The organism is Rhizobium sp. RSm-3, from assembly GCF_001854685.1.
In the GTDB taxonomy this organism is placed as follows: Bacteria; Pseudomonadota; Alphaproteobacteria; order Rhizobiales; family Rhizobiaceae; genus Rhizobium; species Rhizobium ecuadorense.
Genome location: NZ_MAWZ01000046.1, coordinates 225092 through 387451, shown reverse-complemented (window position 1 = coordinate 387451; position 162360 = coordinate 225092). Strand labels below are relative to the sequence as shown.

General features: G+C 62.1%; 143 protein-coding genes and 2 pseudogenes (1 of these 145 running past the window's edge). 72 read left to right on the top strand and 73 right to left on the bottom strand.

Annotated features, from left to right (window positions below; genetic code table 11):
• Positions 1–177: pseudogene (locus BBJ66_RS34400) on the top strand (sugar ABC transporter ATP-binding protein); the annotation flags it as partial.
• 51 nt (positions 178–228) lie between these two features.
• Here the strand turns inward: BBJ66_RS34400 and BBJ66_RS27095 are convergent.
• From BBJ66_RS27095 to BBJ66_RS27080, 4 genes are all read right to left on the bottom strand, one after another.
• Positions 229–2475: a glycoside hydrolase family 2 protein gene (locus BBJ66_RS27095; RefSeq protein WP_071091196.1), complete on the bottom strand. Its 2247-nt coding sequence runs from the start codon at positions 2473–2475 to the stop codon at positions 229–231.
• Between the two features lie 277 nt (positions 2476–2752).
• A complete protein-coding gene (locus BBJ66_RS27090; RefSeq protein WP_049734845.1) occupies positions 2753–3664 on the bottom strand; it encodes an SMP-30/gluconolactonase/LRE family protein in 912 nt (303 codons plus the stop codon).
• 93 nt (positions 3665–3757) lie between these two features.
• Positions 3758–4579 (bottom strand): SDR family oxidoreductase, encoded by an 822-nt coding sequence (locus BBJ66_RS27085; protein WP_049734844.1) that lies wholly within the window; start codon positions 4577–4579, stop codon positions 3758–3760.
• Between the two features lie 88 nt (positions 4580–4667).
• Positions 4668–5855: a phytanoyl-CoA dioxygenase family protein gene (locus BBJ66_RS27080; RefSeq protein ID WP_071091193.1), complete on the bottom strand. Its 1188-nt coding sequence runs from the start codon at positions 5853–5855 to the stop codon at positions 4668–4670.
• A 93-nt stretch (positions 5856–5948) separates the two neighbouring features.
• Between BBJ66_RS27080 and BBJ66_RS27075 the strand changes: the two genes are divergently transcribed.
• Together BBJ66_RS27075 and BBJ66_RS27070 are read left to right on the top strand one after the other, a co-directional pair.
• Positions 5949–6974 carry a LacI family DNA-binding transcriptional regulator gene (locus tag BBJ66_RS27075; protein WP_071091190.1) on the top strand — a complete coding sequence of 342 codons (1026 nt, stop codon included), beginning with the start codon at positions 5949–5951 and terminating at the stop codon, positions 6972–6974.
• A 64-nt stretch (positions 6975–7038) separates the two neighbouring features.
• Entirely contained in the window at positions 7039–8256 is a 1218-nt protein-coding gene (locus BBJ66_RS27070) for an adenylate/guanylate cyclase domain-containing protein (RefSeq protein ID WP_049734841.1), read from the top strand.
• A gap of 18 nt (positions 8257–8274) precedes the next feature.
• Here BBJ66_RS27070 and BBJ66_RS27065 read toward each other — a convergent pair whose 3' ends face one another.
• From BBJ66_RS27065 to BBJ66_RS27050, 4 genes are all read right to left on the bottom strand, one after another.
• Positions 8275–9054, bottom strand: coding sequence for an SDR family oxidoreductase (locus BBJ66_RS27065; RefSeq protein WP_049734840.1), 780 nt, complete (start codon positions 9052–9054; stop codon positions 8275–8277).
• Between the two features lie 78 nt (positions 9055–9132).
• Entirely contained in the window at positions 9133–9528 is a 396-nt protein-coding gene (locus tag BBJ66_RS27060) for a DoxX family protein (RefSeq protein WP_049734839.1), read from the bottom strand.
• Positions 9529–9627: 99 nt separating this feature from the next.
• Positions 9628–10776, bottom strand: a complete 1149-nt coding sequence (gene dgoD / locus BBJ66_RS27055) for a galactonate dehydratase (protein ID WP_071091187.1) — start codon at positions 10774–10776, stop codon at positions 9628–9630.
• A gap of 65 nt (positions 10777–10841) precedes the next feature.
• Complete coding sequence (locus BBJ66_RS27050) at positions 10842–11597, bottom strand: FadR/GntR family transcriptional regulator (RefSeq protein ID WP_071091184.1); 756 nt, start codon at positions 11595–11597, stop codon at positions 10842–10844.
• A 212-nt stretch (positions 11598–11809) separates the two neighbouring features.
• On the opposite strand from BBJ66_RS27050, the gene BBJ66_RS27045 reads away from it, so the two are divergent.
• From BBJ66_RS27045 to BBJ66_RS27005, 9 genes are all read left to right on the top strand, one after another.
• Entirely contained in the window at positions 11810–12793 is a 984-nt protein-coding gene (locus tag BBJ66_RS27045) for an arabinose ABC transporter substrate-binding protein (protein WP_071091182.1), read from the top strand.
• Between the two features lie 69 nt (positions 12794–12862).
• Positions 12863–14368, top strand: coding sequence for an L-arabinose ABC transporter ATP-binding protein AraG (araG, locus tag BBJ66_RS27040; RefSeq protein ID WP_071091178.1), 1506 nt, complete (start codon positions 12863–12865; stop codon positions 14366–14368).
• 17 nt (positions 14369–14385) lie between these two features.
• Positions 14386–15336: an L-arabinose ABC transporter permease AraH gene (gene araH / locus BBJ66_RS27035; protein WP_071091175.1), complete on the top strand. Its 951-nt coding sequence runs from the start codon at positions 14386–14388 to the stop codon at positions 15334–15336.
• Positions 15333–16223 (top strand): aldose 1-epimerase, encoded by an 891-nt coding sequence (locus BBJ66_RS27030; protein WP_071091172.1) that lies wholly within the window; start codon positions 15333–15335, stop codon positions 16221–16223. Before araH ends, BBJ66_RS27030 begins: the two co-directional genes overlap by 4 nt.
• On the top strand, positions 16223–17002 hold the full coding sequence (locus BBJ66_RS27025; protein ID WP_071091169.1) for an SDR family oxidoreductase: 780 nt from the start codon (positions 16223–16225) through the stop codon (positions 17000–17002). The genes BBJ66_RS27030 and BBJ66_RS27025 overlap by 1 nt, the downstream gene beginning before the upstream one ends.
• A 209-nt stretch (positions 17003–17211) precedes the next feature.
• Positions 17212–17643, top strand: coding sequence for an OsmC family protein (locus BBJ66_RS27020; RefSeq protein WP_049734831.1), 432 nt, complete (start codon positions 17212–17214; stop codon positions 17641–17643).
• Between the two features lie 214 nt (positions 17644–17857).
• The gene (locus tag BBJ66_RS27015) at positions 17858–18466 is read left to right on the top strand and encodes a TetR family transcriptional regulator (RefSeq protein ID WP_049734830.1); all 609 of its coding nucleotides are present in this window, start codon (positions 17858–17860) and stop codon (positions 18464–18466) included.
• Positions 18467–18516: 50 nt separating this feature from the next.
• On the top strand, positions 18517–19656 hold the full coding sequence (locus BBJ66_RS27010; protein WP_071091166.1) for an efflux RND transporter periplasmic adaptor subunit: 1140 nt from the start codon (positions 18517–18519) through the stop codon (positions 19654–19656).
• A 25-nt stretch (positions 19657–19681) separates the two neighbouring features.
• Complete coding sequence (locus BBJ66_RS27005) at positions 19682–22828, top strand: efflux RND transporter permease subunit (RefSeq protein ID WP_071091163.1); 3147 nt, start codon at positions 19682–19684, stop codon at positions 22826–22828.
• A gap of 182 nt (positions 22829–23010) precedes the next feature.
• Here BBJ66_RS27005 and BBJ66_RS27000 read toward each other — a convergent pair whose 3' ends face one another.
• Genes BBJ66_RS27000 through BBJ66_RS26955 form a run of 10 tightly spaced genes read right to left on the bottom strand, consistent with a single transcriptional unit; the run spans position 23011 to position 30374 of the window.
• Entirely contained in the window at positions 23011–24048 is a 1038-nt protein-coding gene (locus tag BBJ66_RS27000) for a Gfo/Idh/MocA family protein (protein ID WP_071091160.1), read from the bottom strand.
• Positions 24049–24054: 6 nt separating this feature from the next.
• The gene (gene aroQ, locus BBJ66_RS26995; protein WP_049734827.1) at positions 24055–24504 is read right to left on the bottom strand and encodes a type II 3-dehydroquinate dehydratase; all 450 of its coding nucleotides are present in this window, start codon (positions 24502–24504) and stop codon (positions 24055–24057) included.
• Positions 24505–24536: 32 nt separating this feature from the next.
• Positions 24537–24905, bottom strand: coding sequence for a 5-carboxymethyl-2-hydroxymuconate Delta-isomerase (locus BBJ66_RS26990; protein WP_071091157.1), 369 nt, complete (start codon positions 24903–24905; stop codon positions 24537–24539).
• Between the two features lie 15 nt (positions 24906–24920).
• Complete coding sequence (locus tag BBJ66_RS26985; protein ID WP_071091154.1) at positions 24921–25781, bottom strand: shikimate dehydrogenase; 861 nt, start codon at positions 25779–25781, stop codon at positions 24921–24923.
• 18 nt (positions 25782–25799) lie between these two features.
• Positions 25800–26534, bottom strand: coding sequence for an amino acid ABC transporter ATP-binding protein (locus tag BBJ66_RS26980; RefSeq protein WP_049734865.1), 735 nt, complete (start codon positions 26532–26534; stop codon positions 25800–25802).
• 41 nt (positions 26535–26575) lie between these two features.
• Positions 26576–27400, bottom strand: a complete 825-nt coding sequence (locus BBJ66_RS26975) for a transporter substrate-binding domain-containing protein (RefSeq protein ID WP_049734824.1) — start codon at positions 27398–27400, stop codon at positions 26576–26578.
• A gap of 40 nt (positions 27401–27440) precedes the next feature.
• Positions 27441–28091, bottom strand: a complete 651-nt coding sequence (locus BBJ66_RS26970) for an amino acid ABC transporter permease (RefSeq protein ID WP_071091151.1) — start codon at positions 28089–28091, stop codon at positions 27441–27443.
• Positions 28092–28100: 9 nt separating this feature from the next.
• The gene (locus BBJ66_RS26965) at positions 28101–28769 is read right to left on the bottom strand and encodes an amino acid ABC transporter permease (RefSeq protein WP_049734822.1); all 669 of its coding nucleotides are present in this window, start codon (positions 28767–28769) and stop codon (positions 28101–28103) included.
• 46 nt (positions 28770–28815) lie between these two features.
• Positions 28816–29637, bottom strand: coding sequence for a sugar phosphate isomerase/epimerase family protein (locus BBJ66_RS26960; protein WP_071091255.1), 822 nt, complete (start codon positions 29635–29637; stop codon positions 28816–28818).
• Positions 29637–30374, bottom strand: a complete 738-nt coding sequence (locus BBJ66_RS26955) for a GntR family transcriptional regulator (RefSeq protein ID WP_049734821.1) — start codon at positions 30372–30374, stop codon at positions 29637–29639. Before BBJ66_RS26955 ends, BBJ66_RS26960 begins: the two co-directional genes overlap by 1 nt.
• Before the next feature lie 255 nt (positions 30375–30629).
• Here BBJ66_RS26955 and BBJ66_RS26950 point away from each other — a divergent pair, with 255 nt between their 5' ends.
• The 5 genes from BBJ66_RS26950 to BBJ66_RS26930 all read left to right on the top strand — a co-directional run bounded on the left by BBJ66_RS26950 (position 30630) and on the right by BBJ66_RS26930 (position 35897).
• The gene (locus BBJ66_RS26950) at positions 30630–31523 is read left to right on the top strand and encodes an intradiol ring-cleavage dioxygenase (protein WP_049734820.1); all 894 of its coding nucleotides are present in this window, start codon (positions 30630–30632) and stop codon (positions 31521–31523) included.
• Positions 31524–31544: 21 nt separating this feature from the next.
• A complete protein-coding gene (gene hpaH / locus BBJ66_RS26945; protein WP_049734819.1) occupies positions 31545–32327 on the top strand; it encodes a 2-oxo-hept-4-ene-1,7-dioate hydratase in 783 nt (260 codons plus the stop codon).
• Between the two features lie 7 nt (positions 32328–32334).
• Entirely contained in the window at positions 32335–33099 is a 765-nt protein-coding gene (gene hpaI, locus BBJ66_RS26940; RefSeq protein ID WP_071091147.1) for a 4-hydroxy-2-oxoheptanedioate aldolase, read from the top strand.
• Positions 33100–33110: 11 nt separating this feature from the next.
• Positions 33111–33782, top strand: a complete 672-nt coding sequence (locus BBJ66_RS26935) for a transporter substrate-binding domain-containing protein (protein ID WP_049734817.1) — start codon at positions 33111–33113, stop codon at positions 33780–33782.
• A gap of 204 nt (positions 33783–33986) precedes the next feature.
• Positions 33987–35897: a beta-N-acetylhexosaminidase gene (locus tag BBJ66_RS26930; RefSeq protein WP_049734816.1), complete on the top strand. Its 1911-nt coding sequence runs from the start codon at positions 33987–33989 to the stop codon at positions 35895–35897.
• Here the strand turns inward: BBJ66_RS26930 and BBJ66_RS26925 are convergent.
• Positions 35887–36810, bottom strand: a complete 924-nt coding sequence (locus BBJ66_RS26925) for an ROK family protein (RefSeq protein WP_049734815.1) — start codon at positions 36808–36810, stop codon at positions 35887–35889. The two genes, BBJ66_RS26930 and BBJ66_RS26925, sit on opposite strands and share 11 nt — an antisense overlap.
• 294 nt (positions 36811–37104) lie before the next feature.
• Between BBJ66_RS26925 and BBJ66_RS26920 the strand changes: the two genes are divergently transcribed.
• The 9 genes from BBJ66_RS26920 (at position 37105) to BBJ66_RS26880 (ending at position 47048) form a co-directional block, all read left to right on the top strand.
• The gene (locus BBJ66_RS26920) at positions 37105–37683 is read left to right on the top strand and encodes an exopolysaccharide biosynthesis protein (protein WP_184343364.1); all 579 of its coding nucleotides are present in this window, start codon (positions 37105–37107) and stop codon (positions 37681–37683) included.
• A gap of 165 nt (positions 37684–37848) precedes the next feature.
• A complete protein-coding gene (locus BBJ66_RS26915) occupies positions 37849–38799 on the top strand; it encodes a sugar-binding transcriptional regulator (RefSeq protein ID WP_049734813.1) in 951 nt (316 codons plus the stop codon).
• 145 nt (positions 38800–38944) lie between these two features.
• Positions 38945–40255 carry an ABC transporter substrate-binding protein gene (locus tag BBJ66_RS26910; protein ID WP_049734812.1) on the top strand — a complete coding sequence of 437 codons (1311 nt, stop codon included), beginning with the start codon at positions 38945–38947 and terminating at the stop codon, positions 40253–40255.
• 136 nt (positions 40256–40391) lie between these two features.
• A complete protein-coding gene (locus BBJ66_RS26905) occupies positions 40392–41264 on the top strand; it encodes a carbohydrate ABC transporter permease (protein WP_049734863.1) in 873 nt (290 codons plus the stop codon).
• Position 41265: 1 nt separating this feature from the next.
• A complete protein-coding gene (locus tag BBJ66_RS26900; protein WP_049734811.1) occupies positions 41266–42096 on the top strand; it encodes a carbohydrate ABC transporter permease in 831 nt (276 codons plus the stop codon).
• A gap of 17 nt (positions 42097–42113) precedes the next feature.
• Complete coding sequence (locus BBJ66_RS26895; RefSeq protein WP_071091144.1) at positions 42114–43112, top strand: ABC transporter ATP-binding protein; 999 nt, start codon at positions 42114–42116, stop codon at positions 43110–43112.
• An 83-nt stretch (positions 43113–43195) separates the two neighbouring features.
• Positions 43196–44677, top strand: coding sequence for a mannitol dehydrogenase family protein (locus BBJ66_RS26890; protein WP_071091140.1), 1482 nt, complete (start codon positions 43196–43198; stop codon positions 44675–44677).
• A gap of 98 nt (positions 44678–44775) precedes the next feature.
• Positions 44776–45465, top strand: coding sequence for an HAD family hydrolase (locus BBJ66_RS26885; protein WP_049734808.1), 690 nt, complete (start codon positions 44776–44778; stop codon positions 45463–45465).
• Positions 45465–47048 (top strand): FGGY-family carbohydrate kinase, encoded by a 1584-nt coding sequence (locus tag BBJ66_RS26880; RefSeq protein ID WP_071091137.1) that lies wholly within the window; start codon positions 45465–45467, stop codon positions 47046–47048. The genes BBJ66_RS26885 and BBJ66_RS26880 overlap by 1 nt, the downstream gene beginning before the upstream one ends.
• A 4-nt stretch (positions 47049–47052) precedes the next feature.
• Here BBJ66_RS26880 and BBJ66_RS26875 read toward each other — a convergent pair whose 3' ends face one another.
• A complete protein-coding gene (locus BBJ66_RS26875) occupies positions 47053–47907 on the bottom strand; it encodes a MurR/RpiR family transcriptional regulator (RefSeq protein ID WP_049734806.1) in 855 nt (284 codons plus the stop codon).
• Between the two features lie 233 nt (positions 47908–48140).
• On the opposite strand from BBJ66_RS26875, the gene BBJ66_RS26870 reads away from it, so the two are divergent.
• Complete coding sequence (locus tag BBJ66_RS26870; RefSeq protein ID WP_049734805.1) at positions 48141–48854, top strand: sulfate transporter family protein; 714 nt, start codon at positions 48141–48143, stop codon at positions 48852–48854.
• Between the two features lie 3 nt (positions 48855–48857).
• Here the strand turns inward: BBJ66_RS26870 and BBJ66_RS26865 are convergent, their stop codons facing one another.
• Complete coding sequence (locus BBJ66_RS26865) at positions 48858–49283, bottom strand: VOC family protein (protein WP_071091133.1); 426 nt, start codon at positions 49281–49283, stop codon at positions 48858–48860.
• Positions 49284–49364: 81 nt separating this feature from the next.
• Between BBJ66_RS26865 and BBJ66_RS26860 the strand changes: the two genes are divergently transcribed.
• Positions 49365–49943: a TetR/AcrR family transcriptional regulator gene (locus tag BBJ66_RS26860; protein ID WP_071091130.1), complete on the top strand. Its 579-nt coding sequence runs from the start codon at positions 49365–49367 to the stop codon at positions 49941–49943.
• Here BBJ66_RS26860 and nth read toward each other — a convergent pair.
• Positions 49908–50717: an endonuclease III gene (gene nth, locus BBJ66_RS26855; RefSeq protein ID WP_190238038.1), complete on the bottom strand. Its 810-nt coding sequence runs from the start codon at positions 50715–50717 to the stop codon at positions 49908–49910. The two genes, BBJ66_RS26860 and nth, sit on opposite strands and share 36 nt — an antisense overlap.
• On the opposite strand from nth, the gene BBJ66_RS26850 reads away from it, so the two are divergent.
• Together BBJ66_RS26850 and BBJ66_RS26845 are read left to right on the top strand one after the other, a co-directional pair.
• Positions 50716–51213, top strand: coding sequence for a DUF2244 domain-containing protein (locus BBJ66_RS26850; RefSeq protein WP_049734801.1), 498 nt, complete (start codon positions 50716–50718; stop codon positions 51211–51213). The genes nth and BBJ66_RS26850 overlap by 2 nt on opposite strands.
• Before the next feature lie 79 nt (positions 51214–51292).
• The gene (locus BBJ66_RS26845; RefSeq protein WP_071091123.1) at positions 51293–52165 is read left to right on the top strand and encodes a methylated-DNA--[protein]-cysteine S-methyltransferase; all 873 of its coding nucleotides are present in this window, start codon (positions 51293–51295) and stop codon (positions 52163–52165) included.
• Positions 52166–52178: 13 nt separating this feature from the next.
• On the opposite strand, the gene BBJ66_RS26840 is transcribed toward BBJ66_RS26845, so the two are convergent.
• The gene (locus tag BBJ66_RS26840) at positions 52179–52694 is read right to left on the bottom strand and encodes a hypothetical protein (RefSeq protein WP_071091120.1); all 516 of its coding nucleotides are present in this window, start codon (positions 52692–52694) and stop codon (positions 52179–52181) included.
• 4 nt (positions 52695–52698) lie between these two features.
• A complete protein-coding gene (locus tag BBJ66_RS26835; RefSeq protein WP_049734799.1) occupies positions 52699–53676 on the bottom strand; it encodes a sugar-binding transcriptional regulator in 978 nt (325 codons plus the stop codon).
• A 422-nt stretch (positions 53677–54098) separates the two neighbouring features.
• Here BBJ66_RS26835 and tal point away from each other — a divergent pair, with 422 nt between their 5' ends.
• The 3 genes from tal (at position 54099) to BBJ66_RS26820 (ending at position 56364) form a co-directional block, all read left to right on the top strand.
• Positions 54099–55064, top strand: a complete 966-nt coding sequence (gene tal, locus BBJ66_RS26830; protein WP_049734798.1) for a transaldolase — start codon at positions 54099–54101, stop codon at positions 55062–55064.
• A gap of 92 nt (positions 55065–55156) precedes the next feature.
• The gene (locus BBJ66_RS26825) at positions 55157–55825 is read left to right on the top strand and encodes a DUF1345 domain-containing protein (protein ID WP_071091117.1); all 669 of its coding nucleotides are present in this window, start codon (positions 55157–55159) and stop codon (positions 55823–55825) included.
• Positions 55826–55914: 89 nt separating this feature from the next.
• Entirely contained in the window at positions 55915–56364 is a 450-nt protein-coding gene (locus BBJ66_RS26820; RefSeq protein WP_049734796.1) for a DoxX family protein, read from the top strand.
• Positions 56365–56445: 81 nt separating this feature from the next.
• Here the strand turns inward: BBJ66_RS26820 and BBJ66_RS26815 are convergent, their stop codons facing one another.
• The 7 genes from BBJ66_RS26815 to BBJ66_RS26785 all read right to left on the bottom strand — a co-directional run bounded on the left by BBJ66_RS26815 (position 56446) and on the right by BBJ66_RS26785 (position 63363).
• Positions 56446–56619 (bottom strand): DUF1328 domain-containing protein, encoded by a 174-nt coding sequence (locus BBJ66_RS26815; RefSeq protein WP_003552965.1) that lies wholly within the window; start codon positions 56617–56619, stop codon positions 56446–56448.
• A gap of 149 nt (positions 56620–56768) precedes the next feature.
• Positions 56769–58196: a gamma-aminobutyraldehyde dehydrogenase gene (locus tag BBJ66_RS26810; RefSeq protein ID WP_049734795.1), complete on the bottom strand. Its 1428-nt coding sequence runs from the start codon at positions 58194–58196 to the stop codon at positions 56769–56771.
• A 13-nt stretch (positions 58197–58209) separates the two neighbouring features.
• A complete protein-coding gene (locus BBJ66_RS26805) occupies positions 58210–59022 on the bottom strand; it encodes an ABC transporter permease (protein WP_071091114.1) in 813 nt (270 codons plus the stop codon).
• Positions 59012–59974: an ABC transporter permease gene (locus BBJ66_RS26800; RefSeq protein WP_071091111.1), complete on the bottom strand. Its 963-nt coding sequence runs from the start codon at positions 59972–59974 to the stop codon at positions 59012–59014. Before BBJ66_RS26800 ends, BBJ66_RS26805 begins: the two co-directional genes overlap by 11 nt.
• Positions 59971–60957, bottom strand: a complete 987-nt coding sequence (locus tag BBJ66_RS26795; RefSeq protein ID WP_049734792.1) for an ABC transporter ATP-binding protein — start codon at positions 60955–60957, stop codon at positions 59971–59973. The genes BBJ66_RS26800 and BBJ66_RS26795 overlap by 4 nt, the downstream gene beginning before the upstream one ends.
• 216 nt (positions 60958–61173) lie before the next feature.
• Positions 61174–62334: an ABC transporter substrate-binding protein gene (locus BBJ66_RS26790; RefSeq protein ID WP_071091252.1), complete on the bottom strand. Its 1161-nt coding sequence runs from the start codon at positions 62332–62334 to the stop codon at positions 61174–61176.
• 120 nt (positions 62335–62454) lie between these two features.
• A complete protein-coding gene (locus tag BBJ66_RS26785) occupies positions 62455–63363 on the bottom strand; it encodes a LysR family transcriptional regulator (protein ID WP_049734791.1) in 909 nt (302 codons plus the stop codon).
• Positions 63364–63542: 179 nt separating this feature from the next.
• Here BBJ66_RS26785 and BBJ66_RS26780 point away from each other — a divergent pair, with 179 nt between their 5' ends.
• Both BBJ66_RS26780 and aac(6') read left to right on the top strand, forming a co-directional pair.
• Positions 63543–64295, top strand: a complete 753-nt coding sequence (locus BBJ66_RS26780; protein WP_049734790.1) for a hypothetical protein — start codon at positions 63543–63545, stop codon at positions 64293–64295.
• Positions 64296–64499: 204 nt separating this feature from the next.
• A complete protein-coding gene (gene aac(6'), locus BBJ66_RS26775) occupies positions 64500–64943 on the top strand; it encodes an aminoglycoside 6'-N-acetyltransferase (RefSeq protein ID WP_425287903.1) in 444 nt (147 codons plus the stop codon).
• Between the two features lie 140 nt (positions 64944–65083).
• Here the strand turns inward: aac(6') and lysS are convergent, their stop codons facing one another.
• From lysS to BBJ66_RS26750, 5 genes are all read right to left on the bottom strand, one after another.
• On the bottom strand, positions 65084–66580 hold the full coding sequence (gene lysS, locus BBJ66_RS26770; RefSeq protein WP_049734789.1) for a lysine--tRNA ligase: 1497 nt from the start codon (positions 66578–66580) through the stop codon (positions 65084–65086).
• Between the two features lie 22 nt (positions 66581–66602).
• Positions 66603–68057 (bottom strand): glutamate--tRNA ligase, encoded by a 1455-nt coding sequence (gene gltX, locus BBJ66_RS26765; protein ID WP_049734788.1) that lies wholly within the window; start codon positions 68055–68057, stop codon positions 66603–66605.
• 246 nt (positions 68058–68303) lie between these two features.
• The gene (locus BBJ66_RS26760; RefSeq protein ID WP_049734787.1) at positions 68304–69053 is read right to left on the bottom strand and encodes a TerC family protein; all 750 of its coding nucleotides are present in this window, start codon (positions 69051–69053) and stop codon (positions 68304–68306) included.
• A gap of 106 nt (positions 69054–69159) precedes the next feature.
• The gene (locus BBJ66_RS26755) at positions 69160–69999 is read right to left on the bottom strand and encodes an AraC family transcriptional regulator (RefSeq protein ID WP_049734786.1); all 840 of its coding nucleotides are present in this window, start codon (positions 69997–69999) and stop codon (positions 69160–69162) included.
• Positions 70000–70104: 105 nt separating this feature from the next.
• Positions 70105–70785 carry a TetR/AcrR family transcriptional regulator gene (locus tag BBJ66_RS26750; protein ID WP_071091108.1) on the bottom strand — a complete coding sequence of 227 codons (681 nt, stop codon included), beginning with the start codon at positions 70783–70785 and terminating at the stop codon, positions 70105–70107.
• Positions 70786–70936: 151 nt separating this feature from the next.
• On the opposite strand from BBJ66_RS26750, the gene BBJ66_RS26745 reads away from it, so the two are divergent.
• From BBJ66_RS26745 to xylA, 5 genes are all read left to right on the top strand, one after another.
• Positions 70937–72157, top strand: a complete 1221-nt coding sequence (locus BBJ66_RS26745; protein WP_049734784.1) for an HlyD family secretion protein — start codon at positions 70937–70939, stop codon at positions 72155–72157.
• A 27-nt stretch (positions 72158–72184) separates the two neighbouring features.
• Positions 72185–73783: a DHA2 family efflux MFS transporter permease subunit gene (locus tag BBJ66_RS26740; protein WP_071091105.1), complete on the top strand. Its 1599-nt coding sequence runs from the start codon at positions 72185–72187 to the stop codon at positions 73781–73783.
• Between the two features lie 205 nt (positions 73784–73988).
• Positions 73989–75011 (top strand): LacI family DNA-binding transcriptional regulator, encoded by a 1023-nt coding sequence (locus BBJ66_RS26735; protein ID WP_071091102.1) that lies wholly within the window; start codon positions 73989–73991, stop codon positions 75009–75011.
• Between the two features lie 19 nt (positions 75012–75030).
• Complete coding sequence (gene xylB, locus BBJ66_RS26730) at positions 75031–76485, top strand: xylulokinase (protein ID WP_071091099.1); 1455 nt, start codon at positions 75031–75033, stop codon at positions 76483–76485.
• Between the two features lie 190 nt (positions 76486–76675).
• Positions 76676–77986 carry a xylose isomerase gene (xylA, locus tag BBJ66_RS26725; protein ID WP_071091096.1) on the top strand — a complete coding sequence of 437 codons (1311 nt, stop codon included), beginning with the start codon at positions 76676–76678 and terminating at the stop codon, positions 77984–77986.
• 84 nt (positions 77987–78070) lie between these two features.
• Here the strand turns inward: xylA and BBJ66_RS26720 are convergent, their stop codons facing one another.
• Positions 78071–79102 carry a LacI family DNA-binding transcriptional regulator gene (locus tag BBJ66_RS26720; RefSeq protein WP_071091094.1) on the bottom strand — a complete coding sequence of 344 codons (1032 nt, stop codon included), beginning with the start codon at positions 79100–79102 and terminating at the stop codon, positions 78071–78073.
• A 273-nt stretch (positions 79103–79375) separates the two neighbouring features.
• Between BBJ66_RS26720 and BBJ66_RS26715 the strand changes: the two genes are divergently transcribed.
• The 5 genes from BBJ66_RS26715 (at position 79376) to BBJ66_RS26695 (ending at position 85682) form a co-directional block, all read left to right on the top strand.
• Positions 79376–80902, top strand: coding sequence for a sugar ABC transporter ATP-binding protein (locus BBJ66_RS26715; protein ID WP_071091090.1), 1527 nt, complete (start codon positions 79376–79378; stop codon positions 80900–80902).
• Between the two features lie 58 nt (positions 80903–80960).
• Positions 80961–81965: an ABC transporter permease gene (locus BBJ66_RS26710; protein ID WP_071091249.1), complete on the top strand. Its 1005-nt coding sequence runs from the start codon at positions 80961–80963 to the stop codon at positions 81963–81965.
• An 86-nt stretch (positions 81966–82051) separates the two neighbouring features.
• Positions 82052–82999, top strand: a complete 948-nt coding sequence (locus tag BBJ66_RS26705) for a substrate-binding domain-containing protein (RefSeq protein ID WP_071091087.1) — start codon at positions 82052–82054, stop codon at positions 82997–82999.
• A gap of 248 nt (positions 83000–83247) precedes the next feature.
• Positions 83248–84303: a sugar phosphate isomerase/epimerase family protein gene (locus BBJ66_RS26700; RefSeq protein ID WP_071091084.1), complete on the top strand. Its 1056-nt coding sequence runs from the start codon at positions 83248–83250 to the stop codon at positions 84301–84303.
• 191 nt (positions 84304–84494) lie between these two features.
• A complete protein-coding gene (locus tag BBJ66_RS26695) occupies positions 84495–85682 on the top strand; it encodes a Gfo/Idh/MocA family protein (protein WP_071091083.1) in 1188 nt (395 codons plus the stop codon).
• A 75-nt stretch (positions 85683–85757) separates the two neighbouring features.
• Here the strand turns inward: BBJ66_RS26695 and BBJ66_RS26690 are convergent, their stop codons facing one another.
• The gene (locus tag BBJ66_RS26690) at positions 85758–86162 is read right to left on the bottom strand and encodes a DoxX family protein (protein WP_049734773.1); all 405 of its coding nucleotides are present in this window, start codon (positions 86160–86162) and stop codon (positions 85758–85760) included.
• 264 nt (positions 86163–86426) lie between these two features.
• Between BBJ66_RS26690 and BBJ66_RS26685 the strand changes: the two genes are divergently transcribed.
• Both BBJ66_RS26685 and BBJ66_RS26680 read left to right on the top strand, forming a co-directional pair.
• A complete protein-coding gene (locus BBJ66_RS26685; protein ID WP_071091081.1) occupies positions 86427–87800 on the top strand; it encodes a GH1 family beta-glucosidase in 1374 nt (457 codons plus the stop codon).
• Positions 87801–87914: 114 nt separating this feature from the next.
• Positions 87915–90119, top strand: a complete 2205-nt coding sequence (locus tag BBJ66_RS26680) for a bifunctional diguanylate cyclase/phosphodiesterase (RefSeq protein WP_049734771.1) — start codon at positions 87915–87917, stop codon at positions 90117–90119.
• 48 nt (positions 90120–90167) lie between these two features.
• Here BBJ66_RS26680 and trhO read toward each other — a convergent pair whose 3' ends face one another.
• From trhO to BBJ66_RS26660, 4 genes are all read right to left on the bottom strand, one after another.
• Positions 90168–91097 carry an oxygen-dependent tRNA uridine(34) hydroxylase TrhO gene (gene trhO / locus BBJ66_RS26675; protein WP_071091246.1) on the bottom strand — a complete coding sequence of 310 codons (930 nt, stop codon included), beginning with the start codon at positions 91095–91097 and terminating at the stop codon, positions 90168–90170.
• A gap of 70 nt (positions 91098–91167) precedes the next feature.
• On the bottom strand, positions 91168–91644 hold the full coding sequence (locus BBJ66_RS26670) for a VOC family protein (protein WP_071091078.1): 477 nt from the start codon (positions 91642–91644) through the stop codon (positions 91168–91170).
• A gap of 128 nt (positions 91645–91772) precedes the next feature.
• Positions 91773–92681, bottom strand: coding sequence for a CHAD domain-containing protein (locus tag BBJ66_RS26665; protein WP_071091075.1), 909 nt, complete (start codon positions 92679–92681; stop codon positions 91773–91775).
• Complete coding sequence (locus BBJ66_RS26660; RefSeq protein ID WP_049734768.1) at positions 92659–93147, bottom strand: CYTH domain-containing protein; 489 nt, start codon at positions 93145–93147, stop codon at positions 92659–92661. Before BBJ66_RS26660 ends, BBJ66_RS26665 begins: the two co-directional genes overlap by 23 nt.
• Positions 93148–93313: 166 nt before the next feature.
• On the opposite strand from BBJ66_RS26660, the gene BBJ66_RS26655 reads away from it, so the two are divergent.
• The 4 genes from BBJ66_RS26655 to BBJ66_RS26640 all read left to right on the top strand — a co-directional run bounded on the left by BBJ66_RS26655 (position 93314) and on the right by BBJ66_RS26640 (position 95748).
• Complete coding sequence (locus BBJ66_RS26655) at positions 93314–93952, top strand: 2-dehydro-3-deoxy-phosphogluconate aldolase (RefSeq protein WP_071091072.1); 639 nt, start codon at positions 93314–93316, stop codon at positions 93950–93952.
• Positions 93953–94065: 113 nt separating this feature from the next.
• The gene (locus BBJ66_RS26650) at positions 94066–94785 is read left to right on the top strand and encodes a tellurite resistance TerB family protein (protein WP_049734766.1); all 720 of its coding nucleotides are present in this window, start codon (positions 94066–94068) and stop codon (positions 94783–94785) included.
• Positions 94786–94849: 64 nt separating this feature from the next.
• Positions 94850–95545 carry a GNAT family N-acetyltransferase gene (locus BBJ66_RS26645; protein WP_071091069.1) on the top strand — a complete coding sequence of 232 codons (696 nt, stop codon included), beginning with the start codon at positions 94850–94852 and terminating at the stop codon, positions 95543–95545.
• The gene (locus BBJ66_RS26640; protein WP_071091066.1) at positions 95542–95748 is read left to right on the top strand and encodes a hypothetical protein; all 207 of its coding nucleotides are present in this window, start codon (positions 95542–95544) and stop codon (positions 95746–95748) included. Before BBJ66_RS26645 ends, BBJ66_RS26640 begins: the two co-directional genes overlap by 4 nt.
• Before the next feature lies 1 nt (position 95749).
• Here BBJ66_RS26640 and BBJ66_RS26635 read toward each other — a convergent pair whose 3' ends face one another.
• From BBJ66_RS26635 to BBJ66_RS26625, 3 genes are all read right to left on the bottom strand, one after another.
• Positions 95750–96826 (bottom strand): nickel/cobalt transporter, encoded by a 1077-nt coding sequence (locus tag BBJ66_RS26635; RefSeq protein ID WP_071091063.1) that lies wholly within the window; start codon positions 96824–96826, stop codon positions 95750–95752.
• Positions 96820–97461 carry a DUF1007 family protein gene (locus BBJ66_RS26630; RefSeq protein WP_049734762.1) on the bottom strand — a complete coding sequence of 214 codons (642 nt, stop codon included), beginning with the start codon at positions 97459–97461 and terminating at the stop codon, positions 96820–96822. Before BBJ66_RS26630 ends, BBJ66_RS26635 begins: the two co-directional genes overlap by 7 nt.
• A gap of 130 nt (positions 97462–97591) precedes the next feature.
• On the bottom strand, positions 97592–98485 hold the full coding sequence (locus BBJ66_RS26625) for a LysR family transcriptional regulator (protein ID WP_049734761.1): 894 nt from the start codon (positions 98483–98485) through the stop codon (positions 97592–97594).
• Between the two features lie 529 nt (positions 98486–99014).
• Here BBJ66_RS26625 and odc2 point away from each other — a divergent pair.
• From odc2 to BBJ66_RS26605, 4 genes are all read left to right on the top strand, one after another.
• Positions 99015–100148: an ornithine/lysine decarboxylase gene (odc2, locus tag BBJ66_RS26620; RefSeq protein WP_049734760.1), complete on the top strand. Its 1134-nt coding sequence runs from the start codon at positions 99015–99017 to the stop codon at positions 100146–100148.
• Positions 100149–100242: 94 nt separating this feature from the next.
• Entirely contained in the window at positions 100243–100833 is a 591-nt protein-coding gene (locus tag BBJ66_RS26615) for a GNAT family N-acetyltransferase (RefSeq protein WP_071091059.1), read from the top strand.
• Positions 100834–101060: 227 nt separating this feature from the next.
• Entirely contained in the window at positions 101061–102089 is a 1029-nt protein-coding gene (locus BBJ66_RS26610; RefSeq protein WP_071091056.1) for a serine hydrolase domain-containing protein, read from the top strand.
• A 91-nt stretch (positions 102090–102180) separates the two neighbouring features.
• A complete protein-coding gene (locus BBJ66_RS26605; protein WP_071091054.1) occupies positions 102181–103338 on the top strand; it encodes a GGDEF domain-containing protein in 1158 nt (385 codons plus the stop codon).
• 127 nt (positions 103339–103465) lie between these two features.
• Here BBJ66_RS26605 and cysE read toward each other — a convergent pair whose 3' ends face one another.
• From cysE to BBJ66_RS26580, 5 genes and pseudogenes are all read right to left on the bottom strand, one after another.
• Positions 103466–104284 (bottom strand): serine O-acetyltransferase, encoded by an 819-nt coding sequence (gene cysE, locus BBJ66_RS26600; RefSeq protein WP_071091051.1) that lies wholly within the window; start codon positions 104282–104284, stop codon positions 103466–103468.
• An 89-nt stretch (positions 104285–104373) separates the two neighbouring features.
• A pseudogene (locus BBJ66_RS33775) lies at positions 104374–104817 on the bottom strand (GNAT family N-acetyltransferase); the annotation flags it as partial.
• A gap of 178 nt (positions 104818–104995) precedes the next feature.
• Positions 104996–105985 carry a WD40 repeat domain-containing protein gene (locus tag BBJ66_RS26590; protein WP_071091046.1) on the bottom strand — a complete coding sequence of 330 codons (990 nt, stop codon included), beginning with the start codon at positions 105983–105985 and terminating at the stop codon, positions 104996–104998.
• Positions 105985–107082, bottom strand: a complete 1098-nt coding sequence (locus tag BBJ66_RS26585) for a CobW family GTP-binding protein (RefSeq protein WP_071091043.1) — start codon at positions 107080–107082, stop codon at positions 105985–105987. Before BBJ66_RS26585 ends, BBJ66_RS26590 begins: the two co-directional genes overlap by 1 nt.
• A 147-nt stretch (positions 107083–107229) precedes the next feature.
• Positions 107230–108018, bottom strand: coding sequence for a creatininase family protein (locus tag BBJ66_RS26580; RefSeq protein WP_071091040.1), 789 nt, complete (start codon positions 108016–108018; stop codon positions 107230–107232).
• Positions 108019–108103: 85 nt separating this feature from the next.
• On the opposite strand from BBJ66_RS26580, the gene BBJ66_RS26575 reads away from it, so the two are divergent.
• The 3 genes from BBJ66_RS26575 (at position 108104) to BBJ66_RS26565 (ending at position 110741) form a co-directional block, all read left to right on the top strand.
• Complete coding sequence (locus BBJ66_RS26575; RefSeq protein WP_071091037.1) at positions 108104–108616, top strand: MarR family winged helix-turn-helix transcriptional regulator; 513 nt, start codon at positions 108104–108106, stop codon at positions 108614–108616.
• 117 nt (positions 108617–108733) lie between these two features.
• Positions 108734–109756 carry a LacI family DNA-binding transcriptional regulator gene (locus tag BBJ66_RS26570; protein ID WP_003590238.1) on the top strand — a complete coding sequence of 341 codons (1023 nt, stop codon included), beginning with the start codon at positions 108734–108736 and terminating at the stop codon, positions 109754–109756.
• Positions 109757–109784: 28 nt separating this feature from the next.
• Complete coding sequence (locus BBJ66_RS26565; protein ID WP_071091033.1) at positions 109785–110741, top strand: 2-hydroxyacid dehydrogenase; 957 nt, start codon at positions 109785–109787, stop codon at positions 110739–110741.
• Positions 110742–110776: 35 nt separating this feature from the next.
• Here BBJ66_RS26565 and BBJ66_RS26560 read toward each other — a convergent pair whose 3' ends face one another.
• Positions 110777–111556 (bottom strand): gamma-glutamyl-gamma-aminobutyrate hydrolase family protein, encoded by a 780-nt coding sequence (locus tag BBJ66_RS26560; RefSeq protein WP_049734751.1) that lies wholly within the window; start codon positions 111554–111556, stop codon positions 110777–110779.
• 291 nt (positions 111557–111847) lie between these two features.
• On the opposite strand from BBJ66_RS26560, the gene BBJ66_RS26555 reads away from it, so the two are divergent.
• Positions 111848–112954 carry a TRAP transporter substrate-binding protein gene (locus tag BBJ66_RS26555; protein ID WP_007631767.1) on the top strand — a complete coding sequence of 369 codons (1107 nt, stop codon included), beginning with the start codon at positions 111848–111850 and terminating at the stop codon, positions 112952–112954.
• Between the two features lie 89 nt (positions 112955–113043).
• Here the strand turns inward: BBJ66_RS26555 and BBJ66_RS26550 are convergent, their stop codons facing one another.
• Together BBJ66_RS26550 and BBJ66_RS26545 are read right to left on the bottom strand one after the other, a co-directional pair.
• Positions 113044–114534, bottom strand: a complete 1491-nt coding sequence (locus BBJ66_RS26550) for a TRAP transporter large permease (protein WP_071091030.1) — start codon at positions 114532–114534, stop codon at positions 113044–113046.
• Positions 114535–114555: 21 nt separating this feature from the next.
• The gene (locus tag BBJ66_RS26545; RefSeq protein WP_049734749.1) at positions 114556–115095 is read right to left on the bottom strand and encodes a TRAP transporter small permease subunit; all 540 of its coding nucleotides are present in this window, start codon (positions 115093–115095) and stop codon (positions 114556–114558) included.
• Positions 115096–115421: 326 nt separating this feature from the next.
• Between BBJ66_RS26545 and BBJ66_RS26540 the strand changes: the two genes are divergently transcribed.
• The 6 genes from BBJ66_RS26540 (at position 115422) to BBJ66_RS26515 (ending at position 122180) form a co-directional block, all read left to right on the top strand.
• A complete protein-coding gene (locus tag BBJ66_RS26540) occupies positions 115422–117725 on the top strand; it encodes a putative bifunctional diguanylate cyclase/phosphodiesterase (protein ID WP_071091027.1) in 2304 nt (767 codons plus the stop codon).
• A 142-nt stretch (positions 117726–117867) separates the two neighbouring features.
• Positions 117868–118620 carry an N-acyl amino acid synthase FeeM domain-containing protein gene (locus tag BBJ66_RS26535; protein WP_071091024.1) on the top strand — a complete coding sequence of 251 codons (753 nt, stop codon included), beginning with the start codon at positions 117868–117870 and terminating at the stop codon, positions 118618–118620.
• A 180-nt stretch (positions 118621–118800) separates the two neighbouring features.
• Entirely contained in the window at positions 118801–119025 is a 225-nt protein-coding gene (locus tag BBJ66_RS26530; protein WP_049734747.1) for an aa3-type cytochrome c oxidase subunit IV, read from the top strand.
• Between the two features lie 203 nt (positions 119026–119228).
• Positions 119229–120377, top strand: a complete 1149-nt coding sequence (locus BBJ66_RS26525; protein WP_049734746.1) for a Re/Si-specific NAD(P)(+) transhydrogenase subunit alpha — start codon at positions 119229–119231, stop codon at positions 120375–120377.
• Entirely contained in the window at positions 120377–120775 is a 399-nt protein-coding gene (locus BBJ66_RS26520; RefSeq protein ID WP_071091022.1) for a proton-translocating transhydrogenase family protein, read from the top strand. The genes BBJ66_RS26525 and BBJ66_RS26520 overlap by 1 nt, the downstream gene beginning before the upstream one ends.
• Before the next feature lie 7 nt (positions 120776–120782).
• Positions 120783–122180, top strand: coding sequence for an NAD(P)(+) transhydrogenase (Re/Si-specific) subunit beta (locus tag BBJ66_RS26515; RefSeq protein ID WP_071091020.1), 1398 nt, complete (start codon positions 120783–120785; stop codon positions 122178–122180).
• Positions 122181–122236: 56 nt separating this feature from the next.
• Here BBJ66_RS26515 and BBJ66_RS26510 read toward each other — a convergent pair whose 3' ends face one another.
• From BBJ66_RS26510 to BBJ66_RS26490, 5 genes are all read right to left on the bottom strand, one after another.
• Positions 122237–122719 (bottom strand): DUF992 domain-containing protein, encoded by a 483-nt coding sequence (locus tag BBJ66_RS26510; RefSeq protein WP_049734744.1) that lies wholly within the window; start codon positions 122717–122719, stop codon positions 122237–122239.
• 60 nt (positions 122720–122779) lie between these two features.
• Positions 122780–124432, bottom strand: coding sequence for a sensor histidine kinase (locus BBJ66_RS26505; protein ID WP_071091017.1), 1653 nt, complete (start codon positions 124430–124432; stop codon positions 122780–122782).
• Between the two features lie 253 nt (positions 124433–124685).
• Positions 124686–125552: a tetratricopeptide repeat protein gene (locus BBJ66_RS26500; protein WP_049734742.1), complete on the bottom strand. Its 867-nt coding sequence runs from the start codon at positions 125550–125552 to the stop codon at positions 124686–124688.
• Positions 125553–125687: 135 nt separating this feature from the next.
• On the bottom strand, positions 125688–125900 hold the full coding sequence (gene rpsU, locus BBJ66_RS26495; RefSeq protein WP_003585885.1) for a 30S ribosomal protein S21: 213 nt from the start codon (positions 125898–125900) through the stop codon (positions 125688–125690).
• Positions 125901–126074: 174 nt separating this feature from the next.
• Positions 126075–127664, bottom strand: a complete 1590-nt coding sequence (locus tag BBJ66_RS26490) for an adenylate/guanylate cyclase domain-containing protein (protein ID WP_071091014.1) — start codon at positions 127662–127664, stop codon at positions 126075–126077.
• A 260-nt stretch (positions 127665–127924) separates the two neighbouring features.
• Here BBJ66_RS26490 and BBJ66_RS26485 point away from each other — a divergent pair, with 260 nt between their 5' ends.
• Positions 127925–130096: a CHASE2 domain-containing protein gene (locus tag BBJ66_RS26485; protein ID WP_049734740.1), complete on the top strand. Its 2172-nt coding sequence runs from the start codon at positions 127925–127927 to the stop codon at positions 130094–130096.
• A 6-nt stretch (positions 130097–130102) separates the two neighbouring features.
• Here BBJ66_RS26485 and BBJ66_RS26480 read toward each other — a convergent pair whose 3' ends face one another.
• On the bottom strand, positions 130103–131113 hold the full coding sequence (locus BBJ66_RS26480) for a FecR family protein (protein WP_071091011.1): 1011 nt from the start codon (positions 131111–131113) through the stop codon (positions 130103–130105).
• A 300-nt stretch (positions 131114–131413) separates the two neighbouring features.
• Here BBJ66_RS26480 and BBJ66_RS26475 point away from each other — a divergent pair, with 300 nt between their 5' ends.
• The 5 genes from BBJ66_RS26475 (at position 131414) to BBJ66_RS26455 (ending at position 137093) form a co-directional block, all read left to right on the top strand.
• Positions 131414–132667, top strand: coding sequence for a sarcosine oxidase subunit beta family protein (locus BBJ66_RS26475; RefSeq protein ID WP_049734738.1), 1254 nt, complete (start codon positions 131414–131416; stop codon positions 132665–132667).
• A gap of 106 nt (positions 132668–132773) precedes the next feature.
• Entirely contained in the window at positions 132774–133115 is a 342-nt protein-coding gene (locus BBJ66_RS26470; protein ID WP_071091008.1) for a sarcosine oxidase subunit delta, read from the top strand.
• Positions 133112–136105, top strand: coding sequence for a sarcosine oxidase subunit alpha (locus BBJ66_RS26465; RefSeq protein WP_071091006.1), 2994 nt, complete (start codon positions 133112–133114; stop codon positions 136103–136105). The genes BBJ66_RS26470 and BBJ66_RS26465 overlap by 4 nt, the downstream gene beginning before the upstream one ends.
• Positions 136098–136646 (top strand): sarcosine oxidase subunit gamma, encoded by a 549-nt coding sequence (locus BBJ66_RS26460; RefSeq protein ID WP_049734735.1) that lies wholly within the window; start codon positions 136098–136100, stop codon positions 136644–136646. The genes BBJ66_RS26465 and BBJ66_RS26460 overlap by 8 nt, the downstream gene beginning before the upstream one ends.
• Positions 136647–136694: 48 nt before the next feature.
• Positions 136695–137093, top strand: a complete 399-nt coding sequence (locus tag BBJ66_RS26455) for a VOC family protein (protein ID WP_071091002.1) — start codon at positions 136695–136697, stop codon at positions 137091–137093.
• Positions 137094–137108: 15 nt separating this feature from the next.
• On the opposite strand, the gene BBJ66_RS26450 is transcribed toward BBJ66_RS26455, so the two are convergent.
• From BBJ66_RS26450 to BBJ66_RS26385, 14 genes are all read right to left on the bottom strand, one after another.
• Positions 137109–137597 (bottom strand): MaoC family dehydratase, encoded by a 489-nt coding sequence (locus BBJ66_RS26450; RefSeq protein ID WP_071090999.1) that lies wholly within the window; start codon positions 137595–137597, stop codon positions 137109–137111.
• An 89-nt stretch (positions 137598–137686) separates the two neighbouring features.
• Positions 137687–139666 carry a glycogen debranching protein GlgX gene (gene glgX / locus BBJ66_RS26445; protein WP_071090996.1) on the bottom strand — a complete coding sequence of 660 codons (1980 nt, stop codon included), beginning with the start codon at positions 139664–139666 and terminating at the stop codon, positions 137687–137689.
• Between the two features lie 12 nt (positions 139667–139678).
• Positions 139679–141310: an alpha-D-glucose phosphate-specific phosphoglucomutase gene (locus BBJ66_RS26440; RefSeq protein ID WP_071090993.1), complete on the bottom strand. Its 1632-nt coding sequence runs from the start codon at positions 141308–141310 to the stop codon at positions 139679–139681.
• Positions 141311–141316: 6 nt separating this feature from the next.
• Positions 141317–142759: a glycogen synthase GlgA gene (gene glgA, locus BBJ66_RS26435; protein ID WP_049734730.1), complete on the bottom strand. Its 1443-nt coding sequence runs from the start codon at positions 142757–142759 to the stop codon at positions 141317–141319.
• Between the two features lie 3 nt (positions 142760–142762).
• Positions 142763–144025, bottom strand: coding sequence for a glucose-1-phosphate adenylyltransferase (glgC, locus tag BBJ66_RS26430; protein ID WP_049734729.1), 1263 nt, complete (start codon positions 144023–144025; stop codon positions 142763–142765).
• An 18-nt stretch (positions 144026–144043) separates the two neighbouring features.
• Positions 144044–146251: a 1,4-alpha-glucan branching protein GlgB gene (gene glgB / locus BBJ66_RS26425; protein ID WP_049734728.1), complete on the bottom strand. Its 2208-nt coding sequence runs from the start codon at positions 146249–146251 to the stop codon at positions 144044–144046.
• Positions 146248–148710 (bottom strand): glycogen/starch/alpha-glucan phosphorylase, encoded by a 2463-nt coding sequence (locus tag BBJ66_RS26420; RefSeq protein ID WP_049734727.1) that lies wholly within the window; start codon positions 148708–148710, stop codon positions 146248–146250. Before BBJ66_RS26420 ends, glgB begins: the two co-directional genes overlap by 4 nt.
• A gap of 277 nt (positions 148711–148987) precedes the next feature.
• Positions 148988–150223: a TadE/TadG family type IV pilus assembly protein gene (locus tag BBJ66_RS26415; RefSeq protein WP_049734726.1), complete on the bottom strand. Its 1236-nt coding sequence runs from the start codon at positions 150221–150223 to the stop codon at positions 148988–148990.
• A 114-nt stretch (positions 150224–150337) separates the two neighbouring features.
• The gene (locus tag BBJ66_RS26410; protein WP_071091244.1) at positions 150338–151216 is read right to left on the bottom strand and encodes a transglutaminase family protein; all 879 of its coding nucleotides are present in this window, start codon (positions 151214–151216) and stop codon (positions 150338–150340) included.
• Positions 151217–151221: 5 nt separating this feature from the next.
• Entirely contained in the window at positions 151222–153639 is a 2418-nt protein-coding gene (locus BBJ66_RS26405) for a circularly permuted type 2 ATP-grasp protein (RefSeq protein WP_049734725.1), read from the bottom strand.
• 29 nt (positions 153640–153668) lie between these two features.
• Entirely contained in the window at positions 153669–156995 is a 3327-nt protein-coding gene (locus BBJ66_RS26400; RefSeq protein ID WP_071090992.1) for a transglutaminase family protein, read from the bottom strand.
• A gap of 98 nt (positions 156996–157093) precedes the next feature.
• Positions 157094–158476: a sensor histidine kinase gene (locus BBJ66_RS26395; protein WP_071090989.1), complete on the bottom strand. Its 1383-nt coding sequence runs from the start codon at positions 158474–158476 to the stop codon at positions 157094–157096.
• Entirely contained in the window at positions 158473–159150 is a 678-nt protein-coding gene (locus BBJ66_RS26390; protein WP_049734722.1) for a response regulator, read from the bottom strand. The genes BBJ66_RS26395 and BBJ66_RS26390 overlap by 4 nt, the downstream gene beginning before the upstream one ends.
• A gap of 173 nt (positions 159151–159323) precedes the next feature.
• Positions 159324–161192: an adenylate/guanylate cyclase domain-containing protein gene (locus BBJ66_RS26385; RefSeq protein ID WP_071090986.1), complete on the bottom strand. Its 1869-nt coding sequence runs from the start codon at positions 161190–161192 to the stop codon at positions 159324–159326.
• A gap of 392 nt (positions 161193–161584) precedes the next feature.
• Here BBJ66_RS26385 and BBJ66_RS26380 point away from each other — a divergent pair, with 392 nt between their 5' ends.
• On the top strand, positions 161585–162360 hold the 5' portion of the coding sequence (locus tag BBJ66_RS26380) for an ornithine carbamoyltransferase (protein WP_071090984.1). It continues 94 nt past the right edge of the window; the window shows 776 of its 870 coding nt (coding positions 1–776); the start codon lies at positions 161585–161587; the stop codon falls past the right edge of the window.

Here is a 162360-nt window from a genome sequence, read left to right as displayed (position 1 = left end):
GAGGTGGTCGAACCGGCCGGCTCCGACACCTTCGCCGTCACCAAGCTCGGCGGCAAATCCGTCGTCGCCCGCCTGCGCGCCGATGCCGGCATCGCCCCCGGACAGACCACACGCCTCGCCTTCAATCTCGACAAGGCTGTGTTCTTCGATCCCAATAGCCAGATGCGGATTGTGTGACGGCCATCGGAGCGCCGCGCGCCCGAGAAGGCGCGCGAGCTATGGGCTGAATCAGGCGGCCGCCGTCACGCTGAGGGTCACCGGAGGGAAACGCGAGGAGACCGCTTCGACGGTGATCTCGCCCACCAGCCCCGTTGCCTCCAGCCAGAAGCCGGCGGTGCCGCCCTGCAGCGGCACATTGGCCGGGCCGACGATCTTCGCGGGGCCATGCACCTTCAGCGAAATGCTGTCGTTCATGAAGGGCAGGCGTTGGCCGCACTGATCCAGCGCGCGGATGATGACGCGGGTGCTGTCGCGTTCGCGCGCCTTCAGCGTCGAGCTGTCGGCGACGATTTCCAGCGTCGTCGGCAAGGGATCGGCGGCAAACGTCAGGCTCGCCACCGGCTCGCCGGCGATATAGCCGGTCAAGGTGCCGTCGATCCATTCGAGACCCCAGGTGCCGAGCTCATCGGCAGTGAAGTGGCGATGGTCGAGCACGACGGGCGGATGCGGCAGATGTGGATAATTCTCGCGGTCCGGGCCGATGCGCTTGCTGAGCTCGCCGTATTGCAGTTCCACCTCGTCGCAATTGGTCAGGATGATCAGCGGCAGAACGCCGCCGATATTGCGCTCGCCGCGCGCCCAGAAGGTCGCCGGCTTCATGACGATCTCCTCGGACGGATCGCACTGGCTGATATAGGCATAGGCTGCGAATTTCGGCTCGCGGAACATGTCCATGACGCCGTGGTAGCAGATGCGGTCGCCGGAGCCGAAATCCTTGTGGGTGTTGTAATCGAACATGCACCAGCCGATGGCGCCCGAGATATCGGGGTCGCCATAGGCGGCGTTCAGCACCTCGAGGTGACGGCGCACATGCTCGGCCTGGCGCTGCTCCTGGTCGTAGATCTTCGTCGGGTGCATGTGGCCGTTGAACTCGGTGATGAGGTACGGCACCTTGCGGGACAGGCCGGTATTTTCCTGCTGACCGCGCAGCACCGTGCGCGGGCGGTTGGCGCCCGGCAATTCCTCATTGCCGAGGATGAAGTCGTTCATCGTGTAGACGTCCTCGAGCAACTCGCTCTCGGTGATATAACGCACACCGCCGGTCTGGCGGGTGCTGTCGAGTTCGCGGGCCAGACGATTGGTCTCGACGTAGAAATCATGACTATCCTGGGACTCGTTGATGCGCACGCCCCAGATGATGATCGAAGGATGGTTCCAGTCGCGCTCGATCATGCGGCGGACGTTTTCGATCGATTCCTTCTGCCAGTCGGCATCGCCGATATGCTGCCAGCCAGGGATTTCCTCGAAGACGAGCAGGCCAATGGCATCGCAGCGGTCGAGGAACCATTTCGACTGCGGATAATGCGAGGTGCGGACGATATTGCACTTCAGCACGCTCTTCATGATGTCGGCATCGCGCTCCTGGGCGGACCGGCCGGCGGCATAACCGACATAGGGGAAAGACTGGTGGCGGTTGAGGCCGCGCAATTTCAGCGGCCTGCCGTTCAGCAGGAAACCTTCCGGCGTGAATTCGGCGGTGCGGAAGCCGAAGCGGGTGGAGACGCGGTCGGAGCCGTGTTCGGTTCTGAGTTCGACGGTGACCTCGTAGAGCGTGGGGTCGGCGATGTCCCAGAGGGTAATGCCGGTGAGGCCGCCGAAGGAAAGCCTGGTGCGGTCGCCGATCGTCTCGGTTGCTGCGGTGGCGATCACCGCGCCGTCGGCCTGCTTCAGCGTGGCGGTGACGGTCGCCGAGAAGCTGCGGCCCTCGGGGTTGGCGATATCGACGCGGATGGCTGCCGATTTCTCCGGAGCGAGAACGTCGGTGGTTTCGATCTTGAGATTGCGGATCGAGACGGGGTCGGTGACCTTCAGCCAGACGTCGCGGTAGATGCCGGCATAGGTGAGATAATCGATGCGGCCGCCGAAGGGCGGGATGGCAGGGTTTTCGCTGCCGTCGATCTTGACGGTCACGAGGTTCTCGCCCTTGAGCAGCTTGCCGGTGAGGCGGGCCTCGAAGGGGGTGTAGCCGTCCTTATGGGCGATGATTTCTTCGCCGTTCAGATAGACGACGCTGTCGGCCATGGCGGCGTCGAAGACGAGCGAGACTTCACGGCCCTCGAATTCCGGCAGCCAGCGCAGCACCTTCTGATAGGTGAAGGCGCGCTGATAGCTGGTCTCGTCGAAATAGTTGAAGGGCAGTTCGACGGCAGTATGGGGCAGGCTGACCGACCTGGCGGCATCAAAGCTCTCGAGCAGACGCTGGCCAAAACCCTCGTGGAAACTCCAGCCTTCGTTGAAGGAAACGACGGACCGCATCTCAGGCTCTCCCAGTCATGGCATCGGGAGCGGTGCGGCGCCTTTCGGCGCGTGAAAATCGGGTCATCTTGTATTCCTCCTTGATGCAATAAGCTGCGGGCCGCTCAAACGCGTCATATCGAATTCGAACCATGCGACGCGCTTTAGCTTTTTTCATGCATGCCGTCATCCAGAACCGCTTCACAGCTTTTTCGGGTTAGATGTGTTGGAGCGATGCCGTTTCTCGCCGACGCTGGGATCGTCGGCTGTGTCTGTCGAGCGCGCGGCGCCATGTTCCTTACGGATACTGGGCGCCGTTGGTCTTCGTATAGATCGAATAGACCGAGCGCGTCGCGGTGATAAAGAGCCGGTTTTTCCTAGGGCCGCCGAAGGTGAGATTGGAGACCGTCTGCGGCACCCGGATCTTGCCGAGCAGCGTTCCATCCGGCGAGAAGCAATGAATGCCGTCGCCGGCACTCGTCCAGAGATTGCCGCTGACGTCGAAGCGGAAACCGTCGGGGTGGCCGGCATCGAGGCTGCAGAAATAGCGGCTGTTTGTAAGCTTCCTGCCGTCGACGACGTCGAAAACTCTTATATGGCAAGGCACTTCATGTTTTGCCGAGCCGGAATCGGCGATGTAGAGCTTCGTCTCGTCGGGCGAGAAGGCAAGGCCATTCGGTTGAATGAAATCCTCGACGACCGCCTCGATCTCGCCGCTTGCAGGATCGATCCGGTAGACGTTACGGGTCGACTGTTCGGGCTCGGCCTTGTGGCCTTCGTAATCCGAGAGGATGCCATAAGTCGGATCGGTGAACCAGATCCCGCCATCGGAATGCACGACGACGTCGTTCGGCGAATTCAGCCGTTTGCCTTTGTAGCTGTCGGCGAGAACGGTGAGGGTGCCGTCGATCTCGGTGCGGGTGACGCGGCGGCCGCCATGTTCGCAGGAGATCAGCCGGCCCTGCCGGTCGCGGGTATTGCCGTTGACGTAGTTGGAGGGCGAGCGGAAGATCGAGACCGTGCCATCCGGCGTCCAGCGCATCATGCGTTCGTTCGGGATATCGCTCCAGAGAAGGCAGTTCAGGTCGGAAAACCAGACCGGGCCTTCCGTCCAGCGGCAGCCGGAATAGAGTTCCTCGAGGGCGGCGCTGCCGATGACCAAGGCGCCGAAACGTTCATCGCGGATGTCGTAAAGCGGATTGTCGGCCACGCCATTTTCTCCCTGAATGCTGCCGTCCCTTCCTAGCTGCAAATCCTGGGAGGTGCCAGAGCCCGGCATGGGAAATGCCGGGCTCGCGACCGATCAGAGGGCTGCGACCGGATGCGGCGAGCCGTCGTAGGCCCCCCAGATCGACTGGTCGAAGCAGATGACCGAACCGGTCATCAGGCCGGATTCGGCCGATGACAAATAGGCGCAGGCGCGCGCCACTTCATGGGGATCGACCAGGCGGCCGAAGGGCTGGGCTGCCGCCGCCTTCTCCAGCCAGTCGGCGGGTGCATCGTGAAATTCGCGCTGAATGCGGTCCTCGCCTTCCGACGCCATCCAGCCGATATTGAGGCCATTGACGCGGATGCGGTTGCGCAAAAGCGCATAGGCGGTGTTTTTCGTCAGGGTTTCCAGCGCGCCCTTGGAGGCGCAATAGGCGGCGATGAAGGGTTGGCCGGCTTTGGCCGACATCGAGCCGATGTTGACGATCGTGCCCTCGGTCTTTTCGCGGCGCATGACCTTCACCGTCTCCTGCATCAGGAAAAACGGTGCGCGCACATTGACGGCGAACATGGCATCGAAGAGTTCAGGGCTGGTATCGAGGATGGTGCCGCGATCGGTGATGGCGGCGGCATTGACCAGCGCGTCGACCCGGCCGAAGGCCTCGTCGCAGGCATGGACGACATTCCTGGTGTCCTCGACCTTGCCGAGATCGGCCCTGGTGTAGACGACCTTCACGCCGGTCGCGGCCGAAATCTCCGCCGCCTTCGCCTTGCCCTTGGCTTCGTTACGCCCGCAGATGACGATGCCCTCCGCGCCGCGTTCGGCGAAGAGACGGGCGATGGTGGCGCCCAATCCTTGCGTGCCGCCGGTGACGATGGCGATCTTGCCGTCGAGACGGCCGTGGTCCGTGCTCATGTTGTTCCTCCTTGGTGATAATATGCGAATGGCCTCCCGCGGGTGCGGGAGGCTTTTATTTCAGTGCGGGTCGGCTCCTGATCCTTAGTCAGCTCAGCTTCTTCTGCGCCTGTTCTGCAAGTGCCGCCGCAAAGGCTTCGTCGCTCCAGCTTTCCTTCAACGCCTCGTGCATCAGCTGCGCCTGCGTCTTCGGCGCCAGGCCGCCAAGCGGGGGATCTCGATCGAGATTGGTCGGGAAGGAATAGCCTTCGGCGCAGGCGGCAACGGCATTGGCGATCTCGTCGGGCGACAGCCTGTCCTGCAATGTCTTCAGGGCGGGAAAGAGCCTAGCGCTCATTTTTTCGCGGTTGACCGTTTCCATCGCCCGGCCGAAGGCAGAGGAGACCTGCAACAGGTTGGCGACGCGCTTGATGTCGGCCGAGCGATTGGTGCCGGCGGCGTGGAAGAGGGCGGGATTGAAGAAGACGACGTCGCCTTTTTCGAGTGGCAGCTGGATGTGGTTGGTCTCGAAATAATCCCGGAATTCCTGGCGCTTGAGTGCGAGATAGCCCGGCACATAGGTCTGGCTGTGCGGCAGGAAGAGCGTCGGGCCGCTTTTGAGCGGCATGTCGCAATGGGCGACCGCACCCTGCAGCGTCAGCACTGGCGAAAGCCGGTGCACATGCACCGGAAACTGCTCGATCACCGCGGACGATTGGAAGCCGAGATGATAGTCGCGATGGGCCGATTGCGCCGCGCCGCCTGGATTGACGCGGTTGACCTGCGCCGTCATCTGGTAGCTTGGGCCGAGCCAGGCTTGGCTTGCGAGTGCGACGATGGCATTGCCGTAATATTCGGCAAAATTCGCTGGATCGGCGAGGCAATGTTTCTCCAGCGAATTCCAGATGCGGTCGTTGGCGCCGGGCTTGGCGAAGTGATCGCCGCCGCCGGTCGAGGTGCGGTGCTGCTCCTCGATGATCTGATCGAAGACCGCGCTGGCGCGGTCGATAATGCCGGGATCCTCGTAAGCATGCTTGAACACGGCGACGCCCGGACCGTCGCCGAAGGCCTCGCAGATCTCGGCCAGCACGGCGCGCCGGCCTTCCGGCGTCGCGGCTGCTGCCATCACCTTGCAGCTGTCGTAGATCAGCACGTTTTTTTCGACTGCAGACGCCGAGGGATAATCGGCAAGCGCGGTGGTCTTTTCCGCCAGGCGGCGAAAGTCGTCGAGATCGCAGCTGTCTTCGCTCAGCCAGACACGGTCGGCGCGCAGTTTTTGCGGATTGTCGGTCTTCATGATGGCTCCTCCTCTTTCGAATAGAGGCACTATACGCCGTGATCAGAGGTGATATAGATCAGGAATCCATCAAAAAGCCATCAAACGGATTCCATGGCCCATCTCTTCCTCGTCAAGGATATCGCTTTTCAAGCGGGCCTCAGCACCGCGACTGTCGACCGGGTGCTGAACGGCCGGCCGGGTGTGCGCCAGCAGACGGAAATGCGGGTGCAGGCGGCGATTGCCGAACTCGAAAAGCAGCAGGCCGGGGCGGTGGCGAGTGGGCGCATGCTGGCGATCGATATCGTCATGGAAACGCCTCAGCGTTTCAGCGATGCGGTGCGCGCCGCCTTCGAGGCCGAGATGGCGGCCTTCCTGCCCGGCGTCTTCCGGTGCCGGTTCCATTTCGCCGAGGTGATGAAGCCGGCCGAGATGGTGCAGCTTCTCGACCGTATCCGGCTGCGCGGTACACACGGCATCGTGCTGAAGGCACCTGATGTTGCCGAGGTGGCCGCCGCCGTCGCGCGGGCGGATGCGGCCGGCATTCCGGTGGTGACACTGGTGACCGACCTGCCGAATTCGGCGCGCATCGCCTATGCCGGCGCCGACAACCGGGCGGCGGGGGAGACCGCGGCCTATCTGATCGGCGAAGTGCTCGCGAGCGCTGGCGGCAAGGTGCTGGTGACGCTGTCGAGCGGGCGGTTTCGCGGCGAGGAGGAGCGCGAGATCGGCTTTCGCCGCATCATTCGCGCCCGTTATCCCGGGATCGGCATCACCGAAATCAGCGAGGGGCATGGCACCGATATGGCGACGGGAACACTTGCGGCGGCTGCCCTTGCCGCCGATCCCACCATCAATGCCGTCTATTCGATCGGTGGCGGCAACCGGGCGGTGCTGGCGGCCTTCGATGCGGCCGACCGCCCGGTCCACGTCTTCGTCGCTCATGATCTCGACGTCGACAACCGCGCCCTGCTTGCCGCCCGCCGGATCGGCTTCGTGCTGCACCATGATCTCAGGACCGATGCGCGTTCGGCCTTCAGGGCGATCATGGGCCGGGCGACGTCACCGGGTCGGGCGGTTCCGGCCTCGCTCTCGTCGGTCGAAATCGTCACGCCCTACAACATGCCCGTCTGCGATTGAGCCAATTGGCTTCCTTCGATGCCGAATTCGGACTACAGCTTGGGCGAGAGTGAAGGTGAGCGGCATGGATTATAGCGACGTCAGCACAATTGCAGCCTGGATCACGGAGCAGGGACTGAAGGGCGCCTCGGAAGCCGAGTTGATGACCGGTTTCTGCGCGGCCTGCCGCAATGCCGGGCTGCCGCTCGACCGCGGCCTGGCGCTGATGGATACGCTGCACCCGGTGCATGAGGGCCGCGCCTTCCGCTGGGACAGCGAGGAGGAGATCGAGACCGAGTTCGAATATGGCTCGACGAGCTCCGGGGAGGCCGCGGCGAACTGGCAGCGCTCGGCCTTTTATTATCTCTGGGCCAACAATGAACGGGAGATACGCCGGCGCCTCGGCTTTGGCGATCCGATCGATTTCAGCCTGCTCGATACGATCGCTGAGGCCGGCCATACGGATTTCATCGCGATGGTCCATCGTTTCAGCGAGGCCGGCACGATCGGCGAAATGGATTGTTTCTTCTCGCATTTCGCGACCAAACATCCCGAGGGTTTTTCCGATCACGACCTCGCCATCCTGCGCAAGCTGGTGCCGGTGCTGGGGCTGGCGATCAAGTGCATCGGGCTCGGGCGCATCGCCCGCACCATCGCCGAAGTCTATCTCGGCGAGGACGCGGCGCGTCAGGTCATGGAGGGCAAGATCAGTCGCGGCAAATCGGAGCGGATTTCCGCCGCACTCTGGTTTTCGGATCTGTTGAACTACACAAAGATCTCCGACAGCGTACCGCCGGAGGAGATCATCCCGTTGCTCAACGACTATAGCGAGGCGGTGATCACGGCGATCCACGAATCCGGCGGCAATGTGCTGAAGCTGATCGGCGACGGCGTGCTGGCGATCTTCAAGGGCGAGGTGCCGGCAGAGACCTGTCGTGCGGCGCTCCACGCCGAAGCGCTTCTGCGGGAAAAGCTCGCCAACCTCAATGCCGAACGCAAAGCCGACGACCGGCCAACGACCGATGTCTATATCGGCCTGCATATCGGAGACGTCTTTTACGGCAATATCGGCAGTCAGGACCGGCTGGACTTCACGGTCATCGGCCCTGCCGTCAACGAGGTCAGCCGCATCGCTTCGATGTGCCGATCAGTGGATCTCAACCTGTTGATCTCCTCCGATTTCGCCACAGCGATACCGGAGGAACAGCGCGCGGCACTTGCCTGTGTTGGACGTTATGCGTTGCGCGGCGTGAAGCGCGCGCAGGAACTCTATACGCTCGATAACGCCCGGCTGAGCGCCTGATCGTCGCAGGACGCAGGCCTATCGCAGCAGCCCCTGGCCGCCGTCGATCCAGATCGGCGTCCCGGTGATGTGTCGAGCCCGGTCGGAGGCGAGGAAGAGAATGGTTTCGGCGACATCTTCGCTCTTGCCCGCTCTGCCGCCGGCGATCGGGATATCCCCTTGCGGCCAGATGACCGGAACCTCGGTGTCGTCGCGATGCCGGCTATTCGTGTTGGCGCCGATATTGGTCTCGATCTCGCCGGGGCAGACGGCATTGACGCGGATGCCGTGCCGGCCAAGTTCGAGGGCGAGCTGCTGAACCATGGCGACCTGGCCGGCCTTGGTTGCGGTATAGGCGGTGGCGCCCGGCGTCGTGAATGTCCGGGTGCCGTTGATCGAGGAGACGACGACGATCGAGCCGCCATTTCTTTTCAGGTAGGGGACCGTCAGATGCAAGGTCAGATAGGTGCCGCGCAGATTGACCGCGATGGTCTTGTCCCATTCATCCGGCTTCAGATCGTCGATCGGCGCCCAGACGCCATTGATGCCGGCATTGGCGACGACGATGTCGAGGCCGTGGAACATATCGGTCAGCTGCTCCACGGCGCGCCGCATCTGCGCCTCGTCGCTGGTGTCGGCGATCAACGCGATCGATTCGCCGCCCGCCGCCTTGATCTCGGCGCAGGTCTTTTCGACCTCGTCGGCGGTGCGGCTCAAGACGGCGACCCTTGCTCCGTCGGCGGCAAGCCTCAGCGCTGCCGCCTTGCCGATGCCGGAACCGGCACCCGTCACCAACGCGATCCTTCCCTTCAGCTCCATGGTCGGGCTCTCCTTGCCGTTTGCCGGTAAGCCAATGTTCGGCATGGCTGTTGGTTCCGGCGGAGGGTGTCTCGGGGGCTATCTGAGGAGGCTGTGTCTCAACGCCCATTTCTCCGGCCCATGGACGGCGGCAAAGAGCAGGCCGGCAAGGAAGGTGAAGTGATCGACGAAGAAGCCGAACTCGGCCTGGTTCTGCTGCCAATGGGATGGGCCGTGGAAGGCAAAGGCAAGAAAGATCACATAGATGCCCGCCAGCAGGCTGGCCTCGGTGAAGAAGGCGCCTGTGATGAAGGCGAGCGCCAGGGCAATCTCGAAGAAGGCCGCGACCCAGGCAAGCAATGTCGCCATGGGAAAACCGGCGGCGGTGATATAGCCCGCCGTCGCGCCGATATCGGCGAATTTGAAGCCGGCGGCCATGAAGAAGATGAAACTGAAAATGATGCGCGCGACAATGATTGCGATTGCTCTGGCCATCTGAAATCTCCCGGTTGAATTTCCATTATGACGGATGAGACGCGCGATATCCGACACGACGAATGAAAAAGGGCCGCTTGCGCGACCCTATCATTTCTCTCACCACTCGGCGAAGCTGCCGTCGGCATGGCGCCAGATCGGGTTGCGCCAGCGATGGCCCTCTTTGGCGCGCTCGATGACATAGGCCTCGTCGACCTCGACGCCGAGACCCGGCCCTTGCGGGATCGACACGAAACCATCGGCATAGTGGAACACCTCCTTGTTGGAGATGTAGTCGAGAATGTCGTTGCCTTTGTTGTAGTGGATGCCGAGGCTCTGTTCCTGAATGAAGGCGTTGTAGCTGACGGCATCGACCTGCAGGCAGGCGGCAAGCGCGATCGGGCCGAGCGGGCAATGGGGCGCCAGCGCCACGTCGTAGGCTTCGGCCATGGCCGCGATCTTGCGGCATTCGGTGATGCCGCCGGCATGGGAAAGATCCGGCTGGATGATATCGACATAGCCGTCCGACAGCACCTGCTTGAAGTCCCAGCGCGAAAAGAGCCGCTCGCCGAGTGCGATCGGCGTCGAGGTGTGGTTGACGATATCGCGCAGCGCTTCCTTGTTTTCGGAGAGCACCGGCTCCTCGATGAACATCAGCTTGTAGGGCTCGAGTTCCTTGGCGAGAACTTTCGCCATCGGCTTGTGGACGCGGCCGTGGAAATCGACGCCGATGCCGATATGCGGGCCGATCGCCTCGCGGATGGCGGCGATGGTCTCGACCGCCCTTTCCACCTTCTCATTGGTGTCGACGATCTGCATTTCCTCGCAGCCGTTGAGCTTGATTGCCTTGAAGCCGCGGGCGACCACCTCCCTGGCATTGTTGGCGACATCGGCGGGACGGTCGCCGCCGATCCAGGAATAGACCTTGATGCGGTCGCGCAGCTGGCCGCCGAGCAGGGAATGGATCGGCTGGCCGAGGGCCTTGCCCTTGATGTCCCACAGCGCCTGGTCGATGCCCGAGATCGCGCTCATATGGGCAGCACCGCCGCGGTAGAAGCCGCCGCGATACATCACGGTCCAGTGGTCCTCGATCAGGAAGGGGTCCTTGCCGATCAGATAGTCTTCCAATTCGTGGACGGCGGCCTCGACGGTGAGCGCGCGGCCTTCGACGACCGGTTCGCCCCAGCCGACAATGCCCTCATCGGTCTCGATCTTCAAAAACAGCCAGCGCGGCGGAACGATATAGGTGGTGAGTTTGGTGATCTTCATTGGGGTTCTTCAGTCTCTCTTCGGATTTTTGACCGGCGGCCTGGCCGTGGATTGCTCATGATCCATCATTTGGTTCTGCCGATCGCCTTTTCAGCAGCGGCAAGGTCGCGCACCGCAAGATCGAGCATGCGGTTGGCGCAGTCGCGGGCGCCAGCCTTGTCGCGCATGCGCAGGGCCTCGACCAGCTGGCCGTGAACAAGCACCGCATCCTCGCGACTTTCGACGCCGATGTTGGAGGCATGCAGCGCATATTTCAGCGCCGCGTGAATGGCGCTCGACAGGCGGCGGAAGACCTGGTTGTGGCTGGCGGTGAGCAGCACCCCATGGAACATGACATCGGCATCGGTGAAGCTTTCCGGGTCGCCGGCACTGTCGCGCATCTGCCGCCAGGCCTTGTCGAGATCGGCGATCTCCTGGGCGCTGGCGCGCTCGGCGGCATATTCGGCCGCTGCCGGCTCGATGGTGCGGCGGGCTTCGAGAATGCAGCCGAGCAGGTCGAAGTCCTTGATATAAGGACCTATCCAATCGAGCACGTCGGCATCCAGAATATTCCAGTCGTCTCTGTCGCAGACGGTGGTTCCGATGCGCGGCTTGCCGCGGACGAGACCCTTGGATTCCAGCACTTTCAACGATTCGCGGATGACGGTGCGGCTGACGCCGTAGAGTTCGCAGAGATCGTTTTCGCGGGGCAGCGGCGAGCCCGAGGGATAACGCTCCGCACAGATATCCTGAGCGATCGCCGCTGTGACGTTGCGGCGTACACGCGGGCGGCGCTCGATGCCGGGGCTTTCGGCCCCGCCCTGTCGCTCGTTTGTTTCCAACTTACCTCTCCGCTCTATCTCTGGCGCCAGGCAATCGAACCTCATTATCCGAATTCGATCCGCTTTGCGACGCTTCCTCCGGCCCGCTTCTCGATTATCGTAATATTGCAATCATCATACATTGGCAATTGACTGGTATGATGATTTATCTTAATTCATAGACGCTGCCCGGGAGGCGGCTGCATGATTTTTTGGGATTTTGGGAGAGAGACATGCGCTTGTTCAAAGCAGCCATCCTGGCTGGCACTTTCGCCATCCTGACAGCCGGCTCGGCATTTTCCGCAGACGTCAAGATCGGGTTCATCGTCAAGCAGCCCGAAGAGCCGTGGTTTCAGGACGAATGGAAATTCGCCGACCAGGCGGCGAAAGAAAAAGGCTTCACCGTCGTCAAGATCGGCGCCGAAGACGGCGAGAAGGTCCAGTCGGCAATCGACAATCTCGGCGCCCAAGGCGCGCAGGGCTTCATCATCTGCACGCCCGACGTCAAGCTCGGCCCCGGCATCGTCGCCAAGGCCGAAGCCAACCAGCTGAAGCTGATGACGGTCGACGACCGTCTGGTCAGCGCCGACGGCAAACCGCTGGAAGAGGTGCCGCATATGGGCATCTCGGCCACCAAGATCGGCGAGACCGTCGGCCAGGCGATCGTCGACGAAATCAAGACGCGCGGCTGGGACATGAAGAATGTCGGCGCGATCCGGGTCTCCTACGATCAGCTGCCCACCGCCGTCGACCGCGTCGAAGGCGCCATCGCGGTGCTGAAGTCCGCCGGCTTCCCGGCGGAAAACATCTATGACGCGCCGCAGGCAAAGACCGATACGGAAGCGGCTCTCAATGCCGCAACCACCGTTCTCAACAAACATGCCGACGTCAAATACTGGGTTGCCTTCGGCCTCAACGACGAAGCCGTTCTCGGCGCTGTCCGAGCTTCGGAATCTGTGGGTATTCCGGCGGCCAACGTTATCGGCGTCGGCATCGGCGGCGCGGAATCGGCGATCAACGAGTTCAAGAAGCCGGCCGCGACCGGCTTCTTCGGCACGGTCATCATCTCGCCGAAGCGCCACGGCTACGAGACGGCGCTGAACATGTACGACTGGATCGCCAACGACAAGGCGCCGGAAAAGCTGACGCTGACCTCCGGTTCGCTGGCGCTGCGCGGCGATTATGACAAGGTCCGCAAGGATCTCGGCATCGAGTGATCGTCCTCTCGGGATGACCTTATACCCGGCGGCTTCTAGCTGCCGCCGGGTTCTCTCGGCGGAGCGGCGATGGCTTTCCTCGAATTCAACAATATCTCCAAGGGGTATCCCGGCGTGCAGGCGCTGGCGGCGGTTTCTTTCTCCGTCGAGAAGGGCGCCGTGCATGGCCTGATGGGTGAGAACGGCGCCGGCAAATCGACGCTGATCCGCGTGCTGTCAGGCGATCAGGCGGCCGATAGCGGCCGCATCCTGATCGACGGCGAGGAACAGAAATACGGATCCGTGCGTGACGCCTTTCATGCCGGCATCGTCGTCATCCATCAGGAACTGCAACTCGTGCCGGAGTTGACGGTCGCCGAAAATCTCTGGCTTGGGCGCTTTCCGGCCAAGGGCGGCGTCATCCATTCGACGAGGCTGATCGAGACGGTGCGGGCGAAGCTCGAGGGCATCGGCATCGATGTCGATCCTTCGGCCAAAGTCGCCTCGCTTTCGATCGGCGCGCGGCAGATGGTCGAGATCGCCAAGGCCGTCATGCTCGACGCACGGGTCATCGCGCTTGACGAGCCGACCTCGTCACTCTCCTCGCGCGAGAGCGAAATCCTGTTTTCCCTCATCGACAGGCTGAAGGCGAAGGGAACGGTCATTCTCTACGTCTCGCATCGTCTCGACGAGATTTTTCGGCTTTGCGACAGCCTGACGGTGCTGCGCGACGGCAAGCTCGCCGCCCACCATCCAGACATCGCCGGGACGACGCGCGAACAGATCATCTCGGAAATGGTCGGGCGCGAGATCAGCAATGTCTGGGGATGGCGCGCACGTCCGCTCGGCGGCATCAGGCTGGAGGTCAACGGCCTGTCGGGAACGAAGCTGCGCAATCCGATCGGCTTCTCCGTCCGCCAGGGCGAGATCCTCGGCTTCTTCGGTCTGATCGGCGCCGGCCGCAGCGAGATGGCGCGGCTGCTCTACGGCGCCGATACCAGGCATCAGGGCAAGGTCGCCATCGACGGCGTTGTCGTCTCGCCGAACAATCCGAAGGCTGCGATCAATGCCGGCATGGTGCTTTGCCCCGAGGACCGCAAGTTCGACGGCATCGTCCAGGGCCGATCGATCGAAGAGAATATCGCGATTTCGTCGCGCCGGCATTTCTCGCCTTTCGGCATTCTGAGCCCGAAAAAGGAGGCAGCGCTGGCCGATCGGTTCATTGCCCGGCTTCGGGTGCGAACCCCGTCGCGCAAGCAGGACATCATCAATCTCTCCGGCGGCAACCAGCAGAAGGTCATTCTCGGCCGCTGGCTCTCCGAGCAGGGCATCAAGGTGCTGGTCATCGACGAGCCGACGCGCGGCATCGATGTCGGGGCGAAATCGGAAATCTACGAGATCCTCTATGAGCTGGCGGCCAACGGCATGGCGATCGTGGTGATATCAAGCGAATTGCCCGAAGTGATGGGCATCTGCGATCGCATCATGGTGATGTGCCAGGGCAGGGTGGCGGCCAATGTCGCCCGCCGGGATTTCGACGAGCGCGCCATCCTGACGGCAGCACTCCCCGACAAGAATGCTGCAGGCATCATTTAGGACCAGGAATACGGATAATGAATTCGTTGAAAAAGATTCTTCTCGGCGAGCAGGGGCTGGTGGTGATTTTCGCTGCCGCCTTCGTGATCGTCTCGCTGTTCGTTCCGAACTTCCTGACCGAGCGAAACATGCTGGGGCTGCTGCAATCGGTGGTGACGATCGGCATCGTCGCCTGCACGATGATGTTCTGCCTGGCGTCGCGCGATTTCGATCTTTCTGTCGGGTCGATCGTCGCCTTTTCCGGCATGATCGCCGTGATGGTCTCGAACGCCACGGGCTCCATTCCGCTCGGCTTGCTGGCCGCCCTGCTGTGCGGCGCCGTCGTCGGCTTCGTCAACGGCATCGTCATCGCCCGGTTCCGCATCAATGCGCTGATCACCACGCTTGCGACCATGCAGATCGTGCGCGGACTGGCGCTGATCGCCTCGGATGGCCGTGCGGTCGGCATCAACGATCCGGTTTTCTATCAACTGGCCCTGTCGCGCTTCCTGACCGTGCCGACGCCGATCTGGATCATGCTGATGCTTTTCCTCCTCTTCGGTTTCGTGCTCAACCGCACCGTCTTCGGCAAGAACACGCTGGCGATCGGCGGCAATCCCGAGGCCTCGCGGCTTGCCGGCGTCAACGTCGTCAACATGCGCATCTGGATCTTTGCGCTGCAGGGCCTCGTCTGCGGCATTGCCGGCATCCTGCTGGCCTCGCGCATCACCTCCGGCCAGCCGAATGCGGCGACGGGACTTGAGCTTTCGGTCATTTCGGCCTGCGTTCTCGGCGGCGTTTCGCTGGCCGGCGGACGGGCGGCAATGAGCGGCGTCATCGTCGGCGTGCTGATCATGGGCATTGCCGAAAACGTTATGAATCTGCTGAATATCCAGGCATTCTATCAGTATGTCGTGCGCGGGCTGATCCTGCTGATCGCCGTGCTGCTCGACAATTTGAGATCTTCGGCCGCGGGACGACGTGGATGAACCAAGAACGAGCCGTAGGCGACATCGAACTGAGGCACGGCGAGCTCGCCGTCCGGGTCAGCGCCCGGGGCGCCGCGGTCACCGCCGCGATGTTTCGAGGCATGCCCTTTCTCGTTGCGGCCGGCGGGCCTGACGGCGCGATGGCGAATTTTGCGATGGTGCCGTTCGGCAATCGCGTCGAAGGCAACGCCATGTCCTTTGCCGGACGCGACTATGCCTTCCAGCCGAATACCGCAGATCCGCTCTATCGGCACGGCGACGGCTGGCTCGGCCTCTGGCAGCTTGAAGACTCCAGTTCAGAGCATGCGCGGTTTTCCTTTTCCCGTAGCGCTGACAGGGTTTCACCCTATGCCTATCTGACCCGGCAGGAGATCCGTCTCGCCGGCGATGCGCTGGTGCTGACGCTGTCCGTCGAAAACCGCGGCGCGGCGGCGCTTCCCTTCGGGCTCGGGCAACACCCTTTCTTCGTACGGACGCCAGAGACGAGACTGACGATTGCGGCCAATCGCTATTGGAGCGAGCGGCCGGACCATCTGCCCGACATGGCCGGTCCTGTGCCCGGCTATTTCGATTTCAGATCGGAAAAGCTGCTGCCGCAGAGATGGATGAACAATGCCTTCGAGGGGTGGAACGGCCGGGCGGCCATCGCCTGGCCGGAGCTTGGAATTCAGGCGGTGCTGGAGGCCGACGGCGCGCTTGATCGCTTCATGCTCTATATGCCGGTCGACCGGAACGACTTCTTCTGCCTTGAGCCGATGAGCCACCTGCCGAACGGCCACCACCTGCCGGAGTTCGGCGGCCTCATACCGCTTGCGCCGGGTGAGGTTCTTTCCGGCAAGGTGACGATCGATCTGTCGGCGTTGCCGGTTCAACCGGAGGATAGATGATGAGCAATCGCCTGCAGGGCAAGAACATCCTGATAACGGGCGCTGCGCAGGGTATCGGCCTTGCAATCGCGAAGGCGTTCATCAGTGAGAATGCGGCCGTCTATCTCGTTGACCGCGATGCGGCGCTGCTGGCGCGGGCAGCGGGGGAACTGGCGAGCACCGGCGGCCGGGTCGGTTATCTGCCGGCCGATATAACCGATGCCGGAACGATCAGGCGGGCGGTTGCTGAGGCGAATGAGGAGATCGGTCCGCTGAACGCGCTCGTCAACAATGCCGGGGTCAACGTCTTCGCTGAACCGCTCGCCACGACGGATGAAGAGTGGAGCCGCTGCTTCGACATCAACCTCAAGGGTGCATGGAACTGCTGCAAGGCGGTGCTGCCGGGCCTGATCGAACAGGGCGGCGGCGTCATCCTCAACATCGCCTCCACGCACGCCTTCACCATCATTCCGCATACCTTTCCTTATCCGCTGGCAAAACATGCGCTGCTCGGCATGACGAAATCCCTGGGCCTGGAGTACGCGGCCCGCAATATCCGGGTCAATGCTCTGGCGCCGGGCTATGTCTCGACCCAGAAGGTGATCGACTACTGGAACGGCTTTCCCGATCCCGAGGCGGCCAAGGCCGAGACGATGCGGCTGCATCCCGGCGGGCGGATCGCAACGCCTGAGGAGATCGCCATGGCGGCGGTCTTCATGATTTCCGACGAATGCCCTTTCATGAACGCCACCTGCCTGACGGTCGACGGCGGTCTCAGCGTGCTGCAGCATCCCGCCTGAAAACGCTTCGATTCCCACCGATTTTTACAGGCCTGTCGTCTTCTCGGGATAGAGCATTATATTGTCCATCGGGAAGGCTCTCAGATCTCCCGCAGGCATGGAGCGGCACCCTGCCGCTGCTGGAAATAGTTGGGCATGATGTCGTCCGAAAACCGTTGACACTTTTCGGCATCATTGCTCTGAAACCACAATCGAAACAGGAGGACGGCATGCAGATCAATCGCACGGCTTCGGCTCATTGGACCGGTGGCCTCAAAGACGGCAAAGGCCTGATCTCGACGCAGAGCGGCGCCCTGACGGACTATCCCTACGGCTTTGCCAGCCGCTTCGAAGGCATTCCCGGCACCAACCCGGAAGAGCTGATCGGCGCCGCCCATGCCGGCTGCTTCACCATGGCGCTGTCCTTGATCCTCGGTGAAGCCGGCTTTACCGCCGAGCATATGGAAACCTCCGCCAAGGTGACGCTCGAAAGCGTCGAGGGCGGCTTTGCCATCACCGCTATCCATCTTTCGCTCGCCGGCCGTATTCCCGGCGCCGACGAGGCAACCTTCACCGAACTCGCCAACAAGGCGAAGGCCGGCTGCCCGATTTCCAAGGCGCTTGCCGCCGTTCCCATCACCCTCGACGTCAAGCTCGGCTGACCTCCTGCTGCCGCCGATGATGTGCCGCGTGTTTCCAAGCCGCGGCACTTTCAATTTTACCGGGTGTTCATCATCTCTCTCTAAACCCTGGCTGTCCATCGGTGCGGTCGGTTGACGACGCCCGTTGTCCCGTTCGAGTATTGACAAATGACGCCTGATATTTTACGACTGACGAAATTCAAAATTCGTCAGTCGTAATTCGGGCATCGAAACCATGGACGACATCGCGGAAAATACACTCGACGTCACCCGGCAGGAGAATGTCACCCGCATTCTCGATGCCGCCGAGCGGCTGTTTCGCCACTATGGCTACAGCAAGACGACGGTGGCCGATATTGCCCGCGATCTCGGCATGTCGCCGGCCAATATTTATCGCTTCTTCGCCTCCAAGGTGGAGATCCACCAGGCGCTCTGCGGGCGCATGCTCGCCACCGCCTATCAAATCGCCTACGACATCCGCCATCAGCCGGTCAGCGCCAGCGAGCGACTGCGCCGCTATGTCCAGACCCAGCATCAGTTGACGCTGGATCTGATGCTTGACGAGATGAAGGTGCACGAGATGATCATCGTCGCGATCGAGCGCGACTGGCATGTCATCGAGAAACATATCGACCGCGTCCACGATCTCATTGCCGAAATCATCGCCGAAGGCATTGCGGCCGGAGAATTCGCCGAGCAGGACCCGGTCGTGGCCTCGCGCTGCTTCGGCGCAGCGACGATCAATCTCTGCCATCCGCAAATGGTGGCGCAATGTCTTGCCAAAACGAACCGCGCGAGCGTCGACGAACTGATCGACTACGTGATCAGGGCGTTGAAGAAATAATGGACGGCAGCCGCCGTCGAGACCCCCGAAACGATCCAGGAGTGCGGAAGATGTTTTCGCTCAAGACCCTCAGCCATTGCATGCCGTCCGTCGCCCGCCTCGTATTTGTCGGCGCCATCGGCATCGGTGTTTCCGCCTGCTCGGAAGAAAAAGCTGAGGTCAAGGAGGTTATCCGGCCGGTGAAGGTCGTCGAGATCGCCAAGGCCGGCGACACCCGCAAGCTCGATTATTCGGGCTCGGTCAAGGCGCGCACGGAAATGAATCTCGGGTTTCGCGTCGCCGGCAAGATCACCGAGCGCCTCGTCGACATCGGCGACCGGGTGACGCCGGGCGACGTTCTCGCCCGCGTCGACGCCACCGATTACCAACTGGCGGTCAAAACGGCGGAAGCCAATCTTGCCGCGGCCGAAAGAAGCGTCGAAACCGCCGATCTTGCCAATCGACGCGCCGAGCAGCTCTTCGACAAGAGTGTCGCCCCGAAGTCGCAGGTCGAGCAGGCGGCGCTGAGCCACGACCAGGCGATTTCACAGCGCGATGCCGCCCTGTCGGCACTCGATCAGGCGAAGAACCAGGTGAGCTATACCGAACTCAAGGCCGGCCAGAACGGTATCGTCACATCAATCAATGCCGATACCGGTCAAGTTGTCGGTTCCGGTGCCGCCGTCGTCACCGTTGCCGTCGACGGCGAGAAGGAAGTGCAGATCGCGGTTCCGGAAAACGATATCGCTGAATTCAAGCCGGGCAAAACCGTCAAGACAAGCTTCTGGGCCGATAGTAAACTGCTGCTCGACGGCAAGGTGCGGGAGGTTTCCGGCAGCGCCGACCAGCAGTCGCGCACCTTCGCAGTGCGGGTCAGCCTGCCGAACGATCCGCGCGTGTTGCTCGGCATGACGGCGACGATCGAGGCTGATGTCAGCAACGCCGCCAGCTACGTTTCGATCCCGCTCAGTGCGCTTGCTGAAAAGGACGGCAAGCAGATGGTCTGGACCGTCGATCGCGACACCGCGACCGTGCATGGCCGGGACATCAAGGTTGCCGATTTCACCGGCGACGGCGTGCATGTGACCGAGGGCCTCGATACCGGCGATCTGGTCGTTGCGGCCGGCACGCAGTTCATGAGCGAAAATCTGAAGGTGAAGGTGCCCAACCAGCAGTCGGCGCTCGCCGATACAGACCAGACCGTCCGCTGATTGCGTCGCAAAAGGGAAGAAAACCATGGACGCCAACACCACCGAAAAGCGGCCCTTCAACCTGTCGCGCTGGGCGATCGGACATCCGAGCATCGCCCGCTTCCTCTTCGGGCTGATCATCATCACCGGCGTGCTTGGCCTGATGCGCATGGGTCAGCGCGAGGACCCCGAATTCACCTTCCGGGTCATGGTCGTTCAGGCGATCTGGCCGGGCGCTTCCATCCAGGAAATGGAAGATCAGGTCGTCAACAAGATCGAACGCAAGCTGCAGGAAACGCCGCATATCGACTGGGTCAAGTCCTACACGCGAGCCGGCAGTGCGATCATCACCCTGCAGGTCAAGGGCGACACCAATTCGAAGGACGTGGCGGATGCCTTCTACCAAGTGCGCAAGAAGGTCGGCGACATCTCCAGCGAGCTGCCGCAGGGCCTGCTCGGCCCCTATTTCAACGATGAGTTCGGCGACACTTTCATCACGCTGCATTCGATCAGCGGCGAGGGCTATTCCTACCCGGAACTGAAGAAATTCGCCATCCAGGCGCGCGATATGCTGCTGACGACACCGGGTGTCGAGAAGGCTGTCATCATCGGCGACCAGCCCGAGAAGATCTATATCGATGTCTCGTCCAAGGCGCTCGCCGAGCGCGGCTTGACGATCCTCGAGCTGCAGAACGCCATCAAGGGCCAGAACAATGTCGATCCGGCCGGCTCCGTCGATACCGGCCTGCGCTCGGTACGCATCTCCGTCGAAGGCGACGTGAAGAAGGCGGCCGATATCCGCGAGCTGCGGCTTCGCGCCGGCGGCCAGGTGACACGTCTCGGCGATATCGCCACCGTCAGTTCCGGCCTCGAAGACCCCTATCAGCGCAAATACCGTTTCAACGGCCATGATAGCGTCCAGGTCGGCGTCGTGATGGCCAAGGGTTTCAACGTCACCGATGTCGGCAAGGGCGTCGAGGCGACCTATCAGCGCTTCGAGGAGGCGTTGCCTTACGGCGTCGCCGTCGATCAGATCGCCAACCAGCCCGACGTGGTGACGGATGCGATCAGCGAATTTATGCATGCGCTCGGCGAAGCCCTCGTCATCGTGCTTATTGTCTCGTTCCTGTCGATCGGCTGGCGTTCAGGCCTCGTCATTGCCATCGCCATTCCGCTGGTGCTCGCCGCCACCTTCGCCCTGATGTACGAACTCGGCATCGACCTGCAGCGCATCTCGCTCGGGGCGCTGATCATCGCGCTCGGCCTGCTGGTCGACGATGCGATGATCGTCGTCGAGATGATGGAGCGAAAGCTGGAGGAGGGGCTGGTCAAGATCGAAGCGGCGAGCTTTGCCTATTCCTCGACCGCCTTCCCGATGCTGACGGGCACGCTGATCACCACGGCCGGCTTCATTCCGGTTGGCTTCGCCGCATCGACGGCCGGCGAATATGTGCGTTCGCTGTTCTACGTCGTCGGCATTGCGCTCGTCACCTCGTGGTTCGTCGCGGTCTATTTCACGCCATGGCTCGGCTACATGATCCTCAAGCAGCGCCATCATGCCGGCGAGCATCACGACGCCTTCGACACCGGATTCTATCGGCGTCTGCGCGGCACGGTCGGCTGGGCGGTTCGCCACCGGGTCATCGTGCTGCTGTTGACGCTCGGCACCTTCGTCACCAGCCTCTGGGCCTTCCAGTTCATTCCGCAGAATTTCTTCCCGCAATCGTCGCGGCCGGAAATCCTCGTCGATCTCTGGCTGCCCGAGGGCACCAGCATCAAGGAAGTCGAGGTCCAGGCGAAGGCGCTCGAAGCCAAGATGATGGATGATCCCGACAAGAAGTTCATCGCCACCTATATCGGCGAAGGCGCACCGCGCTTCTTCCTGCCGCTCGACCAGCAGTTGCGCAATCCGAACTTCGCCCAGCTTCTCGTCATGGCCAATGACGAACCGGCGCGCGAGCGGCTGATCGTCAAGCTGCGCACGATCCTTGCGGAAGATTTCCCGGAGATCCGCGGCAAGGTCGACCGCCTCTTCCTCGGCCCGCCCACAGGCTGGCCGGTGCAGATGCGCGTCATGGGGCCGGACCGCCAGGAGGTGCGAGCAATCGCCGATCAGGTGAAGGCGCGCTTTGCGGCCAACCCGATGCTCGGCGCCATCCACGACGACTGGCTGGAACAGGTGCCGGCAATGAAGCTGGTGATCGACCAGGACCGCGCCCGGGCGTTGGGTGTGACTTCGCAGCGTGTGCGCCAGATGCTGCAGACCGCCATGTCGGGGGCGGCCCTCGACGATTTCCGCGACGGCGAGGAGACGGTCTCGATCGTCGCCCGCGAGCCGGATGCCAGCCGCTCGCTGCTGTCGGCGGTCAACTCGGTCTATGTCCCGACGGATTTCGGCGGCTTCGTGCCGGTCTCGCAGGTCGCCAAGGTCGTGCCGGTTATGGAGCAGGGCATCGAATGGCGGCGCAATCGCCTGCCGACGATCACCGTGCGGGCGACGCTGCCCGACGGCGTGCAGCCGAACGACGTGGTGATGAAGATGTATGCCGACATGAAGGACATGCGCGACAGCCTGCCGGCCGGCTACAATGTCGAAATCCAGGGCGGCGCCGAGGATGCGGCGGAAAGCCAGATGTCGATCGCCGCCAAGGCGCCGATCATGCTCGCCGTCATCATCGTGCTGCTGATGGTGCAGTTGCAGCATTTCGGCAAGGCGATGCTGGTGCTGGCAACCGGACCGCTCGGCATCATCGGTGCTGCGGCCGCACTGCTGATCAGCGGTGCGCCGTTCGGCTTCGTGGCGATCCTCGGCGTCATCGCGCTGCTCGGCATCATCATGCGCAACTCGATCATCCTCGTCGATCAGATCGACCAGGATATCAAGGCCGGCATGCACAGGCAGGAAGCGATCGTCGGTGCTGCCGTGCGGCGTTTCCGGCCGATCATGCTGACGGCGCTGACCGCCGTCCTGGCGCTGATCCCGATTTCGCGCGGCGTCTTCTGGGGTCCGCTTGCCTACGCGATGATGGGCGGCATCCTGGTCGCCACCGTGCTCACCATTCTGGTTCTGCCCGCCGGCTACGCCCTTTTCTTCGGCCGGGAGCCGAAGGCAAAGGACGAGCCAGGCCGAGATGCCGACGCCATCCAGGAAGAGGCGGATGACAGACATCCGCCGGCGTTGGCAGCCGAGTGAAGGCGGCGCGGCGAAAGTCGCGCCGTTTTCCTTACGGGTCGCAGATGTCTATCAAAACGCGTCTCTTGGGGCGGTTCACGGAAACGCGAACCGCCTGCTCCCTCCGCTTTTGAATTCCGGCGGACAATTCGCTTGTCGTCTCGAACTCCGAGCCTATGACGAGGGCAGGCACGCGTCGTGCTTCACGACAGCGCGACGCGTTGGAGCATGGCTGCGGACCGTTTGACGGCTTCGATTACCTTCAGCGTTTCAAGTCCCTCCCGCCCGCTGACCAGAGGCTTTTCGTGACCTCGGATGACCTTGCAGAACTGCCGTATCTGAAGGACAAGCGGATCCTCGGTCTCGACGTTGATGCGTTTCCTGTCGAAGGGCTCCAGCCAACTCCGCTCCGCTGGGTTGCACCATATGTCGAGCGAAGGAACGGCGAGCGAGCCGTGTGTTCCGCCAATCATGTAGCAGGCTTCTTCCGTCTTCGGATAGGCGGCGTTCTCCCCGGTCGTCATTTCCCAGCTCCATGGCGCGACAACGGAATCCGAAACCGACGCGGTGCCGAGAATTCCGTTCTTGAACTCGATTAGGATCACGGCTGTCTCCTCGACGGCGTTTCCACGCATTGCGTTGGACTCGCGCGCCTCGACGGCCGCGATATCCCCAAACAGGTAGCGAAGATTGTCGATGTCGTGGATCAGATTGAGGAACACAGGTCCCGCGCCGCGCTCCCGTCGCCAGGGCATGTCGAAATAGTCGTCCGGCTTGAACAGCCAGAACATTGCGTTGACGACCAGTATCCGACCGAGCCTCCCGCTTTCAATGATCTGTTTTGCTTTCTGCATCATCGGATTATGCCGGCGATGATGACCCGTCAGAAGCGGGACCCCCTTGGCTTCTGCCGTCTCTATGAGTTTCTCGCCGGCTGCAATGTCATCGGCAACCGGCTTCTCAATCAGTGCCGGGATGCCGGCTTCCACAGCCTCCATGCCGTTCGAGACATGCACTTGGTTGGGGGTGGCAATGATGACGCCGTCCGGACGCAGCACGGCGATCATGTCGGCAAAGCTCGGAAACCATCTGACGCCGGCCTCCGTTGCAATTTTTTGACCGACCGATGTGGGATCCACCACGGCGACGAGGTCCGCCGCGGGTTCTTCCAGGACATGTCGAATGTGACGCTTCCCAATCAGTCCCGCGCCGAGGACTGCTAGTTTGACCTGGTCGACCATTTTGTGTCAGCCGTTCTTCGGGGTCTTTAGCATTGTCGCGACGCGGCGGATGCCGAGCTGGTAGCCTTCCGTCCCAAGTCCGGCGATTACGCCGTCTGCCCTGTGGGAGACAAAGGAGTGGTGGCGGAAGCTTTCGCGCTTATGCACGTTGGAGATATGGATCTCGATGACGGGACCTTCGAATGTATTCAGAGCGTCGAGGATGGCTAGCGACGTGTGCGTGAATGCAGCTGGATTGATGACGATGCCGGCTCCATCCTCACGCGCTTCATGGATCCAGTCGATGATTTCGTATTCGCGGTTGCTCTGGTGGAAGCGGAGCTCGTGTCCGAGTTCCGATGCCAGTTTCCGGCAGTCGGTCTCGACGTCAGCCAGCGTTTCGTGGCCGTAGATATGAGGCTGGCGCTTGCCGAGAAGGTTGAGATTTGGACCGTTCAAAACATAAAGCAGGCTCATTGCAATTATCCTTGTGAAGGCAACGCCTGAGTTCAGGCGAACGCTATTTCCTGGAACGCGAAATCGGGATCGGATTCGTAGAGATCTGCGCGCAGCCCGAGCCGTCCTTCCTGCAATGCGGGTGCTGCGACATTGCGCGCGGCGTCGAGAACCGCTTTCAGCAGCTCTCGTTTCACCTCCGCCGGCCGTCCGGGAGCCATGCGCACAATGATCTGGATGAAGTGATTGTCGGCATGCTCGTCACCGACGCAGGAGAAAGTCGCTTCCCTGGCGAATGTGCGAACTATAGCAGGCTTTACCAGGCCCCCGTCGCGGACTCGGCGATGCACCGCTCTGGTCAGCTCGTCGATAACGACGCGTTCGGCAGCGCCCCGGCTATAGTCGATGATGATATGCGGCATCGCATGTCCTCCCGATCACACTGCAGCTCGGCACAACTCTTCGAAGTGACGCGACATGCGTTCCGCGTCCGGCTGCACGCCCGTGAACAATTCGAACGCGGCGGCGGCCTGGAATACCGTCATTCCACCACCGGGCAGCGTTCTGCAGCCCTTCTTCCCGGCCAAAGCCAGAAGTTCGGTCATAAGCGGCATGTAGACGATGTCAGCGACCCAGTGACGCGATTGAAGCAATCCCGGGTCGATCGGGATGCCAGGATGGCTTCGCATACCCGTCGGCGTGGCATGGATCAGCCCGTCGGCCGAAGCGAGCGTGGCGCTGACATCCCTGATCGGCTGTGCGCAGCTTTTTGAGAAGCGCTGGTTGAGCTGATCGGCAAGCGTGGCGGCGCGATTTGCGTCCTGGTCGAAGATCGACAGCATCTCAATTCCGAGCTTGATGGCTGCGTGCGCGACTGCGACCCCCGCGCCGCCAGCGCCGAGCAGAACCGCATGTGCTTTGGCAACATCGGGTAATCCGCGCTCGAAATTCTTATAAAAGCCATACCAATCGGTGTTGTGCCCGATCCGCTTTCCGTTGCGAAGCACGACCGTGTTGACTGCGCCGAGCATTTGGGCATCTTCCGACAGATCGGTAAGGTGAGCTACGACGGTCTGCTTGCACGGATGGGTAATGTTGCTTCCCGCAAAGCCTCGGCGTTCGATCTCGTCGAGAAGGTCTGGCAGCGCAGATGCAGGAAGATCACGCTCGGCCAGATCGAGAAGCTCGTACCGATATTCCAGTCCAAGCTGGTATGCTTCAGTCTCATGGAGAGCCGGCGACTTCGACATCTGAATGTCTGCGCCGATCAGCCCGACATGGAATTTCCTGTGGTCCATTTTGATAGCTCTACCGGATCAGTGATGGGCAAGTATTTCGCCGAGAAACGCCCTGGTGCGCTCGTGCTGAGGAGACTTGAAGAAAACCTCGGGCTCAGCCTCTTCGATGATCTCACCAGAGGCCATGAAGATGACCCTGTCTGCTACCTGACGGGCGAAGCCCATTTCATGGGTCACACAGATCATGGTCATGCCATCGCGTGCGAGCCCGATCATCGTATCCAGCACTTCCTTGACCATCTCGGGGTCCAGTGCACTCGTGGGCTCATCGAACAGCATCACTTTCGGCTCCATGCAGAGCGCACGCGCGATTGCGACGCGCTGCTGCTGGCCCCCCGAAAGCTGGGCGGGATATTTCTCCGCCTGATCGAGGATCCGGACACGTTCCAGATATTTTCGTGCCAGTCGTTCGGCGTCGGCGCGGCTGGTGCCACGAACGCGCATGGGGGCCAGCGTGCAGTTCTGAAGCACGGTCATGTGAGGAAACAAATTGAAACTCTGGAACACCATGCCCACTTCGCGCCGGATCGCATCCACTGCCTTGGTGCTGCCATCCAGCAACTGTCCTTCGACGACGATCTTCCCGTCCTGGATCGTCTCAAGCGCGTTGATGCAGCGGATCAAAGTTGATTTGCCGGAACCCGACGGGCCGCAAAGGACGATCTTCTCGCCTTTGCGAACGGACAGGCTGATGTTTTTCAGGGCATGGAAGGAGCCGTACCATTTCTCCATCTTCTCAAGTGAAATCAACATCGACTGATCGTTTGAAGAATTGAGCACGGCGCCCTCCAGCTTTACTTGACGGTGAACGGGATGTTGGGGATGGATTCGGGGAATGTCGGAAGGTCGATGCCCATCCACTTCTTGGTGATGGCCGCCAGCTCCCCGCTTGCCTTGATCTTGTCGATGAAGCTGTTGCTGGCTTCGTTCCAGTCTTTCTCGCCAAGGCGCGTTCCGACGCCGTTATAGGTCTTCAGGAAGTCGATCTTACGCTCGTAAGTCCCGGCGCTGGCCGCATCGAGCCTCTGTCCGTAGAACTGGTTGCCGCCGACAGCCTTCACCTGACCGGAAATGAGAGCCTGGATGGTGGCGGCGTCATCGTCGAACCGGCGGATCGTTGCAGTCGATCCTACGGCGTCCGTCACGGCCTTATCCTGCGAGCTCGACTTCGGCACGCCGATCTCCCAGGCCGCTACATCGGCCGGCGCCTTTACGGCATCGGCCTTCGCGGCATAGAGCGAGATTGTGTTCGCTGCGTACGGCTTGCTGTACTGGATCGATTTGGCGCGCTCCTCGGTCATGGCCATTGTGGCGAACAGGATATCGACCTTCCCCGTCGTCAGCGCCGGAATTCGGTTGGCGACGGCGAGCGGCTGGAATTCGACCTTCACGCCGAGTTCCTTGGCAAACAGCGTCGCGATATCCGCGTCGAAACCGTCCTGCTTGCCACTCGTATTCACAAAGCCCCATGGCGCGTTGTCGCCCTGGATGCCGACGACGAGAGTGCCCTTGGCTTTGATCTCTTCGACAGTGGCGGCCGATGCGGCGGCGGCGCCAATCGTGGCGAAAGCGGCCGTCGCAAAAGCGATTCCCAGAAATTTCCTACGGTTGGTCTGCATTGCTTATTCCTCCTCTTTGTTTTTGCTTCGAACGAAGCGGTTAGCGGACTGCTTTCGCCATCCGTTTTTCGAGGCCACTTCCAAGGTGCGACAGCGGCCAGCAAATGATGAAATAGATCACGCCGACGATCCCGAAGACGAGCAGCGGGCGGTAGGTTTGGTTCGAGATAATCTGTCCAGCTCGGGTCAGCTCGATGAAGCCGACGATCGCGGCGAGCGACGTTCCTTTGATCAGCTGGACAAGGAAGCCGACGGTCGCAGGCATGGAGATTTTCAGGGCTTGCGGAAGGATGACGTCTTTCATCCGTGATACGTAGTGCAGGCCCAGCGCGTTTGCGGCTTCGTTCTGACCTTTCGGCACGGCTTCGATGGAGCCGCGCCAGATCTCGCCGAGGAAGGCGCTCGCATGAAGAGTGAAGGCGATAGCCACCGCGATCCAGGCGTTGACATCAACGCCGAGCAGCGCCACGCCGTAGTAAACGACGAAGAGCTGCATCAGGAGCGGCGTGCCCTGGAAGAGTGCGATGTAGCCCGAAGTTGCGACGCGCGCCGTCCGGTTTTTTGATGTGCGCGCCAGGGCGATCACTATCCCGAACACGCCTCCGCCTACAAAGCCGATGATCGCGAGCAGGACGGTCCATTTCAGACCATGCAAGATGAATAGAAATTCGTTTTCGCCGATGGGACCCATAAGTGCCTCCTATCGCGTCGGGTAGTTGAAGTAGTGGCGGGAAATGAGGGCAAACAGGCCCATCATCAGGGTCGAAATCACGAGGTAGATGGTAGTTACGGAGAAGTAGACCTCGAAGCTTCGGAACGTGTCGGATTCGATTCTCTGCGCCGCCGACGTCAGCTCGTAGGCTGCGATCGAGGTGCAGACGGAGGTGGTGAGAGTCAGCATCACGAACTGACTGGTGAGCGATGGGTAGATTGCCCGAAGAGCCGGCTTCAGCACGATCAACCGGAAGACGTCGCCCTTGTGGAGGCCAAGTGCGAAGCCTGCCTCGATCTGACCCTTGCTGACGCTCTCGACGCCGCCACGGATGATCTCGATCGCGTATGCTCCGCCGTTGATGCCCAGTGCGATAATCGCGGTAACCGTCGGGTTGAGGCGTATCCCCATCAAGGGAAGCGCGAAGTAGATGAAGAAAATCTGTACGAGGAAGGGCGTATTCCGGACGATTTCCACGAACCCGATGACGGGAGCTCGAACGAGTCGGATCTTGGACGTTCTGGCGGCAACGCCGATAATACCGATGACCAGCGCGAGGACCATTCCGGCCAGCGCCAGTCCGATCGTACCGAGCGAACCCCAAAGCAATTCCGGGGCGCGGTCAAAGACCGCACCAAAATCGAATGTATAACCCATGTATGATTTCCTCCTTCCGGTGCGGATCACCTGCATCCGCGCCGGACTATCGATCCGGTCCGACTATTCTTTCCGCGCAGCCGAAAAGATGTTTAAGGTGGACCTCCGGCGCCATGGATCCGACCAAAGGCACCTCCACCGAGATGGACGCGGCGGCGCCGACCGCAGCAACCAGATCGTCCAACGGCAACTCACCTTCCCCTGGAGGCAGTCGGCCGCTTCTTGCTTCCGCGATCATTTCCTCCGGCTTCGTCGGCGCCGGACCGGCCACGTCGCATAGTTGGACGTGCTTCACTTTGTCGAGGTTGGCCCGTAAGTCTGCCAGAGCCGCGCCGTTCCTGAAGAAATGAATGCCGTCGACGAGAACGCCGGCATTCTCCATCCCCGCCTCGGTCACGAGGTCGATGCCATCTGCAAAGGCTTTGACAACCCGCCAGCCCATGTTCTCGATATCAACCGCCAACCCGTACCGTTCCGCGAGGACGCAGAAATCCGAAAAGTTCGATAGCAGCCTGGCATGATCCGGATCGTCACCGCAGACGCTGAGCCGACGCGCTCCAATATTCGCAGCTGCTGCGACGGTCGCCTCCACTGACGATGCGTCGAAAGCGGGATCGATCACGAAGAACTCGATATCGAAGACCTCGACTTCTTCGCCGGCAAGCACAGCCTTCAACTCTCCGGCTGCTGCGCTGCCGACAGGCAGTTCATAATACGGCGCACCGGGAAAGGCTGGATGGAGCCTGAGGCCGATCCTGGAGAAACCTGCCCGTTTGGCAATCTTCGCGAACTCCGCGGGGGGCAGCATTATAGACGAGAAATGCGCCACGCCGATCGGGACGGGCGACTTTGATGTTGAGGCGGCCATCATACGACACCTTTCGTCGCAAGATGATTTCGAAGATTGGTCCCGGTCCGGTGGATGTGCTGGCGCAGCTTCTCGCAGGCATAGTCAACGTCTCGCACCACCGCACCCTGCGCAATCTCGCTGTGCTCCTGGCCTACGTTGCGGTCCCCGGATGTACGGATGAGGAAGGCGCGGCGGTATCGGTCGTTGAGATTCAGCAGAAGATTGCAGAAGTGGAGAAGCAGCGGCTTGCCACAGCCCGAGATTAAGGTGAGGTGGAATTCGCGATGCAGCGCTTCCCAGTGTTCCAGCGTTTCGGGACGGGCGGCGTCGCGCTCGGTTCGGTTCAGGCGATGGAGCGCACGCATGATGTTGCCCTCCCACTCGATGTCGCCCATGCGAATGGATTCGCGCAGTGCGAATACCTCGAGCTCCTCCCGAAGGGTCGTAACTTCCTCGAGATTGGCAAGCGAGATCGGGGCGACGCGATAGCCTCGATTGTCCTGAAACTCAACCAGGCCGTCGGAAATGAGTCGGGCCAGGCCTTCGCGCAACGGGCTGAGGCTGACATTGAACGTCTTCCGGGCCTTGTCGAGATTGATCTTGCTGCCCGCCTCCAGTTCGCCGGAAATGATCGCCTCTCGAAGACGCGATGCGAGCTGGCTTCCGATGGTGTTTTTTCCATCGTCGGCGAAGGTGGCGGGCGGCGCATCTTCTTCTGTCGGCGCGCCATGGCCGCTGTCGTCGCTCGAGTCCATCACTCCTCCCAGGCAATCCGGCTTAACTTTCGATGATCGATATAATAAACGATTATTTATGTCAACTTGTCGTCAGTTCTAGCGATCGAGCTTCCTGGAGAAGGAGTGATTTTAACAAAATTTTCTTATGATAATCAATTAATTGATGGTGGCCTTCGCAAGAGATGAGGTAGGCGAGCGCGGTTGGGAGATTTTCGCTTGCTTGACAAATAATCGATTATTTTTATATTCGGCGCTCCATGAGGAGGTGGCTGAATGCCAATCAGAACTGAGAGCGAGGTAACGCCTGCCGTCGTCGCTGTGATGAACCGCACCGAGGATCCCAGGCTGCGTGAAATACTCGTCGCAATGGTGAAGCATCTCCACGCATTCGTACGGGAGGTCAGGCTTTCCGAAGCCGAATTCCGGGAGGCCACGGCGGTCCTCAACGAAATTGGCCAATTGCAGACTGACAGTCACAACGAGCTCGTGCTCATGGCAGGGTCGCTCGGGGTCTCTTCGCTCGTCTGCCTGCTCAATAACGGCGACAAGGGGCAGACAGAGACGTCGCAATCGTTGCTCGGGCCATTCTGGCGGCTTAACTCGCCGCGAGTCGAGAACGGCGGAACCATCATCCGGTCCGAGACTCCAGGCACGCCTTTGTTCGTCCATGCGAAGGTGATCGATCGGAAGGGCAAGCCTATCGTAGGCGCCGAGGTCGACGTGTGGCACGCGTCGCCTGTCGGTCTTTACGAGAACCAAGATCCCGACCAGGCAGAAATGAATCTCCGCGGGAAGCTCACCACGGACGAAGAAGGCCGCTTCTGGTTCAGGACGGTCAAAATGGTTGGCTATCCGATCCCAGTCGACGGGGTCGTGGGTCGCCTTCTCAAGGCGCAAGGCCGCCACCCCTATCGCCCCGCCCATCTGCACGCGCTCATCTTCAAGCACGGATACAAGACACTCATCTCGCAGGTCTTTGATCCGAGCGATCCGAACATCGACTCCGACGTGCAGTTTGGCGTGACCGCGGCGTTGACCGGCGACTTCGTCCGGCATGAAGAGCCACACCCGTCCGATACGGACATTTCAGGGCCGTGGTTCTCGCTCGATTACACATATGTCATGGAGCCAGGCGAGGCAGCCCTGCCACGCCCTCCGATCAAATAACGAAAGCAGCAGAGCCAAATCATGATGACGGACAAGGAACGCCAGGAGGCAGCTGACGCGCTGCTGAAGGCCGAAGTCGAACGCAAACCAATCGTCCAACCAAGCAAGACATATCCGAACCTGGACCTCGAAGACGCCTACAAAATACAAGCGCTCTGGGCGCAGGCGCGGATTGCGAAAGGCGCACGAATCGCTGGCCACAAGATCGGACTAACGTCGCGGGCAATGCAGATGGCCTCGAAAATGACGGAACCCGATTACGGCGTCATTCTCGACGACGCTCTCTTCAATGACGGAGCGCAGATCAAAGCGGATCTGTTCATCAAGCCCCGTCTCGAAGTCGAACTCGCATTCGTAATGGGCGAGGATCTCGAAGGTCCAAGCACCCGCATCTATGACGTCATGCGGGCGACCGAATTTGTCGTTCCCGCTCTCGAAATCATCGACTATCGAACCGAAGTGCCAAGAGCCATCACCGACACAATCGCCGACAACGCGGCTTTCGGAGCGATCGTCATAGGTGGTCGCATCGTTCGACCGATGGATGTCGATATCCGCTGGGTCGGTGCGACGCTTTCGAAAAACGGCATCATCGAGGAATCCGGCGTTTCCGCAGCCATCATGGGCCATCCAGCCGCCGGAATTGCATGGCTCGTGAACAAGCTCCATGCTGTCGGGGGCGGCTTGAAGAAGGGCCAGATCGTTCTTGCCGGCTCGTTCACCCGCCCCGTGGATATCGCCAAAGGCGACGTCATCCAGGCCGATTATGGGCCGGTCGGCTCCATCGGCGTTTCGTTCGTGTGAGGTGGCGATGGAACTCCCTGTCAATCACTTTAAACGAAAGCTCATGGCCGGACAAAGCCAGATCGGTCTATGGTGCGGCCTTCCGGGAAGCTACGCAGCGGAGATCGTCGCGCCATCGGGTTTCGACTGGCTGCTGTTCGACACCGAGCATTCTCCCAGTGACGTCCTCACCGTCCTGCCCCAATTGCAGGCGGTCGCGCCCTACAAGGTTTCGCCCGTCGTACGCCCTGCCTTCAACGACCCCGTGCTGATCAAGCGGTTCCTGGACATCGGCGTGCAGACGCTGCTTGTTCCATATGTGCAGAATGAGGAGGAGGCGATGGCCGCTGTAGCAGCCATACGGTATCCGCCGCGCGGGATTCGTGGTGTCTCCGCCTTGACGCGTGCCACCCGCTTCGGGCGTGTTGCGAACTACGCGCAGATCGCGGAGCAGGAGATATGCCTGCTTCTTCAAATCGAGACCCGTGAAGCGCTCGATCGTCTCGAATCCATCGCCGCTGTCGAAGGAGTGGACGGCATCTTCATCGGACCGGCTGATCTCGCGGCGAGCTTTGGCCATCCTGGTCAACCGGGTCACCCTGATGTGGTTGCTGCGATCGAAGACGCGATAAGGCGTCTGAAGGCGCTTGGGAAACCGACCGGCATACTCACCCCCGACCAGAAGTTCGCAGCCCGCTGCATTTCGCTGGGGACGCTGTTTACCGCAGTCGGTGTAGACGTCGCCCTGCTTGCAAGAGGATCCGAAGCGCTCGCGGACAGGTTCGCATCTTAGGGAGTTCGAAGATGCCGACGCGGAAGCAGATTTTGGCTGAGATAGCGCCGACCGGCGCGATCAGGGCCGCCGTCAACATGTCAAATTCGGCGTTGGTCCGACGGGACGATGAGGCGGGCGCCTTGGTCGGTCCGAGCGCCGAGATAGCCCGCAAGATCGCCGAACAACTTGATTGCGGCCTCTTCCTGATCCAGTACGGCTCGGCCGCCGACATACTCGCCGATGCAGACGGCGATGAATGGGACATTGCTTTCATTGCTTCGGATCCATCCAGAGCCGACCGTTTCTCCTTTTCGCCTCCATACATCTCCGTCAAAGCGACCTACCTCGTGCCTGACAGTTCGTCCTTCCGGCGGGTCCAGGACGTTGACGTCGAGGGAGTCCGGATCGCCTCTGCAAGGAGTGCAGCCTACACGAAACAGCTCGAACGAATGCTTGAAAGAGCAACGGTTTTCCACACTGACAGCCCCGCAGCAGCCGTCGATCTACTTGTCGGATCCCAGTGTGACGCGGCTGCCGGGTTGACCGAATATCTCATTCAGACTTCGGTGCGCATTTCGGGCTTCCGGCTCTTGGAAGAAACATTCTCCGAAATCCCCCAGACGATCGCCGTGCATAAAAGAGCCATCCATGCCTCAGCCTTTTTCGCAGATTTCATACGCCATCTGCATGGCGCCCCATAGGCGATCTGGTCGCCGGGGTCCGCTTGGCTGCGGTATGATAGGCGGCATCCTCGTTGCGACCGTACTGACCATTCTGGATTCTCATCGCTATTCGCCTCGCCTGAGTTCGCGCCGATTCCATTGCCGTCCCGAACAGGCTAAGCTGCAAAGGAATGCCGGAAGTCAGCCGTGATCCCGGCCGTTCGTTGACGGGGAGGGCGCGACATGGTCGATTATCGTCTTGAGACAAGCTGGTGCCCGGTCGAAGGCAGTTTCGGGCGCTTGACCTTCACGCTCCGCAATCTTTCGGCCGAGCCGCTGTCCGGCTTCTCGCTCGCCTATACGTCGGAGACGCGGGTTGCCGACAAGCATGTCTGCGACGGCGGCAGCATCAAGCGACAGGTCGCGCACTTCCATGAGTTCCTGCCACCCGAGGGGCTGAGCGTGCCGCCGGAAGGGTGCTGGCGGTTCACGGTCGAGGGGCTGAGCAGAGAGCCGAAACATGTCACGGCTGGCGTTAAATCCGCCTATCTGACACTGGCCGACGGCCGTCACCTTCCCGTCGATTTCGGCGATCTGATGCTCGAAGGCCGGGATGGCGGTGTGTCGCCGCCGCTCTTGCCGCCTGGTAAGGCCGATGAACCCTATGCGTTGCTCCCTTGGCCGCTATCGCTCGGGCTGAAGGCGGGTGACTTGCCGGCCACCCTCTATCCGGCCGAGAGGACGCGGCCTGATGCGATCGAGGCCCTCTCTCAGGTTCTTTCACTTTACCAGCGCTTCTACCCAGCCGAAGACGCGCCATTTTCGCTGAGTGATGTCGAAGGCGGGCGGCGTATTCGTTTCGTCGCCGAATCGTCGATCGCCGCCTTCGCCTACGAGCTGCGTTTCACCGCGCATGAGATCGTGCTGTCGAGCGCCGATGAAGCGGGGCGGCGCTATGGGCTGATCAGCCTGGCGCAACTGCTGCATGGCGCCCGCACCGATGGTGAGCGCTTCAAGTTCCCCAATTTCGGCACGATCGCCGACCAGCCGCGTTATGACTGGCGCGGCTGCCATCTCGATGTGTCCCGGCAGTTCTATCCGGTCGCCGACGTCCTGCGGCTGATCGATATTCTCGCCTGGAACAAGCTCAATATCTTTCATTGGCACCTGACCGACGACGAAGCCTGGCGGCTGGAGATCAAGGCCTATCCGGCGCTGACGGAGATCGGCGCGCGGCGCGGGCCGGATGAGGTGCTCGTGCCGCAACTCGGCGACGGAGCGGAAACACGCGCCGGCCATTACACGCAGGATGATATCCGGCGGATCGTTGCGCATGCCACCTCGCTCGGTGTCGAGGTCGTGCCGGAAATCGACATTCCCGGCCACAGCACCGCAGCCTTGCTCTCGCTGCCGGAGCTCGTCGACGGGCAGGAGGCGCCGGACAGCTATCGCGCGGTGCAGGGTTATCCCAACAATGCCCTCAATCCCGCGGTCGAATTCACCTATGAATTTCTCGGCAAGGTGTTCGACGAGATCGTGGCGCTGTTTCCGAGCGCGTATCTCCATATCGGCGGTGATGAGGTGGCGCAGGGCGCCTGGCTTTCCTCCCCTCTCTGCCAGGCGCTGATGAGACGGGAGAAGCTTGCCGGCACCGCCGAGCTGCAGTCCTATTTCCTGAAACGCATCAAGACGATGCTGTCGGAGCGTGGCCGGAAGCTCGCCGGCTGGAACGAGGTCTCGCATGGCGGCGGCGTCGACCGCGACGGCACGCTGCTGATGGCCTGGGAAAAGCCCGCCGTCGGCATCGAGCTGGCGCAGCAGGGTTACGACGTGGTGATGACGCCGGGGCAGGCCTATTATCTCGACATGGCGCAGGCCGAAGCCTGGGCCGAGCCCGGCGCGGCATGGGCAGGCCATTCGGCCCCGGAACACACCTATGCTTACGAGGCCGAGGGCGAGCTGCCGCAGGCGCTGCAGCAGAAGATACGCGGCATCCAGGCCTGCATCTGGACTGAAAACTTCATCTCGCGCGCCTATTTCAACCGGCTGGTCTTTCCGCGTCTTCCGGCTGTCGCCGAAGCTGCATGGACACCGTTGGACCGGAAGGATTGGGACCGGTTCGCAGCGATCGTGCGGATGTGGCCTATGCTTTAGAAAGCAACGGTTCCGCTTTCAGCCCCAGCAGCGCTGCGCCGATCAGACCGGGTTCGATGCGGCATTGGCTGCGCACCACCAGCGGCCGGTCGAATTTGCGCAGAATGCGGGCGCGCACGGCGTGGTCGAGTTCGGCAAGCAGCGGCTCGACATTGGACAGACCGCCGCCGACCGGGACGATGGTGGCGCCGGTGATGTTGATCGTCAGCGCCAGGGGCGAGGCGACGAGATCGACATAGACGTCGATCGTCCGTGTCGCCTCCTCCTCGCCATGTTGCCATTGAGCGATGATCTCTTCGCTGGAAAGGTCGAGATCATGCAGCGTCTTGTGCAGCCGTTCCAGGCCGCGGGCGCCGCCGACGGTGTCGACGCAGCCTTTCTGGCCGCAGCCGCAGGCATAGGCGGGAATGGCGACCGGCGGATTGCCGGCCGCGGATGCGATGATCGGCCCGTGACCCCATTCGCCGGCGAAGCCGCCGGCCTCGTTGACGAGACGGCCGTCGGCGACCAGGCCGCCGCCGACGCCGGTGCCGAGAATGGCGCCGAAGACGATGCGGTGGCCGCGACCGGCGCCGAGGCCGGCTTCGGCGATTGCGAAACAGTCGGCGTCGTTGGCGATCAGCGCCGGTAGGCCGAGTTCGGCTTCGAGATCGGCGGCCAGCGTCCGGTCATGGATGCAGGGGATGTTGGCGCAGATCAGCCGCTGCGTATCGGGATCGACGACGCCGGCGATGGAGAGCGCGATACGGCCCGGGTTTTCGCCTGTCTCGGCGATGATGGCGCGCAAGGTCGCGACGAAAGCGGCAAAATCATCTCTCGGCGTTGGTCGCCGGCCGAGGGGGACGATGTCCGTCTCGGAGCGGGCGATGCCGCCCTTGATGGCGGAGCCGCCGATGTCGAATGAGATGATCATTGCCACCCTGCCGTTTCTCTGGTCTGTGGTGTCTGCTCGCACTGTTGGCGGCGAATTACAAGCCTTCATTCCGTTGCCCGCCAGGCGCTTGCGGCGTAGAGGGGGATGATCGGGCCAAATCGCCGTCAACGGCTATTCCCGTCCCACAAGTCATTCAATTGGCATATTGCGCGGCCAAAATCCGAGCCTGCACTTCCATCATCCACTGGTATCATGACCATCGAAAACGCCGATTCCCACAGACGCAGAAGACCACGTCCACCCCGTCCCAAAGGTCGCCGCCTCTCATCCATCCTGCGGCAGCTGGCCGCCGACCGGAGCCGGGAGCGGATTTCGATCGGCGACCTGTTTCAGACGATGGGCGACAGGGCGATCAGCGCGTTGATGCTGATCTTCGCGCTGCCGAACGCTTTTCCGACGCCGCCCGGGACGTCGGCCGTCCTCGGCGCGCCGTTGGTCTTCCTGGCGGTGCAGTTGACCTTCGGGCTGAAACCCTGGCTGCCGAGGGTGATTGCCGACCGTTCGATGCGGCGGGAGGATTTCGAAACCATTGTTGGCCGCATCCACCGCTGGCTGGCCTGGGCGGAGCGGATGCTGAAGCCGAGGCTGGCGATCTTCGCCGAGCCGCCGGCGGAATATCTCGCCGGGGCGGCCTGCCTGCTGCTGTCGATCGTGCTGCTGCTGCCGGTCCCGCTCGGCAACATGCTGCCGGCGATCACGATCTCGGTCTTCGCCTTCGGCATATTGGGCCGCGACGGGCTCTTCGCGCTGATCGGCTTTATCATGACGGCGGTGTCGCTGGTCGTTGCCGGCGGTGTGATCTACGGCCTGGCGAAGACGGCGATCTATCTCGTCATGCGATGGTTTGCCTGAAAGGGGGGGTGCCTGAATGGGTTTGCCTGGGTGACGTCGGTTATTTGACGGCGCTCATTTCAACAGGCTCGACATTTGCCGGAATTTTGTTTTCATCTGGCGCGATAGAGTTTGAAATCATGTTCGGCGGCGGCACGCCGGCTCACTTTGCGTGGTAGGCATTCAATGGCAAAAAGATCCGAGACCGCGGCACGCCTCGACGATGCGGCACGTGCCGGCTGGCTCTATTACGTCGCCGGGCGCACGCAGGATGAAATCGCCGCCGCGATGGGCATCTCGCGGCAATCGGCGCAGCGGCTGGTGTCGCTGGCGGTCGCCGAGCGTCTGATCAAGGTGCGGCTCGACCATCCGATCGCCGCCTGCCTGGAACTCGCCAGTCAGCTGCGGCGGAAATTCGGGCTGAAACATGTGGAAGTGGTGCCGAGCGATTCGGGGTCGTCGGCGACCGTCGGCATTGCCGAGGCGGCCGCGGCCGAGATCGAACGATGGCTCAAACGGGCCGAGCCGATCGTGCTTGCCGTCGGGACCGGCCGTACGCTGAAGGCGGCCGTCGACCAGCTTCCGGCGATCGAATGTCCCAATCACCGCATCGTTTCGCTGACCGGCAATATCGCCCCGGACGGATCGGCCGCCTATTACAACGTCATCTTCAGCATGGCCGATGCGGTGAAGGCGCGGCACTATCCGATGCCGCTGCCGGTGCTTGTCACTTCGGCGGAAGAGCGGGAGCTGCTGCATGGCCAGCAGCTGGTGCGCTCGACGCTCGACATGAGCGCGCAGGCCGATGTCACCTTCGTCGGCATCGGCGAGCTCGGCATCGACGGGCCGCTCTGCGTCGACGGTTTCCTCGAGAAGGACGAGATGATGGAGCTGATGCGCGGCGGCGCGGTTGGCGAGATCTGCGGCTGGATCTTCGATGTCGACGGCAGGTTGCTCGACAACCCGATCAATGAGCGCGTCGCCTCGGCGCCGATCCCGTCCCGCGAGGCGTCGATGGTCATCGGACTGGCCAAGGGCAAGCGCAAGTTCAAGGCGATCCGGGCCGCCGTTGTCGGCCAGCAAATCAATGGATTGATCACCGACGAAGAGACGGCCGAGTTTTTGCTCAAGAGCTGAGCAAAAAATTCTCCCTTTTTATTCAATGGGATAAACATGTCCTTCGGCATCGCAGCAACGATTGCCGATTGACATTCTTTACTGCTTGGTGAGTAATTGCCCATGAGCGAAGCGAATGCTCACACCCATCTTCTGGGAGGAAGATATGACATTGAGAACTTTTCTGCTGGGCGCCTGCTCAGCGCTGGCGTTTGCCGGCATGGCTTCGGCCGAAACGCTGACAATCGCAACCGTGAACAACGGCGACATGATCCGGATGCAGAAGCTGACGGATGATTTCAAGGCGAAGAATCCCGGCATCGACCTTGAATGGGTCACCCTCGAAGAGAACGTGCTGCGCCAGAAGGTCACGACCGACATCGCGACCAAGGGCGGCCAGTACGACGTTCTGACGATCGGCACCTACGAGGTTCCGATCTGGGCAAAGCAGGGCTGGCTATTGCCGCTCGACAATCTCGGCGCCAATTATGACGTCGACGACCTGCTGCCGGCGATCCGCAGCGGCCTGACCGTGGACGGCAAGCTCTATGCGGCGCCGTTCTACGGCGAAAGCTCGATGGTCATGTATCGCAAGGACCTGTTCGACGCCGCCGGCCTGAAGATGCCCGACGCGCCGACCTGGGATTTCGTTGCCGACGCTGCCCGCAAGATCACCAACAAGGACAAGGAAATCTACGGCATCTGCCTGCGTGGCAAGGCCGGCTGGGGCGAGAACATGGCCTTCCTGACGGCCATGTCCAACTCCTTCGGCGCGCGCTGGTTCGACGAAAAATGGAAGCCGCAGTTCGATCAGCCCGAGTGGAAGGAGACGCTCGACTTCTACGTCAAGCTGATGAAGGATGCCGGCCCTCCGGGCGCTTCCTCCAACGGCTTCAACGAGAACCTGGCGCTGTTCCAGACCGGCAAGTGCGGCATGTGGATCGACGCAACGGTTGCGGCTTCCTTCGTCGCTGATCCGAAGCAGTCGCAGGTCGCCGACAAGGTCGGCTTTGCGCTCGCCCCGGACAAGGGCCTCGGCAAGCGCGGCAACTGGCTCTGGGCCTGGAGCCTCGCCGTCCCGGCAGGTACACAGAAGGCGGAAGCTGCCGAGAAGTTTGTCGCCTGGGCGACGAGCAAGGACTACAGCAATCTCGTTGCTGAGAAGGAAGGCTGGCTGAACGCACCTCCGGGCACCCGCAAGTCGCTCTATGCGAATGCGGACTACCAGAAGGCGGCGTCCTTTGCCAAGATGACGCTCGACTCGATCGAGGCGGCCGATCCGACCAAGCCGACCGTCAAGCCGGTCCCCTATGTCGGCGTCCAGTTCGTGGCGATCCCGGAATTCCAGGGTATCGGCACGGCGGTAGGGCAGCAGTTCTCGGCAGCGCTTGCCGGCCAGATTTCGGTCGACCAGGCCCTGCAGAGCGCACAGCAGCTGGCAACCCGCGAAATGACCAAGGCCGGCTACATTAAATAACACCTCCTGAGCAAGAGGCGGATCCTTGACAATCCGCCCCTCTGGGCCGCCGATGCCCGAACTGCATCGGCGGCCGCTTTTTCAGACAAAGCTTTCCTGCGGCCGCTCCCCGCTTCAGATCAGATCGGTGATTGCCATGGCAACCTTGCATACTCGCTCCGCAGCGCGCCTGATGATTGCGCCCTCCGTGCTGCTCCTCTTTGCATGGATGATCGTCCCGCTCGCGATGACGATCTACTTCTCGACGCTGAACTACAATCTGCTCAATCCCGGCATGGAAAGCTTCGTCGGCTTTCTGAATTACGAATATTTCCTCACGGATCCGGCCTTCTTCGCCGCGCTGATCAATACGCTGCTGCTCGTCGCCGGCGTGCTCTTGATTACCGTCATTGGCGGCATCGCTTTCGCGCTGCTGCTCGACCAGCCGATGTACGGCCAGGGCATTGTGCGCATCCTGGTGATTGCGCCATTTTTCGTCATGCCGACGGTGGCCGCGCTGGTGTGGAAGAACATGTTCATGAACCCGGTCAACGGCCTCTTTGCGCATCTTGCCAAGGCGCTCGGCCTGCAGCCGATCGACTGGCTGGCGAATGCGCCGCTGTTCTCCGTCATTCTCATCGTCGCCTGGCAGTGGCTACCCTTTGCCACCCTCATCCTGTTGACCGCGCTGCAGTCTCTCGACGAGGAGCAGAAGGAGGCCTCCGAAATGGACGGCGCCGGGCCGATCTCGAAATTCATCTATATCATTCTGCCGCATATGGCGCGCGCCATCACCGTGGTGATCCTGATCCAGACGATCTTCCTGCTTTCGGTCTTTGCCGAAATCCTCGTCACCACCAATGGCGGGCCGGGCACCGACAGCACCAACCTCACCTATCTCGTCTATGCCCAGGCGCTCTTGCAGTTCGATATCGGCGGCGCATCGGCCGGCGGCATCGTCGCGGTCGTGCTTGCCAATATCGTCGCGATCTTCCTCGTCCGCCTCGTCGGCAAGAATCTGGAGGCTTGAGATGGCCAGAAAAGTCACAACCCGACGCAAGGTCATCGTCACTGCGATCGCCTGGACGCTCGGCATCCTGATCTTCTTCCCGATCCTCTGGACGTTCCTCACTAGCTTCAAGTCGGAAGCCGATGCCATCGCCTCGCCGCCGCAGTTCCTGTTCTTCCACTGGACGACGGAAAACTATGCGGAGGTGCAGAGCCGGTCGAACTATCTCAGCCACTTCATGAACTCGGTGATCATTTCCTTCGGCTCGACGCTGATCGGCCTGATCATCGCGATCCCGGCCGCCTGGGCGATGGCGTTTTCGCCGACCAAGCGGACCAAGGACGTGCTGATGTGGATGCTGTCGACCAAGATGATGCCGCCTGTGGGCGCGCTGATCCCGATCTATCTGCTGTTCCGCAATTCCGGCCTGCTCGACAGCCGCACCGGACTGGTGATCGTGCTGACGCTGATCAACCTGCCGATCATCGTCTGGATGCTCTACACCTACTTCAAGGAAATCCCCGGCGAGATCCTTGAGGCGGCCCGCATGGACGGCGCATCGCTGATGAAAGAGATCGTCTATGTGCTGACGCCGATGGCCGTGCCCGGCATTGCCTCGACGCTGCTTCTGAACATCATCCTCGCCTGGAACGAGGCTTTCTGGACGCTCAACCTCACCGCCTCGAAGGCGGCGCCGCTGACGGCCTTCATCGCCTCCTATTCCAGCCCGGAGGGCCTGTTCTACGCCAAGCTGTCGGCGGCCTCGACCATGGCAATCGCGCCGATCCTGATCCTCGGCTGGTTCAGTCAGAAACAACTCGTCCGCGGCCTGACCTTCGGCGCTGTGAAATAAGATAAAGGGAGACAAACATGGGCAGCATTACCCTTCAGAAGGTTTCCAAGGTCTTCGGCGAAGCCAAGGTCATCCCTTCGATCGATCTCGACATCAGGGACGGCGAGTTCGTCGTCTTCGTCGGCCCGTCGGGCTGCGGCAAGTCCACGCTGCTCAGGCTGATAGCCGGGCTCGAGGATGTCTCCGGCGGCAAGATCGTCATCGACGGCCGGGACGCCACCGAAAAGGCGCCGGCGGAACGCGGCCTTGCCATGGTGTTCCAGTCCTACGCGCTCTATCCGCATATGAGCGTGCGCAACAACATCGCCTTTCCACTGAAGATGGCGGGCGTCGACAAAGCGGAGATCGACCGCAAGGTGACGGATGCGGCGCGGGTGCTGAACCTCACCGACTATCTGGAGCGCAAGCCGCGCCAGCTTTCCGGCGGCCAGCGCCAGCGCGTCGCGATCGGCCGCGCCATTGTCCGTCAGCCTTCGGCCTTCCTGTTCGATGAACCGCTGTCGAACCTCGATGCGGCGTTGCGCGTCAACATGCGCCTCGAAATCAGCGAGTTGCATCAGCAGCTGAAGACGACGATGGTCTACGTCACCCACGACCAGGTCGAGGCGATGACCATGGCCGACAAGATCGTCGTCCTGAACAGGGGCAATATCGAGCAGGTCGGCTCGCCGCTCGAACTTTACAGCCGCCCGCGCAACCTTTTCGTCGCCGGTTTCATCGGCTCGCCGAAGATGAATTTCATCAAGGGCCAGAACGCTGCCCAGCTCGGCGCCCATACGATCGGCATCCGCCCCGAACATATGCTGTTGTCGATGGAGAGCGGCGACTGGAAGGGCAGGGTGGTGGTCGCCGAGCATCTCGGCTCCGACACCTTCCTGCATATCGATGCCGAGGGCATCGGCATGGTGACGGCGCGCGGCAGCGGCGACTTCGCCGCCAAGGCCGGCGATACGGTCTATCTGACGCCGGACCGTTCGCGTATTCACAAATTCAACGAGGGCGGTCTTGCCATTTGAGGCGGGCGGCCGGCTGGGGGCAGGCATGCGAGCCGGGCGATGGCGCCCGGACGTCTCGGCAAGACCTTCAAGAGGACTGAAACATGACGTGCAAATTATCGCTGGCAACGCTTTCCGACGCGGCGCGCACTGCCGCCATTCCTGGATATGACAGGGCGTCGCTGAAAGCCGGCATCGTGCACTTCGGGGTCGGCAATTTCCATCGCGCCCACCAGGCGATCTATCTCGACGATCTCTTCAACGCAGGAGCGGATCACGACTGGGCGATCGTCGGCGCCGGTGTGCTGCCGTCGGATGCCGCCATGCGCGAGAAGCTTGCGGCCCAGGATTTCCTGACGACGGTGGTCGAACAGGACAACAACAAGACGGCGGCGCGCGTCACCGCGCCGATGATCGACATCCTGCCGGTCGGCGATCCCGCTGCAATCATCGCCAGGCTTGTCGACCCTGAGATCCGCATCGTCTCGCTGACGATCACCGAGGGCGGTTATTTCATCGATGCATCGGGCACCTTCAATCCGGCCCATCCTGATATCGCTGCCGACGGGCACAGCCCCGACGCGCCGAAGACGGTCTTCGGCCTGATCGTCGCCGGCCTGAAGGCACGCAAGGCGAAGGGCATCGGTCCCTTCACCGTCATGTCCTGCGATAACATTCCCCATAACGGCACCGTCACCGCCAATGCCGTGGTCGGCACGGCGGCCCTTTCGGACCCTGGCTTTGCCGAGTGGATCCGGGAAAATGTCGCCTTCCCGAATGCGATGGTCGACCGCATCACGCCGGCGACCGGTCAGCGGGAGATCGATTTCCTCCGGGACAATTTCGAGATCGAGGACAATTGGCCGGTCTATTGCGAGGAATTCAAGCAGTGGGTGCTGGAGGACAAGTTCACCGCCGGCCGCCCGGCGCTGGAAAAGGTCGGCGTCACCTTCGTGCCCGATGTCACGCCCTATGAGCATATGAAGATCCGTATCCTCAATGGCGGTCATGCGGCGATCGCCTATCCGGCGGCGCTGATGGACATTCATTTCGTGCATGATTCCATGGAAGATCCGCTGATCCGCGCCTTCCTCGCCAAACTCGAGAAGGACGAGATCATCCCGATCGTGCCGCCGGTGCCGAACACGTCGCTGACGGATTATTTCGCCCTGATCGAACATCGTCTGCTCAATCCGAAGATTGCCGACACCATTCCGCGGCTGGCCCAGGACGGATCGAACCGCCAGCCGAAATTCATCCTGCCGTCGACGCTCGACAATCTCAGCCAGGGCCGGGACGTCGTCGGCCTGGCGCTGGTTTCGGCGCTCTGGTGCCGTTATTTCGCCGGCAAGACCGACAGCGGCAAGGATATCGTCTTCAACGACGCCAGCGCCGATCGCCTGCATGCGGCGGCTGTGAAGGCCAAGGACGATCCGTCGGCCTTCCTCGTCTTCGACGACATCTTCGGCGAAGTGGCGAAATCCGATCTTTTCCGCAAGCGTTTCGCCCATGCTCTCAAAACCCTGTGGGAAAAGGGCACGCGGGAGACGCTGCAGCTCTATCTCGACGGCAAGCTCGCAGTGTAGGAAATCCGGATGGCGGCATTCGTTGCCGCCATCCGTCCCGTCTTGCGGGTAAAGCGGGACGGTCGCGCGTGCGAAATTGAACTCAGGTTGGGTTTTCCATGGCTGATGCTGAACCACGGCTGATCATCTTCGATTGCGACGGCGTGCTCGTCGACAGCGAGCCGATCTCGATCAGCGTGCTGGTCGCGGCGATGAACGATCTCGGCGTCTCGATCACCGAGGACCAGGCCTATGAGCGCTTTCTCGGCCGCAGCCTGGCGACGCTCGTCGACAGGCTGGAAACCGAATTCAACGTCCATGCCGGCGAGGCATTCCTCGAACGCATCCGCACCGATCTCTACGCCCGTTTCCGCACCGAGCTGAAGCCGATCGACGGGATCGCCGCGACGATCGATGGGCTCGGCGTTCGCTGCTGCGTCGCCTCCTCAAGCCAGATGGAGCGAATCCGGCTGTCGCTGTCCGTCACCGGACTTCTCGACAGATTGCCCGATATCTTCAGTGCGACGATGGTCAAGCGCGGCAAACCGGCGCCCGATCTTTTCCTGCATGCGGCGCGCGAAATGCAGGTGGAGCCAGCGCATTGCATCGTCGTCGAGGACAGCCCGGCTGGCATTGCCGCAGCCAAGGCGGCGGGTATGACGGTCTTCGCCTTCACCGGCGGATCGCATGCCAACTTCGCCGGTTATCGCGCCGAACTCGACCGGCTTTCGCCGGAAGTGGTGTTTGACGCCATGCCTGAATTGATACACCTTGTCCGCAACCATAGACTGGACGGGATCAAGATTTGATGCGGGATCATGTGGTTGCGGTGGATGTCGGCACCGGCAGTGCGCGCGCCGGCGTCTTCGATGCCCGCGGCCACCTGCTCGCAAAGGCCGAACATCCGATCGTGATGAACCGGCCGCGCGAAAACCATGCCGAACACGATTCCGAGGACATCTGGTCCGCCGCCTGCACGGCGGTGCGTCGCGCCATGGAGCAATCCGGCATCGCTGCGGCGTCGGTCGGCGCGATCGGCTTCGACGCCACCTGCTCGCTTGTCGTGCGCGACGTCGAGGGCCGGCAGCTCAGCGTTTCCACCGGCGGCGAGAGGCGTTTCGACACGATCGTCTGGCTCGATCACCGGGCGCTGAAGGAAGCCGATTTCTGCACGGCGACGGAGCACGCCGTGCTCGAACATTCCGGGCACGTCATGTCGCCCGAGATGGAGATGCCGAAGCTGATGTGGCTGAAGAAGAAGCTACCCTCCACATGGGAAAAGGCCGGCTACTTCTTCGATCTCGCCGATTTCATGACATGGAAATCGACCGGGTCGGCTGCCCGATCGCGCTGCACGCTGACGGCGAAATGGAATTATCTCGCCCATCTCGAAAGGGGCTGGCAGCAGGATTTCCTGGAGCGGATCGGTCTCGAGGACCTTCAGGCGCGTGGCCAACTGCCGGATGAGACCGTGCCGGTCGGCGGCAGCGTCGGCTGGCTGACGGCTGGTGCGGCAGAGGCGCTGGGGCTGACCACGGACTGCCATGTCTCGGCCGGGATGATCGACGCCTATGCCGGCGCGCTCGGCGCACTCGGCGGTTATGCCGCCGATCCGGTGAAACGCGAGCACCAGCTGGCGCTGATCGCCGGCACGTCGAGCTGTATCGTCACCTTCTCCAGACAACGCAAGCCGAGCCATGGCATGTGGGGTCCCTATTACGAAGCGGTCTTCCCGCAATCTTGGCTGGTGGAGGCTGGGCAATCGGCGACCGGTGCACTGCTCGACCACATCGTCCGCATGCATGCTGCCGGCGGCGAGCCGACGACGGCGCTGCATCAGAGGATCGTCGCACGCATTGCCGAATTGCGGGCCGAGGAGGGCGATGCCTTCGGGGCACGCATTTTCGTGCTGCCGGATTTTCATGGCAATCGTTCGCCGCTCGCCGATCCGCACGCCGTCGGCGTCGTCAGCGGGCTGAGCCTCGATACGTCCTTCGATGGTCTCTGCACGCTTTACTGGCGCACCGCCGTGGCGATTGCGCTCGGCATCCGCCATATCCTTGAGATGATGAAAGAATACGGCTACGTGCCCGATACGCTGCATATTGCCGGCGGGCATGTGAAGAACCCGGTGCTGATGGAACTCTACAGCGATGCCACCGGCTGCAAAGTCGTGGTGCCGAAGATGAACGAAGCGGTGCTGCTCGGCACGGCGATCGCCGCATCCGTCGCCTGCGGCTTGCACGGAGATCTGGCGGCGGCCGGTGAGGCGATGTATCCGGGCGGCGACGAACGGCTTCCCGACAAGACGAAGCAGGCGCTCTACGACCGCGACTACCGTCGTCTTCTCGCCATGTACCGGCACAGGGCCGAACTGGAAACAATCCAGTAGCAGTTCAGTGGTTTGCCGCCTCGCCGAGGACGGTCGCGAATTCCATCATGCGGCGGCGACGCAGACCGGCCTCTTCTCCGACTTCGAGGATGACCGATTCCGACAGGCAATCGAGCAGCGCGATCAGCGGCGGAAGATTGTCGAGATCCGGCGCGCGGGCGGGCGGCAAGGGCAGCATGACATTCGACTGGTCCGCCATCCAGTCCGCCTGCTGCGGTGAAATGAGCACGACCTTATAGCCGTAGCGCCGCGCAGTTCGGGCGAGCAGCCGGGCCTTGGCGAAACGGCGACAATCGATGATGACGAGCAGCGCGTCGTCGACCGCCAGCCGGGCGAAGAGTTCGGCAAAACGGTTGTCGGCGCCATCGAGCGTGCGTACGCCGTCACGGGCCTGCGTCAGCCGCTGACAGAAATGATGGGCAAGGCTCGCGAGCCGGGCATGCGTGGCGATCGACACTTCGCGGGCGGTGCTGATCAGGCTGACGGCTTCGGACCAGTGCGGCTGCGCGGTCAGATGATAGATATGGTGGAGCGCCTGGATCTGTTCGGCAACCAGCACGGCGAGCGGTTTTCCCTCGGCGGCGTCCTGATGCAGCTCGCTCATGGCGCTTTGCAATTGCGCCGGCGATGTCGTCACGGTCTCGCGAATCTCCACTTTGACACTGTCCAATCCCTGATAGCCGAGCGCGCGTAGGAAGCGCCCGACTGTCATCGGCGAGAGATCCAGCCTGTCGGCGACTGAGGCAGCCGTCTCGAACGGCAGGTCGTTCAGGTGTTCGGTGAAATATTTCGCGATACGGCGTTCGGCCGGTGTGCCGGTTTTTGCGTATTGCCTGAGTTTTTGGACAAAGTCTTCCACATCAGCCTCCCCCGTTTTACCTTAGAGGCGTTCCGCGGATGCGCTGTTGCGACCCCTTGTCTTTGCAACTATTTCGGAAGCTGCTTCTCAGGCCCATGCATATTGATACGCGACAATACTATATTAGCATTTAATTTTCGACAAGTTTTCTATTACCGCCTGCAATTTTATTCTCTCTTGTCGGTGGCATCAATCTTTCCTACATCTTCCGCGCAACCGGAGACGCCTGAGACATGATCCTTGACGCCGCTCGACTATCGCTGGCCAATTTGTTCGCGCCGGAAACCCGCTCGGTCTTCTGGAAAGTGCTCGGCCTGACGATTCTCGTGCTGGCCGGCCTCTGGTTCGCGCTGCGCGGGGCCTTCATGGCTTTCCTCTTTCCCTGGCTCACCAGCTTCTTTCCCGATGTGCCGGATTGGGCGGGATGGCTTGCCCTGGTTTTCGCAATCCTTGCCGGTATCGGCCTTGCGCTGATGCTGGCGTTGCTGCTTTCGCCGGTCACGGCGCTGATCGCCGGCCTGTTCCTCGACGATGTCGCCGACGTCATCGAAAAACGCGACTACCCCAAGGACGCGGCGGGCACGGCCATGCCGCTCGGCCCGGCGATGGCAAGCTCGATCAAGTTCCTCGGCGTGGTGATCCTCGGCAATATCGTCGCGCTGCTGCTGCTGTTCATCCCCGGCGTCAATCTGGTCGCCTTCTTTCTGGTCAACGGCTATCTGCTCGGACGGGAGTTTTTCGAATTCGCCGCCATGCGCTTCCGTTCGCCTGGAGAGGCGCGGCTCTTCCGCGCCAAGCACGCCTCCACCGTCTTTCTTGGCGGGCTGGTGATCGCGCTGTTTCTGGCGATCCCCTTCGTCAATCTTCTGACGCCGCTCTTTGCCGCCGGCATGATGGTGCATCTGCACAAGATGGTTTCCGCACGCGACGCCGGTTTTCGGGTGTGAGGTTCAGCCGGGCAGGGCGGCGGCGTCATACATCGCCGCGAATTCGGCGCTCGGCGCAATCGGCGTGATGATATCGATCAGCACGCCGTTCGGATCGGCGGTGATGAAGTGCCGCTGGCCGAAATCCTCATCGCGGATCTCGCGGAGAATTGGCAGGCCGGCGCTCCGGCAGGTTTCGTAGATACGATCGACATCCTCGACCTCGAAATTGAGCAGCAGGCCGCGAACGCCGGCGCGTGCGACGGCAGGAATGGTTTCGTGGCTGCTGTCGAGGATGGCGAGCGCGACATGCTCCGTCTCGGTCGATTGCAGGTGGATGTACCAGCCGTTTTCGAACAGCGCCCGAAAGCCGAAGTGGCTGCTGTAGAAGGCGGCGGTGCCCGGAACATCGTCCGTCATGATCACCGGGTAGTAGCTGGTCGATTTCATGTCTCACTCCTCTCCATTTTACATGCAGTCTGTATGTTTTTAGCTATTAACATACATGCAGTTTGTATGTAAATAGATGCCATGAGCCGGAGCAATCGCGAGAGAACGGAACAGACAAGGCAGGCGCTGATCGACGCCGGACGGCGCATCTTTGTCGAGAAAGGCTATGCCGAAACGGCGACACCGGAGATCGTGACTGCGGCAGGGGTGACGCGTGGGGCGCTTTACCATCATTTCGAAGACAAGAAGGCGCTCTTCCGCGCGGTGATCGCGTGCGAAATGCAGGAGGTGGCCAGGACAATCGAGGCGTCTTCAGCGCCGGAGGATGGGCCACGCGATGCGCTGATTGCCGGCGCTTCGGCCTATTTCACCGCAATGGCGCAGCCCGGGCGAACACGGCTGCTGCTGATGGAGGCGCCCGCCGTTCTCGGCTTGCCGGCGACTGCGGCGCTGGAGGCCGAGAATGCGGAGGCGAGTTTGCGTGGAGGACTTGCAGCGCTGATGCCCGCGGCAGGAAGCCTGCTCGACCCGCTGACATCGCTGCTGTCGGCCGCCTTCGACCGTGCGGCGATCGCGATCGAAGCGGGCGGGGAGAGGCGGAAATACGAGCAGGCGATTGCGGCTTTACTCGACGGCCTCGCCGATCACCTGCGGCGGTAGCTCGACGAGCGGGGCCGGCACATCCCAACTCTTTTCCGGCGATTTGCAGAGATCGGCGATGACGCAACGCTCGCATTCGGGGCGGCGGGCCTTGCAGGTATAGCGGCCGTGCAGGATCAGCCAGTGATGGGCGTGATAGAGGTAATGTTGCGGGATCACCTTCATCAGCCGCGCCTCGACCTCGTCGGGCGTCTTGCCGGGGGCAAGCCGGATGCGATTGGCGATGCGGAAGATGTGGGTATCGACGGCCATCGTCGCCTGGCCGAAGGCCATGGAGAGTACGACATTGGCGGTCTTGCGGCCGACGCCCGGCAATTTCACCAGTTCGTCGCGCGTTTCCGGCACCTTGCCGGCGAAATCATCGACCAGCATCTGCGAGAGGGCGATGACGTTTTTCGCCTTGTTGCGATAGAGGCCGATCGTCCTGATGTAATCGCGCAGCCGCTCCTCGCCGAGATCGAGCATCTTTTCCGGCGTATCGGCAACCTTGAAGAGGGCGCGGGTCGCCTTGTTGACGCCGACATCGGTCGCCTGCGCCGACAGCGCGACCGCGACGACGAGCGTAAAGGGGTTGGTGTGTTCGAGCTCGCCCCTCGGTTCCGGCCGCTGCACCGAGAAGCGGCGGAAGATCTCCTCGCGCTCGGCCGGCGAATAGGCGGTCTTCACCGCCGCAGCCGCCGGCTTGCGGCGGGCGATCACACTCGAATTTTGCGACGGTCCGGTCACGGATTTAAGTTTCGGATTTGCCATGGAAACTCTATACTCAGCAGCCATGATGGAAAGCAACGCCGACAGCTCCAACGAGCAGCCTGTTTTCGCCGCCGAGCTCTTTCCCCACCGGTCGCTCGGCCGCCGGGGCTTCAAGGTGCTGCTGATCCTGTCCGGTTCCGTCTGCTTCTTCTACGGCATGTTCTTCATCGCCACCGGCGCCTGGCCGATCGGCTTCTTCTTCGGGCTGGATTTCCTGCTTCTCTACGGCGCCTTCTGGCTGAGTTACCGCTCCGGAAGGGCGCGTGAGGAGGTGACGGTGTCGCGCACCGACGTTTCGGTGCGCAAGTTCGCGCCATCGGGACGGATGGTGGAGCATCACTTCAATCCGTTCTGGGCGCGCTTTCTTATTCGCCGGCATCACGAGATCGGCATCCTTTCCATGCAGATCTTCGGAGAGGGCCGGCGCACCGATATCGGCTCCTTCCTCAATCCCGACGATCGTGAAAGCTTCGCCAAAGCCTTCAAGGGCGCGCTCGCCACGGTCAAGCAGCGTATCTGAGCTTATCTGGCGGGTGCGCAAGAAACGGGTGGTTTGCGAACACCCTATTGATTATCTCCTTGTGACAAGGAGAAAGACGATGAATATGATTGCGAACCTGCAAACAGACATCACGCCTGACGGCCCTGATTATGACATTGTCCGCCGGGTGATCGAACTCATCACCGAGGATTACCGCGACCAGCCTTCGCTGGAGGCGATCGCGGCGCGGCTCAACCAGTCGCCGACCCAGCTGCAGAAGACCTTCACCCGCTGGGCCGGCCTGTCGCCCAAGGGCTTCCTGCAGGCGGTGACGCTCGACCACGCCAAGCGGCTGCTGCGCCAGGAAGACATGCCGCTGCTGGAGACCTCGATCGAGGTCGGCCTTTCCGGGCCGAGCCGGCTGCACGATCTCTTCGTCACCCATGAGGCGATGTCACCAGGCGAATGGAAGGCGAAGGGCGGTGGTCTCACCATCCGTTACGGCTTCCACATCTGCCCCTTCGGCATCGCGCTGATCATGGTGACCGACCGCGGCCTTGCCGGCCTTGCCTTCAGCGATTCCGGCGACGAGAAGGCCTGCCTCGAGGATATGACCTGCCGCTGGCCGAACGCCCAATATGTCGAAGACCTGCAGGCGACGGTTCCCTACGCCGCCCGCATCTTCGAGCCCGGCAAATGGTCTTCGGAACAGCCTTTGCGGGTCGTGCTGATCGGCACGGATTTCCAGGTGAGCGTCTGGCAAAGCCTGATGAAAATCCCCTTCGGCAAGGCCGTCACCTATTCCGATATCGCCAAGGATATCGGCCGGCCGACGGCGCAGCGCGCCGTGGGTGCGGCGGTCGGGGCCAACCCGATCTCCTTCGTGGTGCCATGCCACCGGGCGGTCGGCAAGAACGGCGCGCTGACCGGCTACCATTGGGGGCTCACCCGCAAGCGGGCGATGCTCGGCTGGGAATCGGCGCACGCCTGAGGGACCTGCGGCGTTAGTCGAAATCGAAATTGTTGATCCGGGCGATGATATCGTCGTCCAGATTCAACAAGGCCTCGGCGATATCAATATGCCCTTTGGCGACTGCCTGGGCGGCGCTTGCCGATAGGAATGTCGATCGGTTCCATGCTTCGTGACGATGTAAGCTGACGCATTCGGTCAGGGATGTAATCGCTTGCTGGTAGGCTTCGTGCAGATCAGGTGGTATTTCTGGTCCCTGCCCGGCCTTTCGAGACACTTCGATGCACGCCGGCAATTGATAAAATGAGAAGTCGATCGGGGTGGCCGTGGTAAGCGCGATCCTGACGATATGAGGAACAGCGGCATATGAAGCCGTGTAGATATCGCCCTGATGGCAGAGGCTTGACCATAGACTAACCCAGGGTTCCGCATCACGCGCCGCCCTTGGCCCTGCAGATCGTTCCAGGGCCTTAAGAAGCTCAGGCGTATTTGCTGCTGGACCATAGCAATGTCGTAACTCGCTCCAACGCCGGCTATCGAGTGAAAGCATAATTTTATTCCGCCAGTCGCAAGAGTTCTCGGGCCGCGCCCTCGTCGGTGATCAGCGTGTTGCAGCCGATGCGCTTGATTGTGGCGCGGATGGCGACGGCGCGGTGGGCGCCGCCGGAGGAGAGCACGATGTGCTTGGCCTCCTTCAGCGTGTCGAGATCGACGGACATGACGCGCTGATTGATCGAGTGGTCGACCGAATTGCCATCCTTGTCGAGGAAGTTGAACATGGTGTCGCAGACGCAGCCGGCATCGATCAGTTCCTGCAGCTCCGCCTTCGAGATCCAGCCCTCCGACAGCGAGGTCGAATGCGGGCCGATATCGCCGCAGCTGACGATCGCCAGATCGAGGCTCTCGGCCAGACGGTAGATCGTGTCCAGCCCGCATTTCTCGATCAGATTGCGCTTGGTCTCGATGGAATCGACGAGAAGCGGCGCCAGGAACATATAACATTCGGCGCCGAGCTGATTGGCCAGCCGCCAGGTGTAATCGATCGGGTTCGTCTGATGCACGGCGACGATGCCGCCGAGCAGCGAGACGACCTTGCAATTGGCGCGCCGCGGCGGCCGGAAGCTCGACAGCGAGGCGGTCATGGTCCGGCCCCAGCCGACTCCGATCGTATAGTCGTCGGGGATGGCTTCGGATAGGAACTGGCCGAGCGCCAAGCCGACATTCTTTGCCAGCGCATTGACGTCGCCATTGACCGGCGCGGGGACGACGATCGCTTCGTCGAGGCCATAGGCGCGCTCCAGCCTCACCGAAAGCTCGACGCAGTCGCCGATCGAATCGTTGATCCAGATCTGCACTTCGCTGCGCTTCATCGCTTCGTCGAGCAGGCGGATGACGGTGGTGCGGCTGATGCCGAGCTGTTCGGCGACGTCCTTCTGGGTCAAGCCCTCATTGTAATAGAGCCATGCTGCCCTCAGCCGCAGCGAGGATGCTTCGGAATAGGCGGTATGCGTGCCGCGTTTGAGTTTGACCACATCTCCTCCAGCCGAAGTTCCGCCCTAAATCCCGCTGGGGATGAACGGCTGTCACGGCGCGTTTGTTGGGGGATAATGACGGGTGTGACACTTATGTCAATTGAAATGCACAAATGTCCTTGACTTTCCCTCAGGCGAACGGCGATAGTCCTGGCGACACGAAATCGTTCTGTCCGTCCGAGGAGGACATAGTGCGGGCATGCCGAAAGTCACGACCGGCCTTCCAGCCGCAGGCGGCATCGCCGGTGTTCGGCGTGCGGTTTGCCCGCGGGAACACGGCCACTGTCCTTCACGTTTATGAATCATCCGTGACGGGTGCGCGCCTTTTCGCCTGCAGCATGCAGATAGCCTGTCGGTAGATCACCTTTTGCCGGGCGGAACTCGCGCCGGTCGCAGCCCAAGTTCAACAAGGATTATTGACCATGACATCCAAGCTTGACCAACTCCGCGAGATTACCACCGTCGTCGCCGACACCGGCGACATCGAGGCCGTCGCCCGCCTGAAGCCTGTGGATTGCACGACGAACCCGAGCATCGTGCTGAAGGCGCTCGGCACGCCGATGTTCGCCGACGCTATCAAGGAAGCCGTCGCCTGGGGCAAGAAGCAGGGCGGCAATTCCGAAGCCGTGTCTTCGGCCGTCGCCGACCGCCTCGCCATCTCCGTCGGCGCCGCGCTGGTGAAGCTCGTTCCGGGCCGCGTCTCGACCGAGGTCGACGCCGATCTGTCCTTCGATACCGAGGCTTCGCTTGCCAAGGCGCGGGCGATCATCGCCGCCTACAAGGATCGCGGCATCGATCAGGACCGCATCCTCATCAAGCTCGCTTCTACCTGGGAAGGCATCCGCGCCGCCGAAGTGCTGCAGAAGGAAGGCATCGACTGCAACCTGACGCTTCTCTTCAGCAAGGCGCAGGCGATCGCCTGCGCCGACGCCAAGGTGTTTCTGATTTCGCCCTTCGTCGGCCGTATCCTCGACTGGTACAAGAAATCGACAGGCAAGGACTACACAGCCGAGGAAGATCCGGGCGTTATCTCCGTCCGTGAAATCTACAACTACTACAAGGCGAACGATATCAAGACGATCGTCATGGGCGCCTCCTTCCGCAGCGCCGGCGAAATCGAAGCCCTTGCCGGCTGCGACCGCCTGACCATCAGCCCGAACCTGCTCGACGAGCTCGCCAAGGATGAAGGCAAGCTGGAGCGCAAGCTCTCGCCGGAAAGCCGCAAGCCGGATCCGAAGGTTTCTGTCGACGAGAAGACCTTCCGCTGGATGATGAACGAAGACGCGATGGCGACGGAAAAACTCGCCGAAGGCATTCGCGCTTTCGCCAAGGATCTGGGAACGTTGCGTACCATGGTGCAGAAGGAACTGCAGCTCGCCGCCGCTTAATAGAGCACGGCATGCAATCGGAGGCGCGGCTGCCGCTGGCAGGCGCGCCTTTTTCGTGCTGTTATCAACGACATATGCTGTCGGAGACTGGTATGGCGGATGAGGAACGGGCAAATTCGCTTGCGGCATTTGCCTATAAGCATGCGAGCTTCGTCATATCAGTCCTTGCCGGGCTGGTGGTCTTCTTGGCTGTGACCTCGCGCGACGTCAGCGCCGGCAACATACTGTTCGGCTGGAATGTCAGCGCCGGCGTTTTTGTCGCGCTCAGCTGGCGCAAGATGCTGCGGGCGACGGTCGAAAGCATCCGGAAACGCTCCGCGGATCTCGATTTCTCCGACACCGTCCTTTTGGCGCTCTCGATCGGTGCAGCACTTGCCAGCATCGCCGGCATCGGCCTCGAGCTTCATTCGATCAAGGAAGCAACACCTGACGTCGCGCTGGCGCGCGCAGGGGCCGCTGTGCTGACGATCCTGATTTCCTGGGTCTTTCTGCACACGCTCTTCACCATCCACTACGCGCATTATTTCTATGGCGGTGCGGACGAGGAGGGTGGCCTCAAGTTTCCTGACGGAATCGAAGAGCCCGGCTACTGGGATTTCCTCTATTTCTCCTTCACCATCGGTGTTGCCGCGCAGACGGCGGATGTCGCGGTCAGTTCGACCAGCATGCGCAAGCTGACACTGCTGCATGCCGTGCTGTCGTTCCTGTTCAACACGACGATCCTGGCGCTGGCGATCAATGTCGGGGCGAGCCTGCTATAATGCGCCCTATCGCCGCAGCCGTGAGGATCCGAGCCAGAGAGCCATCACATGCGAAGGTGGCAAGGTCGAATAGCTGAGAGCAGGAGGGTATGATGGAAAGCGCCTCAAGCCGGCCCGGGCCGGCCGATGTCATTCTTCTCCTGGGCAGGCTTCTGCTGTCGCTGATCTTCCTGCATGAGGGTTGGTCGCTTGCGATGAATATCACCGCGACCATCGACACTTTCGCAGAACTGGGGCTTTCGGCGCCGGTTGCCTTTGCCACCATTGCCCTTCAGATTGGCGCCGGCCTTTCCATTGCGGCAGGCTTTCTCTGTCGGCTTGGTGCCGTGGCGCTGGCCTTCTTCTGTCTGGCGACCGCCTTGCTCTTTCACACGAATCTTGCGAGCCAGAACGAGCTGCTGCATTTCGAGAAGGACCTGGCGATTGCCGGCGGCATGTTCGTGCTGGCGGCGTCCGGCGCCGGATCGATGTCGATCGACAAGCTGCTGCGAGAGCGAACAAACAGATTGCATCCCTGGCTGCGGGCGGTGCTCTCCTGAAAAAGCGAGGATGTCCGGCCGATTGCGGAACCATCGCGGCTAGCGCTCCCGCCGATCTCACCCTCTGGCAGAAGCAGCTGCTCACAAGATCGCTTGTCCTGCCATCAGCGCAAGGACGAGGAAGATCAGGAAGATCACCAGCGCAATGCCGAAGAGAACGCGGGCGATGGTCGCAGTGGCTGCAGAGACGCCGGAAAAGCCGAAGAAGCCGGCGATGATTGAAATCACGAAAAATATCAGAGCCCATTTCAGCATGGCATCATCCTTTGCGTTTGCTGGAAGACGCGGCAGCCGCGAAATTGTTCCCGATCGCATGCGATGAGATCGCCACCGCCGCCGCCCAAGCGAATATGAAGGCGCTGAAACTTGGCCTGAACCGCTCCGGATTCGGTCTTTCTCGCCGCTCAGCCGTGATTGATCATCACGTGGCGCACGGCGGTGTAATCTTCGAGCGCATAGACCGACATGTCCTTGCCGTAGCCCGATTGTTTGACACCGCCATGCGGCATTTCGTTGGCCAGCATGAAATGCGTGTTGATCCAGGTGCAGCCATATTGCAGCTGGGCGGCCGTCTTCATGCCGCGGCCGATATCCTTGGTCCAGACCGAAGAGGCCAGGCCGTAATCGCTGTCATTTGCCCAGGCAATGGCATCGTCAGCTTGGGAAAAGCGGGTGACCGAGACGACCGGGCCGAAGACCTCGCGGCGGACGATCTCGTCGTCCTGCAGGGCGCCAGCAATCACGGTCGGCGTGAAGAAGAAGCCCTTTTCGCCGGCGACCTTGCCGCCGGTGGTGATTTCCATGTGCTTGTGTTCGGAAGCGCGGGCGACGAAGCTTTCGACGCGGTCGCGCTGGCGCCTGGAGATCAGCGGGCCGATCTCGTTTTCTGTGTCGTCGGCCTGGTTGAAGCGGATGCTTGCCACGGCCGAGGAGAGATCGGCGACGAAATTGTCGTAGACCCTGGCGTCTGCATAGATGCGGCAGGCGGCGGTGCAGTCCTGGCCGGCATTGTAATAGCCGAAAGTGCGGATGCCCGACACGACGGCATCGATATCGGCGTCGTCGAAGACGATGACCGGGGCCTTGCCGCCGAGTTCCAGGTGGGTGCGCTTGACCGTCTTCGCGGCGGCCTGCAGCACCTTCTTGCCGGTGGCGATATCGCCGGTGATCGAGACCATACCGATCTTGGCATGGTTGATCAGCGCGTTGCCGACGCTTTCGCCGCGGCCGAGAATGACGTTGACGACGCCTTCGGGCAGGATTTCGGAGAGCAGCCTCGCCATCTTCAGCGACGTCAGCGGCGTCTGCTCCGAGGGCTTGAAGACGACGGTATTGCCGCCGGCGATCGCCGGCGCCAGCTTCCAGGCCATCATCATCAGCGGATAGTTCCACGGCGCAATCGAGCCGACGATGCCGATCGGATCGCGGCGGATCATCGAGGTGTGGCCGGGCAGATATTCGCCGGCGGCCGGTGCGTGCAGGTTGCGCACGGCGCCCGCGAAGAAGCGATAACAATCGACAATCGCCGGGATTTCGTCGTTCAGCACTGCATTGATCGGCTTGCCGCAATTCAAAGCCTCGAGCGTGGCGAAGCCGGCGGCATCCTTTTCGATGGCGTCAGCGATCTTCAGCAGGTAACCGGAGCGCTCGCCCGGCGTCGTCTGCGACCAGTTCTTGAAAGCTTTTTCGGCGGCATCCACGGCGGCGTCGACCTGGGACAGCGAGGCTTCGGGAAGGTCTATCACCGTCTCGCCGGTCTTCGGGTTCAGGATGTGCTCTTCCGTCTCCGTGCCTTTTTCGAAGCGCGAACCGATCAGCATCTGGGTATCCATGATGTTCTCCCTGTTATTTGCCGCCGCCGGCGATCTGGTCGCCGTCGCGGGTGAGGTAATAGGCTGCCAGGATCGGCAGGAAGGTGACGAGCACCACGACCATGGCGACCACATTGGTCACAGGGCGCTGGCGCGGGCGGATGAGTTCTTCGAGCATCCAGATCGGCAAGGTTGATTGCTGACCGCCGGTGAAGGTGGTGACGATGACCTCGTCAAAGGAAAGCGCGAAAGCCAGCATGCCGCCGGCGAGAAGGGCGGTGCCGATGTTCGGCAGGATGATATGGCGGAAGGTCTGGAAGCCATCGGCGCCGAGGTCCATCGACGCCTCGATCAGCGAGCCGGAGGTGCGGCGGAAGCGGGCGACCGCATTGTTGTAGACGACGACTACGCAGAAGGTGGCGTGGCCGAGCACGATGGTCCAGACTGAGAACGGGACGTCGAACAGACTGAAGGCGGAGCGCAGCGCAATGCCGGTGATGATGCCGGGAAGCGCGATCGGCAGGATGACCAGCAGCGAGATCGCCTCGCGGCCGAAGAACTTCGTCTGGCTGACGGCCGCCGCGCAGAGTGTGCCGAGGACGAGCGCGATCGCCGTGGCAATGACGGCGACCTGGACGGAAAGACCGAGCGCCGACCAGACATCCGGCCGGTTCCAGGCGACGGTGAACCATTGCAGCGTCAGGCCCGGCGGCGGCCATTGATAGCTCTTTTCCTCCGTCGTGAAGGCATAGACGAAGATCAGCAGGATCGGCAGGTGCAGGAAGAGCAACCCGCCGGCGGCGGCGATCTTCAAGGGCAGCGGCGATCTCTTGAGGTCAGAGCGCATCGAAGGCCCCCAGCTTTTTGGCGAGCGACAGATAAAGCGCCATGATGACGATCGGCACGACGGAGAAGGCGGCGGCGAGCGGCACGTTGCCGGCGGTTCCCTGCTGGGCATAGACGGCCTGGCCGATGAAGAGCCTCGACGAACCGATGATCTGCGGGATGATGTAATCGCCCAAGGTCAGCGAGAAGGTGAAGATCGAACCGGCGACGATGCCGGGCAGCGCCAAAGGCAACAGCACGCTGCGGAAGGTCTGGCGCGGCGTCGCGCCGAGATCGGCCGAGGCCTCGATCAAATTGCCGGGCACCCGCTCGAGGGCCGCCTGGGTCGGCAGGATCATATAGGGCAGCCAGATATAGACGAAGACGATGAAGGTGCCGAGATAGCTCACCGACAGCGAATTGCCGCCGACGACGGGCAGATTGAGGATGCCGTCGAGCAGCCAGGCGAGATGGAGCTTTTCGAAAATCCAGGTGAGAATGCCTTCCTTGGCGAGGATCAGCTTCCAGGCGTAGATCTTGACGAGATAGCTCGACCAGAGCGGCAGCATGACGCCGAGGTAGAAGAGCGCCTTCCATTTGCCCTGCGCATAACGCGCCGCGTAATAGGCGATCGGAAAGGCGATCAGCGCGGAAGCCACCGTGACCAGCGCGGCCATGACGACGGTGCGGATGATGATGTCGAAATTCGTCGGGCTCAGCAGCTGGTCGTAGGTTGCAAGGGTGAATTCGTAATTCACCAGGCCGGAAAAATCGTCGATCGAGAAGAAGCTCTGCAGCAAGAGGGCGATCAGCGAGCCGATATAGATGATGCCGAGCCAGAGCAGCGGCGGCGTCAGCATCAGAAAGAGCAAGAGCTTCGGGTGCCGCCAGAACGTATCCGACAGCCGGCCGAAGAACCCGCCGCGCCCCGGACGGATCGATGTCTTGCCGCTGGACAGGGTGAGCGTCGTCATGCCGCATCGTCCATGTAGTGGATATCAGCCGGCTGCCAGGCGAGGCGGATACCGGCACCGAGGTCAGGCACCGGCGCGCCCGCCGGCAGCATGACATGCAGCCGGCTGCCCCGGAGATCGACGCTGAGACGGGTGGCAGCACCGAGGAAGCTTGCATTTTCGATTGTTGCTTCGACGCCGTCGCCTGCCAGGCGGATCGCTTCGGGGCGCAGGCTCGCCCAGCGTTTCTCGCCGCCGAGCGCGGCCATCAGTTCAGGCGCGATCACATTCGAGGAGCCGACGAAATCGGCGACGAAACGGGTCTTCGGGCGGCGGTAAATATCCTGCGGCGTGCCCTCCTGGACGATGTTGCCATTGTTGAAGACGGCAACACGATCGGCCATCGACAACGCCTCGCCCTGATCGTGGGTGACGAAGACGAAGGTGATGCCGAGCGCGCGCTGCAGGCTCTTCAATTCCTCCTGCATCTGCTCGCGCAGCTTCAGGTCGAGGGCGCCGAGCGGCTCGTCGAGCAGCAATACCTTCGGCTTGTTGACGAGGGCGCGGGCGAGCGCCACGCGCTGCCGCTGGCCGCCGGACAACTGACCGGGACGGCGGGCGCCGTAACCCGGCAGCTTGACGAGTTCGAGCGCATCGCCCGCAGCCTTCATCCGCTCCGCCTTGCCGACGCCCTTGACCATCAGCCCGTAGGCGACATTGTCGAGGATGTTCAAATGCGGGAAGAGCGCGTAGTCCTGGAACACGGTGTTGACGTTGCGCCGATAAGGCGGAACGCCGTCTGCCGTCTCGCCGAAGATCTGGATATGGCCGGCGCTCGGCTGCTCGAAGCCGGCGATCAGCCTCAGGCACGTCGTCTTGCCGGAGCCGGACGGACCGAGCATGGCGAAGAATTCGCCAGGCGCGATCTCGAGGTCGACGCCGTCGACGGCGCGAACCTGGCCGAAATGGCGCGATACCTGCTGGAAACGGACGGCTGACGTCATTGGAGCTCCGGGTCTTTCATGTTCTGAGAGGGCTTCAGTGCGGTCTTAAAAAAGACCCCGCCCCAAACCCCTCTCCACAAGGGGGAGGGGCTTACCCTGCCGCACCCTCGCGAAGAATTCGGCGTTCAGTGAGGAGTGAGGCGGTGCCACCTATAGCCCCTCCCCCTTGTGGGGAGGGGTTGGGGAGGGGATTTTTACCCTACGAAGCGAGTCGGCTCACCGCCCGCCGATCACGCCGATATAATCCGACACCCAGCGATGATAGGGCACGCATTCGCTCTGCGTCGTGCATTTGGCGACTGGGGTCTTCCAGAACTTGATCTTGTCGAAGTGATCGAAGCCGTTGGTGGCGCAGCCGGCATCGCCCATCAGTTCGTTGCCCTTGCAGGCGGCGGGAACGGAGGGCACGGCGCCGAACCAGGCGGCGGCGTCGCCCTGGACCTTGGCCTGCAGCGAATGTTCCATCCACATATAGGCGCAGCTCGGATGTTCGCTGTCGGCGTGCAGCATGGTGGTGTCGGCCCAGCCGGTGACGCCTTCCTCCGGGAAGGTGGAGGCGATCTTCTGCTTGTCGGCCTGCAGCAGGTTGACCTGGAACGGCCAGGAGCCGGAGGCCACGACGCCTTCGTTCTTGAAGTCGTCGATCTGGATCATCGCGTCGTGCCAGTAGCGGGAGACGAGCTTGCGCTGGCCGCGCAACAGGTCGAGGGCGGCCTTGTACTGGTCCTCGGTCAGTTCGTAGGGGTCCTTGATGCCGAGATCCGGCTTGTGGGCCATTAGATACAGGGCGGCGTCGGCGATATAGATCGCGCCGTCATAGGCCTGGACGCGGCCCTTGTTCGACTTGCCGTCCGGCAGGGTCTCCTCCTCGAAGACGACCTTCCAGCTGGTCGGCGCCTTGTCCTTGAAGGCGTCGGTATTGTACATCAGCACATTCGGGCCCCAGAGATAGGGCACGCCGTAGTGCACGTCGCCGACCGTATACCATGGGCCTTTCTGCAGGCGTTCGTCGACGGTCTTGAAGCTCGGGATCAGATCGGTGTTGATCGGCTGGACACGCTTGCCGGCGATGAGTCGGAGCGAGGCGTCGCCCGACGCCGTGACGAGATCGAAGCCGCCCTCGTTCATCAGCGAGACCATTTCATCCGAGGTGGCGGCGGTCTTGACGGAAACCTTGCAGCCGGTCTCCTTTTCGAAATCGGTGACCCAGTCGTAGTTCTTGTCGGTTTCGCCGCGTTCGATATAGCCGGCCCAGGCGACGATGCTGACCGCTCCTTCGCCCTTGCCGAGCGCCTTCAGCGGTTCGGCGGCAATCACCTGCGTCGCGAAGCTCAGGCAGGCGAGCGCTGCCGTGCAGGATTTCAAGAGATGCGTCATCATCCGTCTCCCGGTCTGATGCCACTTTCCGTGGCGGTTTGTTCCCGAAGGAAAAGGTGATCCGAAAAGGTCGCTTTCGCAAATTCATTTATCAGAAAGGCGTTATCGGAAATTCCGATATCATCTGACGCGGCCGGAGCGCAGGCTTTCGGCGATACCGACGAAATCGCGGGCCGCCTGCGGCAGGCTGGAGCCCTTGCGCCAGACCATGCCGACCTGGACGACCGGCAACGATCCGGAGACGTCGCGGCTTTCGATCCGGTCGCCTTCGAGCGACCACGGGCGGTAGACGAGATCGGGCAGCAGCGCCACGCCGGCGCCTGTGGCCACCAGGCTGCGCACCGCTTCCACCGAGCGGGTGCGGAAGGCGACATGCGGGCGGGCGCCGAGGGCCGAGAGCAGTTTGCCGGTATTCTCCTCGATTTCGTCGACCGTCAGCATGATCAGCGGTTCGCGGGCGATGTCGGCGACCGAGATGATGTCGGCCGACACCAGCGGATGGCCCATCGGCAGCCAGAGGCGATAGGGTGAGGTTTCGAGGATCTCGGCTTGCAGCGCCATGCGGTCGCGCAGGTTCGAGATCACCATGACGGCGACGTCGAGTTCGCCGCCGACCAGGAGATGTTCGAGATAACCGCCATTGTCCTCAATGGCGCTGACCTCGATGCCCGGGCAGGCGCGCCGGTATCGCGCCAGGAGGTCGGAGAGCACGTAGCCGGCGACGAGCGAGGTGACGCCGATGTTCAGCGTGCCGGAAAGCGCGCTTTGCTGGCCGGAGAAGCTGGTGCGCGCATCGGAGACGGAGGCCAGGATCTTCGTCGCGTGACGCAGGAACTGGTGGCCGTTATGGGTGATGGTCAGGCCGCGCGGATGGCGCTCGAAGAGCGCAACGCCGAGGTCGGTTTCAAGCTCTTTCAGCGCCTCCGTCACCGAGGATTGGGAGATCGACAGGTTCTGTGCGGCGCGCGTTACCGACCCCTGTTCGGCGACGGCGACAAAATATTGAACCTGGCGAAGCGTGAAGGCCATCAGCGTTTAGAGCATGGCGCAACAGGCCATGGCAAGCGGCTGGAAAATGCGGACCTTTTTTGGTCTTTTCTCAAAATGGCGCGGGCTTCGCGCGCCCACTTAAACTTTCGGAAACGTCATTTCCCTAACATTATCAGCACTTGTCCTGCGTTGGAGTTTCAGATGGCGGAGCAGTTGGCGTGAAGGCCTTACTGCGCATGTTCCGGCCTTCCCGGAAATTGGCAATCATCATCGGTGGAGTCGCTCTTCTGGCGGGCGTTTCCGGCGGCGCGGCCGTTTATGTCGGCAAGGACAGGCTGATGAGTGCCGCTGGTGGTGGCTCCGGGCTCGAATGCAGCGACGTCAATCTGGTGACGATCCGCAAGCAGAACCACATCTGGGTGCGCAAATACATCAAGACCGAACCGACCGACGGGATGACGCGCGTCAGGACCGCGCTTCGTGTCGCCCAGGCCGTTTATGCGGCGCAGAAGCCGGATCTGGTCCAGGTGGTGGTGCTCGACGAGAACGGCCCGACATTGCGCGCCGACATTCGCGGCCGGGCGATCGGCGCCGATGTCGTCTATATCCCGCATCCCGACAAAACCGTTCCCGGCCTCGACGACAAGTCCTATACGGCGCGCTACTATGACGGCAGGGCCAGCGAAAACGGGCTGTTCTTCGGCGAGCGGATCGATCTGCCGGTGGATGAGATCGCCATGATCAGCGCCGGTTTCAAGGATCCCGAGGATTGCGTCGATCCGGTCGCGGTCGGCTCGACGACCAACGCGGCAAAGGGCAAGGAAAAGAAGTCCGCAGGCGGCACCCATGGCGCAGCGCCGGCTGCCGAGCCCGAAAGCGAAGCGGCGCCTGCCGCCGAGGGCGCCGGCGCCGATGCGGTGGCCGAGGCACCGGCCGAAGAGCCGCCGGCGGAAGCGCCAAAGACCCACTGAACAAACGGCATACAAAACGGAGCGCCGGCCGGCCCAGCCCCTAACCGAAATGTGGCATCCAAGCAGATACTGGTGCCCAATCCCCTTGTCGCATAGGTGTTTGGGGCGGTTTACTTGCTGAAGAATTTTGCGCACTCACCTGCCGCAAAACTGTCGCTTCAATTGAGCTTTTTGCGACAAGAGGGGGACCGCAATATGGAATCGATTATTGAGATTGCGACCATAAAAGATGTTGAGCCATGGGCGCAGCTTCGCGTTGAGCTGTGGCCGCATCGCTCGCTTGAATATCATCGCGCTGAGTTGGGCCGGGCGTTTCTTTCACAAAGTGGAGAAGCCATCGCGTTCATCGCCCGAAATGCTGCGAATGAAGCTGTCGGGTTTGCTGAGGCCACTTTGCGACATGATTATGTGAATGGATGCAGCAGCTCGCCCGTTCTATTCCTCGAAGGTATTTATGTTCGGCCCGCTGACAGGCGAAAGGGTATCGCACGATTGCTTTGCAATGCCGTTGCCGATTGGGGGAAGTCGCTTGGCTGTGTTGAGTTTGGCTCTGACGCGCGGCTTGAGAATTCAGCCAGCCATGCGCTCCATGCCGCTTTAGGATTTGAGGAGACACAGCGCGTCGTCTTCTTCCGAAAGCCACTGTAGGCCGGTGCCACCGTCCCCCGAGGATGGCTTGTCGCGAAACTCAGTTGGAGTCTCGCGACAGCTATTTGCTGCAGAAAGTATTCCACATCTGGGGCAGGACCGGCCGGCATTCCGCTTATGTTGGTGACGTTTTATTCCCGTCAATCGGCCTTGTTGCGGCGGGCCGGGAAGAGGATGACGTCGCGGATCGACGGGGCGTTGGTCAGCAGCATGATGAGGCGGTCGACGCCGATGCCGAGGCCGCCGGCGGGCGGCATGCCCTGGTCGATCGCGTCGAGGAATTCCTCGTCCAGCTGCTTTTCCTTTTCGCCGCGGGCATGCGCCTGTTCGAGCTGCTCGACCATGCGGCGACGCTGCTCTTCGGGATCGTTGAGCTCCGAGAAGGCGTTGCCGAGTTCCCAGGCGTTGCAATAGGTCTCGAAACGCTCGACGAGCCGCGGTTCGCCCGGCACTTCCTTGGCGAAGGGCGAGATGTCCTTCGGAAAATGCGTGACGTGAGATGGCTGGATCAGCGTCGATTCGACCTTCTCCTCGAAGATGAAGGCAAGGCATTCGCCCCAGGTCCAGTCCTTCTCGACCGCGAAGCCGGCAGCCTTGGCAGCAGTGCGTGCTTCCTCGTCGGTCTTGATGGCGAGGAAGTCGATGCCGGTCACTTCCTTGACGGCATCGGGCATCGGCACGCGCTTGAACGGCCCCTTGAAGGACAGGCGCTTGTCGCCGAAATCGAATTCGGTGGTGCCATGAATGGAGAGCGCCAGGGTCTCGAACAGCCGCTCGACGAGATCCATCATGTCCTCGTAATCGGCATAGGCCCAATAACACTCCATCATCGTAAATTCGGGATTGTGCCGGGTGGAGACGCCTTCGTTGCGGAAGTTCCGGTTGATCTCGAAGACCTTGTCGGTGAGGCCGGAGACCAGCGTGCGCTTCAGGAACAGTTCCGGCGCGATGCGCAGATACATGTCGAGCTTCAGCGTATTGTGATGCGTCTTGAACGGCTCGGCGGTGGCGCCGCCATAGATCGATTGCAGCATCGGCGTCTCGACTTCCATGAAGCCGTCATTTTCCATGAAGCGGCGGATGCCGGAAACGATCTTCGAGCGCTGCTGGAAACGAAGCTTCGAATCCTCATTGGTCAAGATGTCGAGATGGCGCTTGCGATAGCGCAGCTCGATGTCGGAGAGGCCGTGCCACTTCTCGGGCATCGGCAGCAGTGACTTGGTCAGCATCTCGATCTTCTGCGCGTTGATCGTCAGCTCGCCGCGCTTGGTGCGGCGCACGATGCCGGTGATGCCGATGATGTCGCCGATGTCGATCATCGGCAGCAGGGCGCGGGCCTCTTCCGGCGTCGTATCCTTATGGCTGAAGATCTGGATCTTGCCGCCGGCGTCGTGGATGTCCATGAACATGCCGGAGTTGCGCGAGGAATAAACGCGGCCGGCGACGGTGACGATGTCCTGCGTCTCGACGTCCGGTTCCAGAGATTCGTACCTGGCGCTAAGTTCGGTATTGGTCATCGTCCGGTGGAAATGCGCCGGGTAGACGTCGCCGATCTGCTCGCGCAGCAGCTTCAGCTTCTGGGCGCGCACCTCAGTCGCGTCGGAGGAAAGTGTGTTTTCGGTCTTGTTGTCAGCCACTGTCGAAATCCTCTGACTGTTCTTACTTCGAGCCGACGAGGGCGGCGACGGCTTGGGCTGCGAGCTTCAGGCGCTGGCGCACGACGGAGCGGCCGAGGATCGCCATGGAATCGAAGAGCGGCAGCGAACGCGACGAGCCTGATACGGCGACGAAGAGCGGCGAGACCACGACCTTCAGCTTCTTGCCCATGCGGTCGGCGATCGCGCGCAGCTCCGCCTCGATCGTCTCGACATTCCATTCCAGGATCTTTTCCAGATCCGGCTGCACCGTGTTGAGGATCTCGAGGATCTCCTCCGGCGGCGACTTGATCTTGGCGAAGTCGGAAGGCTGCAGGCCGAGATCGGACTTCAGCAGGAAGCCGGCGAGATCGGGCAGTTCGCCGAGCTTTGAAATGCGCGTCTGCGACAGGCGCAGACCGGCCTTCAGGCGGTCGTTTTCCATGGCCCAGCTCAGCACCCGCGCCTGGAACTCCTCTTCCGACAGTTTCTCGCGGATCCAGCGGCCGTTCAGCCAGTCGAGCTTCTGGATATCGAAGATCGCGCCGGCCTTGGAGAGGTTCTCGGGGTCGAACTTCTCGGAGAGCGCGTCGATATCGAGCAGCTCTTCACCCTCGGCGATCTGGATGAAGAACAGGCCGAGGAAGTTCATCAGCGCTTCCGGGATATAGCCGAGCGCGGAATAATAGGAGATCGAGGTCGGGTTCTTGCGCTTCGACAGCTTCGACTTATCGGCATTGCGCATCAGCGACAGATGCATGAAGACCGGCTGGTCCCAGCCGAAATAGCGATAGAGCAGGATGTGCTTCGGCACCGAAGCCAGCCATTCCTCGCCGCGCGCCACATGGGTGATCTTCATCAGATGGTCGTCGATGACGTTGGCCATGTGATAGGTCGGCATGCCGTCGGCCTTGATCAGCACCTGCATGTCGACGGAATCCCAGGGGATGGAGACGTCGCCGTAGACGCCGTCGGTGAAGTCGCAGGAGCCCTCAGCCGGGATCTTCATGCGGATGACGGTCGTCTCGCCGGCTGCCATACGCGAGGTTACTTCCTCGGCCGTCAGGCTGAGGCAGAGGCCGTCATATTTCGGCGGCTTGCCGGCGGCGCGCTGCGCCTCGCGCATCTGTTCGAGGCGCGCGGGCGTGCAGAAACAGCGGAAGGCATGGCCCTTGTCCAGCAACTCCTCAGCGTAAGGCTGGTACATCGGCTTGCGGTCGGACTGGCGATAGGGGCCGTAAGGACCGCCGATATCGGGGCCTTCCTTCCATTCCAGCCCGCACCATTTCAGGGCGTCCAACACCTTGGTCTCGAATTCCGGGGTCGAGCGCGTCGCGTCGGTATCCTCGATGCGCAGGATGAACTCGCCGCCGTGCTTCTTGGCGAAAAGGTAGTTGAAGAGAGCGATGTAAGCGGTGCCGACATGCGGCTCGCCGGTCGGCGAGGGAGCGATGCGGACGCGGACGCCGGAAGTTGTCATTGGTATGGCCCGTCAATGAACGCCGGACGGCTTTCCAGGGAAAGCGACGTTCGGCCGGAGGATGCAGATATCTTCATCGGCAAACCGGCCGAAAAAGGGCATGCGCCCGCACTATCCGCCGATCGTCCGTTCGGCTGGCCTTAGGCCATATTCAACCGGGCGCGTCAAGAAAAACCACGTCTGCAAAGGCCCGAGGGCGGTGAGCGGGACGGCGCGCCGGTTGCGACGCGCTGTCCCGCTTCAGTCTCAGTGGGCGCCGTCGCGTTTCCGGTTGCGGGCGTTGCGCGCGATCATGTTCAGCACTTCGACCGCTGCCGAGAAGGCCATGGCGGCGTAGATGTAGCCCTTCGGCACATGGAAGCCCATGCCTTCGGCGATCAGCGTCGTGCCGATCATCAGCAGGAAGGCGAGCGCCAGCATGACGATCGTCGGGTTCTTCTCGATGAAGTTGGCAAGCGGGTTGGCGGCAACCAGCATGACGGTGACGGCGGCGATGACGGCAATCACCATGATCGGCAGATGCGGCGTCATGCCGACGGCGGTGATGATGCTGTCGACCGAGAAGACGAGGTCGAGCAGCAGGATCTGGCCGATCGCCGATGCAAAACCCGTCGTGACGGATGTCGCGATGAAATCCTCCTGATGGTCTACAGGATCGACGGTGTGGTGAATTTCCTTGGTGGCTTTCCAGACGAGGAACAAGCCGCCGGCGATCAGGATCAGGTCCTTCCAGGAAAAGCCGTGGCCGAAGGCCTCAAACAGCGGCTCGGTCAACTGCACGATCCAGGCGACGGTGCCGAGAAGAGCCAGGCGCATGACCAGCGCCAGACCGATACCGATCTTGCGGGCCTTCTCCCGGTGCTCGGGCGGCAATTTGTTGGTGAGAATGGAAATGAAGATCAGGTTGTCGATCCCGAGAACGACTTCCATCACCACCAGCGTGATGAGCGCCACCCAGGCGGCCGGATCCTGAATGAGCGTCATGATTTCCTGCATCAGCGTATATCCCTCTTGCGTCACATGATTGGATGACGCGCGCAATGTAGTGTCGGCGGCCTGCCACGCAAGCGCCGCAAGGGGGTATACGAAATTGGTGTGACTTTTATTCCTTGATCGGCAACCAGATTTCGGTGACGCCCATGCCGGTATGGGGATCGAAGCGTTCGTCGTAACGCTCGAACATGTCGGGCAAGGCGCCGTGTTCCAGGCCGGAGGTCGGCCACCATGTGCCGAAAATCCGGTTCATGGTCACGGAAATGCCGGAGACATGGCCGCGATGGGTGAAGACGACGTAGCGCTGCCCTGGAAGCTTGAGCGTTGCAAAATCCGCCGGCAGATCACCGGCGTCGGAGATCTCGACCGCGGCCATATAGCGGAATTTCTCCGCTTCGCCGTCGATATGCGTGCAGATGCCGTAGGCGACGTTGCCTTTCTGGCCTGATATATGGCCGAAATGGGCATTGAACTTCTGCCAGAGAGAGGGAATGGCGGCATTGCCGCCATAGGGATAGATCTCCTGCAGGCCGGCTAAGAGCATCGGCGGCAGGGTTTCGAAGCGGGGCGGTTCGAGGTCGTTGAGGTGGGCGGGGTCCATTCTGATCGGCTCCAGCAAGGCAAGGTTACGGGCGTGCCCCTGTTTGCGCACAGCATCCGGCGTCATGCCGAACTGGTCGCGGAAGGCACGGGTGAAGGCTTCGTGTGAGCCGTAGCCCGCACAAAGCGCAACCTCGAGAATGGTGGATGAACCGCCGACAAGCGCGGGCACGGCGCGGCTGAGGCGCCGCCCTCTGATATAGCCGCTGATCGAGTGGCCGGTGACCAGCCCGAAGACGCGCGACAGATGGTAGCGCGACAATCCGGCTGCTTCCGATATCTCTTCCAGCGACAGATCGCTTTCGAAATGGCTCTCTATGAACCATATCGCCCGTGCGATGGCGCTCATTCCTACTCCCCTGGTTGCGGCTTCTTCCTTAGAAAAAAGTCGGCAGCCGGGTTTGATCGTTGTTGCGGAGTTTCGGCCGAAGGGAAGCGACCGTCAAGGATGCAGTCAGCCGGCGCCGTGCCGGCGCGCGCCGTAGGCGGCCATGAAGACGTGGATCGCGCCGCGGATGACGCGGTCGATTTCCTCGCGGGACGGGGGCTCTTCCATGCTTCCGAACAGGCGGAGCTTGAAGAAGCTGCCGCTGGCGAGATCGAGGAACTGGCCGGCGGCCAGATCGATGTCGTCGATCTTGAGCGTACCTTCGGCGACGTGCCGTTCGAGGAAGTCGCGCATGATGGTGCGCAGGTTTACCGGGCCCTTGAAGAAGCGTTGACAGAGCACCGGCATGCGGTCGCGCACGCCGAGAACGGTGCGCATCGCATTGATGACCTTTTCGTCGGTCATGTGGGTGACGAAGCTTATCCCGAATTCGTACAGGCCGGCTTCAGGATCGTCATGTTCGGCTAGGGCGGTGCGCACGGCGGCCACGAAGGCGGCGCGCTCGTCCTCGATCATCGCCGAAAACAATTCTTCCTTATTGGTGAAATAGACGTAGAGCGTGCCCTTGGAAACGCCGGCCTCGCGCGTCACGTCGTTCATACTGGCGGCGTCGAAGCCCAACTTCATGAAGACGCGCTTGGCGCCGGCGAGAATCTGCTGGCGCTTGGCCGGATCTTCGCCCGCGGCAAATCGGCCTCCTCCGACGGGGGGACTGAAGACGGCGGCGTGGTCGGGTTTCAGCGTCATGTCTCTTTAACCGTGTTCACGGTTTCGTATTTTCTTTAAAGAAATCGAACCGATTGGTTCTATACATCTTGATATGACGGTAAAACAGGTTTAAGTCAACTGAACCGAACCGTTCAGTTCGATTATTTACTCCAAGATCGGTAAAGTGGTCATGTCGAGCAACCAGAAAAGCAACGTCGCGCGGATCGTCAGCGAAAATGCCGGAGCCGAAGAGGTAAAGGCCGAAGTCGCAAGCGTTGCCGAGGCGCCGACGGCGGAAGCCCGCGAGAAGCCGTCTGCGCCTGCGCAGTCAGCGCCGGCTTCAGCTCCGGTCGCTGCACCTGCAGCTCCGAAGAAGCGCCGCAGCCCGGTGCTGCCGATCGTCGTGCTCGCCATTCTCGCGGGCGGCGGCTGGTATGGTTACGAATGGTGGACGAACGGCCGCTTCATGGTGTCGACCGACGACGCCTATATCGAGGGCGATATCGCAACGATTTCGCCGAAGGTCACGGGCTACGTCGCTAGGGTGAATGTGGTCGCCAACCAGGAAATCAAAGCCGGCGACGTGCTCGCCACGCTTGATAACGGCGACTATCAGAACGCCCTCGATCAGGCGCAGGCCCAGATCGCCACCGAACTGCTTTCGCTGCAGCGCATCGACGCGCAGATCGAAGGCGCCGATGCCAGCCTTGCGCAGGCGCAGGCGCAGAAGGTGGCACTCGAAGCGGCCGTTCGCGGTGCCGAGATTACCCAGAAGCGCCAGAGCGAGTTGCAGGCGAAGTCGGTCGGCACCGCCGCCGATCTCGACAATGCCAATATCGCGCTCGACCAGGCCAAGGCCAATCTTGCCGGCGGCGACGCCAACATCACCGCCGCGCAGGCCAACATCACCATTCTCCAGGCCCAGCGCAAGGAGGCCGAAGGCTCGGTCCGGTCGCTGGAAATCTCGCGCGACAAGGCGGCGCGCGACCTGTCCTTCACCGTGCTCAAGGCGCCTTATGACGGCATCGTCGGCAATCGCTCGGTCCAGGAGGGCGATCTCGTTTCGCCCGGCCAGCGGCTGATGGCGCTCGTTCCGGTGCATGAGCTCTATATCGACGCCAACTTCAAGGAAACGCAGATCCAGCATCTGGTTCCCGGCTCGAAGGTCAACGTCCATGTCGACGCCTATAGCGACCATCCTGTCGTCGGCACCGTCGAATCGATCTCGCCGGCATCCGGCTCGGTCTTCTCGCTGCTGCCGCCGGAAAATGCCACGGGCAACTTCACCAAGGTGATCCAGCGCGTGCCGGTGCGCATCGCGCTGCCGCAGGACGCGCTCGACAGCGGGCGCCTGCGGGCGGGCCTCAGCGTCGTCGTCGACGTCGATACCCGGACGGCGCCGAGCAAGTAAGCCTTTAGACAAGACCGAGGTTCTCCGATGGCCGGAAGCGCGACAGCAACAGCGGGGACGATTCCGGCAGCGCCCGCCCACGCCGACGAGCGCATGGATCCGAGGAAGCTCATCGCCTTCTTTGCGATGGTGCTCGGCATGTTCATGTCGATCCTCGACATCCAGATCGTCTCGGCCTCGCTTGCCGAAATCCAGGCCGGCCTTTCGGCGGGCAGCGACGAAGTCGGCTGGGTGCAGACGGCCTATCTGATCGCCGAAGTGATCATGATCCCGCTTTCGGGCACGTTGGCGCGCATCATCTCGACGCGGTATCTCTTCGCGATCTCGGCGGCCGGTTTCACCATGGCGAGTGCGCTTGCCGCCACGGCGACGAATATCGACCAGATGATCGTCTACCGCGCCATTCAGGGTTTTATCGGCGGCGGCATGATCCCGTCGGTGTTCGCGGCCGCCTTCACCATCTTCCCGGCGTCGAAGCGCAGCATCGTTTCGCCGATCATCGGCCTGATCGCGACGCTGGCGCCGACCATCGGTCCGACCGTCGGCGGCTATCTCAGCCACGCCTTCTCCTGGCACTGGCTGTTCCTCGTCAATATCGTTCCCGGCATCGTCGTTACGATCGTCACCTGGAACTTCATCGATTTCGACAAGCCGGAACTGTCGCTCTTCAAGAAGTTCGACTGGTGGGGACTGATTTCGATGGGCATCTTCCTCGGCACGATGGAATATGTGCTCGAAGAGGGCAATTCGAACGACTGGTTCAACGACAGTTCCATCGCCATTGCCGCCGTCGCCTCCTGCGTTGGAGCAATCGTCTTCTTCTATCGCGCCTTCACGGTGGAGTTCCCCGTCGTCGATCTCAAGGCCTTTGCGAACCGGAATTTCTCCTTCGGCTCGATCTTCTCCTTTGTCATGGGCATCGGCCTCTACGGCCTCACCTACATCTACCCCGTCTATCTCGGCCGCATCCGCGGCTATGATTCGCTGATGATCGGCGAGACGATGTTCGTCTCCGGGCTTGCGATGTTCTTCACCGCGCCGATCGCCGGCAAGCTGTCGACCAAGATGGACCTGCGCCTGATGATGGTGATCGGTTTCGCCAGCTTCGCCGCCGGCACATACATCATGATCCACCTGACGGCGGATTGGGATTTCTACGAGCTCTTCATTCCGCAGATCCTGCGCGGTTTCGGGCTGATGATGTGCATGGTGCCGATCAACAATATCGCGCTCGGCACGATGCCGCCCTCGCGCATCCGCGGCGCGTCCGGCCTGTTCAACCTGACCAGAAACCTCGGCGGCGCCGTCGGCCTCGCCGTCATCAACACCGTGCTCACCAACCGCCAGGACGTGCATTACGAGCGGCTGCGGGAGAATATGGACTGGGGCAATCCGGCGGCGATCGATCAGATGAACAACATGGCCGCCAATTTCAACACATACGGCATGGATGGCGCCTCGGTCGCGATCAAGCAGATGGTCGGCCTTGCCACCAAGCAGGCGGTGATCCTCTCCTTCAGCGATATCTTCCTGATCCTGACCGCGCTTTTCGTTGCGATGATCTTCGGTGTCGCCATGATCAAGAAACCCGCGCCGCAAGGCGGGGGAGGCGGTGGCGGCCACTGACCTCCGGCCTGCCGCCCCTTGAAAAGGCCCTCTCCGGAGGGCCTTTTTGCTTGCCGCTTTCCGGCCGTTATGTCATCAGCATCTAATCCTCTGTGGGACGGTCCGAAGCGGACCGGTGTCAGAAAAACAGTGCGCCAATCGGCCCGTTCGATTTTTTGATTTACGTACATCAAATTTGGCGCTAATGGTCTCGTCAGGAGGAATGATGAGGCCAACAGTTCACGATATCGCCGCCGCTGCCGGGGTCAGTCTTGCGACTGTCGACCGGGTTCTCAACCAGCGCCCAGGCGTACGTCATGTCACGCGGGCGAAGGTCGAGACCGCAATCCGCGAGCTCGGTTATATCAGAGATGTGGCCGCCGCCAATCTTGCCAAGGGACGCACCTATCCGCTGGTTTTCATCCTGCCGGCCAGCGACAATTCCTTCATGCATGGGCTGAATGCCGAGATCCGGCAGGCGGTCCTGCGCTCGCCGGCCGAGCGCACCGATATCCGCATTATCGAGGTGCCGGCCTTCGATCCGGCCGCCCTCGTCGCCGTGCTCGAGGGGCTTTCCCGGGAAAGACCTTGCGGCATTGCGATGGTGGCGACTGATGCGCCTGAAGTGCGCGCCATCGTCGACAAGCTGGTGCGCGAGCGCTTTCCCATCGTCACCCTGGTTTCCGATCTCACCGGGTCGCTGCGTCATCATTATGCCGGTGTCGACAATATCGCGGCCGGCCGCACGGCGGCGCGTCTGCTCGGCCGCTTTCTCGGGCCGCGAAAGGGTGAGATCGCCGTGCTCGCCGGCTCCATGCTGGTGCGTGACCATCGCGAGCGGCTGGAAGGCTTTGCCTCCGTCATGGCCGCGGAATTTCCCGATCTTGCCGTCCTGCCGGTTCTCGAAGGCCGCGACGATCCCGAAGTCGCCCATAGGCTCGTTGCCGATGCGCTCGGGAATGCCGGCATCGTCGGCGTCTACAGCCTCGGCGCCGGCAATCGCGGCCTCATCCGGGCACTGAAGGAGAAGGCCGTCGACCGGACATTGACCGTGATTGCCCACGAACTGACCGCCTACACCCGCGCGGCGCTCATCGACAACACGATCGATGCGATTCTCAATCAGGACGCTGGCCATGAGGTGCGCAGCGCCATCCGGATATTGAAAGCCAAGGCGGACGGGCTTGCCGTCATCGACGCGCAGGAGCGCATCCGCCTCGACATATTTGTGAAAGACAATCTGCCGTAACGGCAAAGGAGAAGACCCCATGTATCTCGGTCTCGATCTCGGAACCTCCGGTGTCAAGGCGATGCTGATCGACGGCGATCAGAAGATCGTTGGCTCGGCTAATGGTTCGCTCGACGTCTCGCGTCCGCATTCCGGCTGGTCGGAGCAGGAGCCGTCCCACTGGGTACGTGCCACCGAAGAGGCCGTCGCCGGACTGAAGGCGAAACACCCGAAGGAGCTTGCCGCGGTCAAGGGCATCGGCCTTTCCGGCCAGATGCATGGCGCGACGCTCATCGATGCCGCCGACAAGGTGCTGCGCCCCTGCATCCTCTGGAACGACACGCGCAGCCATGTCGAGGCTGCGGCCCTCGATGCGGATCCGCGCTTTCGCGCGCTCACCGGCAATATCGTCTTCCCCGGCTTTACGGCGCCGAAGCTCGCTTGGGTCGAGAAGCATGAGCCCGACATTTTCTCCAGGATCGCCAAGGTGCTCCTGCCGAAGGACTATCTGCGTCTTTGGCTGACCGGCGATTATATTTCCGAAATGTCGGATTCGGCCGGCACCTCCTGGCTCGACACCGGCAAACGCGCCTGGTCGGCCGATCTGCTCGCCGCCACCCATCTTTCCAAGGAGCAGATGCCGGCGCTTGTCGAAGGCACCGAGCAGGCCGGTACGCTGCGGCCCGAACTGGCGGCGCAATGGGGCATATCAGGTGATGTCGTCGTTGCGGGCGGCGCCGGCGACAATGCCGCATCGGCCTGCGGCATGGGGACCGTCAGCGATGGCGCCGCCTTCGTCTCGCTCGGCACGTCGGGCGTGCTTTTTGCCGCCAACGGCTCCTATCTGCCGAAGCCGGAAAGCGCTGTGCATGCTTTCTGCCACGCACTGCCGAACACCTGGCACCAGATGGGCGTCATCCTGTCGGCCACCGATGCGCTCAACTGGCATTCCGGGGTCACCGGCAAATCGGCCGCCGATCTCACCGGTGAGCTCGGCGAGACGTTGAAGGCGCCGACCGGCGTCACCTTCCTGCCTTATCTGTCCGGCGAGCGCACGCCGCACAATGATGCCGTCATTCGCGGCGCTTTCATCGGCCTCGAACATGAAAGCAGCCGTGTCGTTCTCACCCAGGCGGTGCTCGAAGGTGTCGCCTTCGCCATCCGCGACAATCTCGAAGCGCTGCGCTCGGCCGGCACCGGCATCTCCCGCGTCACCGCGATCGGCGGCGGCTCGCGCTCGCATTACTGGCTGGCATCGATCGCGACGGCGCTCGGCGTTCCGGTCGACCTGCCGGCCGACGGCGATTTCGGCGCGGCCTTCGGCGCCGCCCGCCTCGGCCTGATCGCCGCCACGGGGGCCGATCCGATCGCCGTCTGCACGCCGCCGGTCACCTCAGGCACGATCGAGCCGGTGTCGGCGCTGAGCGGCGCTTACGAGGATGCCTACAGGCGCTACCGCGCACTCTATCCGGCGATCAAGTCGCTGGCGCATTGAAAGTTTCAGCCAGCGGCCCCCTCATCCGACCCTTCGGGCCACCTTCTCCCCGAGGGGAGAAGGGAAAAGAGGCGCCGCGGCGAACCTCTTCTCCCCCTCGGGGAGAAGGTGCCGGCAGGCGGATGAGGGGCCTCTGGCGTAGACCATCAATTCAGAACTTCGAAAAGACACGAACCCAAGGAGACCCAAGATGAGCACCGGATTTTTCGGCGATATCCAGAAAATTAAATATGAAGGCCCCGACAGCACCAATCCGCTGGCCTTCCGTTACTACCAGCCTGATGAAATCGTCATGGGCAAGCGTATGGAAGACCATCTGCGCTTTGCGGTGGCCTATTGGCACACCTTCACCTGGCCGGGCGGCGATCCCTTCGGCGGCCAGACCTTCCTGCGCCCCTGGTTCGAAGACACGATGAAGGCCGCCAAGCTCAAGGCCGACGTCGCCTTCGAATTCTTCTCGCTGCTCGGCGCGCCCTATTACTGCTTCCACGACGCCGACGTGCGTCCCGAAGGCAAAAACTTCGCCGAGAACACCAAAAACCTCAATGAGATCGTCGACTATTTCGCCGAGAAGCAGGCCGCAACCGGCACCAAGCTGCTCTGGGGTACGGCCAACCTCTTCTCCAACCGCCGCTATATGTCGGGTGCTGCGACCAACCCCGATCCTGATGTCTTCGCTTTCGCCGCCGCGACGGTAAAGACCTGCATCGACGCGACGCAGAAGCTCGGCGGCGAGAACTATGTGCTCTGGGGCGGCCGCGAAGGCTACGAAACGCTGCTCAACACCGATCTCAAGCGTGAGCTCGACCAGCTCGGCCGCTTCCTCAACCTCGTCGTCGAATACAAGCATAAGATCGGCTACAAGGGCACGATCCTGATCGAGCCGAAGCCGCAGGAGCCGACCAAGCACCAGTATGATTATGACGTCGCAACCGTCTACGGTTTCCTCAAGAAGCACGGACTTGAAAACGAGGTGAAGCTCAATATCGAGCAGGGCCACGCGATCCTTGCCGGTCACTCCTTCGAGCATGAGCTGGCGCTTGCCAATGCGCTTGGCATCTTCGGCTCGATCGACATGAACCGCAACGACTACCAGTCCGGCTGGGATACCGACCAGTTCCCCAACAACGTTCCCGAAATGGCGCTCGCCTATTATCACGTTCTGGCAGGCGGCGGCTTCAAGACCGGCGGCACCAATTTCGACTCGAAGCTGCGCCGCCAGTCGCTCGATCCGGCGGATCTGCTGATCGGTCATATCGGCGGCATGGATTGCTGCGCCCGCGGCCTGAAGGCCGCTGCCAGGATGATCGAGGACAAGGCTCTGTCGCAGCCGCTCGCCGATCGTTATGCAGGCTGGGAATCCGCCGAGGCGCAGAAGCTGTTCCGCGGCGAATATTCGCTGGATGAGATCACCAGCTGGGTCGAGACCAAGGACGTCAACCCGCAGCCGAGATCCGGCAAGCAGGAACTGCTCGAAAACGTCGTCAACCGTTACGTCTGATCTGATCAAGTGCGCCGGCGGTCATCGGCCGCCGGCGTAAGCCTTTCCGGCCGGGGCGGGCGGAAGTCCTCAACCTCTATCGGCTCAACGCTTCAACCAGTTGCGCGACGGCGCGGAGACGGAGTTTCGAACGACGAGATCCGGCCTCAGCAGGATTTCCGTTTCGGTCGGCCGACCATCCGATAGGAGTTCCAGCAGCAGCGCCATCGCCTGTTTGCCGATCGCCGTTCGCGGCTGGCGGATCGTCGTCAGCGGCGGGGATATGAAGACGGCCTGCGGCACGTCGTCGAAACCCGTCACCGAAAAATCCCTTGGAATGTCATAACCTCGCGCGCCGAGGCCGATCATGACGCCGATCGCCGTCTGATCGTTGACGCACATGAAGGCTGTGGGAAGCGTGTCGCGCATGAAAAGCTGTTCGACCGCATGCCGGCCGCTTTCGATCGTGCCGTCGCCTTCGAGCACGATCCTCATGTCGGGCGGGACGCCAGCGGCATCGAGACCGGCATCGTAACCCATGCGGCGTCTGGAATAGGCAAGCCGGGTGCGCGAATCGCCGATGAAGGCGATCTTGCGATGGCCTTCGGCCAGCAGCAGATCCACTGCCTTCCGGGCGCCCTCGGTATCGTCGACGCCGACATAGGGAATGCCGCCATTGAAGACGGGCTCGAAGACGCCGACACTCGGCGGCAGCCGCGCCGTCATCGTCTGGTGCCCGAAGGGTAGAATGCCGGTGAACAGGATCAGCCCGGCAGCCTGGTTGGAATTCAGGAATTTCAAATATTCGAGCCCGCGCTGGGCGTCGTTCTGGGTATGGCCGATCAGGATGCCGTAGCCATGCGCGCGCGCCTCGTTTTCCAGCCCGACGAGAATGTTGGAGAAATTGGGGTCGCCGATGTCGGGCGCCACGACGAGGATCATATTGGAGCGGCCGAGCCTCAGGCTGCGGGCCATGGCATTGGTGGTGTAGCCGGTGACGGCGATTGCCTGGTTAACCTTGAGGCGGGTGGAGTTGGCGACCTTCTCCGGCATGTGGATCGCCCGGGACACCGTCGCGATGGAGACCTCGGCGATCCGGGCGACGTCTTCGATTGTTGCGGGCGTGGAATTCGACACTGAGCTCTGCCTTGGGCTGTCTTCGCCGCGACACTACACAGACTTGTTGACAGGTCAAAGGCAGGCTTCAACGGATCTGCGTAAATCCACCATGTAAACCTTTACATGCCTGATGTAAAGGTTTACATAAACTCCAAAGCGGACGGGGAGCCGCAGCGCACAGCACCCGAAAACAGCAAGCGGTTTTCAGAATGGGAATGTGCGCTAGTTCAAGGTGATGGAGCGGCTCCGGCAGGTTCTGCCGGATGCAAAGCGCTCTTGGGGGAGGGCATGATGACCGTGGAGATCGCCGACACCGCACCCGTGGTGCTGTCCGCCAGGCGTATATGCAAATCCTTCAGCGGCGTTCAGGTGCTTTTCAGCGTCAATTTCGATCTCCGCGCCGGCGAAATCCATGCGTTGATGGGTGAAAACGGCGCCGGCAAATCCACGCTCGTCAAGGTATTGTCCGGTTTCGAACAGCCGAGTTCCGGCGAGATCCTGCTTGACGGCAAGCCTGTCGTCCTGCCGCCCAATGGCGCTGCCGAGGCGCTCGGCATCGTCATCATTCACCAGGAATTCAATCTCGCCGAGCATCTGACCGTGACGGAGAGCCTCTTCCTCGGGCGCGAAGTCACCCGCTTCGGCGTGCTCGACCGCAAATATATGCGCTCGGAGACACGCAAGATTCTCGATGTGCTCGGTTCGCATGTCGATGAGAATGCGCTGATCAGCACGCTGTCCATCGCCGACAAGCAGATGGTCGAGATCGCCAAGGCAATCAGCCGCGATGCGCGGGTTGTCTTCATGGATGAGCCGACCGCCGTCTTGTCGCGGGAAGAGACCAATATGCTGTTCAGGCAGGTCCGCAAACTGCGCGATCAGGGCACCAGCTTCGTCTTCGTTTCGCATAAGCTCGACGAAGTGATGGAATTGACCGATCGCGTCACGGTGCTGCGCGACGGCCAATGGATCAAGACGTCGCCGACCTCCATTCTGGACGGAGAATCGATCGCGCAGCTGATGGTCGGCCGCGAACTTTCCAGTCTCTATCCGGCCAAGGTCGAGCCCGATGTCGACGAGGAGATCGTCTTGAGCGTCGCCTCGGTGTCGACGGGTTATGTCAGGGATGCCAGTTTCGAGGTGCGCAAGGGCGAGATCATCGGTTTTTCCGGCATGATCGGCTCCGGCCGCACCGAGCTGATGGAAGCGATCGCCGGGTTGCGGACCCGCCTCGAGGGTGAGGTGATCATCAAGGGCGAAACGGTTCCTTCCGGCGACGTGCACGCCGCCAATCGCTGCGGGCTGGCCTATATGACCAAGGACCGCAAGTCGAAGGGCCTGCTGCTGCGCTCGGGCATGGTCACCAATCTGACGCTGCAATCGCTCGGAAGGCATTCCCGCCGAGGTTATCTCAGCCCCGGCAGTGAAGCGGCCGCGATGGCAAAGGCGAAGCGCCGCTTCGACATCAGGGTTCGCGACGGCAATATCGTCGTCGGCCGGATGTCGGGCGGAAACCAGCAGAAGCTGCTGCTCGCCAAGGTGATGGAGACCGAGCCCGACATCATCATCATCGACGAGCCGACGCGCGGCATCGATGTCGGCACCAAGCAGCAGATCTATCATTTCATCTCGGCGCTCGCCCGGGACGGCCGCTCGATCATCATCGTCTCGTCGGAGATGCCTGAAGTCATCGGCCTCTGCACGCGGGTGGTGGTGATGCGCGAGGGGCATATCGTCGGCGTGCTCGAAGGGGATGAGATTTCCGAGCAGGAGATCATGCGTTACGCCGCCGGACTGAAGAAGAAGGCGGCGGCCTGAGGGCCGAAGCGGACAGACAAGATGCCTAAAAAGATGGGACGGGAGGTTGGTTTTGGAAATGAGTGTCAACGAGGAGACCAGGGAAATCCGGCGCCGATCCTGGCGGGATGTCGACCTGCGTGCGGTCGCGCCTTTCGTCGCCCTGGCGCTGCTTCTGATCGTCGGAGCCTTGGTCAATCCCAATTTCATCGGCATCACCAACCTTGCCAATGTCGCGACGCGCAGCGCCTTTATCGCCATCATCGCCGTCGGCGCGACCTTCGTGATCTCGGCCGGTGACCTCGACCTGTCGGTGGGCTCTATGGTGGCCTTCGTCGCCAGCCTGATGATCCTGCTGATGAATTCGGGCGCCATCGAAAACCCGGCGCTGATGCTGACGGTCGCTGTGGTTTTCACCATGGTTGCCGGCTCGCTTTGCGGCCTGGCGAATGGCCTGATCACCACGGTGGGCAAGATCGAGCCGTTCATCGCGACGCTCGGCACGATGGGCATCTATCGCGGCCTGACGACATGGCTGTCGCAGGGCGGCGCGATCACGCTGCGCTCCGCCGACATCCAGACGCTCTATCGTCCGGCTTATTTCGGCACGATCGCCGGCGTGCCGGTGCCGATCGTGGTGATCCTGGCGGTGACGGCGGTTGCGGCCTTCATCCTCTACCGCACCCGCTACGGGCGCCACGTCGTCGCAGTCGGGTCGAACAGCGATGTCGCCCGCTATTCGGGCATCGCGGTCAACCGTGTGCGGACGATCGCCTTCGTCATCCAGGGCCTGTGCGTCGCCATTGCCGTGCTGCTTTATGTTCCCCGTCTCGGCTCGACATCGGCGACGACGGGCATCCTGTGGGAGTTGCAGGCGATCACGGCGGTCGTCGTCGGCGGCACGGCGCTGAAAGGCGGCGCCGGCAGGGTCTGGGGCACGATCTGCGGCGCCTTCATTCTCGAACTCGTCGGCAACATCATGCTGCTTTCGAATTTCATCAGCGAGTATCTGATCGGCGCCATCCAGGGTGCGATCATCATCATCGCCATGTTCGTCCAGCGCTCGCTGGTGCGCAAATCATAAGGCAGACGGTTCTCGGATTGGCCGGGCTTCACAGGGCACCCGGCTCGGATTGGATAAGTCCCTGATATTTTTGGGAGGAAATAAGCATGCGCAAGCTCATGTTGGGTCTGGCCGTTGCGGGGGTGGCTTTTGCCGGCGCAGCCTACGCCCAGGACAAGAATTACACGATCGGCGTGTCCATTCCGGCCGCCGATCACGGCTGGACCTCTGGCGTCGTGTTCCATGCCGAGCGTATTGCCAAGAAGTTGATGGCCGAACATCCGGGCCTGAACGTCATCGTCAAGACCTCGCCGGATGCCGCCACGCAGGCAAACGCCGTGCAGGACCTCGATACGCAGGGCATCGATGCGCTCGTCATCCTGCCGTCGGATCCCGATCCGCTGGTCAACGCCATCAAGGAAGTCAAGGGCAAGGGCAAGTTCGTCGCGCTTGTCGACCGTGCACCGTCGAACAACGACAACTCCGTGCGCGACCTTTATGTTGCCGGCAACAATCCGGCGCTCGGCGAAGTCGCTGGCAAATATATTGCTGAAAAGACGCCTGACGCCGAAGTCGTCGTCATCCGCGGCCTGCCGATCCCGATCGACCAGCAGCGCCAGGACGGCTTCGACAAGGGTATCGCCGGCTCCAAGGTCAAGGTTCTCGACCGCCAGTACGGCAACTGGAACCGCGACGACGCCTTTAAGGTGATGCAGGACTATCTGACCAAGTATCCGAAGATCGACGTCGTCTGGTGCCAGGATGACGACATGGCCGTCGGTGTTCTGCAGGCGATCGAGCAGGCCAAGCGCACCGACATCCAGTATGTCATCGCCGGCGCCGGCTCCAAGGACATGGTCAAGAAGGTCATGGATGGCGACAAGCTGATCCCGGTCGACGTTCTCTATCCGCCGGCAATGGTCGGCACGGCGATGGAGCTGACGGCCGCAGCGCTCTACGATCAGGTTCCGGTCCACGGCAATTACATCCTCGACGCGACGCTCGTCACCAAGGACAATGCCAAGGACTTCTACTTCCCGGATTCGCCGTTCTGATCCACCGATTGCAGAGCGCGCCCATTCGAGAGGATGGGCGCGTTTTCATGTTTCCATTCGGCGCGCAGCCGAAAATGCTGCACGTACCTCTTGCCCGCCAAAGTCCGCCATGATTAGCTCGCAGCCATTCGCATCTGGCCTCGCGCCAAATCGGCAGATAAAGGGCGAGGAGGCGCCTTGCGCCCGCCAGATTGCGTGCTACAACATTTCAGAAACGTTTACGGTCGATATTCAGGGAGGAATCTGACATGAAGACGATCAAGGGCCCCGGCCTTTTCCTTGGCCAGTTCGCGGGCGATGCCGCGCCTTTCAATTCCTGGGACGCGATCACCAAATGGGCGGCCGATATCGGCTACAAGGGCGTCCAGGTGCCGACCTGGGCGAGCCAGCTGATAGATCTGAAGAAGGCCGCGACCTCCAAGGATTATTGCGACGAGTTCGCCGGCAAGGCCCGCGAAAACGGCATCGAGATCACGGAACTCTCCACCCATCTGCAGGGTCAGCTCGTCGCCGTTCACCCGGCCTATGACGAAGCCTTCGACGGGTTCGCAGCCCCCGAAGTGCGCGGCAATCCCAAGGCTCGTCAGGAATGGGCGGTCGAGCAGGTCAAGATGGCGCTGACGGCATCGAAGAACCTCGGGCTGAAGGCGCATGCGACCTTCTCCGGCGCGCTCGCCTGGCCCTTCATCTATCCCTGGCCGCAGCGCCCCGCCGGCCTGGTCGAAACAGCCTTCGACGAGCTTGCCCGCCGCTGGACGCCGATCCTCAACCATGCGGATGAGAACGGGATCGACGTCTGCTACGAGATCCACCCGGGTGAGGACCTGCATGACGGCATCACGTTCGAGATGTTCCTGGAGCGGGTGAAGAACCATCCGCGCGCCAACATGCTCTACGATCCCTCACACTATGTCCTGCAGTGCCTCGACTATCTCGACAATATCGACATCTACAAGGACCGCATCAAGATGTTCCACGTCAAGGATGCGGAGTTCAATCCGACCGGGCGCCAGGGCGTCTATGGCGGCTATCAGGGCTGGGTGGAACGGGCCGGCCGCTTCCGCTCGCTCGGCGACGGCCAGGTCGATTTCGGTGCGGTGTTCTCGAAGATGACGGCGAATAATTTCGACGGCTGGGCCGTGGTCGAATGGGAATGCGCGCTGAAGCATCCTGAGGACGGCGCCCGCGAAGGGGCCGAATTCGTCGCCGCCCATATCATCCGCGTCACTGAGAAAGCCTTCGACGATTTCGCCGGCAGCGGCACGGACCAGGCGGCGAACCGGCGGATGCTGGGGCTTTCCTAAACAGGGCATCTGGTGGGTGCCCCTCACCCTAACCCTCTCCCCGTAAACGGGGAGAGGGGACTTGCCCGACCAAACGTTGAGAGCGGAAAAGACGCTGCGGCATATCCCCTTCGCCCCGCTTGCGGGGAGAAGGTGGCGGCAGCCGGATGAGGGGCGCGCATCCGCACCAGGCTAAATTTCAGGAGGAATCAATGGCAATAGAAGCATCAACGGAACAGACCCGCGAACCGCGCATCCGGCTCGGCATGGTGGGCGGCGGCGCCGGCGCGTTCATCGGGGCGGTGCACCGGATCGCGGCGCGCATCGACGATCAGTACGATCTCATCGCCGGCGCGCTGTCGTCGACGCCTGAGAAGGCCGTTCAGTCCGGCCGCGACCTCGGCCTCGATCCATCGCGGACCTATTCCAGCTACCGCGAAATGGCGATCCGCGAGGCGAAGCTGAAGAACGGCATCGAGGCGGTGGCGATCGTCACGCCGAACCATGTGCATTACGACGCGGCCAAAGAATTCCTGAAGCGCGGCATCCATGTCATCTGCGACAAGCCGCTGACATCCAACCTTGCCGATGCGAAAAAGCTGAAGAAAATTGCCGACGAAAGCGGCGCGCTCTTCGTGCTGACGCATAATTACACCGGTTATCCGATGGTCCGCCATGCGCGCGAGATGATCGCCAACGGCGAACTCGGCGATATAAGAGTTGTCCAGGCCGAATATCCGCAGGACTGGCTGACCGAGGCGGTCGAGCAGACCGGCCAGAAACAGGCCGCCTGGCGCACCGATCCGGCGCAATCCGGCGTCGGCGGCTCCACAGGCGATATCGGCACCCATGCCTATAATCTCGCCGCCTTCATATCGGGCCTGGAACTCGACAGCCTGGCGGCCGATCTCGACAGCTTCGTCCCCGGCCGGCGGCTGGATGACAATGCCCATGTCATGCTGCGCTTCAAGGCGAAGGGTTCGGAGAAGCCGGCTAAGGGCATGCTCTGGTGCAGCCAGGTGGCGCCCGGTCATGAAAACGGCCTGATGGTGCGCGTCTATGGCAGCAAGGGCGGGCTGGAATGGACCCAGAAGGACCCCAACTATCTGTGGTACACGCCGTTCGGCGAGCCGAAGCGGCTGATCACCCGGGGCGGCGCCGGTTCGGGCGCGGCTGCCGGCCGTGTCACCCGCGTGCCGTCAGGACATCCGGAGGGTTATCTCGAGGCCTTTGCGACGATTTACACGGAAGCTGCACATGCGATCAATGCCCGCAAGAAGGGCAAGGCCATCGACAAGGCGGTGGTCTACCCCACCGTCGATGACGGCGTGAAGGGTGTGGCCTTCGTCGAGGCTTGCGTCGCGTCGTCGAAAAAGAACGGCGCCTGGGTCAAGGTCTGACTTTACCGATCCGCGTCGCCCAATGAAAAACGCCGAGGCGGCTCAAAGCCGCCTCGGCGTTTTCACGTATGCTGATCAGGCCGCAGCAGTGCGGCCACGCTTCAGCAGATTATCGACGCTGAGCGGTCCCGCACCCGCCGCCACCAGATACAGAAACACGAAGCAGAACAGGATCGCCGCGACGCCGCCATTCTGCGCGGGGTAGATGCCCTTCGAGGCATGCCCGATGAAATAGGCGAAAGCCATCAGGCCGGAGAGCACGAAGGCTGCGATCCGGGTCTGGAACCCGACCAGAACCAGGAAACCGAGGGTGAGTTCGATAAGTCCGGCGATCCAGGAAAGCGAGCCCATAGGCGGCACGCTGGCGGCGGCCGGGAAATGCAGGATCTTCTGTGTTCCGTAGCTGAACAGCACAAGTGACGAGACGATGCGCAGCAGGCTCAGCAGATGCGGCTGCAGCAGATGGATCGAAGACAGCATCGGATTCCTTTCATGTTTGCGATATCCTGGCTGTGTCCGCGATCACAGGCGCGACGGCAAGTCACGACTGCTGACATTCGCGTTATGAGGGCAGTCAGAGCGAAAAGCGCCACGGGCCGGGGTGAGGCAGTGCTGCAGTCAGTGCCGATCAATGCTCCGACTGTAACGTTACAGTTTTTCTCCTTCCGGGCCTGTACTTTGCTTTCCGGCTTGGCTAAATCCGAGCGTAAACGGTCCATTCACACGCTGAGACGGGATTTACAGATGATCGATGCGAAGACGCTTGCAGGCCGCCTTCCCGGCGATTTCACCTTCGGCGTCGCCACCGCCGCCTTCCAGATCGAAGGCGCCGGCAAGGCAGACGGGCGCAAGCCCTCCATCTGGGATGCCTTCTGCAATATGCCCGGCCGCGTCTATAATCGCGACAATGGCGACGTCGCCTGCGATCACTACAACCGGCTGGAGCAGGATCTCGATCTCATCAAGGATATGGGTGTCGAAGCCTACCGCTTCTCCATCGCCTGGCCGCGCATCATCCCCGACGGCACGGGTCCGGTGAACGAGGCCGGCCTCGATTTCTACGACCGGCTGGTCGACGGCTGCAAGGCGCGCGGGATCAAGACCTTCGCGACACTCTATCATTGGGACCTGCCGCTGCTGCTTGCCGGCGACGGCGGCTGGACGGCGCGCTCGACCGCCTACGCCTATCAGCGTTATGCCAAGACGGTGATGAACCGTCTCGGCGATCGTCTCGACGCTGTCGCCACCTTCAACGAGCCGTGGTGCATCGTCTGGCTCAGCCATCTCTACGGCATCCACGCCCCGGGCGAGCGCAATATGCAGGCCGCCCTTCACGCCATGCATTATATGAACCTTGCCCACGGTCTCGGCGTCGAGGCGATCCGCTCGGAAGCCCCCAACGTGCCTGTCGGGCTGGTGCTCAACGCCGCCTCGATCATCCCCGGTTCCGGCAGCCCGGCCGATCTTTCTGCCGCCGAACGTGCGCATCAGTTCCACAACGGCGCCTTCTTCGATCCCGTCTTCAAAGGCGAATATCCGAAGGAATTCGTCGACGCATTCGGTGACCGCATGCCTGTCATCGAAGACGGCGACATGAAGCTCATCAGCCAGAAGCTCGACTGGTGGGGTCTGAATTACTACACGCCCGAGCGGGTTACCGACGATGCCGAGCGTAAGGGCGATTTCCCCTGGACGGTGAAAGCGCCGCCGGCAAGCGACGTCAAGACCGACATCGGCTGGGAAATCTATGCGCCGGGATTGAAGCTCCTGGTCGAGGGCCTTTACCGCCGCTACGAACTGCCGGAATGCTATATCACCGAGAACGGCGCCTGCGACAACACCGGTATCGTCGATGGCGAGGTCGATGATACGATGCGTCTCGACTATCTCGGCGACCATCTCGATGTCGTGGCCGGCCTCATCAAGGACGGCTATCCGATGCGCGGCTATTTCGCCTGGAGCCTAATGGACAATTTCGAATGGGCGGAAGGCTACCGCATGCGCTTCGGTCTCGTCCATGTCGACTATCAGACCCAGCTGCGCACGGTGAAGAAGAGCGGCAAGTGGTATCGCGACGTCGCTGCACAATTCCCGAAGGGCAATCACAAGGCGGGTTAGCTGGGGCTCCCTGAATTTTCCACAAAGAAATAGGCCTTCGCAAATCTTCAACAGGTGGTTGCTTAAACGTTTTTGAACCCTTGACTGGCAAAGTCGGTCGGTCAGGGAGTTGTAATGCAGACAGTCGGAAAGTCGCAGAGCAAGGGATTGGGAATAGGCCGCCACATCGCCGTGACCGGCGTGCTTTTTTCCTTTGCCGTTATCGTCGCAGTCGCTACCATCATGGTGCTGACAGCGCTCGAACGCGTGGCCGAAAATTCCAATCTCCTCGATGACGAGCGCTCGCGCGAAACGACGATCGGGGCGTTGAAGACTTTCGAGGACCAACTCGGCGCGACGCTCGACGATTACGCCGCCTGGGACGATGCCGCTGCCAACGTCTATGCGCCCGATGGCATGGCCTGGACGGTGAGCAATTACGGCGAGATGTCGGTCAACAGCGCGCTTTTCGACATGGCGATCGTCATCGATGACGAGAAGAAGCCGATCATGGCCTATCGCGACGGCAAGCCGATGGAGGAACCGCTCGCGGATTTCTTCGCGCCGTCGATCTGGACGCTGTTCGAGACGGCGAAGGCGGCAGGCCCGGCCGCTTCGCCCCAAGCGGTCGGTTTCGTCACCACCAAACGCGGTGTTGCCGCTGTCGGTGTCGCCCTGGTGCGGAAAAAATCCGGCGCGCTGGATATGCCCGCCGGGAAGCATCGTTATCTCGTTTTTGCCCGCCATCTCGACAATGACCGGGTGGCCGCGCTTGGCCAGACCTATGTCATCGGCGGGCTGCGGCTGGCGCCGGCAAGCTTCGAGGCCGATTACTTCGTGCCGATCGTCGATCCGGCGGGGACAACGCTCAAAAAACTCGTCTGGACCTCGCGTTCACCCGGTGATGTCGGCTACGCACAGGTGCGGCCGATGGTCATTCAGGCGCTCGGCCTGGTCGGGCTGTTCTTCGTGGTGCTGCTGGTCATCGGCTGGCTTGCCGGCCGCCGGTTGAAGGCCGAGGAAAACAGCGCCCGCGAGGAGGCGCTGCGTGACCGGCTGAGCGGACTTTCCAATCGCGACGGTCTCGGGCTTGCCGTCGACCGCTTCGTCGTCGAGGCGCGCCAGACCAAGCGCAACGTGCTGCTCCTCTATCTCGACCTCGACGGCTTCAAGGAAGTCAATGACAGTTATGGCCACGGCACTGGCGACCAGTTGATCCGCGCGGTCGCGGCCGGGCTCGACGTGCTCATTCCGCAGGGCGCGGTCCTCGCCCGCATCGGCGGCGACGAATTTGCGATCGCCTTTCTCTCGGATGGCGAGAATGCCGCGGCCTTGCAACTTTCCGAGCAGATCCTCGATTTTCTCGTCGAGCCGCTGGAGATCGGCCGTCGTGTCGTCGTCGTCGGGGCCAGCATCGGCATCGCCATGTCGCCTGCCGGCACGATAGGACGCGAGGAACTGGTGCGCCGCTCCGACCTTGCCATGTACAAGGCGAAGGAAGCCGGCCGCGCGCGCATGACACTCTACGATCCGTCGATGGATGCCGATCGGGAGCAGCGCAATGCGCTGGAACTCGATCTCAGGATGGCCATCGAAAGCGGAGACCTGACGCTCGCCTATCAGCCGCTGATCGATGCGGCCTCCTATGCGCCGACCGGCGTCGAGGCGCTGGTCCGCTGGAACCGTCCAGGTCACGGGCCTGTTTCACCCGAGGTGTTCATCCCGATCGCCGAGACCAGCGGCCTCATCGAATCGCTCGGCCTGTTTGTGCTGCGCAAGGCCTGCGAGACAGCCAAGCAATGGCCGGAACTCAACGTCTCGGTCAACGTCTCGCCCGGCCAGTTCCGCAATCCCGCCTTCGCCGATTATGTGCGCTACGTGCTGAAGCAGACGGAGATCGAGGCCGGCCGCATCACGCTCGAGATCACCGAAGGTTATATGATCCAGAATCCGCAGCGCACCCGCCAGTCGATCGAACGGCTGAAGGCGCTGGGGGTCAAGGTGGCGCTCGACGATTTCGGCTCCGGCTTCTCCTCGATCGGTTATCTCAGGCAGTTCGGCTTCGACCGGATCAAGATCGACCGTTCGCTGGTCATGGGGGTGAACGAGGACAAGCGCCAGCGCGAGATGCTGCAGGCGACCGTAGCGCTCGCCCGCTCACTCGACATTCCGGTGACGGCCGAGGGCATCGAGACCGAAGAGCAGGCAATTGCCATGCGCCTCTTCGGCTGCGATTGCCTGCAGGGTTATCTGTTCGGAAAACCGATGACGGCCGATCGGATCACCGAGATGCTGCATGCCGCCGAGCCGGCAGGCCACCGACGCCTCGGCGCAGCCTGACGGGCGCGGAATTCTGTAAAATGAGGTTGATCCGGAAAGGATTCCGACTCAACTGCCGATATGGCGCTGGCCGCGTTTCCGGGCGAGGGCGATCTGGTGCTGCCGCTGACGGTAGCGCAGCCGATCCTCTTCCGTGCGCGTGTGGTAACAATGGCTGCAAGAAACGCCTTCCTCGTAGAGCGGCGAGGTGATTTCCTCTGAGGTGATCGGGTTGCGGCAGGCATGGCACAGCCTGTGTTCGCCTTCCTTCAGCCCGTGCTCGACGGAGACGCGCTCGTCGAAAACGAAGCAGGCGCCGTCCCAGAGACTTTCCTGCTGCGGCACTTCCTCGAGATATTTCAGGATGCCGCCCTTCAGATGATAGACCTCGTCGAAGCCTTCGGCCTTCATGAAAGCCGTGGCCTTCTCGCAGCGTATGCCGCCGGTGCAGTACATGGCAATTTTCGGCTTGTTGTGCAGGCCGGAATTCTGGCGCACCCAATCGGGAAATTCGCGGAAGGTCTTCGTCTTCGGGTCGAGCGCTCCGCGAAAGGTGCCGATTGCCGTCTCGTAATCGTTGCGGGTGTCGATGACGATCGTATCGGGATCGGAGATCAGCGCGTTCCAGTCCTGAGGCGTCACATAGGTGCCGACCACCTTGTTGGGGTCGATATCCTCGACGCCCATGGTGACGATTTCCTTTTTCAGCTTCACCTTCATGCGCAGGAAGGGCATTTTCGAGGCGCGGCTTTCCTTATGCTCCAGCCCCGCAAATTCCGGCTGGGCGCGCAGGAAGGAGAGTACGGCACCAATGCCGGCGTCCGGGCCGGCGATCGTGCCGTTGATGCCCTCATGCGCCAGAAGCAGCGTTCCCTTGACGCCGTTCTCCTCGCAAAGCGCCTGCAGCGGGCTTTGCAGGCTGGCAAAGCGCGGCACGGAAACGAAATGGTAGAGTGCGGCCACGAGGAACGGGCTGGTGTGTGTCAGGCTGTCGGTCATGGGGCCGGAAATACAGAAAATCGGCGGCTCGCGCAATTGCCTTCGCCGATGGCGGCCTTGGCTTGAGCGATTACGCTTTCGCCTGCCATTCGGAAAACGGTCGCACGCCAAAGCTTCGGTCGGGAGTGTCGTCGAGGATGCTGATGAATTCGATCGAGTGTCCGTCGGGATCCTTAAAGTAGATAGACAACGCCGGCATCCAGCCGAGAACTACCGGCTCCGTTGCCGGCTCACCAGTAAAGCCGAGAGGCTCGACCCCTTTTGCCTTGAGGAGGGCGGGCGCCTGCAGCACGCCGTCGGCGGTCATGCGGAAGGCGATGTGCAGCCGCATCTTCAGGGGCCCAGTTCCGGTTTCCCAAAGGCCGAGCATGCCGGTCTTCCTGTCATCCACCCAGAGGAAAGCGACTTTGCGCTCCTCGAACAAGGCCGCCGGTTCGAGCCCGACGACATCGCGGTAGAAGTCCGTGGAGGTCTGGCGATCGGCAACGGTCAGATGGGTCTCGTAGAGTCCGAGCAGCTTTGGCATCGCGGTATTTTCGGCGGTCATTTCTTCCTCGCGGGTCAGGTCTCTGCTTTTCGACCGTCGGAGGCTAGGACCTCAAGGTTGGTTGAGGTCAATAGGTTTCCTGCGATATTTCAGAGGTGCTGGCGCAATTGAAATTATAACGCCGCCTCTCAACTGCCGGCCGTCAGCCAGAGAAGCTCGATGCGCTGCGCTTCCTCGTCGGGATCATCGGCAAAGACGGCTTCGGCTTTGACAAGCGCTTGGCGCCGGTCTTCCTGCTGGCGAAAGATGATGGCGTCGAGCAGGTGGGCGAGGTCGTCGTTGCGGGTGAAGAGCTGCGGCTCGGCCTCGACCAGTTCGGAAAGCACGGCAAGATCGTGAATGTGGCCGAGATCCTCGACGAGTTCTTTGGTGGCATCTCGCTTGGCCTTCATCGCGCCCGGCCAGATATCGCGCAAAAGGGTGTGATAAAGCCGATAATCATAGGTGCGTTTGCGCAGATTGTGGAAATCGTCGGCCGATGCCTCGCCATGGCAGGCTGCAAGCGCTGCCTGCGCCTTCCGGGCGGTGCGGCGCCAGCTCTTTGCCAGCTTGCGGGCATTCTTGCGGTGGCCACCGTTAAATGAGGCCGCATCCAGGGCGGTGATCGCCGCCTTCAGAACGTCCGAGGTTTCCGCCAGCCGCTGTTCAAGGCCGCTTTCGGCTTTCGCCATCCAGTCACGGCGGCCTTCAAGAATGGCGACGATACGGCCGAGCGCCTCGCTCTCCTCCGGGTCGCGGGCCGACTGCTGCAGATATTGCGCGGTGCCGATCAGGGCGTTGGCGTCGCGGATCGCCGAAAGCGAACGTGCGACATCGCGCAGCCTGGCATTTTCGCGATCTTGGAAATCCGGCGCCTCGCGAGCCACCAGCCGGTAGAGCGAGCGTAATCGTTTCAGATTCTTGCGGAAGGAATGGATCGCCTCATGCGCGCCGTCCGGCTGTTCTTCGATCAGTGCGATCGCACCGTCCAGCTGTTCCCTCGCGGCGCTGCGGAACTCGCTGGTGAAATCGGCCTTAGGCCGAATGCGATAGGCCATGCCTGTCGTGCCCGTATTCGGTGGCAAGGGCCTGGTTGGAATAGCGGAAATCGCCGGTTACTTCGCGGCCGAGCCAGGCGGGCAGGGCCGGATCGTCGGTTTCCGCCGTCATTTCCACCTCGGCAATCACCAGCCCGCGATGCTCGCCTGTGAAAACGTCGACCTCCCAGACGAAACCTTCATGCGGAACGCGGTAGCGCGTCTTCTCGATGACGATGCCGATCGCGTTCTGCAACAGTTCCTCGGCATCGGCGACAGGGATGTCGTATTCGAATTCGTCACGGGTGATGGCGCTGCGGCCGATCTTGATCGTCAGTCTCGCCTTCCTGCCGTCGAGGGTGCGCACCCGGACGGAACGATCGTCCATCGAGGCGATGTAGCCCTGCTTCAGAACAGACTTCGTCTCGACGGCGGAACGCCATCCATCGCTGCGTACGAGAAATTTCCGCTCGATCTCTTTCGCCATTCCGGTGAACCTTTTGTGACGATCGGGGCACGGTAGCCCAATTTCCAGGGATTTCCTACCCATCTTGTCATGTGAATTGGTTTTACCTCGACAAGGTTCCGCCGGGGCGGTATTCGGGACCAATTCAATCGTTTCAAGCCATCGTTTCAAGGAGGTCGCGCGACCAATGGGTGAGAAAACAGAGAAGCTCCTTTCCATCCTGAAACTCCAGCCGGTCGTTCCGGTCCTGATCGTCGACGATGCCAAGTCGGCCGTGCTGCTCGCCCGCGCGCTTGTGGCGGGCGGCCTGAAGGCGATCGAGATCACGATGCGCACGCCGGCGGCACTCGATGCCGTGCGCGCCGTCGCCGCCGAGGTCGAGGGCGCCGAAGTCGGCGCCGGCACGATCCTGAATGCCGCCCATTGGGAAGCCGCCGTCGAAGCCGGTTCGAAGTTCATCGTCAGCCCGGGCACGACGCAGGAATTGCTCGATGCCGCCGCCGATTCCGATGTGCCGCTGCTTCCCGGCGCTGCGACCGCCAGCGAAGTCATGGCTTTGCGCGAGGAAGGCTACCAGGTGCTGAAGTTCTTCCCGGCAGAGCAGGCCGGTGGCGCCGCTCTTCTCAAGGCGCTCTCCTCACCGCTTGCCGGTACGCTGTTCTGCCCGACGGGCGGCATTTCGCTGAAGAACGCCAGAGATTATCTGTCGCTGCCGAACGTCATCTGCGTCGGCGGCTCCTGGGTGGCGCCGAAGGAACTGGTCGCAGCCGGCGACTGGGCGGGGATTACCCGGCTTGCGGCAGAAGCGGCGGCGCTGAAGGCCTGAGTTTCGGCAGGGAGAGGGGTGAGCCTCACGGCACAATTCCCTCTCCTCTGTTTGTATTCCAACCGTCGCAAACCTATCTACTCCTCCAGATTTAAACAGGGAGATGACAAGGAATGTTCGACGCGAAGAAGCTTCTCGACCAGTTCTTGGGTTCGCAGGTGCCGGGTCTCGGCGGGTCTGTCCGTGACAGGGCGGGCGAGGCCATGCAGACGGCAAAGAACAATCCGATGAAGACCGGTGCGATCGCAGCCGCGCTTCTCGGCACCAAGACCGGCCGGAGTATTGCCGGCAATGCCCTGGCGATCGGCGGTCTGGCCGCCATCGCAGGCCTCGGCTACCAGGCCTACAAGAATTACCAGGCGGGGCAAGCGCCTGCAGCTCCCTCAGATGCGCCCTCGGCAAACAATCCGGTTCTCCTGCCGCCGCCGGTCGAATCCGGTTTTGGGCCGGCGTCGCCTGCCGGCAGCAATGAATTCGTGCTGGTGCTGATCCGCGCGATGATCGCCGCCGCCAAGGCCGACGGCCATATCGATGATGCCGAACGCGCGCTGATCATGGACAAGGTCAAGGCCGCCGATGTCAGCGGCGAGGCTGCGGCCTTCATCGAGCGCGAACTCGCTTCGCCGACGGATATCGATGCGCTCGTCGCTGCGGCGGTGACGGAAGAACAGCGCGTCGAACTCTATACCGCTTCGCGGCTTACCATCGAGCCGGATTCGCGCGCAGAGCGCGGCTATCTCGATCTGCTCGCCGGCAGACTCGGCCTTGCCGACCAGCTGGTCGACCATATCGAGGCGACGGTGTCCTCAGCCAAAGTTACCTTGTCACAGTAACATCTCGGCCGGTTGCCTTTGTCGGGCGGCTGGCCTATCCACTCCTCAGAAAAGAGGTGTGACCATGCGCGATCTTGCAAATTTCAAGGGCTGCCCGGCGCCGAAACCGGTGACGCTGAAGGGCCGTTTCGTCACCGTCGAACCCTATCGGCGCGCCGAACATCTCGAAGCGCTGTGGGACGGGCTCGGCGGCATGGCCATCAACCCACTGCTGCTCTATTTCGCGCAGGACGATTTTTCCGGGATCGAGGATTTCGCCAACTGGCTTGAGGCCGTCTACACCAAGTCCGGCTGGCTCACCCATATCTTCCGCGACAACACCACCGGCAAGATTGTCGGCATGGCGAACTATATGCGTGCTGATCCGGCAAACGGCGTCGTCGAGATCGGCGGGGTGGCGCATGGCGCCGACATGAAGCGATCGCCGCTGTCAACCGAAGTGCATTATCTGATGGCCAAGCATGTGTTCGAGGAGCTCGGCTACCGCCGCTACGAATGGAAATGCGACAATAAGAACGAGGCGAGCAAGACGACGGCCGCACGGTACGGCTTCAGCTTCGAGGGCGTCTTTCGCCAGCACATGATTTCCAAACACCGTAACCGCGACACCGCCTGGTTCTCGATGATCGATAGTGAATGGCCTCTGCTCAACGATGCCTTCGAGGCCTGGCTTTCGCCGGAAAATTTCGACGCCGCCGGCAACCAGATCCGCCGTCTGCAGGATATTCGCGCCGATCTCGAGAAGGAAAGGCTTGCATGAGCCCCGAGAGCCGCTCGCAGGCAACCGCCGCCGCCATCATCCTCCTCGGCGCCGGCCTCGTCCTTTATTTCCTGCCGACTATCGTCCTGTGGATCGGCAATTTCTCGCCGACGCTGGCGATCTTCGTCGGCGTCTGCCTGATCATGGCATTTTTCGCGGTCTTCTGGCTGCGGGCGCGTTATCAGCGCGGTAGAGAAAAATAGCCTACCCCTGCAGCGACGCCCCGAGCAGCAGCGCGCCCATCAGGATGACGAGCACGGCGCCGAGGATTTCGATGGCGTTGCCGATCCAGACCGAGGCGGCCGAACCGCGTCCGGAGAGGCGGACGGCGGCACTCTTGGCGGTGACGGCAAGGGTGGCGAGCAGGGAAACGGTGATCGCCGTGCCGAGCGACATGGCGGCGACCGACAGCACGCCGCCGAGATAGAGCCCGTTCAGCAGCGAGAAGGTCATGACCAGAAGCGCGCCGGAGCAGGGGCGAAGGCCGACCGCAACGATCGCCGACCAGGCCTCGCGGGCGCTGAACCTGTCGCCGGCGAGCAAGGCGGGATCGGGCACGTGGGCGTTGCCGCAGGTCTCGCAGGCCATGCCGGGAACGAAGGTATGGCCGGCTTCGACGGGCTGCGCCTTGCCGTTGAAGGCATAGGCCTGGCGTTCGGCGGCATTGTCCTTCCAGTCGAGCATCATGCTGACCGGACCGGCTGGCGTCGCCATCAGCCGGCGGCGCGGCATGTTGCCCACCATCGAGCGCAGTTTGCGCAACAGCAGCCATCCGCCGAAGAGAATGACCATGACGAAGCTTGCGATCTCCATCGCGTGGGTCGCCGCCGTCAGCGTGATGCCTGTGCCGCGCAGCACCAGCCAGGCGCCGCCGACCAGCGCCACCGCCACAACGCCCTGGATGAAAGCCGAAATGAAGGAAATCACCACGCCGCGCTTCAGCTCGATCTCGTTGGCGATCATGTAGGAGGAGATGACCGCCTTGCCGTGGCCGGGGCCGGCGGCATGGAAGACGCCGTAGGCGAAGGAGAGGCCGATCAGCGAGGCCAGCTGCCACGGATCCTCGCGCATCGCCTTCAAGGCATCGGTCAGCGCCCGGTAAAAGGCCTGCTGCTCATAGTTCACATAGAGCAAAAGCGGCGCGAGCGGCCCACCGGTCGGCTGGAAGCTCGGCTCCGCCGTGCCGATGCCGAGCGGCGATTGCGCATGGGCGAGGCTTGCCGCCGCCAGAAGCGCCAAGACCGAAGCGGCAAGGATGAACGGCAGGCGTTTCGTCAGCATGTGACCTCCAGCCGAGTGGCGAAGAGTTTGGACATGTTGGTGCCGGTGGGGTCATTGAAGAAGGCGTCGGTCAACGACTGCTTGTTCTGCGAGATCACCTGGTCGGCATCCGGCCGCACCACCTGATGCTTGCAGGCCTTGAAGCCGTCGCCGACGATTGCCAGTTCGTTGTCGGTGGGAAAGTCGATCGAGGTATAGAGCGTCGGGTCGTAGACGCCGAAGCTGAGCCTGCCTTTCAGCGGCATCTTCTCCACCGGCTTGACCGCGAAGAACATCAGCAGCTGGCCGTCCTTGTAATCGACATGGATGATGTCGGGCTTCTGAACCGTGATGTTCTTCCCGTTGATCGTCAGGTTCATGTAGTAATCATATTCGGCAAGCGACTGCTTCACCGTTTTTCCGACCTCCGCGAGCTCGTTCGGCTCCAGCTTCAGATCGGTGTTCTTGTCGAAATCCATGACGACCGAGGAGGAGAAAACCTCGTCGAAACGCCAGACATTGCGCAATTCTTCGACGTTGCCATCCTTGTCGGCCACGACCTCGAGGCGAGCCTCCACGAAAATATGCGGATGGGCAAGAGCGGCGGTCGGCGCCAACGAAACAAGCGCGGCCATCAGTATCGTCGAATATCTCATCTATTCCGCTGCCTGTTCGTGATCCTGACTTCTTGCCAGAAATTGGGACGGAATTGGGACCGGATTCCGTGCCGGATTCAGATAGCCGCGGGTTGGACCGGGGCGCGATGTCGCAGCCGCAGGAGCGGCGCTACGGATGTTTCTTGAACCAGGTGTTGAGGTAATCGACGAAGATCCTGACCTTGGCCGGCAGGTAGCGGCGGTGCGGATAGACGGCATAGATGCCGCGGTCGGTCGGCAGGTAGTCGTTGAACAGCGTCACCAGCTCGCCGCTCTCGATCGGCTTGCGGGCGATGAAGTCAGGGATGAGGGCGATGCCGATGCCGGCAAGGGCCGCGCGCAATGTCGCATGCGGGCTGTTGACTTCCATCGGGCCGGAGACGGCGACGGCGAATGAGGTGTTGTCGGGATTGTGGAAGCGGATGCTCGCCTGGGTGCGCGAATTGGTGTCGATGATGAAGGGAACGTTGGAAATGTCGCTCGGATGCGCGAGATCGGGATGGCGCTCGAGAAAATCGGGGGTGGCGCAGAGATGGACGCGGAAATCGGAGACCTTGCGGGCGATCATGCCGGAATCTTCGAGCTTGCTGATGCGGATCGCCACGTCGAAGCCTTCCTCGATCAGATCGACGAATCGGTCGTCGGCGGCGATCTCCAGCGAAAGATCCGGGTTCTCCCTGGAGAAGTCGATCAGCGACTGGCCGACATCGGCATCGACGAAAGTGCGGGGCACGGATATGCGCAGCCGTCCCTTCAGCTGCGCATTGTTTTCGCGCACGAGATCGGCAAGGTTGTCGATCTCCTTGAGGATATCCGAAGCGCTGCGGTAATAGGTGTGGCCGGCCTCGGTCATGGAGAACTGCCGGGTGGTGCGGTTGAGCAGCAGGGCGCCAAGCTCATCTTCCAGCTCGCGCACATATTTGGAGAGCAGCGCCTTGGAACGGCCGGTGCGTCTGGCGGCGGCGGAAAAGCCTTCGGCCTCGACGACATCGATGAAGGCGCGTATGCGGGTCAAGGTATCCATGAATATCCCTCAGGCTGTATCGGAATGTTGAACAAATCGGCTCGCCCTGTTCAATTATTTTTTTAACCCTGAGATCAAAAAAACGCTTGATTATGAAGGCGAATATTCTTATTTCCACCTCAGCCCAAAGTCGCACGTGCCCATGGGTGTCCGCCGAACCCTCGAATTGGTGAGGAAATCGGTAAGGTACCTGGAATTAACCCCTCCAGTCGCTATTCCGGCCAACCGGAAAATGCGAGGACGCCTGAAGCAACGACGGTGCGGGCCTTTTTGTTCTCTCCCTGCTTTCCATCAGCGGGGGTTACTGAAGAGGCACACCATCATTGCCGGAAGTGCGGTTGGGATTCTCCCTCCAATCCATGGCAGACAAAGCCGAACTTACACCGCATCGCGGCGTTGGTTCACGATCAGCGCATCGAGCGCTTGCTATGGTTCCGGGGTCTCCACCGGCTGGTTCCAATGCGAGTTCTCGTATGCCCTTTGTCCTCCGGCTGATGCCGGAGCTCTGGAACTGGAAGAGGGAAACGATATGACCACCCAGCGCATCCGCGACTTTCTCGCAACCCGACGTCCCGACGGTCCCTGCCTCGTGGTTGACCTCGATGTCATCAGCGACAATTTCCACGCCTTCCGTCACGCCATGCCGGATAGCGCCATCTACTACGCCGTCAAGGCCAACCCGGCCCCTGAAGTGCTGAAGCTGCTCGCAGGCCTCGGCTCCAATTTCGATTGCGCATCCGTTGCCGAAATCGAAATGGCGCTGGAAGCCGGTGCGACCGCCGCCCGCATCTCCTATGGCAACACGATCAAGAAGGAACGTGACGTTGCCCGCGCGCATGCGCTCGGCGTCAGCCTCTTTGCGGTCGACAGCCATGAGGAAGTCGAGAAGATCTCGCGCGCCGCTCCCGGCGCCCGTGTCTTCTGCCGCGTGCTGACGGACGGCGAAGGCGCCGAATGGCCGCTGTCGCGCAAGTTCGGCTGCGTTCCGCAGATGGCTGTCGACGTTCTCGTCTACGCCCATCAGCTTGGCCTGCAGTCGTACGGCGTCTCGTTCCATGTCGGTTCGCAGATGACCAAGGTTGATGCCTGGGATTCGGCGCTCGCCGATGCCAAGCGCGTCTTTGTATCGCTTGCCAAGCAGGGCATCCACCTGCAGATGGTCAACATGGGCGGCGGCTTCCCGACCAAGTATCTGCGCGACGTTCCGTCGGCGGAAGCTTACGGCAAGTCGATCTACCAGGCGCTGCGCACGCATTTCGGCAACCAGATCCCGCAGACGATCATCGAGCCGGGCCGTGGCATGGTCGGCAATGCCGGTGTCATCAAGGCTGAGGTCGTGCTGATTTCGAAGAAGTCGGACAATGACGATGCGCGCTGGGTCTTCCTCGACATCGGCAAGTTCGGCGGTCTCGCCGAGACGATGGACGAAGCTATCCGCTATCCGATCCGCACGGAGCACGACGGCGACGAGATGGAGCCCTGCGTCATCGCCGGCCCGACCTGCGATTCGGCCGACGTGCTCTACGAAAAGAACCTCTATCCGCTGCCGATCTCCCTTTCGATCGGCGACGAGGTTCTGATCGAAGGCACCGGTGCCTATACGACGACCTATTCGGCGGTCGCCTTCAACGGTTTCGAACCGCTGAAAGCCTACGTCATCTAAGGTCGTTTCCGCCGGCCCCGTAACCAGCCGGGGCGGCAATTTCACAATTTTCCTTCATCGCCGCTGATAACGGTATTGGGTACGGGAGGCCAAGATGGCCGCTGTTCTTGATTCTGTCCGCGCATTCTTTGCGCCTACCACTTTCGCCATCGACGCCGAAAATCCGTCGGATGTCGTTGCCCGTGAAAACCTGCTCGACCGAGTCATGGGCGCCGACCGCCGCAAGAAGTCATCGGAAAAGATCCGCCGTAACCGTGTTCCGGCCGAGGGCCTGGCGCTCGTCGCGCGCGATCGCGACGGCCATGTCATCGGCTCGGTGCGGCTCTGGAACATCGAGGCCGGCGTCAACGACGAGGGCACGCCGATCAATGCACTGCTGCTCGGCCCGCTCGCCGTTGCGCCGCATCACGGCGGCAAGGGCATCGGCTCGGCGCTGATGCGCGCGGCGCTTCTCGAAGCCAAGAAGCGCGGGCATGGCGCCGTCCTGCTCGTTGGTGACGCCGCCTATTACGAGCGTTTCGGCTTTTTTGCCGAAAAGGCTCGCCATCTTGTCATGCCGGGACCGTTCGAACGCTCGCGCTTTCTGGCGCTCGAACTCACGGAAAGCTGGCTTGACGGCGCCGCCGGCATGATCGTCCCCTCGGGACGCATGCTGGCTGGCGCGCCGGTTCGCCGCGCCGCCTGAGGCTGTGCCGATCGGCTGGCCCGGGTTGAACGTCCTTACCCCGGCCGGCAATATCCGCGCCGCTTGACCATGGGGGCAGGCGGGCCTGCCATGGTTGCGGCGCGGATTGTCTTTTCGGATGCCGCGGCGCAGGGTGGCCGGGATGCCCGGTAACCGTGGCAACACAATCGCGTGAGAAGCGCCGCCAGCCCGCGAACATGCCGCGGCGATGTCCTATCTTGCGCCGCATGATCCGCGTTCTCTCCCTTCTGCTTCTCTTCTGTCTGCCGCTTGCCGCAACGGCGCCGGCCGCTGCCCAGAGCATGGCCCGAGCCGGCACCGGGCTTGATCCGCGTCTCGATCAGGCGGCTGCCGACCCGGCGATGCGGCCGCTCAAGGTGGTGATCGTCGCGCGCGGCGGGCGGGTGCTTGTCGAACGCGGTTTCCATGGTCATTCGCCGTCGGAATCGACCAATATCAAATCCGCTTCGAAATCGATCATTTCGGCGCTGGTCGGCATCGCCATCGGCAAGGGCTTGCTGAAGGGGCCGGATCAGAAGATCGCAGCGATCCTGAAGGCCGATCTCCCAGCGACGCCGGACCCGCGCATCAACGATGTCACCGTCGGCCATCTGCTCTCCATGCAGGCTGGACTCGATCGCATGTCGGGGCCGAATTACGGCCGCTGGGTCTCCTCGCGCAACTGGGTGCGTTTTGCGCTCTCGCAGCCTTTCGTCGATCAGCCCGGCGGGGAGATGCTCTATTCCACCGCCTCCACGCATCCGCTGTCGGCCATCCTCACCAGGGTCAGCCGGCGGTCGACGCTGGCCTTGGCGCATGAATGGCTCGGCCCGGTCGACGGTTTTCGCATCGGGGCATGGGAGCGCGATCCGCAGGGCATCTATCTCGGCGGCAATCAGATGGCGATGAGCGCCCGGTCCCTGCTTGCCTTCGGCGAACTCTATCGTAATGGCGGGCGCACCCAAGAAGGAGCACAGGTGGTTCCTGCCGACTGGATTTCCCAGTCGTGGCAGCACCGCACCAACTCGCGTTTCTCGGGGGACGAATACGGCTATGGCTGGTTCACCCGGCAGATCGGCGGCGAGCAGGTGCATTTCGCCTGGGGTTACGGCGGGCAGATGCTCTATATCGTGCCGTCGCTCGATCTGACGGTCGTCATGACCTCGGAGGAAAGCGGTCCCTCGGCCCGAAACGGCTACCGGGATCTATTGCACGGGCTGCTGGCTGATATCATCGGCGCGGTGCGGGCCGCCTGAAAAACCCGATGATCGTTAAACTTCTAGCGAAGCCCCCAATCAAGCCGCAAAACGCTTCCTGTATGTTCCGCGAGAATTTCGGGAAAGCGTCATGCTGCTGGATCTCAGGACGATCTATTTCATTGTTGCCGTCAGCTGCTTCGTGCTGGGCATTCTCCAGCTTGCAGCCTATGCGACCGGCCGCTTCGAGAGGTGGCCGCTCTGGTGGGGCTTGAGCAACCTGCTAGTCGGCGTCGGGTCCTTCCTCGTCGCACTGCGCAATATCGTTCCCTATGCGGTCTCGATCGATGGCGGCAATATCGTGACCATTGCCGGCTATATGCTGATGTTCTTCGCGGTGCAGGTCTTTGCGGGCCGGGCCCTCGACCAGCGCTATTTCTGGCTCGCCATCCTTCTCGTCAGCGTGCCTGTCGCACTTATCGTCAGCGATCCCTCGGCGGTGTCGGCGAGGCTCTTCTATGTCTCGGTCGTCTGCTGCCTCTGCGATCTGGCCGTCGCAAGGGAGGCAATCGGTATTGCCCGGCGCGAGAAGCTGTATTCGGCCGCCCTGCTCGTCGGTCTCTATGTTTGCACTGCCATGATCTTTGCGGTGCGCAGCGTTCTTGCGGCAACCGGCGCAATCGGCGGGCCGGATCCTTTCGGCGGCAGTGTGGTCCATAGCTGGATGGCGGTATCGGCGGTCGCCTTCATCATGCTGCGCAGCATGGCCATGGTGCTGATGGCCGCCGAGCGCAGCCGAAATCAGCTGACCGAACTCGCTCACCACGATCCGCTGACCGGCGCGCTCAATCGCGGCGGCCTTGCTCAGCATCTGCCTGCTCTCGGCTCCCAGCCGGTCGCGCTGCTGATCATCGATATCGACCATTTCAAGCAGCTGAACGACCGGCATGGCCATGCGAGCGGCGACGATATCCTGCGGCTTTTCGCCAGTGTTTCCAGAGGTGTCATGCGCTCCGGCGATCTGCTCGCCCGGCAAGGCGGAGACGAGTTCCTGGCGGTGCTGAAGAATGTGTCCGGGCAGGATGCGGTGGCGATTGCCGAGCGCATCCGTCTCGCCTTCGCCGCCGCCGTGCTGCAGCGGCAGGATCTGGCCGTCTTTCCGACGCTGAGCATCGGCGTCGCCGCGCGAGGGGAAACCGGCGGAGATCTTGAACAGCTGATGCAGAAGGCGGATGAGGCGCTCTATCGTTCGAAGCGCGAAGGCCGCAACCGGGTCGAAGCCTTCGGAGAAAATCAGCAGGCCGCGTAACGAACGGGGAGAACCCGCCGCGGAACGGCTCTAAAACACGCCGCATCAAATTTGATTCATGCAACGCGCTTTAGCTCTTTGTTTTGTCGTTATCCCGGAACCGCGGCACACTTCCGGCCGACATGCATTAAATATTCTGATCCATCGTCTCGGCCGGGATTTCGTCGATGCGGTGGACGCGCACGAGCGTTGCCGGCACGCCGGCGACCGTGCAATGCTCGGGAACCGGCTTCAGCACGACGCTGCCGGCGGCAATCTTGCTGAAGGCGCCGATTTCGATATTGCCGAGAACCTTGGCGCCGGCGCCGATCATCACGCCATGGCGGATCTTCGGATGGCGGTCGCCGGTTTCCTTGCCGGTGCCGCCGAGCGTGACATTCTGCAGGATCGAGACTTCATCCTCGATGACAGCGGTTTCGCCGATGACGATGCCCGAGCCGTGGTCGAGCATGATGGCAGCGCCGATCCGTGCGGCCGGATGGATGTCCGGGCCGAAGACCAGCGAGGCGAGATTGGCGAGCCAGGTGGCGATCTCCGGCCGGCCGGCATTCCAGAGCGCGTGGGCGATGCGGTGCGTCTGCAGCGCATGAAACCCCTTGAGGTTCAGGAGCGCGTGCAGGAATGTCGTGCAGGCCGGGTCGCGTTCGCGCACGGCGACGAGATCGGCCTCGATCTTGCGCATGATATCGTCGTTGAGGGTGGACAGGATCAGATCGAACAGATCGCCGGTCTCCACCTGTGTCGCAGCGAGCCGCGCGGCGAGCACGCGGGCGATGATCTCATTGCTGCCCGAGGTGGCCGTTACCTGCGCGGCGAGCAGCCGTTGCAGGATCGGTTCGCGCGCGGCAAGTTCGAGTGCCTCGGCGCGGATTACCGCCCAGACGAATGCATTGTCCAAGGACTGCGGCTGTTGCGCGGCCAGACCAAGGCCGGTTGATTTCGGCATTCCCGTTTCCTCTGCCTGCGACTGCGCAGATCAGGCCTGCGTGGATTCATGTTTCGCCCGGGCAAGGCATTTGGCAAGCCCTGATTCTTGCCGCCAGACGGTCGCAGGCCTGGCGTCAGCTCCGGAAGCCGACGCCAGTGACAGCGCACATCCGGTTCCTTTTCCTCGTTGTCGGCGCCGTCGGTTTCTTCCTCGACGGAAAAACCGTGCCGCTCGTAGAAAGCGCGGGCGCCCGTATTGCGCTGGAAGGTCCAGAGCCTGATTTCATCCATCTCCTCCTGGGCGCAGCCGAGAAGCAGGGAGCCGATGCCGATGCCCTGGAAATCGGGAAGAACATAAAGCTGCTCTATCCAGTCGTCGCCATAGGCTATGACCCCGGCCAGCCGGTTTCCCATGGCGGCGCCGAGGATGGTGCAATTCGGCAGCAGATGCATGCGCCAGTACTGCTCTTCTTCATCAGGCGTGTGCAGATCCGGCAGCCAGGGCAGCCGCTGCCACAGCGCCACGCGCCTGATGCTTGCGGCCGCCTGCATGTGGTCGGCGCCGAGCGCCACGATTTCCGCTTCCGTCACGATGTCTTCCTAGAGCATGATGCCGAAAAGTGTGAGCGGTTTTCGGACGACATCATGCTCTAACTCTTTAAATTTAGAGCAGGATTCAGATTTTAGGGCAAACGGGCCTAAAATCATCCTGTTCTAGCCGGCAATAGGCTCAAGCCGAAATATCGATGACGCCGCAATCGCCGGCTTCGGAGGCGAAGGCGAGCAGCTTGCCGTTTTTGCTCCAGCTCATCGCCGTGACCGCGCCCTTGCCGGGGCGGCGCAGCAGCGCCTCCTTGCTGTCGGCGATGCGCACGGCGAGAATCATGCCGTCGATGAAGCCGATGGCGAGAATATCTTCGAGCGGATGGAATTTCACCGCGGTCGCCATGATGTTGGCGCGGGTGCCGAGCTCGAGCGGCGCCTTGCCCATCGGCCCGTCCTTGCCCTGGAAGGGCCAGACGATCGCCGCCGGCGCGCCTGACGAGGCGAGCCATTTGCCCTTGACCGACCAGGAGAGCGATTTCACCTTGGCGGGGTAGCCGGTCATGCGCATGTGGCGGGCTTCAGCGCCGGGCTTGCTGTCGAGTTTCCAGCCGTGCAGCGCGTTTTCCTGCATCGAGGTGACGAGGAAATTGCCATCGGGCGAGAAGGTGACGCCGGTATGCGCCCCCTTCCATTCGAGGTCGATCGGCTTGGCGTTCATGCCGATCCAGTGCAGCGACACACCGTTATAGCGCGCGGCTGCGATGCGCAGGCCCTTCGGCGCGAAGGCAAGGCCTTCGACCGTGCGCTCCTCGGCAAATTCCTTGGTCGTGCCGTCGGCAAGGCGCACGAGCGAACTCTTGCCGTAGGAATAGGCGATGGCGCCTTGCGGACCGGCCGCGACCTGCGAAATCCACTTGCGCGGCGCGCTGGCGAGCTCGCTGACGCTGCCGTCGGCTGAAATGCGCAGAACCTTGCCGTCCTCGCCGCCCGAAATCAGGCTCTCGCTATAGGGATCGCGGATGGCGGTGAGCATGCCCTGGTGTGCTTCTGAAACCCTGTCGCCGCCATCCAGCCGGTGAAACGTGCCGTTGGCGCTGGCGAAGAAGGGGACATCACCTAAAAATTCGACGGCCAGAATGTGGCCGTCGAGATCAAGCGGTGCAACTGTCGGCATCAGGCGGCTGCCTCGCAGGCCTTGAAGGAGGCTTCGAGCTTCTCACGATCGAGATCGCGGCCGATGAAGACGAGACGGCTCTCGTGCTTCTCGCCTTCCTTCCATGGCCGCTGGTGATCGCCCTCGATGATCATGTGCACGCCCTGAACGACATAACGCTCGGGATCGTCCTTGAAGGCGATGATGCCCTTGAGGCGGAGAATGTTCGGCCCCTGCGTCTGGGTGACCTTCTGGATCCAGGGGAAGAAGCGCTCCGGGTTCATCTGGCCGCCGCGCAGCGATACCGACTGCACCGTCACATCGTGGATCGCCGACATGGCGCCATGCTGATGATGCTCGTGCCCGTGGTGATCATGATGATGGTGGTCATGGTCATGGTCATGATGGTGGTGGTCGTGATCGCAATCCGGGCCGCAGACATGGTCGTCATGACCCTGCTCCAGGAAATGCGGATCGTTTTCGAGCGCGCGCTCCAGGTTGAAGGCGCCCTGATCGAGCACGCGGGCGAGGTCGACGCCGGAGCGGCTGGTCTTGTAGACGCGGGCCGCCGGGTTGATGGCGCGGACGATGTCCTCGATCACATCGAGTTCTTCCGGGGTCACCAGATCGCTCTTGTTGATGACGACGACGTCGGCGAAGGCGATCTGGTCTTCGGCCTCGCGGCTGTCCTTCAGCCGCAGCGGCAGGTGCTTGGCGTCGACGAGGGCGATGACGGCGTCGAGCTCGGTCTTGGCGCGCACGTCGTCGTCCATGAAGAAGGTCTGGGCGACGGGTACCGGATCGGCAAGGCCGGTGGTTTCGACGATGATGCCGTCGAAGCGGCCGGGGCGGCGCATCAGGCCTTCGACGACGCGGATCAGGTCGCCGCGCACCGTGCAACAGACGCAGCCATTGTTCATCTCGTAGATCTCTTCGTCGGATTCGACGATCAGGTCGTTATCGATGCCGATTTCGCCGAACTCATTGACGATGACCGCATATTTCTTGCCGTGATTTTCGGACAGGATGCGATTGAGCAACGTCGTCTTGCCGGCGCCGAGATAGCCGGTGAGCACGGTGACGGGAATGGGCTTCTGGGTGGAGATCGCGTCGGTCATGAGAACCTCTAGGATTAGGCGTGCGGCCGAGCGGTTTCAGATCGGCTGCTTCAAACGGTTGGTCTCATATAATGGCATGGGCGCGGCAGTTCAAAGGGTTTTATAATGTTATAAGATCACATCATCCGCCCGCTGCAGATCACCCTTTTATCGCAGTTGCGTAACGTCGAAGGCATCGACGTCCTCCAGCAGTTCCACCAGCCCCTTCACCGCATGCGCAATCAGCGCCTCGCCCTTTTCGGCCGTCGCCGCCGCGGCGTTGCCTGCCGCGCCTTGCGGATTGAGATCGGCCATCTTCCAGCCGAAGGCATGCGGCCCGTAGGCGCGCAGATGTTTGAAACGCCCGGCAAATTCACTCTGTCGCGAGGGAAAATCCGCTGCCTTCGCCATATCGACCTTGCCGGGGTGAAGGGCCAGCATCACCGAGGTTTCGATATCGCCGCCATGAATGCCGATCGCCTTTTCCTCCGGCGCCATCACGCCGTCCGGCAGGCCGAAGCGGGTCCAGCTCGTCGCCACCGCCAGCATGGCGAAGCGGATCCGCGCCTCGGTGGCCACGATCGTCATCAGGGGAGAATTGCCGCCATGGGCGTTCAGCATCACCAATTTGCGGGTGCCTTGCTTCGCCAAGCTTTCGGCGATGCCGAGCCAGCGGCCGACCGCTTCGTCGAAGGCGAGCGTCTTCGTTCCTTCAACATCCATGTGCTCTATGGAATAGCCGACGGATTCGGCGGGCAGGAAGGTGACAGGCAGGCCGGTAGGCAAGGCCATCTTCAATCGTCCGGCGATGCCTTCGGCAATCAGGGTGTCGGTTTCGAAGGGCAGATGCGGGCCGTGCTGTTCATGAGCGCCGAGCGGCAGCACGGCGATCGGGCGGCGCGCGCCGCGGACGGAGGCCGGGTCGCTGTCGTCGAAGCGGGGCGAAGGCGTCATCATCCGGTCGTTGCCTCTTGTTTATGACGAGATCCTGGGCAATGTCATATCGCAGCGGCGCCGGAGCTTAAAGATCAAAGGGATGGCTATGGGAAAGAAGCATAAGGACGGCAAGAAGAACAAGTCCAAGAAGAAGGACCAGACCGAGTATACGCTCGTCGACCTCTCGCCGGCGCTCACCCAGGCGGCTCGTTCCATGCGCACCGTGCTCTCGCGCAACCTGCTCGAAAGCGGCCTCTATGCCGGCCAGGACGGCGTCATTCTTTCGCTTGCCGAGAGCGACGGCATGACGGCCGGCGGTCTTGCCCAGAAGCTCGGCGTCAAAGCGCCGACGATGACGCGCACGATCGGCCGCATGGAGGCGCAGGGTTTTCTCGAGCGCAAGCCCGATGCCGAGGATGCGCGTCTCACCAAGGTCTATCTCACCGAACTCGGCCGCGGCAGCGTGCAGGCGATCGAAATGGCAGCCTCGGCCTGCGACAGGTTGGCGACGCAGGAATTCTCCGAAAAGGAAATCCGCAATCTCGTCCGGTTGCTGAAGGCGATCGACGGCAATCTGCAGGCCGAAGCCCTTCATATCGAAGAACCGGATGAAGAGTGAAATTTCCCCGAAAGACGAATTGCCTCCGCCGGTTAAATCTTTTAATTAAACATTTTAAGGGGCCGCGCCTGATACCGGCGGGGCTTGCTGTCTTGCGTGCTGCCTGGAGGAGGACACGTGGTCCAGAAGATCAAGCTTTCGACGATCGCCGAAACGCTCGGCATTTCAACGGCGACCGTATCGCTTGCCTTGCGCGACAGCCCGCTCGTCGCCGGCAATACCCGGGAAAAGATCAAGGAACAGGCGCGCGCGCTCGGCTACATCTACAATCGCCGCGCCGCCAGCCTTCGCACCTCGCGCTCCGGCATCATCGGTGTCGTCGTGCACGACATCATGAACCCCTTCTACGGGGAGATCCTGAAGGCGATCGAGAGCGAGCTCGATCGCAGCCGCCATACCTTCATCCTTTCCAACCACTACGACAATGTCGAAAAGCAGCGCACCTTCATCGAGACGCTCCTGCAGCTCGGCGGCGACGGCGTCATCATGTCGCCGGCGATCGGCACGCCGCCTGAGGACGTGCAACTGGCGGAAGAAAACGGCATGCCGGCGATCCTGGTCGCCCGTTCGATGGAAGGCCAGGACCTGCCGACCTATCGCGGCGACGACAGCTACGGCATCTCGCTTGCCACCAACCATCTGATCGGTCTCGGCCATCGTTCGATCGCGATGATCGGCGGCACGGACCAGACCTCCACCGGCCGCGACCGCTACCAGGGTTATGTCAATGCGTTGCGCAAGGCCGGCATCGAGGTCGATCCGAACCTGCGCATTCCCGGCCCGCGCTCCAAGCAGGGCGGCTTCGAGGCGGCGGTGCATTTCCTGTCGCTGCCGCAGAAGCCGACGGCGGCCGTCTGCTGGAACGATCTCGTGGCGATCGGGTTGATGAACGGTATTGCCCGTGCCGGCCTGGTGCCCGGACGCGACATTTCCGTCACCGGCTATGACGATCTCGAGGAGGCGTCGATCGCCACGCCGGCGCTGACGACCGTCTGGAACGGCCAGACCGAGGTCGGTCGCCTGGCGGCGCGGGCGCTGCTCGATCGGCTTGCCGGCAGCCACGAGCCCGACGGCATGCATCTGATCAAACCGGAAATGCGCATCCGCCAGTCCACCAGTCCCCATCGGCCCCGCGCCTGAGCCAAGACCGCATCCAAGAGGAAAAGCCATGTCCCGCATCGCCATTCTCGTTCCCGGGAAGATACACGAGCGCGTTCTCGAAAGGCTGGAGGATCGTTTTGACATCATCGCCGTCGCGCGCGAGGAAAGGCTTGCGCTCGACGCCGAGACCGCCGGCCGCATCCGCGGTGTCGCCGTCTCCGGCGCTTTCCCGGGTGTGTGGATGGACCAGCTGCCGCATGTCGAAGTGATTGCCAGTTTCGGTGTCGGCTATGACGGCATGGATGTGAAGCGGGCCGCCGAAAAGGGTATCGTCGTCACCAATACGCCTGATGTGCTGAACGACGAAGTCGCCGATACGGCGATCGGTCTGCTGCTGAACACCGTCCGCGAATTGCCGCGGGCCGAGGCCTGGCTGCGGGCGGGCAACTGGAAGCCGGGCACGGCCTATCCGCTGTCGCGTTTCTCGCTCAAGGGCCGCCATGTCGGGCTTTATGGCCTTGGCCGCATCGGGCTTGAGATCGCCAAGCGGCTGGAGCCGTTCAAGGTGAAGATCAGTTATCACACGCGGTCGCGCCATGCCGATGCACCCTATGATTATCATCCGACGCTGAAGGGGCTGGCGGAAGCGGTGGATACGCTGATCGCCATCGTTCCGAAGACGCCGCAGACGCACATGACGATCGATGCCGATATTCTGGCCGCCCTCGGCCCGAACGGCATTCTCGTCAATGTCGGCCGCGGCTGGACGGTGGACGAGGCGGCGCTGAGCGCAGCCCTTGCCTCCGGCGCGCTCGGAGCGGCCGGCCTCGATGTCTTCTATGACGAGCCAACCGTGCCGGCTTGCCTGCTGGAACCGGCCAATGCGGTGCTCCTGCCGCATGTCGCCTCGGCTTCGGTGCCGACCCGCAACGCGATGGCCGATCTCGTTGCCGACAATCTCATCGCCTGGTTCGAGAAAGGTGCTGCGCTGACGCCGGTGCCGGAGACGCCGCAGAAGCGTTAAAACAGCACGCTTTCAGCTTCGCCGGTGTCGCACCATCAGGCGATCGCCTGCGCGGGGGTGAGCGGCAGCTTGCCGGCGGCGTAGGCGCGGACGGCATCGCCGAAAGCGGCAAATAGCTGGTTCGAAGGCTCGTCGGTTTCGGCCCAATATTCCGGATGCCATTGCACGCCGACGGCGAAGGCCTTGGCGTCGATGACGGAGACGGCCTCCACCGTGCCGTCTTCGGCGATCGCTTCCACCTGCAGGCGCGGTGCGGTCCTGGCTATCGCTTGACGATGCAGGGAATTCACGCGAACCTCGCCGGGGCCGAGAATAGTCGCGATGCAGGAGCCTTCCTTGACGTGGACGCTCTGGCGAATGGCGTACATGCCGTCGCGGTCGACGCCCTCAGGCCGGCGGTGGTCCGAGATGCCCGGCTGCTCCTGGATCTCGCTTGCCAGCGAACCGCCGAGCGCGACGTTCAGCTCCTGGATGCCGCGGCAGATGGCGAGCAGCGGGATGGCGCGGTCGATGGTGCGGCGGATAAGCGGCAGGCTGATGGCGTCACGGGCAGGGTCGAAGGGACCGTCCCTGTCGCTCGCCTCGGCACCGTAGAGCGAGGGATGCACATTGCTGGCCGAGCCGGAAACCAGGAGGCCGTCGACGCGGTCGAGGATCGCGTCGGTATCGTAGCCTTGCTCGAAAGCGGGGATGATGAAGGCCATGACGCCGGCCGCGTTCAAGGCAGCACGCAGATATTGATGCTGCACGGCATGCCAGGTCGCGCCGTCGAAGCTGCGGATATCGGCAGGAATGGCAACGATCGGTTTCGTCATAGCAACTCCGGTAAAAATCTCTGTGCTTGCTGTTTCTGGCGCCAGAATGGCCCTTAAGTCAACGCTTGGCTGCGCGTGGTGGCCAAAATACGGCGGAAGCGCCCGGTGGCTCCGGGTTCGCCGCTAAGCCGCTGATTTTGATAGGGGCACGCGCATTGCCTTATTGCCGTCTTGATGCCAAAGGCTAATAGACTAAAGCTTGAATCGCGGCCCCCGCCATGCTTAGGTTTGCGCCGGCTGCGGGTGGGGTGAAGATTGGCCGCGCAGTGCCATCCATACGGGAGGTTTTTGATGGATCGTCGTTCGTTTTTCAAGAAGGCGGGAACCGCCAGCGCCGGCGCGGTCGCCGCAACTGCATTGGCAGCGCCTGCGATCGCGCAGGAGAATCCGAAGATCGCGTGGCGCATGACGTCGTCGTTTCCGAAGAGCTTGGATACGATCTATGGCGGCGCCGAGGATATCGCCAAGCATGTCGCCGCGGCGACGGACGGCAATTTCACGATCCAGCCTTTTGCGGCCGGTGAAATCGTGCCCGGCCTGCAGGCCGTCGATGCGGTGGCCGCCGGCACGGTCGAGGCAGCTCATACGACCTCCTATTATTTCGTCGGCAAGGACCCGACCTATGCCATCGGAACGGCCATTCCGTTTGGCCTGAACAGCCGCCTGACCAATGCCTGGTATTACGAGGGCAACGGCAATAAGCTGATGAACGAATTTTATGCCACCCAGGGCATGTATGCACTGCCGGCCGGCAATACCGGCGCGCAGATGGGCGGCTGGTTCCGCAAGGAAATCAATACGCTCGACGACCTCAAGGGCGTCAAGATGCGCATTGCAGGCCTTGCCGGTCGCGTCATGGAGAAGGTCGGCGTCATCCCGCAGCAGATCGCCGGCGGCGACATCTATCCGGCGCTGGAAAAAGGCACGATCGACGCGGCGGAATTCGTCGGCCCCTATGACGACCTGAAGCTCGGCTTCCACAAGGTGGCGAAGTACTACTACTATCCCGGCTGGTGGGAAGGTGGCCCGACGGTGCACGGTTTCTTCAACCTCGAGAAATGGAGCAACCTGCCGAAGCATTATCAGGCAGCGCTGACCGACGCCTGCGCCTTCGCCAACACCAACATGCTGGCGAAGTACGATACGAAAAACCCGACGGCGCTGAAGCAGCTCGTTGCAGAAGGTGCGACGCTGCGCCCGTTCAGCCAGGAGATCATGGAAGCCTGCTTCCAGGCGGCAACCGGCATCTACAGCGAAATCTCGGGCACCAACCAGTATTTCAAGAAGATCTACGACGATCAGACCGCCTTTAAGCGGGACGCCTATCTCTGGATGCAGCTTTCGGAATACACTTTCGATACGTTCATGATGATCCAGCAGCGGGCCGGAAAGCTCTGAGGGCTTCCTTCGGCGCATGACACCAACGCATGACAAAACCCCGGATCGCTTGATCCGGGGTTTTGTTTTGGCCCTGTTATGTGGCGGGGTTATTTGGCGGGAGGCGGCGGTGCTCCCGGCAGGCCGAGTGGCGGCAGGGTCAGGCCGGGGATCTGCGGCGAGCCGTTGCCGCCGCCGCCCAGCGGCGGCAGGCCGAGCTGGCCTCCGAAGCCCGGGACTTCGATCTTGATCGAGTTCGGGTCGACCTTCGGGCCGTGATCCAGCCAATAAGTCACCGATTGCGGCCAGAAGATCACGATCGCCACCAGGATCAGCTGCATGCCGACCCAGGGGAGGGCACCCATGTAGATATCCGAGGTCTTGACGTCCTTGCCGGCGATCGAGCGCAGATAGAACAGCGCGAAGCCGAAGGGCGGATGCATGAAGCTCGTCTGCATGTTGACGCAGATCAGCACGCCGAACCAGATCAGGTCGATGCCGAGATGGGAGGCGACGGGGGCAAGCATCGGGATGACGATGAAAGCGATCTCGAAGAAATCGAGGAAGAAGGCGAGCACGAAGATGAAGATATTGACGAAGATCAGGAAGCCGACCGGGCCGCCGGGAAGGCCCGACAGCATGTGTTCGATCCAGCGCGAGCCGTCCATGCCCTGGAAGACCAGGCTGAAACAGGTGGAGCCGATCAGGATCATCACCACCATTGAGGTAATGTGGGTGGTCGATGCCATCGCCTCGCGGATCAGCGGCCAGGTGAGGCGGCGATTCATGGCGGCGAGCGCCATGGCGCCGACAACGCCCAGCGCACCGGCTTCCGTCGGCGTCGCAAGGCCCATGAAGATCGTGCCGAGCACCAGAAAGATCAGCACGATCGAGGGCACCATGCCCATCAGCACTTTGGCGAGCAGCGCCCAGTTGAAGTCGCCGCGCACTTCCTTCGGCAGCGGCGGCATCGATTTCGGCCGGATGATCGACATCACCAGGATGAAGAGCACGAAGATCGACACCTGCAGGATCGAGGGGCCGATCGCGCCGAGATACATGTCGCCGACCGACCGGCCGAGCTGGTCGGCGAGAACGACGAGCACGAGCGAGGGCGGGATCACCTGGGTGATGGTGCCCGAGGCGGCGATGACGCCGGTCGCAAGGCGCGGGTTGTAACCGTAGCGCAGCATGATCGGCAGCGAGATCACGCCCATGGTGATGACGGAGGCGGCGACCGTGCCGGTGATGGCGCCGAGAACCGCGCCGACGAGGATGACGGCATAGGCAAGGCCGCCCGGTATGCCACCGAAAAGTTTGCCGGTGCCTTCGAGCAGGTCTTCGGCGAGCCCGCAGCGCTCCAGCACCGCGCCCATGAAGGTGAAGAAGGGGATGGCGAGCAGCAGGTCGTTGGAAAGGATGCCGAAGAAGCGCAGCGGCAGCGCCTGCAGGAAGACTTCGCCGAAATGGCCGGTGACGATGCCGATGATGCCGAAGAACAGGCCGACGGCGGCCAGCGAAAAGGCGACCGGAAAGCCGTAGAGCATGAAAATGACCATGCCCAGGAACATCGCCGGCGGGATGATGCCGAAATCAAACAAATCCGTTTCTCCCCGGGAGCGCTATTGCAGCGGCTTTTCGTATGTCGTGTCGATCTTGATGTGGCCGGTCAGGGCGGCGATCCGCTTGATCAGCTCGGAAACGCCCTGAAGGGAGAGCAATGCGAAACCGGCGACAAGGACCAGCTTGACGGGCCAGCGGATCAGCCCGCCGGCATTGCCCGATATTTCGCCCTGCTGATAGGACAGCGTGAAGAAGGGCCAGCAGATCCAGGTGAGGAAGACGCAAACCGGGATGAGAAAGACGATGAGGCCGACGATGTCGATCCAGATCTTGGCTTTGTCGGAAACCGAACCATAGATCAGGTCGACGCGAACATGCTCGTTGTTGCGCAGCGCATGCGAGGCGCCGAGCATGACGACGAAGGCGAAGAGATACCATTGGATCTCGAGCCAGCCGTTCGAACTGTAATTGAAGGCGTAGCGGACGATGGCGTTTCCGGCGCTGATCAGACAGCAGAACAGCACCATATATTCGGAAAGTTTGCCCATGATCCGACTGACCGAATCGATCAGCCGGCTTGCCGCCAGAAGTCCCGACATTCGTTTCCCTTGTTTTTGCCCTGCCGTTTTTCCGGCAGCTTTCCCTCTTGCAATCGATGTAGACCACGGCCTTCGAAATTGGAAGGATAAATGCCTCGGCTTGGAGTATAGTCTTAGATGGCGTGACCCGGTGGTGTGGCCGGATACTAATTCGACAACCCAGGCGTGGATAAAAATTTCAACAACCTCGCCAAGAGGCTGCAATAACGCGTGTAAGCTGCACGGTTCATCCTCTGGTTTTAGAAAATTTGACCAAATGTTTGATTCCATTGAAATCAATTTTTAAAGGGTTGGGCTTAGAATTCCCGCGCACAGGGAAAGTGTGGATGAAGCCAGATAACCCGAACAGGGTCCCTTTAGATGTGTATCTGTCGTTTGTGAGTTCCCTTTCCGGGAACCGCATGACGCTTCTTGCCGGCGTGATCGTGCACGTCGCGACGTGCCTTGCCGTTGCCGCCAAGACCCAATCCTTCGTCTACATCCTGCTGGCCGCTGCCTTCCTCCTGGTCTTCTGCATTCGCATGGTCATTTTCCGGCAGTTCGATGGGGTCGACAAGGAGAGCCTGTCGCACGCCGGAATCGAGCGTTGGGAGCGGATCCTGGTTGCCGGTGCGGCCTGCACCACCGCGCTGCTTGGCCTTGCCAGCGGTTACGCCATCTTCGTCGTTCACGATTCTTTTGCCGAACTTGCCTGCATCGCCGTCACCATGGCGACCATGGTTTCCGTCGTCGGCCGCAATTACGGTTCACGCCTGGCGGTCGACCTGCAGACCTTCTCCTGCTGTCTGCCGATGATCGTCTGCAGCCTGATGGCGCTGGATTTCTATCGTGGCCTGCTGTCGATCTTCCTCATTCCCTTCTGGTTGACGACGCGGGCGATGGCGAACGGCGTGCGCGAGTTCCTTTATGAGAATGTCATCGCGCGCCGGGAAATCACCATCATCGCCGACCGCTTCGATACGGCGCTGAACAACATGCCGCATGGCCTGGTCATGGTCGATGCCGAAAACCGTATCCAGGTCGTCAACCGCAAGGCTTGCGAGCTTCTGAAGATCGGTGCGCCGGAGCGGCTGAAAGACCGCGATCTCGGCGCCGTGCTGCGCTACGGCGCGCGCTACAGCTTCATGGACGCCTCGCAGCCGGAACTCATCCTGCGCCAGCTCACCCAGGTCGCCGAAGGCAACCTGTCGCGCACGCTCGTTCATTTTCCCGAGGGCCTGTCGCTGGAATTCTCCGCCAGCCGAAGGGCCGATGGCGGCGCCGTGCTGATCTTCGAGGACGTGTCGAGCCGGGTGAAGGCGGAGCAGAAGATCATGCACATGGTCCGCTTCGATGCGCTGACCGGCCTGCCGAACCGGGAATATTTCGGGCAGCTGGTGCAGGAGTATCTCGCCAAACATCCGAGAAAGACCGGACCCCTCGGCTTCATGGTGCTCGACATCGACGAATTCAAACATGTCAACGACATGCGCGGCCATGTCACCGGCGATCATCTGCTCTGCGCTATCGCCGCCCGCGTCAAGCAGGCCTCCGGCAACGCCATTCTCGGCCGGCTGATGGGCGACCAGTTCATCCTGTTCTTCCCGCATGCGAGGGAGCCGGCCTCGCTCGACATCGAGATCCGCCGTGTGCACGCCGCGATCCAGGGGCACTACGAGGTCGACGAGCTGACTTTCCTCGTTTCGCTCAGCGCCGGCTACGCCATCCTCGAAAGCACCGCCTTTGCCATGGACGAATGGAGCGTCAAGGCGGATCTTGCCCTGTTCGAAAGCAAGTCGCGCTTCAAGGGCGGCATCTCCGGCTTCGAGCGGGAGATGGACGGCCGCTACATCGAACAGCAGAAGCTGAAGGCGGATCTGCGCGAGGCGGTTTCGGCGCAAGCGCTGCATCTGGTCTTCCAGCCGATGTTCAGGGCCGACGGTTCGCGGATCGAATGCGCCGAGGCGTTGGCGCGCTGGGTGCATCCAGAGAAGGGCTCGATCCCGCCCGATGTCTTCATCCGGCTCGCCGAGGATATGGGCATCATCTCCGATATCACCCGCTTCGTCCTGTTCAAGGCCTGCAGCGAATGCATGAACTGGCCGGACCATATCGCCGTCTCGGTCAACCTCTCGGCGCGGGATCTCAGGGATGCCGATATTCTTCAGGTGGTCGCCGATGCGCTTGCCAATTCCGGCCTCGACGCGGCGCGACTGCATCTCGAAGTCACGGAAAGTTGCCTGATCGACGAGCCGGCGGCCGTGCGCGCCATCCTGGCCGAACTCAGGGCCCGCGGCATCACCATCGCTATCGACGATTTCGGGACCGGCTTCTCCAGCCTCAGCTATCTCGACACGCTGCCGCTTGATATCGTCAAGATCGATCGCTCCTTCGTCCGCAATATCGTCGAGGACACCCGCCGCCTCAAACTCCTGCGCGGCACAGTCCACCTCGCCCGCGAACTGGGCCTGAAGATCGTCATCGAGGGTGTCGAGACCGAAGAGCAGCTCGCTCTGCTCAACAAGCACCGCAGCACCGATCTCGTGCAGGGCTATGTTTTCTCGCAGCCCGTGCCTTCCCAGAATATCCCGCTGTTGCAGCAGGGCATCGGCCGCCGCCCGGTTCAGCGCCGGCGCAACAAGGTCGCCTGAGCCTCCGCATCGGCCGCCTTTCCTCTGACAATTTTCCCCAGCGTTAACCTTAATACTTTATAAACGGCCCGAATTATCGGATTTCCTTGCCTAAATCCCGCCGGCATATGATTAATGATCCGTTAACGAGCGGATCGGGAAAATGTCAGAGACACTGTTCAAGCGTAGCGATTTCAGCGCGAAAATTTTGGAAGTTTTGGATCATGTCGAATATCGCCGCGTCGAAAGCAGCGAAGACATGGAGCAGGTGGAACGCCTGCGCTACAAGGCTTACAAGGCCCACGACGTGCTCGCGCTCGCCCCGAAGGGACTGCTTGACGACAGCGATTTCGATAGTCACGCCTATATCTTCGGCCTGTATTATTATGGGGAACTGATCAGCACCATCCGGGTTCATTATGTGACACCGGAGCATCGCCTCAGCCAATCCGGCGGCGCCTTTCCCGAGGCGATGGATGAGCTTCTGGATGCGGGGCTGACGCTGATCGATCCGGCGCGTTTCGCGGCCGACCCCGAACTCACCGCCGATTTGCCCTGGGTTCCCTATCTGACGCTGCGGCCGACCATCGTCGCGGCCGCGTATTTCCGCGCGGACCGGGTTCTCCAGTTTGTTCGGCCGCCGCATGCAGCCTTCTACAAGCGGGTCTTCTATGCCGACACGGTCGTGCCCGGCCGGCTGGCGAAGAATTACGGGATCGACATGACGCTGATGGCGACGAATGTGATCGAGGTCGGGCGCAAGCTGCTGACGCGTTATCCCTTCTTCATCTCCAGCGCCAGTGAGCAGCGGATGATGTTTTCGCGCAATCCCAACGACACATTGCCACCGCTCACCATCATTCCGACGGCGCGCTTCGTGCCGCAGGGCGAACTCGGCACCGACCTGCCGCTGTGATCACGGCGCCGCCCGCCTGAGGCCTGTTCCAGCCACGGGACATGGCGGTTATCAAGCGCGTCTGCGGCATTCTCATGCATTGCGCTTTCGCCTGTCATTGTGTAATTCCTGCAAGCAGGGATTTCCCTCGCCAGCCGAGGGAATCAGGCAGCGCAGAGGCATTTCAGGGAGACGATATTTATGGCCGAACATCATACCGGACCGGTCGAGACCGGGGCACCGATGGATTACAAGGAACATGAAAAGACCTACGACATGTTCATCACCGCCACGAAATACGGCTCGATGCTTCTCATCGTCCTCCTGCTTGCGATGACCGCAGGTTTCTTCGGCGGCGCCGGCCTTCTCGGCGGCCTCTTCGTCTTCATCATTCTTCTCGCTGCCGGCGTCTTCCTGGTCCGCTGATCGCGGCAAAGGGGGAGGGCTTCGCCGAAGCTTGTCACTGAAGCGCGTCGCGATCGGTCAGATTCGCTGCTCGCGCTTCAGGTCTATATTTTCTCGCATATGGTTATCGCAGAACCGCCGGACAGTTTTGCGCGACATGCTTTAGGTGCTTGGCCTGCGCAGGGAAGCCTGCGGCGGTCTGGCTGACCCGGAGGAGGGGGCAGTTGGGCAATATCGTTTTCGTTGCAAGGGAAATTGCGGGTGAGGAGACGCGCGTCGCGGCCTCCGCCGAGACCGTGAAGAAAATGAAAAGTTTCGGCTTCGACATCGTCGTCGAAGCCGGTGCCGGTGCGGCGTCGCGTGTTCCGGACGGAGAGTTCGAGGCTGCGGGCGCCAGGATCGGCAGTTTTGCCGATGCAGCCTCCGCCGACGTCGTGCTGAAGGTGCGCCGCCCGACCGAACAGGAAATCTCGGGCTATAAAAGCGGTGCCGTGGTCATCGCCATCATGGATCCCTACGGTAATGACGAAGCGATCGCGGCGCTGGCAGGCGCCGGCCTCTCGGCTTTCGCGATGGAACTGATGCCGCGCATTACCCGCGCCCAGTCCATGGATGTGCTGTCGTCCCAGGCCAATCTCGCCGGCTATCAGGCAGTCATCGAGGCGGCGGCGGTCTATGACCGCGCCATGCCGATGATGATGACGGCTGCCGGCACCGTGCCGGCCGCCAAGGTCTTCGTCATGGGCGCCGGCGTCGCCGGTCTTCAGGCGATCGCCACCGCACGGCGCCTGGGTGCTGCGGTCTCGGCCACCGACGTGCGCCCGGCCGCCAAGGAGCAGGTGGCCTCGCTCGGGGCCAAGTTCATCGCCGTCGAGGACGAGGAGTTCAAGGCGGCGGAAACGGCCGGCGGCTATGCCAAGGAAATGTCCGCCGACTATCAGGGCAAGCAGGCCGCACTCGTGGCCGAACATATCGCCAAGCAGGATATCGTCATCACCACCGCGCTGATCCCCGGCCGCGCGGCGCCGCGGCTTGTTTCGCGCGCCATGCTCGCAGCGATGAAGCCGGGCGCGGTCGCCGTCGACCTCGCGGTCGAGCGCGGCGGCAATATCGAGGGCGTCGTCGCCGGCGAGATCGCCGATGTCGACGGTGTCAAGGTGATCGGTTTCGCCAATATGCCGGGCCGGGTCGCGGCCAGCGCTTCGGCGCTCTACGCCAAGAACCTCGTCACCTTCCTGGAGACCATGGTCAACAAGGAAAGCCGGAGCGTCGTCGTCAACCTCGACGACGAGCTCGTCAAGGCGACGATGCTGACCTATGCCGGCGACGTGGTTCATCCCGCCTTCGGCGGCGCGAAGAAGGGAGATCTGTGATGGCCAGTGAAGCAATGGACAGAGCGCTGGAACAGCTCGACCAGGCGGTGACCGCCGTTGTCACGGCGGCGGCCCATGCACCTGAGGCGGCCAGTGCTGCGACCGGCGGGGCGATCGATCCCTTCGTCTTCCAACTGGCGATCTTCGTCTTGTCGATCTTCGTCGGGTATTATGTCGTGTGGTCGGTGACACCGGCGCTGCACACGCCGCTGATGGCGGTCACCAATGCGATCTCTTCCGTCATCGTCGTCGGCGCGCTTCTGGCGGTCGGCATCTCGACAAGCCGGCTTGCGACAGGCTTCGGCTTCGTGGCGCTCGTGCTCGTCTCAGTGAACATTTTCGGCGGCTTCCTCGTGACGCAGCGGATGCTCTCGATGTACCGCAAGAAAGACCGGTGAGGAACCGATGACCAATATCGCAGCCTTCCTCTACCTCGTCTCTGGCGTTCTCTTCATCCTGGCACTGCGGGGTCTCTCGCATCCGGCCACCAGCCGCAGGGGCAATCTCTACGGCATGATCGGGATGGGGATCGCCATCCTGACGACGCTGGTACTGGCGACGCCCAATTTCGGCGGCTTCGTGCTGATCATCCTCGGCCTTGCCATCGGCGGCAGCGTCGGCGCCTATGTCGCCCGCACCATCGCCATGACCTCGATGCCGCAGCTCGTCGCCGGCTTCCATTCGCTGGTCGGCCTTGCCGCCGTCTTGGTCGCGGCCTCGGCGCTCTATACCCCCGCCTCCTTCGGCATCGGCGAGATCGGCCAGATCCACACCGAGGCGCGCGTCGAGATGGCGCTCGGCGTGGCGATCGGTGCGCTGACCTTCACCGGCTCGATCATCGCCTTCCTGAAGCTCGATGGGCGCATGTCCGGCAAGCCGATCCTGCTGCCTTACCGGCATATGATCAATGCGACCCTGCTGGTGCTGATCGTGCTGTTCATCATCGGGCTTGCCGCCACCGAAAGCCATTTCGACTTCTGGGCGGTGGTGGCGCTGTCACTGGCGCTCGGCGTTCTGCTGATCGTGCCGATCGGCGGCGCCGATATGCCGGTCGTCGTCTCGATGCTGAATTCCTATTCCGGATGGGCTGCGGCCGGCATCGGCTTCACACTCGGCAATCTGGCGCTGATCATCACCGGCGCGCTTGTCGGTTCTTCCGGCGCCATTCTTTCCTACATCATGTGCAAGGGCATGAACCGTTCCTTCGTCTCCGTCATCCTCGGCGGTTTCGGCGGCGAGACGGCATCCGGCGGGCCCGACACTTCAGACAAGACCGTCAAGCTCGGTTCGGCCGAGGATGCGGCCTATCTGATGGCCAATGCATCGAAGGTCATCATCGTGCCGGGATACGGCATGGCGGTCGCCCAGGCCCAGCATGCGTTGCGCGAACTCGCCGACAATCTGAAGAAGAACGGCGTCGAAGTGAAATATGCGATCCACCCGGTCGCCGGCCGCATGCCCGGCCACATGAACGTGTTGCTCGCCGAAGCCAATGTTCCCTATGACGAGGTCTTCGAACTCGAGGATATCAATTCGGAATTCGCCCAGGCCGACGTCGCCTATGTCATCGGCGCCAATGACGTCACCAATCCGGCGGCGCGCGACGACAAGACCTCGCCGATCTACGGCATGCCGATCCTCGACGTCGACCGGGCAAAGACCTGCCTGTTCGTCAAACGCTCGCTCGGCTCGGGTTATGCCGGCATCGACAACACGCTGTTCTACAAGGACGGCACGATGATGCTGCTCGGCGACGCGAAGAAAATGACCGAGGATATCAACAAGGCGATCGCGCATGGGTGACGCCGATACAGCCGCCCCTCGGGCGGCTGTTCGATTGAGGGGGATGGCCTGTGCCGTCATACCTCGCCCGGCACGAGCGTCATCTTCTCGACCCCGATGGCGAGGTTCAGCCCTTCCTGGGCCTGGACATTCAGCGGCTGCAACATGAACGCCTTGTTGGTGCCGCCGGCGATCACCTTGGCGCCGGCGCCTGCACCGATGCTCGCATCCGCCCCGACGCCGTAATATTCGCCGGCCAGCGCGTATTGCGGCATATCCGTGCCGGTTTTTGCCAGCACCTGCCAGATCATCACGCTCTTGCCGGTTTGGCCGATGTCGAGGCCGAACTTCTCGATTTTACCGGCATACACAGCCTTGGCGCCGCCCGATGCCGGCGTATAGGTGCAGATAAGGTTCTTTTGCGAGGTGATGATCAGACCCTGGCCGCCATCCGATCCGCAGACCAGGCGGCCAAGCGTGACATAGTTTTCCGCGCCGGCCTGATTTGCCCAGGCAGCGGCCGCCAGAGTAGCGGCTGCGATCATCGTTTGCTTGAACATGATCTTTCTCCTTGAGAACGACCTGTTCGAAACGGGTAGGGGTGGCGATTGTTCCGGGAGTTATTCCCGCTCTAGCGTGGCGCGCTGCGCCGTCAGCACCCACAACAGTCCCTCGGGCCGGAAATCGACCTGCACCGTGCCGCGGAAGGCGGAGGCGGCATGCGCCTTGATGACGGTCGTGCCGAAGCCAGAGCGGGTCGGTTCTGCCACAGGCGGGCCGCCGCGCTCCTCCCAGGTGAAGCGGAGCAGGGCGTCCGGCTTGTCCTCCTCCCTGACATCGTGCCATTCGAAGCGGACACGCCCTTGCGGGACGGAGAGCGCACCATATTTCACCGAATTGGTGGCGAGTTCATGCAGGGCAAGGCCGAGATTCTGCACAGCATCGGGCTTCAGCACGAAGTCTTTGCCTGTGATTTCGATCTGTTCATGCGATTGCGGAAAGGCCTGCAGGTGAATGTCGACAACCCGCCGCAGCGATACGCCTCCCCATTGCTCGCTGGTCAGAAGCTCGATCGAACGCCCCAACCCCTCGAGACGATCGGCGACGGCGGCCTGGAAGGTCTGGACGCTGTCGGCCTGTTTGGCGAGCTGGCGCATCATTGCCTGGGCCAGCGTCAGAAGGTTTTTGGTGCGGTGGACGAGCTCGTGCATGACGAAGCGCAGCCGGTCCTCGGTCTGGCTGCGATCGAAGGAGGCATTCGAAAGGGCGATCGCCACCTGGTTCGCCTCGATGACGCTGGTCTCGACCGGCGAGACGATATGGCCTTCACCCATGCGGTCGGCCATTTCGGCGATATCGCGGATGGTGGTGCGCACCTGTCTTGCGACTGCATAGGCGCCGAGCACCGCCACGAGCACCAGAGCCACGCCGCCGATGATGAGGAAACGCCAGGTGCTCAGGATCGATGCCTGGGCGATCGGTCCCCAGATCACCGTTTTCCACGACCAACCGGGAATCCTGGAATAACCGAGCAGCATGTGCGGCAGGATCGTCTCGTCCTGGAAGACGCCGCGTGATGCGGTGAACGCCGGCAGGATGCGCGGATCGAAGGGCGTACCGGGTTCGAGATTGGCGGGGCCGGTGGCGGCGACGACGTGGCCGCTCTGATCGATGACGGCGGCCGACCAGCCGGGAGCGAGCCCCTCGGTCGTCACCAGTTTGCCGAGATCCTTGGCGTCCTGGGTAATGATCAGGGCTGCGACGGGATCATTCTTCCGCGGCAGGGTGACGTTATAGACCCAGTCGCCGCTGGTGCGGCCGCGAAAGACGTCGGAGGCCTCGATGCGACCGGAAGTCATGACTTCCTGGAGGGCCGGGATGTTCGCTATCTCGCCGAGCGGAGTGCCGAACGCCCGGCGCGTATTCAAGAGTTGCTGGCCGGCGCGGTCGACGGCGATGACGAACAGCGTATTGTCTCTGAGGGCCGTTTCCGTGCGCTGATGGAAGGCGGCGAGATTGCCGTCTTCGAGTTCCGGTGAACTCGAAAGCAGTCGTAGCGTCGTCGCCATGTCCTGAAGCTGGCGGTCGATGATGCGTGACAGGGCGAGCGCATCCTGGGCCGTCTCACGCTTCAGCGTCGAGCGCTGATTGTCTTCCAGCTGCAGCAGAAGCAGCGCCACGAAGGCGAAGATCGGCAATGCGATCGCCACCGCCATGGCGACGAGATAGGTGCCGATCGAGGCCTTGGGAAAGAACAGTGCGACGATTTTCATTTGTTGCGCCACATCACATGCAGCGGGCAACGGTTTTTGCGAGCGGTCAGGAAAGCAAAGATCCGCATCTCTCGCAAGCCGCCCTCAAACTGGTTCGAACGCCCGATAGCAGGCTATCGAAGCAGCGCCATGTTAGGGGGAGCAGGAGCAGGTTGCAACATACTATGATATGTCATCGAGGACGACGGCAGTTTTTCGGCTTGTCGTTTCGAGGCCGTGCGGCGGCCGATATTTCGGCCGCCGTTTCATGTCCTTAGCCGGCCGAAGCGCCGACGCGGGTGAGGCCATCGCGGGCCGGCTGGTACTTTGGATCGAGGCCGACGGCATGGCGATAGGACCGGGCGGCCTTCGCCTTGTCGCCGCGCCGCTCGTAGACGAGCGCCTGGTTGGCCCAGGATTCGGCGATGTTGCCATTGAGTTCGATCGCGTGGTTGAAATCGGCAAAGGCGTTGTCGTTGTCGTTCAGCGCGATGTAGGAAATGCCGCGGCCATTATAGGGCTCGGGCGAATTCGGCGCGAGCGAGATCGCCTTCGAGAAATCGTCGATCGCCTTGTCCTGCTGATTGCGCTTCTGATAGATCAGGCCACGATTATGATAGGCGCGCCCATCGGTGGTGCCGAGTTGGATCGCCTTGTCGAAATCGTTGAAGGCCTGGTCGTCCTGGCCGGCCATGCGATAGACGTTGCCGCGGCCGATATAGGCGACGTCGTAGCTCGGATTGATCTGCAGCGCGGCATTGTAATCGCTGATCGCCTGGGCCTGCTGGCCCATGTTGCGATAGACCAGGGCGCGGTTAGCATAGGCCTGGAAGAACCGCGGATTGATCTGCAATGCAGTGTTGAAATCGTTCAGCGCCTGACGGAACTGGCCGCCGCGGCCATAGGCGGAACCGCGGACATTGTAGCCTTCGGGATCCTTGGGATTGGCGTTGATGACAGCCGTCAGCGAGGCGATATTTTCTTCCGAACCCTGCGCCTTGTCGATGCGGATCACGGCATCCGTGGTGTTTGTCGTCTCACAGCCGGCAAGGCCGAACATTGCCGCCAGCGCCAAAGCGGGCAGGAATGCGGTTTTCTGCAGGCGCCAGGCGCGGGACGGATTGAAGGTGTTGACAGCCATTCGGGCTCGCTTTCCCCATGCGGCATATCCGATACCGGGATATGCGATCTTCAGCGGCAAACTAAAAAAGGCGGTGGCGAACCCATCGCCCCCGCCACAATGCATCTGAAAACGTCGAAAAAACGACGGCAACGCTCAGCGTGCGACCAGACCTTCGCGCTGGGCGCGCTTGCGGGCCAGCTTGCGAACGCGGCGAACAGCCTCGGCCTTTTCGCGCGCACGCTTCTGCGACGGCTTCTCGTAGTAGTCGCGCATCTTCATTTCGCGGAAAATGCCTTCACGCTGCATCTTCTTCTTGAGAGCGCGGAGAGCCTGATCGACATTGTTATCGCGGACAAGTACCTGCACGAGAATCACGTTCCTTTGGTTGGTGATGCCTGCGGCGGCGCAGCGCCAGGGGCAAAAATATAACGTTCGCGCGGCCGCAGCCTTGCGATTGGTGATGCGGGATAGCAGATCGGGTATTGGAAGTCCAGATGGATATGGGAAGCGGGTGGAAAAATCACGCTTGCCCCTATCCGGTCACGATCCGGCCGCCCCGGGCGCGGTTTCATCAAGTGCGGCGATCGCCTCCTTGAGAGCCGTCCTGACCCGGAGGCGATCGGCCGGCTCCAGCCGGCTCATATCCAGATGCAGGTCGAGGCCCGACAGGTGTTCGCTGAGCACGCGGCTCTTATGGTCGGCCCCGAGCGTCAGCCCATCCACCGCATAGGGCACGATCTCGCGCTGTATGCCCTTCATCGTGATCGGCGGCAGCGGGTGCGCGTCGACGATTTCGGTCACCAGCGCATAGGTTTCGTAGCTGATGACGATTTGTCCGCCCTGGGCGATCGATTGCAGCCGGGCTGCGAGATTGGCCTCCGCCCCGATGATCGTATAGTCCATTCGGTCGCTGCTGCCGAAATTGCCGACATTGCAATAACCGCTGTTGATGCCCATCCGGACGACGAAAGGCTCTTCGGTGCCGTTTCTGCGCCATCTGTCCTTGAGTTCGCCGAGACGGCGCTGCATGTCGACGGCCATGCGCAGGCAGGCTTTCGCGTCCTCCTCCGGACCTTTGGTTTCCGGGTCGCCGAAAAACACCAGCATCGCGTCGCCGATGAACTTGTCCACCGTGCCGCCATGTTCCAGGGCAATGTTTGACATCTCCGTCAGATATTCGTTGAGCATCTCCGTCAGCGCTTCCGGCTGCAGGCGCTCGGTGGTCGCGGTGAAATCCTTGATGTCGGAGAAGAAGATCGTCAGGCGCTTGCGCTCGGTGTGAACGACGACGTCCTTCTGCCCGGAGAAGATGCTTTTGTAGATCTGCGGCGAGAGATAGCGCGAAATCTTCAGGGAAACGCTGGCCAGAAACTCGTTCGCCGCTTCCAGATCCAGGTTGGCACTATGGATCGCACGCGTCTGCTGCCGCTGGAGCAGAATGAAGCTGATGCCGATGAGAGCGACGAACAGGAAATAACAGAGCAGATATTTGAAGGCGAAGACGTTGCTCACATAGGGCTGCCGGATGATGACTTCCTGAATGCCGCGCACATCGCCGACTTTCCAATCGGTTTTCGGGCTTTCGGGATGGGTATTGTGGCAGGCAACGCAGGCCTGGCCCATGACGACGGGAGTGATGAAGCGCAAGGTATCGGTCAGGCCGACACGGGTGAGGTCGTTCAGCGTCTGCTGCGGATTGGCGCGCAGCGCGGCGAGCGCCTTGTTCTCGAAATCGTCGAGCTCGTGGGATGCGCGGCTCTTGAATGGCAGGTCGGAGACGAAACGATAGGTGATATTGGCCTGCTGCTCCTTGATGACGTCGCCGAGTTCCAGGGAAAGGGTGGCCGGCAGCGGAATGGCGCCTGGTATATTCGCGTAATTGTGGGAGACGGTCGTGCCCTCGGTCGCACCGCTGGCGTGGGCGGCGAGAACACGGCCGACGACGTTGGCGGAATAATAGGAGCGGATGCTCGATATCAGCGAGCTCATGTCGCGCGCCTGACGCCGTAGGGTATTTCCCGAGAGATCGCTGATATCGAGCCAGACGGCCAGCGGCAGTCCCGCGAGCATTGCCAGCACGACGACTATCAGCCAATAGCCGCTCCGGCGCGCGGCGGTTTCGGAAATCACGGCGACCCCTCGTTCTTCTCTGGAAAGGCATTCGATTTTCGATCGCTACAAGAACATTTCGCCGGCTGCCCGGCAAGATCGAAGCCCTACCATCCCCTGTCATTCAGGCAAAAGCCCGGCCAAAACTTAAGGCGTAGCGCGGCCCATTGAAAGAGAAGGCCCGGACGGCATGTGCGAATGGCGTTTGGAGCGAAAGCGGCGTAGCCTGCCGGCAGGTGCGGGCGGTTCTGCGGGCCGTGGAGGGGACACCCGGTGAGTTCATGACGCGCGTCCAGCAAATCGGTGTCGTTATCGGCCTGGCGATCGTGGCGCTGCTCACGATCCTGCGGGCAGAAGATCCCGGGATTTTCAAGCTGATCCGCGGTGTGACCTTCGACGAATATCAGCGGCTGGTTCCGAGGACGTTCCAGCCGATGCCGGTCCGCGTCATCGATATCGACGAGGCCTCGTTGCGCGAGTTCGGACAATGGCCCTGGCCGCGGGACCGGCTTGCCCTGCTGGTGGACCGGCTTTCTCAAATGGGCGCTTCCGCCATCGCCTTCGATATTCTGTTTTCCGAGCCGGACCGGCTGTCGCCGCGCAATGTCGTGCGCGAGGCCGCCGGGGTCGATCCTTCGCTTGCCGAGAAGCTGCCCGATAATGACGAGATATTCGCCCGGTCGATTGCCGAGAAGCCCGTCGTGCTCGGCTTCGGCCTTTCCAACGAGGGCAATTACCGGCCGCCGGTCAAAGCGGGCTTCGCCTTCACCGGCGAAAGCCCGGTCGAGGCGCCGCCCTATCTCGGCGCCTCGACGCCGCTCAGGCCGCAATTGGAGGCGAATGCGGCGGGGCTCGGCCATATCAGCCTCAATCCTGGCAATCCCTCGCCGGTGGTGCGGGCGGTTCCGCTGTTTTTGACCGACGGCCAGCAGCTCTATCCCAATCTCGCGATCGAGGCGCTGCGCGTCGCGCAGGGGGTCTCGACCTATGTTCTGTCGGGCGCGCCCGATCGCGCCGGGATCATGACATCGGCAAAGATCGGCGATTTCATCGTGCCGCTGACGGCGGCGGGCGAACTCTGGCTCTATGTCACGCCCGATCGGGCCGAGCGTTATATATCCGCCCGTCAGGTGCTTGCGGCCGAAGGGGCCTCTCCCGAGGTCGCGGCCGCGATCGACGGCAGCATCGTCTTCGTCGGCACGTCGGCGGCCGGCCTGCAGGACATCCGTGTCACGGCGCTCGGCGAGAACGTTCCCGGCGTTTCGCTGCATGCGCAGGCGGTCGAGCAGATCCTATCGGGCCAGTTCCTGTCGCGGCCGGACTGGGCGGATGGGATGGAAATCCTGACGATCGCCGTGCTCGGCTGCCTGCTCGTCGTGGTGACGACCTTCGTCAGCCCCGCCGTCGCGCTGATCTGCGGCCTGCTGATCACGGCCATGGCACTTGTCGCCTCCTGGCTCTCCTTTCTCTATGCCGGGCTTCTTTTCGATCCGCTGGCGCCGATCGTCAGCGGGTCGATCATCCATTTTGCTGCGACCTCCTTCCGGATCCTGGTGATCGACCGGGAGCGGCGTGAGGTGCGGCGCGCCTTCGGGCATTATCTTTCGCCATCGCTGCTTCATCGTATCGAGCATACCCGCGATGCCTTGCGCCTCGGCGGCGACGACCGCGAACTGACGGTCATGTTCGTCGATGTCCGGAATTTCACCGAGATCAGCGAGCGGCTGGCGCCGACCGATGTCGTCGCCTTCCTGAATACGCTGCTCGATGCGCTGAGCCGCCATGTGGTGGGCAATGAAGGTACGCTCGACAAATTCATCGGCGATTCGATCATGGCGTTCTGGAATGCGCCCGTCGACGTGGCCGATCATGAAACCAAGGCTGTCCGGGCAGCGCTTGCCATGCGCGAGACGCTCGCCGAATTGAACGCCGGCGACGCCTTCGGCTTCGGGCCCGGACAACCGGTCGGTATCGGCATCGGCATCCATACCGGCCTTGCCTGCGTCGGCAATATGGGGGCCAAGACGCGCTTCAACTATTCGGCGGTCGGCGATGCCGTCAATGTCGCGGCCCGCATCGAGTCATGCTGCAAGGAGGTCGGCTTCGATATCCTCATCTCCGACAGCACGGCGCGGTCTGTGCGGGGAATGGCGCTGATCGCGGCCGGCGCCCTACCGCTCAAGGGAAAAAGCAGCCGGACGCAGATCCTTGCCGTCGTCGGCGATGAGCGGGTCGCGGAATCTCAGGAATTCGCCGCGCTAGAGGTCGTTCACAGGCAGTTGATGGAGGCCCTGCGATCACATTCGCGGAACAGCCGGAAGCTGATCGGTGCCGTCAAGCTCAGGGCGGTGCAGGTGACCGGCGCTCTGGCGGAATTCTACCAGCGCATATCCGGCAGGACCGATCATTTTCGCGAGGCGCCGGAGGGGAGCGAAAAGAGCGCCGCCGACTGACGGACTTCAGCGTCCGCGATGGAAATTCCGGCCCCTGTCGTTGGCCCGATCTCTGTCATGATCACGATCGCGGTATCCGTCATGATGGCGGTCATGGTCTTGATGATCGTCGCCGTGATTTCCCGGCTTGCCGTCGTTGTCATGCCGGCCATGGCCATCATGCTTGTCGGGCTTATCCGGCTTGTCGTGATGCGGCCTGTCATGATCCGGTTTGTCATGATGCGGTTTGTCGGGCTTGTTCGGCCGCTCCTTTTGCGGCTCGGCCTGTTTCTGCGGCGGATCCTGCTTTTGGGGCGCAGGCTCTATTGCCGGCGGCGGCGGTTTTCTGTCTTTTCTCTCCGGCGCGACCGAGGCCATATTGCAGCCGCCGAGCATGCCGATGCCGCCTGCAAGCCGCTGATTGCCCGAAAGGAAAGGGAGCGCGCGGGGATTTCCGAGCGTATCGAGAATGCTGGGATCGACCCGGCGTGCCGCCGACATATTGCCGTTCGGCTTGGCCACCACGCAATCGCAGCGCTGTTGCAATTGCCGGCAGCCGCCCGGGCCGCAGAACTGGGCCGCGCCATTCAACAACACGACGGCGGTCGTGCCATCAGGGCCGACGTAGAAGTCGAAAGCGGTGCCGCGCACGCCGATCGTGCCGGCGGGTGTCAGGATCTGGTAGGCGGAGGAATTGGAGCTGCCGCTCACCCAGCGGAACGTGCCCTTTGCCGCTCTGATGGTGAGTTTCTTGACCGATTGGGAATCATCGAAAACATATTTGTCGATCACCACCGACGAGCCCCAGCCCACCGCGAGCTTCGTGCCGTCACGGAACAGGAACTGGCCAAGTCCCGAGGGCGATGTCTTGATGCGTTCGTTGCGATGGACGCTGGCGTCGACTTCGATGGGGCCGCTCTGTCCCGTCACCTCCGTCTTGATGACGACAGCCTGGCCGACCGGCTCGGCGGCGAGTGTCGGTTGCGCGACGGCAACCACAATGCAAAACGCCTGGAGTAATGAACGCCGACCCCACATGATACAGGAACCCCGGAAATATAGGGTGAATTAACATTTTAGTAACTGCTTGTCTTCTCGCCCACTTGGGCTAGGACCGGGCGGCGGGCCCGGGGGGAAAGTTGGTTTTGCCTTGTGCTGCCGAGCGGATTTCGCAAGCAGCGCACGATGTCGTCTAAAAACCGCGCCGTTTTCGGCATCATGTCGCTTAGTGTCAAAAGCAAAGCGTTCGGCTGTCGCAAAAGAACCGTTGTGCCGCATTTGGATTTGCGATTTGTATGGGCGCGGAGAACAGCCCTTTCCTGAAGGAGAAGAAGGCGGATGCGGAAATATTCGGTTTTTGCCGTGGCGAGGGAGGCCCTTCGTGGCCATAAGGGCTGGGAGAAGCAGTGGACTTCGCCGGAGCCGCGCGCCGAATACGACGTCGTCATTATCGGCGCTGGCGGTCACGGGCTGGGTGCGGCCTATTACCTCGCCAAGGAGCACGGCATCACCAATGTGGCGGTGATCGAAAAGGGCTGGCTCGGCGGCGGCAATACCGGGCGCAACACCACCATCATCCGCTCGAACTATCTCTATGAAGAGAGCATGCACATTTACGAGCATTCGATGAAGCTCTGGGAAGGGCTTTCTCAGGAGCTCAACTACAATGTGATGTATTCGCCGCGCGGCGTGATGATGCTCTCGCACAATATTCACGACCAGCAGTCGTTCAAGCGGCATATCCATGCCAACCGGCTCTACGGCATCGACAATGAATGGCTGACGCCGGAGCAGGCCAAGGCCTATTGCCCGCCGCTCGATATCTCGGCGAGCGCCCGCTACCCGATCAACGGCGCGGCGCTGCAGCGGCGCGGCGGTACGGCGCGGCACGACGCGGTCGCCTGGGGTTATGCCCGCGCAGCCTCGGATCGCGGTGTGCATATCATCCAGAATTGCGAAGTGACCGGCATCCGCCGCGGCCCCGATGGACGCGTGACCGGGGTCGAGACCTCGCGCGGCTTCATCGGCGCCAAGAAAGTCGCCGTGTCGGCCGCCGGCCATACATCGACGATCATGAAGATGGCCGATGTGCGCGTGCCGCTACAATCGAGCCCGCTGCAGGCGCTGGTCTCCGAGCCGCTGAAGCCGATCTTTCCGTGCGTCGTCATGTCGAACACGGTGCATGCCTATATCTCCCAGTCCGACAAGGGAGAACTCGTCATCGGCGCAGGCACCGACCAGTATAATTCCTATTCGCAGACCGGCGGGCTACAGATCATCACCCATACGCTCGACGCCATCTGCGAGCTCTTCCCGATGTTCCGGCGCGTCAAGATGATGCGGCAATGGGGCGGCATCGTCGACAATACGCCGGACCGTTCGGCGATCCAGTCGAAGACGCCGGTTCCCGGGCTCTACGTCAATTGCGGCTGGGGCACCGGCGGCTTCAAGGCGACGCCGGGCTCGGCCAATCTCTTCGCGCATCTGATTGCCCGCGACGAACCGCACAAGTTCAATGCCGGGCTGACGCTGGAGCGTTTCCGCAGTGGCCGGCTGATCGACGAGGCGGCGGCGGCGGCGGTGGCGCACTGATGATGAGTGCTTTCCCAACGCTCGCTCCTTTCGTCGCTCACCCCCTCATCCGCCTTGCAGGCACCTTCTCCCCGCTGGGGAGAAGGGGAGGAGAAGGAAATCCTACATGCTGCTGATCCATTGCCCTTACTGTCAGGAAGAGCGCTCGGAGCTTGAATTCCGCGGCGCGGGTGACGCGCATATCGTGCGGCCCGCCGATATCGCCTCCGTCTCGGACGAGGAATTCGAGGCCTATTTCTTTCTGCGCGACAATCCGAAAGGCCTGATCTTCGAACGCTGGCGGCACATTCACGGCTGCGGGCGCTTCTTCAACGCGGCGCGCGATACGGTGAGCGACAAGTTCATCGTGACCTACAAGACGGGTGAGCCGAAGCCTGAGATCGGTGCGGCGGCCGAGAAGCATGCGCCTGTCGAGACATATGAAGCCGTGGAAGGAGAGGCGCAATGAGCGGCGTGAACCGTATCGTCGGCAAGGGGCGCCTGACGCCGGCCAAAACCGCGCGCTTCAGCTTCGACGGCGAGACCTATGCCGCGCTCGAAGGCGATACCGTCGCCTCGGCGCTGATCGCCCACGGTGTGCATCTTCTGGGACGTTCGTTCAAATATCACCGGGCTCGCGGTATTCTTTCGGCCGGCGCCGAGGAGCCGAACGCGCTGATCGACGTCGCCCGCGATAAGGCGCGCAAGCAGCCGAACGTGCGCGCCACGGTGCAGGAAGTCTTCGACGGCATGATCGTCAACTCGCAGAATCGCTGGCCCTCGCTCGCCTTCGATGTCGGCGCGGTCAACAATCTGATGTCGCCGTTCTTCGCCGCCGGCTTCTACTACAAGACCTTCATGTGGCCGCGTGCCGCCTGGAAAAGCGTCTACGAACCGCTCATCCGTCGTGCCGCCGGCCTTGGCGTCGCGCCGACGGAAGAGGATCCGGATCATTATGCCAGCCGTTATGCTCATTGCGACGTGCTGGTGGTCGGCGCCGGCGTTGCCGGGCTTTCGGCGGCCCTGGCCGCGGCCGCGGCCGGTGCCAAGGTGATCCTCTGTGACGAGCAGGCGGAAGTCGGCGGCGCCTTGCGCTACGATGCCGGCGTGACGATCGACGGCCAGGAGGGTTATGCCTGGGCGCAGAAGGCCGTGGCGCGGCTGAAGGCGATGGACAACGTCGAAGTGCTGGTGCGCACGACCGCCTTCGGCTACTACAACCACAATTTCGTCGCTCTCGCCGAGCGCGTGACGGATCATATCGCCAAGCCTTCTCAAGATCTGCCGCGCGAGCGGCTCTGGCAGGTGCGGGCCAAACGGGTGATCCTCGCCAACGGCGCGATCGAGCGGCACATGGTATTTCCGAACAACGACCGGCCGGGCATCATGCTGGCTTCGGCAGGGCGGATGTATCTCAATCATTACGGCGTCGCGGTCGGAACCAAGGTCGGCATCTATACGGCGCATGACTCGGCCTATGAGGCGGCTTTCGATCTGAAACGAGCCGGTGTTTCGATCGCCGCCATCGTCGATTGCAGGCAGGCGCCGGGAGCGGCGGTGCTGGAGGAGGCGCGTGCGCTCGGCATCGACGTCCTGACCGGGCAGTCGGTGATCAACACGGCGGGGCGGCTGCGCATCTCGTCGATGACGGTGGCGCGCAACGGCGGCGGTTCGCCGCGCAAGATCGCGGTCGATGCGTTGCTGGTTTCGGCCGGCTGGACGCCGTCGGTGCATCTGTTCTCGCAGTCGCGTGGCAAAGTGGCCTTCGATGCCGAAAGCCAGCGATTCCTGCCCGGCACTTACGCGCAGGACTGCCTTTCGGTCGGTGCCTGCAACGGCACGGACGATTTGCAGCGGACGATCGAGGAATCGCTTGCCGCCGGCGAGCTGATGGCGCAGGCCACCGGCAGAAGCAGCGGCGAGAAGATCGCAATTTCGGCCGAGCAGGCCTATGAATGGACGGGCGGCATGATCGGCGCTGCCGAAGGCGCCGGCCCGAAGACCAACGCCAAGGCCTTCATCGATTTCCAGCACGACGTCTGCGCCAAGGATATCCGCCTTGCCGTGCGCGAGGGCATGCATTCGATCGAGCATATCAAGCGCTTCACGACCAACGGCATGGCCTCCGACCAGGGCAAGCTTTCCAACATGCACGGCCTGGCGATCGCCGCCGAAATGCTCGGCAAGGAAATCCCGCAGGTCGGTCTCACCACTTTCCGTGCGCCCTATACGCCGGTTACCTACGGTACGCTGATCGGCCATTCGCGCGGAGAGCTGTTCGATCCGACGCGCAAGACGCCGCTGCACAACTGGGAAAAAGCGCATGGCGCCGTCTTCGAAGATGTTGGCAACTGGAAGCGTGCCTGGTTCTATCCGCAGGCGGGTGAGAACATGCACCAGGCGGTCGCCCGCGAATGCCGCACAGCCCGAGAGTCGGCCGGTATTTTCGACGCTTCGACGCTTGGCAAGATCGAGGTGGTCGGACCGGATGCGGCGAAGTTCCTCAACCTCATCTACACCAATGCCTGGGACACGCTGAAGCCGGGCAAGGCCCGCTACGGCATCATGACCCGCGAAGACGGCTTCGTTTATGACGACGGCGTCGTCGGGCGACTGGCCGAGGATCGTTTCCATGTGACGACGACAACCGGCGGAGCGCCGCGCGTTCTTCACCACATGGAAGATTACCTGCAGACGGAATTCCCGGACCTGAAGGTATGGCTGACCTCGGTGACCGAGCAATGGGCGGTGATTGCCGTGCAGGGACCGAAGGCGCGCGAGATCGTCGAGCCGCTGGTCGAAGGGGTCGATCTTTCGAACGAGGCCTTCCCGCATATGAGCGTTGCCGAGTGCACGGTCTGCGGCGTGCCGGCGCGGCTCTTCCGGGTCTCCTTCACCGGCGAAATCGGTTTCGAAATCAACGTGCCGGCCGATTATGGCCAGTCGGTGCTCGAAGCCGTCTGGGCCAATGCCGAGCCGCTCGGCGCCTGCGTCTACGGCACGGAGACGATGCACGTTCTGCGCGCCGAGAAGGGCTACATCATCGTCGGCCAGGATACTGACGGGACGGTTACCCCGGATGACGCGGGCGTTGCCTGGGCCGTTTCGAAGAAGAAGAAGGACTTTGTCGGCATTCGCGGGTTGCAGCGTCCTGATCTCATCAAGGAAGGGCGCAAGCAGCTCGTCGGCCTTGTCACCAAGGATCCGAAGCTGGTGCTCGAGGAAGGCGCGCAGGTCGTCGCGAACCCGAACGAGCCGAAGCCGATGACCATGCTCGGCCACGTCACCTCGTCCTACTGGTCGGAAAACTGCGGCCGGTCGATTGCCTTCGCGCTCGTCGCCGGCGGCCGGGCGCGGATGGGCGAGACGCTCTACGTGCCGATGCCGGATCGGACGATCGCCGTCGAGGTGACGGATCTGGTGTTCTTTGACAAGGAAGGAGGCCGCATCCATGGCTGATGTCGCAATTCGCAAGCCTGTGCTTGCCGGCCGTCTCGGCGGCTCCGCCACGGTTCGGTTGACCATCGCACCCACCGCAAGCCGGGTGGCGCTGCGCGCGCCGGCGGGTTCGCTTGCCGCGCTTTCCAAAGCGCTCGGCCTGTCCGTCCCGACCGTCCCGAAAACATCGGGGCGGGCCGGCGCCCGATCGGTGCTCTGGATCGGGCCAGACGAATGGCTTGTCATCGACGAGGACGGGGCCGATCTGATGACGGTGCTTTCCGGGGTCAGTGCCGTGCATTCGGCGACCGACGTTTCGCACCGCAATCTCGCGATCATCGTCTCGGGACCGGGTGCGGAAAAAACGCTTGCCGCCGGCTGCCCGCAGGATCTGTCGTTGTCTTCCTTCCCGGTCGGAGCCGCGTCGCGCACGATCCTCGGCAAGGCGGAGATCGTGCTTCTGCGCACGGATAAAGACACGTTCCGGGTGGAGTGCTGGCGGTCGTTTTCGGACTTCGTCTTCGGGCTGCTGAACGAGGCGGCTCATGATGCCGGCCATTGAGGCCGGGCTAATCCTGCCTTCATAGGCGACTATTCGAGAGAGAGACGAATGCTGCACCATGCCTCCCTCGGCGTTTCCGATATCGAGCGGTCGGCGGCATTTTACGATGCCGCCCTTGGTGCTCTCGGCTATGTCAGGGTCTGGGAGGATATCAGGCCGGGGCAGACGGGACAGGCGGTCGGCTACGGCCTTCCCGGCGGCGGAGACAAACTGGCGATCAAACATCGGCCGGATGGCCAGCGCCCGGCCGGCCCGGGTTTTCATCTGGCCTTTGCCGCTGCGAGCCGCGAGGCGGTCGATCACTTCCATGCCGCGGCAATCGCGCATGGCGGCGATGACAATGGTGGTCCAGGCTTGCGCCCTCACTACGGCGAACACTATTATGCGGCGTTCGTGATGGATCCGGACGGGCACGCACTTGAAGCCGTCTGCAAGTCGGCCGAGTAGCAGACGGCATTTTGCTCAAACGTCCTCGGGACGGTCCTTTGGGTCGAACTGGATGATGGTGATCCATCTTGCCGTCAGCGCCGGCTTCTTCTCGTTTTCGATCTCGATCAAGGCGTCATAGGTGGTCATCAGCATGCCGCCGCCGCGGAAGCGGGCGTCGGCGAGCAGGAAGCGGCCGCGGACGCGGGCGCCGCTCTTCACCGGCGTCATGAAGCGGACGCGATCGAAGCCGTAATTGATGCCCATGGTCTGCTCGCGCACTTTCGGCAAGCAATTGTAATTCATCGTCGACAGCAGCGACAACGTCAGGAAGCCATGGGCGATGGTGCCGCCGAAGGGGCTTTCTGCCGCCGCGCGCTTGGGATCGACATGAATGAACTGATGGTCGTCGGTTGCCCCTGCAAAGGCGTCGATCATTGTCTGGTCGACGGTGATCCAGTCCGAAAGGCCCGTTTCCATGCCGATCAGTCCCCGCACGTCGGAGAGTGAAATTTCCGTGACCATGAATTCCTCGTGAGATAGGCCGCCGGCTCAAGCCTTATCGTGCATTTATGACGATTGCGACAAGGATTTGCCCAGGTGGACCGAGGGGGTCAGTTTTCGACGAAAAAGGCGACGGAGCGTGGCTCGACGGTAACGCTGGCACCGGCTTTTTTCGTTCCCTCCGGCGTCAGCTGCCGCCAGGCCGCCTCGCCTTCCGAGGGAAGCGTGAAGATCTGGCGGCGGTCCGACCGGTTGAAGAGCACGGCAAGCCGGGTCTGCCTGCCGCGCGCGGAGCGGTCGCCGGTTGAAAGCAGCATGCCGAGGGTGGAAAGCGACGGCGTCTCCCATTCGGCGACGGTCATCGGTTCACCCGAAAGCGAAATCCATTCGACATCGCCGTTTCCCGACAGGAAGCCGGTTTCGGAGAAGACCGTGAAGCGGCGGCGCAGCCCTGATACAAAGGCGGTATGGGCGACGAGATCCTCGTTTAACGCCATCCAATCCAGCCAGGTGATCTCGTTGTCCTGGCAATAGGCGTTGTTGTTGCCGCGCTGGCTGCGGCCGCCCTCATCGCCCGCCGTCAGCATGATGCTGCCGCGGGTGGCAAAGAGCGTCGATATCAGCGCCATCACATCGTCCTGGCGACGTTTGCGGATGGAGGGATAGACCGTCTCCCCCTCGACGCCGTTGTTCCAGGAATGGTTCTCGTTGTGGCCGTCACGATTGTGCTCGCCATTGGCGTCATTGTGCTTGCCGGCGTAGGAAACGAGATCGGTCAGCGTGAAACCGTCATGGGCAGCGAGGAAATTGATGCTGCGCGTTCCCTTGCCGTCGTTGCGGGAGAAGATGTCGGAGGAACCGGCGAGCGCGGTCGCGAGCGCCCCGGTCTTCCAATCGTCGCCGCGCCAGTAGCAGCGCAGATCGTCACGAACCCGGTCGTTCCATTCCAGGAAGGGCGGCGGAAAATTGCCGAGCTGATAACCGCCCGGGCCGATATCCCAGGGCTCGGCAATCATGATCCGGTCGGCAAGCACATTGTCGGAAAGGATCGCGGCCAGCGTTCCGCCGTCGCGCTCGAAGCCTGTCGCGGTGCGGCCGAGCACCGGGGCGAGATCGAAGCGAAAACCGTCGACGCCTGAATTGAGCACGAAATGGCGCAGGCTGTCGATGACGAGACGGCGAACCTCGGGATGATCGCAGGCGAGCGTGTTGCCGGTGCCGGTGTCGTTGACGAGTTCGCTGGGGCCGGTCCGGGCGTGGCGATAATAATGCAGGTTGTCGAGGCCGCGCAGCGACAGCGTCGTGCCGTAACGGTCGCTCTCGCCTGTATGGTTGAAGACGAGGTCGAGGATGACCGCGATGCCTTCGGCATGCAAGGCCGTGACCGTTTCGCGCAACTCCCCCATGCCGCCCGGCGCCAGCCGCGGATCGAGCGCCATGAAGGCGACCGGATTGTAGCCCCAGCCGTTGGTAAGGCCGAGCGGTGGCAGGTGGCGCTCATCGATCCAGGCGGTGATCGGCATCAGTTCGATGGCGTCGACACCGATCCGCTTCAGATGCGCGATGACCGAGGGGTGGGCAAGAGCTGCGACCGTGCCGCGCTGAGCCTCCGGCACGTCGGGATGGAGGATGGTGAAGGGCCGGACAGCCACCTCGTAAATGAAGCCGCCCGGTTTGAAGAGCGGCTTGGCGATTGCGGCGCGTGTATCGGTGGTGACGATTGCCTTCGGCATCAGATCCTGGCTGTCCTCGCCATAGATGCCGAGGCGGGGATCGTAGCGGAACGGCCTGTCGATCTCCTTGGCATAGGGGTCGATCAGCAGTTTGGAGGGATCAAACCAGAGGCCGCTGTCGGGGGCGTAGATGCCGTCGGCGCGGTATCCGTAGCGCGCGCCCGCCTTCAGCCCGTCGACGAACAGACGATGGACGTGATTGCTGTCGCGCGCCATCGGCAGGCGCGCGAATTCCCTGTTGCCGTCATCCTCGAAGAGGCAGAGTTCGATCTGTGCGGCATGATGCGACCACACGGCAAATTCGACGCCGGTCTCAAAGACGATCGCGCCGCTTTGCGCCGAACTCTCTCCCCGCATATTCCCCCCGGATCAGGTGATCACGGTTGGCGCATCGCGTCCCGTGCGTTCACGAATGCTGGCAATGCTTTCGGCGGCGGCGATCAGATCGGCGAGCGCTTCCTGCGTTTCGATATTGTGGCGAGTCGAATCCGGCTCGTAGCGCTCGATATAGACACGCAAGGTTGCGCCAGACGTGCCGGTGCCGGACAGACGGAAGACGACGCGGGAGCCGCCGGCAAAGAGCACGCGGACACCCTGATGCTCGCTCACCGATTTGTCGATCGGGTCGTGATAGGCGAAGTCGTCGGCTTTTTCGACCTTCAGGCTGCCGAAGCTCTTGCCGGGCAGGCTGGAAAGCTGGCTGCGAAGATTGTCGACCAGGCCGTTCGCCGCATCGGTGTCGAGGCCTTCGTAGTCATGGCGCGAATAATAGTTGCGGCCGTAGGTCTGCCAGTGCTGGGTGACGATATCGGCGACGCTCTCGCCGCGCACGGCAAGGATGTTCAGCCACAGCAGCACCGCCCAGAGGCCGTCCTTTTCGCGGACGTGACTGGAGCCGGTGCCGGAGCTTTCCTCACCGCAGATCGTCGCCATGCCGGCGTCGAGCAGATTGCCGAAGAACTTCCAGCCGGTCGGCGTTTCGTACATGCCGATGCCGCGCTTTTCGGCGACGCGGTCGGCAGCACCCGATGTCGGCATCGAGCGGGCGATGCCGGCCAGGCCGCCGGAATAGCCGGGGGCGAGATTGGCGTTGGCGGCCAGAATCGCCAAGCTGTCGGAAGGGGTGACGAAGATGCCGCGGCCGATGATCAGATTGCGGTCGCCGTCGCCGTCGGAAGCAGCGCCGAAATCGGGCGCGTCGTCGCCCATCATCTCATCGAAGAGTTCCTTGCAGTGAACCGGGTTCGGGTCCGGATGATGGCCGCCGAAATCCGGCAGCGGCATGAAATTGCGCACCGAGCCCAGGGGAGCGCCGAGACGATTTTCGAAGATTTCCTTGGCATAGGGGCCGGTGACGGCGCTCATCCCGTCGAAGGCAATGCGGAAGCCGAGGCTGATCAGATTGCGGATGGCGCCGAAATCGAACAGCTCTTCCATCAGCGCGGCATAGTCCTCGACCGGGTCGATGACCGAGAGGATCATGCCGCCGGGAAGCTCGTCCTTGCCGATGCGGTCGAGATTGACGTCGGCGAAATCGGCGATCTTGTAGCTGTCGATCGTCTTCGAGCGCGCATACATCGCGTCGGTGATCTTCTCCGGCGCCGGGCCGCCATTGTTGATGTTGTATTTGATGCCGAAGTCTTCGGTCGGGCCGCCGGGATTGTGGCTGGCGGAGAGGATGATGCCGCCGAAAGCCTTGTATTTGCGGATGATGTGGGAAGCGGCCGGCGTCGACAGGATGCCGCCCTTGCCGACCATGACCTTGCCGAAGCCATTGGCGGCGGCCATCTTGATCGCCTTCTGGATGACTTCGCGATTGTAATAGCGTCCGTCGCCGCCGATGACGAGGCACTTGCCCTGAAAGCCTTCCAGCGAATCGAAGATCGACTGGATGAAGTTCTCCGCGTAGTTCGGCTGCTGGAAGACCGGAACCTTCTTGCGCAGGCCCGACGTGCCGGGTTTCTGGTCCAGATAGGGCGTGGTGGGTACGGACTTGTTCATTTTAGTTCACATGCCTTTCGAGACGAGGCTTGAATAGAGGGCAGCGTAGCGTTCGGCGCTCTTCTCCCAGGAGACATCCGATTTCATGCCTTGCTTTTGCAATTGGGTCCAGAGTTTTCGGTCCGCGTAAAAATGCATCGCACGGCGGATTGCCTGTAGCATGCCCGTTTCCGTCACGGGTGAAAATTGTATGCCGGTTGCCACTTTCGCCGCAAGCGCGGCGTGATTGGCGTCGATCACCGTGTCGTTCAGCCCGCCGGTGCGGGCGACGATCGGCACGCAGCCGTAACGCAGGCCGTAAAGCTGGGTCAGGCCGCAGGGTTCGAAACGCGAGGGGATGATGATCGCGTCGCAGCCGGCCTGCATCAGGTGCGACATCGGCTCGTTATAGCCGATCGAGACGCCGATGCGGCCGGGATGGCGGCTGGCGGAGGCAAGCAGTGCGCCTTCGAGTGCGGCTTCGCCGGAGCCGAGCACGACGAGCTTGCCGCCCATGGCGACGATTTCGTCGGCGACATTGGCGACGATATCCATGCCCTTCTGCCAGGTGAGCCGACTGATGACGCAGAAGATCGGGGCGTCGTCATTGTCGAGATGGAAGAATTCGGCGATCGAGCGGCGGTTCTCCTCGCGGTTCTTCAGCGTCGTCGGGCCATAATGGGTGTGGACGACAGGATCGGTCGCCGGATTCCAGATATCGGTGTCGATGCCGTTGACGATGCCGTGAAGATCATCGATGCGGCTGGCGATGACACCGTCGAGCCCCATGCCGAATTCCGGCGTCAGAATCTCGTCGGCATAGGTCGGGCTGACCGTGGTGATCGCGTGGGCGGTCTGCAGGCCGCCCTTGAGGTAGCCGACCGTGCCATAATATTCGATGCTGTCAGTGGCAAAGGCATGGGCGGGCAGGCGCAGGCCGGGAAAGATCTCGGGGCCGAACTGGCCCTGGAAGGCGATGTTGTGGATGGTCAGCACGCTCGGCAGTTCCGGCGTCGGATAGTAGCGCATATAGACCGAGGTCAGCGCCGCCTGCCAATCATGCGTGTGGACGAGATCCGGCCGCCAGCCGGGCAGAAGGCCGGCGGCGATCTCGGAGGCCGCGAGCGACAGAGCGGCGAAACGCCGCCAGTTATCCGGATAGTCCTTGCCGAGCGGATCGACATAGGGGCCGCCCGGCCTGTCGTAATAGGCTGGCGCATCGAGAATGAGCAGATCGAGGCCCTCGTGCTGGACCTCCAGCACGGTCGCCGGCTCGCCGAGCAGATCGGGGAATTCGAGCCTGACGACCGGGTCGCGAATGACTTTCATCACGGCGGGATAGCCGGGCAGAAGGGTCTTGGTCTCGACCCCGAAGGCTTTGAGAGCGATTGGCAGGGCGCCTGACACATCGGCCAGGCCCCCCGTCTTGATCAAAGGGAAGACTTCGGATGAAACCGAAAGAACTTTCATAAGTCAGATATCCAGCTTGTCGATCATCGGTTGGGTGATCAGGCAGATGCCGCTTTCCGTCCGCCGGAAGCGCTTGGCGTCGAGCTCGGCGTCCTCGCCGACGACCAAGCCTTCCGGAATGACGACACCATGGTCGATCACCACATTTTTGAGCTGCGCCCGCCGCCCGATCTTGACGTTCGGCAGGATGACCGCCCCTTCCAGTTTGGAGAAGGAGTTGGCCCTGACGCCGGTGAAGAGCAGGCTGTTGTTGAGGCTGGCGCCGGAGATGATGCAGTCGCCCGAGACCACGGAGGAGGTGGCCGAGCCGCGGCGGTCCTCATCGTCATGGACGAATTTCGCCGGCGGGGTGATCTCGGCATAGGTCCAGATCGGCCAGGACTTGTCGTAGATGTCGAGCTCGGGAACGATCGCCGTCAGGTCGATATTGGCCTGCCAATAGGCGTCGATCGTGCCGACGTCGCGCCAGTAGGGCTCGTGCTCGAAATCGGAGCGGACGCAGGACTTGGCGAAGCGGTGGGCGACCGCCTTACCGTGCTCGACGATATAGGGGATGATGTCCTTGCCGAAGTCGCGGCTCGAGTTCGGGTCGGCGGCGTCGCGGCGCAGCGCATCGAGCAGGAACTTGGTGTGGAAGACGTAGATGCCCATCGAGGCGAGGGCGAAATCCGGCTTGTCGGGAATGGGCGGCGGATCGGCCGGCTTCTCGACGAAGGCGATGATCTCGTCCTTATCGTTGACATGCATGACGCCGAAGCCCACCGCCTCCATGCGCGGCACTTCCAGGCAGCCGATGGTGACGTCGGCGCCGGAATCGACGTGCTGCTGCAGCATCCATTCATAGTCCATCTTGTAGACGTGGTCGCCGGCGAGAATAACCATGTACTCGACACCGTAATCCTCGATGATGTCGATGTTCTGGTAGACGGCGTCGGCGGTGCCCTCATACCACTGCGTTTCCGAAACGCGCTGGCTGGCCGGCAGGATGTCAAAGCTCTCGTTACGCTCAGGGCGGAAGAAGTTCCAACCGCGCTGCATGTGGCGGATCAGCGAATGCGCCTTGTATTGCGTCGCGACGCCGATGCGGCGGATGCCTGAATTCAGGGCGTTCGACAGGGCGAAATCGATGATGCGGGCCTTGCCGCCGAAATAGACGGCGGGCTTGGCGCGCCGGTCGGTGAGTTCCTTGAGACGGCTCCCCCTGCCGCCGGCCAGAACATAAGCCATTGCATCGCGGGCAAGTGGCTGAACACGCTTTTCTACCATTTTCTCCTCCCACCAGTACTAATTTTCAGGTTCAAGCATGATTGTCGCCAAGGGCGGCAAGGTGATCGAGCAGGTGATGTCGCCGCCGGCATCGACGGCCTGCACGCGCCCGCCATTGCCCTTGCCGCTGCCGCCATAGATGTCGGCATCGGTGTTCAGGATTTCCCGCCAGCGGCCTGCGGACGGCAGGCGGATCGTGTAGTTCTCGCGGTAGACGGGGGTGAAATTGGTGATGACGGCGACCGGCTTCTGGCCCGGCGCCTTGCGCAGCCAGGCAAAGACCGAATTCTGGTGGTCGTCGGCGACCAGCCATTCGAAACCTTCGCCCTCGCAGTCACGCTCATGCAGCGCCGGCTTGCTGCGATAGGTGAAGTTGAGATCGCGCACCAGGCGCCGCATGCCCTCGTGCATGCGGTATTGAAGCAGGTTCCAGTCGAGCGATTTCGCCTCGCTCCATTCGCTCCACTGGGCGAATTCCTGGCCCATGAACAGCAGCTTCTTGCCGGGATAGCCCCACATATAGGCGTAGTAGGCGCGCAGATTGGCGAATTTCTGCCAGTCGTCGCCCGGCATCTTGGCGATCAGCGAGCCTTTGCCATGGACAACCTCGTCATGCGAGAGCGGCAGGACGAAATTTTCCGAATAGGCGTAGAGCAGGCCGAAGGTAAGTTCGTTGTGATGGTGCCTGCGGTGTATCGGATCGCGGCTCATATAGCTCAGCGTGTCGTGCATGAAGCCCATGTTCCACTTGAAGCCGAAGCCGAGGCCGCCTTCATGCACGGGCTGCGAGACCTTCGGCCAGGAGGTCGATTCCTCGGCGATGGTCATGACGTTGGAATGATTGCCGTAGATGCGGGTGTTGAGATCCTGCAGGAAGCGGACCGCTTCGAGGTTCTCGTTGCCGCCATATTCGTTCGGGATCCATTCGCCGTGTTTGCGGGAATAATCGAGGTAGAGCATCGAGGCGACGGCATCGACGCGCAGACCGTCGAGATGGAATTTCTCGGCCCAGTAGAGCGCATTGTTGACGAGATAGGAAACGACCTCGGTGCGGCCGAAATTGTAGATCGCCGTGCTCCAGTCCGGGTGGAAGCCCTTGCGCGGGTCTTCGTGCTCGTAGAGCGCCGTGCCGTCGAACCAGCCGAGGCCGTGCTCGTCGGTCGGGAAATGCGCCGGCACCCAGTCGAGGATGACGCCGATGCCGACCTTGTGGCAGCCGTTGACGAAACGAGCGAAACCTTCCGGCTCACCGAACCGGGCGGTCGGTGCGTAGAGGCCCGTCGTCTGGTAACCCCAGGAGGGGTCATAGGGATGCTCGGTAATCGGCAGGAATTCGATATGGGTGAAGCCCATGTCGGCGCAATAGGGGATGAGGCTGGAGGCCAGCTCGTCCCAGGACAGCATCGTGCCATCATCCCGGCGCCGCCAGGAGGCGGCATGCACCTCGTAGATCGAGATCGGCTGGCGACGCTTGTCGGTCTCGCGCCAGTGCTTCAGATGGGCTTCGTCTTCCCACTCCTGCTCCAGATCGGCGGCGGTGATCGAGGCGGTCTTCGGCCGGAGCTCGCTGCGGCGGGCGAAGGGATCGGCCTTCAGCGGCAGCAGCACGCCGTCCTGGCCGCGGATCTCGAATTTGTAGGCAACGCCGATCGGGACGTCAGGGGCAAAGATCTCCCAGATGCCGCTATCGGAGCGGAAGCGCATGACGTGGCGGCGGCCGTCCCAATTGTTGAAATCGCCGACGACGGAAACGCGCTGCGCATTCGGGGCCCAGACGGCGAAATGAATGCCCTGGGCGCCGTCATGCTTGATGAGGTGGGCGCCCATCTTGTCGAACAGGCGCAGATGCGAGCCCTGGCGGGCGAAATAATCGTCCATCGGCCCGAGCACCGGACCGAAACTGTAAGGATCGGTGACGGCCCATTCGGCATCGCCGCGCCGAGCGCGGTAGCGCACCGGCTGGAGCTTGGTGAGGGAAACTGGGCCGGCGAAGAAGCCGTCGGCATGGAGCTGTTTCAGTTCGCCGACGGCGCTGCCGTCGAGCGCCATGGCGGTCACTTCCTCCGCGCCCGGGATGAAACACCTGGCGACGAAGGCGTCGCCTGCCTGATGCACCCCTAGGACGGCAAAGGGATTGGAATGCGAGCCGGCAAGGATCGCCGCGATTTCATCTGCCGAAATTTCCCAGGAAAGCTTTACTTCAGGGACGTTTTTCGGCGTTTTCATCCGGCTCTCCAGATTTCGTCTGCATATTGCCTGATCGTACGGTCGGACGAGAACCAGCCCATCCGCGCCGTGTTGTTGATCGTCTTGGTGTACCAGGCGGACTGGTCGGTCCAGATCTGATCGACTTCGCGCTGGGCCTGGGCGTAGGCGTCGAAATCGGCGGCGACCATGAACCAGTCATGCGAATAGATGCCGTCGATCAGCGAGGTGTAGCGATTGCGGTCGTCGGGCGAGAAGACGCCCGAGCCGATGGCTGAGAGCGCCTGCGCGAGTTCGCGCGATCCCTCGATGATGGCGCGGGGATTGTGACCGTCGCTGCGGACCTTTGAGACCTCGTCGGCCGTGAGGCCGAAGATGACGATGTTGTCTTCACCGACATTGTCGCGCATCTCGACATTGGCGCCGTCGAGCGTGCCGATGGTCAGCGCACCGTTGAGGCCGAACTTCATGTTGCCGGTACCGGATGCTTCCATGCCGGCGGTCGAGATCTGTTCGGAGAGGTCGGCGGCCGGAACCATGACTTCGGCAAGCGAGACGTTGTAATTCGGCACGAAGACGACCTTCAACAGGCCGCGCACCGACGGGTCGTTGTTGATCGTGCGGGCGACGTCGTTGATCAGCTTGATGATCAGCTTGGCATTGTAATAACTCGGCGCAGCCTTGCCGGCGAAGAGTTTCACGCGCGGCACCCAGTCGAGTTCGGGGTGCGAACGGATCTGGTCGTAGAGGGCGACGGCCTCGATAATGTTTAGCAGCTGGCGCTTGTATTCATGGATGCGCTTGATCTGGATGTCGAATATCGCCGACGGATCGAGCTTGACGCCCATGCGGCTGGCGACGAGGTTGGAGAGTGCCACTTTGTTGGCCCGCTTCACCGCTGCGAACTTCTCCTGGAAGCTCGGATCCGAAGCATGCGCCTCGAGCGGGCGCAGCTTCTCGGCATCGTCGAGGAATTCGTCGCCGATCGCCTCGCGGATCAGGCCGGTGAGACCGGGATTGCACTGCTGCAGCCAGCGGCGCGGCGTGATGCCGTTGGTCTTGTTGTTGATGCGATCGGGATAGAGCTTGTGCAGGTCAGCAAAGACCGTGACCTTCATCAGGTCGGTGTGCAGGGCGGAGACGCCGTTGATCGAATGCGAGCCGACGAAAGCAAGGTTGCCCATGCGCACGCGGCGGTCGCCACTTTCATCGATCAGCGAGATCGAGCGGATTTCCCCATCGGAGAAGTTTTTGCCTTTGCGCGCGTCGAGCAGAATCTTGGCGTTGATCGCATAGATGATCTGCATGTGGCGCGGCAGCAGACGTTCGAACAGCGGCACCGCCCAGCTTTCCAGTGCTTCCGGCAGAAGCGTGTGGTTGGTGTAGGAGAAGGTCCGGCGGGTGATGTCCCAGGCCTGGTCGAAATCCATCCCGTGGACGTCACAGAGCAGACGCACGAGTTCGGCCACCGAGACGGCGGGATGGGTGTCGTTCAGCTGGATCGCCACCTTATCCGGCAGCGAGGTGAAATCGTCATATTGCTGCAGATGACGGCGCAGAATGTCCTGCAGCGAGGCCGACGAGAAGAAGAATTCCTGGCGCAGGCGCAGTTCCTGGCCGGCCGGCGTGGCGTCGGCAGGATAGAGAACCCGGGTCAGGCTTTCGGCCTTGTTGCTTTCGCGCAGCGCACCGATGTGGTCGCCGGCATTGAAGGCATCCAGCAGGATCGGATCGATCGGCTGCGCCGACCAGAGGCGCAGCGTGTTGACGCGCTTGCCACGCCAGCCGACGGCCGGCGTGTCGAAGGCGGCGGCGATGACACGCTCGGCCGGTTTCCAGACGTAGCGCGGCTGGTCGTCATGGGTCGTGATGAATTCGACCGCGCCGCCGAAGCCGATTTCATAGGCGCTCTCGCGGCGCTCGAACTCCCAGGGATTGCCGTGGGCGAGCCAGTTTTCCGGCAGTTCCACCTGCCAGCCATCGGCCAGCTGCTGGCGGAAGAGGCCGTGCACATAGCGGATGCCGTAGCCGTAGGCGGGTACATCAACCGTTGCCATGCTCTCCATGAAACAGGCGGCGAGACGCCCGAGGCCGCCATTGCCGAGTGCGGCATCGGGCTCGAGGCCGGCAATGACGTTGACGTCGACGCCGAGCGAGGCGAGCGCATCGCGCACCTCTTCCATCAGGCCGAGATTCGAGACGGCATCGCGCATCAGGCGACCGATCAGGAATTCGAGAGACAGATAATAGACGCGCTTGGCGCCAGTTGCATAAACCTCGCGGGTGGAGGCCATCCATCTGTCGATGATGCGGTCGCGCACCACCAGGATCGTCGCCGTCAGCCAGTCATGCGGCTTTGCCACCTTGGCGTCCTTGCCGATGCGGTAGGTCAGGCGTTCGATGATTTCTTCGGCGAGAATTTCCGGCTTCGAGCTGCGCGGGGCGGGGGAAGGGATAACCGGCTTGGAAACGGTGTTCATTGTCAGATCTCGCCAATTTTAATTTGGTTTCAGGGTGTTATGCCTGATCTAATCGATTTGTCGCTTGCACTGCCCCCAGTTTATGCATCGTTAGGAAGCACTTGCAACAAGGGATTTGGACAAACGAAAAATTTGCGAAACCTTCATAGTCACGGGGCGCGAGGGAATTGATTTCAAACGCTTTTCCCGATTGGATGGATGGGGTAGCGATAACGAAAAACCGCGCCGGTTTGTTCCGGCGCGGCTTTTTTTGATCGGCTTTTAGTTGGCAGTATCGTCAGTTCGTCAGGCGCGTCACTTGTGCGGATGCCTTCGCTCCGATCGCCTTGAAGGCGGCAAGGAGATCTTCCATCTTTTCCGCCTGGAAATAATGAGCGTCATCGGAAGCGCAATAATGCAGCAGCGCCTGTCCGCCCTCGGGCGCCATGAAGGCGATCGTATAGATTTCGAGGCCCTTGGACTTCGCGTCGTCGCACGTCTTCTTGGTCAAGGTGTCATACGAACGGCCACCGCTGCTATCGTCGTTGTTGTCACCGTCCGTCATGAAGACGATGTATTTTTTGGGTATCTGCCCGGTCTTAAGTTTGTGAGCGGCGTCCTCGGCATCGTTTCCCGCGGCGTTCTTGGCTGTCAAAGAGGTGTAGGCCGTGTTCATCGCGCCGCTTGAATTTGTGCCGCCATTCGCCTGAAGTGCGTTGACATAGCTGGTGACACCGGTGATCCCCCACGCGAGATTGCTCGGGGTGTATTGGTTGATATCATAGGACACGGCGCCGGTGCGCACGTATTGGGCGTTGGGGTCGGCGCTGTTCAACTGGCTGAAGAGATTGCCGGCGGCGATCTTAAGCGCCTCTATCTTGGTGTAGTAATTTGTGCGGCTGCCCGTGCATTTGTCGTAAACCCACTTATTATTCTTGCTGTTGTAGTGGAGGTTGCAGTCGTAGGTGAACGTTTCCGTTGGATCCTCCGCATTGACGGTCGCGGTAGCGTCTCCCATCGATCCTGATTTATCAAGCGCGAGGAACATAGAGATCGAGCCTTGGGTCTGAGAATGGCCGCCGACCGTCGTGCCGGAGGTCGAGAGATGCTGCGTCTTGAAGCCGACCGCCTGCATGAGTGGATTGAGCGTGAGGTCGTAACCCGGTGAAACCGTAACCTGATAGGATGTCGACTTGCCCGATGTGCTCGTCTGGACATTGACGGCTGTCCCGTTCTTGATATCGACGCCGTTCTGCAGGTAATTCGCCATTTGCCCGGCGACGAAATTCTGCGCAAAGGCCTCGGCCTGCGACGTTTGGATCGTGCCGTTCGCCAGCGCGGTCGCGGTTGCGAGCGCGGCCGAGTCGGCCGCTTCCTGGAGTTGCTGTTTGGAGAGCAACATGTCGCCCACCTGGATCGCCATGCCGGCGACACCGAGGAGGACGGGCATCATGATCGCCGTCATGATACCGAAATTGCCGCCACGGTCGCTCAACATGCGACGCAGGCAGGGATGCAAGAAGGAGGTGCGCATCATGTTCACCCGAAATGGACCCTGTGGGTTACATTAGGCATCGCTACTTCTTTACGCCGTCCTTACGGCGTCCATTCAATTCTAACGAATCGGCGGATTTTTCCAGTTTTGGGATTATTTCAGCGGGATCACGTCGACCGCCTGGACGGCGCGCTGGCCGCCATAGCTTTTCAACACGCCGATGACGGGGACGACGTCGGAATAGTCGCGGCCATAGGCGACGACGATGTGATCGGTGCCGGCTGATATGTCGTTGGTCGGGTCGAGTTCGATCCAGCCGATGGTCTCGCCGCACCAGATCCTGACCCAGGCATGCATGGCATCCGCCCCTTCCAAGCGTTCCTTGCCGGGCGGCGGGATGGTGCGCAGGAAACCCGAGACGTAACCCGCCGGAATGCCGAGGGTGCGGAGCGCCAGGATCATGATGTGGGTGAAATCCTGGCAGACGCCGCGCTTCAGCCTGAATGCCTCGAGCGGCGTCGTGTCCACCGTCGTCGCGTCGGGGTCGTAGCTGAAATCCTTGTGGATGCGGGCACAGAGCGCATAGGCGATCTGCATCGCCGTCAGATCGGGCATGGCGCAGCTTCGCGCGTAGTCGCTGATCTCGCGCGCCTGGGTCAGGCGCGGGCTGTCGCCGAGGAAGTGATGCGGCGAATCCGGCGCCAGCGACCAGATGCCGGATATTTCCTCGGGCAGGTCGGCCAGCAGCGGTGAGAAATCGGCGGCGATCGGCTGGCTTTCCACCTGCACGCGGGCCTGCATGCGAATGTCGAGCGTCTCGTGCGGCGCGCGCAGCATGAAGGCGGTGGCGGGGTGATCGAAGAAATCGACGAAATGCGACTGCTCGTCCGGCGTCGGCGAAATGGTGATCGAGCCGGCGACCAGGCGCTGCCGATTGGTCAGCGATAGCGGCATCAGGCGCATGATGTGGCGGGCGCCGGAGGCGGGAACGTCGTAGCTGTAACCCATGCGCAGCGAAAGATCGTAAAGCATCGTCGTCACCCGAGATAGGTCTGGGCGAGCAGATCGGAAAGCTGCTCCAATTCGCGTTCGAGCCGCTGATAGACCTCGGCCCCCATGCCCTCCGGCGTCATGACCGCGAGGCCCGAGTGGAGCCGCATCGCCTCGCGGTAGAAGGGCGACATCTGGCCGTTGATCAGGGCGTTCGGCAGTTGCTCGACCTCGTGGTGGATCTCGTTCACCTGGAAGAGCACCGAACGCGGGTTGAGGGGGTCGAGCGCCAGCAGGTCGGTGACGGTCAGCCGCGCCGTGTTGACGTTGTAGCGGCGGCGGTGGGTCATGACGCTGTCGCCGATTTCGAGCAGCATGTCGAGCGCGCCATCCGGCGCTTCCGGGCCGGACATGTGGCCGAGCAGCCGCGTCATGTGCAGGCCGCGCTCGATATAGCGGCCGAGCGAAAGGAAGCGCCAGCCCATGAAACGGTACATGTTTTCGTGCACGAGGCCGGCAAAACCCGCGAGCTTGCGCAGAAGGATCGTCATCGCGTGGCTGGCATCGTCGCCGGCAGCCACGGTGACATGGAAGCGGCGGGCGGTCTTGGCGAGATCGTTGAGCGCGAGCCAGCCATCCGGCGAGAAGCGGTCGCGGATATTGCTCGCGGAATAAACGGCGCTGTCGATGTGGCGCAGGAGCGTCTCCGGCACCGGTTCGGCGGTATCGATATCGACGGCGGCAAGATAGTCGGAGACGTCGGCTAGCAGCGGCTGGCTCGGATCGGCGGCTTCGGCATAACGGGCATGCCAGGCGCGCAGGATGCGCAGCGCCCCTTCGGCGCGCTCGATGTAGCGGCCGAGCCAGAACAGATTGTCGGCCGCCCGGCTTGGCAGGCTGCCCGGCATGTTGCGGGTGAAGCTGCCTTCGGCCGGCAGCAGCGTGTGGCGTTCGACCGGCTTGTCGCTGACGATCCAGACGTCAGCGGCCGCTCCGCCCGACTGCATGGCGATCGCCGCGACATCGGCGCCGGAGCCGATGCGGGCAAAACCGCCGGGCATGATCTGCCAGCCGTTCGCCGTGCGGGCGGCAAAGACGCGCAGCGACATCGGCCGCGGCACGAGCTTGCCATCCACCCAGGCGGGCGTCGTCGAGAGTGTGACGACCTCCTGTCCCACAAGTTTCGGGCCGTCCGAACTCAGCCAGTCGGTGATGGAATCCTTGGCGGCCGCACGCAGCGACGAGCCGAGGACGGATTCGCCGCTGTCGTCGAAGAAGGGGGCGCGGGAATAGGCCGGGCCGATCACCATCTTCTCGATATTCTTTGCGACGTGCTCGCGCTCTTCCTCCTGGCCGCACCACCAGGTGGCGATCGAAGGCAGTTGCAAATCCTGCCCCAGCAGGCGGCGACAGATGGTCGGCATGAAGGCCAGAAGCGCCCGTGTCTCGAGAACGCCGGTGCCGAGCGCATTGACGATGGTGACGCTTTCGGCGCGCAGCGCTTCGACGAGGCCGGGCGTGCCGATATGCGAATTCTGGTTCAGCTCCAGCGGGTCGGCGAAGGCCGAATCAAGCCGGCGCCAGAGCACGCCGATCGGCTTCAGGCCGGCGACGGTGCGCACCATGACGCGGCCCTTGACGACGGTGAGATCCTCGCCCTCAAGCAGCATCAAGCCGAGATAGCGGGCGATGTAGGCGTGCTCGTAATAGGTTTCGTTGGCAGGGCCTGGCGTCAGCACGGCGATGCGGTCGTCGCCTGAATGTTTCATGCCCTGCAGCGCGTCGCGGAAGGCGCCGAAGAAGGAGGCGAGGCGGTGGACGGGGGTTTCGGCGTAAATATCCGAGAAGGCCCGGGTCGTCGCCACGCGGCTTTCCAGCGCGAAACCGGCGCCCGACGGCGCCTGTGTCCTATCAGCCAGCACCCACCAGTTGCCATCCGGTCCGCGGCCGATCTCGAAGGCGCAGAAATGCAGATAATGGCCGGAGGCCGGCCGGATGCCGGCGAGCGGGCGCTGGAATTCGGGATTGGCGGCCATCAGCGCCGGCGGCAGGACACCTTCTTCCACCAGCCGGTTGTCGCCGTAGATATCGGCGACGATCGCCTCCAGCAGGTCGGCGCGCTGGACGAGGCCGGCCGACAGCGTCTGCCATTCGCGTTCGTCGATCAGCACCGGGATATGCGAGATCGGCCAGGCGCGTTCGCCGGTGCCCTTGCTGCCATAGGCACGGTAGAAAACGCCGGCATCCCGGAGATAGCGGTCGGCGCGGGCGAAACGCTCGGCAAGATCCTTTTCCGGCATGGCGCTCAGATGCGAGAGGAAATGCTGCCAGACCGGGCGGACCCTGCCCTTGTTGTCAACCATCTCGTCGGCGGTGCCGGGAAGCGGCGCATAGTCGAAGGCCGCACGTTTGCCGGTGCGGTCCACGGTCTCTTCCCTGCGCTCTACTGCCGGCCTCTTACCCATCAAAATCCAAGCTACCCCTCACCCCCGCCTCAAATTCCAGCAGGCCGCCTCAAATCCAGCGTCAGCGGGAATTCCAGCGAACCCGTCTCGGCGCGGGGGATATAGCCGCCCGCCGTATGTCCCCACGGCTCGAAGCGGGCGAGCCGCCTTGCTTCCGCCTCGTTGCCGTTGACCGGGAAGGTGTCATAGGTCCGGCCGCCCGGATGGGCAACATGATAGATGCAGCCGCCGATCGAACGCTTCGACCATGTATCATAAATGTCAAAAGTCAAAGGTGTGTTGATCGGCAGCACAGGATGCAGGCCGGACGCCGGTTGCCAGGCCTTGTAACGGACGCCGGCCACCGACACGCCCGCCGTGCCGGTCGGCGTCAGCGGCAGGGTGCGGCCGTTGCAGGTGACGGTGTAGCGCGCCGTATTGCTGGTTTCGAGCCGCACCTGAAGGCGCTCGACGGAACTGTCGACGTAGCGCACGGTGCCGCCCGGCGCACCTTCTTCGCCCATGACGTGCCAAGGCTCCAGCGCCTGGCGCAGTTCCAGCTTCGAGCCCTCGTATTCGACTTCGCCGCAGAAGGGGAAGCGGAATTCGAGCTGAGCCTTGAACCATTCCGGACTGACGTCGAAGCCGTTTTCGCGAAGGTCGGCAAGCACGTCGAGGAAATCGGCCCAGACGAAATGCGGCAGCATGAAGCGGTCGTGCAGCGTCGTGCCCCAGCGGACGAACTTGCCGTCGACCGGATTGACCCAGAAGCGGGCGATCAGCGCGCGCACCAGCAATTGCTGGGCGAGCGACATGCGCGCGTTCGGTGGCATCTCGAAGCCGCGGAACTCGATGAGGCCGAGCCTGCCGGTCGGGCCGTCGGGCGAAAAAAGCTTGTCGATGCAGATCTCGGCGCGGTGGGTGTTGCCGGTGACGTCAGTCAAAAGGTGGCGGAACAGCCGGTCGACGAGCCAGGGTAACGGCTGTTGGCCGCGGCCGGGGGCAGCGATCTGCGCCATGGCGATTTCCAGCTCGTAGAGGCTATCGTGACGAGCCTCGTCGATGCGCGGCGCCTGGCTGGTCGGGCCGATGAACATGCCGGAGAAGAGGTAGGAGAGCGAGGGGTGGCGCTGCCAGTGGAGGACGACGCTCTTCAAGAGATCGGGACGGCGCAGGAAGGGGCTGTTGTTCGGATTGGCGCTGCCGACGACGACATGGTTGCCGCCGCCGGTGCCCGTATGACGGCCGTCGATCATGAACTTGTCGGCGCCGAGCCGGGTGGCCCGCGCCTCTTCGTAGACCGCCGTGGTGATGTCGACGCATTCCTTCCAGTTCGAGGCCGGATGAATGTTGACCTCGATGACACCCGGATCCGGGGCGACGCGGATGACGTTGATGCGCTCGTCCTGCGGCGGCGGGTAGCCTTCGATATGGACGGGAAGCTTGAGCTCGGCGGCGGCGTTTTCGGCCGCGGCGATCAGCTCGAGATAATCCTCGATGCGCTCGACCGGCGGCATGAAGACGCAGAGCCTGCCGTCGCGCGGCTCGACCGACATGGCGGTGCGCACGGCGCCGCCGATCTCACCGAGCGTCTGTTCGATCCGGCTGCGATTGCTCTCGCCGGCGTGGAAGGAGGCTTCCGGCATGGCGCGGCCGGCCGGCACGAAGACATCGGGCAGCGGTTCGCGCGGGATCGTCGGATCGGCAGGGTGGATGTAGGGATAACGCGCCGGGGAGACATAGGGAAGGGTGCCGAGCGGCAGGCGGTAGCCGATCGGGCTGTCGCCCGGGACAAGGAAGATCCGGCCACGGCGGGTGCGCCATTTCTCGCTGACCCAGACCCGGCTTTCGGCCGCCTTGGCGTTCCATGCTTGCACCGGAAGTATGTAGCCCGTGGGGACGGTGAGGCCACGATCGAAGACCCGGGCGATGCGGTTGCGCTCCTCGGGATCCTTCAGCTTCGAATTCGCCGGATCGACATTGTCGGGAAGATTGCCTTCCTTGATGATCCAGTCGGCCGGATCCTCATAGGCCGGCTGCACCATGCCGGGCTTGATCGCCAGTTCTTTTGCGATCGCCGTCAAGAGCTTTTCGGCATCCTCTGAGGTGACACCGGTATCCTTGCCCTCGGCGGCGACCAGATCGAGGTTCTGCCAGACCGGCTTGCCGTCGCGGCGCCAGTAGAGCGAGAAGGTCCAGCGCGGCAGGCTTTCGCCCGGATACCATTTGCCCTGGCCGTAGTGCAGGAAGCCGCCGGGGGCGAAGCGTTCCTGCAGCCGGCGGATCAGGCTGTCGGCTTTTTCACGCTTGGTCGGGCCGACGGCGGCGGTGTTCCACTCCTCGGACTGGAAATCGTCGATCGACACGAAGGTCGGCTCGCCGCCCATCGTCAAATGCACGTCTTCGGCCTCCAGGACACGGTCGACCTTCTCGCCAAGTTCGTTGAGTTCCTCCCAGCTTTCGTCGGAGAAGGGCTTGGTGATGCGCGGATGTTCGGCGACGCGCGAGACCTTCATGTCGAAGGCAAATTCGGTTTCGGCCTCGCCGAAATAACCGCCCGAGATCGGGGCGGCGTTGCGGTAATGCGGCGTGGCGGCAAGCGGGATATGGCTTTCGCCGGTCAAGAGGCCGGAGGTCGGATCGAGGCCGACCCAGCCGGCGCCGGGCAGATAGACCTCGGCCCAGGCATGCAGGTCGGTGAAATCGACTTCGGTGCCGGAGGGGCCGTCGAGCGCCTTCAGATCAGGCGTCAGCTGGATGAGGTAGCCCGAGACGAATCGGGCGGCAAGGCCGAGATGGCGAAGGATCTGGACGAGCAGCCAGCTGGTGTCGCGGCAGGAGCCCTTGGCGCTTTCGAGCGTCTCCTCCGGCGTCTGCACGCCGGTTTCCATGCGGATGACGTAGCCGATCTGCCGCTGCAGGCGGGCATTCAACCCGACGATCATATCGACCGTCGCCTGGCCGGGCGACCAGTCGAGCGTCGGCAGCAGCGCCTTCAGCCGCGGGCCGGCCGGTTCCGGCGTCATATAGATCGACAGATCCTCCTGGATCGTTTCCGGATAGCCGAAGGGCCACTTGGTCGCCTCCTCCTCGACGAAGAAGTCGAAGGGATTATAGACTGTCATGTCGGCAACGAGATCGACCTCGATCTTGAATTCGGTCACCGGATCCGGGAAGACGTAGCGGGCGAGGTAATTGCCGTAAGGGTCCTGCTGCAGGTTGACGAAGTGGTTTGAAGGCGTGACCTTCAGCGAGTGGCTGAGCACCCTTGTCTTCGAATGCGAGGCAGGTTTCAGCCGGATGATCTGGGGGCCGAGGCGGACCGGCTTGTCATAAGTGTAATGCGTCAGATGATAGATGCTGGCTTTGATCGACATATTGCTCTTTTTATCCGGCGCGCATCGTCGTGCGGCTTGCTGTTCCCGACATCAGTGTGTGCAATGCAGCGAAAGAAAGCAAGGAGGGCCAATGGCTTTTACGCCGCCTTGGCGAAAGTGACGGCCGCCTTCAGGCCCTTGCCGTCCCGTCCTGGCTCCAGTGTCAGGTCGGCGTTGAAAAGATTGGCGATTTCTTCGACGATCGGCAGGCCGAGGCCGGTGCCTTGCGCCCCTGTCTGATTGCCGCGCGAAAAACGCCCGCGCACCGCCTCCAGTTTATTGCGTGGAATGCCGGGGCCGTTGTCCTCGACTTCGAGGCGGATCGTCTCCGCTGACGCGATGACGCGGACGGTGACCTCCGCCCCTTTCCCGGCATAGGCGATGGCATTTCCGGCAAGGTTGCGCAGCATTTCACCGATCAGCAACGGCTCGGCGCGGATCATCGCCGGGCTCTCGCCCTCGAAGCCGAGATCGATGCCGGCGCTGGCCGCCGTCGGGATCTGTTCGCCGGTGATGTCCTGGGCGATGGCGGCAAGATCGATGGCGGAGGCGGTCAGCGCCTCCTTGGCGGTGGCGGCGTCGATTTTTGCCATCAGCAGAAGCTGGGCAAGGATGCGCTCGGCATGCGCCACGGCCTGATCGCCCTTCAAAGCTGCCGCCTGCGCTTCTTCAAGCGAGCCGGCGCGGGCGGAAAGCGCAAGCTGGGTGCGGATGATCGCCAGCGGCGTGCGCAGCTGGTGGCTGGCATTGCCGGTGAAATGGCGCAGCGCATCGAGCGCCGACTGCAGGCGGACCATGAAGCTGTTCACCGTATCGACCAGCGGCTCGACCTCGCTCGGCACCGTCTGCTCGATCGGATGCAGGTCATCGGGGCTGCGTTCGCCGATGGCATCGCCGAGCTTGTAGAGCGGGCGCAGCGCCACCGTCACCGAGATCCAGACGATGACGGCGGCACCCGCGATCATGAAGGCGAGGCGCAGTGCCGAGCGCACGAGGATCGCTTGCGCCAGTTGCCGGCGGGCAATCGTGGTTTCGGCGACCGTCACCACGAAGGGCACGGAGCGGATGCCTGTCGAGGCGGAGCGTTCGAGTGTGGCGACGCGGATCGGCTCGCCGCGGAAGGTGTCGTCGGCGAAGGCGGCAGCATTGGCGGGCGTCTTCTGCAGGACCGGCAGCGACTGGTAGCCGGTGATGAATTTGCCCGGCGGACCGTCGACGCGGTAGAAGACTCGGTCCTGCGCGGCCGAGGTCAGCATTTCAAGCGCGACATAGGGGATGTCGACCTGCAGCGTGCCGTCCTCGGCGACGACGACGCGTTCGGCGATCGCCAGTGCCGAGCCGGCGAGCACGCGGTCGGAGACGATGTTCGAGGTCTGCACAGCCTCGCGATAGGTATCGGCGAGCGCCAGCGTGCCGATGACGGCTGTGGAGACGAGCAGCCAGAAGAGCAGCCGGCGCCTGAGGGAATAGGCGGCTTTCATGAGGCCTCGGGGAGCTTGTCGAGATAATAGCCGATGCCGCGGGCGGTCTTGACCGTCAGGCCGTGCGGCGAGAGGCGTTTCCTCAGGCGGCTGACATATTGCTCGATGGCATTTGAAGAAATGTCGTCGTCGAAGGCCGTCAGCGACTGGATGATTGCCTCCTTGGCGACGACCTTGCCGGCCCGCATGAAAAGAATTTCGAGCAGCCCAAGTTCGCGGGCGGGAATATCGAGCGGCGTGGCGCCTGATGAAAAGGCGCGGGAATTGAGATCGAAGGAGATGCTGCCAAAACTGACGGTCGCCGAGCGCAGGCCGGCCTGGCGGCGCAGCAGCACGCGCACGCGGGCCTCGAATTCTGATATGTCGAAGGGCTTGATCAGATAATCGTCGGCGCCGAGGTCCAGGCCCTTCACCCGTTCTTCCGGCGTGCCGCGCGCGGTCAGGATGAGGACGGCTGCCTGGTTCTGCCGGGCGCGCATGGCGCGCAGCACGTCGAGCCCGTCCATCTCGGGCAGGTTGAGGTCGAGGATCACCAGATCGAAATTTTCCGCGGCGATGACCGCATTGGCGGATGCGCCGTCATGCACGACATCGACGGCATGGCCCGTGCCGCGCAAGATCGCCGACAGGCCGTCAGCCAGCGCGATATTGTCTTCGGTGAGCAGGATGCGCACGGATCTCCCCCTATTTCTCAGAGGAGATTATAGAGGTGGTGGAGTGATGTCACAGCGATTTTGGAGCTTACAGCGCCGCGCCTCCTTCAGACGCGTAAAGGACGCTGTAACATTTTCAATCCTCGCATCGTGCTTTCCGAAAATCGATTCCGAATTTGGCGGGAAAGCCGGCGTCAGCTCCCGGTCCTTTCGACCCGTTCGCGCTGCATCATCGCGGCGTCCAGCAGCCTTCGGAAGCGGGGATCGTCGCGGATGTTGTCGAGATCGGAATCATTGTTGAACCATTTGATATGGTAGACGGAGCTGTGCGGCAGTAACTTCTCAAGGAGATCGATAGCCTGGTCGACGTCGCCGAGGACGGAATAGACGCAGGCCAGATTATACTGCGCGACGATGTCATCAGGATCGATGGCGATCGCCCGCGCCGCCCAGTCGCGTGCCCTCATGGCGTCGCCCATATGAGCAAGCGCCAGCGCGCCGCGATGGGCCGGGCCAGAATTTTCCGGATTGAGGTTCAGCGCGCGTTCGGCGCGCAACAGGCCGAGGCGCGCCCAGTTTTCCGTATCCGACACACGGCCGAGCGAGCGGTAGGCAGACATCAGATGGATCGGCGAGACGTAGTCATCAGGGCGGATCGAAGCGGCGCGGGTGAAATATTGAACCGATTCGGCGAAGTTGCCGCGCATGAAGAAGAACCGGGCATAATGGAAATTCGCCTCGAAGAGGTTTGGGTCGAGCGCCAATGCTCGTTCGAAGGCCGCGGCCGCCCTCTCGTCAAAGCCGCTCTGATGCAGGGCCAGACCGTGAGAGGCGTGGGCCTCGGGAAGGTCGGGATCAAGCGCAAGCGCGCGGGCGCTCATCTCAAGGATGCGCCGCAGCGGCACGTCATCAGCTGCCCAATCGCGGATCGCCGCGTCGCAATCGGCGATGCCTGCATAGGCGCGGGCATAATCCGGGTCGAGTTCGACCGCCTTGCAGAACATCCGCCTTGCAAGCTGGAGATAGGATTTGGTCCAGGTGTGGGAGAGCTGGCGGCCCCTGAGATAATAGGTATAGGCCTCGACATTGGCGGTCGGCTCGTTGGCGATCGCCTTCTTCTCCTCCGGCAGCAGACGCACCTTCAAGTGGCCGACGATCGCGTGGGTGATCTCGTCCTGGATGGCAAAGATGTCGGTCAGGTCGCGGTCATAACGTTCGGCCCAGAGATGATCGCCATTGGCGGTGTCGATCAACTGGCCGGAAATGCGCACACGATTGCCGAAGATGCGCACGCTGCCCTCGAGCACGTAGCGCACGCCGAGTTCCTGGGCGAGCCGCTTCACCTTCACCGATATGCCCTTGTAGGTGAAGATCGTATTGCGCGGCACCACGTGCAGGCTGGAGATCTTGGAGAGATCGGTGATGATGTCTTCGGTGATGCCGTCGGAGAAATAGTCCTGGTCGGCATCGCCGCTCATATTGGTGAAGGGCAGCACGGCGATGAAGCAGGTATTGCGGTTCTGCGCGACCAATTTCGCCGAGGAGGGCGGCGCCAGGGTGACGGTATAGACCTGAACCGGCTGCCGGATATTCTTCAGCACATGCTCGCCGATGAATTCGAAGCCGAGATTGAGGCGCGAGCCGACCTGGTCGCGCACCGAGGCCGACACGGCGATGCCGCCCGGCGCCGCGATGCCCTCAAGCCTGGCGGCAAGATTGACGCCGTCTCCGAAGATATCGCCGTTCTCGACCACGACGTCGCCGAGATTGATACCGATACGGAATTCGACGCGCTCGTCCTTCGGCACTTTCTCGTTGCGGGCGGCCATGCTGCGCTGGATTTCGGCGGCGCAGGCAACGGCGTTCACCACGCTCTGGAATTCGGCAAGGATGCCGTCGCCGGTGAGTTTGACGATCCGGCCCTTGTAGTCTGAAATCCGGATATCGACCAGTTCGCAGCGGTGGCGGTTCAGCGCCTGCAGCGTGCCGGCCTCATCAATGCCCATCAGTCGGCTATAGCCAACGACATCCGCAGCGAGAATAGCGCTCAGTCGTCGTTCCATGACCCCTCCCATGGATCTTCCCAGTTTAGTCCAGCTTTTTATAGAGTTTTTGTCGTGGAGAGTCGCCTCCTGAATAGAAATTCGGGCGGATTCGACGTTTTGACACGGCAGCGCGACCATATAGCGTCGCCGATCTTCATCAATACTCTGAATGGGTGAAGGATGGTGTTCAGCGATAATCCTTTGTGATGAAATCCGTTTCTAATCGGAGAAGCAGGAAATGATGTGCTTCCGTCGATGCTTCGCGATCGGCGATATAAAAAAGTAGTCGCCGATCGGTTTGGGGCGGAATATTGCCAGCGGTATCCAACACCGTAGGGAATGTGATTCGGGTTGCTGCGAGACCGATGCCGGTTATTGTGGCGGCGTTTCGTGCGCGACGGAGATTTTGGATGACAGGTTCGGCCCGGGATTTTCTGGCGTTTCATGATATTGCGGAGGCCGGACTTCGGTCGATTATCGCTCGCGCCGGGGAGCTTGCCATAGCTTGGGATGAGCGCTCCATGCCGCAGAGCCTGACGGGCAAACGAGTCGCGCTGATTGCCGACGACGGTGGCTGGCGCAATACGACTGCCTTCGATCTCGGCGTCCAGGCGATGGGCGGTATCTGCGTGCATGTGCCGATCGGCTTCAATGCGCGGGAGGAGTCCGGCGATCTTGCGGGTTATCTCGGCAACTGGTTCGACATGCTGGTGATCCGCACGAAGGAGCTCAATACGCTGAAGGCGGTGGCGGCAGCCGCGCCGGTGCCTGTCATCAATGCACGCACACGCTCCAACCATCCTTGCGAGACGCTCGGCGATCTTGCCTATATCGAGAGCCGGCGCGGCTCGATCGACGGGTTGAAGGTCGTTGGCGTGGCGGCGGACGCAAATATCCTCCGCTCCTGGGTCGAGGCGTCGATCGTGTTGCCGATCGAGGTGGTGCAGGTCTATCCCGAACGCTGGCATATAAGTGACGCCGCACTGCTCAACGAGCGCTTTCGCGCGAGCACCGATATGGGCGAGCTATCGGATGCCGACGTCGTCATCACCGATTCATTGCCGGGTGACGTCGCCTCGGAGGCGCTTGCCGGCTACAGGATCGGGACCGAAATTCTCGATCGTTTGCCAGAAGATGCGATCTTCCTGCCCTGCCCGCCGGTGACGCGCGGCCAGGAGGTGACGGC

Bases quoted from the DNA above. Each gene is read 5' to 3' on its own strand.
- BBJ66_RS27095 (WP_071091196.1), bottom strand. From the start codon at position 2,475: ATGCGGTCCGTCGTTTCCTTCAACGAAGGCTGGAGTTTCCACGAGGGT.
- BBJ66_RS27085 (WP_049734844.1), bottom strand. From the start codon at position 4,579: ATGAGCACGGACCACGGCCGTCTCGACGGCAAGATCGCCATCGTCACC.
- BBJ66_RS27080 (WP_071091193.1), bottom strand. From the start codon at position 5,855: ATGAAGACCGACAATCCGCAAAAACTGCGCGCCGACCGTGTCTGGCTG.
- BBJ66_RS27075 (WP_071091190.1), top strand. From the start codon at position 5,949: ATGGCCCATCTCTTCCTCGTCAAGGATATCGCTTTTCAAGCGGGCCTC.
- BBJ66_RS27070 (WP_049734841.1), top strand. From the start codon at position 7,039: ATGGATTATAGCGACGTCAGCACAATTGCAGCCTGGATCACGGAGCAG.
- BBJ66_RS27065 (WP_049734840.1), bottom strand. From the start codon at position 9,054: ATGGAGCTGAAGGGAAGGATCGCGTTGGTGACGGGTGCCGGTTCCGGC.
- BBJ66_RS27060 (WP_049734839.1), bottom strand. From the start codon at position 9,528: ATGGCCAGAGCAATCGCAATCATTGTCGCGCGCATCATTTTCAGTTTC.
- dgoD (WP_071091187.1), bottom strand. From the start codon at position 10,776: ATGAAGATCACCAAACTCACCACCTATATCGTTCCGCCGCGCTGGCTG.
- BBJ66_RS27045 (WP_071091182.1), top strand. From the start codon at position 11,810: ATGCGCTTGTTCAAAGCAGCCATCCTGGCTGGCACTTTCGCCATCCTG.
- araG (WP_071091178.1), top strand. From the start codon at position 12,863: ATGGCTTTCCTCGAATTCAACAATATCTCCAAGGGGTATCCCGGCGTG.
- araH (WP_071091175.1), top strand. From the start codon at position 14,386: ATGAATTCGTTGAAAAAGATTCTTCTCGGCGAGCAGGGGCTGGTGGTG.
- BBJ66_RS27030 (WP_071091172.1), top strand. From the start codon at position 15,333: ATGAACCAAGAACGAGCCGTAGGCGACATCGAACTGAGGCACGGCGAG.
- BBJ66_RS27025 (WP_071091169.1), top strand. From the start codon at position 16,223: ATGAGCAATCGCCTGCAGGGCAAGAACATCCTGATAACGGGCGCTGCG.
- BBJ66_RS27020 (WP_049734831.1), top strand. From the start codon at position 17,212: ATGCAGATCAATCGCACGGCTTCGGCTCATTGGACCGGTGGCCTCAAA.
- BBJ66_RS27015 (WP_049734830.1), top strand. From the start codon at position 17,858: ATGGACGACATCGCGGAAAATACACTCGACGTCACCCGGCAGGAGAAT.
- BBJ66_RS27010 (WP_071091166.1), top strand. From the start codon at position 18,517: ATGTTTTCGCTCAAGACCCTCAGCCATTGCATGCCGTCCGTCGCCCGC.
- BBJ66_RS27005 (WP_071091163.1), top strand. From the start codon at position 19,682: ATGGACGCCAACACCACCGAAAAGCGGCCCTTCAACCTGTCGCGCTGG.
- BBJ66_RS27000 (WP_071091160.1), bottom strand. From the start codon at position 24,048: ATGGTCGACCAGGTCAAACTAGCAGTCCTCGGCGCGGGACTGATTGGG.
- aroQ (WP_049734827.1), bottom strand. From the start codon at position 24,504: ATGAGCCTGCTTTATGTTTTGAACGGTCCAAATCTCAACCTTCTCGGC.
- BBJ66_RS26990 (WP_071091157.1), bottom strand. From the start codon at position 24,905: ATGCCGCATATCATCATCGACTATAGCCGGGGCGCTGCCGAACGCGTC.
- BBJ66_RS26985 (WP_071091154.1), bottom strand. From the start codon at position 25,781: ATGGACCACAGGAAATTCCATGTCGGGCTGATCGGCGCAGACATTCAG.
- BBJ66_RS26980 (WP_049734865.1), bottom strand. From the start codon at position 26,534: ATGTTGATTTCACTTGAGAAGATGGAGAAATGGTACGGCTCCTTCCAT.
- BBJ66_RS26975 (WP_049734824.1), bottom strand. From the start codon at position 27,400: ATGCAGACCAACCGTAGGAAATTTCTGGGAATCGCTTTTGCGACGGCC.
- BBJ66_RS26970 (WP_071091151.1), bottom strand. From the start codon at position 28,091: ATGGGTCCCATCGGCGAAAACGAATTTCTATTCATCTTGCATGGTCTG.
- BBJ66_RS26965 (WP_049734822.1), bottom strand. From the start codon at position 28,769: ATGGGTTATACATTCGATTTTGGTGCGGTCTTTGACCGCGCCCCGGAA.
- BBJ66_RS26960 (WP_071091255.1), bottom strand. From the start codon at position 29,637: ATGGCCGCCTCAACATCAAAGTCGCCCGTCCCGATCGGCGTGGCGCAT.
- BBJ66_RS26955 (WP_049734821.1), bottom strand. From the start codon at position 30,374: ATGGACTCGAGCGACGACAGCGGCCATGGCGCGCCGACAGAAGAAGAT.
- BBJ66_RS26950 (WP_049734820.1), top strand. From the start codon at position 30,630: ATGCCAATCAGAACTGAGAGCGAGGTAACGCCTGCCGTCGTCGCTGTG.
- hpaH (WP_049734819.1), top strand. From the start codon at position 31,545: ATGATGACGGACAAGGAACGCCAGGAGGCAGCTGACGCGCTGCTGAAG.
- hpaI (WP_071091147.1), top strand. From the start codon at position 32,335: ATGGAACTCCCTGTCAATCACTTTAAACGAAAGCTCATGGCCGGACAA.
- BBJ66_RS26935 (WP_049734817.1), top strand. From the start codon at position 33,111: ATGCCGACGCGGAAGCAGATTTTGGCTGAGATAGCGCCGACCGGCGCG.
- BBJ66_RS26930 (WP_049734816.1), top strand. From the start codon at position 33,987: ATGGTCGATTATCGTCTTGAGACAAGCTGGTGCCCGGTCGAAGGCAGT.
- BBJ66_RS26925 (WP_049734815.1), bottom strand. From the start codon at position 36,810: ATGATCATCTCATTCGACATCGGCGGCTCCGCCATCAAGGGCGGCATC.
- BBJ66_RS26915 (WP_049734813.1), top strand. From the start codon at position 37,849: ATGGCAAAAAGATCCGAGACCGCGGCACGCCTCGACGATGCGGCACGT.
- BBJ66_RS26910 (WP_049734812.1), top strand. From the start codon at position 38,945: ATGACATTGAGAACTTTTCTGCTGGGCGCCTGCTCAGCGCTGGCGTTT.
- BBJ66_RS26905 (WP_049734863.1), top strand. From the start codon at position 40,392: ATGGCAACCTTGCATACTCGCTCCGCAGCGCGCCTGATGATTGCGCCC.
- BBJ66_RS26900 (WP_049734811.1), top strand. From the start codon at position 41,266: ATGGCCAGAAAAGTCACAACCCGACGCAAGGTCATCGTCACTGCGATC.
- BBJ66_RS26895 (WP_071091144.1), top strand. From the start codon at position 42,114: ATGGGCAGCATTACCCTTCAGAAGGTTTCCAAGGTCTTCGGCGAAGCC.
- BBJ66_RS26890 (WP_071091140.1), top strand. From the start codon at position 43,196: ATGACGTGCAAATTATCGCTGGCAACGCTTTCCGACGCGGCGCGCACT.
- BBJ66_RS26885 (WP_049734808.1), top strand. From the start codon at position 44,776: ATGGCTGATGCTGAACCACGGCTGATCATCTTCGATTGCGACGGCGTG.
- BBJ66_RS26880 (WP_071091137.1), top strand. From the start codon at position 45,465: ATGCGGGATCATGTGGTTGCGGTGGATGTCGGCACCGGCAGTGCGCGC.
- BBJ66_RS26870 (WP_049734805.1), top strand. From the start codon at position 48,141: ATGATCCTTGACGCCGCTCGACTATCGCTGGCCAATTTGTTCGCGCCG.
- BBJ66_RS26865 (WP_071091133.1), bottom strand. From the start codon at position 49,283: ATGAAATCGACCAGCTACTACCCGGTGATCATGACGGACGATGTTCCG.
- BBJ66_RS26860 (WP_071091130.1), top strand. From the start codon at position 49,365: ATGAGCCGGAGCAATCGCGAGAGAACGGAACAGACAAGGCAGGCGCTG.
- BBJ66_RS26850 (WP_049734801.1), top strand. From the start codon at position 50,716: ATGATGGAAAGCAACGCCGACAGCTCCAACGAGCAGCCTGTTTTCGCC.
- nth (WP_190238038.1), bottom strand. From the start codon at position 50,717: ATGGCTGCTGAGTATAGAGTTTCCATGGCAAATCCGAAACTTAAATCC.
- BBJ66_RS26845 (WP_071091123.1), top strand. From the start codon at position 51,293: ATGAATATGATTGCGAACCTGCAAACAGACATCACGCCTGACGGCCCT.
- BBJ66_RS26840 (WP_071091120.1), bottom strand. From the start codon at position 52,694: ATGCTTTCACTCGATAGCCGGCGTTGGAGCGAGTTACGACATTGCTAT.
- tal (WP_049734798.1), top strand. From the start codon at position 54,099: ATGACATCCAAGCTTGACCAACTCCGCGAGATTACCACCGTCGTCGCC.
- BBJ66_RS26825 (WP_071091117.1), top strand. From the start codon at position 55,157: ATGGCGGATGAGGAACGGGCAAATTCGCTTGCGGCATTTGCCTATAAG.
- BBJ66_RS26820 (WP_049734796.1), top strand. From the start codon at position 55,915: ATGATGGAAAGCGCCTCAAGCCGGCCCGGGCCGGCCGATGTCATTCTT.
- BBJ66_RS26815 (WP_003552965.1), bottom strand. From the start codon at position 56,619: ATGCTGAAATGGGCTCTGATATTTTTCGTGATTTCAATCATCGCCGGC.
- BBJ66_RS26810 (WP_049734795.1), bottom strand. From the start codon at position 58,196: ATGGATACCCAGATGCTGATCGGTTCGCGCTTCGAAAAAGGCACGGAG.
- BBJ66_RS26805 (WP_071091114.1), bottom strand. From the start codon at position 59,022: ATGCGCTCTGACCTCAAGAGATCGCCGCTGCCCTTGAAGATCGCCGCC.
- BBJ66_RS26800 (WP_071091111.1), bottom strand. From the start codon at position 59,974: ATGACGACGCTCACCCTGTCCAGCGGCAAGACATCGATCCGTCCGGGG.
- BBJ66_RS26795 (WP_049734792.1), bottom strand. From the start codon at position 60,957: ATGACGTCAGCCGTCCGTTTCCAGCAGGTATCGCGCCATTTCGGCCAG.
- BBJ66_RS26790 (WP_071091252.1), bottom strand. From the start codon at position 62,334: ATGACGCATCTCTTGAAATCCTGCACGGCAGCGCTCGCCTGCCTGAGC.
- BBJ66_RS26785 (WP_049734791.1), bottom strand. From the start codon at position 63,363: ATGGCCTTCACGCTTCGCCAGGTTCAATATTTTGTCGCCGTCGCCGAA.
- gltX (WP_049734788.1), bottom strand. From the start codon at position 68,057: ATGACAACTTCCGGCGTCCGCGTCCGCATCGCTCCCTCGCCGACCGGC.
- BBJ66_RS26760 (WP_049734787.1), bottom strand. From the start codon at position 69,053: ATGCAGGAAATCATGACGCTCATTCAGGATCCGGCCGCCTGGGTGGCG.
- BBJ66_RS26755 (WP_049734786.1), bottom strand. From the start codon at position 69,999: ATGAGCGCCATCGCACGGGCGATATGGTTCATAGAGAGCCATTTCGAA.
- BBJ66_RS26750 (WP_071091108.1), bottom strand. From the start codon at position 70,785: ATGACGCTGAAACCCGACCACGCCGCCGTCTTCAGTCCCCCCGTCGGA.
- BBJ66_RS26745 (WP_049734784.1), top strand. From the start codon at position 70,937: ATGTCGAGCAACCAGAAAAGCAACGTCGCGCGGATCGTCAGCGAAAAT.
- BBJ66_RS26740 (WP_071091105.1), top strand. From the start codon at position 72,185: ATGGCCGGAAGCGCGACAGCAACAGCGGGGACGATTCCGGCAGCGCCC.
- BBJ66_RS26735 (WP_071091102.1), top strand. From the start codon at position 73,989: ATGAGGCCAACAGTTCACGATATCGCCGCCGCTGCCGGGGTCAGTCTT.
- xylB (WP_071091099.1), top strand. From the start codon at position 75,031: ATGTATCTCGGTCTCGATCTCGGAACCTCCGGTGTCAAGGCGATGCTG.
- xylA (WP_071091096.1), top strand. From the start codon at position 76,676: ATGAGCACCGGATTTTTCGGCGATATCCAGAAAATTAAATATGAAGGC.
- BBJ66_RS26715 (WP_071091090.1), top strand. From the start codon at position 79,376: ATGACCGTGGAGATCGCCGACACCGCACCCGTGGTGCTGTCCGCCAGG.
- BBJ66_RS26710 (WP_071091249.1), top strand. From the start codon at position 80,961: ATGAGTGTCAACGAGGAGACCAGGGAAATCCGGCGCCGATCCTGGCGG.
- BBJ66_RS26705 (WP_071091087.1), top strand. From the start codon at position 82,052: ATGCGCAAGCTCATGTTGGGTCTGGCCGTTGCGGGGGTGGCTTTTGCC.
- BBJ66_RS26700 (WP_071091084.1), top strand. From the start codon at position 83,248: ATGAAGACGATCAAGGGCCCCGGCCTTTTCCTTGGCCAGTTCGCGGGC.
- BBJ66_RS26695 (WP_071091083.1), top strand. From the start codon at position 84,495: ATGGCAATAGAAGCATCAACGGAACAGACCCGCGAACCGCGCATCCGG.
- BBJ66_RS26690 (WP_049734773.1), bottom strand. From the start codon at position 86,162: ATGCTGTCTTCGATCCATCTGCTGCAGCCGCATCTGCTGAGCCTGCTG.
- BBJ66_RS26685 (WP_071091081.1), top strand. From the start codon at position 86,427: ATGATCGATGCGAAGACGCTTGCAGGCCGCCTTCCCGGCGATTTCACC.
- BBJ66_RS26680 (WP_049734771.1), top strand. From the start codon at position 87,915: ATGCAGACAGTCGGAAAGTCGCAGAGCAAGGGATTGGGAATAGGCCGC.
- trhO (WP_071091246.1), bottom strand. From the start codon at position 91,097: ATGACCGACAGCCTGACACACACCAGCCCGTTCCTCGTGGCCGCACTC.
- BBJ66_RS26670 (WP_071091078.1), bottom strand. From the start codon at position 91,644: ATGACCGCCGAAAATACCGCGATGCCAAAGCTGCTCGGACTCTACGAG.
- BBJ66_RS26665 (WP_071091075.1), bottom strand. From the start codon at position 92,681: ATGGCCTATCGCATTCGGCCTAAGGCCGATTTCACCAGCGAGTTCCGC.
- BBJ66_RS26660 (WP_049734768.1), bottom strand. From the start codon at position 93,147: ATGGCGAAAGAGATCGAGCGGAAATTTCTCGTACGCAGCGATGGATGG.
- BBJ66_RS26655 (WP_071091072.1), top strand. From the start codon at position 93,314: ATGGGTGAGAAAACAGAGAAGCTCCTTTCCATCCTGAAACTCCAGCCG.
- BBJ66_RS26650 (WP_049734766.1), top strand. From the start codon at position 94,066: ATGTTCGACGCGAAGAAGCTTCTCGACCAGTTCTTGGGTTCGCAGGTG.
- BBJ66_RS26645 (WP_071091069.1), top strand. From the start codon at position 94,850: ATGCGCGATCTTGCAAATTTCAAGGGCTGCCCGGCGCCGAAACCGGTG.
- BBJ66_RS26640 (WP_071091066.1), top strand. From the start codon at position 95,542: ATGAGCCCCGAGAGCCGCTCGCAGGCAACCGCCGCCGCCATCATCCTC.
- BBJ66_RS26635 (WP_071091063.1), bottom strand. From the start codon at position 96,826: ATGCTGACGAAACGCCTGCCGTTCATCCTTGCCGCTTCGGTCTTGGCG.
- BBJ66_RS26630 (WP_049734762.1), bottom strand. From the start codon at position 97,461: ATGAGATATTCGACGATACTGATGGCCGCGCTTGTTTCGTTGGCGCCG.
- BBJ66_RS26625 (WP_049734761.1), bottom strand. From the start codon at position 98,485: ATGGATACCTTGACCCGCATACGCGCCTTCATCGATGTCGTCGAGGCC.
- odc2 (WP_049734760.1), top strand. From the start codon at position 99,015: ATGACCACCCAGCGCATCCGCGACTTTCTCGCAACCCGACGTCCCGAC.
- BBJ66_RS26615 (WP_071091059.1), top strand. From the start codon at position 100,243: ATGGCCGCTGTTCTTGATTCTGTCCGCGCATTCTTTGCGCCTACCACT.
- BBJ66_RS26610 (WP_071091056.1), top strand. From the start codon at position 101,061: ATGATCCGCGTTCTCTCCCTTCTGCTTCTCTTCTGTCTGCCGCTTGCC.
- BBJ66_RS26605 (WP_071091054.1), top strand. From the start codon at position 102,181: ATGCTGCTGGATCTCAGGACGATCTATTTCATTGTTGCCGTCAGCTGC.
- cysE (WP_071091051.1), bottom strand. From the start codon at position 104,284: ATGCCGAAATCAACCGGCCTTGGTCTGGCCGCGCAACAGCCGCAGTCC.
- BBJ66_RS26590 (WP_071091046.1), bottom strand. From the start codon at position 105,985: ATGCCGACAGTTGCACCGCTTGATCTCGACGGCCACATTCTGGCCGTC.
- BBJ66_RS26585 (WP_071091043.1), bottom strand. From the start codon at position 107,082: ATGACCGACGCGATCTCCACCCAGAAGCCCATTCCCGTCACCGTGCTC.
- BBJ66_RS26580 (WP_071091040.1), bottom strand. From the start codon at position 108,018: ATGATGACGCCTTCGCCCCGCTTCGACGACAGCGACCCGGCCTCCGTC.
- BBJ66_RS26575 (WP_071091037.1), top strand. From the start codon at position 108,104: ATGGGAAAGAAGCATAAGGACGGCAAGAAGAACAAGTCCAAGAAGAAG.
- BBJ66_RS26565 (WP_071091033.1), top strand. From the start codon at position 109,785: ATGTCCCGCATCGCCATTCTCGTTCCCGGGAAGATACACGAGCGCGTT.
- BBJ66_RS26560 (WP_049734751.1), bottom strand. From the start codon at position 111,556: ATGACGAAACCGATCGTTGCCATTCCTGCCGATATCCGCAGCTTCGAC.
- BBJ66_RS26555 (WP_007631767.1), top strand. From the start codon at position 111,848: ATGGATCGTCGTTCGTTTTTCAAGAAGGCGGGAACCGCCAGCGCCGGC.
- BBJ66_RS26545 (WP_049734749.1), bottom strand. From the start codon at position 115,095: ATGTCGGGACTTCTGGCGGCAAGCCGGCTGATCGATTCGGTCAGTCGG.
- BBJ66_RS26540 (WP_071091027.1), top strand. From the start codon at position 115,422: ATGAAGCCAGATAACCCGAACAGGGTCCCTTTAGATGTGTATCTGTCG.
- BBJ66_RS26535 (WP_071091024.1), top strand. From the start codon at position 117,868: ATGTCAGAGACACTGTTCAAGCGTAGCGATTTCAGCGCGAAAATTTTG.
- BBJ66_RS26530 (WP_049734747.1), top strand. From the start codon at position 118,801: ATGGCCGAACATCATACCGGACCGGTCGAGACCGGGGCACCGATGGAT.
- BBJ66_RS26520 (WP_071091022.1), top strand. From the start codon at position 120,377: ATGGCCAGTGAAGCAATGGACAGAGCGCTGGAACAGCTCGACCAGGCG.
- BBJ66_RS26515 (WP_071091020.1), top strand. From the start codon at position 120,783: ATGACCAATATCGCAGCCTTCCTCTACCTCGTCTCTGGCGTTCTCTTC.
- BBJ66_RS26510 (WP_049734744.1), bottom strand. From the start codon at position 122,719: ATGTTCAAGCAAACGATGATCGCAGCCGCTACTCTGGCGGCCGCTGCC.
- BBJ66_RS26505 (WP_071091017.1), bottom strand. From the start codon at position 124,432: ATGAAAATCGTCGCACTGTTCTTTCCCAAGGCCTCGATCGGCACCTAT.
- BBJ66_RS26500 (WP_049734742.1), bottom strand. From the start codon at position 125,552: ATGGCTGTCAACACCTTCAATCCGTCCCGCGCCTGGCGCCTGCAGAAA.
- BBJ66_RS26485 (WP_049734740.1), top strand. From the start codon at position 127,925: ATGACGCGCGTCCAGCAAATCGGTGTCGTTATCGGCCTGGCGATCGTG.
- BBJ66_RS26480 (WP_071091011.1), bottom strand. From the start codon at position 131,113: ATGTGGGGTCGGCGTTCATTACTCCAGGCGTTTTGCATTGTGGTTGCC.
- BBJ66_RS26475 (WP_049734738.1), top strand. From the start codon at position 131,414: ATGCGGAAATATTCGGTTTTTGCCGTGGCGAGGGAGGCCCTTCGTGGC.
- BBJ66_RS26470 (WP_071091008.1), top strand. From the start codon at position 132,774: ATGCTGCTGATCCATTGCCCTTACTGTCAGGAAGAGCGCTCGGAGCTT.
- BBJ66_RS26465 (WP_071091006.1), top strand. From the start codon at position 133,112: ATGAGCGGCGTGAACCGTATCGTCGGCAAGGGGCGCCTGACGCCGGCC.
- BBJ66_RS26460 (WP_049734735.1), top strand. From the start codon at position 136,098: ATGGCTGATGTCGCAATTCGCAAGCCTGTGCTTGCCGGCCGTCTCGGC.
- BBJ66_RS26455 (WP_071091002.1), top strand. From the start codon at position 136,695: ATGCTGCACCATGCCTCCCTCGGCGTTTCCGATATCGAGCGGTCGGCG.
- BBJ66_RS26450 (WP_071090999.1), bottom strand. From the start codon at position 137,597: ATGGTCACGGAAATTTCACTCTCCGACGTGCGGGGACTGATCGGCATG.
- glgX (WP_071090996.1), bottom strand. From the start codon at position 139,666: ATGCGGGGAGAGAGTTCGGCGCAAAGCGGCGCGATCGTCTTTGAGACC.
- BBJ66_RS26440 (WP_071090993.1), bottom strand. From the start codon at position 141,310: ATGAACAAGTCCGTACCCACCACGCCCTATCTGGACCAGAAACCCGGC.
- glgA (WP_049734730.1), bottom strand. From the start codon at position 142,759: ATGAAAGTTCTTTCGGTTTCATCCGAAGTCTTCCCTTTGATCAAGACG.
- glgC (WP_049734729.1), bottom strand. From the start codon at position 144,025: ATGGTAGAAAAGCGTGTTCAGCCACTTGCCCGCGATGCAATGGCTTAT.
- glgB (WP_049734728.1), bottom strand. From the start codon at position 146,251: ATGAAAACGCCGAAAAACGTCCCTGAAGTAAAGCTTTCCTGGGAAATT.
- BBJ66_RS26420 (WP_049734727.1), bottom strand. From the start codon at position 148,710: ATGAACACCGTTTCCAAGCCGGTTATCCCTTCCCCCGCCCCGCGCAGC.
- BBJ66_RS26415 (WP_049734726.1), bottom strand. From the start codon at position 150,223: ATGCGCACCTCCTTCTTGCATCCCTGCCTGCGTCGCATGTTGAGCGAC.
- BBJ66_RS26410 (WP_071091244.1), bottom strand. From the start codon at position 151,216: ATGCTTTACGATCTTTCGCTGCGCATGGGTTACAGCTACGACGTTCCC.
- BBJ66_RS26405 (WP_049734725.1), bottom strand. From the start codon at position 153,639: ATGGGTAAGAGGCCGGCAGTAGAGCGCAGGGAAGAGACCGTGGACCGC.
- BBJ66_RS26400 (WP_071090992.1), bottom strand. From the start codon at position 156,995: ATGTCGATCAAAGCCAGCATCTATCATCTGACGCATTACACTTATGAC.
- BBJ66_RS26395 (WP_071090989.1), bottom strand. From the start codon at position 158,476: ATGAAAGCCGCCTATTCCCTCAGGCGCCGGCTGCTCTTCTGGCTGCTC.
- BBJ66_RS26385 (WP_071090986.1), bottom strand. From the start codon at position 161,192: ATGGAACGACGACTGAGCGCTATTCTCGCTGCGGATGTCGTTGGCTAT.